Origin of the sequence: Vibrio sp. RE88 (genome assembly GCF_013113835.1) — a bacterium.
Lineage (GTDB): Bacteria > Pseudomonadota > Gammaproteobacteria > Enterobacterales > Vibrionaceae > Vibrio.
Map to the genome: position 1 here is coordinate 288,358 of NZ_VTYQ01000002.1, position 230,686 is coordinate 519,043.

Sequence of the window (230,686 nt, forward strand, 5' to 3'; positions counted from 1 at the left end):
CCGCGTTTAAGGGAGAAATATCCGCCTTTGTTGCTGACCTGCAAGTCGCCAACTTTTACCTCTATTCTTCAGACGATCCAATGAGTTTTGTACCCGTGAAGTACTTATACTCGGGCGATTTATATCCAGCAGTGGCAGAAGGCAACCTGAGTATGCTCGATAACGTGAACCTTGGGTTCAAAAAAGTGGGCACAGCGACGCGTGAAACGATTTTACATAAATGGATGCACATCGAAACGGTATACCCTCAGTACTTTTTTCCTACCATGGTTGGCGTCAGTGGGCTGGTTGCGCTTATGTACATCATCATGCTGAAACGGACCGTTAAAGCCAGAACCAGAGAGTTAGAGCTGGCGAATGAGCGGCTCACTGTGCTGTCTACAACGGATGAGCTAACCGGCATCAAAAACCGTCGCTGTTTTATGGAGTCCATTAACCAGTTAGACACGGAGAGTGAATCGCTGACGGTAATGGTGTTTGACATCGATAACTTTAAATCTGTGAACGATAACTGGGGCCATGCAATAGGGGACGAAGTCATTAGAGAGGTTGCGCAGTGCATCGAACCTATACTAACGCCGTCGATGTTGTTTGGAAGAATCGGTGGTGAAGAGTTCGCCCTCGTCGTTAGAGAGCTTAGTAAAGAAGCCGCACTAGAGTTGGCACAAAATGTTTGTATCAAAGTGTCAGCGACCAGAATACAGGTTGAGTGCGTTGCTCACGTCTCGGTGAGTGTTGGATGTGCATTTTATCCGAATGGAAGTGAAAAGGTCGATTTGGTCGCAGCAGACAAGTTAATGTACAAAGCCAAGCAACAAGGTAAAAATAGAGCAGTGATTGATCTTATTGAGTAGTGATTGGGCGTAATTTCAACGAATTGTCCAATCATTGCCCATTTAAACCAAAACCACGTAGAAAATACTTTTCTTTTCAGTCAGATGTGGCATATTAACTACGTCTTCGACATCAAGCGTACTTCGTATAATGGCTATTACCTCAGCCTTCCAAGCTGATGATGCGGGTTCGATTCCCGCAGTACGCTCCAAATCTCTTTCCCCAAGAAATCTCTCAGTATCCAAACTAAAACCCTATTTCAATCAGATATCATAAAAGCTAACGCACGTAATTTTTCTTACGCACGTTAACCGAGTTGTCGTTAGTTTATCTGCTGGCTTAGCTGTGAGTAGGCTTTTTGAGCATCTTGAGATTGAGATGTCACGGGCTGCACCGCTACTTTTTCGGCAAATGCACGTTTTTTCTCAAAGTCGATTGGCCGACCGTTTTTCCACAGTTCGAAATGAAGGTGTGGGCCTGTTGTTCGCCCTGTATTGCCACTTGCACCGACTGTCTCGCCTTGTAAGACAATGTCTCCTTTTCTCACATAACGTTTAGAAAGGTGAAGGTAGCGTGTTTTCAATCCGCCTGGGTGTTGAATAACAAGGTAGTTTCCTGCTATCGGGTGGTATCGAGAGGCAATAACTTCACCTGAAGAAATACTAACGACAGGCGTTCCAACCGGCACGGCGTAATCTGTTCCAAGGTGAGGGGCCATTGTACGAGTCACTGGGTGTAATCGAGAGTGACTAAACTGTGAGCTGATTCTGAAGCGACGCGAAACGGGAGAAAGGAGCAGCTTATCTTTGTAGAAGCGCTCTCCGTCAGTACTGAACAATGTACCCGCCTTTGTACTATAGACATAATACGTATGTAACTTATCGCGATATAAGAAAGCAACGAGCTGATCTTTCTCGTTGAGTTTGAATGCAAATTGCCCTGAACCAGATACTGAGTTGATGAAATCAAACTTACCTGCAGAAAGGGACGCAAGGTCTTGAATCGTATCTGGGGCAATGCCTAAACTCAGTGCCGTGCCATAGAATGAATACCCAACGTCGCTGCTAATAAATTTGTCTTTTGTTATTGGTGTTTTTGGTGCAATTTCTCTTTTGTTTTCGGTGTTATTAACTTTGTTGATGTTTGTTTCGTTTGAATATCTAGTAGATGTGTCGTTAAAGGGTGATATTTCAACTAGTGCACACAGGCTCAATGGAATAAGGGCTAGATACCAAAAAGACAAATAGTCTCGATAACTTTTTTGGGGAATAGACGTTGAATGCATTTTATTAGTTATTTGAGATTTTGGTTCAATGATAGAGTTTTACCAGACAAAATCTAGATAAATTTTTTTTGATGAATAGTATTTATAATAAAAATCAACAGGACTAAATTACCTATTCTAATGTTCATTTAAAGATAAAGAGGTAATTATGAAAGATGCAGCAGTTGTTTTGACTGTATCGCCTTTCTATCTGACGCCTAATTTAAGTTAAAGGTTAAATGTATTTGGTAGAAAATGAGAAGTCAGTATTGGATATGTGAGAAGTCAGGTCTTGCCCCAGCCCCGCTTGGTTGGCCAGTCGTGGTTGTTGCTTTCTATCTAGTTGTTTTTGTGACTAGAAAGGATCATTTGGGTTACTCTAATGCCTAAAATGGGAAGGTTTTTGAAGTTTTCGTCAAAAAAAGAAAGTAATTTAAATTAAATATGATGTAGAAATGAACAGAATGAATATTGAAACGTTCTTTTTTTTCATTTGTTGTTTTATTTAACTATCATCGAAATCGATTATTGCTGTTAAATTGAAATATATGACCTGAATATTGCCACGTTGCATTGTCTTAAAGACTTTGTATAGTAGCGCAGCACCCAGAGGGTGCTATCCTGCACAGGTGGTACATACTATCTGTTTCGTATCTTAAAATAATGTTTGATACAATGACGTGATTATTAATCGCGTCATTTTTTTATTTAAAGAACAGATGCTGTGGAAGTGTAATTGAGTTTTATGTAAATAATGTGTCTTTTGTGTGGGTTGCAATTATTAGAATTATACGTAGAATGGCCTTTCGCCAAATCGTTATATAAACCCTTAGGGTTTACTTGTTACCGCAATCAAAGGACATCAATGGTTGTGGAGAACTAAAATGCAATTAGTTTGCAAATTTGTTCCAGGAAACGCAGTTTCTCGGGACGTGTTAGACTACATACTGTCGCCAGATGAATGCATCGGGCAGCTCTCGCGTACGCGCAATCTTCAGGATGTGCTCAGACAGCTACCAAAGCCTTTGTCTGATACTATCCCCCAGTCGGCTAAAAAAGACATCCACAGCCTACTATCTAACATCAAGCAGCGTCTTGTTCGTGTAGAGTGGGTCGCGTTATCCTCTTTTGCTCGCCGAACCCCACTTTCAGATGCACAGCTTCAGGCTTACCCTGCGTTAAAAATGCGTGTCGATGAGTTTGCCTCCGAGCAACCCAAAAAAGTCGTCAAAGCGAACTATGATACAGTCACCGACGATGTACCTTTGGCACGCAACCTTAGTTTCACTCCCGTAGAACCTTCTCCGGATAAAAAAATTGTGGTCGAGTTTGCGGGCCAGTGGCCGAACAACGCCGCCTACCTCATGCTGTCGGAGACCGATACTCAAAAAGAAAAAATCGCTAAACCACGTAAAGACTCGAGCAAAAATCACCGTAGTGTCTCAGTATTTAAGAGTCTAGAAGAAGAGCCAAGAAACCTATACCTAGCTATTCCCCTAAGTGGTTCTGCAACGCCTCTCAAACTTCTACTGGCAGAAAATGTTGAGCCAGTTGATTCCAGCGACGAAATGGACGAGTGGGATAATGTGTTGGTGCCGATACTCCCTGTTCTCAACGGCGATGATACTTCCGAAATGCTGGAATCTGGTTACTTCTATATTGTCTGGAACAACAAAGTTTGGCGAGAGCTTGAAGTGACCTCGAAGAGCTATTTTTCTGACGTTGATATCGATTTTTATCGAAATCAGGATCCTGTTTCTGCCAAGAAACTTAGGCATATCGATATTGATGGCGGAACATTAGTACAAGATTACTACGTCGGTGAAGAACCATTTGAAGTGATTCAAGGCGGTAAGTCAGTATACAAAGGAGAGTTGTCCACGGATCAAACCGCAAGAGTATTTGGTTTGGTTGATGAAGAAGTAGAAGTCATTTTTACTGATTTAGATTTAGAACCATTTACTTTGACAACAAAAGAAAGCCCATTTAAAGCGGGAACCAGTGGTGAACGAATAGCGCAAGGGGTGCCGCTACCCCATATTTGGGTGCCGTATAAGGTGGCTGGAGAAGTGCAGAGCGAATGCTATTTGCATTACAGTGCAGAAAGGCTGACATTGACTCAGTTGTCAGAATTGGAGAGTGATCCTGCTTCCATTGCAGAGCCTCTTACTGATCTTGAAATGTACAGTAGTAATCAATCATTTGATAATGCTGGAAATTTAGTACGAGCGGTACCAAAAACCAGCACTCAAGCAGCATCAGGGGCACTCGTCAATAGCCAGAACAATTGCAATATTGCAGCAATGAAAATGGCACCCAAAGGCGCTCTACCTTGTCTACGTTATCTCTATGAGGAAAGTGTTGATCAGGAGGATGATTTCTTTGCCTTACGTTGTCGAGAAAACGAATGGATGTCAAAGTCGTTTATGCGAGCTGCTCAGCTGGATGATGAGGGCTACAAGACATTCTACTTCTCTTTCCCACCACCAGAAGTAGAAACTGTAGATCTTGTCCGTGGTGCGCACTCTAACCCTGGAGCGGGAACGCAGCACCTTATTGTGATGGAAGAAGGTATTCCTGTTTCAAAACTGTTGGGTTAAGCAATGAGAAGTACAACGGGTTTAGTTTTGTGCTGCCTGCACACAGTCATTAAATACGATTGAATCATGCGTTTTATTAGAAAAGCGTTAAAAACGAACAATTTGCTAGGTTAATTTATGAAAAAAATCATTCCATTGCTGCTTTCAGTCGGGCTCTTGTTCGGCTGTGGTGAAGACGACGGAAAAACTTACGTAGGTGAGAATAACTTCTACACCATGGAGCCGACCAAAATTCGCCAGTTTACCGAAGACTCGGGCTTTGTTAGCCAACAACAATTAATGCCGACGTATTTTGTCTACCGTGCTAAAGAGTGGCCTCGTGAAGATTTAAATGATGCTAGCTCTTACGATTTGCCCCGCGTGCAGTTTTTCTGGGCCAATTTAAGCAATGACCGTGGCTATGAGCCTCACCCCATGTACAACGAGTACGAAGGCCAGGTAAAAATCTGGAGCATGAAAACCGATGGTACGGACTTACGCTTAGTGGTTGATGAGTTTCCAGTAGCCGATGCAAGTGGCTCAGGAAAAATGGTACGTTCACCGAATAATCGCTACTTAGCATTTGGTTATGGTGGGTCGGGAAAAGCGGTGTATGACTTAAAAACCAAAGAAACCTATCACTTGGCAGACCGTGGACCGATCGGTTTTTTATGGGCCGAAGACAGTAGTTACCTTTACTACCGGACTCGAGATACAAGTGGTCAAGCGGTGTACAAGTGGGACGCAACGACTCATGAGAAAGTTAAGGTGGATACCTTCATCACAGATACTGGTGTGATGAAAAATGGTAGCTTTGTCTTAGTTTCTGATGGTGGAGTGGTCGAGTGGTCTGAAAAAGAGAATGAGCGCATTGATGGAGTGTCCTGGCATAAAGGCTATAGCGTCAAAGAGTCACGAGCTGTGGACCGTTCAGTAAGCCCTTTAGGGAAATATGCTTGGGCAAAAAATCGCTTCAACAGTTTCTACGTAAATATGAATGACATGTCTGCGAGCAAGAACGATGGTAATAAGACCAGTGGTTTTCCATACATTGTAGGGCTGGATGCTAAATACATATCGACCAGTAAAAACGCCATGGTGATGGAAGTTCGTGAATTAGCGACTAAGAAGGCGTGGTCGTGGCGACCATTAGGCCATAACCGAACCTTGGAATCTATTAGCCTTTATAACGCGTTTGCCAATAACGGTGGTTGGTTTAAGGAGAGCAAATAATGTTACCTACTTTAGATCAGGAGTTTTATTTGCTTGGATCACTGTTTGACTCAAGTTACGATGAAAGTAAAGAAGCAAACGTTTTTGAGTCATGGCATCAATCCACCGATTTAACCGAAACTGCTGCCCTTAATGAGAAAGTGCGTCCTATTCCTTTAACTCCTGTCGTGTTTGGCGCCTTATCCGCTAGCGACAAGCCACAAATTTGGGGCACGGACCGCTTAGGTAAGCTAATGCACTTAGGTTTAGGCCAGCCGGTTAGAAATACTGAAGGCCAGCCGATTGAAGGAGAGCTTGTTGAGACAATTGAAGGTAACAGCGGCGCTCCTGAGTCGGATCAAAGTGAAAGGGTGCTGCTCCACCACAGTGGACGGGTAGAAAATATCAAGCCCGATACTGAGTATGAGCTTAGCTTTCCACCAGTCAGTTGGCTGGCACAAATGATCGGTGACCCAGAGGCTGAGAGCGGCGCGGCCGCTGCAGGTGGTTTGGCGGCTAATCTTCGTGATTTTGTTCAACAAGTGGATCAATCACAAACTGGGGTTAATTTTAAGCTCAGCAAAATATTACCCAGTCAACTCGCCCCTGCTTATGTTGCTGAGCACGGTAAAGCCCTTACAGAGCAGCAGGAAACTTACAATCAATGGCGTGAGCTAAAGCTTAAAACCCCCGACAAGCCTATTTTTGGTTTTATGATGCCGCAGATGCATACATGTGCTGTGATGTTTACCGACCCTTTGTACGTTGGCGCAGAAGTGACATTGGTCAAGCCGTTGCTCAATATAAGGTCAGACAGTGTCGGTGAAGCCTCTGAAAAAGTTATTGCGACTTCAATCGTCAGTCGCCCAGAGCAGCTATTTTCGGGGAAAAAAGAGTTTGGGCTACCAAGCGCATTTTTTCATCTTGACCCGACTAAGATAGATGATGGGTTTTATCTGATTCGCATTAAGTTTTGGAAACGGTTATGGGAGCAGACACAAGACAACCCCGACGCTAAATTACCCGATACGGTCACCTTGGCGAATATAACTAAAACCATTGAATGCCGTGAAGGTGAAAAGGAACCACAAGATGTATACACATACGAGCTATACGAAAAGCTGACGTTTAAACCTAGCCCGGGAATAGGTAAAGTGGCTTGTGTGTGTGGCGATATGATTACTTTGGAAGAAACACTGATTCAGCAGTTTCCTACCCAATTGCCAAGCTATAAAGATTATGCCACCAATGGTTTGACGCATCAGGTGAAATCGACACCGGGTTTGGGCAGCCTGTCGCTAACTGGCACTATTCTTAAAACTTATGACTCAATTACGTCGGATTTTGTGTCGATGGATGGCCTTAAACTCAACGGCACAGCAGGCGATATTGCCAAAACCATCGGGCTTTCCTTGTGGGAAAATACGGAACAGAAACTGATCCCAGATATCGTGATGAGTGGGGTAGCGCTTCATGCTGCCATTGCTGCACAAAAAGACAAGCTGAGTAATGTCAACTTTGCAAAGATTTTAGTTAAACGTGATTTAAGCTTTAAACAGACGGCGGCGCTATTGTTTCGTAAAAATGTCTTCGACTACCCTTACCTAAAACGTCAGTTTGCGAGTGCAGGTAAAGTTGCTGAAGGAAAGCGTTTTCAAACCGCAGTTGGGAGATTGTCGAAGTCTTGGGTGTCTGGAACGCTCACATCAAGAGGTTTGCCGATTGTTGCAACAGGTAGTGCTGCGATCAGTTCGTGGGAAGGGTACCAGGGTTACAAGGACGCTCTGACCAAAGGTGAAGATGCATATAAAAAGCTTGAAGAAATGTCAGGCCATTACCTAAATAACCTGACTTTTATTAAGAAATCCAATGACAAAGAGTCATGGTATAGCAAAGCTCAAGATATTCAGGAGAGCCTTGGGGAAGATGCAAGAATCTATGAGGATGCACAAGGTATCGCTTTGCATCTTAATTTCCAGTTTAACTCTGCTGAACTAGAGAACGAAATACGGCCATTGTATTCAGGCTTTGACGATATTTGTGAGAAGCTAACTAAGTTACTGGAAGCGAACCCAAGCTATCAGATCTTAATTGATGGCCATGCCGGCTTGATAGGAACGGAAGGCAACAACCTCAAATTGTCTAAGCAAAGAGCCATGTTTGTGTCAGAAAAACTATTGGCGTACGCAGAAGATAAGCAGGCAATTGAACCAAGACTGATTACTCGTTACTTCGGTAAAAGCGCGTTACTAAAAGGTGACGCATCTAACTATGAGGATACGACTGACCAATCGGATAGTGCGGATATTGCAGTTGATCGAAGAGTCGAAGTGCGTTTGGTGGTACCGGATTATAAGGTGGTTCTGCCACCGAGTCGATCTGGTAGTATGAAGCTGGAAGGTTACCATCAAATCTGGCAATCGTTCATGCTAGAGGCGGACACGCTAAAAGAAGAACTATGGATGTCCACGTTCGACGCTATTGCTGGTGCTGCACTGCTGACCCCGGCTGCGCCATATGCTGCATATTATTTCTTAGCGAAGGAAACGGGGCAATTGATGAGCAGTGCGGCGGACTTTTACGATGATTTGTCTGGGCAAAGCACGTTTGAGGACCTTAAGCAGAGATATAAAACCAAAACTGATCTCAACACGTTGGGTGATATCAACCGAGAAGTCCTCAAGATCTATCACGAGTTAGATCATACAATTGAAAAAGACGTTGAATCCGATCAAGAGCTAGGCCAGCATCTAAAAAGCAAGATCTCCCAACAAGAACTACTCAAGCGATTCTTACTCAGGGCTTATGCACTTAACTCCTTAGTCGAGTTATTAGCCATAATTTCGTCTAAGCAAGGTTTGCTTACCAGCTATGACGAATTGGTTGAGAAATACCGAGTTGGTCAGTTTATCGAAAATTACGTGATGAGCGATGACTGGGAAGCTCCTGTCAATGTAGGTAATACACTGGCTCAAAACTGGATAAACCGTTTTCACACTCAGCCTTCATATTATGGGCTAGGTAGTAACTATTACTATGGTCTTGACTGGAGCAACAAAGTATTCGGGGCGTTCAACAGTGGTTTCCCTGTCCAAACTGCGCTGTACTTGGGTACGGTCACTAACTCTCTTGAGCAGTTTTGTAGAGATTTCGATTTAAACAAGCAGAATCTTAAGAAAGAAGATATCGGCTTTACACGACTTCTGGTCCAAGAAAGCACCGACTCTGATGCGAACAACGGTTTAGTTTCAAGTTGGTGTACTTACAAAGATTGGCTCGAAAAAGGCGGACAAAGAAAGATAGGACCGATGACTCGTGTCAAAGTGCAGGTAATTCTCACCGCAAAGGCCACTAAGAGTAAGAAATCAGTCTTTACACAAGCCATTGACTACCGTGCAGAAGTGAAAGGTTTTGATGTCATAGGGCCTTCTTTTGACGTACTGTTCACGCGCAAAGGTGAAGAAGGCTTCATCGACCCGAACGATGAAATTGCCGAGTATTTTGAGTCTCAAGGGGATTCCGAAGGGGATTTATCATTGCTCGGTGTTGAGTTTGAACCTACCTTCTGGTTTGGTGCAAACCAAATTAACGGTGTGAAACCGCTTTGCGCTGCTACGTGGTTAGATGAAGTGTCTGCTTTCGTTAAAGGGCAATCAGCGTTTGAATATCTGAATGAAGCCAATGAGTTTGATTCTATGCGTTATATCTTCCGCTTAGATAAGATTGATTTGCCACTGGCAACTTGGAACAAGCAAGGTAATGAAATTCATGAAAAGCGCATGCATTACGGCGTTCAAGGAAAAGACTATCTATTAAGCGAAACTGCTTCAGAGAGAAAGATACTTAATGATCGTGATTTCTTAATCGAAGAATTTGTTATGAGTGAATCCACTTCTAAGCGCGATAACACTCCTCAGGCCTTGAAAGGGGACGTGACAAGTATTCTAGGTATAGAAATCGATGGTGATCTTAGAATCTCTGAACAATGGACACCTTCCGATTCAATCAACAAATTTAACTGGGAAAAAGAGCAGTCCTTTAAGATCTATGTGGCAATGCTAGGCGATGAAACTTCACACGAAGAGTATGACACCATGGATCTCAATGCCGACCAATGCCAAATGACGCTCAAGCTAGCGGACCAAGGGCCTGTAATTCATAATTATATGTACTACTCGGGTACAGTTGCGATCAATCAAACTACTCGCTATGAAATGGGGCGTTCTGGTTATCATGAAGCTGTTTATGATTTTGAACTTGAACACGATAGCCCGTTGGAAAGCGACTTGCGTAAATTTGCTCAGCAAGCGCTGAAGCATATAGAGGCAGAAAGTGATGGCTATGAAGGCATTCTGAAAGGGAAGAAAGAAAAGCACCTTTACTTAATGCGTTTTGACTTCAGCTATGTATCACCAACAGGTAAGAGCGTGCAAGGTCTTAGACCTTATGGTGATATTGTAGATGGTGAAGATTTGAAATCATTCATCCTTTCAATCGACTCATTACAGCAGACGTCGTTAAACGAAGCTTATCCATTATCAAAGGTCTCACTAAGACTTCCTCAGGCTAAACAGATTGTTAGCAATAAGCCATGGACTGATACGGTTGCCGAAGAACAGGTATCTAATTTGTCTGCTGCGCGTTATTGGAAAAAGCTGGATACCGAAGAGAAGCGAATTAAGTGGCTTGAAAAGTGGATTAAGGACAAGTCCACTTCTTTGAAGGCGCCAGAGCCAGAGTTACTCCAAATATAGCAAAACAAAAAACCGCCAGAAATGGCGGTTTTTTTATGGCTTAAAGACTAAAAGCAGTTTGCTAGCCCGCTGCAGAAATATCGTACTTCTTCATTTTGTGGCTCAACGTGCTGACGGGCAGTGAGAGCTGCTCTGCGGCGCGTTTAATTTGCCAGTTTGATGCGTTCAGGCAGTCAAGGATGACGGTCTTCTCATACTCACCTACGGCTTCTTTAAGGCCTTTAGAATAGTCTGCTTGTTCCGCTGCATCTTGCTGCACGCTCTCGACGACAGGCTGTTGGATCACTTCTAACACAGCAGGTGTCGCCTGATGGGCTTCGGCAAGTGCTGCCGCTTCTCCAAACTCTATCTGGCTTATGGTTTCGAAGTCAGAAAGCAACAAGGCTCGCTCGACGATGTTTTTTAGCTCACGAACGTTACCAGGGTATGAGTACTCCTGAAGCTGTTTTTGCACGTTTGCACTAAAACCTGGAGCCTGTGATAGGCCCAAATTAGATGCGCTTTGCTTCACGAAGTGTTCGGCTAGTGGCAAAATGTCAGCTTCGCGCTCTCTTAATGGAGGAAGCGTTATCGGGAATACATTCAGGCGATAGAACAAGTCCGCACGGAATTCACCATTCTTGATTTTATCCATCAAATGACAATGCGTAGCGGCAACAACGCGGACATCCACTTCGACTTCTCTGCTGGCACCCACCGGACGCACTTTACGCTCTTGCAAAACACGTAATAGCTTAGCTTGAAGCAACAATGGCATGTCGCCAATCTCATCGAGGAATAAGGTTCCGCCATGAGCAGCTTCAAACAAACCTATTTTGTCTTTGTCTGCCCCAGTAAACGATCCTTTTTTATGACCAAACAGTTCAGATTCAAGTAGCTGTTCCGGTATGGCGGCACAGTTTTGGACGATTAACGGCTGATCAGCGCGGTTTGAGTTTTCGTGAATATATTTCGCGATAACCTCTTTACCTGCGCCTGTTTCACCTCGTAGTAGAACGTCTACAGGAAGTGTCAGTACCTTCTCTAAACGACGTAGCACTTCCAGCATCTGCTCACTTTCTGCAATCGGGCCTTTGTAGTGGCTCTGTTTGCGTTGTTTGAGATGTTGGTTTTCGCGTACTAGAGCAGCGTTATCGGCACTTAGGCTTTTTATCATATGGCCGTATTCTTCAAGCCAAACTGCTTGTCGAATACTGTTTGCTGCCATATTGCAAAATGCCGTTAGAGCCGACTCATTATCAATTACGCTCAAGTCGAATAGAGCTAATAGACCAATGGTTTTACCGCTGTCGTCAACGAGTGGCCAAGCAAGCAGGTTGGCGCTTTTAATGCCAAGCGCTAGCTCTGTCTCATACACAGCTTCACAATCGTAACCGTTGTACTGATACAGCTCATTAATCAAGACAACCTCGCCATTCTGTATTGCGTAGTTGAATGGGTCAGTTTGGCTGGTTTGGTCAAACGATAAAGGTTGCCATGGGTGAGAGGTGAGAGCTTGTTCGTTATGGTGAACAATGCTTGGAATCAAGGCCTGACCCGTCTGATCAAGAACGTAGATGATGCCATGTTTGGAAAACGTCATCTGACGCGCTGCTGTAAGCACCGCGTCTAAAGTCTGTGCAAGCTGAGTACGATCAGCCAGAGACTGGCTGATCGCTAAAAGCGCGTTACTCAGATCGTTCTGATTAGCTGAACGCATAAGATAGCGTTCCTTGCTCATCGACAGATACAGTGATCTGACTGTGCGACTCATCCTTGTCGTGCACTAACAGTTGTGTCGATAGCTGAGGGAGTAACTGACGGTTGATTACAGCATCGATGTTACGAGCCCCTGTTTCCGCTAAACGACAGTTGCCAAGTACGAATTCGACTAAGGTATCGTCGTAGCTCAACGACAGTTTGTGATGGCTTTGAAGACGCTCAGACACTTTACCCAATTTGTGGTGGATGATGTCTGTCATCGCTTCATCAGACAGAGGAACAAACGGTAACACAGACATACGAGCAAGTAGTGCTGGTTTGAAGTGTTGGTTCAGTGTTGGACGAATAGCCTCTGCAATCACACCAGCATTGATGTCTTTCGACTGCTGTACCAGTGACTCAATCTCATGAGTCGCAAGGTTACTTGTCATGATGATTAACGTGTTCTTGAAGTCGATAGAGCGGCCTTCACCGTCGTTCAGTGTGCCTTTATCAAATACTTGATAGAACAGGTTAAGTACTTCTGGGTCCGCTTTCTCAACTTCATCCAAAAGAACAACAGAGTATGGACGTTGACGTACTGCTTCAGTCAGCATGCCGCCTTCACCGTATCCTACATAACCTGGAGGTGAACCAATCAGACGTGACACTGTGTGTTTCTCTTGGAATTCAGACATGTTGATGGTGGTCATAAAGCGCTCACCACCGAACAGTTGATCCGCAATCGCGCGTGCTGTTTCTGTTTTACCGACACCACTTGGGCCGACAAGTAGGAATACACCAGTTGGAGCATCTGGGTTGCCTAGACCAGCTTTCGCCGTTTGAATGCCTTCTGCCAGAGCGTCGATCGCATACTCTTGGCCTTTGATGTTGCTAGTTAAGCTGTCTTTTAGTTTCAGAGTTGTTTCTGCTTCGTCTTGAAGCATTTTACCCATAGGGATGCCAGTCCAGTCAGAAATTACATGACTTACTTCATCTGGGCCAACTTCGAAGTGTACAAGTGGGTTGCTGCCGCGAATGGTATCAAGTTGTTCCTGACAAGCGGCAATGGCGATGCGTACCGATTCTTCGTCCATTTCTGCATAAGGTGACGTTTCTGTTTCTTCGCCTTCTTCCTCAGCCTCTGCAACTTCAATTTCTTCCCCAGAAACAAGCTCATGAAGGCGAGTACGCAACGCGATCATCTCTTCGATTTGCTCTTTCTCATTTTTCCATTGTGCTTCTTGGACTTCTAGCTCAGCTTGTGTTTTCTCCATCGCCACTTTTAGAGCTGGGATAGACGCTAGACTGTGCTTGTCGCCAGTCTGCTGAAGCTGGTCACGCTCAAGGGCTTCCAGTTCGCGAGTTTGAGCTGCAAGCTCTTGCTGCAATGTTTCAACTGAAGCTGGTACCGCATTTAGGCTGATGTTTACACGCGCACAAGCTGTATCCAGAACATCGATGGCTTTGTCCGGTAGTTGGCGACCTGAAATGTAACGAGCAGAAAGTGCGGCTGCGGCTGTGATCGCGTCATCACGGACATAAACGTTATGAGACTTTTCATAAGCAGGGCGCAGGCCACGAATAATTAGAGCTGCTTGCTCTGGAGATGGTTCATCCAGTTTAACCAGTTGGAAGCGTCGAGCTAGGGCAGGATCTTTCTCGAAGTATTTTTTATATTCAGACCAAGTTGTCGCTGCGATTGTTTTTACTTCACCACGGGCAAGAGCCGGTTTTAGTAGGTTTGCCGCGTCACTGCCGCCTGCTTGGTTACCACCACCAACAAGAGTATGTGCTTCATCAATGAAGAGAATGATTGGTGTTGGTGAGTTTTTCACTTCGTCTAGAACGGCATTCAGACGCTTCTCGAATTCGCCTTTTACGCTGGCACCGGCCTGAAGTAGGCCCATATCTAAACCGTAAAGCTCAACGCCCTTCAGGTTATCAGGCACTTCGCCTTGGATGATTTTAAGTGCTAGTCCTTCAACGACAGCAGTTTTACCAACACCTGGTTCACCGACTGCGATAGGGTTGTTTTTACGACGACGAGCAAGAATATCGACGATTTGACGAATTTCCTGATCACGACAGAATACAGGGTCGATCTCACCTTTACGTGCTTTGCCAGTAAAGTCTGTTGTGAATTTACTCAGCGCAGAGCCGTCTTCACGTGCTTGTGTCTTCTCAGAGGTTGCAACCTGCGCTTCAAGAGATTGGCTGGTCAGTTCACCAAAATTGCGTTTTAGGCTGTCCGGATTGACGCTTTCAAGAATCGCGGCGTATCCGTGCTGGCCGTAACGTAGAGGGTTACTCACTAAAGTAAGCAACAGCGCGCCTGAACGGATCTGTGTTTGAGATAAGTCCAATGAAGATACTAGCCAGCTTTCTTGTAACCATTCGATCAATAAAGCAGAAAATACAGGTTTGCCACCGTTACCTGTTGGGCTTGTATCTAAAGTAGAGCGAATAGATTGGCGTAAAATGTTTTCCGAACAGTCAAAGTGTGCAAGCACAACATCGAAATCGCTGTTTGGTCTTTCCAGCAGGCTTAAAAGGAAGTGTTCAATTTGAACTTCGTTGGCCTTTTCTGATACAGCCAAAGCTGCAGCGTCTTCTAGCGCGACTTTTGCGATAGGGTGCAGACGTTGAATTAATGAAGATAGATTAATATTTATCATTGTCTTTATCGAGCTTATGGTTTGTTTAAAATTGGCTCGAATTATACTAAATAATAAAACTCATTTTTTTTCCCCAGCTATTTTAACAGGCATTTTATGGTTGTTTGTTATCCGATATTGAATAGATTAAAACCCTATTGTTTATATGTGGCGGTCAGTATGATTATTGTTTTAGTTATTATGTCTTAAATGCCCGTTAATAACGCTTTTTTCAGTCTGTTGTCATCCGTTGTTTTATCAAGATTTATAAGTAACAATTAATTGTTTTCGATCGACAATAACTTGTTTAATTTTACAATTTATTGAATTGATAAATTGCGCTAATTATAACATTAAAATCATAACTCATTGATTTTTAGTGATTTAAAAGTTGGCACGGTGTTTGTATTAAGCTGATCGGGTCGCGGTAATAAGCGATTTGGTGAATTTAAATAAATAGAAATTTTTTAGAAGGAATATAAGATGCCAACTCCTGCGTATATGTCTATCACGGGCGAAACTCAAGGCGATATCACAAAAGATGCTTACTCAGCTGACTCAGTTGGTAACTCATGGCAAGAAGCACACGTTGATGAGTTTCTAGTTCAAGAACTTGATCACGTACTAACTATTCCACGTGATCCACAAAGTGGTCAGCCAACAGGTCAGCGTGTTCACAAGCCTGTAATCGTAACTAAGGCACAAGACTGCTGTTCACCACTTCTATTCAACGCACTAGTTTCTGGTGAAAAACTACCTGAGTGTAACATCAAGTTCTACCGTACTTCTGTACAAGGTAAGCAAGAGCACTACTACACAATCAAACTAATTGATGCTCTTCTAGTTGATATGCAAACTCGTATGGCTCACTGTCAAGACGCTGCTACTTCTGACCGTGTAACTGAAGAAGTACTGAGCTTCACTTACCGTGCAATCGAAGTTACTCACGAAGTAATGGGTAAAGGCGGTAACGACGACTGGCGTGCTCCACGCGAAGCGTAAGATTTTCTTACCGAACGCTAAGGGCCAACCTATGTTGGCCCTGATCTTATTATTTGTATCAGGTAAAAGGTATGACGATTGACGTAGAATTTAAATTTGAGGTTCAGGGCAGTAGCCATGAATTTCGTGTTGAAAGTTTTCAAGTGACTGAAGAACTGTCGAAACCATTTCAAGTCAGCCTCTCATTACTTTCACTTGATGCTGATATTACGTTCGACGAACTTATTCGCAAACCAGCATTGCTGACATTGTTTGGTCAGGGTGTTGGTTCTGCTCGTTTGTTCCACGGCGTGGTAAATGAAGTACGATTCCTCGGCTCTGGTCGCAGATTCTCGCGTTACCAGATTATTCTTGTTCCACAGATGTGGTTCATGACCCAGCGCCAAGATTGCCGAATTTTTCAGAATTTGGCTGCACCAGATATCATTTCTCAGGTGCTAGATGATGCCTCTGTCACCGACTACCGTCTTGACCTTTCCGGTGTTTATCCTCCTAAGGAATATGTTCTTCAGTACCGAGAAAGCGATAGTAACTTTGTTCAACGTATGCTTGCTGAGCATGGTATGTGGTACTACTTCGAGCATACAGAAGGCAACCACACTATGGTCATTGTTGATAGCAATGACGCAATTCCAGAGCTGTTAAGCACACCTCTCAACGCATCCTATTTAGGTCCAGTGGTGTATCACTCGGATGCAGGCGGTGTGGCTGACCGTGAGCATATCTTTGACCTTGCGGCGATCAACCGAGTTAGAACCGGTAGTACAACATATACCGACTACAATTATGAACAACCTAAGATCCCGCAGGAAATGTCCAGTGATGGTCCTTTAGATCAGGATCTTAAGCAGTTTGACTACCCAGGTCGTTATGTTGACCCTGCAATGGGACAAGTCCGTGCGTCAGAATGGATTGCCGATCATCAGGTAGAGAATCAACAAATTGAAGCGGCGTCTAACATCATGAGAATGGTGCCGGGTTACAGCTTTAATATTGGTGAGCACCCACGTAGCGCGATTAACCGTGATTACACTATGCTGTCAGTTATTCATAGTGGCCACGATCCTCAGGTTCATGAGGACGAAAACAGCGGTTTGCCAACCACTTATCAGAACCAGTTTATCTGTATCCCACGTGATGTGATCTTCAAGGCACCTAAACTACCAGCACCTATGGTTGATGGGCCTCAGACGGCGGTTGTTGTAGGCCCTGCAGGCGAAGAAATCTACACGGATAAACTTGGCCGAATCAAGGTTCAATTCCATTGGGACAGATACGGTAACAATGACGAGCATGCTAGCTGTTGGATTCGTGTTAGCCAATCAATGGCAGCACCAACTTGGGGTGCCGTGTATCTGCCACGTATTGGACACGAAGTTGTGGTTACCTTCCTTGAGGGAGACCCAGACCGCCCACTAGTAACGGGCGCGGTATACAATGGTCTACATTACCCTCCTTACTCATTGCCTGAGAATAAAACGCGTACGACATTCCGAACTCAGACCCATAAGGGAACGGGTTACAACGAGATGAGCTTCGAAGACGAAGCAAATCAGGAAGAAATCTACTTCCATGCTCAAAAAGATATGTCGACCAAGGTGCTGAATAACCGTTACCGCGATATCGGCCAAGATGAGTTTCTGAAAGTAGGGCGCCATCAGACAAACGAAGTTCACGGTGATCACAAAGAAACCATCGACGGTCATAAAACGACTCAGGTGAACAGTACGTTTACCGAAACAGTTGAACAAGATGTCACGGTTACCTACAACGCAAACGAAACTCAATCGGTTAAGAATAACTCGACACTTGAAATCGGCGACAATCGCTCAACTAAGATTGGCAAAAACGACGATCTAGACGTTGGTGAAAACAGTAACCTGACTGTCGGTGCTTCTCGTTCTGCTGATATTGGTGCTGATGACAATCTGACGGTCGGTGGCAACCTTACGGTTTCTGTGAAAGGAAACACCTCATACAAAGCAGATGCCGCAACACAGGTGATCAGTGGTGACAAAATCGTACTGAAAACAGGTGGCTCTTCTTTGGTCATGAACAGCGATGGAAGTATCAAGCTTTCCGGTTCTTCCATAACGGTTGAAGGCAGCGACAAAGTTGTGATTAAAGGTGGCAACGTAGCGATTAACTAATGAAGCAGCACAAACACTTAGAACAATTTGAACAAGAAACGCAGCAAGCCGAGCAATCGGCTTGCTTTTCCCGTTTTGGCACCATAGTGGATTTTAACGAAACTCAAGACAGTGTCAGAGTCGACTTTGAAGGCAACCCATTCGGACAACCTTTGTCTGCAAGATTAGGTCGCGGCTTTAGAAAATCTGAACTTCAGTTAGCGATGGATAATAAGCTGAATTGTCGTATTGAATTCATTAATCAGGACGTCAGTTTACCTGTTGTTACTGATATCTTCTTTTCAATGCTCGATGATGGGAATGAGCTTGTTATTCGCGCAGAGAAAATGACGATAGAAACGTCTCAAGAGTTGATTGTGAAAAGTGGTGAGACTCAAACTCGCTACAGCGGCAGAGATGGGCGAATAACTACACAAGCTAAGTATGTGACCTCTCAAGCAGAAAAAGCACAGAAGATTCAAGGTGGAACGATTGCCATCAACTGATCGAACATGCAGATAAACTATGAGACAAAGAATTACTAAAGAACAGCTTAACTCTGCGTTAACCAATGAAGATCTGGCTAAAGCGATAGAGACATTAGACGCAGAGATTGCCCAGTTGAGCGAATTGAATCCAACGTGGCTTGAATTTTGTCGCGAAAAATCCGCAATCGCCGTCGAATCATTGTCTTTTCTTTTTAGGCAATGGGTGAGATTACATCGAAAAGGCTACCCTTCGAATTCACAGGATTATCTGCGTTTGGTTGAGCGTCAGATGCGTGATGTTAAACAAGTCTATGTTGCGTTCTACCGGCTAAGTCCCGGATTGGTGTATGAATTAAAAGATTCAGCACCAGAGCTCTTTATTTGGCTGATGCTTGAACCTGAATTTGACCAAGAGCGTCAGCACTTACTCGCAGCAATCAAAACTGCTGAAACTATCGATTCTAAAGACGCGACATTGCTGATCTTACATTCCAAGCTAGCGCATCTTGACATTACCTTAGCTCAACTGATTGAGGGTAAGGTATCTGCTAGCACGTTATGCTTTGATTTGATGCGATTACGCCAGACATTAAGTATTGGGCTTGCTAAGCATTGGATAAAAGAAGAAGCACTGAAAGAACAAGATGTACATCCTGTTCTGGCTAAGTTCGATGTTGAAGACAGCGTTGAATGGATCAATGAAATCCAGAACGACGAAAAATACTTGTTTGAGTTGTTACTTTGTAAGCACGACCGAGGCACCTGGTTTAGAAAACGTTTCGGTGTTCAAGAACAAGACCTACCTAGTGAGTATGTCATTACCTTTGCAAAGCTTTTGGAATTGGTTGAGTTCAACCAGTTTGATCCTAGTACCGATATGGCTCCGATTCAGATGGTGCTAACTGGCAAACCTGAATGGATCTTAGCTGCTTTAGAGCACGTAATGACGCTTGATGAAGAGCAGGGCGAGGAATGGCTGTTCGCTCTTGATATAGTCTACGGTGAGCGCTTTCCGCTTAATCCTCATGAACTGGGCGTTGAGTATGAATGGGAAGAAGCCATCGCCTCACTCGAGGATTGGTGTGATTCCAACGAGCATCACGTAAACAAGGCAATGCGATTAGGTGAGGCTCTGACCTTTGAATCGACTGTGCGTGCGATGACTAACGAACGAATTCCAGAGCACTATCGATCATGGATATGGCGACATTTGTGTATTCATGGCCGTGTCTACATTCCATGGGAATGGTCAATGCCTGCGGTGCAGCAAGATTGGTTGTTTAGCAAAGTGTCAGATCAACCTGCTGCTATCGAGCGATTTAACCTAAGGAATCAGAATGCAACTGTGGGATATTGAACAAGCAACAGATCTGCTGGTGAAAGGTCGTTTTCAACGTGATGAAAACGGCCATGAAGTCTGGGTCCTTACAGCGAAGCGCCAGTGGAATCTTAACGAAAAAGTGTGGGAAGAGGTCCCAGCGGAAGAAATCTACGACGACCCGATTTATCTCGGTGAACCGGGTTTATCGGCGATGAAAGTTGACCACGAGTTTCCTGTCTCCAAACAAAACACTGATGTATTGGTTTATGGCAAAGCCCGTGCGTATGCCAAACGCCCAGTGACCTATCACGAATGCAGAATACTTATCGATAATCACATTGATAAAAGCATTGCAGTGCACGGTGAGCGACAATGGGTACAACATGGCGGAAGTGTAACGGTTTCTCACCCCAAAGCTTATGTGGAGGCTGAGATTGACCACTCTAGGGCGTTAGGTGGTGATGAGAGAAACCGTGTCGGTTCTGGTATTGCAAAAAGCAGTGAAGAATTATTAGCCAGACCCGTTCCATCGGTTTTCTTTCCTAATGAAGAGTGGGCGCCGAACACCAAGCCTCTGAGAGTTGCTGGCCTTGGACCTATTCCTCCATTTTTTTCGGAAAGAACGCGATACGCCGGCACATTTGATGAGCATTGGAAAGAGTATCGACGCCCTCTGCTGCCTGAAGACTTTGACAGGAAGTTTTATCAATCGGCGCCCGCTGACCAGCAGTGCGATGGTTTCTTAGAGGGGGGAGAGCGATTAATGATGAGTGGATTCTCTCATGATGATGTGTTTTCTTTCCGTATTCCTTCGGAGAAGTTTGTGGCGATAGCAGATTTCGGGGACGAAAAGCTTAGCGCTCCTATGCCAATGTACACGGTGTTTATCGATACAGAAGAAAAGCGTCTTACGATCAGTTATACCGCTTCTTTCCCGTGTCAGGCGAAAGAGCACCTTCTGGTATCCTCAACAGTTTCAAAAGCGAGAGAAAACGCATGAGTAATGTTTACGGCCGATACGTTTTGGATGTAGATGTTCTGACCCCAATGGGGATGAACTTGGATATTTCTCTCGCTGTTGCTCAAGCGGACTTGGGGCGTTTTAATCAGCACGAAGCAGAAAATGGTGTGGATAAATTCACTTATGCTAAAGCTGATTATATTAAAGCAGAGGATAAGCAGGAAAGAGTAGTGGAAATGGTGGATACATTACTTACTTCGATGCTTAATAGACTGCCTAAAACATTAAAACCAGTCCCTGTTATTCTGTCTGTCCCTGAGTCAGTGGAAAATAACCAGTTGCTGACATGGGTAGAAGAAAGTGAGCATGCTAAATGGCTGTCCAAAATCGAGATTTCTAATTCAGGCGGCCCTCGCTTTATTAATGAATCTTTAGGCATGCTAAACCAACAAGATGCCGTTATTTGCATTGCGGTTGATTCGCTATATTCGGAGTTAGAAAGCCTTATTTCAGGCCAGAAAGTGATAGGGAGTCAAAATCCATGGGGTTTGATTCCTAGTGAAGGCGGGGCGGGTGTCATTTTAACTAAGAAGAATATTGTTGAGACACTCAAACTGAAGCCGATTGCCACCTTGGAATATTTCCTCGCTGAGTGGAATACGACTGACCGTAGAGGCATGATGCGCTTAGTTCGCAAAGCAGCAAGTGCTTTTGAACAACTAGGACGGGTCTATTCAGACATGAATAATTCTCGTGACAATACAGAAGATTACGGATTTGCATTGGGTGCTCGAGCGGAAAAATTTACTAACCCTCAACAACCTACACTCATCAATGACTTGTGGGGTTCAATTGGTCAGGCGTCCGCATTGGCAATACTGTGCAGCTTTACACAAATGCATCGTTCATCGGATCCAGCTTCTATCTTCATGTACGGTTTGAATGGTGATCGTGGCTTATTAAGAGCCTCTCTGTGTGACTATGAGTAACAAACTTAATACTGCTCCACAATGCGTCATTTTTAATTAATAAAATTGTATTTAAGATGTTAAAGAGTCACGTGTTGTATCTGTTGAGCTGTCATTCTGACTAAATTGATAGATATAGTGGGCTTTTTATTTTTACGCAGTTGAAAAGCAATATTCAAAATAATTAATATGCCCCCCTAGTTATTATTATCAGTTGGCCAAAGAGTAAAACGTGTCTGATCAAAATGGATCAAGCGACAGCTATATCAATCAATTAGTTCATAAAGCGATTGAGAGAAAAAAACAGTTAGAGCAGCAGGAAGCACAAAGAAACAAGCCTAAGTTGGAATATGTTTTATTCTCGCAATTTGATGTACTGGAGTCGTTTCCTTCAAAAAACGGTAATACAACACTTTACCATCTCGCCAAACAAGGGGAGCCGGAAAAACAAGTGTGTTGTAAAGTCGCAAATGAAGGGACTTCTAACCATGAACACTCATTGTTGATTGGCGAAGCGAGTAAGCTTGAAATATCTCAACATCCTAGCGTTGCTGACTTCATCAAGATCGGTAATGAATTTGATCGCCCTTACATCATGTATGAGTGGATACATGGTGAGTCGCTGGCCGAAAAAATAGAAAGACACGCCAAAAAAGGCTTCCGTCACGATCACATCGCCTGGCTTATCTACCAATTAGCCGGCGCTTTGGAATATATGCACACTCGTGGTGTGTGTCATTTAGATATTAAGCCTGCCAATGTTCTTGTTGGCGAAGATGATAGCGTGAAGCTCATTGACTTTGGGGCTGCCCGATACACTGAAGAATCGGAAGGACCTTCAGAAGTGAGCATGAATTATGCGTCTCCAATGTATGTCGAAAGCGGCATCGCTAAACCTCAGGATGACGTTTATTCGCTGGCACTACTGACTGGGCACTTATTCCTTGGTTCTACCTATGGTGACGTTTGGCGTCAACTGTTGGGACAGAACAAGCGTTGCCAATTGATTCCTAAACACGTGTGGTCACTGCTTAAGAACGTACTTAATAAGCCGAGAGCGCACGGCTATACCGCAATTTCATTTGCTCAGGCCTTGGCTCGAATCGATACCCAAGCATTGAAGTCAGATAATAGTGCGCCGATCTTCTCTAACCTAAGAAATGCTGATCTCGTTCTGACACAGCATAGCGTGGCAGACAAGTTTGCTCTTGGTCGCTTTAAGTATCTTGAAGCTGCGTTGGTGGCGTCTGTCGTATTGGTTACCGGAACCTATTTTTACGACTATGTACAACCTGAGTGGAAGCCATCGGTGAAATCCGGTTTTGGTGATTCAACGGCGTTGGTGAATACGATTAAGCCTGCGCAAACGGCGGCGTTTCTAGCTCAGCCTCCGTGGAAGATTGAATACGCGCTAGACGATATGTCTAGTGATGTTGTCATGATGGCGCCTTATCAGGACGCTTATCGTGTACAGCAAACCAAACTTCTCAATGTCTACCAGCACAACGAAGACAGTTTAGCGGCAAGAAGACAAGTCGCTGAGAGTATTCCTGTTGTACTTAAAGATATTCGCTCTCAGCTGGTTTCACTGCATCAAAGCCTAAACAACGACGGTGTCCTTTTCGCAAAATCTGAGCGCTCGTTTAATGAAGTAATGTCCAACCTGAATAGGCTCACAGTTGAGGCACAGAAAGTGTCTAACTATATGGGTAAGCAGGACGACGAACTTGTCAGCTTGATTCTAAGTGGTCGTGCAAAAGCAGTAGATGACTACATGAAAACAGCTTGGGCAAATCACCAAGCGGAGTCTTACTACTACAGCCAAGTGTTACCTAATACTGTGCTAAACAAGGTTTACTCAACGATTGACGCCAATGCCGAACAGCACTACTACTCACGTGCGATTGAACAAGCAGAGGCAGCAAAGCAGTTTTTTGGTAATACCCCAGATCTGATTGCGAAGATTCGTGCCCTGAAAGTGGCACGTAGTGAATACATTCTGTTTAGCACTGTGACAGAGCAGGCGATATTCGAAACGGCGAAGCTTAATTCGTCACTAAACGACCTTGAAGTCAATGCTCCTAAAAAGTTTAGTGAAGTGACCCAACTACTTAATAGCATGGCAAGCGATGCCATTCGTAAGAGTCATAAAAAGTCAAAGCCTGCACGTGGTGCCTTAGCCATTCAACGAGCAATTAGCGATTACCAGCCGAGTGTAAGGGGCTAAGCAGTGACAACGGAAATTAATACGCTTCTTGAGCCAATTAACGAAGCTTCGCCAGCAGGTGAAGACGCGCGTTATGAATTCAGTTTTGAAATGATGGAAGCTGAAGTCAAAAAATTCGGTTCTTTGTTTGGTGAAACGGTTGATTGGGCAGTTGTACAAAGCCACGCCACAGAAGTTATCACTAAGCACAGCAAAGACTTTAAAGCGATGTGTTACTTGACACGTGCTCAGGTCGAAAGTGAGGGGTTACCTGGTCTTGAGCAGGGCCTCGCATTGCTTGCTGAATCATTAATACGTTTTGGTTCAGATTTATACCCGCGCAGAAAGCGTGGTCGTGACGGTGCAGTGGAGTGGCTGAATCATCAGCTTAAACTTGCTTTGCCTAAGTTACCGAATGAGCAACTAACATGGGAAGCGTTGTCACGATGTAATGATGCCGTGGAGGAGATTCAACGCCACTTTGATGAAGTGTTCCAAGATTCAGAAGCGGACTTTTTTGAGTTGCGCAGTGAGCTCAATCGTCTACTTCAATCGGCAGGTGCTGACGAAACACACGCGGCACCTTCTGAGCCAGAGGCTGTGCAAGCTCCCGTCGAAGTATCACAACCTAAACCTGAGCATCAACCGTCACCAGAGCCAGCACCAGCTAAGCCTGTTGTTGCTAAACAAAGTGTTGTGAAGCCTGTTAGCCGACAGCCAAAAGAAGTGGATATCGACACCGATTTTTCTTCACCGACAGCCTCTAAGCGAACGCTGAAAAAGGTAGCAGAAATGATTTTGGGCTCAGAGCCAGAATTACCGCTGTCTTACCGTATCCACAGACATTTGACTTGGTCAGACATCGAAGAGCTGCCAGACCATCAGAACAATGAAACACCCTTAATTCTTGCCGTGTCTCAGGACAAACAATCCGAATACCGAGACAAAGCTAAGCAAGAAAGCGATATCGATACGATTAAACGTTTAGAGCGTACATTAACTGATGCGCCATTCTGGCTGACTGGCCATTACTACGTTTATCAGATGCTGAAAAACTTGAGCTTGGAAGAAGCCGCTCAAGCCGTTTCAGAGGAAGTGAAGGCCTTTGCTCAGTCCTTACCGGGTATAGAGGCTCTGTCATTTAAGAATTCGATTCCATTTGCCAACGAAGCAACGATCGAATGGCTGAATAAAGCCAGCTCATCGGCGTCCAATGCAGGTCAACAGGTTTTACCTAGCGTAGTCGTGCAAGAAGGCGATTTGGTATCAATGGACGATGTTACTCTCGAAAATTTGGGAGAACGCGTAGCAGAAGTCGCGCAAAACCTTGAGCTTGATAGCTCTGGGCGAGGGCAATTTATGCTGCATTTACAAATCGTAAAAGCTTACCAAGCTGTTGGTCTTTACGCGCTCTGTTTGCCTTATCTTGAAAAGTTATGGGTCATCAGGGACGAAATGAGTCTAAGCAGCTGGGAACCACATCTCTCTTTGCAATTAGATGAATTAACTAAAAAAATTCTGAAGCAGCTGTATCCAAACAAGGAATTGTTGCCTGCAAAGTTTGAGGAGTGGGAGTCAATCTATAACTAAACAACACAATTAGATAAGGAACTAATTATGTCACGCGATGGCTCGGTAGCTCCTAAAGAGCGAATTAATATCCGTTACGTTCCAGCGACTGGTGATGCGCAAGAAGACGTTGAACTGCCGTTGAATATGATGGTTGTTGGTGACTTTACAGCACGTGCTGATGAGACGCCAATCGAAGAACGTACGCCAATCAATATTGACAAAGACAACTTTAACGAAGTTTTGGAAGGTTACGCTCCAAACCTAAAAGTTAACGTTGAAAACCGTCTTACTGATGAAGAAGGTGCACAGCTTGGCGTTGATCTAACGTTCAAGAACATGAAGGACTTCTCACCTGAGTCGATTGCTAAAAGTGTTCCGGAACTAAACAGCCTGCTAGAGCTTCGTGAAGCATTGGTTGCGCTAAAAGGTCCACTAGGCAACGTACCTGCATTCCGTAAGAAGATCGCTGCCGTTCTTCAGGATGAGGAAGCTCGTAAGAAATTACTTGAAGAACTCAGCATTGGTGAAAACCAAGACGCTGAAAAGGCTGAATAAGAGGGTATTATGACAGCAGAAGCACAAGCTCCAGAACAAGAAGCGGCGTTAGCTGAATCTGGTTCCCTTCTGGATAGCATTCTTAACGAAACACGCCTGAAGCCAAGCGACGAAGGTTTTGACGTTGCAAAGCGTGGTGTTGAAGCGTTCATCGGTGAACTTTTAAGTAACAGCTCTGCCGAGAAAGTTGACCAGTCTTTGGTTGACTTGATGATCGGTGAGATTGACCAGAAGCTATCAAAGCAGGTTGATGCGATTCTTCACAACGAAGAAGTACAAGCTATCGAATCTACGTGGCGTGGTCTTAAGTATCTGGTTGATCACACGGATTTCCGTGAAAACATCCTTATCGAACTGATTTCAGCGAAGAAAGACGAAATGCTGGATGACTTCGAAGATGCTCCAGAAGTTGTGAAATCAGGCCTTTACAAGCAGATCTATACGCGTGAGTACGGTCAGTTTGGTGGTAAACCAGTTGGCGCAGTAATCTGTGATTACCAGCTAACGTCTTCAAGCCCAGATATCAAGCTGATGGAATACATGGCGAACGTTGGTGCGATGTCGCACTCTCCGTTCATCACATCGGCATCTTCTAAGTTCTTCGGTTTGGACAGCTACGAAGAGCTACCAAACATGAAAGACCTGAAGTCGGTATTCGAAGGTCCTCAGTACACGAAATGGCGTGGTCTGCGTGAACATGAAGATTCACGTTACCTAGGTCTGTGTACGTCTCGTTTCATGCTACGTAACCCTTACTCAGTTGAAGACAACCCAATCAAGGCGTTTGACTACGACGAGTTAGTAACAGATGACCACAACCACTTCTTGTGGGGTAACTCTGCTTACGCGATGGCATCTAAGATCAGTGAGTCGTTTGCTAAGTACCGTTGGTGTCCAAACATCATTGGTCCTCAAAGTGGCGGTGCAGTATTCGATCTGCCAGTTTACAACTACGAGTCAATGGGTCAGATCGAAACGAAGATCCCTACAGAGATCTTGGTTTCTGACCGTCGTGAGTTTGAACTTGCAGAAGAGGGCTTCATTGCTCTGACGATGCGTAAAGGTTCTGACAATGCTGCGTTCTTCTCAGCAAACTCTATCCAGAAGCCTAAGGTTTACGCGAATACACCAGAAGGCAAAAACGCGGAAATGAACTACAAGCTGGGTACACAGCTGCCATACATGTTCATCATTAACCGTCTAGCGCACTACATCAAAGTACTGCAACGCGAGCAGATTGGTTCTTGGAAAGAGCGTTCTGACCTTGAAATCGAGCTAAACAAGTGGATCCGTCAGTATGTTTCTGATCAGGAAAACCCGCCAGCAGAAGTACGTGGTCGTCGTCCTCTTCGCGCAGCGAAGGTTGAAGTATCTGACGTTGAAGGCGATCCAGGCTGGTACAAAGTATCAATGTCTGTGCGTCCTCACTTCAAGTACATGGGTGCGAGCTTTGACCTGTCTCTAGTTGGTAAACTGGATCAGTAATCAGAGTTGTTAATTTAAGATTCGAACGGCCAGTTTTGCTGGCCGTTCTTTTTAGAGTTCAGTATGGAAAAAGGTTATCGCTTACTCGAACGCATTGAATTGGGGGAACCCAAGAATTGCTACGAAAAAGTTGTTTCTCACAAACATCTTATTGAATCTATTCATATTCATCTCGCAGATTTGCTTAATACGCACGCCGGGAATGCAATGATAGACAATGATTATGGTCTTCCTGACTTCAATGATGTCCTTGCTAGTCAATCAAACTTAGTACGTCATATTCAGCAGAATATTCGCACGACTATTCACAAGTTTGAACCTAGGCTCGGCAACATCGAAGTGACATATCGTCAGGACTTTCATAATCCCTTACAGCTGAGTTTCGGCATCACTGGTGAGGTTTCTCACAACGGTGGTCAGGTCCCAATGTCTATCAATGTGTTCATGGGCGTTGACGGTAAGTTCAACGTTTAAAGTCAGGAGAAACTCTTCGTGAGCAGCAGTAAATATTTTCAGGACGAACTTTCTTACCTTCGCGAAGCGGGAAGTGAGTTCGCAAAATACCATCCTAAACTGACGAATTTCCTCGGCGAAGGCGTCTATGACCCAGATGTTGAGCGTCTGCTGGAAGGTTTCGCTTTCTTAACCGGAAGAATTCGGGAGAAGATTGACGATGAACTGCCAGAGTTAACGCAGTCATTGATGACGCTGCTTTGGCCTCACTATATGCGTTCTGTCCCGTCTATGTGTGTTTCTGAGCTCTCACCACATGTGGGTAGTGTGACAGAAAAAACAGTGGTTAAACGTGGTGCTGAAATGGCAAGTGAGCAGGTAGAGGGGACGCAATGTCTGTTCCGTACCTGCTACGACGTCGCCCTGTATCCCGTTAGTATCACCAATGTGGAACAGTCCAACAGCCGTACGAGCTCGAATGTCGACGTCACCATAGCCGCTGAATACGGCCAGGAGCTTTCTAGACTAAAAATGGACTCGCTGCGTTTTTATCTCCACGGCGAAGTGCATGTCACACGAACCTTATACCTCTGGTTGTTCCGCTATCTAGACTACATTGAGTTGGATGTGGGTGGTGGATACAAACACAAATTGCCTGCAAGCAGTATTAAGCCTGTTGGCTTTGGCGACGATGAAGCGATTCTGCCATACGGAACCAACTCTTTTGCAGGGTATCGTCTGCTTCAGGAATACTTTTCTCTGCCAGAGAAGTTCATGTTCTTTGATGTGACTGGATTGGAGTGGCTGAGTGGTGTTCCACAACGTTCAACCGTTAAAGTGTCGTTTGTTTTTAAACGTGCATTGCCTTCGGAAGTGGTGTTAAAAGACAAGCACTTACGATTGCACTGTACGCCAGCGGTTAACCTATTCAGTAAAGACGGCGACCCGATTCGATTAGAGCATCGCCGAAGTGAATACAAGGTTAGGCCTCAGAGCAGCAGTCAAGATCACTATGAGGTGTACTCGATTGAAAATGTTGAGACCTGGAGTAAGAATGAGCGTAGCCGTAAGAAGCTGATTGAATTTGAATCGTTCGAACATCAGATTAATCAGCGTGACAAGCGCGAGTTTTACAAAACCAAAGTATCAGAGCGAGTCAGCGGACGTGGCTTAGAGCGCTATATCTCTTTCCATACCCACACCAGTGACATTGCGGAGTTAGGCTCTGAAACAGTACTGATGAAGCTCACGTGTAGTAATGGCGACCTAGCAGAACGTTTGTCAGTAGGCGATGTGACTTATACTTCACATAATTCTCCTACGTACGCGACATTCACCAATATCACTAAGCCGACTCAGTCAGTGAGCCCACAGGTAAACGGTGAATTGCAGTGGCAGTTAATCGCAAATATGTCGTTGAACTATCTGTCTTTGGCGAACATCGATGTACTGAAAGTACTTTTATCAACCTATGACTTTCATTCCCGCGTCGACCGTCAGGCGCATCGAGCGTCGATACATCGCTTGGACGGGATAAAGAAAACGGAGATGAAACCGGCAGACAGGGTATTTAGAGGCACGGCGATTCGAGGCACTCAATTTACGCTCACGGTAGATTCCACTTACTTTGTCAATGAAGGTGATATGTTCCTGTTGGTGAGTGTCTTAAATGAATTCATTCGATTGTATTCCAGTTTGAACTCATTTACTGAGCTGGAAGTGTTTGATGAGAAAACCGGCGAAAACTATCACTGGCCAAGTCTAGCGGGGCAGCAGACTGTATTATGATTAATCAGATTGAACAAGAAACCCATGAGTTTGGCTTCTTTCAAGCCGTCTCATTGCTGGAGAAACATTATCAATCTCAGACAGAATACAGTTATAACGGTATTGGCCAGAACAAGTATATCTGGCAGGAACACATTCGATTCAGTGTTTCTCCTAGTTTAGCGTTCCCAAAAAGTGACATAGACTTTGTCTCCCACTATGAAATGGACGGTAACCCATACTCTCGCGTTGAAGTCACCTTTTTAGGTCTTCATGGCTCGAGTTCACCGTTACCATCCTCATACACTGAAAAACTTGCGGGTCGCGACGACGAAGATAACCCAGTTAAGCAATTCTTTGATTTCTTTCATAATCGACATATCTCATTGGTTTATCGGGTATGGAAGAAATACCGCTATCATATTCAATATCAGAGTGAAGCGAAGGACCCGTTTTCAGGCAGAATGCTGCACCTCTTGGGCTTATCGACGGTCATGCAGGAAGCAGAAGTCAGTGAGCTAGACAGAGCGAAGCTACTTTCGTACGTTAGTCAGCTCTCGACTCGAACGCGTTCTCCTAAGTTGATATCGGGTATTGTCGCGCATTACTTCAGTCTACAGAATGTAGTCGTCGATGAGTGGATCTACCGACGTGTTGCTATCCACCAGTCTCAACGAAATAAGCTCAATCATGTTAACTGTGTGCTTGGCCAGGATCTGCATTTGGGTAAAACCTTGCCAGACTTAGTGGGTAAGTTTCATCTACGTATAGAAGATATTGATTTCTCAACTTATCAAACTTTCCTACCGGGCAGAGCAAACTACAAGACCTTGATCGGGTTAATGCAGTTTATCTTGCGGGATCCGCTGGCATGGGACCTCATCATGAAGGTCAGGCTTGATACCATCCCCAAAAATGAACTGGGGCAAGGAGAAGGCAATTTGTTAGGGCAGACAATGTGGTTGGGTGACCCAGGTACAAAAGACGCGTCAATCAAACAAATAGGCCAGCTTTAACAGGCAATAAAAAACCCGCGAAATCGCGGGTTTTGTTTTAATGTGTCCTACTCAAACATTGAGAAAGATTAGCGTCGGATAGGTTGATGCAATACCACTGTGTTGTTTAACGACTGAATGCCGTTAAACGACTCGATTTCATTGCACAGGGTATGTATCGACTGAAGATCTGGCGCTTCAATTAGAGCAATAATGTCATAAGTTCCACCAACGATGCTCGTTAGCCTTACCTCCGGAAGCTCTTTAAGAGCTTCCGTCACATTATTTTTCTTACCTTTCTCACATGAAATCAGCAAGTAGCTTGCTGCTGATCTGCCTTCTTGCTCGACTCTGATCTGTGCGGTATAGCCTTTAATAATACCGGTTTTTTCCAGTCGGTTGATACGCTCAGCGACTGCGGTACGTGACAAGCCAATGTTACGCGATAAGTTAGCGATTGACTCGCGGCCATTAGACAAAAGGTTAGATAGAATTTTCCGATCTAGTTTGTCTAAGCCCTGAAGGTTAGTAGTTGACATCATATATCCTGCCTTACGTTGTTTTTATAAGTTTACTTTTTTATAGGTCGATGGTTTCGGGTAGAGAGAAGTTATACAGCTCCGCAAGGGTAAATGGGTTTCTTTGCGAGAGTGGCTTCACTCGTAGTTTCAGATCACGACCTGAAACAGTTATGTCACTAACAAAACTTCCATCATGTTGATTTGTTAGTGTGGATTGGCCCAATAGCCTGTAGATCGCCCACTGGCCATTTTCGCTTAGTACGTATTGTTTGCCCTCATCAGTTACGTCTTGGATAGTAATACTCACGTTAAAGTCACCACTCTTAGGTGGCCATTCCAGTTCCCTAATGCGACTTGGACCGTGGTAGTAGCTCATTTGCGAATCTGCAACTTTGACTGTCGCACGAATTGCACTGGAGTCTAGGTCGAGAATCTTAGTAGTAAATGGGATTGAAACACGGTTGGTACTCTTGTTGATCAACGTGTCACGAATCACATTGTAGTTTTTCAATTGGACCAGAAGCTCTGGTGTTAGAGGCATTGTCTCACCATCAACACGCTTCGGTGTCCAAAGGTTAGTGTCATAGAAGGACGCCAAGTTCTTTTGTACGAAGGTATCGATGATGCCGCCGGTAGAGAAAAGAAGCTCGAAGTCTTCTAGCGCAATTTCTTCTTCTGCATTTAAATCAAATGGATATTTGTTCAATGCTAGATCACGATATTTAGTGTAAACCTCACTATACCATTGAGTTTGAACGCCTTTTGCTGACTCTGCGATCATCACAGACCAACTTTGCTGAACCATACCAAGTAGCCAACTGCGCACCGGTTCCGGAGACTTTTGAGCAATCTGCTTGAGGCGGATAATTGGGTCAGCTTCTGAACTTTGCATGCGTGAACGTGCTGCCAGTAGCGAAGCCATTTGTGGATCCGGTGAGTCGGCGATGTCCTTCATGTAGGTACGTAAGCGGCTCAACGCAGTCACAATCTCATCCCATGGAGTAGGGGAGTTTGGTGTCTCGTTAATTTGCAGACGGTTAAGCTGGAAGAAAGCCTGTTCGACGCGTTGCATCAGTAAGTAATCTGGTTGAACAAATTCCTCTGCTGAATCGGCTAGCTTATCAATCGCTTCGGTTGCTGCTTTAGGCAGTTTATTTGCTAGTAGCTCCTTTTCTCCTGTTGGAGAGAAGTACGTATTGGAATACACCTGCTTAAGTACTGTCGTTAGCGGTGAAGAAGGGCCAGAAACAAGGTCGATAGCGTTAGTTAGCTCGCCAATTGAATTGTATTTCTTCACTTTCAGCTCACTGAGCGCGTTACGCCAGTAGCTGATGTAGTCATCAGTGTACTTCTTACGGATCTGATCTTTGAACGCTTCATGCTCTTCTTTTGAAGGCGTGACGTTCTTAGATAGGCCCAGAACCCAGTTGTTTGTAATCACGTCTTTCGACATCAAATCGACACGTGGACGATAGAAGGTACTAAAGCCGGTTGCTGTGTAGACTTTGCTAATGTCTAGCAACTCTTGGTCAATCTGGTCGTTAAATACGTTGTTAAAGTCAAAACCAACCGCGCGTTCAATGTTCAAAGTACCAAGGTCAATAGCGTTTGCTTGATTGATCAACTGAGCATAAACAAGGTCGACATTAGACTGTGCAAGCAAGTTTCTGCGTGTGGCACGTACAATGTCCATATTGATGTTTACAGGCGCGAAGTCTGTTCTGAAGTAAGCATTAAGATACTTCATCGCAGAGGCTACTTGTTCAGAATCGCCGATGACTTTTGAAAGGGTCGATTGCGTTTGAGTTGTCATAAACGGCAGATCGCGTTTACTTGGCTCTTTCAACATCAAGTATCCTTTAAGCACTGGCAGGGCTTGAATTGGCTTGTCCTGATACTTGGTTAGCTGCACACGGTAAGTCTGCTCAATAACAGGGATCAGTTCTTTCTGAATTGATTGAAGGAGCGTTTGGTACGCCATCTTGGTCGCAGGCTCAAGGCGGCTCACATTCAGAGAGACGATCTCTTCGTCGAGCGCTTCGCTGCCCTCAACCCAAGCATCGTAGACAGGTTCAATCTGGGTGATGGCTTGTGCTAACTTGTCATCCAACAAACGCACATGGTCTGCAGCTTGATCGCCTGTTTCAATGTTTAACAGCTGATAGATTACACGAAGGTTACTATCGAGTGTTGTGCCTAGCAGATAAGCGCCACCAGCAAGGAAAACAATAGAAGCCACCATTGCTAAACGGCTCTGACGCAGTATTCGCTTCAGGTAGGTTTTGTTTTCACCTGCAAAATCCGCTTCTGGAAGAATCTGAGACTCCACAAGAAAGCGTGTGAAATAAGGCGTTTCAGATAACTGAGTGTGCTCGGAAGCGATAATCGGCAAGTTAAAGTATGTGCTGCAGCTTTTCGCCAGCAGGTTGTACTTTCTGCCACCCTGAAGACATGATGAGAAAAACAGTTCGCGAAGGTCAATGAAGTACGCTCCGCGGTTAACTTCACTTAGACGCTGAACAACGTACTCAACTTCCTTCTGGCAAATTTCTAATTGTTTCGGGAAAGATAGTATCGCTTGCTTTTCTTTAGTGTCATTGGACTGAGACGTTGAATCTAGCGCATTCTTTTCAATCACTTTTACTAGGTTGTTGAAACTGTCGCGGTAGTAATCGACTAAAACACCTTTGGCGTCTTTAAGTGCGATGGATAAATATTCAACGTTGTGCTTCAGAGGACTCAGCTGAACATATTCTTTAAAGCCCTGAAGTTTATCCAACTTAGAGACGACCATGTACACTGGAAGGGCGGTATTGGTCTGATCACAAATAGATGTGATTCTGTCAATCAGTGCAGTCAGAGCATAATCAACCTGTTCTTCCTCAGAGATGATTAAGAACTCTAAGTCTGTAAAGAACAAGCAGCCTGCGAATGGTTTACGTGGACGGCTGCGAATGACTTCCGCAACCATAGTATCCCATAGCAGTGAGTCAGCCGCGGATACTTCTTGGAATACCAATCTTTGATCAGGTTTTAGATAAACCGCTTCGTCGGACTCATACCATTCGAAAAAGTCATTTTTCTTGGTACGCGATGTATCAATTGACTTGATAGCATTGGAGCTAGTAAGGAACTGCTTTTTACCTGCAGCTTTATTACCAATCATTAAGTAGATTGGTTTTTTCTTTGAACCTACAAGTAGGGGGCGAAGGACCAAGCTCAAAGCTTCTTCTTCTGTTTCTAATTGTTGATCGCGATTTTGTTTTCTCTTCTTAAAGAAAAGAACCAATTGATAAGCACAAAATACTAATGCGATAGCCGCTATTCCAATATACAAAATGTTCTTTGAAACGGTGTCTGGGTATAAGAAATGTGCAGCCGCTAAACCACCAATGAGAACTAATGCAAGCAAAGTGGAGATGAATATCGGATGACGTATAATATTTTTTAGCATAGTTATTCAGCCACGACTTGGTTTAGTGATTTATTCTCTTGCATCGCTTTTAGTTGAGCGATTTTATGCAAGTAAACGTTGATTAAAACTAGAGAGCGATCGAGCTCTTCAGAGCTGTCGGTTTTTTCTGCGTACTCGATTCGCCCAAGCAATGGGAACAATGAGTTGCTGTACTGATAAGCCAGTTTTGTATTCACGTCTTTAGAATCACGCTTTAGATTAGCAATGGCTGTTCGGGCACGTGAAAAACGTGAACTTATATCGTCAAAGTCTTTTTCTAGCTGTAACTTCACGCGTTGAAGCTCAGTGGATAGTACTTTAACCGAGGATGAATCCGAATAAAGTTCAGATAAATTATCTGTAATGCTCACTAAGGTGGATATTTGACCTATTTTCTCTGGAGACTTATCTAGGTCGTAAACAATAGAATCTACCGTTCTAATTAATGGCTCTTTAAGCTGATTAAGCGTGTCCTTGTTTTCACGCCTTAAGTCTTCAGTGACCTCAAGAAGTGCGGGAATATTGTTCGATGCAATTTTCTGCTGGTAGTTATTTAAAACTTTATCATTGTGGATATAGTAAGCACTCAAAGCGAACAAAAATAAACCAACCACAGCGGCAACAGTCCAAATTGTAGATCGGCTTTTTTCGGCCTCTGTTTCAACAGGAGTAGGCTTTTCCGCTACCGGTGGTTTTACATTAACCGTAATACCGCCTGGTACGGAAGGACTAGACATTTTTTGTTGGGATTCTTTCTGCTCTTTGGCTTTTTTCTGAGCGGCTTCTTGCTTGTCTTCGAGCTCTTTAATTTCGTCGATGTATTGGCTAAATAATCGTCTGATAGTGCCGAGAGAAGGTGCTTTATGACCATAGTGGAGTCTTAATTCTTCTTCAATACGAAGACATACTCTATGTCCGGCTTCAAGCATTGCTCTGTCTTCAACAGTGACATTGAATTGTTTTGCCCGTCTTTCTGCATGTTCGACTAGCCATTCAAAAGCCCCCATTCGCGCGCTTGCTTTGGAAACTTCAGGAAACGAGGATGACCAATACACGACACACAAATCGAGTAGAGAGTTTAGCCCGTCAACAAACCCGTTCAGGCCGTCGTTGTGTGCAGAAGCCACGGCATAATAGCACCCGCAACGCAAATCTTTACTCTTATGCTTAAGAATATCTTTGGATAACTGTTGTACTTTTTTCCACGATACGCGCCCAGTAACCTTATTGATATTATTGATCTGCCGTTTTATTTCCTCAAACTCTTCGAGATTGTTTGGGTTAACTCCGCAAGGAGTATGCTCGTCCACTGGCCGCCGAGCAAAGTCTGAAAAGTACATTAAATCCTACCCAAATGACGTTAATTATAAAAATGTAATCGCATTTCTGTTTGTTTCTTATTTAATAATGCTTAATTATCTCGTGGTGGATTTTACGTAGGAGAAAAGTAATTTGTAGATAAGATATTACTTAAAACTAATTAAAGTTTATTAAATGTGACCGCTATCGTTTACTACTAAAGTTTAATTGAGAAAAGAGTAAATAGTAAAAAGTGCAATATTTACAGTATGGCTACATGTACGTCATATTATAAAAATGTGTGATTATTATTTGCTCTTCATACGATAATCATATTTTGCACGGATTATCGTGTGCGTCTGAGGAATTTTTACTCGATAGTTGAAATGTCCATTTTCGTAGGAGAAAGGAAGTTAACAATAGGAGAAAGAACATAATTACGCGGAGAAATTTTTTCGCTATTGAATTTGTTAGTTAGCCTGCTATTTTGCTGAATCTTTAATTTATCTTTTGACTTTAGACCTTTTGAGGATAAAAGGATGAGCAAGTTAAGTCGATTGGGCTTATTAGCATTGGCATGTACTGTGTCAACCGCGGTTAACGCGAAAGGGGAGCGCTATGGCGGCTCCATTAGTATGCTGAGCATTGACAGCATTGAATACAAGGAAGGATCGAGCGGCACCGCGGACACAATGCGATACGGCTTTGTGCACACACGACCAATTGATGAGGACAACAACCGTTGGAGATGGTGGTTAGGATTTAACTACGTCAACGAATCTATCGATGCCCCTGCTAACGGTATCTATCAGGAAGTGACCAACTACGAGTTTCGTATTGTCCCGCAATACGCTCTGGGAAGCTGGTCTATATTCACTCCTTACATCGGCGCCGGCTTGTCAGCAGGTTACAGCCAGTATTCAAACCGTTGGGTGGTTGATAGCGATGGTTTCAAATATGGTTCTCAGTTAGAAGATATCGATCAGTTTGAAGCAGGTGCTGTTGCAACAATTGGTACCGTCATCAAGCTTGGCAGCAATCCTGATGCACACCTACAAATCATCCCACAGGCCTCTTACATTTTGCCTGTATACAACGATGGCCTTGGCGGTGTTGAGCTTACAGTGTCACTTCTATTTTAGGGGATTAGAGCTTTGTTAGAGCGCTTGGTTATAGTCATATCAAAGCATCCTGAAGAATACACGGGAGCAAAATTTGTAGAGCTACCAGAAAGTGGTGGCTCTATTGGTCGCAATCCTGGTTGTTCGGTTCCTTTGGTTGATCACAATCGTTACATATCAAGTACTCACTGTCTGGTGAGTATTTATGGTGATGCTTATTACATTAGCGATGTGAGTACCAATGGGCTCATCGTCAATGGGAATAAGTTGTTGAAGAATCAGCCTATTCCTATTCACGAAGGGGATACGATTGTTTTGGGTCAGTACGAGTTGTCAGTCAGTGTCGAGCGCACAACCAATACTGCGGACATCGCGTTTGACATCACCCCTGACCGTGACACGACAGATCCTCTGGTCAATCTTGGAGAGGTGTATGTCGAGCAAGAACAGCAGGGGCCATTAGAAGAAATTTTTCTTGAGACAAAGCCTGAAGAGTCTGATGCCTCTGATCCAATGACTCACCTCGACTTTTCAATGGACAACAGTGACGACCATCTTATCAGAACGGAAAATGAAGAGTTAGATCAGTTCGTTGTAACCAACGAGTCAACTCGTCAAATAGCCGATGACAGTCTGAGTGTGTATTCCGAATTTGATGCGCCAAGCCTCATCCCTGAAGACTGGATGGCTGGTGAAGAAAGCGCCACTCCCAAAATTGAAAAGCCTAAACCTGCTCGACAACGTCAACAGGCATCCGTGAAGGAAGAACCTAAAATCAGTTCTCCCAAACAAACTGTTGCATCTGTACCAAGTGAGATTAAGGCGCCGAGTGAGCAATGGGAAGAGGTTGCGCCTAAAGCGGAACACCAACCTTCACCGGAACCTCAATTTAGCCCGATCAACGCCAGCTCTACTCATAGCGATTTGTTGACGTCGTTTAAGAAGGGCTTAGGGGTCACGGATGATGAGTTACTAGAAAGTGATCCACAACTGTTTGAGCAGATGGGAATGTGTTTGCGCTTATGTATGACAAAGTTGCAGCATGAGCTGGTCGAGATTGAGGAGCTGAAGCAGTCCCCAACGGCCGCAGATACAGATTTGATCAGCTTAATGCTTGATTTAAATAAGCAGAGTATGCTTTCACCCAATGAGCTGGTTGAACAAATGCTGGATGAGATCAGCGAGCATAAGTCACTGTATGAGCAAGCGCTCAACAGTTATGTGCAGCAAAGTATTAGTCAGTATGACCCGATTATATTTGAGCAGAAAAGCGAGAATAAGGGATTTCTTGCCAAACAAAAGTTGTGGGATACCTACAAACTGCATTATTTGGAGAGTTTAAAAGGTGTGCACGGTGTGGGCACAAAGAAACTCGTTCAGGAAAATTACAATCGACTTCTAAAAGAAAAATATGCGTAAACTAATCATCCTTTTCTTATTTCTCTCTTTAACTGGTTGCTCTATGTGGGACCAGTTCAAGGAATCAAGCGGTATCACACCCGAAACCTCCTCTATCGAGCTGATCATTGAGGCATCTCCTTTACTCAACCAGCGCGAGGGCGGACAACCGTCACCTGTTATATTACGGATCCATGAACTGACTTCGCCAGTGTTGTTCCGAAATTTGGACTTCTTTGCGTTGTTTGAGAATGACAAAGCTTCTCTTGGTGATGAGTACATTAAACGCTATGAGTATCAGTTAAAGCCGGGTGAGAAAATTCATGAGGTGCTGACTCTTGACCCTGGAACTCGTGCATTAGGTTTTTCTGCGGCGTTTCGCGATATCAATGGTTCCTCTTGGAGAAAAGTTGAATTAATTGAAGAGCAGTCTGAGTACTTTTTAAAACTTAAGCTGGAGGGAAGCGAACTGTCGTTTAACTCTACGCGTGGAATCGAGCAAACTTACTTTTAAAGGACAACGAAATGTCATTATATAATCCTGTAGTGTGGCAAGATGGCATGTTCATGAAACCACAGCATTTTCAGCAATTTGATCGTGCTCAGACAAAGCTAAGCACCATGCTGTTCGCCAGCAGCACACCACTGCATTGGGGTGTAAATCGCATTGAGATTAACACTGAACTGCTGACTCAAGGCAAGATCGCGGTCACTCGAGCAATTGGTGTTCTTCAAGATAAGACGCCTTTTGACTTGCCGCTTTTAGCTGAGGTACCAGACGTAAAGGAAGTCGATCCTTCGATTACAGACAAAGTGATTTACCTTTGTTGTCCATTACCTTCTGAAAGAGAAGAATTGTTCGGCTCTGACAAGGATGGCGCTCGTTACCTTGTCCGTCAGCAAGATGCCGTTGATGCGGTTTACGAAAGTGAAGACACGGCTAATATTTCAGTTGGTCAACTTAAGTTCCGATTAATGTACGAAGATGAGGATCGTAGTGCCTACACTGCGATTCCAATACTCAAAGTATCTGAAGTAAAACCTGACGGAAGTGTCGTGCTTGATGATCGCTACATTCCGACTTGTATTGACATCAACGCGTCAGAAGTCCTTAGCAAGTTTACCAATGAATTCGCTTCGATGTTAAAGCACCGCGCGGAATCGATTGTGGAACGTCTCGGTACCGTTGACCAGCAAGGTGTATCAACGGTCTCTGATTTTATGCTTTTACAAGCGCTCAACCGTTATGAACCTTTATTCTGGCACTTCTCTAGTGTTGAAGGTGTGCACCCCGAGTCGCTTTATCGTACGCTGCTCCAAGCCGAAGGCGAGCTGTCGACACTTTGCTCAGTATCCCGTAGGCCTCCAGAGTTTATTGAGTACAATCATGGTGACCTCACCAGTTGTTTGTCTCGTACTCTGGACAATGCTAAGCGCACGTTAAGTGTTATGTCTGAACAACGCGCGATACCACTGACACTACAAGAGCAGAACTTCGGCATTCGTACTGCGGTTATCCCAGATAAGAAAGTGGTTGAATCCGCGACCTTTATTCTTGCGGTTAAGGCCGATGTCACCCTTGATATTCTGCATACTCAATTTGTTAGTCAGACTAAGATTGGTTCTATCGATAATATCCGTGACCTGATTAATCTTCAGCTACCAGGTATCGGTATCAAGCCAATGCCAGTAGTGCCACGTGCATTGCCTTATCATGCGGGCTATACATACTTTGAACTCGACCGAGCGAGTGAAGAGTGGGCGGCATTGGAGAGCGCTTCTGCGATTGCGGTCCATGTATCTGGTGACTTTGCCAACCTATCGTTGCAACTGTGGGCGGTTAGAGCATGAGTTACATAGATAATGATGTAACCGTAGTACTGTTTCAGCCTGAGCCGGGCAAACCGATGGAGGTTATGCCCGCGCCTGATCTTTCAAGAAACATAGCGGTTAAAGATCCAAACATCGAGAAGATGGGGGTTAACCCTCTGGTTGATCAGTTTTCTTGGTTGATTGCTAGCTTATCTTGTATGTCTTCTATCCCATGGCTAGAAGACCCTATGCCATTTAGAGAACAGATCGCTCGAGAGATCCGCAAAGGTGAGCGTAAGCTGAATGAAATGGAAGTTGACCGCGCATCGATTCTGGTTATTCGTTATTGCTTATGTGCCGCTATTGATGAAGCGGTATGCCGCCAGGAGTGGGGGGCAAACAGTAATTGGAGCCAAAATAGCTTGCTGGCAGAGTTTCACAATGAAACATCAGGTGGTGATAAGTTTTTCACAATCTTAGAGCGTTTGAAGGCAGATCCACGACGCTACCGTTATGTTATCGAGTTGCTTTATCTGCTTATTCAGCTTGGCTTTCAGGGTAAATATGGCCGTGAAGAGCGTGGGCAGGAAAAGCTGGCGGATATTGCCAATACAATTTATCGACTTATAAAAGATGAAAGATTGGCGGAAAATGAAAAGGTGTCTTTGGTTAATCTCAAAGCGAAATACCTAAAACAGCCTTTGAAGCGGGTGATTCCACCCCGAGTGACCTTAGGTGTTTCAGCCATTGTTTTTTCCATCATGTATGCTGCAACGTATTTTATCATTGATACTAATTTCCAAAACCTACTTGCCAACTTCCAGTAAGTTCATACATAAACCTTGAGTAGCACGCTTCATTCAAGCCCAAGTACAGCTGTACTTGGGCTTTTTACGTTTAATTAGTGTGATCGCCTTCTAAATATCTGAAACTAAATGATATTTCATTATTCTCTATATAAATGTAACTTACCAATTGAATGTGTAACAATATCTGTAACAAGATGGTTTTGAACATGTAATTGATTCACTAATGATATCTGTTTTTGATGTGAAATAAATTTAATTGTGCATATAGTTTTAACTGGTTGCTTGTTAAGTAACTGTAAAGTAAGTGATTGGTAAGGTTTTGCTAAAGATTTTCAAAAAAATTCATCAAAATGGTAGATGGATTTAGTTATAATTATCTGTAATTTTCATTTCTGGAAACGTTTACATTGGTGTGAGAGTTGTCACAGTGCTGAAACGACTCTGTCGTTAGGATCATAAGCAGTTGAACAAACGCTTAGGTTAGAAACATGCACACAATGAGCCCTCGTAATTGGGAAACACCAGAATTTACTTCATACAATCGCCTACAGGCGCATACTCCGCTGTTCAGTTGGAGAGATGAGTGTGACGCGCGCCATGATCGTGTGAGCTCATCCATTATGAGTTTGGATGGAGATTGGCAGTTTGCTTTGTATCCTTCACCTGAGCATGTGGCCGCTGACTGGGCAAAAGAAAACCTAAATGGTGAGACGATTACCGTTCCAGGTAACTGGCAACTTCAAGGGTTTGATTATCCTATCTATACGAATGTGAAATACCCGTTCCCATGTAATCCTCCATTTGTACCAAAAGATAACCCTACCGGCTGTTATCAGACATCCTTTGAACTGCCCCAACACTGGGATCAGGCGTCGTTAACCCGTGTTGTCTTTGAAGGCGTAAACAGCGCTTTTTACGTTTGGTGTAATGGCGTTTGGGTAGGGTATTCTCAGGACAGCCGTCTAGCCGCTGAATTTGACCTAACACCTTATTTGACAACAGGCACCAATACCTTGTCCGTTATGGTATTGCGCTGGTGTGACGGAAGCTACATGGAAGGTCAGGATATGTGGTGGATGAGCGGCATCTTCCGCTCTGTAAGACTGATGAACAAGCCCTTAGAGCATATTAAAGATGTAAGAGTGACCCCAAATCTTGATCACAGCTATCAAGAGGGCGAGCTGGAAATCGAAGTACAGACCACTCGCGGCCAAGGTTTACAAGTCAGGGCGGTGTTGTTCGATGACCAAAATGAAGTGGTTGCCCAAGTTACCCCTGTTGGGACAAGACCTATTGACGAAAAGGGCGGCTATGATGATCGCTGCCACATTTCGCTTCCCGTTCCTCAGCCAAAGAAGTGGAGTGCGGAAGCGCCTCATTTATACCGCTTGGTCGTGAGCTTGCTAACCCATGACAACAACGTCATTGAAAGTGAGGCGTATGATGTCGGTTTCCGCAAAATCGAGGTAATTAATGGCCAACTTTGCGTAAATGGTGAAGCTCTAATGATTCGGGGGGTTAACAAACATGAGCATGATCCTGCGACAGGCCATGCAGAAAGCCTTGAACGTGTCGAGCAAGACCTGAAGTTGATGAAGCAACATAACTTCAATGCTGTGCGCTGCTCACACTATCCAAATCAGCCAGGTTTCTACAAACTCTGTGATCGTCTTGGTCTTTATGTCGTCGATGAAGCCAACATTGAAACGCACGGAATGACGCCAATGGGACGCATTGCTGACGACCCAATGTGGGCAAGCGCTTTTCTAGAGCGTATGACGCGCATGGTTGCACGCGATTTTAACCATCCGAGTATCATCATCTGGTCATTGGGCAATGAGTCTGGTTATGGCTCCAATCACGATGCTATGTATCAGTGGGCTAAAAGGGTTGATCCATCACGAGTCGTCCAGTACGAAGGGGGGGGCTCCAATACTGCCGCGACGGATATTGTTTGTCCAATGTATGCTCGTACCGATGCTGACCAGCAACAAGGGCACACAGACGAGCCCAAGTTAGCGCTCAAAAAGTGGGTTGGTATGGGGGATGAAAATCGTCCAATCATTTTGTGTGAATACGCGCACGCGATGGGCAACAGTTTGGGCGGATTCGCTGAATATTGGCAAGCCTTTAGGACGCACCCTAGGTTACAAGGCGGTTTTATTTGGGATTGGGTAGACCAAGGGCTCGACAAGTACTCTGATGATGGTACGCACTATTGGGCTTACGGTGGTGATTTTGGAGATGTTATCAATGACCGTCAGTTCTGTATCAACGGCCTTGTTTTCCCAGACAGAACGCCTCATCCAACATTGTTAGAGGCTAAACGGGCTCAGCAGCCTTACACGTTTGAGTTGGTATCAACATGCCCATTAGCAGTGAAAGTAACAAGTGAGTTATTGTTTGCTGCCACTTCAAATTGCAGTTTGGACTGGGTAGTTGTTGGAGATTGTGGCGAAATTGTTCACAGTGGGGAGCTGGAACTCTCACTTGAAGCAAAAGAAACGTGTGTGCTAGAGCTGGACTCCAGCTTTCAACTTCCTACGTCCAATTGCTATCTAAATGTTGCAATTCGTCATAAACAGGCGACATCCTGGGCAGACGCAGGCCATATTGTCGCCCAAGAACAGATGGCTATTGGCAAGCGACTACACGTTGAATCAATAGCACACGTTCCGTTCACGCCTGCAACGTTCACACAGCAAAATCAAGGTTTGCTAGTAACCGCTGCGGAGAATGAATGGTTTATCGACTCAACGACAGGCGTTATTGAAAGTTGGAAAAAATCTGACCGTGAAATGCTGCTATCACCGCTGCAAGATAATTTTTTCCGCGCGCCGTTAGACAATGATATAGGCGTCAGTGAAGTAGACAGGCAAGACCCTAACGCGTGGATGGTTCGCTGGCAAAACGCGGGGTTGTTTGACCTGCAGCATCGCTGCCAGGGCGTAGAGGTGAACGCGGTCATGGGCGAAGTAATTGTCAGACACGCTTACTATGCTGATGACAAACTCGTGCTTACTTCAATTTGGTCATACTGTTTTGCTCAAGCTGGAGAGGTCGACATTTCCGTTCGTGTTGATGTTGATGATTCTCTGCCACCATTGCCTCGTGTGGGAGCATGTCTGCAATTAACTGAGACTCCTGACAAGGTCGCTTGGCTAGGTTTAGGGCCGCATGAAAATTACCCTGATCGCAAGTTGAGCGCAGATCACGGGCGATGGGAGTTGCCTGTAACCTATATGCATACCCCATATATCTTCCCTTCAGACAATGGATTGCGCTGCGATACCGAGAGGTTGCTGGTTGGTGGCATTGAAATCAATGGAACGTTCCACTTCAGTATCAGCCAATTTGGTCAACAACAGTTGACGCAAGCGAAACATACCCATGAGCTTGTAAAGCAACCCGGCGTGTTTGTTTACTTTGACGGTTTCCATATGGGCGTGGGTGGCGATGACTCGTGGACCCCAAGCGTTCGTCCAGAATATCGTCTGACTCGCTCACAGTATCAGTGGCAGTTCACTCTGAAATAACAACTGAGCCCACCTCCAATGAGAGGTGGGCCATTTTCTGACCCTAATTCAAACCAATAGCAAAGGCTAAGGAGCCTTATATGTCTGAAGGTAGTATATCGATTCAAACCAAGTTTTCGTATGGGCTAGGGGCGTTAGGCAAAGATTTTGCCTGCTCCATTATCTATATTTTTCTAATGTTCTATTACACAGACGTTGTAGGTATATCCGCAGCGTTTGTTGGCACACTGTTTCTTGTTGCGCGATTTGTTGACGCGTTAACTGACCCTATCATGGGGATGATTGTCGATAACACGCGCAGTCGTTTCGGCAAATTCCGCCCTTGGATTGTGATCGGAACCTTAGTCAACTCCGTCTTCTTATTGATGGTATTCAATACTCACAATATTGATGACAACATGGTGTACATCTATGCGACGGTCACTTACATCCTTTGGGGCGTGACTTACACCATTATGGATATTCCTTACTGGTCTATGATTCCTTCTATGTCTTCCCTACGGGTAGAACGTGAAAAGTTAGTCGTATGGCCGCGCTTGTTTGCCAGCTGTGCTTGGACTCTTATGGGGACGTACGGATTATACGTGGTTGGCTTTTTCGGTGGTGAAGATAAAGGTTCGGGCTTTTTGTACTTGAGCATGGCGATCATCGTTGCGTTTATCGCGAGTGCGTTGATTACCTTCTTCAATGTGAAAGAGCGCATCAAGAACAAGAAAGTTTCGACGGAAAAATTCTCGTTTAAAGATGTTAAAGATATCATCAGCAAGAATGATCAATTGAAGTCTTTGATTGGCGTAGTGCTGGCATTTAACATTGCGATTCAGTTGGTTGGTGGCTTTGCCATATATTACTTTAGCTACGCGATTGGCCGTGAAGATCTGTTCCCTATGTTCGCTTTGGTCTCAGGTATGGCGGAAATTGCAGGCGTATTCCTCTTCCCTAAACTATGTAACATCATCAATCGTAAATTTATGTGGCTGGTGGCTTGCGCATTCCCTTTACTATGCAGTCTCATTCTTGCGCTGACCGGACTATTTGCGCCTGAGAACGGCATCTTGGTAGGAATTGCGGGCGCGGCGCTGAAGTTTGGCGGCGGTTTGTCTAATGGGCTGTCGACGGTTATGTTGGCGGATGTGGTGGATTATGGCGAATACAAGACTGGTCATCGTAGCGAAAGTATCATCTTCTCCATCCAAACGATGTTGGTTAAATTTGCCGGTGCACTATCAGGGTTCTTCGTAGGTATTGGCCTGACAGCAATTGGTTATGTACCGAATGTAGAGCAGAGTGACGAAACAATATTAGGTTTACGTGCACTAATGATTGGTATACCAACATTATTAGTTTTGCTCAGCGCTTATATTTATAAGAGAAGTTATCGCCTAAATGGTGATTACCAAAATATGGTTCTTAAAGAAATTTCTTCTATTTAATTATATCCAATACTAAAGGTCAAATATGAAAATAAATAACACAGCCATTTTGGCATGTGCAGCGGTAGTGTTCTCATCATCTGGTATTGCTGGTTATATTGAACTTGGCAATGAATATGAAGATTGGCGCGAACAAGAACAACGAACCAATACCATGCCCTATATTGCGATGGAATTTAATCCCATTGAAGATTCGTCAATGTTTCTTTACGCCAACTTTAGCTATCGTCATATGATAGAAAGCGATGAGCGTACGTGGAACAACCGAGCGAGACAGGACGTCGCCATTGGTTGGTCAGAAGGCTACGAAGATTTCTGGTGGGGGCCTAAATTCCAGATTCGTAATGAGATGTATGCCAACGACACACGCCGGACTGAATATCGCTTCTATAACAATATGGCTTATTACTTGACGGAAGATCATGACCTCATTCTGGACGGCTTTATTGCTCCGGTAGGCGTGAGAAACAGGCCACGCGGTACGGACTGTGTGGGAGATAATGGCTGTCAGGACGAAGCAAACAACGATCTTCGTACAGGCTACACGGACTATTATCATGAAATAGATTTTGGACTGCGGACACGCCTCTCATACGATAAGACGCTTCAGACGACATTGTATAGTGAAGTAAGCAAACAAAATGGTTACGAAGGAGATAACCGAGCTTGGGAAGAAGAAAAAAGGGTTGAGTGGCAAATTCGTGTAAATTACACCCAGACTTTCGACGACCTCACGCTTACACCGTTTGTTCGATATACTTTTTATCGCCAGGCAGAAAGCGTCAATTATGGCGATAAAGATGAGTTAAGAGTTCGTGCTGGTCTTTGGGGTGATTATAAAATTGATGACAAGTCTAAATTCATCTTTGAAACATATTATCAAACCGAAGATAAAGAAAACTTTGAACAAGATTGGAATCAAAAACAATGGGAAGATGATTATTTCTTCTTTAAAGTTGGCTATCGTCGATCATTCTAATTTTCATATTTAATTTCTATTATCTTTTCCAATTAATAAAATATATTGAGATAGGCATGAAGAGATTATTGTTATCTATGGCAGTGAGTTGTGCACTGTCAGGGACACTTGCGGCCCAAACACTGGATGTTGAATTAAATAATACTAAGCAAACCATTCATAGTTTTGGTGCGTCTGATGCATGGTCAATTAATCCGACTATTAATAAGTGGCAGGCTGAAGGCGATCAAAAGGCCATTGATCACTTGGCGGATTTACTTTTTTCAACCGAGAAGGGTATTGGGTTGTCAGCTTGGCGGTTTAACATTGGTGCAGGCAGTGCGGAGCAGGGTGACGGTAGTTTTATCCGTGATCCAATGCGAAGAGCCGAGTTACTGGTCCCAGTATCGGGTGCTGGTATTGATAGCACAAAGCAGCAAGGACAAATCCGGTTTATGCAGGAAGCGCATCAGCGTGGTGTAGACAACTTTATTGCGTTTGCGAATAGTCCACCTCACTATCTGACGAAAAACGGCTTAACTCATCCAACAGCAGCCGACGGTGTGGGTTCAACAAACCTTAAAGCGGATAAAGTGGATGAATTTTCTGACTTTTTGGTTGATGTATTGACTTACCTACGTAGTGATGAAGTGGGTGTGCCAGTCAATTACGTTAGTCCAATCAACGAGCCAACTTGGGAATGGGAAGGGCAAACCCAAGAAGGAAACCGCTATAACATGGAAGAAGTCAAAGCGGTATATCGCAGCCTAGATAAAAAACTCGCAGATGCTGGTATTCGAAATGATGTTCACATTGATGGTGGCGAGGTGGTGGAGTTTACTGCTGCACTAAAGGACGCCTACAAGCGTAATTTTGATGGCTCATCTCAAACTAACGGTATGAATGCTCGTGGTGTAGGCTTGTATCGCAATTACATTGATGAATTACTTGGTGACCCTGAGATTCGCGACATTATCGGTAACCAGATCTCCGTGCATGGGTACTTCTCTGATGCTTGGCCAGACCGATTAGGCAAACTTAGAGAGATGACTTACGGCAACCTAAAATCGGTTTCTCCGGATGCAGAGATATGGATGAGTGAGATGAGCATTCTTGGCGATGCTGGGCTTGCGAGAAACTTTGATGGTCATGGGTTTGATGTGAATGATATGGATTATGCGCTGCATGTGGGTCGCATCATTCATCGTGATCTAACACGACTGAACGCGTCTGCTTGGCATTGGTGGTTGGGGCTGACGCCATACGATTATAAGGACGGTATGATTAAGATCGATCCATCCTTGGAATCTGATACCGTGCAAGATTCAAAAATGATGTGGACGGTCGGTAACTTCAGTCGCTTTATTCGCCCGGGCTATCAGCGTGTAGAGCTTGATGGGCCGGATGAACTGAAAGGGCTGATGACGTCAGCCTATGTGAGCCCTGAGAAAGATAAGCTCGTGGTGGTTGCAGTGAATGCAGGCGATAGTGCCGAAGCCGTGTCTATTGACCTTGAAGGGTCCCAAAGTGAAGCAACGTACCAGATATACGTGACGAACTCAGAGCACAACTTAGCTCTAATTGAATTAGAGAAGCAAGGTGATGAATATCAAGTGCCGGCTCGGTCTACGGTCACATTTGTCGCTAATCTCTAGGCGTTAAGTAAACAAAAAGCCCCGCTATGTTTTGACAGCATAGCGGGGCTCTTCTTTATACAGAGGACTGCTTTTTGACTGAATGGCGAACAACAAGCGTCGGCACATACAGGTGCTTATCGTGCTCGTAAGGGCTTTTTTCTGCGAGATGGATAGCAAGTCTTGCAGCGTGACTGGCCATGATTTGAATCGGGTAGCGAACCGTTGTGAGCGTCGGGGACAAATAACTGGCAATAGAAGAATCATCGAACCCTATGACAGAAACATCTTCCGGTACACGTATGTTGTTTTCCGTCAGTACCTTTATCGCGCCGGCCGCCATCAAATCGTTGTAGGTTGCGACGGCGGTAAACGGGACGTTTTTCGCTAGCAGGTTTCTCATCGCCTCAGCACCACCTAGTTCATCAGGTTCGCCCGCAGCAACTAGGCTACCCGAATAGGTTAGGCCATGTTTGTCCAGCTCTGAGCGATAGCCTTGTTTGCGATCAGCAGAATCCTCAATCTGATGTGAAGAAGCAAGATAACCAATTTTTTCGTGGCCAGCACGTAACAAGTGATTGAGGGCTAAACTGCTGCCTTTTACGTTGTCCAAAGCCACGCATCGTTCTGCAATTTCTGGAATAAAACGGTTAATGATGGTCAGGCCGGGGATCTCTCGAGAGAATTTGATCAGCTCCTGATCGGATAATCCTTTGCTGTGAATCACCAGCGAGTCACAACGATTGTTAATCAGGAGCTCAATCGCCTCCCGCTCATACGCTTCATTGTGATAGCCATGGGTGATCAGAATATGTTTCTTGTATTCACGGGCGACTTCATCAATCGCCTGTACCATCGCGCCGTAAAAAGGGTTTGATACATCGGCAACTAAAACCCCAATGGATGGCGAGGATTTGCTCACCAAAGCGCGAGCGTTGGCATTGGGGCGATAATTGAGCTTCTCCATCGCTGCATGGACGGCGTCAATCGCTGCTTGGCTGGTATGAGGAAGCTTATTGATGACTCTTGATACGGTAGCAACAGATAGCTTTGCTTCTTTTGCTACATCTCGGATGTTGGCCATAGTCGTTGAGTGGTTTATTCAGTTGCTAAGGAGTCTTCAGATGCTTCACAAGGTACGTCAAAGATCAAATCTTCAACCTTACTCGGTGAAAGAATATAGGCCTGAGGAACTTGAAAGCGGCATGCCATCATCTGGTTAAACATACTCCAATGATTGAGTAGGCATTGTTGATAGTCCCGGGTCTCATCGCTCCACGTTTCGCGCATAAACGGCCCAAGGCTGGCTGCACCATGGGCAAACATGATCATCTGCCATTTGATTTCCCAGATTTTAACCGGAGTTTGAGGAAAGGCTTCGTTATAGTCATCAGCGATGCGGTTGACCATATTTTCCAATTCACCCGAGTTATCGATGAAATAGTCGAACAGCGTATCTTCTTGACGGACGGCATCAGCAATCAGCTGGATGGGTTGCTTAAAGGTCAACAGGTGCGCTAATAGGCGAACAGAGAACAAATAAAGCTTAACGTTAGCGGTGATGTCCTTTGGCATGTGCTCGACGATAGTATGGATATAGTTCTCCATATAGCAGTGCAAACTATCACTAATCGCGTACCAGATTTTCTCTTTGCTACCAAAATGGTGCCTGATCAAGCTATGCGAAACTCCGGCTTTTTCGCTGATGTTACGAAGTGACACACGCTCATAGCCGAGTTCACAAAAGAGCTCTGTTGCGACTTTCATGATTTCACATTTTGTCTTTTCTGCATCTTGGGCGCTTCGGCGGCCTTGCTTTCTTTCAGTCATTTTCTCGTTCAATTGCTTACGACGCGGTATTTCTAACAGAAATTGCATCGCTTTTCATCTCATACGTTACTTAAAAACAAGCATACCAAAAAATTATACTGCACACATGGAAAATAAACATTGATCTCGCTTATATTATCCATATACTGCACAGCTGTGTAATAAAATTAAAATGAGATCACCACATGATCAAATCTGTATTCAGAATGAGGCCAGCAGCAAAGCTTTTAATCGCAAGTGCGATTGGGTTGACGCTGGTTGGCTGTAATAAAGCCGTATCAGAAGTGACAACACCCGTTGTGACACCAGTGAAGTTGATGGAAGTGCCGGATGTAACCCAAAGCCAGGTCGATTCCTTCATTGCCAAAATCGATGCCACTGACCGAGCTGCACTCTCTTTTCAAGTCGCTGGAGAAATCGAGAGTCTAAAGGTAAAGATGGGGAGCATGGTTGAGAAAGGGGATGTGCTAGCTATTTTGGACCCTAATGACTACCAGCTCGCGTTGGATGCACGTCAGGCCGAATACAGCTTAGCTAAGACAGCATTCAATCGTGCAGATCAACTGTACTCAAAAAAGCTGATCAGTACGGATGATTTTGACCAGACAGAAACTCAATACAAAGCGGCCAAAGCTGCCTATGAACAGGCTGTCACAGATCTAAACTATACCCGTATTACTGCTCCTTTTGATGGTGTTGTATCCATTACCTTTGCCAAAGAATATCAAGTAGTTGGTGCAAACCAACCGATCCTAAACCTTATCGATAATAGTGTCATGGACGTTGTTTTCACCGTACCTGTGACTTACACCGAGCAATACGGGTTAGACAAGTTCAGCGCTTCGACACTCACAGTCTCTATGGACAGTCAACGCGACGTTGATATTCCTTCGCAGTTCAAAGAGATCTCAACGCAACCTGACGTTGATACCAACAGCTACAGCGCCAGCGTCACGATTCAACGACCACAAGAATTAAACCTATTACCTGGAATGACGGGCCAAGTTCGCTTGGTCAATGATGAGAAGAAAGCGACGATCAAAATTGCGCCTTCTGCGTGGATTTCAAAGCACGATACCACTGGGCTTCTGTATCGATTTAATTCTGAAAATCAGACCATCCAACAAATTCAAGTAACGCTAGATGAACATGGGGACGTCATCTCTGGATTGGAGAAGGGCGACCTCATTGTAGAAGCTGGCGTAGATAAATTGGTCTCTGGTCAACAGGTTAAAGCTTGGATCAAAGAGGGAGGGATCTGATATGAAAATGTTTAAAGCCTCAATCATTGCGCTCTCTGTTTTAGGTCTTGTGGCGTGTAAACCGTCTGTGGAACACAGAGAAAAAAATGAACTACGAGTTGATACATTTGAAGTCGGCTCGCCTCTCACCAGTCAACATAGAAGCTTCAATGGTCAGGTGATGCCCGCTGAGCTGACCCCTTTATCTTTCCGGCTTGACGGCGAGATATCTTCGATTCTGGTTCAGGAAGGTGACAATGTCACAAAAGGGCAGGTCGTCGCGATTCTTGATGATGCGAAAGCAAAACAAAACCTTACCGATGCTCAGGCCAAATATGAGCTGGCGCTAAAGCAGTTTAAGCGTGGTCAGGAATTGAGACACAACAAAATGATCTCAAGTGCTGATCTTGATGAGTTAAGTGCAAGTTTCAAACTAGCAGAAGCGAACTTAGGTACCGCCAAACTCAGAGTGGTTTATACGCGTCTAAAAGCCCCGTTTGATGGTGTGGTGTCTAGCGTAGATAAACAAAAGTTTGAAAACACCAGCCCAGGTGAAACGGTTGTCTCTATCTATCAAGATGAAAAAGTATACGTCAAACTCAACGTGTCGGATACCGTTCTGGCAATGCTCAAACCTGAGTTAAGTTCAGAAAGATACCAGCCGACGGCAACTTTTGCGGGTCATGAAGGGACTTATACCGTGTCTTATCTAGAGCATACGAGCGAACTTCATCCAGATAGTCAAACGTATGAATTCTGGTTGTCCATGCCTCAGATTGAGCACCGTATTTTGCCGGGTACGAGTGCTCAAATCTCGGTTGATTTGGTTAAAGCTGGTCTCAACACAATTCAAGGTTATCAACTGCCAATGACAGCGGTTGATACAGGCGTTAATCCACAGGACTTTTTTGCATGGAAGTTGGAAGACAATATTGCACATCGATATCCCATTTCGGTGAGCCAGATTAATGGCTCTGGCGCGTTAGTTTCAGGAGGCGTCGATACTGGTGACATCATTATTAACTCTAACTTACGCAAGCTGCGTGAAGGTATGGAAATTAAAGGAGCGCAGCAGTGAGCATTGCGGAGTATTCAATAAAAAACAAAGTCATCAGTTGGCTATTTCTGGTCATTTTGGCGGTGGGTGGCTACACGTCATTTATGGATCTTGGCCGCTTAGAAGACCCGGCATTTACCATCAAAGATGCGATGGTTATCTCAACGTACCCGGGGGCAACCTCACAGGAAGTCGAAGAGGAATTGACATACCCGCTTGAGAAAGAAATCCGAAAGCTACCCTATATCGATAAAATCACTTCCATATCCTCAAACGGTATGTCGCAAATCATGGTCAGCATGGAGATGGAATACGGCCCGGACGAGTTGCCACAAATTTGGGATGAGATGCGAAGAAAAATTAATGATTTGAAGCCATCTCTTCCTAGTGGTGTTAACTCAATTCAGATTATCGATGATTTTGGGGACGTATATGGCATTATGCTGATGCTGACAGGGGACGGATACGATTACATTGAGCTAAAACGTTATGCTGACTATTTAAGTCGTGAGCTGGAACTAGTTGACGGTGTCGGCAAGGTGACCATCTCAGGTGATCAGCAGGAGCAATTATTCGTAGAAGTGTCGTTGGAAAGACTCGCTGCTCTTAATCTGGATATGAACACCGTAGTCGGCCTGCTGAGCCAGCAAAACAGTGTACAAGCCGCAGGCGATGTGATGGTGAATGGCCAGTCGCTAACGATCCGACCAAACGGTACCATGAGTTCGGAGCAGGAGTTGGAAGACCTTATTATCCACGGTCGCGATACAGGTAACCTAATTCGTTTGAAAGACGTTGCAACTATATCGCGTGGTATTCAGGATAAGCCTTCTAATGTACTGACATACAATGGAAAACCTGCGATCAATCTTGCGATCTCTTTCGGAGCAGGTGTAAACGTTGTTGAAGTTGGTAAGGCCATTCAGGCGGAGCTGGCAGAATTGGAGAGCATTAAGCCAGCAGGTGTAGAAATCAATTATTTCTATAATCAATCTGCTGAAGTGGATAAATCGGTCGACGATTTCATCATTAGCTTAGGTCAGGCCGTTGCTATCGTTATTATCGTATTGTTGTTTGCGATGGGGTTACGCAGTGGTTTGATCATTGGATCCGTTCTCCTTCTGACGGTCTTCGGTACTTTTATTTTGATGAAGCAATTCGATGTGGAATTACACCGCATTTCCCTAGGTGCTCTGATTATTGCACTGGGCATGCTGGTGGATAACGCCATTGTTGTCGTTGAAGGCATCTTGGTCGGGCTTAAGAAAGGTAAGACTAAACTTCAAGCTTCTATTGATATTGTTAAACAAACACAGTGGCCTTTGCTTGGCGCCACAGTTATCGCTATTACTGCATTTGCCCCAATTGGTCTGTCTCAAGATGCGACCGGTGAGTTTATGGGCTCTCTGTTTTGGGTATTGTGTTTTTCGTTGTTCTTAAGTTGGGTGACAGCGCTTACATTGACCCCTTTCCTTGCAGATTTGATGCTTAAGGAAAATGAAACGATTACCGACGGTGAAGATGTCGACCCATACAAAGGTATTCTGTTTACTTTGTTTGGCGCATGCTTGAAGTTTGCGCTTCGTTTCCGTTGGTTAACGGTCGCCAGCATGGTTGGGTTGCTGGTGGTTGCTGTGATTGGCTTTGGTATGGTCAAGCAGTCATTTTTCCCACCTTCAAACACACCAATGTTTTACGTAGATATGTGGATGCCAGAAGGTACGGATATTCGTAAAACTATTGAAGAAACGGAAAAGGTTGAACAGTACATTCGTGCTAAAGACAATGTTGAGTTTGTAACTACAACAACAGGTCAAGGTTTGCAGCGTTTTGCTCTAACGTATGAGCCAGAGAAAAGTTACGAGAGCTATACTCAGCTTCAAGTTCGAACGACAGATAGAGAAGTGATGTTCTCGCTTCTTGAGGAACTTGATAAAGAACTTTCAGTTCAGTTCAATCAGCCTACATTCCAGTTTAAATTGATGGAGTTTGGCCCGTCACCAGCATCTAAGATCGAAGCGCGAATCACTGGTCCGGATCCTCAGACTCTACGTTCTATTGCGATTAAGGTGGAAAATATTTTATTGGCCGATCCAGGGTCACGAAATGTTCGCCATGACTGGCGTGAAAGGACGAAAGAGCTAGTGCCTCAGTTTAATGAATCAAAAGCTCGTCGTTTAGGTATCTCCAAAGAAGATGTATCCAATACCCTGCAAATGGCTTTTGGAGGCGCCCCTATAGGTTTACTGCGTGATGGAACACATATGCTGCCAATTATCGCTCGTCTCCCAGAATCAGAGCGTGTCGATTTTGAGTCGATGAACAATGTCAAGATTTGGAGCCCATCACTACAGACATATATTCCAGTGGACCAGGTGATTGATGGAGTCACTCTACAATGGCAAGAGCCACTTATACTGCGTCGTGATCGCAAGCGAACTTTGACTGTATTAGCTGACCATGATGTGTTGGGTAATGAAACCGCAGCGAGTTTATTCTCTCGTATACAACCGAAAGTACAGGCTCTTGATCTACCAGAAGGTTACAGCATCAGCTGGGGTGGTGAGTATGAGTCATCTAAAGATGCAGAAGATTCTGTATTTGGCTCATTGCCAATGGGGTACATGTTGATGTTTATTATCACCATGTTCTTATTCAATTCATTGCGAAAACCACTAGTCATTTGGTTTACAGTGCCATTGTCAATTATTGGTGTATCAATTGGTTTGTTGGCAACTGATACCTCTTTTAGTTTTACAGCAATACTCGGTTTACTTAGCTTAAGCGGTATGATCCTCAAAAACGGTATCGTGTTATTGGACCAAATCAATATTGAGATGGATTCAGGTAAAGAGCCGCATCAGGCTGTATTTGATAGCGCAATGTCACGTGTACGCCCGGTAAGTATGGCCGCATTGACAACGATACTAGGGATGATTCCACTTGTATTCGATGCTTTCTTTGGCTCGATGGCAATAACAATAATGGCTGGTTTGGGATTTGCTACGGTATTAACACTGATCGTAGTACCAGTTCTGTTTGCCATTTTCTACCGAATCAAACCATCCACTGCCGGATAAATTCACGGATAGAAATTCGATTCGATATTAGCCAACCCGGTAATTTTTACCGGGTTTTTTATGCCTTTATTTTATAAAATAAGCACAGCATTCGCCGATTTGGCTAGACTTTAGTATAAATAACGTCAATCGAAATATATATTAAAATTAACATGAACTTATTGGTTTAATTAACCATATTGTAAATTGCAATGGATTGCATAGTTAAACCAAAGTCTAATAAGGAAATGATTGTTTTGTCATGTAAATGTAAACCTATCTGTAACGAAAATAATTGTGTTTTAAAAGGTGATAAAGATTGATGAAATAGGTGTAAACGACGAAAAATGAAGTTAAAACAGTGTTTTAGCTATTGCTGATAAAAGAGGTGGTTAAATTATTTCTTTAAAAAACAAAGGGATATGGCTGGTTAACAACTATATAACATTACATTCCTTATGAGATCTTGTTCAACATTATGCAACTAAACTCAAAAAGTATTTGAACTGTAACATTAAGACATTAGTTTAAATTAACAGAACGAGGACGGAAAGTTCCTTATTTAAGTATTACTAATAACGTTGGTTGGTGCTAATTGTTGGCACCGGTTAATGGCGAATAAATTATTTTAATTGCTGTTAAGAATGGAGTCTCTTAATGAAAAAAGTCGCTTTGATCACGGGATCAAAAGGCGGAATTGGTTCTGCAATTTCTTCTCAACTGGTTAACGATGGTTATCGTGTAATTGCTACCTATTTTACTGGTAACTATCAGTGTGCTTTAGATTGGTTTAACGACAAAGAATTCAATGAAGATCAGGTTCGCTTGTTCGAGTTGGATGTAACCAATACTGAACAGTGTGCTGAACGCTTAGCTCTTTTGTTAGAAGAAGAAGGGACTATCGATGTCGTTGTGAATAACGCAGGCATCACTCGTGATGGTGTGTTTAAAAAGATGACAGCGTCGGCTTGGAAAGAAGTCATTGAAACAAACCTAAACAGCTTGTTCAACGTTACGCAGCCACTGTTTGCTGCTATGTGTGAAAAAGGCAACGGGCGCGTTATCAATATCTCTTCAGTGAATGGCCTAAAAGGTCAGTTTGGTCAAACAAACTACTCGGCTGCAAAAGCAGGCATGATCGGATTCTCCAAAGCGCTTGCCGCAGAAGGTGCGAGAAGCGGTGTGACGGTCAATGTTGTTGCTCCTGGATACACAGGTACTCCTATGGTTGAGCAAATGAAGCCAGAAGTACTTGAATCAATCAAAGCTCAAATCCCAATGAAACGTCTCGCAACACCAGAAGAAATTGCTAAATCAGTTTCCTTCTTAGTGAGCGATGCGGGTGCATACATTACAGGCGAGACACTGTCTGTAAATGGCGGCTTATACATGCATTAAGGATGAGTGAGATGGAAAAAGTTTATATTGTTGCAGCTAAGCGCACGCCAATTGGTTCATTTGGCGGAACGTTAAAAGACATTTCAGCAGGAAATCTAGGCTCAATTGCGATTAAAGCCGCTTTGGAGCAAGGTAAAGTTGCCCCTGAGCTGGTTGATGAAGTTATCGTTGGTAACGTCGTGGGCGCTGGACAAGGTATGGGCGTTGGTCGTCAGGCGGCTATCTATGCTGGTATTCCAGAATCTGTACCTGCGTACACACTTAATATGGTGTGTGGCAGTGGTATGAAAACGGTTATGGACGCAGTCAGTCACATCCGCTCTGGTGACGCTTCAGTAGTCGTTGCCGCAGGCGTAGAAGTGATGTCACAGATTCCTTTCACTGTGTCTAGCAACATTCGTGACGGCCACAAGATGGGCAACATGAATCTAACGGATCTGCTCATCAACGATGGATTAACTGATGTTTTCAACCAATACCATATGGGGAAAACAGCAGAGAACGTTGCTCGTGAAGTAGGAATCAACCGTGAACAACAAGACGAATACGCACTTGCAAGCCAAATGAAAGCCGTTGCGGCGATTGAGGCAGGTAAGTTTGTTGATGAAATCGTTGCTGTTGACGTGAAAAAACGCAAAGAAACGATTGTGTTTGACACGGATGAATATCCAAAAGCGAATGCAACGTTGAGCGGTTTAGAAAAGCTACGTCCTGCTTTCGAAAAAGAAGGCACTGTTACTGCTGGTAATGCGTCTGGTATTAACGACGGTGCGAGCGCGATTATTGTTGCGAGCGAAAGCGCGGTTCAGAAGCATGGTTTGCAACCTATTGCTGAGATTGCAAGTTACGCGCAGTCTGGCCTAAACCCGGAAATCATGGGATTGGGTCCGGTAGAAGCTGTGACTCAAGCACTGAGCAAAGCAGAAATCACAACAGATGACGTCAATGTTTATGAATTGAATGAAGCGTTTGCTGCTCAAGCACTCGGTGTCATCCATAAGCTAGCGCAAGAACACGACGTATCCGTTTCTTCGATTTTAGATAAAGCCAATGTAAATGGCGGTGCGATTGCTCTTGGTCACCCTCTAGGTGCATCGGGTAACCGTATTTTGGTTTCCCTTGTTCACGAACTTAACAGAAGTAACGGTACTTATGGTGTCGCTTCACTATGTGTTGGTGGCGGTATGGGAACTGCAGTAGTTATTAAATCAATCGCTTAAATTCAAATCGAGCCTGAATTTTCGCTAAATTAAAATGGAATTAACCCAGGAGTAAGACTATGTACACTGATTTTTTCAAATCTTTCACAGACCAAACTGAAAAGAGCCTAGAACCATACGTGAAGTTCAACAAGCTTGTGACTAAGAATGTTGAAGTCATGACTGAACTTCAACTGAATGCAATTCGCACATACAGCGAAATGGGTCTGACTCAAATGAAAGCGGCAAGTGAAATCAAAGACGTGACTTCTCTAACTGCATTCAACAGCCAGCAGCTTTCAGTTCTAACTAAGCTATCTCAACAAATGATGGACGACAGCAACAAGCTTCAGTCTATCGCTAAAGAGTTCAAAGATGACGTTGATCAGCTAACAACGGAAAACCTTAAGACAGTGACTCCCGCATAACACTGACTTGTTTGTGCCGCCGAAAGGCGGCATTTTTTCCGATCATAGGAGTAGCAATATGTATCAACACTTCTTTTCGGACTACCTTGTGAAGCTCCAGGAAACCAATCAAAAGTGGTGGGAAGATCTAGAACTAAGCAGGGCAGCCGTTAACTCCCCTCTGAACAAAGCAATGCAAGAAGTGAATTTCGAAGATACCACTAAGCTCTTCGAAAGTGCTGCAAACCAACCAGCTGCAATGCTGCAAATCCAAGCTGAATGGTGGCAACAGCAACTGCAAATTTGGCAAAACGTCGCGCTCGCTCAAAACAGTGAATCCATTGTTGAAGCGGAAAAGGGCGATAAGCGATTCTCCAACGAAGAATGGCAAAGTGATGTGTTTTACAACTTCATCAAACAGTCATACTTACTCTTCAGCAAAACCTACCTACAGACAATCGATAGCATTGAAGGCCTTGACGAGAAAGCGAAAGAGCGTATCAGCTTCTTCTCCCGTCAGGCAATTAACGCTATGTCTCCAAGCAACTTCATCGCGACTAACCCAGAGTTATTGAAGCTGACTCTAGAGCAAAATGGCGAAAACCTGTTGGCAGGTTTGGAGCAGTTGAAAGAAGATGTTGAATCGAGTGCAGATATCCTCAAAATCCGCATGACAAACAACAATGCTTTTCGCTTAGGTGACGATGTTGCGAACACGGCGGGTGAAGTGGTGTACCGCAATGAACTGTTTGAGCTGATCCAGTACCGTCCGATGACGGAAAAAGTTCATGCGACGCCGTTGTTGATCGTCCCTCCATTCATCAATAAATACTACATTCTGGATTTGCGTCAGAAGAACTCAATGGTTCGCTGGTTGCTTGAACAGGGACACTCGGTATTTATGATGTCTTGGCGCAACCCGGGCAAAGAGCAAAGTCAGGTAGAATTTGGTGACTATGTTACTGAAGGTGTAGCGAAAGCGGTATCGGCAATCGAGGATATCACTGGTCAGGAACAAATCAATGCAGCGGGTTACTGTATTGGTGGTACGGTTCTGGCGAGCACCATTGCTTACTATGCCGCTAAGCGAATGAAGAAGCGCATCAAGAGTGCGACCTTCTTCACGACCTTGTTAGACTTCTCACAACCAGGTGAAGTTGGTGCATACATCAATGATACCATTGTTAGCGCGATTGAAGCGCAAAACAATGCCAAAGGTTACATGGATGGCCGTTCATTAAGCGTGACATTCAGCCTACTGCGTGAGAATAGCCTTTACTGGAACTACTATGTAGATAATTACCTAAAAGGCCAAAGCCCAGTTGATTTTGATTTGCTTTACTGGAACAGCGACAGCACCAATGTCAGCTCGACTTGTCACAACTTTATGCTTCGTGAGCTGTATCTGAACAACAAACTGGTACAAGACAAAGGCGTGAAAGTAGGCGGTGTTTGGATCGATCTGAACAAGATAAAGATCCCGAGCTACTTTGTGTCGACCAAAGAAGACCATATTGCCTTGTGGCAAGGTACTTACCGCGGCGCTCTTAACGTCGGTGGCAACAAAACGTTTGTTTTGGGTGAGTCGGGCCACATTGCTGGCATCGTTAACCATCCATCGAAGAACAAGTACGGCTTTTGGACCAACGATAGCTTGGACGAGAGTGCTGACGAATGGCTAAGTAATGCCACTCATACTGAAGGCTCTTGGTGGACACATTGGCATCAATGGTTGTTGGGCTTTAGCCCCGAAGAGCAAGTTGAGCCGTTCAGCACAGGTAACGAACAGTTCCCTGTATTAGGACCTGCACCGGGTGACTATGTGAAGCAAGTACTTCCCGTAAAAGAAGAAGTGACTAGCTAGCTTGATGTTACTGAAAAGACAAAAACCCTGAGTGAACCGCTCAGGGTTTTTTTATGGGGTGAGAATTTTAGGGTGAGGGCGGAGAGTAATAACCCTGATTCATTTTATTTTGTTTGTAATTTTGTTATGCATTTGATTAATTAGTGGAATATCTACGTGAAGGGAGTCGTGATGAAAACAATCGGTATTATTGGTGGAATGAGCTGGGAATCGACAGCAAGTTACTACAAGCAAATAAATCAGAGAGTTAAGGCCGAAAAAGGCGGATTGCACTCAGCTAAGCTCATCCTGAACAGCGTCGACTTTGCTGAGATAGAGGCTCTGCAACACAAAGGTGAATGGGATAATACCGCAATTATTCTTAGTGAAGCTGCTCAATCACTTGAAAAGGCCGGTGCTGACTTTCTTCTAATTGCGACCAATACGATGCACAAAGTGGCGAGTCAGGTCGAAGAAGCTGTCTCAATACCGTTACTCCACATTGCCGATGCGACAGGTCAGCAACTGGTAGAACAAGGAATCAGTAAAGTTGGCTTGCTTGGCACGGCCTTTACAATGGAGCAGTCATTCTACAAGCAACGCTTAACAGATAAGTTTGGAATAGAAGTGATTGTGCCAAATGGTGTTCAGCGAAGGCTTGTTCACGATGTCATTTACAATGAGCTTTGTCTTGGTGAGATAAACGCCAGATCGAAACAAGATTTTAAAACCATTATTGAGGACCTTTCTGCGGACGGCGCACAAGGCGTGATTCTAGGTTGTACCGAAATAGGCTTGTTGATTTCAGAGCAGGATACGGATATTCCATTGTTCGATACCACTGAAATACACGCAAACTCTGCGGTTAGCGAGGCGTTAAAGTGAATAGGAATGTTTGGATTTTGTCACTCTGTCAGGCATTACTGATGACGGGCAATATCCTGCTCATATCTGTGATTGGATTAGTGGGTAAGGAAATTGCGCCAAGTGAAAGTATGATCACCTTGCCCGTCGCATTGCAATTCCTTGGGCTGATGAGCGCAACGATTCCAGCTTCTCTGATCATGGGGAAATTTGGTCGACGAAAAGGATTTAGCTTAGGTAATTTGGTTGGTATTACTGGTGCGTCAGTGGCGACTTATGCTTTGTCCAATGAACAATTTTATCTGTTCTGTGTCGGGACCTTCTTACTGGGTATTGGTATCGGGTTTGGTACCTTATATCGTTTTGCGGCAATTGAAGTGTGTGAAGAAAGTGCACGACATCGCGCTATATCTATCTCTATGGCTGGTGGTGTGTTGGCTGCCGTCCTTGGGCCTAACCTCGCCGTGTATTCGCAACAAATGACAGGTGATTCACTTTATGTGGGTGCTTTCATGTCATTGATCGTGCTGAATATTATTGCATTGTGTTTACTACAGACCATTCAGTTCCCAGCGCATCATGCGGGAACGGCTAAGGATAACCCTGAGCCACTGCTTCAAATCATCAAAGCGCCTAATTTTATGTTGGCGGTGTTTGCTGCCATGGTGGCGTATGCAGTGATGAACATTCTCATGACAGCCACGCCACTTGCGATGATAGGTTGTGGCTTTGATTTCGAGAAGGCGGCAGGTGTTATTGAGTGGCATGTACTTGGGATGTTCGTCCCAGCATTTTTTACCGGTAAATTAATTGAAAAGTTTGGCGCGAGACAAATGATCCTGACTGGAGGTATTTTATTCGTGCTTTGCGTGGCGATTAATATCCACGGTCAGTCGATTTGGCATTTTTCGCTCGCTCTGGTTTTACTCGGTGTTGGTTGGAACTTTATGTTTATCGCCGCAACGGGGCTGTTCAGTCAATCGTATGCCGCGCACAACAAATCTAAAGCCCAAGCCTTTAACGAATTTTTTGTCTTTAGCTGCGTGACAATTACAGCTTTGTTATCGGGTTGGCTGGAAGCAACGGTAGGGTGGGAGAATTTAAATATTTACGTGCTACCGTTTGTGCTTGCTGTTATCGCGTTATTTGGCATTAACGTATTCAGGGCTAAAAGTGTGACTGCTTAGCCTAGCATTAAAATAGAAAAAGGAGGCAAGTAAACTACCTCCTTTTTTGATTTCCGCCCTCGCTAGAAGTTGAACTGGTTTAGCTTTGTCTGAATGATTTCGTCCGCAATGTACTTATGCGTTGCAGTTGTAGGGTGGGTAACCCCCCAGAAAACATACTTGTCCGAACTGTGGTAAGCACAGTCATTGGTAAGCTCATGGCTGTAGAGGTAGTCGACTGACGAGCTACGATTGATGTTCAAACATGCATCGGTTGAGTTTTCAAAACCATGCTGTTTAGGGTTTGATGTGATTTGATCGAATATATCATGCGCATCGTAAAGCACGACGTTAAGCCCTTTCGTTTGATAGAGTGTCGCCTGTTCTTTGATAAACTCGTTGAACTCGATGATCTTGGCCCTTACCGTATCAATCTCGTCTTGTGTTGAATACTTAAACTGCGGCGCTTTAGTGGCATCAGGTAGGGTAAACAATAGGATGTTGTTTGCGCCAGATTCTGTTAATCGGATCATTGCACTACTTAAGTCAGCTTTAACATCTGCGACTTCACGGTCATAGTTCATGAAATCATTGAGGCCGAACTCAAGCGTAATCAAGCTGTTCTGAGGTTTATAGTTCTTAGCCATTTTCATGTAAGTCAGGTATGACGTGACTTGATCATAAATCCCCGTCAAAGCAACGTATTGATTGGTTCCTGCTGCACCGCCAACCGCCCAGTTATATAGGGGCACACCTTTGGCTTGGGCTAAGTATTCTGTCCATACAAGCCCATTAGAAAAGTGGCCTAAGAACCATGAGTTTCGGTTGGGGAAAACCCATTGAGAGCCATTGTAGAGATTCCCTGTATCTGACAGGCTATCGCCAAAGGCAACTATGCGATTGATCTTGTTGTTCACAGCGTTGTCATTTGTCCAGATGCTGTGGTTGTATGAGAAGCGATTGTCAGATGCATAGTAAAGAAGGTCGGCAGAGTCATGATTGACCCCCAATGTTTCTTTACAGCGGTTTTCTATGTCAGTTTGAGTAGCATTGGTGTAGAACATGTTTTTGAATGAAACAGACGACCACCAATAGCCGTCAATTGTGTAGTAATCACCATTGTCATCACGCGCCCACTCCCAATCTGTAGATGGATCGTCGTGATTTTGTGCTGGACGGTACCAGCAGCGAACGTAGGTGTATGTTTGATTTGCTTGTACTTCAGCAGCATAACTTGCGCTTACTGCTTCAGGAGCCATTGGTAGGTCATCTGCAAAAGCTGGTGCCGCCAACAAGGAGCCAGCCAAAATTAACGTCTTCTTCATAATTATTCACTTATTGTTTTGATTGTAGAGTATTTACTCATCTTTGATCGCATACCCACCACGACGCAGTCAAAGTATTCATTGGATAAATGAGTTGAGATTGAATGAAGATCAAACTTTATACAGAAATGAGTAGTTAATAATTAGGTTTAATAAACAACCGATGTGTGCAAATTTTGAACTTATTATGCATTTTATTGAATTGAACGGATTATTAATATGTCTTTTAGTAAAGACTTTGAATCACGAAATTCAATTATTTTAATAATATATGTATTTATAGGCGGTAGAATATTTTTAAGAGTATGTAATTTAGATTGAGGGGAAAATATTAATATGAAGCGAATTAATTTATTGACTGAGCGTTGAAGTATTAGAAGTAATTAGTAGCTGAGTTTTAAGCAAAAAAAGAGCGCAACCAGAGTTGCGCTAAAATCTCACTCAAATAAGAGGAGTAGGGAAGTTAAGGAACGGAGAAATCCTTATAAATCGACAGTAATGATTTTAGATACTTTATCGCCGTTGTTATCCATTACGGTTAAACGAACTTCCTGTTTGCCGTAGCTTGGGAAGATAGAGGTAAATACGCGTCCACGTTTTACTTTTCCGTTTGGTAGAACCCATTCTGTATCAACGATGCGACCGTCAGGATCCGAGCTGGTAGACCACATGGTGACCCAACGACCTAGATGAATGTAACGTGCACTTGCTGTAGGAAGTACATTGTTCGCTTCAACTGTGATGGTTTCTGTCGCAGTATGCTGATCACCACGATCATCTGTCACAGTTAGAGAGACAGTGTAGCTGCCGTCATTCAAGTAAGTCCAAGAAGGTGACTGCTCTGAGCTTGACTCACCGTTACCAAAGTCCCAGTTGTACGCAACGATTGAACCGTCACTATCGGAACTAGAGTTACTTGCAGTGACATTTAGGCCATCCAATGACAATGTGAATGCTGCGACTGGAAGTTGGTTAGGTTCTTCCGCTTTCGATACTTTAATTACGCCATAGGTATTGTCGGCAGCTTGCTCAATCACTTCAATTTGAACACCGTGTTCAGCCAGAAGGCGGCCAGCATCAGGTGATTGTGGATTTGAGTAATCTTGATTGTCCGCGAAGTAAGCGTTACCAATCAAGCTGACATCTTCCAGTACATCACCATCGCTGTTCTCAAGACGCATTGGCTTTTGGTCATTCATTGAGAATGCCGCATCACGTACTTGGTAACGAGTTTGTGCTGCAGTGCCAGAATTAGCCCAAATCATTGCATTTTGGTCCGCATCGACAACACCAAGCCAGCCTTCACCAGGATGTTTGCCAACCCAGTTATCGGTCATTGACTCATCGACATACCAAACAATCAGACCCGGCTCGAATGACATTAATTTGCCAAAGCGTTTAATGTTGTTCAGACCTTCGTCCACATCGTTATGGCTACGCCATTGAAGTAGGTAGTAATGTGCAGCTTCGTTGAAGCCATCGTTTAGACGGTATCCATTGAACGCAAAGCTAGATCTTCCTTCAGCATCGTCGATCAAGGTTGTATTGCCATCAGCTTCAATCGAGATGTTATCTATATGCAGACCTTCCATCGCTAGTCCGCCATCCGTTACGTAATCGAAGCTCAATTCGACAGTTTGCCCAGCCCATTGTGATAGGTCAAACTCTGCATCAACCCAACCGTCAGATTCACCTGCAATAGCGGGTACAAGCCCCGTATTGTATGGGTCATCCATCGTTGTGATGTTACCGGCGATCTGTTGGCCATTGATTAGTACGCGAGCGTAATCGTAATCTTTTTCAATCTGATACCAAGCTTTAAACGCTAGTTTGACGCTAGTACCTTCAGGCAGAGTCAGCTGACGAGACATCTTGTTCTTAAGATCGTCGCCTTTACCTGAATGGAAGCTGTAGTTACCTGAGAAAGGCTTATGACCTTCGGTACGTTTTACAGGTAGGTCAATACGGACCATATTCTGCTTATCGTTATCGATAGTCTGGTGAAGAGTGATTTCTTCGCCTTTTGGAGTCAGGTCGTCTACCGAGATGGTTTGGTTCGCAATCCACTTACCGCCAATCGATTCTTGAAGGAACTGCTTTGCCCATGAACTGAATGCAGTTGGCTGTGTGCCACCAATCTTACCAGCCCAGCTACCTGAAGACATGATTGACCAGTAAGAAACCGGTTCGCCTTTGCCGGTGTACTGAGTGTCGTATTCGTCAGGCAGGCCTAAATCGTGGCCGTACTCGTGAGCACAAACACCCGCTGCTGCATCAATAGGTTGGATGGTGTAATCAAATGCCGCGTATTTGCCGTCAAAGCGACCAGGTAGAGTACTTGAGGTGCCTTCTAGTACATGGTACTTGCCAAGGTTGTAGCGGTGTGACCAAATAGCATCGTCACCCAATACACCACCGCCAGCTTCTTCACCAACGGAAGAGTGGAATACCATTAGGTGGTCGATAACGCCGTCCGGTTCACGGAAGTTACCATCGCCGTCATAGTCATAACGGTCTTCGATGTCGTAGTCCTCAAGGTTAATACTTGGGTCTTGTGCTAACTGGTTCAACGCCTCGCGAACCAATTCCTGAGCATTGAGGTCGTTGTCTGTTGTTGGTGAGTTACCACCATAGAATGAAGCGTCTTTTGAAGCTCGGTACCAGCCTGCAGCTTGACCTGCTACGCTATAGCTTTCCCCAGATTCACTCTCATAGTATTGACGCATCGAGATGAGGTTTTCACCATTCGGGCCAAGATAGCCAGCGCCTGAGAAAAGCAGATTCTGGTAGTGTTCAGGTTTGTAGCTATCGTAGAGCATTTCGGTATGATCGGACGTTAATCGGTTGTCATTCCATGGTAAGTCTGGGAAATCAACCAATACAGCTAACACCTTGTCTGTACGCTTCTGAGATAGATCAAAAGCGAACATGTGTGCTCTATGTTGACCTTTCTTTGCTTCTATTGATTTTAGGATCTTAGCGCGTTGTTCGAGTGCTTTCTTACCGAATTGCGCGTCACCTTTAAAGCCATTGTTGAGTTTCGCGTTGAGGTATTTGTTAAGTGCCGTTTTCTGCTCGTCAACGGAAGAGTTTTCATCAAGAAGGCCCTTTCGGACCAGCATCTCGATTATTTTCTCTTCGTTCATGACACCTAAATCTATAGGTGTTTTGGCGTGACCACTGACACTAAAAAGGGTCATCACCGCTGTCGCCAGCAGTGTTTTCCTCATAGGACTCATATTATTTCCTTATTATATTCTGATTGCCAAATCCCACTTAATAAAGTGGGTATAACGTTGCGTGAACAACAAAATCCCTAATCAAAGGGAAGATTGATAAATGAATTTACAGCTTATTTATTTTTATTTGCTGAGATGCATTTTGTTTCAGTCGGGTTACTTTGAGTGTTTATATTATTATTGTTTTTATTATTAGGTTTATTTTTGTCGAATCTGTTAGCGAGATAAATCTGTAAAGATTCCTGTTTTTCTTCAAAGGTTTGATTATCACAAATAACACCTCGTTCGATTAAAGAATCAAGAAGCTTCTCATCGTTAGGAAGTGGATTTGCAATAACAGCAGAAGAAAGAAGTGTTAACAGACAACTGACAAGTTTCATTTTATTTTTATAAAATATTAATGTTTCGAAACAAAATATAACTAAGTGTTATTAAATGCAATGGCTATTTTTTGATCGGCAAGATCTGGATTCATGTATCAACACAATATGTAAACAAGGTTACTTCATGCTATTGATGGTACTGTTATTTATCTAGTTATCTTGGATGAATAATTAATTTTATTAAACTATCACTAACAAGGCTGGAGGCGTTGATAAATGAAAAATTCACGAAAGGCGGATAAATATTTATTTTATCGTATGGCTTCAATACAAAAAAAGCGCCATAAGGCGCTTTTTTATTGCTCAACGTAGAGATTAGAAACCAAGAGGTAAGCTAAAACCAAAGAAAATGAGCAGTACACCAGTCCAAATGGTCAGGAAAGCCACTGAATAAGGCACCATCATTCCAATCACGTCGCCAAAGCTTAGCTCTGGTTTGTACTTGCGCATGAAGGCAAGTACGACGCCTGCATAGCTCATCATCGGAGTGATGATGTTGGTAGAAGAGTCTGCAATACGGTACGCCGCGGAGACTAAGTCAGGAGTCATATTTGGGTTTACCTGATACAGCATAGGAACAAAAATTGGACCTAATAGCATCCATTTTGACGTCAAACCACCAACGAACAGGTTGATAAGTGCTGTGGTAATGATGAAACCAATCAACATAAGAGCAGGGTACTCTTGCAGACCGATAGATTGCAGAGTAGAAGCACCAAGGTAGGTTACATAAGTTCCTAGGCCTGAATAGCTCAGTAGGGCAAGGAAGTTGTAACAGAAGAACGTGAGAACCAGAACATAGCCCATGGTGTTCATCTGTTTCACCATGGCTGTCACTACGTCTTGTAGCTTGGTGAATTTGCCCGTGGCATAGCCAAAACATAAACCGGTTACCGCAAATACCATAGAGATAAGCAGTATGATGTTATCTAGGTAAGGCGTAACTTCTTTGCCTGCTTCGTTTGTATAAGTCGCTAGAGGGCCAGTCGCTAAGCCGTAGATAGCAAGCAGTGAAACAATCAGGCCAATCCCAGCGCTACGAAGACCTTTCTGTTCTTCCTTAGTCACTTCGAACTCGTCAAAGTTGATCTCTTCAGGAAGCTGGTAAGACATTTTCTCTAGTCGAGGCGTAACGACTTTTTGTGTAATAACCGCACCAACAGCAGCCAATACAAATGTCGAGACCAAAACGAAGAAGTAGTGCATAGTCGCAGGGTTGAGCATTTCCCCTGTCATACCAATGAAAGGAATGTTTTGCGATTCTGCAAAGATCTTCGCGTTAACACCAACGACCACGTCAACGGGTGTCGCAGGAATCAAGTTCGCGCTAAAGCCCGCAGATACACCGGCAAAGGCGGCCGCCATACCAATCAATGGGTTTTTGCCTAAACCAGCGTAAAGCAAGCCAGCCAGCGGTACCAAAACTAAGTAACCAGCATCGGCGGCTAATGAGCTCATAATGCCTAGGAAGACTATTAATAGCGGAAGCAGGCGATCACTGATTTTTAGGCCCACTTTTTTGATGACAGCGGTCAGAAGCCCAGAGTTTTCTGCGATACCGACACCGAGCATTACGATCAAAATAATGCCTAGTACACCGTGACCAAATGCAAGCCAGTTTTGAAGTAGAGCGTTCTCAAACATCCAACGGAAGTTTTCCGCAGACATCATATTCTTGATAGCGAATTCAACTGAGCCTCCCGCTTTTCCTGCGGTTTGAAAAGTGGTGCCATCCAGAATCCAAGTGACGACCAGACTGAACCCAAACAGAAACATAAAAATGATGATAGGGTCAGGGATCTTTTTTCCGGCTTTTTCTATTGCGCTTGCAAAGCCGTTCGGCTTCTTACTTTGCAAGGTTTGTTCTGCCATTGATACTTCCTATGTGTTGTTACATTTATAAATAGGAAGCGAACGCTATCATCCCTTGTAAAAAAGAGGAATGTCACAAAATGTGTGAAAAAACATACAACTTACAGGATGGTTGGTGCGATCAATTGTGACTAGATGTTTATGCTGGTTGTTATGTGAATTTAGGTTGTTACCACTGCTTATTTACGTATTTGTAGTTTATGAAAAATCTTAAATCATTATAAAATGCTGTAAATATTGAACGAAGTGGGTGAGTGGTGGTGGAACTATAACCAATTTAAATTGGTGTTTGTTTGCAGGATCTTGAGGGTGTTCAGCCGTAGGTTGTGTTGAAGGTATCTGATATGAAGCCGAGATGAACATGAAAGAGAAAGGCCACATAATGTGGCCTTTTCAGTTTTATAGCTCAATGCGATAAATAGATGTTGTACCACTTACCTCGTTACCCACCGCGAGTAGGTGCTGACCGCTGCGGGTGAAATAGCGAATTGATTCTGGGCCTAAATCTCCAGCTTGAGAATTGTAGGTACCGTTAGCGCATTCACCTTCGGATACTTGAGTACAGACAGGCTTCGAGAAGTCACGATTATTGACGTAACTGATGAACATAGGAGCCGTGGGAGTGCTGACGTCGTAAATCATAATCCCTCCTTGTCGTTCCAATCCGATAAATGCGTACTGGCGACCATTGATGGAGGCGACTTCTATCGCTTCCGGTTCTACACCTTTATCATCGCTGCGATCATCAGCCGTATTGTTACTGTCATTGCTGCTATTTAGGTGTTCTGAGTCTAACGTGTGTACTATGTCTGCAAACTCATCTCCGCTATCAAACACCAGCTCACCGTTTTCATTCCATAGTGAAAAAGAGCGGCTGCCGAAGCTATACACTGTATCTTCTTGCTCTAGTGCTCCTGTTGGCTTGACCACTTTTAGGCGACCCAGTTGTTTTTTATCACTGAGTGATTGTTTAAGTGGGTGGGAGGCAGCAACTTCGAGGTCTTTACCACGCAGTTCATCGCTGTAGGCGATACAAAAACCTTGTTCGCTGGTGTACTTTTCTGTGCCTGAGAAATCGTCTTCATCCCACTCGTAGCCTCGATCATCACAGACATTTTGTGTTGTTTTGAACCCATACTCTCGACCATCGCCCTCGTTGGCTGTCGCGATGTACGTATGACCATCGACTTGGAAACTGGCGATAGAATCTGGCATGTACAATCCTTCCAACTGAGGGTAGGAATGGAACTGACCAAGTTTTTTATCTTTGTTCGAGGCGTCTAAGGTGTTAGTTTCCCAGCTTTTTCCACCCAAACCATAGATAGACTCGACCGAAGCTGCTTTAACATTTACTTTAGCGAGCGCGTTGTTTTCTTGCAGAGCGACGTACAAATAGCCGTCATCAGAAAAAGTCAGATACTCAGGTTCCAAATCTTGTGCGACGGTTGCTCCAGGTGCGGATATTCTGACCGAATCAGTGAGCTCATGGTGTCGTGATTCACCCTGATTGAAGGCTTTGAAGGAGATTTGGTTAACTTTCGCTTGCTCAATACCTAAAGCAAGGTCGACTAAAGTAATACTGCCTTCTGGGTCAACGGTGTAATCAGAATTAGGTTCACCTTCGTTCGCAGTTGCAATGTATCGACCATTTTTAGAGAAAGACACCATATCTGGCAGTGCGCCGGTAGGGTAAGTCTTAACAAGCTCAAGTGTTTCTGCTTTATACAAAGCAATTAGGCCATTTTTCTGCTTCACTTGATTCTCAATCGCGACAGCAACTAAGCCATTGTGCACGGAAACACTGTTTGCTGCACCAATCTCAATGCCAGCCATTTTACCAGCAGTGGATAAATCAATGTGCGCCGTTTTAGTGGGACGATTTTGTGTATCTAACGCCATCACGTCGACACGTTTTGCTTGAGCATTAACCACAAACAATTGATCGCTGCATTCATCATAAGCAACGATTTCAGCTGCTGAAGTATCAAACTGGCTGTCAGCAACGTAAGTACCTAAGAGTGTTAACCCAGTGATGGAAGATTCAGATGTTTCTGGCTTTTCGGTGATCTTACATTCCGTAGCCAGTTGAGTGTTTTGCTGAGAAGTGCAGCCCGATAGAGCGATAGCAGTACAAGCGGCCAAAGTAGCCAATTTATGAGCAGTAAACAAAATTGTTCCTCCATGAAATAACGCGCTGATACTACGGAGGAAATGTGAAAGAAATATTTAAGTTATGTAACAGGTGAGTGAATTGTCGATAATTACGAGATTGTGATATAGGGTGAAGCAATTAGCTTTAGAAGTAGTGAAGTACACACAACCGCTATTTCGAATAAAACCACCCCAAATTGTTTTCTGGAGTGTAGTAGTATGCGAGTTCAATTTGGTCGTTGGTATCACTTAACGCTTTTAGTATCTCGTTCGCTTCTGACAAGGTGATGCTTTGATTGGCACCCTCTAGTTGCTGAACCCAGCTAACAAACTCCTCTGTGTCGAAAGCTACACGACTCTCTTCCCTGTGCTCAAGAAAAGACTGGATAACTGACATTGCATCAAAATACATAGTTTCACCTGAAAATGTTCGTAACTGTCGTAAGTAAGTGTAGTTCAGGCAGTAATACCAATTCGTCAGCTCTTCATCTAATTAAGTTTGCTCACGTAAATGCAACAGCCCCTTTGGTGATCCTAGGTGGTAGGGCGCGCCTATTAGCATTTATATAAAGGTGTTGATGGTATTCACTCATCTAGCTAAGGATACCAACCGAGGCATCACCAGGTCGCAAGGCGAATGTAGCGCAGTAGACTTCCCCTTGTTCATCTTCGACAAAAGCGCCCTCAAAATCTTTAGTGCCCTCTTGGCACACGTACATACAGTTACGTGCTTCATCAAGGTCCATAAACTCTATGGTTGCTTTCTCTCCGGATGTCTTAATCACAACCAATTTATAAACATCACTCATAATGCCTCCTAGCGATTGGTGCTGCTAGTTATGAATGTAGTTGCTTATTTTATAAATGTAGTATTCTGATAAAAAGAGTTAAAACAGACAGGCGGTAAAGCAACGCTATAGATGCAATTTAATCATTATCAGATACCTGCTGTGTAGAGAAATAATGATGCCGCAATTCGGCCAAGTCTTCATGAGTTTGCTCTTGAACTCGCCACCGATGTGGTAAGGCAAGCCACGATTGGTAAATGAAACAAACTCGCCGCGTTCAAACATAATGATTTCTGCACTTTCACTTAAGTGAAAGTGCACGCGCTGCTGCTGAAGCTCCTCCGTCAACGCCACCTACGATAACAATCTTAGTCATAGTGAATACCTATAAGAATGGGTCTTGATGTAGCTAATATTAGCCAGTGCTAAACTAAAATGGTCTAAATGTGAACTATCTAATTTAGTGTTGACTAATATATTAAGTTGAGTAACAATTTTAAGTAATTTAGTAACACCTAATGTAAAGACGATATGAATCCAAACACAATTGATATCATGGAGATGAGAGAAAGCGCTGAGGAAGCATCGGATATCCTTAAGATTATGGCTCATCCGGTTCGATTAATGATCCTTTGCCAACTCACTCAAGGTGAAATTGGCGTTGGGGAGCTGCAAAACAATTCTCTCCTCAGTCAATCTGCATTTTCTCAGCATCTGACGGTATTACGTAAAAACAATTTGATTAAAGCACGTAAAGTGTCTCAACAAGTGTTTTACTCACTGGCTGACTCGCGCATCGAGGCTTTAATTCAGTGTTTCCACTCGGTCTTTTGCCGGAGGTAATCATGACATTTGAGTCTTTTCCTTGGCTATCACTCATCGGGGGCACGTTGTTGGGTTTATCAGCAACTATGCTGTTGATGATTAACGGTAAAGTGGCGGGAATCAGTGGCATCGTCAACGGTGTGCTCTCACCAAAACGTAATGATCTTTTCTGGCGTCTGTTGTTTCTTATCGGCATGGTTGCGGGTGGGGCTCTAAGTGTAATGTTGATTGGTATCGAAATACCAAGCACAGAATCTATTCCCACTTTTGTTCTGGTAATAGCAGGTTTGCTGGTTGGGTTTGGGACTCGACTAAGCAACGGTTGCACCAGCGGGCACGGCATCTGTGGTGTCGGTCGATTTTCCTTTCGTTCAATTATCGCGACGGTCATTTTTATGGTGGTTGCGGCTCTGACTGTCTATATTCGCTAAGGAAAACGCTATGGGTAACACTACTCTTCGAATCTCTGCATTAGTAAGTGGTCTGCTTTTTGGTATTGGTATGGCGCTGTCAGGTATGACAAACCCAGAGAATGTGATTGGGTTTTTAGATGTCACCGGAGCATGGAATCCGAGCCTAGCATTTGTAATGGGGGGCGCGTTACTCGTATTTGCTCCGGCTTATCATTTTTTTATTAAACCTCAAGCCAAAGCACTGTCCGGCGATGTGTTATCTCTGCCTACGAAAGTGCGGTTGGACAGCAAGCTCATTTCTGGCGCAGCATTGTTTGGAGTTGGCTGGGGACTCGCAGGTATATGCCCAGGCCCTGCTATTACGAGTTTAGCGTTTGGTAATCTTGATATCGTTATCTTCATAGCGTCTATGGTGTCGGGGTCCTTACTTGCTAAGTATGTGACTGCGCCGAGCACCCGAATGGTTTCGCAACACTGATATTAGGGCGCTCATAAGAGCACCTTGTTAGTTTAGTTGGGTGCTGATAGGGCAGTGGTCGCTTAAATGTTGTTGGAGAACCAATGAAGTGGGAAAAACATCTTGATTGGTTTGAGCGGTGGTCAACCCGGGGCTCACTACAATATGGTCGATAAGGGAGCGAAACTGGTGCGTTTTATTCGGGTTCTTGCGTGAACGCACCTTACATGTTGCCGGCGTGCCTTTTGTCGCCAGTACAGCTTTTGAAGAGTGAGAAATTACTTCCCATAACCAATCTCCGTTGTAACTGAGGTTGTGGTTAAAGTCGCCCAGTATGGCGTAGTTCTCTCCTTGCCGCTCTCGTTCACTGATCCACTGGTTTAACGCTTTGCCCTGCGATTTGAGTATTTTGCAGTCCCGGCTGTTTTTATAGGCGCCGCTACAGCGAGCTTTTAGATGGACGGACAGGGCATGTATGGGCTGTGAGCCATTTGGGTTGAGTTCAATGTAAGTGCCAAATCGGAGTTTACTGTTCTTTCTTTGATCGAGCTGAATGTCTGGCTTATCCACCACCTCAATGTCTTCTTTGACTGCAAATCCCGTATATTGGTTGATATCGTCAAACTGTTGCTTCATATAGTCGTCTGATGCACGGTCTGAGAAATATACGCGATAACCATCTCCAACTACTTTACGCAGAGCCTGTTGGTCGTTCACTTCTTGAAAAGCAAGTACATCACTATCGATTGTCGAAAAGTGCACAGCAAGTGCTTGAAAATCTTTTTTGCTTCTCTGGGACTCTGAAAATTTGTCTGAAGGGTGAGATGTCAGCCACTCCAGATTCCATGCTGTGACTGTAAGGGAGGAGGAGGCAAAAGAAGCGGTTGACGTCGTTATCAACAGGGTAGCCAAAATCGTTTTGAATTTAGTGTTAGTCATACTCTATAAACTTTGTTTTCAGGTACAGCCTTTATTCTATAAGTCCTCAACAAAAAGCAAGTTAAAATCCAATAAAAATCACTTTTTTCATACATTTCTTTCAAGCTGAGATCACTGCCACTAAGATCGATTTGATCTTAATCTAGGGCCTAATTTTATTGATCGAAATCAATACATGAGTCTGGTTCATCTCGTTAAATACGCCACAACATATTGTGTCGGTAGAATAAAAAATAACCCTATATAGTGTATTTGTGGATAAGTCTGTGAGTATGTAAAGGGTAAGGAGAGAAGGTGAAACCAATCGTAATCAAGCGTGACGGCTCTAGAGCTCCGTTTAGCAGAGATCGCATTCAGGCTGCTGTTGAAGCAGCGGCAGAGCATGTAGATAAAGAAATCGCTATATACGCGCTGAATGTTGCATTAGCGGTGGAGCTGCAGCTAAAAGATCACGATGAAGTTCATATAACGGAAGTTCAGACGTTGGTGGAAAATGAGTTAATGCAAGGGCCTTATAAGTCACTCGCACGCTCGTACATTGAGTACCGCCATGATCGCGATATTGCTCGAGAGAAGCAAAGCGCTTTGACTCGTGAGATCGAAGGATTAATCGAAGAAAGCAATGTCGATCTGATCAACGAAAACGCGAATAAAGATGGCAAGGTTATCCCGACTCAGCGTGATTTATTGGCGGGGATTGTTGCTAAGCATTACGCCAAAACGCACATCCTGCCGCGCGACATTGTTCAGGCACATGAGCAAGGCGATATTCACTATCACGATTTGGACTACGCTCCGTTCTTTCCAATGTTTAACTGCATGTTAATCGATTTAAAAGGCATGCTGACCCATGGTTTCAAAATGGGGAATGCGGAGATAGATACGCCAAAATCGATTTCTACAGCGACCGCCGTTACCGCACAAATCATCGCTCAAGTTGCCAGCCATATATACGGCGGTACGACGATCAACCGTATTGACGAAGTGCTTGAGCCTTATGTTATGGCCAGCTACGAAAAGCACCTTAACATTGCTCAGGAATGGGACATTCATGAACCCGAAGCGTTTGCACGCGCTCGCACTGAAAAAGAGTGCTATGACGCTTTTCAGTCTCTGGAATACGAGGTGAATACGCTGCATACCGCCAATGGTCAGACACCTTTTGTCACCTTCGGGTTTGGCCTTGGTACGAGTTGGGCTTCTCGACTGATCCAACAGTCGATTCTTAAAAATCGCATCGCTGGATTAGGCAAAAACCGTAAAACGGCCGTATTCCCTAAGCTTGTTTTCGGGATCAAAGATGGTCTGAATCATAAAGCCGACGACCCTAACTATGACATCAAAAAGCTGGCACTTGAGTGTGCATCAAAACGTATGTACCCAGACATTCTCAATTACGAAAAAGTGGTTGAGGTAACGGGCTCATTCAAAACGCCAATGGGATGTCGTAGTTTCCTAGGAACCTACGAAGAAAATGGTGAGTTGATCCATGAAGGGCGCAATAATCTAGGCGTTGTCAGTCTCAACCTTCCTCGAATTGCGATTGAAGCAAAAGGTGACGAGGGCAAGTTTTATGAAATTTTGAATACGAAGTTAGAACTCGCACGCCGCGCTTTAGAGACACGCATTGCTAGGTTAGAGAATGTGAAAGCACGTGTTGCTCCCATTCTCTATATGGAGGGCGCTTGTGGCGTTCGCCTAAAGGCTGATGAGCCTATTGCTAACATTTTTAAACACGGCCGCGCGTCTATTTCTTTGGGTTACATAGGTGTTCATGAAACCATTAATGCTTTGTATGGCAATCAGACACATGTTTATGACAACTCAGAGCTTCGTCAGAAAGCGCTCGATATCATCAAGCACCTTAAAGATAAGGTAAATCAATGGGCCGAAGAGTCGGGTTATGGTTACAGTTTGTATGGCACACCAAGTGAAAACTTATGTAGCCGATTCTGCCGCATTGATACCAAAGAGTTCGGCGTATTGGAAGGTGTCACAGAGAAAGGTTACTACACGAACAGTTTCCACCTCGATGTAGAGAAGAAGGTCAACCCATACGACAAAATCGACTTTGAAATGCCTTACCCGCAGGTTTCGAGTGGTGGTTTTATTTGTTACGGCGAATTTCCGAACATGCAGCGCAATGTGGAAGCATTGGAAAACGTTTGGGACTATAGCTATAGCCGAGTTCCTTACTACGGTACCAATACACCAATCGATGAGTGTTATGAGTGTGGTTACAACGGCGAGTTTGACTGTACGAGTAAAGGGTTTACTTGCCCTAGTTGTGGCAATCACGACTCTACTAAAGTCTCTGTAACCCGCAGAGTGTGTGGTTATCTGGGCAGTCCTGATGCGAGGCCGTTCAACTTTGGTAAGCAAGAAGAAGTGAAGCGCCGAGTTAAGCATTTATAAAGCCAATGCGTTAATTGATTCAGTGACGAAAAGGGGGCGGGGAGTCACTCGCCTTTTATCATCAGAGCGAAAGCATTTTCTCAAATATCCAACATCGGAAAACGTCATGAACTACCACCAGTACTATCCTGTGGATGTGGTTAACGGGCCGGGTACGCGTTGTACTCTGTTTGTCTCTGGCTGCATACATCAGTGCCGTGGGTGTTATAACCAATCGACTCAGCGACTCGACTCAGGGGTATTGTTTACTCAACAAGCGGAAGACCAGATTCTGCGGGATTTGAAAGATACTCGTATTAAGAGACGTGGGCTTTCGTTGTCCGGTGGTGATCCACTCCATCCAGCCAATGTTGCTGATGTTCTTCGGTTGGTAAAACGTGTACGTAAAGAGTGCCCAGATAAAGATATCTGGATGTGGACAGGCTATAAGCTGACCGAATTGACGGTGGCGCAACAAGAAGTAGTCGCGCTACTTGATGTTTTAATTGACGGTAAGTTTGAGCAAGAGAAAAAGGATCTCAACCTAGAGTGGCGTGGTAGCTCCAATCAGATCATTCACCGATTCAAGATTTAGCTCTAACTCTTAGTGTTATATTCTGACTGGCCTCTTAATGTTGCAAATATGTTAACCGCAAAAGGTTTTTATCCTGTTTTGCTCTTAGGCACTAAAATTTTATTTCTGAATTAGGGGATTAAGTGATAAGTTGAACACCGTTACTTGAATTTCAAAGGGTTATGACTTTCATGTTCTCTCATTTACCAACACCTACACTGGATCCTATCCTTTCTTTATCAGTCGCTTACCGTAATGACCCTCGTCCTGACAAAGTGGACTTGGGTATCGGCGTCTACAAAAACAGTACTGGTGAAACACCAGTCATGAAAGCAATATCTCAAGCACAGGATATTGTGGTTGAAACGCAAAAAACGAAATCTTACGTCGGTTTGGCCGGCTGCGAAGAGTTCAACCAGAGCATGGTTGATTTACTGCTGTCAGGTACTTCAGCCATGGATCGCGTTGCGGCCATCCAAACACCGGGCGCCAGTGGTGCACTGCGTATGCTAGGCGACCTGATGAAAGTCGCACAGCCTGAAACGACGATTTGGATCTCAAACCCGAGCTACGTTAACCATCGCCCTGTTATGGAAGCTGCGGGTCTTAAAGTGAAGCTGTACAGCTACTTTAGTCCTGAAACCAAACAGGTTGATACGGCTCGAATGTTAGAAGAATTGTCTCAAGCAGGGCCAAAAGATGTAGTCCTTCTTCACGGCTGTTGTCACAACCCAACTGGGGCTGACATCGACTTCTCTGCTTGGCAGGCAGTGACGGAACTGTCGCAGAAAAACGGGTTTATTCCTTTTGTCGATATTGCATACCAAGGCTTTGGTGACGGACTGGAAGAAGATGCCAAAGGTTTACGCTTTATGGCTGACAATGTTGAAGAGATGCTGATTACCACATCTTGTTCAAAGAACTTTGGCCTTTACCGTGAACGTACGGGTGCCGCCATAGTGGTTGGCAAATCATTACAGGATGTTGGCAATGCAAAAGGCAAGCTGTTAACGCTTGCACGTGCTACTTACACAATGCCGCCAGATCACGGTGCAGCATTAGTGAAAACTATCCTGCAAAGTGAAGAGCTGACAGGTGTTTGGAAGCAGGAATTGAGCGAAATGCAGCAGCGCTTGCTTAATCTTCGTCAAACTTTGTGTAATGAATTGAGAAATACCCATAACACTTCACATTTCGATTTCATTGAAAGCCACAAAGGCATGTTTACTGTGCTAGGCTTTACTCAAGACCAAATGACGCAACTCCGTGAAGAATATGGTATTTATGGTGTTGGGGATGGTCGAATTAACATCGCAGGTCTGACTGAAAAAGATATTCCTTACGTAGCCGATGCGATAGTTAAAGTGTCTTAAGTTTCGCTTTAAGGCTCACACTGATGTGGGCCTTTTTTAAAGCGGTCGTATCTTGTTATTGAGTTAGGTGATCGAATGAACAAAACATGGAAGGTTCTAATTCCAGTTATGCTTAGTGGTGGTTTGATGGCATGTTCAACGACAGGCCAGCAGCCAGTAGAGCCAGAGCAAAAACCACAGATTGAAGAGCCTAAAGTAGAGCAGCCAGAAAAAGAAGTTGAGAAAGAGACGAAGCCGGAACCTAAACCGGAAGTGAAGCCAGAAGAAAAACCAAAACCTAAGCCAAAACCGCAACCAAAGAAAACATCAGATGGAAAACTGATCCTTGGTGAGCAAGAATGGGTTTACGTCCCTGGGCTTGAAGAGAACTTCAAAGCGCGTATTGATACCGGTGCGACAACCTCATCGATCAGCGCTACAGATGTAGTGGAGTTCGAACGTGATGGCAAAGATTGGGTTAAGTTCAAAATTGAGCATGATGGGGTTAAGAGTAAAGAGATTGCTCTTCCCGTTGAACGTTGGGTTAAGATTCGCCAGTCTAGTGCGGAAAAATCAGAGCGTCGTGCTGTAGTCGAGTCATGGATTCAAATTGGTGATCTGAAAGAGAAAACAGAATTCACGCTTGCAGATCGCACTCACTTGAAGTTTCCATTACTCCTTGGGCGTAGCTTCTTTAAAGATGTCGCGGTTGTAGATGTCAGTAAGAAGTTTGTTCAGAAAAAACATAAGTAGCCATTAAATCATTGAGCAAAACGGCACCTTTAATAAGGTGCCGTTTTTTATTGTTTTACATTTCGTTTTTTGAAGGCGGAGCGAGAACTTAAGTGCATATTCGGTTACCCTTCGCGGGTTCTTACAATCTTGTGTCGGCATCAGACATTTCAAATCTAAAAACATAAACGTCTGAGCTAAAACGCCGATGAAGTCAGCTTAATCCAAGGAGCCCCCAATGAAGCATTTATCGATGGCAGTAGTCATCAGAGATGGAAAAGTTCTGATTCAGGAGCGCCACCGAAATACTCAAGGCATGATCATGGAATTTCCCGGCGGTGAAGTGGACAGCAATGAGTCTGGTACAGATGCCGCCATCAGAGAACTGTATGAAGAGACTCACTTGAGTGGACTATCTCACGTTGCCACGTATAGCGATATTAATGAGTATGGTGGAAGAATTTACTACGTCGTTCTCCATGCTGGTGAATCTGCACAACCCGTTGCTCATTGTGAAGAAAGGCAGCAAACCTTCCACTGGATGACAGCTGATGAAATTCCAACCCACGATTTTTATAAGGCTGATGTTAACTTTATTCAGCAACATTTGAACAAGCATCTTTGCAGAGAGTTAAAAGAGCTCGCATAGAAAAAAGGCCAATCACGAATGATTGGCCTTTTTGGTTATTGGATTTCCAACAACTCGACATCAAATATTAGCGTTGACGCTGGTGGAATAGGACCACTGCCACCTTTGCCATAGGCTAGAGGGCTAGGAATGAACAAGCGGAACTTGTCACCTTCTACCATGTACGTTAGGCCTTCTTGCCAACCTTTGATGACTTGGTTAAGAGCGAATGAAATCGGTTCACCACGCTCAACTGAGCTGTCAAACACAGTGCCATCGATTAGCGTACCGTGATAATGCACCTTCACTTTGCTCTTAGCGGTTGGATTTACCGTACCAGTGCCTTTGTTTAGCACAAGGTATTGCAGGCCGCTTTCCGTTGTTACCACACCTTCTTTTTTACCATTCTCAAGAAGAAATGCTTGGCCTGCTGCAAAGTTTTGCTCGCCCGCTTTGCTGGTAACCATAGTGCGATAAATCATAAAGCCAGCTAGCACTAAAACGACGATTGGGATGATTATTTTAGACATGAGTCCTTTCCGTTTTTACTTAGGGTTGTTTTGGGTTAAATAGTTAATGGTCTTGGCAATGTCTTCAACATCTTTGTGACCGGATGTCAGCACCATGTATTTACCGTTAACGATAAAGGTCGGGACTGAATTAATTTGACCTTTTTCAGTGATGTCTTCAGCGACTTGCATCGCTCTGAATAACTGTTTTTGCTGATCTTCTTTGAGCTCGTAAGGGCTGATTAGTCCGCGAGAATGGAAAGCATCATCAATAGCTTGTTTCTTCTCGGCCATTGTTGCGCCGTCACCCATTTGAGCCGCCGCAAACAGTTCATCCATCATAGATGGTTGTGGCTTTTTGCCCAATTGCATTTCGGCAGTGTAATAGATCATGGCGCCAACTTGCGCACTTTCGTTAAACGTCACATGGATTTTGCCAATGTTTTGCTTGGTGAGTTCTTCCAATTGAGGCAAAACCGATTCCATTTTTTTGCAGTGGCCACAATTAAGTGAGAAAACTTCTGTCACTTGAGGTAAGCGAAAGGTCGATAAGTTGACAGGAAGTTTTTGGAATTGCTTACCCTCCTGCGGGACATCGCTATCTGCACAGCCAACCAAGAGAGTGGCAAATGCGATGGTCAGTAAGGTCATTATCTTTTTCATAGTGTGTTCTCTTTATAATCGCTGTTCACGCTGTGTTTTCAGCGAGATAACGGTAGGCGGATTTTACTCTTTCACGGCCAGTAACTAAATAGCAAACCACGCGAAATACTTATTAAATCATTTCATAACGTTAAGTCGTCAACAGGCGATAAGCAAAGGGTTAAATTATAATTAAAGTATTCCCAAAGTTGCCGATATAAATGATGTATCGAAACGGAAACGAATGGTGGATCAATGAAATATCTTGCCTTACCTTTGCTCTTGCTCCTCACTGGTTGTGGCAATCTAGCTAAAGAAATGAGTTATCTAACGGATGACATGCTAGAGACTGCGCCCAAAACAGATTTCGAAGTACGATACCCGAATTGGGGTGACGCGCCTCAACTGGCTTCGTCTGGTGTGAAAGGACCAATGGGGCAGATGCGCACCACGAGCTACAGTGATTTGCAAAGTTTCCTATTGAAAAATGGTGTGGACTACGAGGTACTGCCTGGTAATCACATCATGGTTAAGTTAACTGATACGATCAAATTCAATACGGGTTCGTCAATGGTGAAACCGGACTCCATGTATTGGCTGGACATGATGGGCCGATACTTAGCAACACAGCCAGGCATTGATATTGTGATTGACGGGCATGCTGATAGTACCGGAGCGCCGACCTTTAACGACTCACTTTCAATGAAACGCGCCAAAGCTGTGAAAAAGCAACTGGTTAGCAATAATGTGGCAATGAATTCTATCTACACACGCGGCTACGGTGAATATGTTCCAGCGTGTTCTAACATGACAAGCGCAGGTAAAGCCTGTAACAGACGCGTAGAAGTCCTGTTTATCGTTTCGAATAACTGATCATCGAAAGGCCTGAATACTGAGTTCAGGCCTTGTTCTTTAAGGTATTTCTATTCAATACACATGGTAAGCAACGAGATTGGATGAATAGTTTCTAGCTGTGTGTTCTCTTCAATTTGCCATTTGCAGGTTTCGCAATCCGTGATAGCAAAGTCCGCCCCAGCTGATTTAATCGACTCAAACAGATGGTGGCCAATTTTCATCGAAACATCATAGTTTTCTTCTTTAAAACCATAGGTCCCTGCCAGACCACAGCATTCGCTATCAAGGACAATCAATTCCAATCCAGGTATTTGTTTTAACACCTCCAAAGTGAAGATAACATTGCCACTTCGCTCCAGATGGCAAGGCGTGTGGTAAACCACTCGTTTGTTGAGCGGTTTCATATTCAATGTATTACCATTCATAAACTCTTTTAAAAGGAACTTGGTGACGTATTCAATACGATGGCTGACGTGTTTATTTTCAACGCCCAATACATGCGGGTATTCCTGTTTGAGCGTAAAGGAGCAAGTTGAAGATGTTGAAAGTACTGTGTGATCATGCTCAGTAACGGCCTGTTCTATGTTTTTGATGTTTAGTTCGGCATTGCGGCGAGCCTTACTATGAAAACCGTTTGCAATCAGTGGGACACCACAGCACTTTTCCTTTTCCAAAAGTTGCACGCCGATGCCTAGTGCGTTGAGAACTTTGATCAGATCCTTTCCAAGCTGAGGGTGGTTGTAATTGACAAAGCAGCCGTGAAAGTAGCTGATTTGACGAGGATAGCTTGCTTGATCCGACACCTGTTTTTTGTACCAGCGACGAAATGTTCCGTGTGAGTATTTGGGTAACGATTTGTGATCGTGAATACCCACTGTTTTATGCATGATTTTTTTGACAGGCTTGTTGTCCGTCACTCTATTGATTATGGGGGCAACAGGGGTAGCCAAATTCCCGAAAAGATCGGTATGACTGAGGACAAAATCTCTAATGAGTTTCGGGCTCAAAGTTTTCTTCGCGTATTTTCCTCTTGCCACGGCAATAATGTCACCAATGTTGACGCCAGAAGGGCAAGCCGTTTCGCAGCGTTTGCAGTTGGTACATAGCTTTAATGCTTCATCATAATAGTCGGCGTTTTTAATCCGTAGTCGCTCTCCATCTGGCCCAGATTGCTTAGGGCCGGGGTAGAGCGGGTTTGCTTTGGCTACTGGGCAGTAAACAGTACAAACGGTGCACTTAATGCAATGATCAAAACTGGTAACCTGAGGAGCGTGATCAGCAAAATACGTGGTCATACTAAGGCCTCCTCTGACGTTATGGCATGGACAATATTACTTGCTACATGGAAAGCGGTTACGATGGCAACACCGCCTCCACAGCCTTGTTGTATAGGATCGTAATGAGACAATAAGGAGCCGCAGCAGTGTAAGTTACGAACCGTTTGACCATTCAGAGTCGGATTAAAGTGGCTATCAGTGATCACACCAAATTGCATAAATGGGTGTGACGATTGGCTGAAAAAGTCTTTATCGCGCCACTGACGCCTGTCTTGGTGATAATGTACATCTAAGTCGAATATTGGTTCGACAATCTGACTCGATTCAGCAACAAGACCATGACTAAAGTAACTCCCTGAAGCGAGCACATAGTGTTTGGCGATGAGCGGAAAGTCTTCTAAGTTGGCCGTCTGTATTGATCGAATAGCCTTTTTATCTTCGTACCAGTGTGCGGAAATAACCTTGTCGCCTTTGAGTTGTATTCCGCCCATTTTGATGAACATACCTTGTAATGCTTCTTCTAATCTTATTCCCAACAGGGAAGGAGGCATTGTCGGCACTTCATGGAAACGAAGTTGGGTCTCGCTTTGTAATCTTTCCATTAACGCTAGGCCGTCGCCATTTCCCATGATGGCAGGAAGAATGACGAGATCATCCTTAGTCGCTCCTGCGTTTAACTGATGTACAAGACTCGAAAATGCTTTGGGCTGTTTGAGTATTCGAGCGATATCGATGGAACGCAGCTCATTCGGATTTTGTCGTAGAGAATCAAAGCCGGGGATACGAACCGACAGTATTTTCTTTTCGATGTTGCTGAATTCTTCAATTTGGTTCAGGTTATCTAGAGCGAGTTGAGGCTGAAAATCGCGAAACCCGTCAATAGAGACTAAAACGAGTCTCTTGAATGACGAGTGGGGGACGTGCTGATGCACAAATGGTTGTGATAACCATGTGGGTTTGAGTGTACCCAAAGGTGTGATTCGGTAATGATTATGACCATTTTGGCACGGTGAGAGCGAAACCCCAGTTTGATTTAGCAAGTTTTGAAACCATAGCAGCGCCTGTTTTATTCCAGGGGTGGAAAGCTTGCTATAAGGGTGCTCAGATGAAAGCTTTTTGAGTGCAGGAAGGCTTTCAAAAGGATCCTTCACTTCTAAGCCATTTGGCAGGTTTCCAAGTACATCAATTGAGCCAGAAGAGAAGTGCAGAGAGCTGTGACCTTGATTAATTAAAACGGTTTTCAATCCAGATTCCAGACACTTCAAAGCTGAGCAGTAACCTGCAATTCCGCCTCCTATAACAGCGACATCGTACTTCATCTGGACTCCTCCTTATTATCGTCGTGAGAGTGCAATTGACCAGCACCAAACAAACCTTCGTAAATCCAATGGCTAAATTCGGCTTCTCTAAGCGCACCGCCCCAGAAGATGGGCTTAATACCTTTCCATCTTTCTTCTAGGAATTCATTGAGAAGCTGGCTGCATTGGGTGCCACTGTGGTTAGCGTACTGGTTAAACAAACTTGCAGCGCGATAACTGCAAAGCTTACCCTGACAAGGGCCCATTCCCAGACGTGTACGGCGACGTAAATCGACCAGACTGTGCACATTGAGTTGTTTGATCGCGTACTCTATCTCTCCAGCTGTGACCATTTCACACTCACAAATAACTGCTTGTTTTTCGGCACTTTCATCAAGAAAGTCAGAAACACGTTCACCATGTCGGTAATGCGCTGATTCGTAGACAGGTTTTACGATACTGGCTGTTTTCTTCGGCTTGTTTTTTGGCTCGTTTGAGCCGGGAAGAGGCTTGATGTGTGTGGTGCATGACTCATTAATTGAGAGCTTCTCGGCTAACAAATCTGTCGCCCATTCAGCCATTAAGCGGTAAGTCATGAGTTTGCCGCCAGTAATGGTAGTGAAGCCTTTCAGGCCATCTCGCTTTTCGTGATCCAGTAATACGATGCCTCGGCTGATGTTGCGTCCACTGCCATCATCATCGACGGAAACCAATGGTCGTACACCTGCATACGCGCGGAGTACTCGAGTATTAGCCATAATAGGAGCGAGCTTCGCGCCTTCTCTCAGCAACACGTCGACTTCTCGCTCGGTAACATGGAGGTCATTGATTTGATCGTAATCGATATGCTCTGATGTAGTACCAATGAGAGAAATCGTGTCACCGGGAACCAATATATCGGCGTCTGAAGGTTTTCGGCAGCGATTGATTACGAGATTGTTGATTCGATAATCGAGTATGAGTAACGAGCCTTTTGCCGGGAACATCTTGATGCTGAGATCGGCATACTCGCAAATGTTTTGCCCCCATATACCGGCGGCGTTGATAACGTGTTTAGAAAATATCTGAAAAGATTCATTCTGCAGAGTGTTGTAGCAGTTTACGCCTAGCACTGTATCTTCATGACGTATTAAGGAGGTGACTTTGGTTTTATTGAATAAACGCGCTCCGTGTTCACTGGCATCTAAAACATTAGACGCGCATAAACGAAAGGGATCCAGTGTTCCATCTGGCACCTGAACTGCCCCTTTGAGTTTCGGGTTGATATTAGGTTCCAGTCTAAGGGCCTGTTTGGCTGTGAGCTGCGTGGTAGCGATGTCGGCTTCGTTACATGCGTTAACGAACGTGTCCTGAAAATTGAGGTCATCTTCAGGCAAGGTAATAAAAAGTCCGCTTGTATCCTCAACACAGTGACGAGCAATGGACTTTAGTATGCGGTTTTCTTGAATACACTCTTTAGCAGATTCTTTATCAGTGACGGCATAACGAGCGCCGGAATGAAGTAAACCATGATTACGTCCTGTAGTTCCTGACGCAATGTCGTCTTGTTCTAGCAGAATGCAGTTGATTCCGCGTAACGCGCAATCACGCATGATTCCAGTGCCTGTTGCACCCCCACCGATGATGACCACATCAGTTTCGAACCGTTTAACCATAGTAAAGTTGGCCTTTGGCAAAATATCCATAATTATAATGTGCCATTAATTTCATTTTATTTTCGATATCTTGTTCACAAATGAGCGAACGCGTGTTTTGTGGTTGTTGTGTTACTAATCACTAATCTGGTTTGTTTGCAATCAGTCAAAATACGGGCGGGCGTACACTGATTAAGCTATCAAAAATCACACGTAACAATAGTTCAACATATGGAGGGTTAAGCAATAGAGTAAAAGCACTTGTTTATCTATAGGGCTTTGAGTCGGTAGGTGTTAGCCATTAAGCGTTTAGAGGATATGAGAATAGTGTTAATAGCGATTTTGAAAGTGAAGATCAAAAAATTGATTTAATTAACAAAATAGAGAACATAAAAATAACAAAATGTGCTCGAACGCTCATTAATGGGGCGTGGACGTTTAATCTCAGGCCCATGTATGCAAAATACAATGCGCAATCAATAAAAAAACCAAATTGCACATATTAATGTAAACAAGGACTCTTACTATGACTAATAGAAAACCAACCTTACTTGGTGAATGTATCGCTGAGTTTATAGGTACTGGACTGTTGATATTCTTTGGCGTTGGCTGTGTTGCCGCTTTAGTACTGGCGGGCGCTCAGTTTGGGCAATGGGAAATCAGTATTGTCTGGGGCTTTGGGGTTGCGATTGCAATCTACTGTACAGCAGGTGTGTCAGGAGCGCACATTAACCCGGCTGTGACGATTGCATTGGCTGCTTTTCATGGATTTGATAAAGCAAAGGTTGTTCCATACATCATCGCTCAAATGTTAGGCGCTTTTTGTTCAGCTGCACTGGTATACAGTCTGTACAGCAATTTGTTCGTCGATTACGAGATTGCACATGGTTTTGCTCGCAGCAGCCAAGATGCACTGGCCACGGCAGGAATCTTTTCTACATACCCTCATGCGTCGTTGTCATTTGCAGGAGCGCTAGCAGTTGAATTTGTTATCACCGCAGTTCTGATGTTTGCTATTTTGGCACTCGGTGATGAAAACAACGGTGCTGCACGCGGTGCAATGAACCCTCTACTTATTGGTGTTTTGATTGCTGTGATTGGTGGCTCTCTTGGTCCACTAACGGGTTTCGCAATGAACCCTGCACGTGACTTTGGTCCTAAGTTGTTTGCATACCTTGCAGGTTGGGATTACGCGCTATCAGGTGCTAAAGACATTCCATACTTTATTGTTCCTATTTTAGGTCCGATTGCTGGCGCATGTTTTGGCGCTTGGGCTTACCCGAAATTTATCGCCCAATACCTACCAAATACAGGTACAGGTTGTACGATTCCAAATCAGTGTGAAGACACTGAAGAGAATCAAGAAGCGCACGTTTAATACTAAAATTACTAATAGAAATACCGAAACGAAAAGGAAATGATCATGACTGAGCAAAAATACATAGTCGCGCTAGATCAGGGCACCACAAGTTCACGAGCGGTTGTACTAGACCATGACGCAAATATTGTTAGCGTTTCTCAGCGTGAGTTCACTCAAATTTACCCAGAAGCGGGTTGGGTAGAGCATGATCCAATGGAAATCTATGCAACGCAAAGCTCTGTGTTGGTAGAAGCGTTAGGCAAGTCGGGTATTCGTAGCGACGAAGTGGCTGGTATTGGTATCACAAACCAGCGTGAAACTACCATTGTTTGGAACAAAGAAACAGGTAAGCCGATTTATAACGCGATTGTTTGGCAGTGTCGTCGTACTGCTGCAATCTGTGAAGATCTCAAACAGCGCGATTTAGAAGAGTATATTCAAGAAAATACAGGTCTAGTCTTGGACCCTTACTTCTCCGGTACCAAGATCAAATGGATTTTGGACAACGTTGAAGGTGCACGTGAAGATGCTGCGGCAGGCAAGCTGCTGTTCGGTACGGTTGATACCTGGTTGGTTTGGAAGATGACTCAAGGCCGTGTACACGTAACGGACTACACCAACGCGTCACGTACTATGCTGTTCAACATCAATACACTTCAATGGGATGAGAAACTACTTAAGGAAATGGACATTCCGTTGTCTATGATGCCTGAAGTGAAGAAATCATCAGAAGTGTATGGTGAAACGAACATTGGTGGTAAAGGGGGGACGCGTATCCCAATCGCGGGTATTGCGGGTGACCAACAAGCAGCTCTGTACGGTCAGATGTGTGTTAACGCAGGTCAGGCGAAAAACACCTATGGTACAGGTTGTTTCCTTCTAATGAATACTGGTCAGGAAAAAGTGACATCGAAGAATGGCCTTCTGACGACGCTTGCTTGTGGACCAGCGGGTGAACCAGCGTACGCACTGGAAGGTGCGGTCTTTATGGGTGGTGCGTCGATTCAATGGTTGCGTGATGAAATGAAACTATTGGCAGACGCCAAAGACTCTGAATATTTTGCGACTAAAGTAGACACATCTAATGGCGTTTATGTCGTCCCTGCCTTTACTGGTCTTGGAGCTCCGTACTGGGATGCATACGCACGTGGTACCATTGTTGGCTTGACCCGTGGCGTGAATTCTAACCACATTATCCGTGCAACACTTGAAGGTATCGCTTACCAAACGCGTGATGTTCTTGATGCAATGCAAGCGGACTCTGGAATTAAGCTTGAAGCACTTCGTGTCGATGGCGGTGCGGTTGCGAACAACTTCCTGATGCAGTTCCAGTCTGATGTACTTGATACGCATGTACTTCGTCCTAAGGTCACTGAAGTTACAGCCTTGGGTGCTGCTTATCTTGCGGGCTTGGCCGTAGGCTTCTGGGATAGCTTGGATGAAGTTGCAGATAAAGCGGAAATTGACAAGACATTTGCTCCTCATCACGATGAAGAAAAGCGCAACCGACGTTACAAAGGTTGGAAGCGTGCAGTGAAGTGTGCTCAGGCGTGGGCTGATATGCACGACGAAGAGTAATGAAAGAGTAATACAAAAACGCCCCGGACATGTCCGGGGCGTTTTAATTCAGCGGATAACTACTTGCTATGCAACGCTTTCTGCTTCAGTGCTCTTTTTTTCGCTTTGCATTTTCGCAAGGAAGTAAACATTAACGCATGCGATAAAGCCATTAGTCACAACGACTGGCCAAGCGTCAATCATAAGACCGTAAGCGGTAAAAAGTGCACAACCAATAAAGTTCAGTACACGTAGCTTAACAATGTCTTTCATGGTTAGAGAAATCGCTACCATGATAGATGCAGCGTAGCCTAGAATTTCAACCATATTCATATCCATAATTTGACCCTCTAAAAGTTTGCCGAACAATGTCGGTACCAATTCTTCTCGCCTTGAGATAACTGAGGAAGCTCCATGCCTCGAATGGTCTGAATGATTATCTGCAGGAAATATAACAGGGCTAAATGTGTGATGAAAGCCCCAGTTTTGGGTTTGTAGAAGGTTAGCGATTACGCAAACGTTTAATGTAGTTTACTAATTTGTAATAACTAAAAATGTTGGCTGCACCAACTGGTAATATTAAAAAAGCCCACATTTAGTAATGCAGGCTTGGTGTGCTACTAGTGGAATCAACTACTTCTTTTTGCCCTGAAGTACTTGTTTGTCTTCTTCCGTTAATTCACGGATGCGACGACTGATATCACGACGTTCTTTCGAGATTTCTGCACTCTTGATGATATGGTCATCAACGCGATCTTCATAATCAGCTTTCATGTTTTTGATGATGCCGACGATTTCATCTGGCGTCATATCGGGCTTGATGTAATCCATCAGGTTTTCTAGAAGATCGACACGCTTACGGTTATCACGAACTTTTTTTTCGTTATCAAGCAGTTCGCGTTTTAGCTTATTCTTACGACGGGCCTGAGCTACAATTTCAAATACACCACTCATAGGTTCCTTTCCTATATTTACTTACCTTTAACTGTCATCGATTAAAACACAACATTCCTGCCGATAACAGTCTTAAGATCAATCATTACAAGGCGTTGACGATTTTATCACCAATCTATTTATTAGGTGATTGAGCAAGGGCTATAGTTCAGGATATGATTTCATTATTGATATCAACTAACACCGCACCGCTATGCGAACTTCTGACATTATTATCCCCAAAATTGAGCCTGCTGAAGTGCCCCAGCGTTCGAGCAAAATCGTCGAAGCATACAGAAAAGAGCGTACTCGTCAGGAAGTGACGGAAGTCGAATTAAACCGTAGTAAAATCGTGATGATCGATGAAAACGGAAACATGAAAAAAGTTCCCATCCTTTCTGAACATTGATTTGGGAAGATTCAAATAAGGAAATAAAAATGAGCATAGAACTAAGTCCTGTTGAAGCCCGTGTTATTGGCTGCCTGATTGAAAAAGAAGTGACTACACCTGATTACTACCCACTGACATTAAACAGCCTGACCAGCGCATGTAATCAGAAAAGTAACCGTGAGCCTGTAATGGCGCTAAGTGAAGTGGACGTTCAAGAAGCCGTCGATAGCTTAATAGGGCGTAGGTTGGTTAGTGATGAAAGCGGGTTTAATAGCCGTGCTAACAAATTTCAACACCGCTTTTGCAACACTGAATTTGGTGATTTGAAACTGACCAAGCAAGAGAAAGGCATTGTTTGCTGCATGCTTCTGCGTGGTGCTCAGACGCCGGGTGAATTGAGAACGCGCACTAATCGATTAGCCGAATTTTCAGATGTTAAAGAAGTAGAAGCGATACTGGAACGGCTGGCAGCGCGTGAAGAAGGTGCATTGGTCGTGAAACTGCCGCGTGAAGCCGGTAAGCGAGAATCACGCTATATGCATTTGTTCAGTGGTGAGGTGGATGTAGAAGCTATGGCGGTTTCAAGTGTTTCTCCTGTTCAGCCAACGGTGAATGATGATCGCGTCGAGGCGCTTGAACAAGAAGTGGCGACGCTAAAATCGGAAGTCGCAGAACTTCGTCAGCTTGTCGAGCAATTGACGGCTTAATGTCACAGCCAAAACAAACTGCAACGTGTTCGGATTGGTATGTGTATCTTATTCGAACACGTTTGAATGCCTTATATTGTGGTATTACCACGGACGTAGAGCGGCGTTACTCTCAACATCAACTGGGCACTGGTGCCAAAGCCTTGAAGGGGAAGGGGCCACTGACTTTGGAATGGTCAGCTAAAGCGGGCCAAGATCGTTCAGCCGCTTCCAAAATAGAGTACCGCGTTAAGAAACTCACAAAAGCTCAAAAGGAGCGTTTGATTTCCGGAAGCTCAAATTTGAGTGACTTTTTCGATATTGATCTACTCGATTAAATTCCCGTCGTTTTCTGAAATTTGTATTAACCTTGATTATGAGACGTCAAAAAGGTTGATATGGATATGAAACTATTAAGAAAAACGTCAATAGTGGTGGCATCAGGTTTAATTTCTTTTACTGCTAACGCAGCAACGGTCGTCCCAGACGGTCGTGGCAATGGGATGGGGAACACGGGAGTCACCACCGCCGATTATGTGTTAGCCCCTTTCTACAATCCCGCTTTAGCTGCGGTGTACCGAGATTCAGATACGTTTGGCATACTCTTTCCCGGTATTGGAGCACGAATTCGAGATACTGACAAAACCCTTGAAACGGTTGATGATCTTCAGGATTCAATCAAACAGTTTGAAAGCAATCCTTCCACGCCCGGAATTGAAGCCACTATCAATGGTTACTTAGATCAACTTTCAGACGACAAACCACTTGGTGTAAACGGTGGTGTCATTGCTTCGGTTGCGTTACCTCTTAATGCTTTCTCGACAAACTTGTTTTTGCGAGGCTATGCGGATGTTATCGCAAAAACGGATATTTCCAGCTCTTCTAACACCCAAACACGCTATGAAAACTCTCGTGTCGACATGATTGCATTTGGGTACAGCGAGTTTGGTGTTGCTGTTGCAAAACGTATGACACTCGCAGGGCAAGACGTTTCACTCGGCATATCACCAAAGTTCCAGACTATGCGAACTTACAAACAAGCGCTAACGGTGGAAAATTTTGATTTAAGTGATTATGACCAAAGTGAAACCAAGGAAAACGCATTTAATTTGGATCTTGGGGCCGTCTGGTTTTATCAACAGTTCCGCGCTGGTATTGCAATCAAAGATTTGTTCTCACAAGAGCTTCAAACGCTCGATATAAGTGGCGTGAGCACCTACAAACTCGACACTCAGGTAACGGTGTCTGGTGCTTACGTGCTGGATTATTTTGTGGCGACGGTTGATTGGGATTTGACTAAGCAAGAGCGATTTACTGATCAAAACGACGATACACAATTTTTACGTTTTGGTGTTGAAGGCAATGCAATGGGATGGGCACAGCTGAGGGCCGGTTATGAGGTCGATTTGGAAGATACATTGGATAACTCTATTACTGCGGGGATTGGTATTAGTCCGGGTGATTTGGTAAGCCTAGATTTGGCGGGAAGTTATGCAGGTGACAACCAATATGGCGTCTCAGGTAATTTATCTTTTACGTTCTAGGTTCAAATATGCATAATTAATCTCTTTATGTAAGTTAATGTTTTTAATAGGTTAATTTATAGCCATATAGTCGACCTAGCGGAGATTAAATAGTATTCTCTAATAAATTAAAAACTAAAGTTAGCTAGGTATCCAATAAGAGGACAAACAATGTTTAAAACAACGCTGTTATCATTGGCGGTCGTTGCATCAGCGACCAGTTATGCACACACCACTCAAGTCCTCAATGGCTACTGGCAATACGATGAATATCTTGAATCCAACCCTGTACAGAAGCAGTTAACGAATACGTTGTCCGAAACAGTAAGAAACTACCCAACGCCAATCTCGGCAAAACAAGATAAACCCGTTTCTATTGCTGTGGTTTATCCCGGGCAGCAAATTTCGGATTACTGGGTTCGCAATATTAGGGCTTTTGAGACTCGTTTAGAGAAACTAGGGATCAGCTACAAGATAAACCAAGTTTTTACTCGACCTAACCTCGATGTTAGGCAACAAAGTCTTTCTTTACTTGAAGCGGTTCAAAATAAAGCTGACTACTTGATCTTCACGCTTGATACGACTCGCCACCGCAAATTTATTGAACATGTTTTGAGTTCAACCGATACCAAGCTCATTCTGCAAAATATTACGACCCCTGTTAGAGCCTGGGACGAGCAGCAACCTTTCATGTATGTGGGTTTCGATCACATCAAAGGTCCACGAATTCTGGAGCAGTACTACAAAGACACCATACCAAAAGAAAGCCGTTACTCAGTGCTTTACTTTTCTGAAGGTTATGTGAGTGATGCTCGTGGTGATACGTTCATTGAAGAAATGAGTCATCATGATTCGTACAAGCTATCTTCATCGTACTACACGACAGCAACTCGGGAGTCTGGATTTAATGCTGCCGTCAAAGCAATCGAGAAAGATCCTAGTATCTCCTTTATTTATGCCTGTTCTACAGATGTTGCCTTGGGTGCGGTTGAAGCACTTAAATCGATGAAGAGAGAAGATATTCTTATCAATGGTTGGGGTGGCGGTAGCGCTGAGTTGGAAGCGATTTCTAAAGGTGATCTAGACGTTACGGCTATGAGAATGAACGATGACACTGGTATTGCGATGGCAGAGGCTATCAAGTGGGATCTTGAAGGAAAAGATGTACCACATGTTTACTCCGGAGACTTTGAAGTCGTAACTAAAGCAGACAGCCCTTCGAAAGTTGAAAAATTAAAGCAGAGAGCGTTTAGGTACTCGGATCAATAATGGCATTATTAGCGCGGCGAGGCAGTAAGAGCCGTCTCGCCACATTACTTACCCGTTCTATATTCCTCACTATCGGTGTTTTGTCGTTGGTGATGGTATTTCAGAACTATCAAGTAAATCGCCAAGTCGTTTCCCAAGAGGTGGCGCGCTCAAAGCTGCAAACGCAAAGCCTAGTACAGCAGATTTTTAATTTTAGACTTAAAGCTCTAGAGATCCAGCAAGACAGCTACAGTCGCAATGAATCTTTGAGTGATGCGTTTGTTGAGTCTGACGTGAACGGGCTGGATCGCTTTTTTAACGGTATTGACCAAGCCGCACCAGAACTGGCACCTGATTTTCGTTTTATCACAGCGGAAACCGAAATGATCTGGGATGACTCTAATTACCAGTTCTATGGTATTTCTCCTGAGCAACTTTCTCATCTCAGTGATGAAATGACGACAGGTGGCAATTGGCACTTGTCACAAGCCCCATCTTTGCTAGGGACGCGTTATCTAATGGTTCGTCGCGTTCCAATCATTAATATGGTATCTGGCGAAGTATTAGGCTATCTCCACATTGGTGTTGTACTGAACAATAACTTTGCGTTAATCAACGCGTTGCTAAAAGGCAGTAACGCAGACCAAATTTTGCTTTCTGTTGGCTCAGAAGTGATCGCATCAAGCACCAAAGACAAAGATTTCCGCCATATTGAATGGCTTGAAGAGTCTGCACTGGATTTCACTGCCAGCAAATACATGGTATCTAAAACGGACCTGACCATTAGCAATGTGGCGACATTTCTATCGATTTATACCATCCAAGACAACCAGTCTATCGTCATTCTTGTTCGAAGCCACTATTTGTGGGTTGCAGTCGCGGCATTGCTTTTGATGGTAATTGCAGTTTATAGCCGTTTGTGGCTTGGTAAGCGCGTATCGAAAGAACTGGCTAAGTTGATGCGTTACACCGAAAGTACGGTTGAAAGTAAGGATGCGAGTAAGTTCCCTGGTTCTCCAATTGAAGAATTTGAACAAATTGGCCAATCATTTGAATTGTCATTCCAACGCCTAAGCGAACAGGAAAAGCAATTTGCTGACTTGTTCAATTTCTCCCTTTCTCCTATCACTCTATGGGATGTTGATGGCAAATTACTCAGAAGCAACCCAGCGGCAGAGCGCAGTTTTCGTGTAGAAATGGGCGATGAGCAAAACGATTATCAACTTTTGGTCGAAAAGCTCGGACCACATATCCGCATGTGTGCCAAAGGGGCAACACTGACGGGAATAAATATTGCCATCAGAGAGAAAACATATCGTTGGAACCTTTCACCAATCTTTGTAGACAAGGGAATTAACAACATCATGGCGCAAGGTCAGGATGTGACCAGTTTTGTCGACGCTGAGATTCAAAGCCAAGCAGCAAGAAAAGAAGCCGAAGAGTCTGCAAGAGTGCGAGCGGATTTTTTAGCTAAGATGAGTCATGAGCTGCGAACTCCACTGAACGGAATTCTAGGCGTATCGCAGTTGCTCAAAGGGAAAATATCTAATGCCGACGATATTGAGCATTTAGACGTTCTTTGTAACAGTGGTGAACACCTGCTTGCGGTATTGAATGATATTCTTGATTTCTCGAAGATTGAGCAGGGTAAGTTCCACATCCAGTCCGCGGATTTCCGCTTGGTTGAATTGATTAGTGCTGTTGAGAAAATCTATACACCGTTGTGTGATGAAAAAGGCATTGGCTTTGTGGTTGAAACCAATGTCAGTAACAACACTTTTGCGCACAGTGACCAGGTCAGGTTAAATCAAATCTTATTTAACTTGGTTAGTAACGCGATTAAGTTTACTCACGAAGGGAAAGTGACCGTGTCACTAATTTGCGACAATGAAAGTCCAGAATCACGCTTGAACATCAGTGTTCAAGATACGGGGATAGGCATCGACCGTGAGCGTATTTCTCATATTTTTGAACCATTCGTACAAGCCGAAGCAACGACAACGCGTGAATATGGCGGGAGCGGGCTTGGTTTAGCGATTGTTCACAGTTTAGTTGAGATGCTTAATGGGCAGATCGAGATTGAAAGCTCAATTGGGCATGGGACCAAGTTCAGCTTATCGGTGCCAATTGAGCTGACTGAATCTGTGGAGCAGGTGGAAGCCAATACACTGCTGGTTGACCCGGCGAGTCTGTTTGATAGAGCGCTGAATGTTTTGCTTGTCGAAGACAATCATACCAATGCATTTATTGCCAAGGCATTCTGCGAGAAATATAGAATGGAAGTGACTTGGGTTCAGGATGGACATAATGCTATCGATCAACTGAAGAAGTCAGACAATGTGGATTTGATTCTAATGGATAACCAGTTGCCAAATTTAGGTGGTATTGAAACGACCAAAATCATCCGTGAAGATTTGAAACTCGATGTCCCCATCTTTGCCTGTACTGCTGACGGGATGCAGGACACCAAACGCGCGTTTTTGAGCGTTGGCGCTGACTATGTAATCGTAAAACCGATTAAAGAATTAGCGCTGAATCAGGCATTTATTCACTACAAAGAAGAATATCTCACCAAGCTAGAAGAGTGTTGATAGCGCAGATTGCTCAAGTAACTCTTGCTTCAATTCGTCAGACATTTCAATTTCCTGGCTGAACTTGATGCCAAATCGATGGCCTTTCTTTTCTTTCTGAATTCCGACAATGGTGTATTTGAGATCTTCTGGGAGTAGCTCATCTAGTGGTGTGTCCAACTCTATAATACTGCTTTTCGTTAATTCACTTTCACCTGAAATAAAAAATGCGCATCCAGAAACTGAAAAATCGACCATGGCTGCTTTATAGCTGATGGTATTTGATTTGACCTCAATAGGAACATCCAAAGCGTATCTTTCATGCTCGCGTATAGGCTTAGAGGCGAAATGTTGAGGCATGCGAAGGAAAATCAGATGCCCGGGTGAGCTGATTTGAGAAATGACCGACGTTTTAAACGCAACGATATGACCAAGTTTGGTATTCGTTATTCCCCTTATCACAATTGCTGCATTATTTAGCTTTCTCATGATAAGCGATTCTTTTGCTTTCTGAGGTAAATCAATAATGAGGAATTGATTGGTTTTGCAACCAATATAGTGGGTATTAAACGGATATTGATCGGCGGGGCCAAACTCAATGGTTGCAGAGAGTCGCATTCCGGGAATAAGTAATTTAACAAGTTCAGTTGCAGCGTCATTCACAGAGGGCATGGTCAAAACATTTTATTATTATTTGAACGATATCTTTTTAAATATACTCCCTTCGTCAACAAGTGTAACTTCTGAAATTAAAAATGGGGGCTTAGCCCCCAATTTGTTATGCGCATTGCTCATGTATGCTGTATTCGGTTCCATCAAGGTAACTGTCAATCGCTTGATAACATTGTTGATCGCACAACAGATGAAGCTTACTGCGGCGTTTTAAGACGTCTTCAGCATTGGTGCCCAATTCATGCTTTACTAGATAGTCGATTTCTTTTTGATAGATACCGGCAGAGAACTTAATACCAAGATCTTGCTCTGTAGCCACGCCTTCTAGAAGTTGTTCCACACGGCTGCCGTAGGCTCTTAGCCAGCGTAAGCGTGTTTCGTTATCGATAAATGGAACCTGTTTCGCTAATCGAGCTTCCATCTTTTCCCACGTGAAGTCTTCGCCACCAGGAAGTGGGGCATTCTTTGTCCATGACTCCTTCAAGTTGAAGTATGGAGAAAGGTGTTGCATCGCAGATTCAGATAGCTTTCGGTACGTCGTTAATTTACCGCCAAAGATGGAAAGCAAAGGAGCTTCTCCGTCTTTATGATCCAGTGAGAGTGTGTAATCTCGAGTGATCGCTTGTGGTGAATCTGACTCATCATCACAAAGTGGTCTGACGCCACTAAAATCAGCAACAACATCATCGAGCGTAATTTGTTTGCGGAAGTGCTGATTCGTCACATCGATCAGGTATTGTTTCTCTTCCTCGCTAATCGCGACTTTACGAGGGTCGCCTTTGTATTCGACATCTGTGGTTCCGATCATCGAGAATTTACCTAGGTAAGGAATAACAAACACAATGCGGTTGTCTTCATTCTGCATAATATATGCTTGCTCTTCATCGTGAATTTTTGGAACGATGATGTGAGAGCCTTTGATCAATCGAATGCCGTAAGGGGATGGTAGTTTAGTGTTTTCGGTTAGGAAATCTTTAACCCAAGGGCCTGTTGCGTTCACTAGCGCTTTCGCTTTTCTGAAGAGCGTTTTACAGGTACGTTGATCGTATAGCTCGACGTGCCAGATGTCTTCGATGCGTTGAGCTTTGGTGACTTGGCAATAGTTACTCACCTCAGCGCCTAATTCTTGCGCTTGCATAACGTTCAGAACGACCAATCGCGCATCATCGACCCAACAATCTGAGTATTCAAAGCCAACGTTCAGTTCAGGTAAGGTAACATTCTGATTATCTAGCTTAATCTTCTTACTGCTAGGCAATGATGTGCGTTTTCCTAAATGGTCATAAAGGAACAAACCGGCTCTGATCATCCATGCAGGGCGTAGAAATGGTCGGTGCGGTAGCCTAAATCGCATAGGAAAGGCAATGTGTGGTGCTTTAGCAAGTAAAACTTCACGTTCTGCCAAAGCTTCACCCACCAAGCGAAATTCATAATGTTCTAGATATCGAAGTCCACCATGAATCAATTTTGAGCTGGCAGAAGAGGTTGCACCAGCAAAGTCTTGTGCTTCATAAAGGCCAACTTTTAAACCGCGACCTGCTGCGTCTACTGCGATGCCGGCACCATTAATGCCACCTCCGACGACTATTAAGTCCAGCAATTCTTGTTCTTTTTGTTCTTTTAAGTAACTAACGGTCATCTTTTTGATTCCTAATGTTCGAACGAGCATTTGTTTTGCGCAATATAACCACATTATAACCACAAATGTTAGACTTTACCTCACTAAATATGATCTAGATCATTCTAATGAATGTAAGCCGAAAGCAATTCGAGTGTTTTTGTATTAAAAAGAAAATTAAGGAACAAAAAAGCCCTCGACAAAGCGAGGGCATGGATAAAAAGAGGGGTTCTAGTTGCTATCTTGCGAGTTTCTGGTGAGCTCGAGAAAAGTGCCCGGCACAAAATGCACCAACAATCGAAAGTTCACCCGCGAGACATAACACGGCAGCGACTTCCGCAAGCGCTTTTGCTTTACCTGTACCTAGCAGCCCCATGAGTTCCAGACATGCTTTCTGGCTAGGCAAATGCGTTCCTCCGCCTACGGTTCCAACCATCAAGTTTGGCAGTGTGACACACGCGTACAGTCCGCCTTGTTTGTTCAACTCCATGCGAGTAATGCCTATTGCTGACTCAGACACACACGCAGCATCCTGGCCACAGGCAATATATAGCGCGGCCAGTGCATTCGCATAATGCGCGTTTACACCAATAGAGCCACTCAAAGCTGCACCTGTCGTGGTCATCTGGCCGAACTTAACCATTTGCTCGGGTGTGGTATGTAAGTACTTTTCTATGAGCTCTCTGGTTAGCTGGATTTCTGCGGTAACTTTTTTACCTCGAACATGGCGTAAGGTGTGCGCATTTGGCTTCTTGTCACCAGAGAGATTGCCATCAAGGAAAGCATCTTTAGGGGAGATAGGAGAGTGATCCAATATGTAATTGAAGACTTCATTGGTTGCGATTGTCACCATGTTCTGACCAGAAGCATCACCAGTATGAAACTCAAAAATCAGGTAGACATGGTTGCCTTCAATATTGACGTTAATGTCGTTCAGCTTGCCATGTGAAGTGGTTGATTCCGCCACTTGTTTGAAATGGTCATACTGAGTGACCACCCATGCTACGAACTGACCAGCGTCTGCTAGGTGCTGAAACTCAAACACGGGAGTTCGAGTCACTCCTTCGTTTAAGAGCATCGCGCTCCCCCCCCCCGCTGCGGTGATCAATTGTGAGCCTCGGTTATAGGAGGCGACTAGGGCAGCTTCGGTTGTCGCGAGTGGGACAAAGTAATCGCCATTAGCATGCAATCCATTGATGCGTAGAGGGCCAGCGAGACCAACGGGAAGTTTTACTGTACCGATAAAGTGCTCGATGTTTTTATTATAGAGTTCAGCTTGCTGTTCAGTCACTGGGTCGAGCAGCGCGTCTCGATCCGTCAATGGACTTAGCTTATCCCAACGTTTGGCCAAATTCTTCTCTGAGATATATGGGCTTGGTGTCAAACGCAAAGCGGGCCTCTCAAAATGAGGGCTCAGTAGTTGCTCGAGTTGCTCGGATTGTGGCCCTTGATTGAAGACTGGATTATTGTCACGGTGAGACAAGTTTAGTTTGGGCATGGCAAAGACAGATATTAAAATTATCAGTGGATTCTAACGACTCTGAACGGGAAGACAATATCTTGTTTACCTATTGGTACAAATTTCATGCTACACGTGTACGTCGAGTAACGTACCAATCATTTCTTGATCACGTTGTAGCATATTTGTTCCAATACGGCTGTATTGCTCTGCCTGAGTCAGTTTGATCATGGGTTCGATGTCGGAGGGTTCTGGTTGTTTGAATTCAACCTTATTGAACTCATAGGACTCGTCTTTTTGGATAGGATTGGTTTTGTGGACTTGATTGATTTCACGCGCAGCTTCGTCAGCCATTTTTGATGACTGTTCGATCAGTTGGTAGCCTGGCTGAACTGAGGAAACTGACATGGACACCCCCTACATAAATTAAGCTTAAGGTGTGTTTGCGTTTTCAGCAAGTTGTGCTACGAAAACAAGCTAGAGATGAGCTTTTGCTCTTCATCCGTCACTAGAACAGGGCGTGAGCCTTCCAGCGTTTCAGTTATCTCGCCCTTTAATGCACGTAATTGCTGAGGGCTTAAATTCTTTATCTGTTCTTTGAACAGTTCAAACTGTTTAGGGTTCATATTAGGTTGCCTCCGAATCAATCCAGTTTTCTGGTTCGAAAAGCAAGAGATGTTTCCTTTCATCTTCTTACTCCCGTAAGAATTATCTGACTCCAGTTTATGGAATAGAGGTGAAGTTTTGTCCGGGTAATGTCAGGTAGTGTTAGAGAAAGGTGAAGGAGACCGCAATGCGGCCCCTTATAATTAGTGCTTTTTATCGATAGTATCTGATTGATTTACGCGCACTGCGAACTTACTTGCTAATGAGTGCAATTCGGGCAGCATTCGATATATGAGGTACAACTGCTGTAAGACCATCTTAACCGAATTGTCATCTTCTTCACGCCATTCAGACAACCTTGCTTCCATCGCGGGATCGTCGATGTCACTGGTATCGCAGGTATCACAATGGTCGTTCAACTGATTAAACAAAATGTCCAAATGGTGGTGGATAACCCGATGCGCATCGAGTACCAGCTTATGCGTGTCTTCGTCGTTAATTCTCGTTCGATGAGCACCCAACGCTGAGATGTAGCTGAGTAGCGCATGACTTAAGGTTAGGAAACGAAAGCTCTCGTCTACCGCTGAACGATACCGACCCGGCTCGGCGAGCATAGAGCTGATCGCGTTAGTCAGGTTAGCGTCATGGTTATGGGCACTTCGTCGCGCGATTCGATAGGTGAGACTGTCTTTTTTGCCTATCCGGTACTGACCAATGATCTGTGCAAGATAGCTTCGGTTGGCGTGGATCGTATCTGCCATAACAGTGTGGAGTCGTTTTGACTGCCAATCTGGCAAAATAAGAGCGACGGCAACTACTGCCAAAGCGCAGCCAATAATCGTATCGGCCAAGCGTGGTAGGACGACGGCATAGCCATCTCCAAGTTGATGGAAGCAGAATAAAACCAATACAGTGATAAAGCCGGTGGCGTAGCCGTAATTTGCTAATCGGAAAGCAAAGAAGGCAACACCGGATACGACAATAAAGACCAGTTGGCTTTCCTGAGAAGGGAAAAATGTTAATAGCGGTACACCAATCAATAAGCCCGCAATGGTGCCTAACACTCTGGCGACAAGTTTCTGTCTTGTAGCGCTGTAGTTAGGCTGACATACGAACAAGGTCGTCAATAGGATCCAGTAACCTCTTTCGATACCGAAAGCTTGAATGATTCCATAGCCTGCGGTGAGAGCGATAGACATTCGGATTGCATGACGAAACAACATCGAATCTTTATTCAGATTGGATGTGATACGTAGCCACATCGCTTTAAGTGTATGCGCCTCCGTGTCATCAAGTACGTCCTCTTCCAACGCACTGGCATCAGGGTTACTGATGTTGCTGAGTTGTTTTTCTACTGTCGCAAGGTTATTGAAAAGGTAATTGAGCTGGTTGAGAAGGGACTTCCACTGGGGATTATTTTGTTCCTGTAGATGCGTAAGCGAGCTCATTAACTCATCCAATGCAACGACGGAGTCCTCGCTGTGTTGATACTCTTTCCCTAATCGAATGGCCTGAGCGATGTTTCGACACGCTTTTGCTTGGGTTTCCAGTAAGTGTTTAAACCTGAATAAAACGTCCGAACGCCCAAAGTGCTCTGCCAACTCCTGATAACGGTAATGGCTGGAACTGACTCGCTCGTGAATATCTTGTGCGAGGAAGTAAATATTGAGAAATCGGTCGCTTGCGCCATCAACATGGCCTCGTTTCGAACGGCTGAGCAATGTGGCTTTGCACAGGTTTAATGCTGTAACCGTAGCTGCATTGAGCGTTGCTTCTTTAATCCTAAAAGGTTGAGGTTCTAGATTGGTAACAGGGTGGAATAACTGGCTTCTAGATTCGAGGTAGTTAGCTAATTGAAGAAAAACGGTCGCTAGGCTTTGTTGAACGGGCTGCATAGGCCATAACGCTGACCAAACTATCGACATGAAGAAATACCACGCCGCGCCAGAAAGTAACATTATTGGCTGCAGCCATATATTGGTGCTTTCGTGAGCGCCTAACATCGTATATATGGCGATTAGCAGTGACCCAAACGCGATACTGGCGTATCTAGGGCCAATAGCACCCAGCATGATAAAACCAAATGTGGATGCAAATAGTCCGGCTGTGAACAGAATAGGAGTGTCAAACAGCAGCTCGATTGAAAACGATGCAATCGCGAAACAAGCTAGCGTCAATACAATGGATTTGAGTCGGCCTGTGAAATTGTCATCGCTTTCAGCCAGCGCAGCGGCGATCACACCTAAAATAAGCGGGATGATGTAGGCATCAATAGGGTAATACCAGCTCGGAATGACGACACCCAACAGAGTCACCAGAATGAGCAGGCTGTAGTTAATGGTCTTGTTTACCCAATAAAGGCGGAGCTGACTGAAAAATTGCACGTTATCGATTCTTAGAGTTGCTTGATACTGACTATTGTACCTAATAGTCAATGGTAAACTTCTGATACAGATAAAGAAACAAGTCTGTTTGATTACCTTTTCTACACCGTGAGCTTAGCAGTAGATATTGACAGGATCTTTTCATTCTTCAATCCGGTTGAGTTATGATGTCGGCAATTGAATTCAAGGACAAAACAAGAATGCAGCTAATTGCCAACAAGACTGCACAATATCTTATTCAAAATGAATATCATCAGGTTTCTCTAGAATCTGATTTTCTCGTATTAAGCTCTCGGGGCAGCGAAGAGCGCATTCCTTTTAATGTCTGGAACGGCAAAGTTAAACTTAAGCGTGGCCTTTTCTGGGGAGGGCTGCAATTCTTTGCGCACCCAGAAGAGGGAAAGCAGCAGTCCTGGTTAATTCAGGGGTTACCATGGGAGCGTTGCCGCGACTTTGCCCGATTAGCGGTGGCTTCCTATCAGAAGTGGCACCATCATCAGTGTGTTCAACTCAATAAGTTTTTACCTGAATGGGAAATGGAAGTGCGTGGTTTTGAACGCCAGCCTGCGTTTTTGACGCACTCGACGGTCAATGCATGGCTTGAAAAGATGAATCGCGACTTTTCAACCATGGAAATGACGCTTGAGGATGCGCTTTTGCGAATGCCGGATCGTATGTCTGAGATTTTGCCTTGGATTGATGATACCGATGAGGTGATGGCCACGCGAAACCAACGTTGGATGGTAACCGAGTTAGAAAACTGGAAAGTACTCTTTTCACAAATCGAGTCTTCACCGTTGAATTTGTCCCAACAACAAGCTGTGCTACTGAACGATGACAACAACTTGGTACTTGCAGGGGCGGGTTCAGGTAAAACCAGTGTTTTAACAGCACGGGTAGCCTACTTATTGCAGAGTCACTTAGCGCAGGCTGAAGACATCCTTATGCTGGCTTTTGGCCGCGATGCAGCAGAAGAGATGAAACAGCGTCTCGAAAACAAAATCGGGCTTAGCGCAGAGCAGGTGACAGTAAACACATTCCACCAACTTGGTCTTAAGATTCTAAATCAGGTTGAAAAAGAGCCCGTCACTATTTCTCCTATCGCTTTGGACGACAATCTCAAAAGCGCATGGTGCGTAGATTGGCTTAAAAAGCACTGGATGACACCTACCGCTTTCAAACGTTGGCAAAAACACCTACAAAAGTGGCCAATCGCCTATTTAGCGGGTGATGACGAGCTTGGTAGCCACGTTGAAAACCCTAAGCTGATTGCTTGGCTAAATAAGCAATTGAATCAGCTATCAGCGATGGGTTGCACGAAAAAAGAAATTCAACAAAGGCTGGTGGATCACAACGACTATACTCGCCTGAATAGTGAGCTTGCGTTGGTGTGGCCTTGTTATCAAGCGTGGCTGGAAACGCTCAAATCAGAAGGTCATATTGATTTCAATATTATGATCACTAAAGCGACACAGCATGTGATGAAAGGTAAGTTCAAGGCGCCTTGGAAGTACATCATGATAGATGAGTATCAGGATATCTCACCTCAGCGGTTGGCGTTAGTAGAAGCATTATGTCAACTGAAGGATGAGCGCAACGGTGTACTATTTGCAGTGGGGGATGACTGGCAGTCTATTTATGAATTCGCAGGTGCGGACGTTGATTTGACGACCGGATTTGCCGAACGCTTCCCACATTCTACGATCCACCATCTTGATACTACTTATCGTTTCAACAATCAGATTGGAGAAGTGGCAAACCAATTTGTTCAGCAGAACCCAGCTCAGCTCGAAAAAGTGCTACAGAGCCATAAAGAGCAAAAAGCGAAAGCGGTGACGCTGGCGCCGAGTAACACGGTCGAGAAAATATTGGACGAACTTAACCGCAAGGCTAAAAGTACGCAAACTGTATTGCTGCTCGGGAGAAATCATTATCACAAGCCAGAGCTTCTTTCCGAATGGCAGAAACAGTTCGCTTTGCTCTCGATTGAATTTATGACCTGTCACGCCAGTAAAGGCAAAGAAGCGGATTTCGTTATTGTTCTGTCTGTGGATGAAGGGCAATTCCCTGCGAGGGTTAAAGCGCTTCATATTGATGGTGCCTTGACTCAATCGGGGGATACGTTCCCTTATGCGGAAGAACGTCGACTGTTTTATGTTGCTATCACGCGAGCGAAGAAAAAAGTTTGGATAACTTATACAGGTTCAGGCTCGAGCTTTGTCAAAGAGCTGACTGAACAAGATTATCCGGTAATAGTTAAGAAATAGGGAGGTGGATTAGGTATGAGTGGCCAATTTTGCATTACGCTAACGACAGCAAATAATGATGAAACCACACAGAAAATCATCAACTCAGTATTGAAGAAAGAACTGGCGGCCTGCATTCAGACCATGCCAGTCAATAGCCATTATATTTGGGAAGGTGAAGTGTGTTGTGATAACGAAACTCTGTTGATCATCAAAACCAAAAAAGCCTGCTACGCGGAACTTGAACAAGTGATCGTTTCCAATCATGACTATGAGGTGCCTCAAGTTGTTCAAGTTCCTTTTACTGAAGGGTTTAACCCTTACCTTGCTTGGATTGAAGAAAGCACCCGCTGCTGAGACGCTAGTAAGCTCAGAGCGGTGAGCGCTCCGAGCGTATCCATTAACATGTCCTTTTGGGCATCCCAGATATCACCTTGAGAACCTAAAAACGCAATGCCTTCGTCACCTCCTGCGAGGGCTGCGTACCACCATTCCACAATTTCATAGCCCGCTGCGAGAGACATGATTGCAAATAGAGCAAAAGCGATTGCCAGCTTTGTGCTCATTAGCTGTTTTCTGATTAAGTATTCGGCGATAGGGTACGCATATAAACCGATAGAGAAGTGCGCTACTCGATCAAAGTTGTTTCTTTCGGAACCGATTAAGTTGTTAAACCAGTCAAATGGCACTTCGGCAAACGTGTATTTGGCTCCAATAGTGTGCAATGTAAGCCAGATAAACATCAGGCAATATGCAGTTTTGGAAAACTGAAACTGACGCGACACCAGCCAGATGAGCGCCAGAATCCCAACTGCTGGAATGATCTCAGCGATCCAAACTGCGCGCGAAGATGGCTCTATAGCAGAAAACAAAAACACCAGAGCGTAGGCAGCGGATAACCCACTTAAAAGCGAGAATGAGGTCTTGTTTGAGTTCATTGAAAGACTCCCTGAATATATTTGTATATATCATGCCATCTAATAAAACGGTGTTCAATTGCTCATTTGAACGTTTTCGCCAACTAATGATTAACTATTTATGTTGAAATGCGTAAACATCGCACACTTAACGTCCAAACTGACTGTTTCATTTCATCAAAATTTGATTTACCTATATGTCACACTTAAAATCGCAGCTTCACCTATTACATAAACAATAAAAGTAAAGCCATGAAACTGGAAACTGTCGATTATCTAGCTGAAGATGCTGCTCAGCAATTTGTTACCTCACTACGTGAGACTGGATTCGGTGTATTGAAAAACCACCCGATTCCTAAAGAGCTTGTAGAGTCAATCTACGAGAACTGGTATCAGTTCTTTATGACTGAGCGCAAGAACGAGTTTACTTATAATGTTGAAACTCAAGACGGTTACTTCCCACCTTCAGTTTCTGAAGTAGCAAAGGGCCATACAGTTAAGGATATTAAGGAATACTTCCACGTTTATCCTTGGGGTCAAATGCCAGAAGAGCTTAAAGAACAGATCATGGATTACTATGATCGTGCTAACAAGTTCGCTCAAGAACTACTAGGTTGGGTTGAAGCTTATGCACCGAAAGATGTGCAGGAGAAATTCTCTGTCGCTCTATCTGAAATGATCGATGGTAGCGACAAAACGCTACTTCGTATTCTTCATTACCCACCAATGACAGGTGACGAGGAACCAGGTGCAATCCGCGCAGCTGCGCATGAAGATATTAACCTTCTAACGGTTCTTCCAGCGGCGAACGAACCAGGCCTTCAGGTGAAAGGTAAAGATGGTAGCTGGATTGATGTACCTTGTGACTTTGGTAACTTGATCATCAATATCGGTGACATGCTTCAAGAAGCATCTGGTGGCTATTTCCCATCAACAACACACCGTGTTATCAATCCTACAGGTGAACGTCAGGAAACATCACGCATTTCATTGCCACTGTTCCTGCACCCGAAACCAGAAGTTGTTCTTTCAGAGCGCCACACAGCAGGCAGCTACCTGATGGAACGACTACGTGAGCTAGGTGTTATCTAACCACGAATTTCAAAGAAAGAGCCAGCAAATGCTGGCTCTTTTTTTGGGTGATGATCGTCAATTCTGAGATAATCGCTCGACAAATGGGCCATTTTGCATTTTCATTAAAAATAAACCCGTCGTAGAGTGGATATGAACGAACATCAGGAAGTCGCGGCCCAGTTCCAGCAGTATATGGAGAATCCTTTGCTGTGGCCCATTATGGAAGTTCTCAGAAAACAGCCTTCAGGATGGAAAGTTCATACACTATCTTCCCATCTCAGCGAACTAGAACTATTACCAGTACTAGATGGTTCGCCCGAGAAAGACCTCTTCAAACGTAATTTTCTTATTATGAACGCACTGTACCAATTGCAAGAAACCTTATACCCAGACAACTGGCTACAGGTTCAAGCAATGGATATTGTGCTTATGCCTCAATCCAGAGTCTTTGGACATGAAGTTGATCATGAAGATCCTTTGCGTGATTACTATCTCGACTGGCATAACTACGAAGCGGAAGAGGGAGAAGTGAAGAGGCTGCTGAATGAGTTCTGGACTCGTTATCGTGAATTTGTTGGTAGTACCAACGGCGATGACATGGATCGAGCCAAAGCGTTGTCGTTGTTTAAACTCCCTCAAGACGCCAGCGCCACTGAAATCCGCAAGACTTGGCGTAAACTGGCGCTGAAATGGCACCCTGATAGAGAAAACGGGAATAGTGATCGCTTCCGCGTACTGTGCGAAGCTTGGCATGTATTAAGACATTGAAAAAAAAGCGCCTTATTGAATAAGGCGCTTTTTGGTTAATTTGTTGATTTGAACTGCGATTTTCTCATTCGGTTCAATGCTGCCATTGCGTCTAAGGTTCGTGGTTTTGCTAAGTCGCCCTGATTTGGCATGTTCTTAGACCAATCACCTTCAAGCATTTGCTGTATTTCCTTCGCTGGATTGTTCGACCAGCCCGGTAATTGCGCTAGCTGGAACCACAACCATCCAATGGCGTTAATTTCAGAGCTAGATTCCAGCTGTTCCAGCGCAGACAAATCGGTAAACTCTTTACCAAATCGCAAAGAATCGACGCCTTTTGCTGATACGCGGAATTTTCCGTCGGCAAGAATCTTTTGTAGAGCCGCTCTATTAAGAGATCTTGGTCGGAACGTGCTGAGCTCGCTTTCACACTCGTTGCTTCGCTCTGTAGGGTGTTGCTCAACGACTTGTCGCGCCTTTTCCGTTACATCGACTGCTTGATAGTCGTGCATTTGAATCACGGTATCAGCCACGTCTAGATAGTCACCAGAACCACCCATGACAATAACCGTTGAAACTTCAAGTTCATCACGCAGTTGACCAATACGGTCAACCAGTGGTGTGATTGGCTCGTCGCCCTTGCTAACCAATGCCTGCATGCGCTCATCTCGGATCATAAAGTTTGTGGCGGACGTATCTTCGTCAATTAGAATACCCTGAACGCCAGCCTCAATAGACTCCTGCAGCCAAGCTGCCTGAGAGGTTGAGCCCGATGCATCCTGCGTTGTGAAATCGGCGGTATCACGTTGCATTGGAAGATGATTAATGTAGTTGGAAAGATTTAGGTTATGCACGCAGCGGCCGTCTTCTGCACGAATTTTCATCGCGTTTAGATTCGTGACAATGCGCTCACGACCATCACCCGGAATATGGTTATAAATGGAACGCTCAATGGCATTAAGAAGGGTCGATTTACCGTGGAATCCGCCACCGACGATCAAAGTGATGCCTTTACGGATGCCTAAACCTGTGATTTCACCTTGGTTTGGTGCTGTGATAGTTACTTGCAAAGATTCAGGCGCAGTCAGTGCAACCGCGTCTTTCATAGGTAAATCACAGTTACCAGCCACTCGAGGTAGAACAGAGCCATTACCAACGAACGCAAGCAAATGATACTCTTCTAGCTTACCGCGAATGAATTCTTGATCCTCAACGATTTGACAATGGTGCACCAGCGCTTCTTTATCCAGTTCACGTTCTAGTGTGGCACGACGGATAAACTTAGGTAAGTGGAAGGTCAGGATGTTGTTGGTCTTTTTACCCAGCACCGATCGGCCTTCAGCTGGAAGATTAACGCGGAATCGAAGTTCGATACCTTCGTCTGTGAACAAGACTGACGTACTATCCATTACCGTTTGACCAGTCAGCGCAATGCTAACGCTGTTTTCTTGCTTGGCGAACTCGGCAAAACTACGTGCAATGAAATCACGAGCTGCTACTTGATAGGCATCGGATGTTTCGCGTAGCCACTGTAACCCTGTTAATGACCATGGTCTAATCGCTCTCACTCGTGACGCTGAAGCGTAAGGGTCTGCCTGAACATAGTCGATGAAAAAGGTGTAATCACCGAAGTCATATTGACCTTTTATCTGCTGATAAGCGCGATAGTTTTGTTTTTCGATTTTTTTGAGCGTGGCGGTTAACTGGTCCATAAGGCATTCACAAGCGAGATAAAATAAAGGCGAGGATTATAAGAATCGCTCGCCACAGAGTAAAGGATTAAGCTACTGATAGGTAATGTTTGTATTTCCTGGGTAGTTCTGGCTCAGCAGACCGGTTTCAAATTCATCACATGGCATCGGTTTACCGTAAAAGTAGCCCTGACCATATTCACAGCCTTCACTAATGATGAAGTCTTCATGCGTTTCGCTCTCAATACCTTCAACAGTAACAATCAAATTCAGCTTCTTAGCAACGTGAATGATTGAGCGCACGATCTCTTTATCTTCTTCACTTTCATCCAGTTGTTGAACAAAACTTTTGTCCACTTTAATGGCATCAAAGGGAAATTTCTTCAGATAATTGAACGAAGAATAACCGGTACCAAAGTCATCAAGTGACAATGTCACTCCAAGATTATTTAGTGCCATCAAGGTATTACGCGCTGTGACTTCATCAGCAATCAAACCACTTTCCGTCACTTCCAGCTCTAAAAACTTAGCGGGTAACTGATACGCATTGAGCAAATCTTCAATCTGTTCGATGAAGTGAGGATTTTTTAGCTGGATAGCCGATATGTTGACGGCGATTTTAAACTCATCGACATATTCGACCCATTCGGCTGCTTTCTGAATGGCTGCACGTAAAACAAAGCTACCCACTTCGAAAATCAGCCCATTTTGCTCAGCCATGTGAATGAGTGTTTCATTAGAGATATCGCCAAGGATAGGGTGGCGCCAACGAAGGAGTGCTTCAGCACCTGTCCATTTGTGTGTAGTTGGTGACACTTTCGGTTGGAAATAGAGCAACAGGTCATCGTTACGAACCGCTTGCAGTAAATAGCTTTCCATCTGATTGATGTGTTTCTGTATGTCGGCGATGGCTTGCGAGTAATAGCTGAATTTATGCCCTGAGTCTTTGCAAGACTGCATCGCTTCAGATGCGTATTTGAGTAGGCTTTTTGGGCAAAGTGTATCGTTAGTGGTGCTGATACCAATGTATGCATTGAGATGAAGTTTGTCGCCGTCGATATCAAATTCGGATTGACTCACTTCAACCAATTGGTGGCAGAGGGCGTTCAAGTCGCTGTCGAGTTGAGAAGATTCAAGCAGCAACACCAAGTCGGTGGAAGTTGGACGCGCAGTCAGGAGTTGATACCGACTTAAATCGCCCAGCCTTTCACTATATTGGACTAAAACTGTTTCCCACGAGCTGTAGCCGTATTTTGACTGGATTCTTCGGCCATTTGTAAAACCAATATGAATGGCTGCTGCTTGAAGGGAAGGGCTGACCCCCACATCTTTAATGAAGTGCTCCGCTTCGTGTTCAAGGGCGGAGCGATTTAAAAATCCTGTGCCCAAATCATGTCTTTGTTGATAACGGATCTTTTGCTCAGCGGCGCGCCGTTTGTCTATTTCTTGGTTCAAAGAATAATTGAGATCGACAAGGTCTTGCGTGCGAGTGTGGACTCTGGATTTTAGCTCTAAGTTGAGGTGTTTCAGCTTTTCATTTTGATACAGAGTTTTTAGTTGTGACTCGATGGAGTCACGAAAACTTTCTATCAGTTGCTGATATGTCTCTGAAAAGTGATTTTCCTTGTTATCGAGCACGCAGATTGTGCCGAACGTATCCCCATTCGGCCAGTTAATAGGGACGCCACAATAAGCCAGCATGCCAAATTTGATATCTGGGTTATCTTGCCATTGTGGGTCAATTTCGGCGTTTGGGACGATGAGCTGTTTTTGCTTATTGACGACTGTTTCGCAATACAGCCCTTGCCCAAGTTCTTCTGAGTCACCCACACAATAGGGGTGTTGGCCGTTATTATTCGATGAAAAAACTTCAATATGTTTTGGGTAAATGCGCATAACTAATGCAGCGGGTACAGACACAATCTCAGCAAGCAGGTCGACAATATTTTGCCAACCACTGGTCATTTCGTCAGGAATGACCAAGTTCGAAGTATTTATTTTTGACATACATTTTTTGTCCCTGGCAGCTTCGCCTTCTTTCCGGGCAATCCTAGCCCTAATGATAATAATAGTCGCAATTCAGCCGGAAGCGGGAGATGGGGGGATGCTTAGGTGATTACATTCATTCTTATTATTAAGAACGTGAGATGCTACGTTTAAAAAATTGCCCTGTCAGTAGGACAGGGCAATTAGTCGTCATGATGTCTCTAAAGTGAGACGGGAGTTTGAGACAACTAGCTATGTTTCATAATGTTTTCAACATCGACTTGTTGACTGTAATCGATGTTATCAAAGTCAAATCCGTTAAGTTTTAGGAACTCTGATTTGAACCCCGCATAATCACCTAACTCTTTAAAGTTATCAGCATTCATTAGTTTAAGAACGTCGACAACTTGCTGTTGGGTATCTGGGTTAAGCTCCCAGTCATCCATTCGAATCAAGCGTTCGCTGTCTAGCGGTAGTGAGTTGTGACCGTATAGTTTTTCAGCGAATAATCGCTGCATTTGCTCAATACACCCTTCATGGGTGCCTTTCTTTTTCATTACTTGATATAAGGCAAGAATGTACGGCGTCAATCCCGGAATAAACACACTCGCTTTAGTTACTAGTGCTTTACATACCGTCGCATAAGCACCACCACTAAAATTTGCCATTTTGAGGTTTAATGCATGGCTCGTCTGGTGCAAATCGATTTTTGCTCTTCCAAGTGTGCCATCAAGGTAGATAGCATGAGTTGTCTCTGGGCCTATGTATGAGAAGGCAATGGTTTTGCATCCTTGAGCGATAGACTCAGAGTTAATGAGGGCGTCTATCCACTGCTCCCAATCTTCGCCTCCCATTACTTTACGTGTGGACTCAGCTTCTTCTTCCGTGGCGGATGTCAGTGATGTTTCAATCCATTGGTCGTGCTCAAGAGAGATGGAAGAACCAGCCACACTTTGACCGATAGGTTTAATTGTCGAGCGCCAGACATCTTGGCTATCGGGTATGGGCCTTAGACCGCTGGCAACACTATAAATCACCAAGTCCACTTCGCCTTCAAAATAGGTTTCAATGGCTTCGACAACATCCGCTTTAGTCTGAGAGGAAAAAGCGTCACCTTGAATGTTGATGGCTAAACGTCCTTCTTGCTGCGCATGCTTTTTAAAAAATATGTCATTGAAATAGCCAGCAGATCCCGGCGACTTTTCAGATGGACCGCGTTCAAATGAGACGGAAATGGTATCAGCTTGAGCGCCCCCAAACGTCAAAGCGATGCGGGATGCGAGGCCAAGGCCTGACGATCCGCCGATGATGAGTACACGTTTAGGGCCGTTTGAGATCGGCTTGGCTTGCTTGGCGTATTCAATCTGCTGGAGAACAGATTGCTCGCACCCTAGTGGGTGAGCAGAGCGAGCAATCACGCCGTCGATGACTGGTTCAATGATCATGGAAACATCCTTTTCAATACGGAGTTTCGCAACATTAACGTAAAGCTAGGTAAAGTTTATTGAGCTAGACCAATTAGAGGTGATTAATTAGCTCACTGGCAACGAATTCTGCGATCCAAGGCTGAGCGGTTGCTTTTGGATGGAGGCCATCGTCCATCATCCACTCAGGCTTGGTAATGACACCTTCGAGGAAAAATGGCAATAACGGTACGTTGAGCTGCTTGGCTGTTTCTGGGTAAAGTGCGGAGAATGCCTGAGTGTAGCGTTTCCCGTAGTTGGGTAGCACGTGTATCTGCATCAATAATGGCTCTGAACCGGCATCCCGTACCATACTGATCAGTTGAGTTAGGTTGCTTTGAATCAGGTTTGGCGGGAAACCTCGTAAACCATCGTTGGCGCCCAGTTCTATCAGTACTGAGTCAGGTTGATGTTCTTTTAACAATTCAGGTAAACGCGCTAAGCCGTTGCCTGTGGTGTCGCCCGAAATACTGCCGTTAATGACAGTCAGGTTTTTACCTTTTTTGGACATCACATCAGGTAATAATGTAGGCCATGCTTTTTCAATTGGCATCTGATAGCCTGCACTTAGGCTATCACCTAAAATCAAGAGCTTGGTCGCACTTGCTGGGTTAACGAAGAAAAGAACAAATACAAAGGAAAGTAATCGAAACATGCATGCATCCGTAATTAAAGCTGAATCACTATCCAAAGTAGTCTCTACTAATCAGGAACAATTAACAATCCTGGAAAATGTAAATCTTGACATCAAGGAAGGCGAAAGTGTTGCCATTGTGGGTACTTCCGGAGCAGGAAAATCGACGCTAATGACGTTGTTAGCAGGTCTAGATACCCCGAGTTCAGGTGATGTACATTTACTGGGTAAAACACTGAACACATTGAGTGATGAAGAACGGGCGGCCATTCGTAGTGAGTCCGTTGGTTTTGTATTTCAGAGCTTCTTATTGATCCCAAGCCTCAGCGCTTTGGAAAACGTGACCTTGCCTTGTTTACTGAAAGGTGAGAATGAAGATGTTGAGCGTGCGAAAGCCTTGTTAGCATCGGTTGGCTTAGAGCATCGAATCCATCATTCGCCGTCACAATTATCTGGTGGTGAACAGCAGCGCGTTGCTCTTGCTCGTGCGTTTATGGTCCAGCCTCAAGTTCTGTTCGCGGACGAACCAACCGGCAATTTAGACCAGCAAACGGCAGCTAAAGTGGTTGAGCTGTTGTTTGAGCTGAATAAACAGCACGGTACGACTCTGGTGTTAGTCACGCATGATATGAAGCTTGCAGAACTGTGTGATCGCCGTGTTCATATTCAGGCGGGACATCTGGAGGAATCGTAATGGGAACGACCAATTCTCCAACCCTAAATCGCAGGCTGTTTTCCTGGAGCCTGAGTGAAATACGCCATGGCCAGTTATGGCCAGTTTCGATTGCTTTGACTTTGATTATCGCCTGTATTTTTGCGTTAACGGCACTTGCAGAGCGAATGGAACAGGTTGTCGTGAAGCAGGGAAAAGAGGCGCTGACGGCAGACACTGTTTTCGCAACGGCTAACCCAATCCCCGATACGCTCTATAAAGCAACCAATGACGCTGGACTTGCAACTTCAACTCAAACTCGCTTTGCGACCATGGCATTTAGCGACCAGAGCATGAAACTGATTACGGTTAAATCCGTTGACAGTGCTTATCCGTTACGTGGTGAGATGGTGCTGTCCGATGACCAACAAGAGTTCAGCACCGTTAAGCCTGGCGAGCTATGGCTTGATGAACGACTTTTCTCCCAATTGGATGTTACTATTGGTGACAGTGTCACTGTTGGTGACGCTGACTTTACCGTTACTGGGCGCATTATTGAAGAGCCTGGCTTAAGTTTTAATCCTTTCCAGCAGATGCCTTCAGCATTTATCCATAATTCTGATTTGGATAAGACCGGCGCTGTTCAGTTAGGAAGTCGAGTTCGTTTTAGCCTATTTATCAATGGTGAAGAATCCGACATTGAGCAGGTCAAACAGTCAATTGAGCTAACGCCTAGTGACCGCTGGCGCGATCAAAATAGCGCTAGCCGAACCAATGAAGTGTTTCAGCGCACTGAGCAATACCTCTCCTTAACGGTGGCGATTGTTGTCATCATGGCAGCAACCACCTTAGTTTTGACCTGCCAGCATTACGTGGCAACGCGTCGGAAAACGATCTCTATGCTTAAAAGCCTTGGCGCCAGTAAGCGCTGGATCGGTCGTTGGCTAGGCATGCAGGTTGTGATCTTACTGACCAGTGCGTCTGTGATAGGGGTTATTATCGGTATCGCGCTTGAATACCTGCTTCGCATACCGCTTGTGGATTTGCTACCCAATCCTTTGCCGGGTTATGGGTTACAACCCGCGTTTTTATCAATTATCACCAGTATTCTGATCGCTGTCCCGGCGTTGGGTATTCCTTTATTAAGCTTGCTCAATGTCAGTGCTGTGGACGTAATGCAGTCACAAGCAACGGCAGAGAAAAGCCGCAAAACCAGTTGGCTTGTATTAGTGCCTATCGTCCCAATGCTGTTTGTTTATCGTGAAAACACACTGGTCTGGATCGTTCTAGGGGGGATGATTGCCTTATTTGCTGCGCTTGCAGTCGTGAGCTTAATTGTCACCAGAATGTTGGGCCGTCTTCCGTTGTCGACGTCATTCAAACTTGCACTCAGTCGAATTAACCGCTCGTCGCTTGCTACAGGCATCCAGTTCGGCGCACTGGCGCTGTCGTTAATGTTGTTGGCCGTTATGTGGCTGGTTCGAACCGATCTGTTGTCTGATTGGCAAAAAACGATCCCTGAAAATGCACCAAACGCGTTTGCTCTGAATATTGCACCATATGAGAAAGACGCCTATTTGAGCGTATTAGATGAGCACAATATTGAGCGTTCAAGAGATTACCCAATTATTCGTGGGCGTTTGACCGAAATTAATGGTGCTGATGCCAAAGAACAGGCTCAAGGAGAAGAGGGCAGCGACGTACTGCGACGAGAGATCAACTTTACCTTCGGTACAGAAAACCCAGAACATAACACTATTCTCCAAGGAGAATGGTCTGAGAGTAATGGTGTATCTGTTGAATCGGATATCGCTGAAGACTTTAATTTCAAGTTGGGTGATGAGCTTAAGTTTGTGATCAACAGTCAGGTTGTTACTGCGAAAGTGAATAGCATCCGTCACGTTGAATGGCGTGATATGAAGCCTAACTTCTACTTCATTTTTACACCAGATGTACTAGAGAGCATCCCTGCGACCTACTTGGTGAGCTTTAGGGTGGAAGACCAGCATAATGGAGTTTTGAATGAGCTATCTCGAAGCCATCCTACGGTGAGTTTAATGGACATTCGCAGTATGGGTGCAAAAATTCAGGAACTACTCACGCAAATTGTTTGGTCTATTACCGTACTTGCGGCGTTAGGTGTGATTGCTGGTGTGTTGTTGATATTCACTTTGTTACGCCTGAGCTTGGGTCAGAGACAATCTGAAATACAGTTGTACCGCACACTAGGCGCAAGTAAAAAGAGGGTAACCCGAACCATTTGGGCTGAATATGGATTAATGGCGCTTGTGGCAGGGTTGATCGCCACAATTGGCGCAGAAGCTGTGGTAGGGGGCATTATGTCATTTGGATTTGATCTTTCTCCCAACCTCCATTTTTCACTCTGGTTTGCACTTCCTTTGGTGACTTTTTGCACACTTGCGCTGGTTGTGAACAGTCTGATAAAACGGCTGCTAGTCCCTATAAATAAAGAGTTTAACTAACTCACCAGTGGCTAAGTTATCCAGTTATCCACAAAATCAGTGGATAAAGTTTGGGATAACTTAGCCTGTAGATAACTCCTCATTTCCTCCGAAGCCAATAAGCATAATGTTTAGAGGATTTTTGTTATTCACAGTGACAATTTTTCTTCTTTTCACAAGATATGAGTCAAGCGTTTTTTTTCATTTTTTTTACTTGAAATTGTCATATTTATCCCCTTCAAAAAATGTGATTTTCTTAGACGCACAAACTCAGTAAAATGTGCTGAGAATGAATAAATTAGCAACATAAATGCAGTCTGATAATACTAAAGTTAATACGCCTACTGTCGCTGTAATCGGTGGAGGCATCGCGGGTTCGACCGCAGCCTTGCACTTGGCAGAAATCGGTATAAATGTTGTGTTGCTTGAAAAAGGCAAAACTTTAATCAGTGGCCCACCAATTTGTCATTTGCATGCTGGTGGAAATTTGTACAGAGAGATCTCAACTTCTCAATGCATCGAGCTGTTAAAACAATCCATCGAATCCGTTCGTCTTTATCCACATACGATTAATCGCCGGCCAACAGTCATTGCTGTACCGTACAGTGACGGTGGTAGCCCTGAAGAGCTGTATGAACGTCTAATTACCATACAGAAATGCTATCAGGAGCTAGTCGATTCAGACCCAGCGAATCAAGTGTTGGGCAAACCTAGTGATTATTACAAGTTCTACGGCCGTGATGAGCTGGAAGAACTTGCCAGTCGCACTCAACCTAAACAACCAAAGCATGTTGATGATTGGATGATCCCTTTTGCGAAATCAGCGGACTTGGAGTCCTTGAAGTTTCCGGTTGTGGCCGTTCAGGAACACGGTTGGAGCGTATTTCGTATTGCAGCATCCGCGACGTTAGCGCTTGAGTCAATCAACCACTGTCAGCTGTTAACCGAAACACAGGTCATTGGCCTCGACAATACTGAGACTGGCTGGCGCGTAGAGTGTATGGATGCCCAAGGGCAACAATCCGTTTTGGACGTTGACTACTTAATCAATGCCTGTGGATACGAAACAGGAAACATTGATGATTTGGCGCAAAAACCGAGGAATCGATTGGTTGAGTTCAAAGCGGCTTATGTCACCCGGTGGGACGAATGTAATGAGCTTTGGCCAGAAGTTATTTTCCATGGCCCTAGAGGAACACCCAAGGGCATGGCGCAGTTAACGCCTTACCCTAATGGTGTATTTCAGTTGCATGGTATGACGAAAGACATCACCTTGTTTGATGACGGCTTGGTTGCTTCCGGCGAGCAGTCTTCTCAGCCAACACTTCCACTTAGGTTGAAGCGCAAAATTCAACAAGGTTGGGATGAACCTGTTGTATTGGAGCGCACGAGGCGCGCTATCGAGCACATGGCTAATTTCGTACCTGACTACAAGACAGCCCATGAATTTGGCACGCCTTTGTTTGGCGCTCAGCAGATTCCGGGTTCAGATGAGACCCTTAGAGCGGCAGATGTCACCTTTGAGGGGCATCACTATGCAAGAATCGAAGTGGTAAAAGGTTCTTCCGCTCTAGAAGCCGCCATTAAGTTAGTGGAAGAGTGGGCGCTGTTTGATTACCAAGGCGCGTCTATTGAGTCTCTTCATCCTGTGAGCATGTCACTGGATCCGAAAGTTATTGAGTCCAAAGCGGAAGAATTGGCAAGAATGCGAGATTACCCGCCAGAGCTAGCTAACGTTTATGGTCAATAATGAAAAAGCTCCCGAAATTGGGAGCTTTTTCATTAGTAGAAGTTAATAGCCAAAGAATCTTGCCCATTGACACCAAACGTCCTGCAAACCCAACAGATCACCTCTGACAAAGCGAACTTTTTGTCCCGGCTTAGCTTGAGCGAGTCGAGGTAGGTCAATGCGTGCAACACAACCAATTTTGGGGTAACCACCAATCGTCTGTCGGTCATTAAGCAGAACAATGGGTTCTCCATTAGGGGGGATCTGAATTGCGCCAAGTGCAATGCCTTCGCTGAGGTATTCCTTGTTCGGCGGGCTGACTTTGGCATCACATAACCGATAACCCATTCGATCAACCAGCTGACTGACAGTAAATTCTTGTTTGTAGAGAGAGTTTATGGCGTCTTGTGAAAAATCACCCACTTGATAGCCTTCAATGACGCGTAGTTCTAGCGGCAAGTTATAGTCTGGCTTATAGCGGAACGTCATTTGCAGTGACTTCTCTCTCACTTCATGTGGCTCAAAACCAATGATTTCGCCTGCTTGTACTGGTTGTCCTGACTGAGTGCCCCCAAGCTGATCTCGGGTGACAGTGGCGCAGCTACCGAGTTGAGTTTTAACCTTAAAACCACCTTTTACGGCAAGATAACTTCTTAACCCATTCTTTGGTAGGGAGAAAGTCAGTGTTTGTCCTTGGCGTGCGACAAACGTAGACCAGTTTTCAATAGCGACACCGTCAAGGCGCGCATTAAGATCTCCACCTGTGATGGCCATTTCGCACTTTGAGTGAATGAGAAACTCTGCCTGACCAAGGGTAATCTCTAAAGAAGGGCAATTGGTGGTATTGCCTAAAAGATGGTTTGCCCAGCTGTAGGCGTAGTCATCGACTGGTCCACCTTGAGTAATACCAAAGTGAGCCAATCCGAATCGGCCAAAATCTTGGATAAGCGTTTGCTGACCAGGCTTAATAACGGTAATTGTATTGTTATTCATCATTGCCACCCTTTAGCGATACGACCGCCCAAACGAAGAAACTCATCACCGGAAATTGGCTTAAAGCGCACTTTGGTGCCAATAGAGAAGGGCAATATTGGCGAGCTATCTGGTGTGTAAAGATTTACTGGACAGTTACCAATAATATTCCAGCCACCGGGAGACTCTGCGGGGTAGATAGCTGTATTGGAATTGGCGATGCCGACACTGCCTTTTGGCAACTTGACTCTTGGTGAGGACTTTCTAGGTAAGCGTAGTGAATCATTTACCGAAGTTAAAAACGCAAAGCCTGGTGCAAAGCCGATGGCTCCTACCGTGTATTCCTGCGCACAATGTAATTCAATCACATCGTCGAGCTTTAGCCCTTGATCGTAGTAATAAGCTAAATCTGGACCGACATCATCATGGTAATAGACAGGCAATTCGATATGTTGTGAGTCAGTATCATCAGGAAGCGCTTTAATGGCTTCTGTTACCAACTTTTCCAAATAAGGCACAAATTCGAATATTGAGACTCGGTGAGGAAGGTAATCAATTAGGATGGAATCAAACGAAGGAGTCACGTTCATTATCATGGCTCCAAGCTGGTTACTCAGATACTGACTTATTTCTCCAATCAGGAGTGATAACTTATGACTTGGCTCTGCCTCAAAATGGATGAGTATTGAACATTCAGCAACGGGATCTACAGATGTTTCTATATTCACTCACTATCTCCTTATGCTAAAGGACGTTTCGTATTTTCTGAATCATTTTAATCGCGTGTTCGTTGTCGCCATGAACACAAATTGTGTCGGCTTCAATAGGGATTAAAAAGCCATCAATGGTTCTCACTTTTCCGTAGTGCACAATCTGTTTGATTTGATCGAGAATGTCTTCTTCTCTATGTAATACAGCGCCGGGCATGGATCGCGGAGACAGTGAACCGTTTGATAAGTATGCGCGATCGGCAAATGCTTCGAATAGAACAGGAAGCTCGTACTTGTCAGCGACGTCCAAATGCTTTTCACTGTCATTGATGGCCAACATCATCAGTGGTACATCAAAACACGAGACAGCATCAGCAACAGCATCAAATATTGAGATATCTCGCATCATGTCATTGTATAAAGCACCATGTGGCTTAACGTAGCCGATTTGCGCGTTATGGCTTTCTGCCAAGGATTTAAGCGCGCCCACCTGATAGATAAGCATGTTGGTGATTTCTTCTGTCGCCATTGGAATGGAACGGCGACCAAAACCTTGCAGATCCGGGTAGCTCGGATGGGCTCCAATTTGAGTGTCATGCTCAATTGCCAATTTGATGGTATTGGACATAATTTGAGGATCAGAAGCATGAAACCCGCAAGCAATATTTGCCATGTCTACCCAAGGCATGACGGTTTCATCGTTGCCCATGCGCCACGAACCATAGCTTTCACCCATGTCGCAATTTAGTGTAATAGAACGCTTTGTCATTGAATCCATTCCAACATTCATCTATTGAGTCAACATGTTATAAAAATAACAAACAATCAATGATCTATTTCATTATTTTGCCAACGCCAAGCCTAATTCGTGCCTTTAATGTAAACATTGTGGCCTTATATTTTGCTTAAGGTATCCAGTGTGCAGATTTAGCCGTTTGATTCTCATTAATAAGCTATGTTTTAACATGAAGATTCGTTAGTATTTGCACCAAATTTATCAGAAGGTTAGGGATATGAACGTACTGGTTACAGGCGGTATGGGCTACATTGGCAGCCACACATGCATACAAATGATCGAAGCAGGGATGACACCTGTACTTTTCGACAACCTATACAACAGTAAAAAGAGTGTTCTCGAGAGAGTAGAGCAAGTTACAGGTGTGGCGCCATCCTTCATCGAAGGAGATATTCGTGACAAGCAAACGCTTGTGGCCGCGATGAAAGCGCACCAGATCAGTGCCGTTATCCACTTTGCTGGCTTGAAAGCTGTTGGTGAGTCAGTAGAGAAGCCGCTCGAATATTACGATAACAACGTCAATGGCACATTGGTACTCGTTGACGCTATGCGTGAGGCAGGCGTAAAGTCTATCGTCTTTTCATCTTCCGCTACTGTGTATGGCGATCCTGCAAGCGTGCCAATTACCGAAGATTTCCCAACCAGTGCGACGAACCCTTACGGTCGTAGTAAATTAATGGTGGAAGAGTGCCTGACAGATTTCCAGAAAGCGAATCCAGACTGGAGCATTGCATTACTTCGATATTTCAACCCAGTAGGCTCGCATCCATCCGGTCATTTAGGTGAAGATCCTCAAGGGATCCCTAACAACCTAATGCCGTTTGTTTCTCAGGTTGCGGTTGGTCGACGTGAATGTTTGTCTGTTTTTGGTGATGACTACCCAACTAAAGACGGAACTGGTGTTCGTGATTACATCCACGTGATGGATCTTGCTGATGGCCACGTGGCCGCGCTAAAGAAAGTCGGGCAAAAAGACGGTTTGCATATTTACAACTTAGGTACTGGCAATGGTTACAGTGTTTTAGACATGGTAAAAGCCTTTGAAGTGGCCTCTGGTAAGCAAGTGCCTTATCAAATCGTTGCACGTCGTCCTGGTGATATCGCTGAATGTTGGGCGGACCCTTCAAAAGCAATGCGTGATTTGGAGTGGAAAGCGGAACGCACATTGGAAGAAATGACCGTTGATACGTGGCGTTGGCAGTCCAATAACCCTCAAGGTTACCCTGACGCATAACTTAGTGTCACAAAGAAGAAAGCCACCGTTTCCGGTGGCTTTTTTACACATTATACAAAATAGGCAAAATTGATAATGTAGGAGAGGTTAATCCACCTCTTTATCTTTACCCAGTGACAGTAGCCATACAGAGATTGCAGCGACTACAGCAAAACCGGACAAAATAATAACGGGCATAGCACTGTAGCCAAGGACATGCCAGATAACAGATTCTAACGTACTCATGTGTCTGTGCTCCTATTGCCAGCCTTCAACGCCGTGCATGTCTGGAAGTTTGTGCGCGATGCCTTTGTGACAGTCTACACAAGTCTTCTCACCCGATGCCAAAGCGGTTGAATGTTGTTTTGCACTACGTGCCCCTTGCTCAGAGAAGTCCATGTACTCGAACTCATGACAGTTTCGACACTCTAAAGAGTCATTGTTTTTGAATCGAGCCCATTCCCGCTCCGCAAGGTGCGCTCTACGCTCCTGAAACTTTTCTGGGGTATCGATGGTTTTTAGCACAAAATGTGCGAACAGTTCTTTAGATGCCTGTACCTTACGAACGATCTTATCAGTCCACTCATGAGGTACGTGACAGTCTGAACAAATGGCACGTACGCCAGAGCGGTTCGAATAGTGAATCGTTTCCTGAATTTCGGCGACGATAGGGGCGTGACAACCTGAACAGAATTCCTCTGTGTTGGTTGCTTCCATACCCGTGTTAAATGCGCCCCAAAACAAAAGACCACCAGCAAAGCCCATAAATAAAACGACACCAACGGCGGTTTTACTTGGGGATGCTAATCTCTTCCAAAACGCTTTCAATAATTTCATAGATAGCCTCTTATTTACTCACGTATCACTTATTTAAGTGAATCAACGCTCTTGAAATCATTTTCGACAAGCGGTTGTGCATTAGCTTGTGGAACGTGACACTGAAGACAGAAGTAACGACGAGGAGACATATCCGCCAAAACTGCATCTTCACGGTTTACGTAGTGGGTAACACTGATTTTCGTTGCGCCCATCTCTTTAGCATTCTTCCAGCTGTGGCATGAAAGACATTTGTTCGCATTCAGTGAAACTTCGTAACCACGAATGTTGTGTGGGATTAGAGGTGGTTGATAAACATAGCTGCTATCAAGTACCTGCTCACGTGGGTATTTCTTGAAATCATCAGCAGGGCGAGTTGTTTCTAGCTCGCTGACGCCGCGTAGCGATTCTAGACCACCGATACCGCCCGGATTCTCAAGCTCAGCTACAGCAACGCCGCTGATTAAAGCACCAACAGATAACAGTGCAATAAGTAATTTTTTCATCTTACATTCTCCGCCTTATGGCTAAATTCTTATCTGCGGCCGCTCGTTAGAGCGACCGACGCTGTCTGGTTTAAGCAACTTTGGTGATCTTGACTGGACACTTCTTAAAGTCGGTCTGCTTAGACAGAGGGTCCGTTGCGTCAAGGATCAGTTTGTTGATCAGGATGCGTGCATCAAAGAATGGTACGAATACCAAGCCTTTAGGTGGGCGGTTACGGCCACGTGTTTCAACACGAACACGTACTTCACCGCGTTTGTTGGCGATAAGTACTTCTTCGCCTCGACGTACGCCACGAGCCTTTGCGTCTTCAGGGTGCATGTAGCACACGGCATCTGGTACGGCTTTGTAAAGCTCTGGAACACGGCGTGTCATTGTCCCAGTATGCCAGTGCTCGAGGACACGGCCAGTACATAGCCAGAGATCGAACTCTGAATCTGGCACTTCTGGTGGCGCTTCATATGGCGCAGAAATGATCAGTGCTTTGCCGTCTGGCTTGCCGTAGAAGTCCCAGCCGCTGCCTGCTTTGGCATATGGATCTGAACCTTCTTTGTAACGCCACAGAGTTTCTTTGCCGTCGACAACAGGCCAGCGTAAGCCACGTACTTGATGATAAACATCGTATGGCGCTAAGTCGTGTCCGTGTCCGCGACCAAAGGCTGCGTACTCTTCGAATAGGCCTTTCTGTACGTAGTAACCGAAGTGGTGAGCATCATCGTTAAGCTCACGCGCTTCTTCGATAGGGAACTTGTTCACTACGCCGTTTGCAAACAACATGTCATACATGGTTTTTCCACGGTACTGAGGCGCATTAGCGAGCTGCTCTTCCGTCCACACTTCTTCCATTTTGAAGCGTTTTGAAAACTCCATGACTTGCCATAAATCTGACTTCGCTTCGCCAACAGTTTCGACTTGTTGGTACCAAGCTTGAGTACGGCGCTCTGCGTTACCGTAAGCGCCTTCTTTTTCAATCCACATAGCTGTTGGAAGAACTAGGTCGGCCGCTTGTGCAGTTGCAGTTGGGTACGGGTCAGAACATACGATAAAGTTTTCTGGGTTGCGGTAACCAGGTAAACGCTCGCCGTTAATATTTGGACCCGCTTGCATGTTGTTGTTACACATCACCCAGTAAGCGTTTAGCTTACCGTCACGAAGCATACGATCTTGTACAACCGCGTGATAGCCAGGTTTTGGAGGGATGACACCATCAGGTATATTCCAGATGCCTTCCGCAATCTTACGGTGTTTAGGGTTAGCAACCACCATATCTGCAGGTAGGCGGTGAGAAAAAGTACCCACCTCACGAGCAGTACCACACGCTGATGGTTGGCCTGTTAGCGAGAACGGGCTGTTACCTGGAGTCGCAATTTTACCGGTTAGAAGGTGGATGTTATAAATCAAGCTGTTCATCCACACACCACGAGTATGCTGGTTCATACCCATAGTCCAAAGTGACATCACTTTCGTATCTGGATCGGCGTATTGCTTGGCTAGCTCAACCAATTTCTCTTCAGAAACACCTGATAGTTCGGACGCTTTCTCTAGTGTGTATGGCGCAACAGACTTTTTGTATTCCTCAAATGAGATAGAAGACATCTTGCCAGAGTTAGGGTTAGCGGCTGCCATTTGGATTGGGTCGTCATCACGAAGGCCGTAACCAATGTCTGTCGTTGCCTGCTTGAAGTTCGTGTGTTTATTCACGAAGTCCCAGTTCACTGCGTCATTTTCAATGATGTAGTTGGCAATGAAGTTAGCAATTGCAAGATCTGACTGAGGTTCGAAAATGTAGCCCTTGTCCGCAAGCTCAAAAGAACGGTGGTAGTACGTAGACAGTACATTCACTTTAACGTGTGGGTAGCTTAGGCGACGGTCTGTAATGCGAGTCCATAAAACAGGGTGCATTTCTGCCATGTTTGAGCCCCAAAGAACGAAAGAGTCTGCGTTCTCGAAGTCATCGTAACAGCCCATTGGTTCATCAATACCGAACGTACGCATAAACGCACCAACGGCTGAAGCCATACAGTGACGTGCGTTTGGATCGATGTTGTTTGAACGGAAGCCCGCTTTCATCATCTTAGCGGCAGCGTAACCTTCCATTACCGTCCATTGGCCAGAGCCAAACATGCCCACACTTGTAGGACCTTTGTCCTTGAGAGCTTGTTTCCATTTTTCTGCCATGGTATCGAATGCAACGTCCCATGAAACCGGAGTGAAGTCACCATCTTTATGGTACTTACCATCTTTCATACGCAGCAATGGTTGAGTCAGACGGTCTTGTCCGTACATGATCTTCGACAGGAAGTAACCCTTGATACAGTTCAGGCCTTTGTTTACTGGCGCTTCTGGGTCACCCTGTGTGGCTACAACTTTGCCGTTTTGCGTACCTACAAGAACGGAACAACCAGTACCACAGAAACGACAAGGTGCTTTGTCCCACGTGATTTTTGTTTGGTCTGAGCTCGCAATCAGGTTCGTAGCTGACGCAGGTAGAGTGATACCTGCGACCGCTGCTGCTGATGCTGCTGCGTTTGCTTTCACAAACGCACGTCTTGTCATCTTCATACTTCACCCTCGGTTTGGGAATATTGAGTTCCAGTGTTTTTATTTTTTGATTCGTCTTCTTCCAGCCCAGTTTCAATCTGATGGTAGACCAGCACTGTGCTTAAAACGTTCGGTAAGTTGTTAATAGCTTCGATGGTGTCGGTAATGAATCCCTGATTTTCGGTTTCCAGAACAACAACAATTTTGCCCTCTGGGCTGTCACCGTATATCTCGGCATTGTCATATGCTTCGATCTGAGACTTAACCTCAGTCAGGTGCTCAGGGGATACGTGTACCACTAAGCTAGAAATATGCACTTCGTTAAGTGACATAGATATCTTCCGTTCTTATTTAAAAATTGCTCACATTGATGGATGAAGTAGGGCACACAGAGACACATGCGCCACAGCCGTTACACTCATCAAGGTTTAAAATGGGTTGTGCTACTTTGCCAACTTCTAATTTGAATGTGATTGCCATGGGCTCGCACATATCACCACAGGTACGGCAATCAACATTTTGTTTCGCTAAGCAGCTCTCATTAATAGTAGCTTTCGCACTCCATGGCTGCTCAGTTTTTGGGTTAAACAAGGGTTCAGGGCAGGCATCAGCACACTGATAACAAAATGTGCATTCATCAACTGAAAAGTCGACTCTAGGGAAGCCGCCGTCTCCTTTAACTATGATTTGAGTCTCGCAAGCATCTGCGCACTTGCCGCATCGTGTGCACTGGTCGGTGAAAAAAGCAGGTTGTGACAACCAAGGAAGATACAATTCTTGATCTTCTAGCTTTCTTGTTGAGAAAAAACGTCGTTTTGAAAGGTCGACCACTACGCTACCTAAAGTTGATGAAACCTAAACTAACCATAGTTCACATTTCTTATTAATAATTTGTCATTTAACCTCACACAAATTGTAGTTTTTGACATATTTGTATAAATAACTCTTAGGGGGTAAATGGAGGGTGTTTTTGTTTTAGATCAATAAATTCCGCAACATTTGATCAGATATTGTGTTCGTCAATATATAAAACTATAAATAGTGATATGACGCCGAAAGGTGTGTGCAGGAGAGTAAGTGTTTAAAAGTGTGAAGAAGTCGGTTACGAGTACGATTGCGAAAGCGATGGTGCTCATTTTGTCGTTGTCGATAGCCACAACTAGTTTTGCGATCATCACCTTAGCGTCGAGTTTGAACGATGCAGAAGCGGTGAACGTTGCAGGTTCGATGCGTATGCAAAGTTACCGATTAGCGCACGACATTCAGATCATGTCAGTTGACTACGCGGCACATATCGACATGTTTGAGCGTTCGATTTACTCACCATCAATGAAAGCGCTTCAAAGTTGGACAGTGCCGGAAGACATAACCCACGATTACTACCGTTTGATCATCCGATGGCATGAATTGAAGGAAGTGCTCGGCAGCCATGATAGAGAACGTTATCTCATCCTGGTTGCGGGCTTTGTTAATCAGATAGATGCCTTTGTGTTCAAACTGCAAAACTTCTCCGAACAAAAGCTGATCAAACTGGCTTGGGCTGGCGGAATGGGACTGGGCGGGATCTTGATTGTCAGTATTTTCGTTGTTCATTACATTCGCAAGCAAATTGTTAAGCCACTCAATGCCTTAGTGTTCGCAAGTGAACAAATTCAGTCGCGTTCATTTGATGTCTCTCTTAATGTCTCCAGTGATAACGAAATGGGGATTCTGACCCGCACATTCAATAATATGGCGGCTGATCTCGGCAAGCTGTATCGTGGGCTTGAGCATGCCGTCAACGAGAAAACCCAGAAGCTGCAACATGCAAATAATTCCCTTCAGGTTTTATATAACTCTTCTCAGGAGTTAACTGCATCAAGGATCACCCAAGAAAATTTTGAAGCGATACTTCAGCACCTCGCCAGCCTTGAAGGAATACGAGCGGTGAGATTAGAGATCAGAGAAAAAGGTGAGAAAACCCTGACTCTCACTGAAGGTGAGGAGTGCTTAGGTTGTGATTCAGATTGTCAGCGAAAGGCGCTATCACTTGATGGGCAGGAGCTTGGTACTTTGTATTGGAAAGTAGCTCTTCCTTGTCCAGACCCTGCTCTGATTGATAACTTTGTCCAAATAATTTCTCGCGCTATTTACTATAATCAAGCGCAGAGACAAGCTGAACAATTGCTGCTAATGGAAGAAAGGGCGACCATTGCGCGTGAGCTGCATGATTCACTGGCCCAAGCGCTTTCGTATCTCAAGATTCAAGTTTCTCTGTTAAAACGTGGCATGAGTAAATTGCCCGAGTCTGCACAGCTTGATAAAACGCAACCAATCTTGCTAGAGCTCGATACTGGTCTTTCCTCGGCGTACACTCAGCTTAGAGAGTTGTTGACGACGTTTAGGCTGACCATCAAAGAAGGCAGCTTCGGTCATGCTTTGCAAGAGATGACCGTGCAACTGGGAGAACAAACAGAATCGGACATCGTTCTGATTAATGAACTTTCATCAATTGAATTAGATGCAAACCAACAAGTACACTTGTTGCAGTTAATTCGTGAAGCCACCATCAATGCGATTAAGCATGCTCAAGCTTCAACGATAGAGATTCAGTGCTGCGAAAACGACACTACCGTTACCGTTTCAGTGAAAGATGACGGTGTTGGATTTGACAGGAGCGTTGAAAAAGTGAACCACTATGGCTTGAGCATTATGAAGGAACGAGCTTCGCGTCTGAATGGCCAGTTACAGGTGAAAACCGCGATACATTCTGGCTGTGAAATTTTATTAGAATATCCAAAGATTAAGGAACATAACATTGACAGAGTGTAGAGTCTTGCTGGTGGATGATCACCCGCTAATGAGAAGAGGTATTCATCAGCTATTGAGCTTTGAAGATGAGTTTTCGGTTGTAGCTGAAGCGAGCAATGGTACTGATGCGGTAGCGCAAAATCATGAACATAAACCGGATTTGATCTTATTGGATCTCAACATGAAAGGCATGTCCGGGCTAGATACTCTTAATGCTCTTCGTGCTGACGAATGCGATGCCACCATTGTCATTCTGACGGTCTCTGATAGCCCGGCTGACATTGAAGCTATTGTTAAGGCTGGCGCAGATGGTTATCTGCTCAAAGATACTGAGCCTGATGAGCTGGTTGAACTGTTGAAATCTTCGTTACAAGGTAACAAAGCGTACAGCAAAGAAGTTATCAAATACTTGGCAGAAAGAGAAAACATCAGTGACGTGTTTGACGATCTTACCGATCGTGAAATGCAGATTTTAAGAGAGGTTGCGAAGGGCTATCGGAACAAGCAAATCGCGGACAGCTTGTTTATTTCCGAGTCAACGGTGAAGGTTCATATGAAGAGCTTATTGAAAAAGCTTAAAGTGCCATCGCGTACCGCAGCAACCGTATTGTATCTTGAGCGCTACGGCGAAACAAAATAGCCAGTTACAGAAAACATGAAAAAGGGCGCTCAATGAGCGCCCTTACTATTTGTGACTCGATCTAAGCTGACATCGGAACCAAGACTAACGTCCCGATTATAACCGTGATCAGGCCGCACAGGACGGGCACTGACGTACGTTTAACCACCTCAAATGGGCTGATTTTACCCATACCCGATGTCGCCACGACAACGCCAGAGACTGGCGAAACAGTACGGCCCAAGTTAGACGCTTGAAGCATAGGTATGATTAAGAAGGCTGGGTTTAAGCCCATCTTTGCTGCTAGGGCAGGCGCTAACTCAACAAACGCGTAGAAGGGCGCGTTACCTGAGCCGGTCGCAATTGCAGCAGCAACGGTTAGGCCTGTCAGTATTAGCATGAGTGCAATGCCTCCTGCTCCTGCTGTTTCAGCAAGGTGAAGCAGGTTATCAATGGCGCCAATTGACATCAGACCTTGGGCAAATACACCTGCCGCGACCAATAGCATCACCACGCCTTTAAATGCATCGGCCATTCCTTGATAGCAAGACTCTAAATCCTCTAGTGTCTCTTTGCCTTTAAATCGTTTAGTGACAAAGTCGATAAGGGCACCAATAAAAATCGACAGAACTACAATGGTATAGATGTCCAGTTTTAGACCTGGAATAGTGCGACCATTGAACAGAAACACACCGATGATAGGTAGAAACGGTAACACGGCGTAGTACGATGGCGATTTAACCTCGATTTCAGACACATCAACGCGTTCCATTGGCGAGTTATCTTTCTTATCCAGATACTTGTTCCAAAAGAATGCCGCGGCTGCCATGACGATAATGGCGCAAATAGAGACTGGTAGAACGGTCTGTACGGCAAACACATCCAAATCCAACCCTGATTTCTCCGCTGCGATAACTACGTCACCCGAAGTTGGAGAAAGGATGATCGCCGCTGGTGATGCACACACGGCCACGGCTGCTGGACGAGAAATTCCCATCGCTGTCATCATCGGGAATAGAGTCGCCATTAACAGGACGCCCAAGCCAGTGGCAGAGCTCACCGCTAGGGACATAAGACACGCTACAATGTAAGCAGCAACAAGCAGAACATAAGGTGATTTGATGACAGAAAGAGGTTTAGAAAACTGTTTAACAACGACGTTATTAGCACCGATGTGTGTCATGTAAGATGCAAAGCCACAAAGCAACATGATTTGCATACCCAAACCACCACCGCGGTATTGGAGCATATATTTTACGTACTCCAGAGCATCGGTAAATAGATTACCGGTCGAAGCGATTTTTGATGGTAGAACCGTGTGGCCAATGAGGCCGGTTAGAATAAGAAGTAAAACACCTGCTGTTAAAAGTACACCCGCAGGTTTGTAACCTTTAACAATGAAATAGCCGACCGCCACAGTGACGACTAACCCTATTAAGAGCTCCAGCATAGATATCACCTTAAGATATGAAAATTATATAAAAACTGTTTCAAACTATGACAAGGAATGTACATAAAACTATGCTGTGGCACGAGTGCTAGTTAAACTTCTGATGATCTAGAGCAATAAATTGGTTGTCTTATTAAAAATGGCGAATAATGTTGTGATGGTTTGGTGTTTTAGATGTTATTAATAGTTTGAAAGGCATATGAAGATGTTTAAAAATGATAGAAATATCACATGTGGATGCTTAAATTGAACGGGCAGCAAGGCAAACAAAGCGCTCACCTATATTTGGCATCAGAGAGGTAGAACTAGCCAGTTCGCTCAATTGATGTGGGATAAATAGCTTCTGATGCCGCGAGAAAATAGCCTTGATACATATCGACATTAAGAGGCTGCATTGCTAAATGCTGCTCCTGTGTTTCTATCCCTTCCACTACCACTTTGGCACCGACCCGTTTGGCCAGCTCAATTCCAGACACCAAAGCATTTTCTGAACCGTCCATGTATTGCAAAAGTAGGGAGCGATCCATCTTGATTATATTCGGTTGAAGCGTTTCCACTCGCTCGCGATTGGAAGCTTCGACGCCGTAATCATCAATCGCAATGTTAAACCCGTACTGATTAAGGCGATGTATCGCCAGCTTCAAACTAGCTTCGTTATCAGCCGTCATCTCAACGATTTCCATCACGATTTGCGAGCTGCAGATGTTTAAAGCCTTTAAGCGTCTTGCTAACAATCCATTCTTTAAATCTTCAACGGCTAAATGGCGACTGGCAGAAGGGAGTACATTCAAGAAAAGCTTTTGCTTGCAATAGACAGATTGGGAGAAATTTCGGATATGGATAACGCGACTTAGGCGCTCAACATTCAGCTTATCTGAGTATGAAATCTCTTCTGATTGAAAGAACAAATCGGGTCGAATGAATTCTCCTTGGCTATCAAGAATTCGAACTAACGCTTCTACTCCGATAACTTTGTTGGCGATGTCGAATATTGGTTGATAAACACTACTTAAAGTTAGGCCTTGGTAATGACCAATAAACTGATAGTTTTCATTGACAGAAAGGCAGTCACTGAAGTGTTTTTTTGTAGATAGAATCATATTTATTAACCGACATGCAGCGTATCAAATGAGTTAATGAAGCGTATCGATATTAGGAGATGTCAGTTATGGGGACGTCTTTACCGTTACGCTTAAAAACTGTTAAACCATTCATAAATAATGGTTATTGTTTATGTTATTAATATACGTAAAACAATAAACGCCGTGCGCTAAAAAGAGTAGCGCTAAAGTCGATTACAGACTAATTTCGAGAGCGATGTCTCTTTATCTTTCGTCAAAGAAATCTTTGTTACGAATATATTTTGTCATCAAGTGGTATGAAAACGGACGAATTAGCCAGGATCCGATTGATCGGCCCAGTCGCATCAAAGTCGGTGTGTTCTCATAAATACGACCATTATAGAGCCAAAGCACCTTGCCTACATGCCAGTAAAACAAAGGTAAAGGAGGGAGAAAAGTAACGATATCGAGATCGCAGCAAATACGATACGTTTTATGGCTGAGCTTGTAGTGACTTTTAAATCCATATCCACCAATGGACGGTTGACCAAAGGTGACAACACGTTTGATGGATTTTGGAAATTGTTTTTCAAACGCGTCTGCAAGGACACATCCTATCGCTCCACCCGAAGAATGACCGGTAAAGGTTAGACGTTTTCCTTGCTCAATGAGCGGGACTAGGACAGAAGAGAGTTGCTCATATACGCTAGCACCAAGCTTGTCATTCTTATGCAGCGGCAGACTCTCTTGAAAGATGAGGTAGTGGTAGCCCGCATGAATGGCGTAGTTGAGGTTAAGCTGCTTGCACCTTCGTTTCCAAAGGGCAAGATTGAGTATCCAGTCCCAAGGATTATGGGAGCCTTTGATAACCACAATGACTTCTTCACTTTCGTTGGACCAGAGCACGCGCATCATGGGTTTGCCAAATCGATTGGCAATAACGCGTTGTCCGTTAGGTGCAAAGCCATATCGTGTCTGTTTCAAGACTCTGGAGTACGCCAGATTACATAAAACGGCGTAACGTTCATATTGATAACGTTTTAGTTTCTTCACACTTAGCCCACGATGCGGTTCACTGTTTGATTATGGTCGAAGAACGTGAAATTGCGATGACACCGCAATAAGTGCAATGAAGTTGGGGTGGGTTAGCTCAGCTGAACGACAGAGTAGAGCTGAATGTATTTACGAACCAGTTGTTGATCAGTTGAGCGTCTAAGAGGGTGGGTGAACTTAACGAAATAGGGGCTCAAGCCGAAGTGATGTTCTAACGAACAAGCGAGTTGTGACTCACTTTCGTATAAGCTGATCCCCTGCAATTTATATTGGTCTATCTCATCGGGTAATTGTCCCGTCCACCAATGAAGCAATTCTCTACTCTGCTTATTTCGGGAAATCCAATGATCGCTGATTAATAACAAGAGATCATTAGGCTGAATAGCAAACGCGTATTCTTCTTGCCAGTTTGTTACCGCCTTAAATAACTTTTGCCGACAGTTGCTTCCCGCACTCAATAAATGTGAAGAAAGGATCCAGACAGTGCCAGCGTCAGATGTCACTCTATAGTGGTGAGGTTGTTCCGTACTTGAGTGAGACTCTAGCGCCACATATTCGCAGTGGTGACCGAATTCAGTCAACGTTCGGGATAAACGTCGAGAAAATGCCAAGCTCAGGTGGTGCTCACTCATCCCTTTGTTGTGGATCGTCGGATAATGTTTTTCACACAGCTTCATACAATCTGCCTGAAATTCATTCACACTCTGAATTAGCACATCTAGTAGCAAGACTTCTCTCCACAAGTCGATATTTACACAATGAAGATTAGCATGTGAAAGTATTATTTAGTTACACTTAGTCTGAAAAATATTGAGTATGGTTAAGGGTTTATGTCTAAGATTGAATTTACATCACAACAAAAACAAGCGATGTCATCTGCGTTATTGCGATATTTGGAAGATGAGCTAAATATAGAAATTGGTCAGTTTGATGCAGAATTTATGATGGATTTCATTATAGAAGCGTTTGGTCCGGCATTTTATAACAAGGGGCTAACGGATGCGCAGACGGTCATGCAACGGAAAATGATGGATATTGCTGACGAGATTTACGAGATTTACGAGATTGAGCAAGTCAGTGAGTATTAAGTTATTAACGGCGATGAAAAAGTTCCTTCAAAAAATTTGAATGACTTAATCAAATTCACTCCGTTTCCCGAATGTAAAGAATAGTAAATAATCTGTTATAGAAATAAGGGAGACGATAGTCTCGTTGAAAAAGAGAAGCATTCAACATTTGGAATTGGCGCAATGAGTTCAGAAGTAAAGAATTACAACCCTGTAGCGCGGGGAATCCATTGGATATCAGCAATTGTCATTATCGGTATGTTTGCTATTGGTCTATGGATGGTTGACCTAACTTATTACAGTGAATGGTATAAGACCGCCCCACATTGGCACAAATCGGTAGGTATCTTACTGGCTGGCCTGACAGTATTTCGCTTTGTTTGGAAGCACGTAACGCCTTCTCCAAAAGTTGAAGGTAAAGCGTATGAAATTCTCGGCGCAAAGTTAGTTCACTTAGCTATGTACCTTGTTTTGATTGTACTTTTTGCATCGGGTTACCTTATTTCTACCGAAGATGGCAGAGGTATCGACGTCTTCAACTGGTTTACTGTCCCAGGACTTGGCGCTTTGTTTGAGAATCAAGCCGATCTTTCAGGTGAGATTCACTTTTACGCCGCCTGGGCACTTATTTTAATGGCAGCCGTTCATGCTTTGGCTGCTATCAAACATCACGTGATTAACAAAGACAATACGCTACGCAAGATGATAGGAGCTTCGAAATGAAAAAAACGTTATTTGCTACCGGACTAGCTATGGCAATGGCATTGCCATTTGGTGCAAGCGCAGCGGACTACGTAATTGACAACAAAGGTGCACACGCATCTGTTAACTTTAAAGTAAGTCACTTAGGCTACAGCTTTATCAAAGGTCGTTTTAATACATTTGAAGGTGACTTTTCTTACGACCCGGCAAACATTGCTGCATCCAAAGTGGATGTAACAATTGACACCACGAGCCTAGATTCAAACCATGCTGAGCGTGATAAGCACATCCGCAGCTCAGACTTTATCGATGCATCTAAATTTTCTACAGCAACATTTAAAAGTACTAGTGTGGCAGATAAAGGTGACGGCAAGCTGGAAGTGAAAGGTGATCTAAATCTTCACGGTGTAACAAAAACAATTACTATTGATGCTGAGTTCATTGGCGCTGGTCAAGACCCTTGGGGTGGTGAGCGTGCTGGTTTCTTAGGTACAACTCGTCTGGAACTCGCTGATTTCGACATCCCTGTAATGGGTGCTTCAAGCTACGTTGATATGGAGCTTCACGTAGAAGGTATTAAGAAGTAATCCATTTACTGCTTAACGACAAAATAGCCCCCAACTTCCGTTGGGGGCTTTTTGGTCAAGCGACTTATTTCCTGATCAAAATACGCTAGACTGATTCAAGCTGTGTGCTGTTGTTTACGATAGTTACCCTGTCACTATAAACAGTGCGTAACGCCTTCAATACATCTTCTCTTGTTACTACTCCGACGAACTTTCCATTGTCTAGAACCGGTAATACATGAGGTTTGTGAACCTTGATGCTTTTCGCTCGTTCCTCAAGTGAGAGTGATGTAAAGGTCGTGGCTATTCCAATGCTGGTTGTTGGGTATAGTTGTTCTTTATCGATACAAAGATATTCCGCGACATCAATTAACTTATCATTCACGCTGATAGCGATAACATCTCTCGACATCAAATCCACGACTTTTTGGCCTTCAATCGGGATATAGTCCTGACACCATAAATCGACCATGACATCGTGAACGGAAAAGAAACCGATCAAGCGTTCTTCTGCATCTACAACCGGTGCACTCACCACATGATTATCTAGCAAAGTATCGATGGCCGCGGGAGTGCACATTTCAGGCGTTAACGTGACCGGATCATTGTTCATAATGTCTTTAACGAATAATAGATTGTTCATGGTGGTTTCCTTAGCTGACGTAATGTTAGTGCTTGTAGTAATGCTGGAAATAGATGCGGCTTTTAGTTGAGGCCGGCGGTAGATACTCCAATTGGCTAGGCCGACTAATACTGCACCGCCGACAATATTGCCCAATGTGACTGGGATGAGGTTCGCAGTAACGAATTGATAAATATTGAGGTCACTGTATTGAGCAGAGGTCGCGCCTACTTGGGTCCAAAAGGCCTCAGGTGCGAAGTTTTGAATAACGATACCAAGCGGTACCATGAACATGTTTGCTACGCAGTGTTCGAAACCGCTGGACACGAACATCGCCACGGGCATGATAGTCATCACTGCCTTAGTCATTGCATTGGCACTGCTGAACGTAAGCCATATAGCGAGACACACTAATAAGTTACACAGCACGCCGAGTGAGAAAGCTTCGATTGTTGAATGGTGCAATTTATGCTGAGCAATATTGAGAGCGTTTAGACCCCATTGACCGTGATCCATTTGGTATAAGCCAGCAGCGGATACGATCAACAGCAGTAACATTGCCCCGACAAAGTTGCCGATGTACACCTTGCCCCAAATTGACAGCATTTTGCTGAAACTGATTTGCTTGTTCGCCCATGAAATGCTGGACAGAACTGAGCTGGTAAAGAGCTCGCCACCACAGATGACGATGAGAATCAGCCCCATGCTGAACGCTAATCCTCCTGCGAGTCTACTCAGTCCCCAGCCCGAGTCCGTATTGCCTGTGGTGACGGTAATATAGAACAGAAAAGCCAGCCCAATAAAGGCTCCTGCCATTACTGCTAATCCCAAGGTCATACCGCTGGTTTTACTAGCTTTACTGAGTGAGAACTTTTCCGCCTCTGCCATCATCTCACTGGGTGAGAAGTAGAGATTATTCGTCTGAGCTTGTTGTGTCATCGTCGCCCCCGAATTTATTAGTCATGATTACCTCCTGTTATTGCAGTGAAAATGCCTCACTGCCCATTCAGGTTATGGTGTTCAGGAATACACGTAAAATTGATAATGTTTAAAAACCTTATCAAAAATGTTGATATGGGCTGAGAGCAACGTAAAATGAAACAACTTGCTTATTTATAAGCATTTTTAGTCGTTGTTATTCTCTGAGCAAAGGATTGAAGCTTAATGAGATATTCTCTTAAACAACTTGCCGTATTTGATGCAGTCGCAGATATGGGGAGTGTTAGTATGGCCGCAGATAAACTGGCATTAACGCAGTCGGCAACCAGTATGTCACTGGCTCAGCTAGAAAAAATGCTAGGGCGACCACTGTTCGAACGCCAAGGTAAACAGATGGCGTTAACCCACTGGGGCATGTGGTTAAGGCCAAAAGCCAAGCGGTTGTTACAGGATGCACAACAAATTGAGATGGGCTTTTACGAGCAGCATCTATTGAGTGGCCACATCAAACTTGGTGCAAGCCAAACTCCTGCGGAACATTTGGTTCCGGACCTTATCAGTATTATTGATAACTCATTTCCTGAGATGCGAATCTCTCTTAAAGTCAAAAGTACTGATAGCGTGATGCAAGGCGTCTTAGACTACAAATATGATCTGGGGATCATAGAAGGGCGTTGTGATGACAACCGACTTCATCAGGAAGTCTGGTGCCGTGACCATTTAACCGTTGTTGCTGCCGCGCATCATCCTTTCGCGAGACATGAAACAGTAAGCCTTGCACAGCTAGAGCAGGCAAGGTGGGTTTTGAGAGAGCACGGTAGTGGTACTCGCAAGATTTTTGATAGCTCCATTCACCATTTAATAGAGGATTTAGACGTTTGGCGCGAATACGAACACGTCCCCGTATTGCGTAGCATGGTGGAACATGGCCAATACCTGACCTGTTTGCCTTATCTCGATGTCGAACGTTTCATTGAGAACGGGCAGTTGGTCGCGCTCAACGTCCCTGAACTGAGTATGGAGCGGACATTATCGTTTATATGGAGGGCTGACATGGTGGAAAACCCACTCGTTGAGTGCATTAAACGAGAGGGGTTGAGAATGATGAAAGGTAAGCCTTCGGTACTTTAATATTTTCAATATCTGTTGAAATAACGTTTGCGTCACAAAATATTGTTAATATTTCATTTTGTTGCTTATTCATTGTGATCAAGATCGTTTTGTTTCTTTTACTTAACCCTTAACATGCCGTCTTGTACTTTTGATGTGTGCATAAGCACACTTAGCGAGGCGGTATGAGCACACTTGTCGCGATTTCATTAACTACGGGAATTCTTTCAGGTCTATGGGGGTGGATTGCCATCTCATTAGGCTTATTGTCATGGGCTGGCTTCTTAGGTTGCACCAGCTATTTTGCGTCTCCAACCAGCGGCCTTAAAGGTCTGGCTGAAAGTTTAGTCACCAACATGACAGGTGTATTTTGGGCGATGGTGATCATCCACGCTTCTCAATACGCTTCATTAGAAATTCTGGGTTATGTGATCACTGCTATCGTGGCATTTATGATGTGTATTCAGGCTAAGCAAAACTGGCTTGCGTACATACCGGGTACTTTTATTGGTTCTTGCGCGACTTTCGCAGCAGATGGTAACTGGCAGCTTGTTGTACCTTCGTTGATCTTAGGTGGCGTGTTTGGTTACTTGATGAAAGCAAGCGGCTTATGGCTGCATCAGAAGTCATCTCAAACACAATCTACCAGTGAGTTACCGACTCGTTCATGATTGTGAACCCCCGATTGATTAGTATCGTTTGATGTTTGATACGCGGCCTTGGTTATATAAGATAACCAAGGCCGCTTTTTTATGTGTTGCCATTCGCCATTGTCACTACACGCTTTAACGTCCATCTAAGCAGTAGTGGTATGCAATCCATTCCTCTGTCCTCACAATGAGAAACAATCGCCAATGCCAGGTCGGGCTTAGCGAATTTCTTGAGTACTCTGGTCACCACTTTCTTTGCCGGAATCGGGTGGTCGAGTGGAATGCGCACCATGTCTTTAAAGAAAGGTTCGAAGCCATTGTTATAGAGGTAATGTTCAATATCTCGATCTGGTAACTCGGTAAGACGATGACGTTCCTGATCGTTCCCTAGTTGAGCACGAACCGCTGCTGCGTACTTTTTACCTGCGGCATCACCATCCGTTACCACATGCCAATCGATGCCAAATGCTTTGGCAATCTTAACCAGCGACTTCAATCCTGATTGTGCAAACTCGATGATTTGCACGCCTTCAGCGGCTAAGTTGTACCCGCATTGGTTAGCGAGCTCATTGAAAAGCCAGACTTCCGTTTCACCTTCAACCAATAGCCAGCATCGGGCAAACAAGGCTCCAGAGCGGTGAAAGCGGATATGAAATCCGATTCGCCTCAGTTCGTCTTTGCTAAACCCTTGCGCTGGAAGATAGGTCGTGATGGTTCGATCCGATTGCCGGACTAAGCGGCGAATACTGTTAAGCGGCACCTGACCAAGCAGATCTCCACTATTAGTCGTGAGTATCTTTTGCATGGGAAGAAGCTGAAGTAAGCTCCACGCACGAGCAAGATGAGTGGGATGCAATCGACCTTCAGGATCTTCGAGAATAAGCAATGGTCTTGCGCAGCGACGAAGCTTGTTAGGCCCTTTAGCTTGAAGGTAGGCATTGAGTAAGCCCATAAACAGAAGTCGAGTCTGTTTACTTTTCGTTTCCTCTACAACTTGAGAGATGCTTTTGTTGTTTGGAGAGCCACTAAAAAAGATACCATCTCTTTGCTTGCGAAGGTTCTTGCGCGCATTGGACTTAAATGAAAAGTAGTGATCAACCAATACATTCATAGAGCTCAGGCTACTTTTCATTTCGCCTTTGTTTACATGTCCAGGAATCGCCATCAAGCGTCGGCAGGTATTGTTGATTCGTTTCTCGATGCGGTCATTGGTATCACCCAAGCTGCCAATTGGGCGTTCGAAGCGACGAGAATCTTTAAGGCGAATAACAGGGTGGAGCGTCATGAGCTCCTGCGCTAACTTTTCTGAGTGATGTAAGGGAAGTGGGTTACCTTCACGATCAAGAAAAGCGTATCGAGTGGTGACATCGTAGCCATCACGACTGGCGCTTAATCGATAAATGATCTTATTGGTGCCTTGATCATCTTGAATCCAGACTGGTTTAATTTTGCGATAACGCCCGGAGTTTATTTCGTTCTTATCGTTAGAAATCAGGCTAATCACTATTTGTAGGTGTTGAGTCTGAGGGTGTGCGATTGAGTAGTCGACATGAAAGTCAGTCATCTCAAATTGATAAGGGACGCCTTCAGGAGGCAAGGCGACCGATAGGGCATCTAGCAGCGAAGATTTGCCCCAGGTGTTTTCACCAATTAGGGTCGTGAGCTCGTCAAAAGCGATGGATAGCCGTTTGATCCCACGAAAGCCGGAAATTTCAATCCGCTCTAGCAGCATGAAGTGACTCCGTTTGAGCTATTGTTACTTAAAGCATAATAGAAAAACCTCGAATAAGCAGAAGCTTACCTCACAAAGTTTGTGCTTGCTCGGTGTAATCTGTTTTCCACAACAAGAGATCTTGCTCAACTTAGTCAATGTATATAGAACGGCGTATACAATAAAAATGTGAAAGTTAATGAATTTGTCATAGAGGATGGGATACGATGTAGCCGAATATGAGAGAAGAAAATATGAAATATAAAAACAATAAAGCGGCTAAGATTAGGCTTGCGCACATTAACGATACCCATTCTTATTTTGAACCAACGTCGCTACAGCTTACGATTAATGTAGAAGGCGAAACCCTTACTCCGTATGTGAGTGCCGGGGGCTTTGCGCGTATCGCGACACGTAAAAAACAGCTCGAAGAATCCCTATCTGACAACCGCCAAATGGTGTTCCTCCACGCAGGAGATTGTTTTCAGGGCACTCTGTATTTCTCCCTATTTAAGGGGGAAGCGAATGCGACCATGCTCAATGCGCTCAATATAGATGCGATGGCATTAGGTAACCATGAATTGGATATGGGTAACCTGCCTGTTGCGAAATTTGTAGAGCAAATTGAATTCCCTTTGCTTGCCGGCAACTGGGACCTATCGAATGAAAGTCAGGATAAAGAACTGACTTTAAGAGGTAAGCCGCGTGTCCATTCTTATGTCCCTGACACTCAGTCCGCTCAGTGGATAGTAAAAGAGGTAGACGGTGAACCCATCGCTATCTTTTCTTTGGCACTGGATAAAATGGCAGACATTTCTAACCCAGACGCAGATACGCCGTTCGTAAATGCGATAGAAACAGCAACTCGCACGGTAGAGCAGATTCGAAGCCAAGGTATCAACAAAATCATTCTATTGAGCCACATGGGTTACGATGCTGACCTAGACATGGCGGCAAAAGTGGATGGAATCAGTGTCATTGTTGGTGGTCATAGCCACCGTTTACAAGGTGATTTCAGTGATCTCGGACTTAAAAAGGATGACGATTACGGCATCAAAATCAATGGGACTCATGTTGTACAGGCGGGATACCACGCGTTAAGTATAGGCCATTGTGACATCGATTTTAACGAACAAGGTGAGATCGTTGAATTCAATGGAAAGAATGAGCTCTTGCTAGGTCGAAGGGTGTTCCTTGATGCCAGTATGAGTGAAACAACTAATGAGCTGCCTTATCACACTGCTCGTGAGTTTATTGATAACCACCCGAACGTCCTAGTGTGCAAAAAAGACAAAGAAGTACAGACATTACTTAATGAAAGGTATGTTTCTCGCGTTGGAACGCTACAACGTAACGTTATCGCTCATGCTAACAAACCACTTCGACATGTCCGAATTCCTGATGAGGTAGGAGCCAGTGAATTAGCGCCATTAGTAGCGGAATCTTTTGTTCACTCTATGAAAAAGCTTGGTCACAATGCTGAGTTTGCTATTCATAACGCTGGTGGTGTTCGAAACTCACTCAATGTCGGAAATGTTTCCGTTGCTGATATTGCTGGAAAGCTACTGCCGTTTGCCGTACCGATTGGCGTTTATCAACTCAAAGGGAAGGACATTGCCGCTGCACTCGAAGGGGCAATTAACAATGCCACCAATAACGGCGTCGAAGGGACAGGAGATGGCTCCTATCCATATACATTTAATTTGAACTTTGAATACGCGCCTGAAGCGCCAATCGGCAGCCGAATTCTTGGTTTAGAAATCTTTAATTCTGAGTCAGGTTGGCAAAAGGTCGATGACGAAAAGTACTATGTTGGGACGTCGTCAGCCTATACCATGAAAGGGAAAGAAGGGTATGAGGCGATGCTGAACATGCTAGGTGAAGGCGTCGTTACAACGACTTCCATGGCCGACTGTTTTATCGAGTTGCTGACAGACTTACCCGATACTTTGAACAGGCCTCAGCAGTGCGTGCAGACGTGGTGGCATAAAGGTTGCTAATTTATTCCCCGAGTTAATTGAGTAAATGAATATTACTCTGGGGGAATCTATGTGGAGTAGAGACTGGATCGACGTTGCCGTCGTAATTAGCTGGGTAGGCGTATGGTCTGCACTGGTATACTTTATCCCTGTTGGGGGAGTATAACCTAGCGGTAAATGTTCCGCTTAATGTAAAAAAGGAGCCAAGTCGGCTCCTTTTTTGATTTTAGTTATAGACGTGCTCCACACACCAGAATACAATCCGATCTGTTTGGGGAGTAGTCGCCTCTGGTTTACTTATCGTCATCTCGTTAGACTCAGTTCTATCCGGTAAGTATAAATGTTGCCGCTTTTATGCGGCATGCATTTCGACGAGACCAACGCAATCAAGTAACCAATGTAAAAGTACATTGGATTGGTTTGTTTGCGGTGGGATCGTCAAAGAACTATTCAGATCCCTCCGCTCAGGAGGAACAATGACCCTATCTATTTATCTCGGTTTTGGTTTGCTAACGCTGTCTATGGTGGTTTTAGATATATGGCAAACCCGTGGCGGCAACATCACTATCAAGAAAGCGGCAACGTGGAGCCTATTTTGGTTTTTGATCGCGTTCATCTTCGCTGCCAGCATTTATTTCTTTTGGGATGTCTATGCCCCAGCAAGCAATTACAGCGCTGAAAAAGCGACCGTATCATTCATAACCGGCTATCTGCTAGAAAAGTCACTGAGCGTTGATAACCTGTTCGTGTTTGCCATCATCTTCCATCAGTACTTAGTGCCAGAACATTTGCGACCACGAGCATTACTCTGGGGAGTGATTGGTGCGCTTGTCTTGCGTGCCATCATGATTGCAGTTGGTGCTCAGTTGCTTGCTCAGTACCACTGGATTCTCTATGTCTTTGCTCTGTTCCTCATCTGGACGGGTGTACAGCTGGCAAGAGACAAAGGAGAGGATGAGGTGAATCCATTACCTGAAAAGCTAATAAGGAAGTGGGCGAACGTAACGGATGATTTTCGTGGTAACGCACTGTTGGTTGTGGAGCAGGGCAAACGAGTGTTAACACCGATGGCGATTGTGATTGGTGTGATTGCATTTATGGATGTCATGTTCGCGCTTGACTCCATTCCTGCCATCTTCGCTGTAACTCAAGAGCCGTTTCTTGTACTTGCGGCGAACGTATTCGCCTTGCTGGGCCTTCGCTCTTTGTACTTTGTTCTGCAAGGTATGATGGATAAGTTTATTTACCTTAAACCAGCGCTGTCCTTCATTATGATTTTCATCGGCATTAAGATGATGCTAGTTGGGTCAGCTTGGGAGATACCCACTCCGCTGTCATTAGCTGTATTACTGATTACTATGTCTATTGCAGTTGTGGCATCGGTGGTCAAACAAAAGAGATTGGCATCAGAAGTTGAAGTAAGTATCGATAAATAAACTAATTTAATCGAGACAAATTACCAGCTTGAATATGTATAGGGTTGTAAAATATTTGTGACTTAAAACATGTTTTTGAGTGGTTAATAAATAGTAAATGCAACCAAAGTGGATAAATAAGCATTATTTCTAGTTTTGGTTGCATTTTTCTTAAAGTGTCATGTTAATGGTTTGTTTTATTAGAAAAACTAATGCCAAAAAGTAAAATTTGTCATTTTTTGAACAGTAAATTATTGCTTAATATCCCCTCAACGAAATGAATTACACGATTTATAGAGAGGCAATCATGGCACAGGCAATGCACATCGGAACTATCAACGCTCCAATCTCTATGGACAAAAAAACCTACTCGGTTACTTTCAAAGGATTGATTGCACACCTACTAGATATTCTTTTCACAGACAACACGCCTCGCGCATACTACGCAAGCGACATGTCTGGTCACATCCAAAAGGATATCGGTCTATATCGTTAATAGACCCATAGTTACAGACTTTTAAGCGCCAGCAGAAATGCTGGCGCTTTTTTTGTTTTATTTTAATGAAATAGAGTCAGCATTAGGTCGGTCATAGTCAGTACTACATCAGAGGATCTGTCTATGAACACATTATTAGCGATATCCGTCGCCTCAACCCTCTCTAGTGGACAAATCTGGTCACATGAAGGTCAACCTGCTCAGGTTATTGAACTCTTTACGTCAGAAGGGTGTTCCAGCTGCCCACCAGCGGACAAATATTTATCAACGTTTGAAGAAAGTGATCGACTATGGAAAGAAATTATTCCAGTGGCTTATCACGTCGATTATTGGGACTACCTTGGCTGGCAAGACGACTTTGCGAAACCTGAATACTCACAATTGCAGCGTCTCTATCGTGCATATGATGTCGTGGGCAGTGTCTACACGCCAGGATTCATTGTCGATGGTAAAGAGTGGCGCGGTTTCTTCAATTGGGTTAACCGCGAGCTTCCTGTTCTAGAACCTAGAAATGCCGAAAGGCTAACACTTAGTCGAAAGGGCAATAAGTTCATTCTTAATTTCGACAAATCAGGGCATCTCGACGCGACGATCGTCTTTCTGGCTAATAACCGAACCACCATAGTGAAGGCCGGAGAAAACAGAGGAAAATCACTCGAACACGATTTTATTGCTAAGGAACGTCAGCAAAGTCGCTCCTCGACCGGAACTTGGCATTTTGAATTGACGAATGAACTGAATGACATTGATGCTGTGGTTGCTTGGATAACGAAACCAGGTAGCTTTGAGAGAATCCAAACCGTGGCAGGTAAAATTGAATAAATTGCGCCTCATGGAGTGACGCTGTCACACTTGAGGTGTTACCATTTTTGTACTAGAAGCATACTAATGGTTTTGTTATTTGGGCATAAATATGGGCACTTCAAGATATCTTGTTAAATGGCCAATTCTATTTATGCTGCTCATCTTTTTGACGAATCAGGCGCGTGCAAGGACCGTGACTTTTGTCACTGATGTTTGGCCTCCATATGTTTTGGATGCTTCAAAGGGGGAAGGTAAAGGCTTTTTTGTCGATCTCGTTATTGAAATGTGCAAAAGCGAGGAGACGAACATTGAAGTGGCCTATGTCCCTTGGTTAAGGGCTGAAACCATGGTTAAACACGGTTCAGCTTTCGCTGCTTTTCCCTACGCAGTCACTAAGGCGAGAAAGCAATTTGCCGACTTCTCCGTTGCGCTCACCCAATCGGCGAACCCACCTAGGATATTTTATTATCGGCCCCTTGTTCCTACGACAGATTCCATCAGCCTTGAGAAGTTAATGGCGTATCGCATCGGTACGTATCTCGGCTACTACATTAAGGAAAAATTTGATGAACAAGGGCAAGAGTATGTGCTGGCCCAAACTGAAGAAAAAGCATTTCAACTACTACAAAAAGGCCGCATCGATTACCTTCCTGCTGATCCAGAGTCTGGTTGGAAATGGATAGCCAAACTCTTCCCAGATTCACAGCACCTCTTCGATATTCTACCTGAGCCTTTTCCCGGAACTTCACTTCACCTCATGGTGTCCCGTTCTTTCCCTAATGGACAGGAAATCCTGCATCAATGTGAACGAGGCTTTCAGCGAATGAGAGAATCTGGAAAGTATTTTGAGATGCTTAAGAGTGAAGGAAAACTTAAATATGCGATACCGGACGACAAGTGACTTTGCATTACGAAAAGCTCTTAACAATCAAAAGCTATAATTAGAAGATTGTGGTTATAGTTACAGGGCTCGTCTATGACAAATGATTCAGAATTATGGCTGTTGCGAAGCATAAAAGTATTACCGGTGACACTTACGATGACGGTAATGCTTGCCATAACTTTGATTTTTGTCGGAGAAGAACAAAGAAAAATTGATGCATTGCTGGATGGCTTTCGACAGGACTTTATAGAGAACCAGCGTGAGCAATCACAACATCAACTGCAAAACATCCATCAACATCTGCTTTTTGATGCCTCTCAAACCGTCGATGTATTAAAAGCCGACATTCGAGAACGAGTTTATGAAGCGCATCACATTGCCAGCGGATTGTATCGCGCTTATCCCAATCATTCTGAGGAAGAACTTCAATCCCTAATATCTGAAGCATTGAGAGATGTGAGGTTTAATGAAGGTCGCGGCTATTTCTTTATATTCTCGATGGAAGGTATGAGCATTATGCATGGGCTGCTTCCGCATATTGAAGGAACGTCCAAAATTGATGCGAAAGACAGTAAGGGAACTTTGATTTTAAAAGAGCATATTGAGCTTATTCAACAATCAACGACTGGTGAAGCCTTTTACCAATGGTGGTATAAGAAGCCGGGGCACGGTGATATAGAATTTGAAAAAATTGGCTTTGGTAAGAAATTCGAGCCTTTTGATTGGTTTATCGGGACTGGTGAGTACGTTTCTGACGTCGAAGATGAGATCAAGCTAAGGCTTCTAGAGTGGCTGACTGCCTTAAGATATGGAGAAGACAATTACGTATTTGTGTTGGATATGAAAGGGGTGACGTTAGCGCATAAAGATCCCAATCGAATTGGAGACTCTGAACCTGAACTCCTTGAAACTATTAGAACAACATTGGATGGCAATTTGTCAGGTTTCGTCGAATATCAAAGCCCCTATACCCCAGAGGGCATCTTCAACTCAAATAAGGTTAGTTATGTTCAGGTATTACCAGAATGGGGATGGATCATTGGGACAGGCTTTTATACGGAACACGTAGAACGTATTTTGAACCCCCAAGTGGTTAAGTTGAAACAAGCGCATTCCGAGGATCTTCTGCGTGTAATTCTTATTTTGGCTGGCTTAATGCTACTTCTCGTCACCTTGTCGGTTTGGGCAAGTAAGTTGGTGAAAAGGCGCTTTGACGATTATCAGCAGAGAATTGAAGAGGATATAAAGCAACTCGAGATAAGTCGTGTGCAATTGGAAAGATTAGCCCATATCGATTCTTTAACGGGCATTGCCAACCGCAGCCAACTGGATGAGCACCTTGACAGCTGCATCGAGCAATGCCGAGTAGAGAACTCTAAATACGCAGTTTTATTTGTCGACTTAGATGACTTTAAAAGGATCAACGACAAATATGGCCACCATGCCGGTGATGAGTTGCTTAAAGCCGTCAGTACGACATTCTCCAAACTCAGACGTGATGATGAAATACTGGTTCGTTTCGGTGGAGACGAGTTTGTTTTCGGTTTTCCTGTCGTTGAAGAGGGGGAAGCGATTCTCCGAGCAGAAAGGATTCAAGAGGCGATCGCTGTGCCTGTTCTATTCAATGGCGTTCAACTGTCGACCAGTTGCAGTATTGGTGTCGCGATTTTCCCTGAGCATGGCTCAAACTCTTCGGAATTGTTATCTCACTCCGATGTTGCGCTTTTCACGTCCAAAGAAAAATCGAAAGGCCAAATACAGCTTTTCACCCGCGGAATCAGCGATATATTGGAACACCAATTTGCGCTTGAAGAACAGCTAAGTTTTGCTTTAGCGAGAGAAGAAATCAGTGTTGAGTACCAACCTAAAATTAATGCTTCTACTGGTGAGATTATTGGCGTCGAGGCGTTGTGTCGTTGGCATTCATCGGAGTTTGGCTATGTTCCTCCCGATCAGTTCATAGATGTTGCTGAAAAAACGGGATTGATTATTGAGATTGGTGATTTCGTAATGAAACAGGCCTGCAAGGACATCGTTCTATTCAATCGACTCAATCAAAGCCAAGTTGGCGTCGCGATAAACATCTCTCCATTGCAGCTCCTGCATAAAGATTTTGAACTAAAAGCCAAAGACATCCTCAATTCAAACGAGCTGAATAATCATCTGGTGATTTTTGAAATCACAGAGAATGTTGTCATTGAAGATACGGACCGGGTTAAAGACATACTAACGAACTTGAGCACGGAAGGGTTTGGAGTCTCGCTTGATGACTTTGGGACGGGGTACTGTTCTCTCCGGTATGTTAACGAACTGCCAATATCGGAGATCAAAATTGATCGACAGTTCATCCGAGATATCGATGACGACAACTATTTGGACAGTTTAGCGAACACCATCATAGCGATGGGGCATTCCAATCAGCTTAACTTGGTGGCGGAAGGCGTGGAAACCCAACATCAGGCGGAGTTGCTAAACCAAATGGGTTGCCAAGTGCTTCAGGGTTACTATTTTGATAAACCACTGACCTTTAATCAGCTATGTGATAAATACGCTCAACGACAGCGAGCGTAAAGGAGGCGCATAGCCTCCTAGCAAACAGTTATTGAGTCTGAATGAGTACCAATGCATCAAAGAGTGCTTTCTTATCAGCGTCTGTCAGGTATCGCTCATTAATCGCCGCTTGAAACATAGGCCAGTCACTCTCTTTAAACTCACCACCTTCGTGTAGATACTGTGCAACTCCGGCAGTAATCTCTTGGCCAAGCTTGATCAGCTCAGGGCGAATAACCGTCTTAAGATCTCTTGGGGTACGCGTTTCTTGTGCGGTCAATAAATCAGCTCGGTATCGGAACTGAATCGCCTTTGCTGCGGAAATTTGAGCGGCAAAAAATGCTTCAACACTTTGTTTGTCTAAGCCTTCTTTTTCTGCCGCTACGCTAGCAGACTCAATGACGACGGCGTCTCTTTTCTTATCTTCTACCGCTATACCATTGTTTGCTTTGTGCAGTGCGACGTCCTCCATGTAACTGAGGCGATGATCTATGGTTGAGAAAATATCCGTTTTTGTAGGGGCGGCGAAGACTTGAAAAGACATGACTGCGCTTGTGAGAAGGAGGGGTAAAAGTCGCATTGAAATAAGTTCCTGATGTTAAGTGTAGAGTTGTGAAAATAGCATATAAATATAGGTGCATAAATCCAGTATCCAATAGAAAGTAAAGGACCGTTTTACGTAACACTACAAGTGTTTGAATCCACAGTATTTCATCGCTAACTACAACGAATGTTTCTCAAATGTATTAAGCGTATAAGGCTTTGATACATTAGTGAAACAACCTATTGCAGACGATTAATTATGTTGAATGGAGGTGGCGAAAAGATCGCTGTAAAAGGTAGTGCAAAGGAATTACTGTCGATGAAACATAGCAAGAGAGAACCATTAGCCCATTGTTTGTACCGCAACGCGGCAACAATAAGAGCTAATCACCGTAGGGCTCCAAACTTAACGTTTATTGGGTTCGGCACTATGGGACGTGCGTTAAAGCGAGTAGGTGGAATAGCATTGATCGTTACGTCACTAGTCGGGGTTGTTGGGTGTAATCAAGAAATTGCAGAAATTCTGACTTCAAATGGTGAGTCTCAGGATCATAGTGCGAACGAAAGCGCTCCTGTCTTATCCATTACATCTGGGAAGGATACATTTGCCGCAATAATGCAGGATGGATCGGTTAAGGCTTGGGGTAACGCAAACAATGGTGGTGACCAATTTTCTGTTGATTCTCTTGCTTTAGACAATGTTGCGCACCTTGTATCCAATGGGCGTGCTTTTGCTGCTTTACTTGAGGATGGTACGGTTAAAGTGTGGGGTGATGGACGCTTTGGTGGAAGTCAGGATGAAGTAAAAGCGCTTAATATCGTTAATGCAAAAGAGATAGTCAGCAATCACAAAGCGTTCGCTGCGTTAATGGAAGATGGCACGGTACGTGTTTGGGGAGACAACAGGTTTGGCGGTGATCAACAAGCCTTCTCCACGATGAATCTTCGCAATGTTAGGAAGATCGTCAGTACAAGCGCAGCATTTGCGGCCCTTAAAACAGACGGCAGCGTCACAGTTTGGGGTGACACGTTGCGAGGGGGGAACCAGTCGCAGGTCGATGCGTTTAACATCAATAATGTTTATGACGTTGTATCAACACTAGGGGCTTTTGCCGCTTTACTGCGAAATGGTTCAGTAAAAGTTTGGGGTGACCGAGAAAAAGGTGGGCATCAAGCTGATGTGAACTTGCTCGACATGGGACATGTCGTGAGTATTGTCGGTAATCACGCGGCATTTGCGGCGTTGTCAAAAGATGGAATGGTCAACGTTTGGGGGGATGACAAATATGGCGGAAACCAGCAACGATTAGATAGCTTGGAGATACGCGATGCAAAGCGCATCTTCAGCAATAGCAAGGTTTTTGGTGCCTTACTATCGGATGGAAAGGTGAAAGTGTGGGGAGATAAATTCCACGGTGGAAATCAGGAAGAAGTTAATGCACTTGGATTTGCTAAACCAAAGCAAATTAGCGCCAACCACTGGGCATTTGCCGCACTGCTAGAAAATGGTTCGGTACGTGTATGGGGAAACAACTATTACGGCGGGAATCAGCAGGAAGTTAACGCCAGAATCGGAAACGCCAAAGTGCGACAAATTGTAAGTAACTCCAGCGCATTTGCGGCCCTATTGGAAGATGGCTCCGTTAGAGTATGGGGACACACTCGATATGGTGGAAAGCAAGCCGAAGTGGATGCGCTAGACATTAAGAACGCTAGGCAGATTGTTAGTAATGACCAAGCATTCGCCGCTGTGCTAAGCGATGGCTCTATTAAAGTCTGGGGTGCATCGTCACATGGTGGGAATCAGGTTCATATCGATAGTTGGTAAATTACCCGCTTTATTCTTAGTAACGCCCTTTTAATTAAGGGCGTTTTTTATACCCAAACAGTCCATGAGACTTTCATTCCAATCAAATTGAATTTTTCCCAACAACGAAACCAAATTGAAACATTCGTTAAAATAGTAAAAAGTATGATCTAAACTCATTAAGTCGTTTCATGCTCAGTAAGGTAACTTCTGAGTACGGCTTAATGGTTTTAGGTTGTTCCACTAAGTGCTTGACCCAAATGAACGATGACCTTGATTTGACGTTGAGCGCCGACCCGCAAGTTATACTCATACGATACAAATGCCTACTTAACCTGCGATGAAAACTTTGGGACTTATCATGATGCCTGAAAATGAACGGTTAGTTATCCAACAAGAAACCCACTACTTTATTCAAGAATTGTGTGATGGTGATGTGGATGACGCGTTGGGTTTAATTGAGGAATTGTCCGTTCATGCAAACACACTGATCCGAGACTCGGACTCAAAAAGCCATTTGGATTCTGCTATTCACAAGATTTCAGGAAGTTGTGGCGTGATGGGGTTTGATACTTTAGCGGCCACATTGAAGCATTTACAACGCAATGCCAGTAGCTCGAGTCTTATTGCCGAACAATTTAATACAATGCTGGCAACATACATTTCACTTATAAAATCAGAATATTAATAAGAAGAACCGGAAAAACCAATGCCATATAAATCTGTATTACTGGTCGAAGACGATATCTTTACATCGAGGTTAATTAAGAAGTACCTTGAGTGCAGGGATGTCATCGTTCATCAGGCATTTGATGTTGGTTCTGCGTTCAATAAAGCGGTAGAGAACAATATTGACCTAGTTATCCTCGATCTTTCCTTGCCATCGGGGTTTTCTTTGGATCATTTCAAAGAGTTGAAGTCTGTGGTCAATAGTCCAATTGTTATTTATACCGCGCGTCGTGATGAAGAGATCGAGCTACTCAGTCTTAATCTCGGGGCTGACGATTTTATTCAAAAGGAGAGAGGGGTTAAGGTGCTTTACGCGAGAATGAAGAAGCACCTTAAATTTGAAGAAGACGATGATCTTTCTTACACTGAATCCGAAGAAACAGAACTGAACATAAACGGTTTCACTTTCGACAAAGGGGCGAATACGGTTACTCACGAAAGCACTTTGCTTGAACTCACGTTAAAAGAGATGAGCATCATCTACTATCTGGCCATCAACTCCAATCGGGCCGTTTCTCGTGATGAGTTGTCATTTATTACCAAAGGTTACGCCTACGATGGTTGGTCAAGAAGCATGGACCTTTCTGTGTTTCGACTTCGCAAGAAACTCGACTCCGCGTTTAAAAAATCACTTTCGATTAGCACGATTCGCGGCAAGGGCTACCAACTCAATTTTAATGATTAATTGGAAATCTTTTCTAACTTCGTTAATAGAGCAAACAGCATCTCGGCTTTAATGGGTTTAGTGATGTACCCATTCATCCCAGCATCGGTGCACACTTCTTGTTGTACAATATCAGAGTCTGCGGTCAGGGCGTAAATGGGGATGTGCGCAAAACGCTGATCTCTTCGTATTAACTTGGTCGCTTCAATGCCATCCAATACTGGCATCTGAATGTCCATCAACACTAGGTCATACGACTGATCATTTAACTTATCAAGAACCTCACGCCCATTGCTGGCAAAATCCATTGTCAGGTGGTGCTTCTTGGCAATTCTTTTCATCAGTTTTACGTTGAGTTCAAAATCCTCGGCGACCAATATTTTCATCCTAGTGACTGGAAGCTCAGATGCAGCCAGAGCATCGGTAGGATCTTGGGCTACATTGCCTGAATCCTGTAACAAGGGAATATCGACTTGGAAAACAGTACCAAAGGACGCTTTACTCCAAATATGAATTTTCCCCTCAAGCAGCAGCACTGACTCCTTAACGATTTTCATTCCCAGCCCAGATGTACCTTGATGACGTTCACTCTGTGCGAATTCATCAAAGAGTCTTGGAAGCAACGCTTTACTGATGCCTTTGCCGTTATCGATAAATCTAAGTCTCAGATTTCCATTTTTTTGAGTGATCTTAATGCGATAAATGGCGGTTTCACTGTGTTTAATGATATTGCTTATGATGTTTATCATTACCTGCGACAACAAAAAGCGATCGACAAACAAGTTGCTAGGAACGTTATCAGCAACGATAAGGTGGTTTTGGATTTTATGCTCGTTCTCTAGATAGCTCAGTGTGTGTAAAACCGAATCCAGAATGTGCTGTAAGCTGTGATGTTTAGGCTGGGGAGTAATGGAATTAATTTCTAAGGCCGCAAAGTCGAGGATATTGTTAATGATGTCGTCGAGCAGTCTAGACGCAGTAATGACGTCTTCAAGCGCTGCTTGGTCGAACGTTTTGTCTTGATCAGCGAGATCCAAGTTACCAATGATGGCGTTAAGCGGTGTGCGAATCTCGTGGCTCAAAAAGTTCACAAAGCGTGTCTTTTTCTCAGCCGTTTCTACCGCATCCGTCTTTAGCTTATCGACTTTTTCTGAGTATTTATCAATGGCAGAAAAGAGGAGGTTACACTCTAAAGATTTTGATTCTACTTGCGAAAGCGATGTCGCTGTTGAGCTCTCTCCCTCCAAATTTGTTGGCAGCGCGTTAGATGCGAAGTGTAGTGGGTGAATCACCTCTTTGTTAATGTATTTGAAGAAGACAAATACAGTGAAACAAATCGCGATGAACAACATAATTACAATGATGGAGAGGGAGAAAAAAATGGTTTGAACCTGTTGGGCTTCCACTTCCAACGTGAACCTCACGTTATAAAACGTATCGTGCCTGCTTCTATGGTAAGAAAGCTTGTCTTTTTCCTTGGACCAGTGTTTCGTGAGAACCTCATTCATCCGTTTGCCAGAATAGGCTTTACCCAAGTTAATCAGGTAGGCTTGCTCAGTGTTGAAATCTTCAAGGTATTGAAGAACAACCCCTTCGTAGTCGGTAAGGTCCGCCGCAGATAAACGCAATAACTGCAATAGCCCTTCGACACACGCAGTCCTTTCTGCACTTAATTCAACGTACTCCTGAATGTTTGCATCACTGATTTTGCTTCTGGAGAAGACGAACTGCGTCAATGCTTTATCTATTTTGTAAGTACAAAACTCGTAATCTAACAGAGCACTTTGATCATCGTTGAGTGACGTTACCTTGATGTTTAGCCAAGAGAGCACGATGACAAGTGCGACAAGGACGATGATCTGAACTTTTAAAGCTGTACCAAAAAGGTCTATGTAACGTCTGCTTGAGTACATTGTTGCAAAATCTCTCACTAAATCATTGAAAATACGCAATCAAATTGATTCTAGTATTGCTCGGAAGGTTTATCAATTTGTTGTTTTTACTGAATATATTGGCTGTCGAACGACAAAGAAACAGCAGTTGGTTGCTAATCCATCAATGAAACGTAACTGAAACAAAGAGTGCTGCATTTTTGAACTAATATCCCAGTCTTCTTCGAATTAGGCTCCTTTAAAGCAGAGGAGTCCTTTCAATCGAAGTAATAAACTAGGGTAAAAATAGATGCTGAAAAAGATATCATTGGTTTTTTTAACCGTTTTGTTTGCTGTTCTACTTGTCGCGAGTGGAGTAGCGAATTATTACTTACAAGATTGGAAATGGAAGAACATTCAAACCAGTAAGGATGCGACATCTGACATTGTTGTAAGTACTTTTTCCAAGAATTTAAATGCTACAGAAGTGCTCACGAAGCAATTTGCAGCGTTACTTCCTTATTATGGTGAGGATAAAGTGTTCGACCAGCAGCAAGCCTTAGCTGCTTTAGAAGAAGTACGACAAACTAATCAAGCCTTCATTGACGTTTACTTTGCTGACCTTAATGGAACACCATTTAGCGCACTATCTAGAGGTTGGGTTAAAGATTTTAACGTAATCAGCATGAAGCGCGACTGGTATCTGGCTATTGCTGAGAGAGGTTTTAGTAGTTATGTCTCTATGCCCTATATTAGTAACACTGGTAAGCGCGTTATGTCAGTTTCAGCACCGATAGTACGCGATCAAAAGTTGGTTGGTGTTTTGGGTATTGATGTTTCTCTATCTGACCTAATGCCAGACTTTAAGCTTGAGTACGCCATAACAACTAAACAGGGTGAAATTGTTTTGGCAGATCAAGGAACGGTTGATCTTGGGTGGGTCAACAAAAATATTTACACCGTAAGGCCTGACTTTAATCAGCTTAGTGATACGCCTTATTTCTATCACACGCCTGAAGAAGATATCCCATATACCGTTACCAAACAGGCGCTGAATGATACCTACGACCTATTTGTGTGGAGTAATCAGACTGGCACTGAGGCGATCCATAAAAACATGCTCTACGGTTTAGTCTTAATATTTGCCGTCATCAGCATATTGCTAATGATCGCTTTGTATTGGGTTGTTAAACGCTCTCTGGGTAACTTACCTAATATCGTTCATACCATTACCAATATGGCGGAGGGGCGCTTTGAACCTTTAGAGATGAGAAAAGCGAACAATGAACTCGATCATATTCAACAGTCGCTTATATCTCTTCAATCGAGTGTGTCCGGTATTGTTTCGAGTTCCTCAGATCAGATGCATTCGTTAGTTGCGAATCAGAGCAAAATTGAAACACTGGTTGACTCATCTGTAAAAAGTGCCGAAACCGGATTTACGGATGTGGAGCAAGTCGCGACAGCAACTAAGCAACTTTCAATTGCTGCGATGGAAGTATCTGAGAATGCAGCAAACGCAGATGAAATTGCACGCTCTACACTCAATGTAGTGAGCAGTGGTGCTGAACTTCTGTCACAAACAGATACCGTTCATCTGGAAGTGAATCAGGCTATGGATTCTGCTGCTGCGATAGTCAATGGTTTGCGTAACCATTGTGAAGAGATCAGCTCGGTTGTTGAAGTGATCAATTCTATCTCTGAGCAAACCAGTTTATTGGCTCTAAACGCGGCTATTGAAGCTGCAAGGGCAGGAGAGCACGGTCGCGGGTTTGCAGTTGTTGCAGATGAAGTACGTTCATTAGCGCAACGAACTCAGTCTTCAACTGTCGATATACAGGACATCATTACTAAGTTACAGGAACAATCACAATGTGCTGATCAATATATGACTTCAACGGTTGATCTCGTTGGTAAGTCGAGCAAGATGATGGGACAGTTATCGCAAGCGTTTGATGCGATTAAACATCAGGCAACACAAATATCAGACATGAACTCGATTGTTTCTGCTGCATCTGAAGAGCAGCGCTGTGTTACGGAAGATATCTCTTACAGAATTAATGGTATTAACGAGACGGTGAAACACAGCTCTGTGAGCTCACAGGAAGTAAAAAGCGAAAATACGGCGATCTCAGTTCAGGTGAACAATCTCAAAAACACCCTATCATTTTTTAATGTGAACTAGGTGGGAGCAATTTTTTACTACCGCACAAAAAAGCCCCTCCAGAAAGTGAGGGGCCAGTGAAATTCTTAGCTATCAGGCACTGCTTCAACTTCGAAAGAATGGTGAACAAACTTACGAAAACAAACGAGTTATAGATTTTCCTCTGTTTTACATGGCTTTAACCAGCCTTAAAAGCTTGGAACGTTCTGACTTTGCCAATACCGCGCTGTGCTGACCGGAAATGGCTCCTTGAATTGATAAAACTGCTTTATCACCGATTTCTGGGAATCGTTTTTTCAGCCTTACAAAAGATTGCAAAGCCCCGAGTCGCTTTAATGCTGTGACGCTATCTACACCTGACTTTTTCAGCATGATCTCCATGTTGTAAGTCATATTGGGTAAGTCTTTAATACGTTGCTCATTAAAGCTTACTCTGGAGTTCTGTTTACGTTGCTCAGCTCTGATTAAAGCGTTTTGAGCATGTTCCAAGACAAGCTCCGTGTTGGACTTGAAACTCTCATGCGTAAAGTACAGAGTATTTGTTATTGAACCAGATTTTTTATAAGTGAATCGTATTAGCGCTTCAGGCTCGAAGGTATGTTGTGATGCGTCGTCAAAGCGAAAGTAAATATGTTCTTTATGAACGAGAGCAAACATAATTTTGTCCTTAAACAGGCCGAATCCACCAAACATAGGTGTTGTTGTGATTTCTCCAATAGGGCGAAGCGTGTTAAGGGTGGAATCTAAATACATAAATAGTGCGGTGTTCTTCGTTAGTCGTACCACTAAACTAGATAAACACGCAGAATGTTGTGTTTTAAACGTGTATCGCTTTTATGAATGACGATAAAAAAGGCCCCAACCGAAGTTGGGGCTAACCGATCTACGAGAGAGTAGAGATTAAATGTTGGTTTATCCGTAAGGCGGATAGATGTCGCACCTATGCTATGCGACGTTCGCAGACTAATGCATCACCCTGCGAGATTTGTTTCACCCATGTTTCAGCGTTATTTTGGGGCTGGCAAATTCAAAAGCTCACTTAGGTTCTCATCAACTTGTTCAACAAAGTGATTGTCCAAACCGGCAAGCGCAAAATGCCCATAAGGTGTTTTAAGTTCTTTATAGGTACTGTTCGGCGTTATTGTCTGAAGTTTCTTCAGCTCTTTTGGTGGGAAAACGCCGTCAGTGTCGATTGACATAACGTAAGTGAGGGCGCGGATACCATGGAGTGTCTGTTCGAGAGATTTTCCCGGGAGTGTTACGTCATGACTCTGCCATTTATCAATCATAGAAAGGAGAACGTTAGGCTCCATTGATGTGAATGAGCGTCTTGTAGCGCCATCGAGAAAGCTGTCTACGCTTTGAAAGCCTAACTTTTTGTATAGCTGCTGGCCATAGAAGGATTTGCTAAATCCAAACACTGACCATAAATCAGCATGTCTACTCAAACCATCATTCACATTTCTATAGTCATCATATTCACCCTCGCTGAACGCAGGATCAGAGATGATCGCATCTTCTAGTATTTCAGAAATGAGTGAAGCCATTGCAGAGTTGGTTGCTGTACCCGCTATTGGAGCCGCTCTCTGAACCATGTCTGGGTAACGAACCGCCCATTCCCAAACTTGTTGTGCTCCCATTGAGCCACCCACGACTAAAGCGAGTTGTTTGATGCCAAATTTGTCAGACAATAGTTGATGCTGTGCCGACACGTCATCGCTAATGCTTAACTTGGGAAATGTATCGTCAGGCTGTGTTTTGGAGTTGTTAGGTGATGTCGATAAGCCGTTACCCAATTGATTGACCACAACGATAAAGTATTTATCTGGGTTTAACGCTTTGTCCGGCCCGATGTAAACATCATCCATTACCTTATTCGTTGCGCCGTACCAGGTCGTGACAAGTATCGCGTTGTCTTTATCTCTATTGAGACGACCGTGCGTTGTGTACGCAAGTTGTGCATCACGCAAAACCTGGTCACTTTCTAGCTCAAAATCTCCCAAAGAGTAGAACTGAACATTGCCATGATGTTTTTCTGAATAGAACTCGTTACTGAAAGCAACGTGCGAAGAGAAGAGACTCACCAATATGAGCAAGAGTTTTATACTTTTCATAGCCAACTTTATGTTATCTCTAGACGTGAGGAATACTGAATCTTAAACAGCCGAGGAATAAGTGTATGGCTTCATATTGGTTGATTAACAGTTAATCATTATGAATTAGACTTTAATTAGAAACTTTGGTGTGAAATTTAAGCGCATTAAAAAGGGCGCTGAATAGCGCCCTTAGAAAAATCATCAACTTACAACTACTTCTTACGGCAGTACTCAGCGATAACGTACATCGATTGACCGCCATTCGCCTTACCAGAAACAAGCTTAGGATCGTCGCCAATGCTGATTCCACGGATAACGGTACCTTGCTTGATGACTTGGTTGGTGCCACGTACTGGCAGGTCTTTGATTACCGTTACGTCGTCACCTTTTTTCAGTTCAACACCGTTGCAATCAAGTGGTTTGTCGTCCGCAGACATACCAATCATGGCCCAATTCATTTGTTCTTCTTCCATGTACATCATGTCTAGCGCATCTTGTGCCCAGCTTTCGCTGTTTAAGCGCGTTAACTGGCGCCATGCTGTGACTTGTACACCTGGAACTTGGCTCCACATGCTATCGTTCAAACAACGCCAGTGGTTGATGTCTTTAGGCTCGTCAATTTCACCAAGACATGTGTCGCAAACCATAATAGCGTGATCCACAGTCACATGGCTGTGTGGTGGAACGGCGTAGGCGGTTAGCTGAGATTCAGCACTGCACAATTCACACTTAGATTGGCAACGTTCTAGCATGGTCGCTTCTGAAGACATAATGGGCTCACATATAAATAGGTATTAAATCAAGGGCGCTATTATCCACTTTATCCATCGAAAATAAAGGGGTATTGGCCTTGGAGAGTACGAACAGCCTTGATTTAGCGGGTTATTCCCGCAATAGTTAGCTTATTGGTGTGACATTGTCACATGTTCGGTTCCTATTCTTTACCATTTTTATAACAATCGGCATAATGAGCGGCGTTTATATATCAATTTTGTAGGACTGACATTGGAACTGCTTTCTATCGATTTTTTGGGTAAGCCTTTGCGCCTTGAGGGCTCTTTGGCTGGTTGGCAGCAACTCTTCTGGGATAATCAATTAGTTTCCCAGCTTGATGCGGACTCTGAACGTGGTAAAGAGTCGTCGCATGAATTCAAACTTCTCAACGGTGAAGAAGAGCTGATATGCCGACTTGAAACATCACTCGATTGGCAACCTTTTTTAATTGAATATAAAGCGATACTCAATGAACAGTTAATTGCTCAAGGTAGCCGCGATACAAAAGATATAGAGCAGCAAACACCGTTTACGCCACCAGAGCCTGAGAAAAGGTTTAGCCTGATTGGTTTGTTGTCACTTGGCATGAAAGCTTTCAAAAGTGCAAAGCTGATTAAAGTCGTTCTGGCATCCGCGAGTCTGGCTGCATATTCGTGGCTGTTTTCCTTTCAATTTGCATTGGCATTGATTGCTTGTTTGGTATTCCATGAGTATGGCCACGTTAAGGCGATGAAGTACTTTGGTATGAAAACCAAAGGCATTTACTTAGTGCCTTTTCTTGGAGGATTGGCGTTAAGCGATGAAAAGATCAATACGCGCTGGCAGGATGTCGTCATCTCCATCATGGGCCCGATGTTTGGTTTTGTATTGTCACTCATTCTGGTTGTCCTTTATTGGATAACGGGTGAAATGTTCTTTGCGGGCTTGGCGGTTTTTAATGCCTTCCTCAATTTATTTAACCTTTTGCCAATCCTGCCTCTTGACGGAGGCCATGTTCTCAAAAGCATCAGCTTCTCTATGAACAGCCTGATGGGAATTGTGCTATGTACAGCGGCTGCGCTTGGTGGCGTTGTGTTGAGTTACTCATTGGGATTAACGCTGTTTGGCTTCTTGCTTATTATGGGCACATTAGAAATTGTCATCGAATGGCGAGGGAGGCACCACAGTCATCTATTACCGCTAGATAGGTATGGTCAGGTTGTCGCCGCCGTTTGGTACGTTGCGTTAGTGGCAGGCCTGATTGGTATCATTTGGTATTTCGCCGGGACAGGCGATCAGCTTTTACAGCTGCCACTTATGATATTGGGGACTTAGAACAAATTGGGGAGCATTTCGCTCCCCAATGTATTTACGAACAGTTTGGTTTCTTCACATTGTAGTTTGGCAACGTCTTTATCTTGGCTGATAAATCGCTTATGCGAGTGCCGTGCGAAGGGTGGGTGGAAAGCAACTCTGGCGGCTGACTTCCACCTGAAGCTTTAGCCATGTTTTGCCACAAGCTAATACTCTCGTTCGGATCAAAACCGGCTTTTGCCATGATTTCTAAACCAACAATATCTGCTTCAGACTCCTGAGTTCGTCCGTAAGGCAATAACACCCCGTATTGCACGCCAAGCCCCAAAGCGGCCATGGTTGCATTTTGATACTGAGCGTACTCTGAAGAACCTAATGCGGCTCCAGTAATCTGCAAGCCAGCATTAGCTAACTGAGATTGTGAAAGCCTTTCGTTACTGTGATCAGCGAGCACATGCGCGATTTCATGACCAATGACAGTTGCCAGTTGATCTTCATTCTTCGCGACTTTGAGCAGCCCAGTATAAACGCCGATTTTTCCTCCAGGTAGTGCGAAAGCATTGACTTGGTCACTATCAAAAACCACAACTTCCCAATCTTTAAACTCAGGTTGTTGAGGAACTTGCTGCGTGACGGCTTTCGCGACACACTGGACATATGCGTTTATCTTTTTGTCTTTGTTTATTTTTTGCTGTTGCTTCATTTGTTCAAAAGACTGGGCGCCGAGCGCACTCATGTCTTGATCGGAAAAAAGCAGCAATTGATTTCGTCCTGTTGGCGATGAGGTGCAGGCCGCTAATCCTACAACGGTAGCTAAGGCGGTGTATTTCAACCAGTTATGCATGGAACGCTCCGTTTCACTCTTATTATTTTGCTAATCATACCATTAGGTTACAATGCTTTGTAACGAATCATCACGAGTACTTATATGACTATCTGGAAACGACCTATTGACCTTGATCGTCTGAATGCGACATCTGAAAATACTTTGATAGATCACTTAAAGATCATTTATAGCAAAGTTGGCGAAGATTTCATTGAAGCCACAATGCCAGTCTGTCATTTCACCCACCAGCCGTTGGGAATGCTACATGGCGGTGCTTCAGTAGTGTTGGCTGAAACCTTAGGTTCTGTTGCGGCAAACTTTTGTGTTGACGATGATGCCTATTGCGTCGGGCTGGATATTAATGCCAACCACATTCGCTCAATGCGAGAGGGCCAGGTCATAGGCCGAGCAGAGCCGATTCATCTCGGTATCTCTACGCAAGTATGGCAAATCAATATTACTGATGAGCGAGAAAGATTAGTGTGTACCAGTCGTCTTACCATCGCAGTAAAGAAGAAACGCAACGCTAAACAATCTCTTAAGGCTAACCAATAATGGTTGTTGAATTTAAAAGCGGAAAAATCATCGTCACGGCTCATGAAATTGTGGTGAAAGTAGCTACAGAACACGTGTTCACATTGCAGGCTCAATTGGATGCAATTCAACTCATCGGTCGAGGTGCTAACGTTATTGCTGCCAATGGCTCTGAGACCAAATGGTCTATCAAGCTTGATAACGAACAACAACTGTTCAAAATCGCAAATGAAATCGGGATCGATATTCAATAACCCTAAAACGTACTTGCTTCTTCGATGTAAATAAGGAAACTTACTCTGGTCATGTTTATTTGAGATTTCCTCTTTATGAGTAGCCCCAGACTTCGTGTTCAATTTGAAACCTTATTTGAACACTACAATGGCAAAGATTGTGGTGTTCAACTTGAAGAAATTACCGAGATTCTGTTTTGTACTCGACGTAACGCACGTATCGTACTCAACAAAATGGAAGAGGAAGGGTGGATCGAATGGCATCCTTCTCCGGGGCGAGGGAAGCTTTCTCAGCTGAACTTCAAACGCAGCCGTACTGATGTCAGCGAAAACCTCGCTAGGCGGTATCTTGAAGAAGGTAAAATTGGCCAAGCGCTTAAAGTACTAGACCAAGACTCTGCGAAACTTGCGCAAGTGGTTGAAAGTTATTTGGGCGTGCAGCAGCTGGAAGGGCAACAAGTCTTACGATTGCCATACTACCGCCCACTATCCATGCTCAATCCTGAAAAGCCAGTTCGTCGTTCAGAGCAGCATATTGCTCGTCAAATTTTTAGTGGGCTGACTCGTCTCGATGACAGTGAGAAGCTCTGCCCTGATCTTGCCCACACATGGGAAATGCTCTCTCCTCAGCATTGGCGGTTCTATCTCAGACCGAATGTCCGTTTTCACAACGGCGACCTCCTAACAACGGACATGGTTGTTAACTCATTACTTGCACTAAAGAGCAAAAACCTATACTCGCATATAGAGGACGTGGTTAGCCCAGGCCGTTGCGTTGTCGATGTGATGCTTAGAAAAAATAACTACCACTTACCGCTGTTATTGTCCGAATCTGACGCTAAAGTACTATTACCAGAGAATTCCAGAGCGGATGATTACGACATAAACCCTGTTGGAACAGGGCCTTACAAAGTGATTCAAAATGATGACAAAAGGCTTGTTTTACAAGCTTTTGATGGCTATTTCGGTTTCAGACCTTTGATGGACCGTGTAGAAGTCTGGGTAATTGATGATATTCATTCATCAATGGTATTTCCGAGCATGACGAATCCAATTAAACCTGAAACCGGCACCTACACTGATGAAGTTGAGCTTGACCCGGGTTGTACCTATTTGTTGCTCAACCGTAGTAGTGGGTTAGCGAAATCTGACGAATGGGCGAATTACTTCAGCCACCGCCTTGGATCCCTGAATTTATATCAGGAACTTCCTCAAGAAAAGATAGTGGAATTAGGTGTGTTACCTGCCCATGGGCTTAAGCCAGGTTGGTATCACCATACTAGGCAAGGGCACTATACGTCGCCGCCTTCCTACCGAAAAGTAACGATCGCATACCACGGACAACACCCAATGTTTCCAACATTGGTAAAGTGTATTGAGTCGTTATTGAAGCAAGATAACCTAGAAGTTGAGCTTATTAAGTATGACATCACTCTACCAGATATTGATGATGTTGATATTTGGGTCAAACCGATGGGTATTGCTAACAATCGCGAAGATGGCTTAGCTGGCTGGCTACTTAACTATAGCGATATTGAGCAGTTGAGTAAGCCTGAAGACTTTAAATATTGGTCTAGCCTTGTTGAGGTTTGGCAAGCAGAAGAAAATAGCGTTTTCCCAGCAAAAGACTTAGGAAAATCTCTTGTAGAAAAAATGCAGATCATTCCTATGTTTCATTGTTGGTTGGGAATCAGTAAAGACCAATGTGGCTCGCTGCAAAACGCAAAATGTAATGCGCTCGGTTGGTTTGATTTTAGTCAGGTTTGGCTGAAACCAGAGAAGCTAAGCGAAGATTCAGAGATGTTACATGGCAAAGCCGAATAAGAAGCAACCCAGTAAAACCGTCGATATCTATTGCTCCAAGTGCAAATCTCAGCTCTTCAAATACCGAAAGGGTGGTAAAGGGGCACTGGTGAAGTGTTTTAAAGAGCGTATTGTCGAAGATTACACAAAACTGGCGTGCCATTGCCCTGAATGTGGTCGTGAGTTTGCGAGAGAAGCATTGATTAGAGGTGCTCCCGCATACAAAATTATTGGCGGAAAAGTCACTATGAAGTAGGGCTGATTTAGCATAATCTTTTAACAAAATTAACAGTAATATTGACTGGGAATTCTGTTGAAAATGAGGCTAGGCGCACCGATTTTGATCTTAGTCGATAAAAATCGTAAAAATATCGTTAAGAGCTATCATTGAATTTTAAAAGTGTTAGAATGTCGCTGTTCAAAAATTAGTCCAGTCTATCAACTTTGCAAACAATAGGGGTTATCAATGGAGCTAGGTCTCATCATCGCTTTCATCGTCACGTCAGCTGTAATGGTTAAGAAAGAGATGACAAGCTCAAAATAATTACCGTTTCATTCATAACATTTTTGTTATCTTTTTTTGAATGAACTATGAAAGCTCCCAGATTCGGGGGCTTTTTTGTTTTTTGCGTTTAACTATCTGTAGTTTGAAAGTAAAAAAAGCCAGCATAAAGCTGGCTTTGAATTATAGACAGTGTGTTGGATTTATCAGAATTCGTACTTAGCAGTGATTGCCCAGTTGCGACCTGCTTGAGTGTCATCCGCATGCAGCGCACCTTCGCCTCTAACGTCGCTCCATTTCCAATATTCTTTATCAGTAATATTGAAAAGACCAGCTCTTAGCGTGAGATCTTGAATAGGGCGGTAGTATGCAGTTAGGTCAATAACGGTTGCGCTAGGCGTACCAACTTCATCAGGAGTACGAGTACTGCTATCAGGATCAACATTAATATCAGATAGCTTTTTCTCTGCGTAGTAGTTCATTGCAATACTTGTACCCCATGTCTGGCTAGGTGCATCGTAATCCAATGACGCGACAGCATTCCACGGATTTACTGAATTAAGCGGCTTGTTCTCACCATCTTCACCTTCAGTGTAGCTAGCGGCAAAGTTAGTAGAGATGCCCTTAGGTAGTTCGAACACTTCACTGATAGCAATACGGCTTGAGAACTCAATACCTTTAATTGTCGCTTTACCAACGTTTTGGTGCTGATACTCAGATGAGCCAGAGCCAATGTCTACGACGTCAATGAAGTTCTTGTAATCACTATAGAAAACCGCAATTTCTGAACGAGAGAAGTCGTTTGTATAACGGTAACCTGTTTCGTACGTAATACTTTCTTCTGCTTCTAGGTTAGGATTTGGTACGTTTGTGTAACCATGACCTGGCATTGAGTAATACAACTCTTCAAACGTAGGGGCTCTATGACCCTGGCTTACTTGAGCAAAGACTTTAGATTCGTCATCTAAAGAATAAACTGTTCCTAGACGCGCAGTAAGCGCTGAACTTGTGTTTGTCTCGTAAGTTTGTCCTGAAGGTATACCTTCAGTGGAGCTATCAGGCTTAGTTTCAAATCTGTCCCAACGTAAACCAGGGGTTACAACTAACTTATCTTCAAGGAGTGAAATCTGATCTTGAACGAACAATCCAATTCTAGTTTCGGTTGCATCGGGTTGATAAAAGTATACCGATGTTTGGTCATTGTTAGAGCGGTCGATGATTTTGTTGTAGTTGGTAATATCTTTATTGGTATAAGCCAAGCCGTACGTAAAGAAGTGCTCGGAAGATTCAAGTGATAGGTATTTATTTACCTGTAAATCTGCTTGAATACCTTTATCTTCGTAAGAATAATCTTTTATTTCATTTACAGCACTACCAAACGAGGTTCCAACACGGTCAGTAACATTGTTTTGTTCGTGAGATAGCCACGTAACCTGCGATGTTACCGAGTCGGCAAGCTTCGTGCTGCCTTCCCAAATATGTTTAAGGCTTAAGCGTGAACGTTCGGTAGTATCATCACTGTTGAATGTAGGGAATGACGAATGTTGGATGTCACCTTTACTATTCTCGTTAATGAACTCACCAGTAAACTCAATTCTGTTGGCGGTATCAATTTGATACTGAACCTTAGCCAAAACATTGTCGGCTTTAGAGTCTAAGTCTTTTGGTGAGTAATCCTGATAGTCACCATTAGCAAAATTGTCTGTCAAGCCTGCATCGTTGCGAGTATATGCGACGAGTGTTTCTAAATCACCACTACGATTAGCCAGGACAACATTTTCAGTGAAAGAATCATTACGAGAGGCAAAGCCTAATTTTACTTGCCCTCCAAACCCATCTCCTTCAACCAGGAAATCACTTGGATCCTTAGTTTGGAAAGCAACAATACCGCCAATACCATCTGAGCCGTATAAGCTTGAAGCTGACCCTTTAACGATTTCAACCGCTTTAATCATATCGGTGTCTAACGCAATACGACCTGAAGAGATGAATGTATAAGATTGGTCATAAAGGTACGGTTGGGCTACACCATCGACTAAAATATTAACTCGGTTACCTTCCATACCTCGAATGTTTATCTGCTGAATACCCATTCGTCCATCAGAAATGACGTCAACACCCGGTGTGTATTTCAGTACGTCATCAACGTTAGAAGCTAGATTTTTGTCAATTTGCTTATCTGTAACAACAGATACCGATCCAGCAACATCTTCAAGTTGCTGTTCTGTACGTGAAGCGGATACCACTACTTCATCAAATAGTGCATACTCTTCAGCATGCACACTCGGCGCTAGGGCGAGTACAATAGAAGCTGACAATAATGATTTTTTATACATTGTTGTAATTACCTTTAAATCCATAATTAGGCTTATGTTTGAACGCAAAGAACTCTATAGGATCTAAATGATAATTACTATCGTTCGTATTATTGAGAATTGATGGCTTTTTTACCGATCTGCGTTTTAATTAGAGAAAAATCTTTAAAATACAAACGGATGAACATTCTGTTAACAATTGTAAAGGTTCAACTTACGTATCGATGATGTGATTTAAATCACGTTATTCATCGTATGTATTAATAGGAAGAATAATATTGCAAAGTCCAATAACACTAGAGGCGATGCATATCCTTGATGCGATAGATCGCAGAGGAAGTTTCGCGGCAGCCGCTAATGAGCTCGATCGGGCGCCATCGTCATTGAGCTATCAGATTCAAAAGCTTGAGCAAGATCTCGATATCATGATCTTTGACCGCTCTGGTCATAAAGCCACTTTTACAGAAGCAGGAAAACTGATTCTTGAAAGAGGGCGAGCCATTTTGTCAGCGACGGAAAAGCTGGTTAATGATGCTAGCGTTCTCGCTAATGGTTGGGAGCTCGATATCACACTCGCTTTCGATGGTATTGTGCCTGTTCAGAACTTTTTCCCTATGGTTGATGCTTTAGGGAATGTCAGCTCAACACGGATTCGACTACAAGAAGAAATCCTAGCCGGTTGTTGGGAATCACTCGATGAAGGTAGGGCAGATCTATTGGTTTGCCCGAAACCGGAAACGCTATCGCTTGATGTCAAAGCAGAATCGATTGGTTCAATGAAAATGATTTGGGTCGCGGCGCCAAACCATTACGTCCATAAGCGAAATGGGCCGTTTGACGAAGAGGCCAGAGCGAAGTATCGAGTCATCGCAATTGCCGATACGGCGAGAGAGCAGCCAGCAATTAGTGTAAATATCCTCCAGAGACAACCGAGACTGACTGTAACGAATTTGTCGGCTAAGGTTGATGCCCTGCAGTCAGGTTTGGGAATCGGAACACTACCGAAATCGGTGGCTCAAGGGTTAATTGAGAAAGGAGCGTTAGCACACATCTCAGATACTGAAGAATTTGATATAGACATTATTCTTGCTTGGAAACGCAATCAAATGGGTGAAGCAAAGTCTTGGTGTATCAAATACTTAAAGAAAAATTGGCCACTTAAAGAGTGATCCTGTTGAAGCTGGTGGATCATCCACGATCCACCGGCTCATTTAATGGTAAAACCATGTCAGCAACGCCATCCTCGAACTGCACATCCAGCTTAAAACCGAGCTTCTGAGCCAGCATCAACATTCCTCTGTTGGTTGGCATAGTCATTCCCGATATTTGCTTCGTTCCTTTGTGTCGGCAATAGGCAATGATTTTGTTCATCAAAATTTTTCCCAGCCCTTTCCCTTTCAAGTCCGAGCGAATCAATATTGCGAATTCAGCATCCGTATTTTCTGGGTTAATCAATGCGCGCGATACACCGATGATTTTAGGTTCTGAATCATAGTTAGCCACCGCAACAAACGCCATTTCACGGTCGTAATCGATTTGTGTCAGATTTGCCAAAGCCTCATGATTAAACTCTCCAACATCGCTAAAGAATCGTTTGTATAAGTCTTCTTTAGAGACATTGTTGATGAAGTCTGCATGACCGGGCTCATCTTCGGGAAGAATAGGGCGCATTAAGATCGTGTCGCCATCTCTCAATTCTATCTTTTCTTCATACTCAACAGGGTAAGGACGAATGGCTAAGCGTTTCTGGGCATCACCTTGGTATTCTTTGAGTACTAAATCTGCGTCTAGGATCGTAAAACTATCTCCAACCGCTAGTACTGGATGAATATCCAGTTCATGTACTTGAGGGCAATCTACCACCATCTGGGAGATTCGAACTAATAATTCAGAGAGTCCTTGAATATCCATTGGAATAGGCAGTTTCTGCGGGCGTATCTTGCCACTCTTAATAGCTCTAACAATCAAATAGCGTGCGAGCGTCATGTTAAGTGGGGGCAACGCTGAAGCTGCGTCAATGGACTCATCCCATTCCGAGCCACCTTGCCCAATCAAAATGACGGGGCCAAATGTTTCATCGGTTTTAACCTTGATTCGAATTTCTTCGCCGCCGGCAAGTTTCGCCATGCCCTGTACTAACAAGCCGTGTATATTAGCTGAAGGGTAAGAGAGCTTAGTCCTATCGAGTATAGCTTGAGAAGCACTCGCGACCTCTTGGCTGTTACGTAGATTTAGCATTACACCTTGCACATCTGACTTATGAGCAATGTCAGGGGAGCGTAGCTTAACGGCAACGGGGTATCCGATTTGCTCAGCAACATGAACCGCTTCACTAGCGTCGGAAGCTATCCATGTCGGTAGGACATTAAAATCAAAATGCTTAAGAAAGTGGCCAATTTGGTGGGTATCCAAAGATACTGTGTTTTTGTCCAGTAACTTTTCATCTATCCACTTTTTAGCTTCGTTTAACTCACCAACGTGCACCGGTTCTGCGGTTGTTGGTGTTTCCATCAGCTGTTTTTGATTTCGTCTGTATTCCACCAAGTGCATGAATGCAACAACTGCGCTTTCTGGTGTTCGATATGTTGGAATGCCAGCTTGAGTAAATATCTGACGAGCAGGTCTTGCGGTGAGTTCACCTGACCAATTGGTAAGAACATTAAACCGCTTATGTCTAGGGTGCGCTTTAATTGCTTCCACAATCGCTATGGCCGTTTGCTCAGAATGAGCGATAGCTGACGGGCTATGCATAATCAAGATCGCATCAGCACAATCGCTATCCATTAGAACATTCAACGTATCGATGTACCTTTGATGCCCGGCATCACCTACCAGATCGATAGGATTGTTATAACTCCAACTCGAAGGGAGCACATTACTCAATTTGTCCACGACGTCATCGGGCAGCGCCGCTAATTTTCCGCCACGGACTAACAATGTATCGACCGCCATGATTGCAGGACCACCGCCATTAGTAATGATCGCTAAACGTTCACCCCGAAGCGGAACTGAGTGGGTGAGTGTTTCTACTGCAGCAAACAACTCATGGGAATTGTTTACTCTTAGCATGCCAGTACGGCGAATCGCGGAGTCATAGATAATGTCGAGCGTATCGTCACCGCCGGTATGTGCTTGAGCGGCCAATCTCCCTGCGGAGGTTTTTCCGCCTTTTAACACTAGAATTCGGCGATTTCGTGAGGCGGCACGTGCTGCAGACATGAACCGTCTTGCGTCCTTAATAGTATCTACGTAGAGCAATATAGCTTCAGTGTGGGAGTCAGTGCTCAGATAATCGAGTAAGTCCGCGAAGTCGATATCGGAAGCGTTACCAAAAGAGATAAAAGCTGAAAAGCCAATGTTTTTGTCGTTCGCCCAATCTAAGATCGTCGTGCACATAGCTGCCGATTGAGAGATGAAGGCTATTTTTCCTTGCTGTGCCGTTACTGGTGAGAAAGATGCGTTAAAGTTGAGCCAGGGGAGAATAATGCCAAGGCTATTTGGACCCAATATCCGAATACCTGACTGCTGAGCGATAGTAAGGCAGGCATCTTGAATACTGTTGCCTTCATCGGTCGCCAAGTGCATATCCGCTGATAATACGATAACCGTTTTAACTCTTTTTTCCGCGAGTTGTTTGAAGAGTTCTAAATTCCGGCTCGCGTTGGTACATAGAATAGCGACATCGGGCGTAATAGGAAGAGACGCGATATCTTTATAAGCAAGAACGCCACACACTGAACTATAACGTGGGGTGACGGGCATAATCGCACCTTCGAATCCGCCTTGAAGAAGATTCTTCATAACGATATTGCCTGCTCGCATCGCTCTGGTCGAAGCTCCAACAACAGCGACTGACTTTGGTTTAAGCAAGTGGCTTAGACTATTCATTTCTGCACTCCGACATTCAGCGTTTAAGCTAATATTAACCAAGCACTTAAACGAATTCAGAGATAATTAGGTGTTGTTTTAATCAGATCACCTGACGTGACTCCGACTTTGTGCCATGTGTCACAGTGTATTGATATATAATTAGAATGTTGGGTTGATTCTAATCCTATCTAACGGCATGATTTACAGTAATTTCTACAAAAGGCATTTGAAGAATTCATGAAAAAAATCGCAATAGTTGGCTTATCAGTGGTGCTTTCAGCGTGTGTGTCGAGTGATTACGTAACTGACGTATCCTCTGAAAGCTATCGTGAGGATTACAAAACAGCGGCAGTAGAAAAGCCGATTGTTTCAGAGCAAGGCGTTACCAACGGCGTCACGGAAGAAGCGGTTAAGACTGTAAGGCCGATGGCTGAGAAGCAAATGACTAACATGCAACCTCAGAAGAAGGCTAAGCCAGCAGTCGCGATTATCCCTCCAACAGCAAAACAAAAAGCGATGAACCCACGTTATGGTTTCACGATTCAGGTTGTTGCGGTTGGCAGCCAAACCAAAGTGGATCAGTTTGCACGTAAACTACCACGTGATGGCGAACCAGTGTGGGAAAACTATAAAGTCGTCAACGGCACAAAGTGGTACACAGTCCTTTACGGTGACTACGCTACTCGCGCTGATGCGAAGAAAGCCATTTCTAAACTGCCTGGTGAACTGCAGGATATGAAACCTTTCGTTAAGAGTATTGATACGATTAAGAACTCCGAGTTCCCAACACTAAATAAACTTAACTAATTTCATAAAAAGGGGCATCAGCCCCTTTTTTAATGCGTATTAATCAATCAAACAAACTGTCAGAACGGTCATAATTCGGTTAAATCAATGAATCCTTGCCGAGTTTTTATTATGATTAACTCTACTAATCCCTCTGTTATTTCACGGAAAGATCCTTAATGGCGAATACAACAATTTTACTACTTTGTGGCGGCGGTTCGGCTGAGCATGAAGTGTCGCTCGTTTCAGCAGATTTCGTACAATCCCAACTTGAGCTAACACCTGACTTTGAGGTGATTCGAGTAGAAATGAAACCTGAAGGTTGGTATCAAGGAGAGCAGCTGGTTTATCTCGATACAAATGCTGGAACCTTGAACTCTGAAGTAAACGCAACAAAATTGGATTTTGTTGTGCCATGTATTCATGGCTTTCCGGGGGAAACAGGTGATATCCAATCGATGCTTGAACTTACTGGCATTCCTTATTTAGGTTGTGGTCCTGAAGCAAGTACGAATAGCTTTAACAAAATTACGTCGAAACTCTGGTACGACGCACTTTCCATTCCAAATACGCCTTATATCTTTTTGTCTGAGAACAATAAGCAGGCATATGATCAAAGCTTAGCGGCGTTCGAGCAGTGGGAAAGTGTATTTGTTAAAGCGGCTAGACAAGGTTCTTCCGTTGGCTGCTATAAAGTGACAGAGAAAGATCAGCTGCAAAAAGCAATCAATGATGCGTTTGGATACTCGGATCAAGTCTTAGTCGAAAAAGCAGTAAAGCCTCGCGAGTTAGAAGTGGCGGCGTATGAATACAAAGGTCAATTGCATGTAACTCCACCGGGAGAAATTAAAGCGCCGGAAGACACGTTCTATTCATACGAAGAGAAATACAGTGCAGATAGTCATTCAACAACAGATGTTGAAGCGACAGATCTGACTGACGATCAACGGCTCATTATCCAACAGGCTTCTGAAAAAGTGTTCAAACAAATGAGGCTGCGTCACTTGTCTCGAATTGATTTCTTTTTAACTCCAGAAGGAAATGTGTACTTGAATGAAGTGAACACTTTCCCAGGAATGACACCAATTTCGATGTTCCCGAAAATGGTTGAACATAGTGGGCTAAAGTTCTCTGAATTTCTTGCTGATTGCGTCAAGAGTTCACTTTAGTCCCACGGCTTAAAGCGTTTAAAGACCATCATTTCAGCTTCTGCGATGACCTTATTTCCCAAATACTGATAAGGCATCGCAGGGCTAAGCCATCGACCATAATGCTGAATATCAATGGTTTTCACTCCCTTACGAGACAACTCTTTTACTGCGCCAACTCTTAGCGATTGACCAGAAAACTTAACGTTTAGTTTTAGTTTGTCGCTCGCAGCACGCAAAATTCTATAAATGGAAGAATCATTCAATGGCTCAACACCAATATTCCCATGCTTATCTATCGCACTGAATAAGTAAGGATTTTGAGTGGGGAGTTTGCTTAGCCATCGCAATAAATACTTTTGGCCATGCTGGGAAAGCGGGTAGCTAGAGGTGCCAATGTGGATTATAAAACCATCATTATTTTTCTCAATGTCAGCTGGTGACATCTTTTTAAGCTCGCTACGTTTTAGCATACATTCGAACATAAGATGATAAATAGCTAGATCCCGAACCACTTTTAGAGAGGGATTATTATCGAGTTTTTCGGTCAACGCTTCGAGATGCTTACGTTCAAATGGGACAGTGGGATGCGCGTCACCAGACTTTTCGATTCTTAATGCAGCTAGAGATTGTTGGACGGAAGAGTGGGCTGTAGGGTCACTCATTCCTAACACTCTGTGCACAAGTGATATGGTTACAGTGTAACGTCTTAAGGTGGAATATTTTCTCTGCCTTGACTCCCTTTCTAGAAACAAGCGAACAGCAGCAGTAGAAGCGGGCAGAGCAGTAACGGATTTCTTCTGGCAGTACTCTAAGAAAAGATTCCAGTCTTTTGTTAATGCTAACAAAGAGTTATTTGAGTACTGACCGTCTGTCAGCGAATTCACCGTGTCTATGCTCACACATTGAGTAAACTGTTGAATGAATCGATTTCTTGTATCTAAATCTGTGATTGCTCTAATGTTTTTTTTCATTGAAGCGCACTATAACGATATTATCCTTATTCAATATACTTGATTAAGGGCGATATACAATTATTATTAAATTAACTGATTAATAGAATAAAAAATACTATGGCTGCTGCGACATATCGAGGGTTCACCCTCAAAACTGCTGGAAGTTCTACCGACGTATGGCAAGTTCAGATTAAAAATCACGTTTTGTCTGGAAGTATGCCTGCAGTAAAAAAGAGCATTGATTGGTTTTGTGATACTGCCACTATTATAGACCCGAAAGAGTTTGGTTCTTTGGGCAATAAAAAGCAGGCAGAAGGCGCTCCATCTCAAGAAAACTTTCATGGCTACACCATTAAAAATGATACCGGCGAAGTTAACACTTGGTATTGTTTCTTCAATGGCAAGTTAATTAAAGGAGGAAAGCTTGCCATACAGAAGCATATAGAGGCATACTTGCTGGCCAAGCAAAAAGCCGAACAGAAGAAGTAGTTATCCATGAGTCTCGTTTATTCCACAGAAGTTGGCCGTATTAAACCTGAAGAAGAAAAAGCCCAAAGACCTAAAGGTGATGGGATCGTGCGTATCCAACGCCAAACTAAAGGAAGAAAAGGCAAAGGTGTTTGTATCGTTTCTGGGTTAGATCTTGATGATGCGCCACTGAAATTACTTGCCGCTGAGCTAAAAAAGGTTTGTGGATGTGGTGGCTCAGTGAAAGATGGCAATATAGAAATACAAGGCGACGCTCGAGATAAAATTAAAGCGCACCTCGAAAAGAAAGGACTTACCGTTAAATTAGCCGGAGGTTGATCTAATAACAGTTAGGATAATCTTTGATTAAACTAACTGATTATTAGGTATTTTATGGTAAATCTAATTATGTTGAATTTGAGAAATACCAGATAAAAGAAGAGAGCGCTCAATCAGGCGCTTTCTATTTGGCGTGTTATATTTAACATAACACACATAATGCGTACTAATAACTTAGGCATTATGTACGTTATAGAGCTAGATATTTGGCTTCATCGCCAAAAAATCTCACCTATTCAGTAGCTATGATTTATTGTCTAAAACTAGTATGAAGCAATGCACTTATGAGAGAATGCGTTCTGGTTTTTAAGTTGTATCTAATGGTTCCTCTGTGAAAAAGCTCCTCACTATATTCGTTACGCTTCTTTTTGTTGGCTGTAGCAACACTCCTCAACCAAAACCAAATTTCATTGAGAATGTTGAGTATGAGCATGTGATTGGTGAGCCAAACGCTGAAGGAAAAAAGATAAGCTTTACCTATACGCGTAAAGATGAAGTCGATAGAAAAATTGTACTGAACGTTGATGCTGAGCCAATAGAAATGAGGTTTCGCCTTTGCGAGCATAACGGTGAATATGAAAACCTCAGTCAAAGCGTTATTAATGAGATCAATCAACAGACAGTTGATTGCAACTCTTGGTTCAAACTAGTTCCATTGGAAAATGGAAAGTACTCAATTTCTTATGAGCTGAACTTGTTATTGGGTTTTCAAGTGGAGAGCGTTAATAGCCACTTTATTTACGTGCCGATAAGAAAGAAACTTGCTCAATACCGCGCTATCTATAATCCCAGCTCTGTTATGAGCCCTTTAAAGCGATACGAAAATGAAGCTATCGTAGAATCTACAACGGTCGAAATGAAGTTATAGATTCTGGGATCATTGGAGATCTTATTTGATCTGGTTAATTTGGCTCAAGAGTGAGTTCCATTGGAATGTCGACCATGCCGCCACGGCTTCTTACACCATTAATACGTTTGAAGCCAAAGCTTAGATAAACATGTTCGGCATTAACTGCGGAGTTAACGGTAAAAGATGTAACTTCGACTCTTGTTTTTACATCTGACATAGCGGTTTCCCATAGTTTTCGTGATAGCCCCTGCCCTTGGTGAGCATCAGAGACAAACAAATGGTAGAGATGTGTTTCTTCACGCATGCCAATCACTCCGACAATCGTCCCATCACTTTTTTCAGCGATGTGATATCGATAACCGCTTTCTTGGTATTCACGGATCTTCTCTGGTGCCATCGAATCCAACAGTACAACTCGAACTGACTCTTCGCATGTTGGGCAAACATATTTGTCCGTAAGTGGCGTAATAAGCTCACTAATTGATTTAGAGTATTCCACTCCCGCTTTCTTAATGTAGATAGCCAAAACTTTACCTTCGAAATTTGAAATCTAATCGGAACCATCAAATCAACAATTGAAAGAGATTACAACTCTCCATTAAACATATCTGAGCAACAATATGTGACATTGTCACAACACTAGATATTGAATGTCCCTTGGTTGATTAAGGCAACCTAAAAGCTTACTAGCTACGAACACTGTTACTTTCAGAGTACAAATGGTAGCTCTGCAATGCTTGATCGTTAACTTTCACATATCTAATTCACTATTCACTCCCTTGTGACAGTATCACCAAACAAAATAATATCTGGCGTCATAGTGAGCGCTTACAGACACACTGCAACGTCCTGTAATATAATTACATTCAGCTTTTAAGGCTTTATTTGGCAAGGATATAACTCTGTCATAAGTGGTTGTATATCAAGGGTAATGTTTGATTTTCTACTCTTTTGTTTTGTTTGTGGCTGGCTTGCGTTCTTATTTTTTATTGAGAATTAAGTGGTGCGTTTAGGCGAAATATTTGCTTCAGACATAAAAAAAGAGAGCAGTCTCCTGCTCTCTTATTCTCGATTCATTTTCATTAGTCGTTCTGGGAGGTTTTCTTCCTGATTTCCTCTGCGACGATTTTAATGGCTTCCGCGGTGCTTATTCCCTGCGCCATCAGTTCTTGGATTTTTTCGACGGCTTTCTGTTGTTCCTCATGAGAAAGAGGCGGAAAATCATCTAGCATAAAAAAGGCTCCTAACAAAAACTAGGAGCCGACTATATTACGATTCAATGCGTATCGCCAGAGCTTCTAGTAACTTCCCAAGAAGTTTATATAAGCGCCCATTGAATTCTCGTTGGTATAACTTGCGCCAATATCCATCTGGAAAAGGTTTAACGGTGATAAGCCAATACCTGCAGTGATGGTGTCGTCTAGATTGTCATAGGCGAGATTACGTCGCCACCCTGCCCTTAACTTAAGTTGACGCATAATATCGATTTCGCCACCGACTCTGACATATTGAGTGTTGTCATTGAAGTTCGTGTAGCGTTCGTCTTCATTGATATCGTAATCGACACTTAATGTCGCGTAGTCGGCGACTAAGCCGACACCAACGGTATACTGAGGTCTCATCTGGTAAGCATATGAGTTAGTAATAGTTCTTCTCTCAGTATAACCAGCATTAGATGCAGCTTGAGATGTTACCGTGGTAGATAATGTCTGGGTTTCAATATCTCTACTAACTAGATTCATTGCGGCTACTCCAACTCTAAATGGCCCTCTGAACCATAATAAGCCCGCATCCATGTTAAACATGGTTTCACCTGTACCATTATCACGGACATCCTTAATGTCGTAATTGTTTAGGTTTGCACTGTAGACATAGGTGTAGATACGCTGAATTTTGGGTGAAACGCCAAAAGAGATATGTTGGCCGAGGAACGTTTGATACTTAGCCAGAGAAATCCCGACTTCTGCCACACCAATAGCAACGGCGTTGACAGCACTTAGCTCAGCATTTACTACAGTGTTTAGATCCGAATCTGGCGTACTTGCACCATCGTAAATATCCGGTTGAGCAAAAGACTCAGCGTAAGCTTTGCCGAAAAAGTTAGCAGCAATAAAACTGTTTGGAATTGCGAATGCTACTGCACCACCAATTTCAAGCTTGGCTACATCTCCCTTTAGTGCATCTAATGAAGACTGGAGCTCACTCACATTAACACTATTAATATCTTTTAGAGCACTATCGATAATGCCAGACACTTTGTCTAAGTCATCAACCATATTATGCTCATCATTGTAAGCTAGGCCAAACGAAGGGGTGATCATCCCTACATCGTCATTGCGTCGATAAATCGCTGTAATTGCCGGGTTGTAAAAAGGCGCTGTTAAGAAGTTTGCAGAAACAACCCCAACTCCACCCATTGCGTCGCCTCGTGCTTCAACTGCATAGGTGGCTGCGTATGAGCTTGTGGAAGCCAACGCAATAGACAACGATAAGATTTTTATTGAATTTTTCATATCGATATAAACTTTCTGATCCCTTGTGTTTATATCGCCCTATTGTGTCCTAACTTTAATTATTCCTCTATAGAAACGTCGTATGTTTTACTAATTATTTGGGACTGTTCAACAATTATAGGACCTTGCCATCTTTGGTGAGTCATCGAAACCGCTAAAACGTATCGACCAGGATCGACAGGATTAGGCTCTAATGCCGTCGGATAATCGGATTCGTAGGTTGCTCCCCACACTTTGTTATATTGGCCATCTACATAGTCATAAAGTGCCGTGTCCAGTTTAGGTAGCGGGCAATGAGAGTTTAACAATGCGTTGCGTTCAACTCTCCATTGGTCTTTAGACTGCCAACGTATGGAGACTTTGGCTTTCGGCTCTCCGAAAACTAGCCAAGAACTCCAAGATGTTTGGTCTTTCGCCGTTACATCTAGTCGGTATAAACCCATTGGAATCTTGCTATTGAGGTTGTAGCGTTTGACGTATGATTTTACTTCGTCTTCATTTTCCGCAAGTGCGACAAATGAATTGTCTGTCGAAATACTTTTTTGTACCCAACGGGTTAGGGAAATATCAGCAACATCTTTTCGGGAGGCAACTTCGATAAGTGCTCGATAGGAATCTCGACCAGGGCTTTGTGTTTCTATAGCACGCACAGTCACTCCCTTGATCCAATCAGGAAGTGGTTTTGAATCTAGGCCCTTGCCGCAATCAACTTGCAGAGATTGCTGAAAGAGTTCGTTTAAATGAGGTGAGATCGCCCTATTCTTTTCCTGCTGCCAAACTTCTACCAACGACGAAAACATCGCCGGTAAATCATCATTGAGCAGGTACCTGTGGGCTTGTGTAAGAGGTGAATTACTCTCAAACCAAGGAATGTTAGCGGATGTAGCAGGCGTGCTGAGTAGCACGCCTATTAGTAAAGCTTTGATTTTCATCAGGCTTTCATTTTGTAACCAACGCCACGTAGCGTTTCAATCTCAAGCCCAGGTAACTTCTGACGGAGTTGAAGCACGTGAGTATCAACGGTACGGGTTGTTGGGAAATGGTTATAGCCCCATACGTGATCGAGTAGTTCGTCACGGGTAAAGACTCGTCCGAGGTTACTTGCCAAAAACAGTAACAAGTCAAATTCGGTTCTTGTCAAGGTGATCGATTCGTCTTTGTAGAAAACTTCACGAGTGGCTTTATCAATGACAAGGTGCTGAGTTTTGACCTTGCTGTCGTCCTGCGCATCAGATTCTGGTGCGCGTAGTTGAGCACGAATACGGGCGAACAGCTCTGCTTCAGCAAACGGTTTTGTCAGGTAATCATTCGCTCCCGCATCAAGGCCTGTTACCTTGTCTTTGACTGTTACTAGCGCTGTTAGCAGAATGACTGGTACATCTTTAATCGCTTTCCATCCAACTAGGTGTTCCACTGAGTCACCATCTGGCAACTGACGGTCCAGAATCACTAAGTCAGCCTTTTCCCAATATTGCTCTACATCAGCAATCATTTCAGCGTGAAAACACTCATATCCTGCTTGTTCCAGGCTTACTAACAGGCCATCGGCCAGATTTTTGTCGTCTTCAACAAGAAGCAGTGTCTGTTTCACAAGGTATCTCCAATATAAACGTTGTAGGTGGACCTATAAGGGACATTTTTCCGCCCATTCTTCCAACCATAGATTCAACGATAGTTAAGCCTAAACCAAGACCAGATTTGCTAACAAAAGGCTTACGTAATTGTCGCCAATCTTTTTGAGTTAGCTCACCTTGGTCTATGACCTTAACGGTAATCAAATTGTTATCAGTGCTGACATCCAGCACTATCGGGGCAACGCCGTATTTAGTGGCATTGCGAATCAGGTTATCGATACAAGTTCCCAACCAGTAGACATTGAGCTTTGCTGCTACGTCCTCATTGATCGTAAACTCGATCTTCCCATGAAATTCTTCTTCTACTTTAAACTCTAACCACTCTTTGACGGATGGTACCCACTCCGTCGCCAGTGGCTTATTGTCAGACTGTAGGTAGTCTTTGCTGGCCTCTGCCAGTTGTCTTAAACGGCGAGAGTCTTCACACAGCCTTCTGAACTCGTCATAAACAGACTCCGGAAGTTTTTCAAATTCACGGCGAAATCCTTCCACTGTTAAAGATAGACTCGCGATCGGGGTCCTAAGTTCATGTGTGAGTATCTGAAGAATCAACATTCTACTCTTCATCTCTTGTCTTTTGGTGTTCCAGCGATATACAGACCAACCGAGTACCAGCAAAATATTGGCTATTACCAGCACCACCATGCTGATTCTCAATATTTGGGAGTGGTCCTCTACGTCCCAACACAGGTTGCCTCGTTGTACGAAACAGCTGTTTGATTCACTTTTTAACTGAACACTCAGCCCTGCATCATCTGCGTTTGTTTTCCAAACGCTTTCTGGAAAAACTAAGTAACTATCATTTTGGCGAAGCCACATTTCACCTTGTTCAAGAAACATGCTTGAACCAGAAAGCAAGGCGAGAATCGTTTCTTCGTTCATGCGCTGGAGGCGACCAAGCAATGTTGCTCTTGGTGCCAACGGACGCTCTTTAATATGCATGTACTGCTGCAGTTGCTCCTGCCTTTCAGGATGCAGAGACACATAACGCTTTGCATAAGTTCCGCCGCCCGGATGAATTAATCCGCTTCGAGCAAACCACTTCTCACTCAGTTTTGTCCCTTTACATACGGCTCTCGTAAATACGAGAGGTTCAGTAATTAAAGGGCTAAGAGGCAGTTTTCCGGTACAGTTCTGTGCAAGTTGATAAAGACGTTGAATATCTCGCAGTGGATATGACGACGTCTGAGGCAGCATTGAATCTGGCGTAATTAAACGGGTCGGATAATCCGACTGCATGATACGAATATCGTAAGATGCGCTGAATTGGTCCTTGCTAAACGAATCAACAAACTTATCGATTCGCTCCGGCAGCGAGTTTGCGCTAGCGCTGAAGCTAAAGATTGCCGTACATACTGTTAATATATTGAAAGCCGTTTTTATCAATGCAAAAAATCTATAAATCAGTAGGTTAGATTTAGAGTAAAGCATTATCGCAAAAATATAAATTTCAAATGTAATATTGGTGTCAATAATGCTACTCAGAAAACAAAAGAAGCCAGCAATTGCTGGCTTCTTACTTAGTTAAATCATGTTACAGGGCTTTAGAAATTGCGTCTACACTCTCTTTCGCATCGCCAAATAGCATCTGTGTATTGTCTTTGAAGAATAATGGGTTTTGAACACCTGCGTAACCCGTGTTCATTGAACGTTTAAATACCACTACGTTCTTCGCATTCCAAACTTCCAGTACGGGCATACCCGCAATTGGGCTGTTCGGATCTTCTTGCGCTGCAGGGTTAACAGTATCGTTCGCACCGATGACCAGAACTGTGTCTGTTTCTTCAAAGTCCTCGTTGATTTCATCCATTTCTAGAACGATATCGTAAGGCACTTTTGCTTCTGCCAATAGCACGTTCATGTGCCCTGGTAGTCGACCGGCGACAGGGTGAATACCGAAACGTACCTCTACGCCTTTCGCTCTTAGCTTCTCTGTGATTTCGTGCACCGGGTATTGCGCTTGAGCCACTGCCATGCCGTATCCTGGAGTGATGATGACTGATTTAGAATTTTTCAGCATGTCAGCGACTTCATCCGCCGATGATTCTCGGTGTTCACCGTGATCAACATCGCTCGAGATTGAAATCTCCTGACCAAAGCCACCTGCGATAACACTAACAAAGGAACGGTTCATCGCTTTACACATGATGTACGAAAGGATCGCACCGGAAGAACCAACCAGTGCACCTGTAACGATTAGTAGATCGTTTGCCAGCATGAAACCAGCTGCTGCGGCCGCCCAACCAGAGTATGAGTTAAGCATTGACACGACCACTGGCATATCTGCACCACCAATTGATGCAACTAGGTGATAGCCAAATGCAAATGCAATCAATGTCATCACAATAAGCGCAAACATGCTGCCATCGGCATTGACGAAATGTAGCATCAGCAATGTTGAAACAACAACGGCTGCTAGATTCAACTTGTGCTTGTGAGGAAGATTCAAAGGTGACGAAGAAACGATACCACGCAGCTTACCAAACGCGACAACGGAACCTGTAAAGGTAACCGCACCGATGAATACGCCGAGGAAGACTTCAACTAAGTGGATTACATGCTCAGCGTGGGTCGCCGCTTCTGGTGCATCTAGATAGCTGTTGTAACCAACAAGCACGGCTGCCATACCCACAAAACTGTGAAGAATAGCGACCAATTCAGGCATTTCGGTCATTTCCACTTTCTTCGCGTAGTGGATACCGATAGTGCCACCAATCGCCATAGCGATAACGATCCAAACAAAACCTTGAGAATCAGGGCCAAAGATCGTTGCGATCAAAGCGATCGTCATACCGGCGATGCCGTAGTAGTTACCCGACTTAGCAGATTCCTGCTTAGATAAACCAGCCAGACTTAAAATAAAGAATAATGCAGCAACAATATAAGCTGCTTGTACTAATCCTGCAGACATTCTCGTTACTCCTTAATCTTTACGGAACATTTCAAGCATGCGCTTGGTAACAGTAAAGCCACCAAATATATTTATGCTTGCAATTAAAACGGCGATAAACGCCAGGAAGGAAACCACACCATTGCCTTGCCCAATCTGCAACAGTGCACCTACGACGATAATGCCAGAGATTGCATTGGTTACAGACATAAGAGGAGTGTGGAGAGCATGAGTAACGTTCCAGACTACGTAGTAGCCTACAACACAAGCAAGAACGAAGACGGTAAAGTGAGAAAGAAATGCTGCTGGAGCAACGGATGCTATCCATGCAAATGCACCAACACCAACGGCTAGAGCGGCCAGTTTCTTAACCGGAGAAACGGGTTCTTCGATTTTTTCTTCTGCTTTTACGGGTTCTGCTGGTTTTTGCTCAGGCTGAGCCGATACTTTAATTGGTGGTGCCGGCCAAGTGACTTCACCTTCTTTAACAACGGTCACACCACGCAATACAACATCTTCAAAATCGATATCGATGTTGCCATCTTTTTCTTTACATAACAGTTTCAACAAGTTGACTAAGTTAGTTGCGTAAAGCTGTGAAGATTGAGTTGGAAGGCGACCAACCATATCGGTGTAACCGACGATCTTAACGCCATTCGCAGTTGTAATGACTTTGTCTGCTTGAGTGTATTCGCAGTTACCGCCATTGGCAGCAGCAAGATCGACGACGACACTTCCCGCTTTCATGCTATCCACCATTTCTTTGGTGATCAGCTTAGGAGCTGGGCGGCCTGGAATGAGTGCAGTTGTAATGATGATATCAACGTCTTTAGCCTGTTCAGCGTAGAGCTCTTCCGCTTTCTTGTTGAACTCATCAGACATTTCTTTCGCATAGCCATCACCAGCGCCAGAGTCTTCTTTGAAATCGACTTCAAGGAATTCGGCGCCCATAGACTGGACTTGCTCTTTAACCTCTGGTCGAACGTCAAATGCTCGAACTATCGCACCTAAGCTACCAGCAGCACCGATTGCTGCAAGCCCTGCTACACCGGCACCCGCAACCAAAACTTTTGCTGGTGGAACTTTACCTGCAGCGGTGATCTGCCCCGTAAAGAAGCGACCAAACTCATGCGCGGCTTCAACGACAGCTCGATAACCTGCGATATTGGCCATTGAAGAAAGAGCATCGAGAGCTTGCGCTCGAGAGATACGTGGAACAGAATCCATCGCCATAACATTGATGTTCTTACTGGATAGCTTTTCCATTAACTCAGGGTTTTGAGCTGGCCAGATGAAGCTAACCAGTGTTGCCCCTTCTTTAATTAGAGCGATTTCATCGTCACTTGGTGCGTTGACTTTAAGAATGAGGTCTGACTGCCACACCTCTTCCTTGGTAACAATGCTTGCACCTGATGATTGAAAAGAAGAATCATCAAAACTTGCAAGTTCCCCTGCACTAGATTCGACATTAACATCAAATCCTAACTTTAACAGCTGCTCTACCGACTTGGGCGAGGCAGCCACTCGCGTTTCACCCGCGAGTATTTCTTTTGGCACACCAATTTGCATAGCTATTCCTTGACTACTGGCAACAATGATTAATTGTTTTTATCTAACGGTTTCATTAACTTCAAGCACTTTGTAACAAAAATACAAAATATCATTACATATAACCGTTGGTAATGAAGCACTTCGAGTATTACGAGGTAATGAAACAACGCTTTCATTTCAAAATGAGAGGTCGTACCAGTTACCGTTAATTGTCATTAAATCAAACAAATAGATGCAATACACAAAATAAAAGAGCCATCAGCATAACGACTAATGGCTCTTAAATTTATGACGCTCGTCAACTAGGAAAAGACTAACTAAAAATATTATCACCCATCTGATCGATGAACATTTGCGCTTTTTTTAGCATGAATTCGTTAGCATCGTACTCAGATGCCAGCACGTCTGAACGGATAAACCGATGCTCCTTAGTCTGCCCTTCTAACTCTTTTGTAATACGGCCTGCAATACGATATTGCCCGTTCTCAGGCTGGGCCTCTTGATAGATAAGAAAGCCTTTGTATTCCACCGGTTCAACTTCGACTTTAGCTTGTTCTTTACTGCCGCCACCAAACAAACGAGAAAATAGTCCCACCTAGTACTCCTTTAGGTAATTTGTTTATTCATAACCAGAGGTTTTTCAAACCATTCGAGTTCGGTATCGTCATCGAATCGTGGTTTACTGAACATAATAGGGACTTCATCTTTACGATTTCTTCTTCTATCGTCAACTATCATTGTCAGTGCCGCTTCAACGGCGGTCTCTGAGTATTTTTTAAGAACAACCAATCTTTCTTCAGATAACGCAGACAGAAAGTCGATATCGTGGCGGATATAAACAGGTCTGAGCTGACTAAGTGCCAAACAGGCCAAATCTGCGAGCTGTTCATGATCAAACCTGTTAGTGTACTGACTGTCAGCTAACACCTGACCTACAAGAGTTTCCATGTAGTTGTGAACATCAACACTAATTTGCATAAACCTTAACTCCTTTAAGATTCAGACTTTTCTTATGAGTATCAGTTAACTATAAAACACAAAATCGATTTAAGGATGCTTTCTCATCACTTTTTGACTATTGTTCATACTAACACTCACTTTTCATTCATTAGTTTAGTAAAAAGCTTGGAAAATCATCAAATCAAAGTATTCTAAGACTTGTATATTAAGAAGTTAATTAATAAGGCTAAGGCTAGGTAAATGTCGTTTTCTTTGGTAACAACAAATTGGTTTCGTTTGACGTTTCCGGTGCTGCTGTTAGCGATGATCGGCTTTGGCATGAATAATGTCATCAACCTTACGCAAGCAAACTTAGGTATTACTTCTAATCTCCCTTATTTTTTATTCTTGTGTGTTATTGGTTTAGGTCACGCGTTTAAACAATGCCGTATTGCTATGGTTGCGCTGACCATGCTTGTTGTCTATTGGTACATACAAGAACACCTACAAAGCTCTCTTTCGACTGGTTCTACGCTTCTTGAACTTTCGCTGCTCGCATTTGTTGTCCCGATTGCTTGCGCATTAGTCTACCCATACAAGGAAAGAGGTGTTCTGAGTCGAGCATTTATTGTTTACGTCGTGACGCTGTCACTCATTGCAATTTGGTGTTACCTCATCCTTGCCCACTTTTATGAAGGTGGGTTCCAAAACTTCGATGAGACATTCCTCTATTCTGAACCGAGCGTTTCGCGGCTGCCGTTAATTCTTGTTTTGTATTCAGTTGGTGCAGTGTTGTTGAGTGCGATTTTTGTTCTCAGGGTTAACCGGATTATTGATGTCGTTGTTTATTCAGCGATCACACTCTCTTCGGTGACGTTTACGTTTTTCCACGTTAAGTACGTATCCAGCACCATGTTTACCCTTTCTGGCTTCTTGTTACTGATTTATATGCTTTCGGCGAGTTATGAACTCGCATTTAAAGATCGGTTGACTGATATTCCCGGACGATTAGCGTTAGAGTCAGATCTGCGGCACTTAGGAAAACGGTACACAATAGCAATGCTCGATATCGATCATTTCAAATCATTTAACGACACTTATGGACACGAAACGGGTGACGATGTTCTGAAGCTTGTTGCTAGCAAAATGCAGCAAGTCGGCGGCCGTGCCAAAGTCTATCGTTATGGCGGCGAAGAGTTTACGGTATTGTTTAAAAATAAAGATGTCGATGAATCTCTCGATCACCTTGAGCTATTACGTTCTTCCATTGAAGAGTACGAAATGGTTGTTCGTAATGAGAAATCACGACCGAAGGATGATAAGTCTGGCGCTAAAAAACGTGGTAAGTCTAACTCACACGATCATGTTAACGTTACGATTAGTATTGGTGTCGCTGATCATGACAATGCAGATAGCGTCTCAGAGGTTATGAAAAGTGCTGATGCTGCCTTATATAAAGCAAAGCGCGCTGGGCGTAACCGCATTGAATCCGCCTAGTTACTAATGATTTAAACGCAAAAAGGTTCAGCATAAGCTGAACCTTTTTTATTAACTATGACAGTGGTTAGTCTATGTATGTAAAGCGATTTCGCCCGTCACTTTTAGAGCGGTATAGGCCTTCATCTGCTTTGGAGTACATATCGTCAGGTGTCTCTTTACCAGTAGGATTAAAGCTGCATACCCCTTGTGACACCGTCACATATCCAGCTACAGAGCTGTACTCGTGTTTGATGGCGAGAGCTTCAAGTGTCGATTGAACCCGCATCGCGTGCTTCTTTGCGTGTTCAGCATCGGTGTGCCCTAACACTACGACAAACTCTTCTCCGCCATAGCGGCCGACTATTTCTCCACTCCGAGAAAACAAAGAAGTAAGCGTTTGTGCGATTTCGATCAGGCACTTGTCCCCTTCTATATGGCCGTAGTTGTCGTTGTATAACTTAAAATGATCAACATCGAGCAGTACTAAACTTAGCGGCAATCCATGACGTCCATGAACCGCTATCATTTCTTTAAGCTTTTCGTCGATATAGCGACGATTTTTAACTTTTGTAAGGCCGTCTTCGCTAGCAAGCTTTTCGAGCTCTTGATTCGCTTTTGCCAGTTCCGCTGTTTTCTGATTAAGCTCACGACGCATAAACGCGATTCTTTGCATGGCAATAAGCTTAGAGGCCAGAACGAGCTTATCAACCGGTTTAGTGAGGTAATCATCGCCGCCTGCTTCAATAGCATGGGCTATCATTGCGGGTTCATCGTGGCTACTTAGGAAAATGATTGGGATCCACTCTTGGTACTTAGAACGGATACGTTGAGAGACTTCAAAGCCATCCATCTCAGGCATGGATATATCGAGTAAGATAAGCTCAGGCTCAAATGAGGGATACATTTCTAAAGCTTGTTCACCAGAAGCGGCCATTTCTACTGTGTGGCCTAGCTGCTTTAGACGAATAGCCAACTGCATGCGCTCCATTTGCACGTCATCGACTAGAAGAATTTTCATCGAAGATCCAGATAGTTCCACTTGTTCTACCTTTTTGTATGTAAACTGGCCGAAAAATCAGCTGATTATAGAAAAGAATACTCTAAGGGGGACAATTCCTCCACTACGGTTGACATTTAATGAGGATTTTTTAGGATAACGCCGTTAAACACGTACAATTTATGAGATAAAACTAATGTCTGACGTTAACCAAACAGAACAACCTAAGGTCGACCTTTCGACTGTTTCAGCAGAACTTCGTCAAGTAATTGAATTTGATGGTGTTCCTGAAGCAATGCACTTCATGGTAACTTCTATCCATGAAGTGTCAGAGGAAGCCGTTCGTGAAGCTTGGGATGAGCTGCCAAAAAGTGCTCAAAATGTTCTAGATAACTTTGAGCAGTTCCACGCTCTTATCTCTGTAAGTCAGGCGTTTGCAGGTATTAATGTAATGGAAGAGTTTCCTACGCTTAATCTACCTGAAGATATGACTGATGAGCAGAAAGAAGAATACCGAGCACAGTTGCTAGACCAGGTTCTTCACAACTGTGTGAAAGATATGGTTAAGCAGATTAAGAAAGCACGTCGTGACCCTGTGCTAAAGCGTGACTTTACTGACGTATTTGTAAAATAATTCAGTAAACACGAAAAACGCCGCATTACGCGGCGTTTTTTAATGGCTCAATACCACATCTCTTTGCGTCACACTTACCCCTTTAATCTGGGCAAAGACTTCCATCCCTTCTTGGAGTTCCAGCTCGTCCTTAGCCCAAGCGGTGATCGTCGCCCATAAATAGCAGTTCGCGCTGAGTTCTAGTTTAACCGATACGCTCTGTCGATTTGTTCCTTGAGAATGGCTTTGGATTTGAGCGATCTTCGCTTTGAGAATATTCCGAATTGAACTCTTTTCAGGCTTATCCAAGGCAATCGACACGTCACTCGCTCTCACCTGTAGTCTCACTTTCGCTTCAGGCGCCATTTCTAAACGCTGTACCCAAATACACACATTGTCCGCCAGTTTCACTTTAGACAGTGCATAGTTTGTGTTGTGGTGAACAACCGTCGCTTCAAACAACGAGCTTTGGTCTGAGAAGGATTGCCATGGCCTCATAGCTCTAGATGACCACACATCTTCTAGGCTACCTGAAGTCACCACTTTACCATCATCGATAACCACAATATGGTTTGCCAAGCGCACGACCTCATTGAGGCTATGTGACACATAAATGATGGGAATTTCAATCTCACTGGCAAGCTGCTCTAAAAATGGCAATACTTCGCGCTTACGCGGAATATCTAGCGATGCCAGAGGTTCATCCATCAAGAGTATTTCCGGCTTGGAAAGTAGTGCTCGACCGATTGCTACGCGTTGTTTCTCTCCTCCGGATAGCTGTATCGGGTATCGTTTAAGAAGAGGTTCTAACGCCAATAATTTAATTACCTTGTCAAAATGCTGTTGATCCAATTCACGCACACCATACAAAAGATTGCCTTTGACCCGAAAGTGTGGGAATAACCTCGATTCCTGAAAAACGTAACCTACGCGGCGTTTGTGGGCAGAAACGTTTATTTTCGATTGCGAGCTATAGAGAGGTTTGCCTGAAACAGTAATCTCGCCTTCGTCAGGTGTTCTTAAACCCGCAATCACGTCGATCAGTGACGTTTTTCCTGCCCCTGAACGACCAAAAATTGCGGTAATGCCTTTTTCTGGCACTGAGACATCAATGTCAAACTTCTGCTCGCCTAACGTTTGTTTAAACTGAATTCGAATATCACTCATCGCTGTGTCCCCAGTCTTTTAGCACAATGACGAGTCAGGACTTCTGAGCCAAGTAATGAGGCTAAGGCAATAACAATGGAGATAATGCATAAACGCATCGTTTCAAGCTCTGCGCCCGGAGTTTCAATGAAGGTGAACATTGCTAAAGGAATTGTCTGCGTTTCACCTGGAATATTCGACACAAAGCTGATTGTTGCTCCGAACTCCCCGAGGCTACGTGCAAATGAAAGCATCGTCCCTGTGATGATTCCGGGAATTGTCAGCGGTAATGTGATGGTAAAGAATATTTTAAGCGGTGAGGCACCAAGGGTCGCGGCTGCTTGCTCAAGTTTAGGATCTACATTCTCTAAGCTGAGGCGAATTGAACGAACCATCAAAGGTAAAGCAACGATCACACACGCAAGTACAGCCCCTTTCCAGCTAAAAGAGAAGACCAGTCCGAAATACTCATATAACCATTGGCCAATAAAACCTTGGCGTCCCATCGAAATCAGGAGCAAATAACCAATAACGACAGGAGGAAGCACTAAAGGAAGATGAATTAAGCTGTCGAGCCAGCTTTTGCCGATAAACTGCTTTTTAGCCAGCAGCCAACCAAATCCAATCCCGATAGGAATCAGCCAGCAAATAGTATAAAACGCAACTTTCAGGCTGAGCATTAGCGCTTGATATTCGTAATCAGAAAGCAATGAAGGTAATCCTAGTTAAATCCGTTTTGTTTAAATACTGCCTGAGCTTGATCACTTTGGAGAAAGGCAGCAAAGTCCTTGGTGGTTTGTTTGTCGTTCAGTTTAGCCATTGGGTAAGTAATAGAAGTGTGGCTCGAAGCTGGAAACGTACCAATGACTTTTACTTTATCACTCACTAACGCGTCCGTCTTATAAACAATCCCAAGTGGCGTTTCGCCACGTTCAACTAGAGTAAGGGCGACTCTAACATTGTTGACGGGGGCAAGTTGCCCTTTTAAGCCACTCCATAACCCAAGCGATTCAAGCGCTTCTTTGGCATACATTCCCGCAGGCACTGCGTTGGTTTGCCCTATCGCTAATCTCTGACCTGACAAGCGTTTGGACCATTGTTCTGGGTTTTCTAGTTCCAACGGCTCAGGATGGCCGATAGGTGAGATCACAACCAACTGATTATGGGCAATATTTGTGACGGCGTCACTATTAGTTACTCCTTGCTGAACTAGATAATCACTCCATTTAGTATTGGCTGATATATAGAGATCAGCAGGTGCCCCGCTCAATATTTGCCGTGCAAGAGAAGAAGAACCTGCGAAAACGGGCGTAACTTTTACACCTGTTTCCGCTTGGTATTTCTCAGCTAACGCTTTAATCACATTAGTCATGGACGACGCAGCATAAACGTTCACTGAGGCATGAACTGTCGCAGAGAAAATGAAAGTCAAAAAGGTGTAAAAGAATCGCTGGGTAAAAAATTTCATCAATATCAGGTATAAAGTTCCGGCCAGATTAAGTCTAGCTTCATGTGTTGTTCGACAGCATCGGCTATTCGGTTGATTGCATTTTCTTGATTCTGTTGATGGTCGATAGGAGCAATGCTGTCCGCCCCCGCCCACTGACAAATCAGAGCTAATGCTTGTGGATTATCCAAAATACCATGTAAATAAGTCCCAAAGATTTGATTACAGTCACTGATTGCACCATCTGATGAACCAGATTCTAAGGAAACTGGAGAAGTGCCATCCCCTAAGGTTCTGCCAACGTGAATCTCATACCCTTTCACTGGTGCGGTTTGATTGTTCAACTCCAACACTCCGGAGACGTTTGTCAGAGCTTTTTCTTTGGTTAACTCGGTGGAAACAGGTAAATAGTCGAGGCCTTGTGATTCACCAGCAACGCTTTCTACGCCCAAAGGATCGCTAATATGACGTCCTAACATTTGGTAGCCACCACAAATTCCCATCACCTTTCCACCTAACCTTAAGTGTCGGGCGATATCTTTATCCCAACCTTGGCTACGTAAATATTCGAGATCGGCTCTTACGGATTTAGTGCCCGGTAGGATGATCAAATCTGCTTTATCAAGCTTTTCACCTTTACCTACATAGCGAAAGTGAATGTCCGAATTTTGCCTTAGCACATCAAAATCGGTGTGATTGCTGATGCGGGTGAGCACGGGGACGACGACGTTTAGCTTGGCTGATTCACCGGTATTTTGTTCGTTATTGATGGCGTCTTCTGCTTCGAGGTCAAAGCCATGAAGATAAGGTAAAACGCCAAGTACTGGCTTACCTGTTTTTTCTTCAAGCCAATCTAACCCTGATTGAAGCAACGATATGTCGCCGCGGAATCGATTAATAACGAAACCGACCACTCGGTTTTGTTCTGACGGCGAAAGTAACTCTAGGGTGCCAACTAAATGCGCAAAAACACCCCCGCGGTCAATATCAGCAATGATGATGACGGGAACATCTGCCTCTTCAGCAAACCCCATATTCGCAATGTCATTTTCACGCAAGTTAATCTCCGCTGGGCTGCCAGCTCCCTCGATCATGACAGATTCAAATTGCTCTTGAAGTATTGAAAATGACTCAAGTACGGCAGGTAAAGCGATTTGCTTGTAGTTCTGATATCCCACCGCTTCCATGTTACTGAGAGCTTTACCCTGTAGGATTACCTGAGCTCCAGTATCCGAATTAGGTTTAAGTAGGACTGGATTCATATGAACCGTCGTTTCTACATTCGCGGCACTGGCTTGCACTGCTTGAGCACGACCAATTTCACCGCCATCTGAAGTCACCGCACTGTTGAGTGCCATATTTTGCGGCTTGAAAGGTGCAACTCTAACTCCTTTTCTGGCCAATACACGGCATAAAGCTGCCACTAATACACTTTTTCCGGCATCCGATGTCGTGCCCTGAACCATCAATGCTTGTAATGCTGGTTGCATAATCTATTAATTTTTCGAGTCTTTTTACTGAGTATTGTCTAATCATAGCCTCTTTAGGTTTGTTGACTCAATAAATGAATCGAATATGAATACTCTCCTCAGAGGTTATTCAAAATAGCTATGGCTTAATAGCACCATCAACAACGAAACCTGTCTAAAAAGGAAACATCATGAAAAAAGTTATTTTGGCTACCGCTGCTGCTCTAGTACTTTCACCTACTCTAGTATTCGCAAAAGAAGGCCAATCGGCGTCAGGCATCCAGTTTAACGGCCCCGTTGACCTGACAACAGTCGACTCCCTAATTGCTGAGAGCAGCATGTTTACTGAGAAGAATGTTGTTATTGATGGCAACATCGTACGTCAAATTAAAGGAGATACGTTTGTGTTTTCTGATGGCAAAAGCGAAATTCAAATCGAAATTGACGATGACATCCACCTGAGCCAAGCCATAGATGCAACAACAAACCTGCGTATCTTCGGTGAGTTTGAAGGCGGAAATACTCCAGAAATTGAAGTTGATCGTATTCAACTACTTTAAAGATAAAGTAATTTAACTCCCACTGCGTTAATATTTGGCTTGCTTATTGCAAGCCTTTTTTATAGTCAAAAACTTGATGCTAGTCGGAGTACTACCCTTGAAAAAGATCATCCTAACCAGTGCGCTAATTTGTGCTGGTTTCGCTGGCGCGGCAAATGCGAACAACTTTAATTATAATTTCTTTGAAGTGCGTACAGCGGTGAACCCAGAAATGAGCGGCGTTGAATTCAGCACACTCTTCACTGATAACTCTCACTTTATTCTGAGAGCAGACACGCAGTTCGACAACGACTACGATTTGGCAGGTGGTATCGGTTTTAATGGTCCAATTAGTCAGTTTGCTGACGTTTATGGTCAATTGCTTGTTCATCAGACGAAATTTACTGAAGAAGCGGGTGGTGAAACAGACACGGTTGCCGAAGTAAACATTGGCTTCCGTATGTGGCTTGCTGATCAGATTGAAGCAACGGGCAGAATTGGACGCAATGATGACAGCTCAGTCTTCCATGCAGGTGTACGTTTCCACTCAACGGATCAACTTTCTCTATCTGCTGAAACACGTAACAATGGCCTATACGGTCCTCAAGTTACTATGTCGGTACGCTTCCAGTACTAAGTCGTACTTTCAATTTAAAAAAAGCCCGGCTATTCGCCGGGCTAATTATTGTCTGACAATTATCTTTCTAGGCACAAGCTCAACACCAGGTTGATAGCGCTTAGCTGTTGCATTCAGCGCCAATGCGAGAGCGCTATCGGCTATTAGCTCAAATTGTTGAGGTAATGAATTGATTTTGACAGGTAAGAAATCCAGCAGGCGATTGTCACCAAAGGTGGATAACTTAACTTGTTCCATGACCTCTGGCTTATCCAATAAGACGTCAAGCACCCCTTCTAACAAAGTGTATGATGTCGTGATGATTGCTTGAGGAAGGTTCCCTTCATCGATCCAACCTTCTAGTACTTTACGGCCATCTTCTCTGTTGAAGTGTTCTCCGTACCCCACTACCGTTTCTAGATCAGCTTTCTGTGCAACCGAGCGAAAGCCAAGTTCACGTTCCCGGGAAATGTTCAGCTCAGGCAGCGCACCAATTAGCCCCACTTTAGTTACGCCGTCACCAACTACTGACGAAGTAAGTTCAAACGCTGCACCAAAATCTTCGCTAATGACACATGAGAAATGTTCATCATCCAACGGACGGTCAATTGCGATGACGGGTGTGCCTTTCTCTTGTAAATCTCGATAAAAGTCACTGGCTTCAGGAATGGCACTCGCAACAAAAAGCGCATCAACTTTGCGGCTTACTAAAGCTTGAACAACGCTTTTTTCTGTTAAGGGCTCATCATCCGAGCATGCAATCAATATTTGGTATCCGGCTGCGCGGGAGTTCTGTTCTAGCAATTTGGCTAATCTAGCGTAACTGGTGTTTTCTAAGTCAGGAATAATCAAACCAAACGAACGGCTCTGCCCCGCTCTCAAAGTGCTTGCAGCAAGATCAGGACGGTAATTGTGCTCATCTACAACTGCCATCACCTTCTTCTGTGTTTTCTCACTGATTCGATACTTTTGCGCCTTGCCGTTGATGACATAACTGGCAGTCGTTTTGGATACTCCAGCCAGTTTGGCTATTTCATCTAGTGTCATATGAACCTACATATTCTGTGCATTGGATCAAAAATCCTTAATGATGATCCTGACAATATTTGCATTATAAACTGAAACGATTCAGCATAAAAGCTGAAAGGATTCAGCAAAATTGAAAATTTGATAACGATTCGAATTTTGAATAACACAGCAAATGAAAATCTAATGTTTTTGGTTTGCTGAATTTTTTTAATAATTTGCTGAAACGATTCAGCTATGCATTGACTGCTACTGAATTGGATAAATAAACGAATTGAGGCGCTTATGCTCAAGCTAACAACAAAAGATATTTCGCTGCAGCAATCTTTCTCTGATAAGAAAAGTGCAATTACATTTCTTGCTGAAGCTCTGACGAGTAAGGGTATGGTCGAGAATGGCTACGTCGAGGGTATGCTGAACCGAGAAAACCAAAACTCTACTTTCCTAGGCAACGGTATTGCTATTCCTCACGGTACTACCGATACCCGTACATTGGTTAAAACAACGGGAGTGTCTATTGCCCACTTTCCTGAAGGTGTTGATTGGGGTGATGGCAACACTGCTTACGTTGCGATTGGAATCGCCGCCAAATCTGATGAGCATTTAGGGATATTGAAACAACTCACAAAAGTGCTCTCTGCAGATGGAGTGGAAGACAAACTTAAACAAGCGAAGAGTGAAGATGAAATCATTGCGCTTCTTAATGGTGAAACACAATTAGAGATCGACTTTGATCCGTCTCTCATTCAACTCAACTTCCCTGCCAGCGATATGGTTCAAATGTCTGCCGTTGCGGGTGGATTGCTCAAAAATACCGGTTGTGCCGATAGCGAATTTGTCGCCAGCCTAGTCACTACCGCCCCAACCCATCTTGGCCGTGGAGTTTGGCTCGCAAGTTCAGATAAAGCCGTGACGCGCACAGGAATGGCTTTCGTTTCGACAGCAAACCATTGTGAATACGAAGGAAAAGAAGTCAAAGCACTTGTCGCGTTTGCTGCGTGTAACGATAGCCATAAGCCCCAATTGGATACTCTTAGCCAAATTGTTTTCGAAGGTAAGCAAAACGTACTTACCGACGCAACCGTAGATCAATTGCTGACCTTATTTAAGTCGAATGAAACCGACCTTCCTTCTAGTGAAGGTAGCGATAACAGCGCTGTCTTTGTTATTCGAAATGCCCATGGCTTGCATGCAAGACCTGGTGCAATGCTTGTCGCTGAAGCCAAAAAATTCGAGTCGACCATTAAAGTTTCCAACCTTGATGGTGATGGTTCTACGGTTAACGCTAAAAGCTTGATGAAGGTGATCGCTTTAGGCGTCAAAAAGGGTCATCAGCTTCAGTTTACTGCGGATGGCGCGGATGCACAGCAAGCTCTTGCGTCTATTGGTGCAGCCATCGAATCTGGTTTGGGTGAGAGCTAAGGAATCATTATGACGAACAAAGTCGTTACCATCACGCTTAATCCGGCACTTGACCTTACAGGCAGTTTATCAACTCTTAAGCAGGGCTCCGTGAGCTTAGTCAATCAGAGTTCACTACACGCCGCAGGTAAAGGTGTAAACGTTGCTAGAGTACTATCCGATTTAGGCGCAGAAGTTACAGTGACTGGCTTTCTTGGCAAAGACAATCAGGAAATGTTCTGTCAGCTGTTTGTAGAGATGGGCGCTAATGACCAGTTCATTCGAGTCTGTGGTGCTACACGTATCAACGTTAAACTTGTCGAAGAGAATGGCAGCGTAAGTGACATCAATTTTCCAGGTATCAGCATCGACGAAGCGGCACTGAGTCAATTTGAAGCCAAACTAGAAGAACTTGCTGAGCACCACGACTACTTTGTGCTGGCAGGAAGTCTGCCAAAAGGCGTCACTCCACAGCGCTGCGCTTCATGGGTTTCCTTCCTTGAGAAAAAAGGCAAAAAAGTCTTGTTTGATTCGAGCCGAGAGGCGCTAAAAGCTGGTATCGAATCCGCCCCTTGGTTGATTAAGCCTAATGATGAAGAACTGTCTGACTACGCTGGAAAAACATTAACTTCTGCCTTTGAGTGTCAGGAAGTTGCTGAAAACCTAAGCCAGCGTGGAATAGAAAACGTGGTGGTTTCCATGGGCGCTGAAGGCGTAATGTGGTTAAACCAGAATCAATGGATTCAAGCTCAGCCGCCTAGAATGGACGTAGTCAGTACCGTGGGTGCGGGCGATACGCTGGTTGCAGGTTTGTGCTGGGGCCACATGAAATCGATGACGAATACTGAACTCTTGTCTTTCGCTACCGCACTATCAGCCTTGGCAGTGAGCCAAGTCGGCGTTGGCGTCCCAGATATTAAACAAGTACATACCCTACAAGAACAAATCAAAATCAACCTGCTCTCTGATCAGAAAGCTTAAGGACAAAGGTCGAGATTATGAATATTGCGATTATTACAGCTTGCCCTAGCGGGGTTGCAAACAGCATCATCGCTGCCGGGCTTTTAGAAAAAGCCGCTAATCAACTCAAGTTCTCCGCTAAAATAGAATGTCAGTCCAGCGTATTAGCTGGTGACACACTATCCGCGGAAGATATTGCTCAAGCAGATGTAGTGGTCATTGCAGCCAATACTCCTGTCGACACGGCGCGCTTTGTCGGCAAAAACGTATATCAAGCGTCTATCAATGAAGTCACTGAAAACCCGGCGGACTTTCTTCAACACGCGGTTAGCAATGCAACCGAGTTAAATGTTGAGAGTGCTCAGTCTGTAGCATCGCCTGCAAATGGTTCCGCGAAGAAGATTGTAGCCATTACTGCCTGCCCTACAGGTGTGGCTCACACCTTCATGGCTGCCGAAGCACTAGAAGATGAGGCTAAACGTCAGGGCCACCAAATCAAAGTTGAAACTCGTGGCTCAGTCGGTGCGAAAAACCAACTGACTGAGGCTGACATTTCTGAGGCTGATTTAGTTATCATCGCTGCGGATATTGAAGTGCCACTTGACCGCTTTAATGGCAAGCCTATGTACCGCACTAAAACAGGGCCAGCACTTAAAAAGACGGAACAAGAGCTAAATAAAGCCTTATCAGAAGCCACCGTTTACCAGCATACAGGCTCTAGCGAGTCTTCAGCTGTTGAAGAGAAAAAAGGTGTCTATAAACACCTGATGACTGGTGTTTCTCATATGCTACCTGTCGTTGTTGCTGGCGGTTTGATCATCGCGCTTTCATTCGTATTCGGGATTGAAGCATTTAAAGAAGAAGGTACGCTAGCCGCGGCGCTAATGACCATTGGTGGAGGTTCTGCCTTTGCTCTAATGATTCCAGTGCTTGCCGGTTTTATCGCCTTCTCAATTGCCGATCGCCCAGGTCTTGCACCAGGCTTAATTGGTGGCATGCTTGCCAGTTCGACAGGTGCCGGTTTCCTTGGCGGGATCGCAGCTGGTTTTATTGCCGGTTACTCAGCGAAGCTCATCGCCGACAAAGTCCAACTTCCTCAATCCATGGAAGCGCTGAAGCCGATTCTGATCATTCCTTTTGTTGCAAGTTTATTCACCGGCCTAGTAATGATCTACATCGTTGGTGGTCCCGTTTCTGGCATCATGGCTGCGATGACAGAGTTTCTGAACAACATGGGTTCTGCTAACGCGGTATTACTTGGCGTTATCTTAGGTGCCATGATGTGTTTTGACCTTGGTGGTCCGATAAACAAAGCCGCGTACACGTTTGGTGTTGGCTTGCTGGCATCTCAAACTTACGCTCCTATGGCAGCGATTATGGCCGCGGGTATGGTACCAGCTCTAGGTATGGGGTTAGCTACATTCTTGGCGCGCGATAAGTTTGAGCCGAGTGAACGTGAAGCAGGTAAAGCCTCCTTCGTATTGGGACTTTGCTTTATCTCTGAAGGCGCTATCCCTTTCGCGGCGAAAGACCCAATGCGTGTAATCCCAGCATGCATGGCAGGCGGTGCTTTAACAGGAGCTCTTTCCATGCTGTTTGGTGCAAAACTGATGGCGCCTCACGGTGGTTTGTTTGTATTGCTTATTCCTAACGCGATTACGCCTGTTCTGATGTACCTTGTTGCCATTGCTGCAGGTACGGCATTGACAGGCTTTGGTTATGCGTTTTTGAAGAATCGCTCAAGTCAAAATAAAGCAGAAACCGCGGCCGCTTAAGTTTCTATGCCTGTCTCCCCCAACTGACTTGGCACAGGCCCTACTCATTGAGTAGGGCTTTTTTATATCCGGATTTATAAGCACTTACGCTAACTCAATGCATCATATTGCCCAGCATCTGAATCAATATCGTGGGATATTCCACACTGCTCACAGTAAAACCAATAAAAGACCATATAATTATTCACAGTATTATTAAGTAGATTCCTGGCGTCATTGGGGCGAAATGTTCAAGATAAATTCCCGCATCTTCCTGCAGTTCATGCTTGTATTCATCACCCTCGCCTTCGTGCCAACGCTTTATTTCGCGAACGAGCTTTCTAAGGTCGAAGAAGATGCGCGTCAACAAGTCGATCGTCTGACTCAAACAAAACTCGAATACGCACGTTCAGAACTAAAATCCCATTCTTCTAAAATTCTTAAATCCGTAAAATTTCTGTCTAGTAATGGCATCTTCCATCGCGCAGTGTTGGAGCCAAACGATATGAACCGCGGAACACTGCAGGACTTCTGGCTGTTAGTCGCCCGGACTCAGGGCTACTTTTCTCAGCTTCGTTATTTAGACAGCCGTGGCCAAGAATTGGTACGTATTAATCATGGCCAACGTGCGAGCGTGGTGGTTCCAGAAGAGTTTTTGCAGAACAAATTCCACCGAGATTATTTCAAGTTCGCTCAAAATCTGCCTGCAAACACCATAGGCACTTTCGGAATTGATTTAGAAAGAGAAAACAATCAAATTGCCCAGCCGTTAACGCCGAGTTTAAGAGTCATCGTCCCCATCGACATTCATTCAGAACGGCGGGGCTACTTCATCGCAAACCTCGACTTTGACTATTTGTATCAACGTTTGGCGTACAACAAGGTGAATGACGATTTACCGGATGTCTTTAACTCTCAGGGCTATTACGTCATGGCTAAGGATATGACGAACATTATGGGCCATATCGCGAAGGAAAATTCTGAGTTTAAGTTAAGCAAACTGTACCCGAAATTATGGCGCCAACTTCAGTTCAATGAGCATGGGACCATTTTTGAGGAAGGAAAATGGTTGTCTTACGTCAAGGCGGAGCTCAACACTCTTGATAGACCGCTGCACTTTATCCTTGTCGCGGAAGTGTCCCAACACGATGCAGCCCAACTTTACCTTGAACGTAAAACTGAACTCTCAATTCAAGCCGCTTCGGTGTACATGATCATTTTGCTCATCGCATTCAGTTTTGTTACGTGGAATTACAATCACACCAAGAACAGTATGGAAAGCCAAATTGCCCGCGCGGCGATGAATGGCATGTCCGCCATGTTGATCACCGATCGTCAGAATCGAATTATTAAGACCAATGAAGAGTTTACCCGAGTCAGCGGCTATACCTTTGAAGAAGTCAAAGGCAAGCAGCCTTCTTTCTTTGCCGCCAATAAACATGAACAAGAGTTCTACATCAATATGTGGAAGATCCTTGAAAAAGAAGGCCTATGGGAAGGTGAAGTCGTTAACAAGCGTCGCGATGGCTCTCATATTACTGAGATACTACGTATTCAGACAGTCACTGACAACAGTGGTGTTATTCAATTTTACGTCGCCTCTTTTGTCGACATTTCTCACCGTAAAGAGCTTGAAAACCGTCTGAGAGAGATGAGCGAAAAAGATTCCATGACTGGCTTATGGAATCGACGTAAGTTTGACCAGGAAATGGCGGCGCAATGCGCAAAGAGCAAGCGCTACAACCATGCAGAACCGACCTGCTTTGCCATTGTGGACATCGATCACTTCAAGCGTGTAAATGACCGATTGGGTCACGACGAAGGCGATAAAATCATTAAATCGGTTGGGATAGTCTTAAGTGCTCACCTTCGAGAAACCGATTTCATCGCACGAATCGGTGGTGAGGAATTTGCGATCATCATGCCTCACACTCGCATACAAGAAGCCGAAATCGTCACTAACCGTTTACGCACATCGGTATCCATCGAACACGATGAGCAGATTACCGTCAGTGTAGGTGTCACCGATATGGATGGTTCTGTCGAAAACACCTACAAGCGTGCTGATGTAGCGTTGTATGAATCGAAATCACTAGGTCGAAATTGCGTATCGATTCTTGACTCTGAAGAGATGAGTACCGTTGCCTAATTATGGTGCAATGCATTTTGTTGGTGCAGCAAATAGTGCACTATCTTCACAAGAATCGTTGGCAGACCAAGGTAGCTCAACAAGTTGAATATTGGCTTAAAACTTGAAATAGCCTTCCTGAAAGCAAATAACGCACTGTTTCAGGGAGAAAGGCATGCAAGATACACTCACGGTAGTCCTCGCAGGTGGGATGGGTTCAAGATTGAGCCCATTGACAGATGATAGAGCGAAACCCGCCGTTCCATTTGGAGGCAAGTACCGAATCATCGATTTTGCCCTCACCAATTGCCTTCATTCCGGTCTTAGAAAAGTTCTCGTTCTTACCCAATACAAATCCCACTCTCTACAAAAGCACTTACGCGACGGTTGGTCGATATTTAATCCAGAACTTGGAGAGTTCATTTCTGTTGTCCCGCCACAAATGAGAGGGGGTGGCAAGTGGTATGAAGGTACGGCGGATGCTATCTACCACAACTTATGGCTGCTTTCCCGCAGTGATGCTAAGTATGTTGTGGTTTTGTCAGGTGATCATATCTATCGAATGGATTACGCTGCAATGCTTGAAGAGCATAAACAAAACAATGCCAAGCTCACCATCGCTTGCATGGATGTAAGCCGTGAGGAAGCCACTCAATTTGGAGTCATGGATACTGATGACAGCGGCTTGATCACTTCATTTATTGAGAAGCCTCTCGACCCACCGTCGATTCCAGGCAAGCCTAATCGCAGTTTGGCGTCTATGGGAATCTACATCTTTGATATGGATGTTTTGAGAACCGCACTCGACGACGACGCTGAATGTCCTGACTCAAATCATGACTTTGGTAAAGACATTATTCCTAAGCTCATTGATACACAATCGGTTTATGCGTACGACTTTTGTAATGACAAAGGCCGAGTAGCAAAAGATTGCTACTGGCGAGACGTAGGTACATTGGATTCGTTTTATGAGGCCAATATGGACTTGCTTGAACCGATTCCTCCTATGAACCTTTATCAACCTGATTGGGCTGTCAGAACTTATGAAGCGCAATGCCCCCCTGCCCGCACCGTATCTTCTGCAACAGGAAATGAAGGGATTTTTATCAACTCCATCATTGCGAATGGTGTGATTAATTCCGGAGGGTCTGTTCAGCATTCAGTGGTGTCACCCAATGTTCGCATCAACGACAGCGCAACCGTGGTGGACAGCATTCTTTTTGATGATGTGGAAGTTGGAGAAGGTAGCCAGCTAGTCAACTGTATTATTGATAAGCATGTAAAGGTCCCGCCATACACTCAAATTGGTTTAAACAAAATTGAAGATGCCAAACGCTTCCATATTTCGGAAAAAGGTATCGTCGTTGTTCCTGAAAACTATCAATTTTCTTAAGATAAAAAAATAGCCCTCTTATCTCATCGAGTTAAGAGGGCTAATGTAAGAGACTGACTAGATCTCCTATAGGGGTATGCAAATCAACAACTTGTACGTTGTTCTCTTCACATGAGGAATTATGCTGTTACTGGTTTGATAAAAAAACAGTAATTATTTAACCGTCTCTTTCCTCTTTTAGTTTTTCAACTCACCAGCTTTAATCCTGTCGGTGTTTCATTAAAGTGTCTTTTGTATTCCCGTGAGAACTGAGAAACGCTGTTGTAACCAACCAGTCTCGCCGCATCATTCACTTTCTTCCCTTCTAACTGGATTAGCTCTTTCGCTTTGTTTAAGCGCACCTTTTTAATGTACTGAATAGGTGACTCAAGAGTGATTTGTCGAAAAGCGCTGTGAAAGGCAGACATACTCATGTTGGCTTCTTCAGCAAGGTGTTGTACGGACAGTGTTTCACTGTAGCTTCGATGGACTTTATCCAGAGCTTTAGCGACGCGCGCATATTGACCTTCATGGTGAGCCAAATCAAACAACACATGCCCTTCACTACTGGTCAATGCTCGATAGGCCAACTCTTCTTTAAGAGAGTCACCTAGTAGTGATAGCTCAATTGGATTACACAAGGCATGCATGATTCGTTTGCAGGTGTCCAGCATAGAATCTTCCATACTAACAGAGCGCAATCCACAGGTGTAATGCGGCTGTTCTTTGTGAGGTGCGTATCCAAGTGATTCAAGCTTATTAACGTGACGATGTAACATTTGAGGATCAATATCGACAGTTAATCCAAGAAGTGGCTCGCCATTTGTTGGAAATGCCTCGCACTCCAAAGGCATAGGCACACCAACAACTAAGTAGTCATTAGGCCCATACTTAACTGGCTCACTACCAATATGAATGATCTTGTTTCCTTGCCCCAACACAATGACACCAGACTGATAAATAAAGGGCTGGCGAGTGTTTCCAGTACTACTGCGATAAAACCAAACACCGTCAAGATCGGTCTTTCTGACCCCTTCGAGATCATTCAAATTATGGGTATCAACATACTGCTGCATTAATTGAGCGAGTGTCATGCCACCTCCTGTTAATTTTCAATAAGAATATACAAAAAGTAGGAATAGGCAACATAAACAGAGGATTCGATATTTTTCAAAGCGAGTTTCAATACTATTATGCATTCAAACAATGAAGTGTTTCGAAACTCGGGACACCAAATCAGTCTGCCCTATCAGGCGATAAACTGAAGCAAGAGGAATGACAATGCAATTTACTTACGCTAACCCAACCCAGATTCTGTTTGGTCAAGGTCAAATCAGTTCCATTCAATCATCGATTCAACCTCAAGATAAAGTTCTCGTCATCTACGGCGGTGGCTCAATCAAACGTAACGGCGTTTATGATCAGGTTTCTGAGGCATTGAACGGTCACCAATGGGTCGAGTTCTCAGGTGTTGAACCAAACCCAACAAAAGAAACACTTGATAAAGCGGTCGCGATTGTTAAAGAGCAAGGCATTAACTTCATTCTTGCCGTCGGTGGCGGTTCTGTTATTGATGGCTCTAAGTACGTTGCAGCTGCTGCCAAATATGATGGTGACGGCTGGAATATCCTAACGGGTAACCATCAAGTTTCTGAGGCGACACCACTTGGCGCAGTTTTAACGCTGCCGGCAACAGGCTCAGAGTCCAATATGGGTGCGGTTATTACAAAAGCTGAAACTCAGGATAAGCTTGCGTTCCTTAGCCCATTCGTACAGCCAAAATTTGCTGTTATGGACCCTGATGTGATGAAGACGCTTCCTGAAAAGCAGCTCATCAACGGTATTGTCGATGCTTGGGTGCACGTGTGTGAGCAATACCTGACGACGAACCATGGCGCAATGGTTCAGGATGGCTATGCAGAGACTCTACTTCGCACTCTGAAGAAGCTCGGCGAAGATTTTGACAATCGTGACGACGACGCTTGGCGTGCGAATCTAATGTGGTCAGCAAACCAGGCTCTGAATGGTCTAATCGGCAGCGGTGTGCCGCAAGATTGGGCAACTCACATGATTGGCCACGAGCTGACAGCACTTTGGGGCGTTGACCATGCACGCTCTCTGGCCATCGTTCAGCCTTCTCTTCTTCGTAACCAATTGGTTCACAAACGCGCCAAACTCGAGCAAATGGGCGTGAATGTATTTGGTCTAGAACAAGGTGATGACTTAGCTGAGCGTACCATCGATGCTATAGAAAACTTCTATCAGACAATGACGGTATCAACACAATTGACAGAACATGGTAGCGACAAGCAAAGCGCGATCGACTCGGTAGTGAGTCAGTTAGAGCTTCATGGCATGAAAGCGCTAGGTGAAAACCAAGCGATCACTCTAAAGGAAAGCCGCGAAATATTAACTCAGGCTATTGCTTAGTTAACACCCTGTTAGTACGCTAAAAAGCAGCAATATTGCTGCTTTTTTTATATGGGTGAAAAGAGAAATGTGGCTGCTAATCCTAGCACTGTGTGCTGTTCACGTTTGGACTATTGATCGCGGCCCTCGCTGGTTGTTTTACGCCACCAAAGTTTTACCAATCTTGCTCATGGCTTTTATGTCAATTTCACTGCATGAGGTGGTTGGCCAATACGCTTTGTGGATGGCAGCAGGATTACTTGTTTCGGTTGTTGGCGACATACTGCTCATGCACCCAAAAGATAAATTTGTCCAAGGGTTAACGGCCTTCCTACTGGTACACTTTATCTACTCTTTCGCTTTTTATACCCAACTCGATGGACCGATAAATTGGTGGCTACCGCTACTACTTTTGTCGATTGGTATTATCGTTTTCTTACTACTGCTCCCCGCTCTCGGAAACATGAAACTTCCTGTGGCACTCTATTCATTAGGTATTCTGGGAATGGCTTGGGCGGCGATTGAGTACTGGCGAGTGGATCACGCGCAGTCAGCGGCGTTCGCTGTCATGGGAGCGTTGATATTTATAACATCAGACATTGTGCTAGCCGTAGACCGATTCCGATCCAGTTCAGCTTTCGCGCGCCATGTCATCATGATTACCTACTACACGGCGCAATTGTTGCTGACGCTATCTGTGGTTGCCTACAAAGCTTAAACATTATAAGTGGAAGCGGTAAATCAAGTCGTCATAGAGTTTGCCACCAATTTGGTATGCATTTTCTTCTCTTTCTACTAACTCAAAACCGGCCTTTTCAAGCACTTTGCAGGACGCTACGTTACCATCAGTAACGATTGCGTTAATGTTCTTTACCATAGGTAGGGATTGCTTTACGTGATCGATTAACGCAAGCAAAGATTCTGTCCCAATGCCTTTTCCATGAAATTCAGGAAGCAGTAAGTAACCGATCTCAACAGAGTCATCTGACTCATCTTCGATACACAAACCTGTTACGCCTACTGGTTGATTGTTTTGACTATCTCTGATGACAAGACATAGCCAATGTCCGCTTCCCCATTCCCACACAGGCAATCGCGATTCAAATCGTTGGCGAATATCATCCAGTTCAGGTTGATCAAACGCGTAACGAATCACTTCTTCTTCTTGATGTAGGCGCAAAAAAAGTGGCCAATCTGTTTCTGTAATCTGACGCATCGAAAGTCGAGGAGATGCAATTTCTATCATAGTTCTACCTAGTCAACCAATTGATTCAACGCTTGTTTTGAGCTTTCGACCAGCGATAAAAGCTGAGCTTTATCCGCCAGATAATCACTAACTGGCTGCTGAGATTTTTCTATACTTAAGCAAGCGTCAAACAATGCTAGCAGACCCAAGCTTCCGGCTGAACCTTTCAACTTGTGTGCGAGTTGTTTTATTTGATTCGGGTCATCTTGCTCAGCGGCTGTTTGCATAAGATTCAATGTTTCGTCGGCACCCTTATCAAACAGAGTGATGATTTCTCTCATTTTTTCGCTCCCAAGAATGAGAAAATCTTTACTGACAACGCTTGGGTCGATGAGTAACACGCTATCTTGCTGGTCAGTTGGTTTGAAATCCGCTTGTTCTAGTACCAGCGAGTGGCCTTGCAAACTCGCGTTGATCATATGGCACAACGCATCTTTATCTAAAGGTTTGGGCAGATAGCCATCAAATCCTGCAGCAAGGTAGCTTTGTACTTCTTCATCGTAAACGTGAGCTGAAACCGCAATCATGGGTGTGACAGCGTCACCATTAAATCGTTTCAATTTCTCTAACAGCTCTACGCCATTGCAGTCAGGGAGGTTGATATCAAGCAAAGCGATATCAAAATCATGTTGAGAATAAATCTCCTCAGCGGAATTGCCATCATTCGCCGTTGTTACCTCGTGGCCTAGACTTTCTAGAAACCCTTCCGCGACTAGGCAGTTAACTGGATTATCTTCCACCAGCAGCACTTTCGCTTTTAACGTTGAGCCAGCATTAAGATCTTTAGGTTGAACCTTGCTACCTTGAGACAGAGGGACACTAAAACTGAATCGGCTCCCCTGTCCGACTTCAGATTCAAGCAGCAGTGCTCCACCCATGGCTTCCACAATGCGTTTGCTTATGGCGAGACCAAGCCCCGTACCACCTTTGCTACTCATACCACCAGAAGCCTGAGTAAAAGCGTCAAACAAAGTCTCTTGTTCTTCCTGGCTGATACCGATGCCAGTATCAGACACTTCGAACAACACCTGACCGTCTTGATCCGGGTCGTGTGTTACATAGATATCAATGTGGCCTTGCTCTGTAAATTTAACGGCATTTCCGACTAGATTGGTTAACACCTGACTAATACGGGTTACGTCACCATATAAAAACTGGCTTACATCGCTTTCTATCAAGGTACTGATTTCAATGCCTTTTTCTTTAGCTCTACCATCAAGCAATTGCTTAACATCTTCCACCATGTCAAAGAGGTTGAAATCAACAGGCCTTATTTCTAGGTGACCCGCTTCGATCTTCGAGTAATCAAGCACGTCATTCAAGATCGCAAGTAATGTGGTACCGCTACGATTGATCACATCCACAAAGTGGCCTTGTTTTGAGTTCAGCCCATTCTCTTTAAGCAGCCTTGCAGTACCGAGTACCCCATTCATTGGGGTTCGAATTTCATGGCTCATCGTTGCTAAGAACGCCGTTTTTGCTCGACTCGCTTGCTCTGCTTGTCGGCGCGCTTTCGCATGGTTGAGTACTTCGTGATTGAGGCGTTTGTTAGTATCTTGCAGCTGGTGAGTACGCTCAGTTACAAGCTCTTCAAGGTGTTCTTTATGTTCTTGTAACTCTCGCTTTGCTTTTGCTTCACTTTCTGCGACTACTTTTAATGATTGAGCCGTATTTCTCGCTGTGATGATGGCTTGACCCATATGCGCTAGCTCATCATTGCCTTTCACAGTGATATCGACTTTCAGTTGCCCTTGCGCGATAGACGACAAAGCGGACGAGTATTCTGCTAAGCGTTTAAGTACCGATACATAAACCACTTTCCAAACGATCAAAATGACGATCAACATACCTAAAACCGTAATTATCGTCAGGCTGAGTTGAGCATAATCCAACGTTGTTTTGAGCTTGTCCACAGCTCGTGTCGTGGCTTGGTTTGAATCATCGACCAATTTGTTCACTGTGGTGTTTAGCGTTGAAAATTGTATCAACGTGTCCTGCATTAGCTGTTGTGACGCTCGTTCGTTTTGGTAGCGTTGATGCAAAACATCAAATACGACTTCCCCTTTTTCTAATTGCTCTAGCAGTTCAGTCATTTGGATAGAACGTGTTGGATCTTCTACCGCTCGTACTCGGCGTTTCATGATCTCAAGGTTACTGACAAATTCTTCTCTGACCGTATGAATACGGTCGATATCCGAAATAGTACGAGCTTCTTCGATGTGGTTAAGCATTTTAAATGCGAGCAGGTGTAACTCGTGCAGCCTTTCTGCGAGGTCTAAATCCACTTCAACAAGTGTGTCTAAAGCTTGGTACGCTTGCTGTGTGCGCGCCTTTTCTATCAAATCGTAAATATGAGTGACATTCGCGATGGCAATGGTACTGGTATTGGAAACCTGTGTACGCGTCAATTGTTCCAATTCAGAAGCCTGCTCCCTGAGCTCCCCTGTTCGCGAGCCCAGTTCTTTTTCCAGAAGAAGTTTTTTCTCTACAACAATACCTAGCTCAACTAAAGTATCGATTACGGTTTGAACGTCTGCTTCCAGTGTGCTTAATAGTTTGGAATCAAAAGAATCTGAACCCAGTTGTTTGATATGTTGAAGTAAACTTTCCAGTTGAGAAAACAACTCTTTACCCGATTTTTGGCGCTGAAGTTCGGACTTTGAATTAGAGAGGGTCTGCACAGAAGAGATGATTCGTGAACTCAGCTCAGAGACTTGCCGCGCCTCAATCATCGAAGGGATAGCGGAATTGACGACGTTCCTTTCTGTTTTTGCGACCGATGAAAAACCAAACACACCAATCAACGCGGAAATCAGTACTAAAAGCGCCATTGCGAGAAAAGCAAACAACAACTTTCGACCAATACTGGCTTTAGCAAGTAACATTAAGCAACCACACTTCTTTGCACTGTGGGAATACGCTATATTTTGCAGTGTTTATGTAATGATTACCAACGATATACATCATGCTTCCAGCTTTCTCTTTAAAACGATTTTTTATAATGGCCATTGCGGCGTGCTCGTTAATGTCGACTTCTTTGTCTGCCGCTGAAGCGCCTCTAAAACTGTGCGCACTCTACCCTCACCTTAAAGACTCGTACTGGCTGTCTGTAAACTATGGCATGGTGGACGAGGCGAAAAAACTTGGGGTTGATTTGAAAGTACTCGAAGCAGGTGGATACCCAAATCAGGCTAAACAAAAAGAACAATTGGAAAACTGCCAGCGATGGAAGGCGGACGCCATTATTCTGGGTACAGTCGCCCCGGATTTATACATGAACAATTTGCGCCAATTTGCAGGCGATGTTCCTGTTTTCGCGAGTGTTAATGAGCTGATTTTGGGTAGTCATTCGAGAAAACAGCTCAAAGGCGAAGTTGGTGTCGATTGGTATTGGATGGGTTATTACACAGGTCAATATTTGAAAGACAAGCACCCCCAAGGTTCCGGGATTAAAAAGATTGTTTTGCTCCCCGGTCCAGATTCTAGCGGTGGGACCAAGCCTGTTATCCGCGGTTTTCTCAGTGCAATTGAAGACAGTGATATTCAGATTGTGGAAACCTACTGGGCAGATAATGATAAAGAGCTTCAGCGAAACCTTGTCCAGCAATCTATCGAGCGCGAAGACCTTGACTATATAGTTGGTAGCGCTGTAGCCATTGAAGCGGCGATCAGCGAGTTAAGGACAGCAGGAAAAACGGACCAGATAGGGCTCATTTCGACTTATCTCAGTCACGGCGTTTATCGTGGGCTGCTGAGAAATCGCGTGGAATTTGCGCCTACTGACAAAATGGTTAAACAAGGTCGATTATCTGTAAAACAAGCGGTAAGCTATCTGAAAGGTCAACCTTACGAGAACAGTGAAGCTCCGATCATTGAGGCACTGACACCTAAAAACTTAAAACCTCAGGTGATATCAGACTCGTTGTCTCCATCAGAGTATCGACCAACATTTTACGTAAATAATTAGAAATATTAGGGAACAATCTAGAATGCAGAAAACAACTCGCACTATGCCTGCACACAAACATGTTGCTCTTGTTGCTCATGATAACTGTAAACCTGAGCTACTTCGCTGGGTTACTGAGCACAAAGAGAAGCTTCAACGCCACTTCCTGTACGCGACCGGCACAACAGGCTCGATGCTGAGTAAAGAAACAGGCCTAGCCATCAAAAGCATGATTTCCGGACCGATGGGCGGCGACCAACAACTTGGGGCCCTGATTTCGGAAGGAAAAATAGACATGCTTATCTTCTTCTGGGATCCACTTAATGCCGTACCACATGACCCTGATGTAAAAGCCCTACTCCGTATCGCGAGTGTGTGGAACATCCCCGTCGCCACTAACCGCGCAACGGCTAACTTCCTAATCGAATCTGATCTAATCGAATCTGAAGTCGACATCGAAATTCCAGATTACGAAGCTTATCTTGCAGATCGAATTTAAGACCATCAAACAAAGGGCTTTATTGTATAGAGCCCTTTTTGCTCTACAGCCTTACGCTTAACTGAGTAGTTCTAATATTGCCCCTCAGAACACCCAGCTCGCAATCATTTAATAAGGTAAAACGATGTCACTTATCAACGAACAATTACAAAAACTCAAAGTCATTCCAGTCATCGCTATTGAAGATGCAAAAGATATTATCCCTCTGGGAAAAGTGCTGGCAGACAACGGATTACCAGCGGCTGAAATCACATTTCGCTCAGAGGCTGCTATTGAAGCAATACGTTTACTTAGAGAATCTCAACCTGAGATGCTAATCGGTGCAGGCACCGTACTTAATAGAGAGCAAGCCATTGCCGCTAAGGAAGCCGGTGCAACTTTTATTGTCTCACCAGGATTTAATCCGAATACCGTTAAGGCCTGCCAGGAAATTGGAATTGATATTATACCGGGCGTAAATAACCCAAGTACCATTGAAGCGGCTCTAGAAATGGGTCTTACGACACTAAAATTTTTCCCAGCGGAAGCTTCAGGTGGTGTGAACATGGTGAAAGCTTTGCTTGCTCCATATTCCGATGTCAGCCTAATGCCAACAGGTGGCATTAACGCTAACAACATCCAAGAATACCTTTCTATTCCAAGAGTCTTAGCTTGTGGTGGCACATGGATGGTCGACAAAAAACTTGTCGAAGAAAAAAACTGGGATGAACTCGCTAGACTAACACGAGAAGCGGTCCAGCTAGTTAAATAGAAAATAGGTACGCATTAGCACGCTCCTACTTGAGGGCGTGTCACTTCTAAATAGCGACACTTTCGACGCTGTTCGACGCAAATTCAATGGCCAGCGCAGTCAATTTTATGAATTCACTCTCATAGTTAATGAAAATCTCTCAAACCGGGCATATTCAAGAGATTGTTCAACTAAAATAGCATTGCATACAGATAATCTAGCTATTAAGCTGATTAACAATAATTAAAAAGACTTAATCGGACTAAGAATTTTAGTCCTTTTTGCTGCGGGAGCATTCATGGAATCAAACCAAGACGAACAAGTACTGTGTTGCCCGCTATGTGGCAGTGAGGAATACCTTCTGTCAGAAACAGACAGTATGTTATGTGCTCAATGTGGTACGTTTTTCGAAGATATTAAACAGGTTGTGGTCACTCAGCCCATCGTGACACCTAAAGTGACCAAACTTATCAGCGTTAATCAATACGTTATTTAACGATTAAACCAACGCTTCTAAATCCCTCAAACCTGTAATCCTGACGACTTTTTCCGAATGTATTTTATCGTTAAGGCCAACCAAGTGGACGGTCTTAACGCCAGCGCGAATTCCTGCTTCCAGCCCCTTTGGTGTGTCGTCTACATAAATGCATTCATTCAGTTTGAAGCCCATATTCATTGCGCTGTATTGCACTAAATCAGGTTCGGGTTTCCAACTATTGGTATCAAATGCAGAAAAGATTTTACCTTTGAAGTAAGGCAGCAAGCCGGTGATTTGTAGTGTTTTTTCTATCTTGGTTTTAGGGCCGTTAGACGCAACACAGTACTCTATCCCTTTGGCTTCAAGGCATTTGATGACATCAAATACACCGTCCATAGGTTTCAAATGCGCCTCAAACAGTTGTTCGAGTACTTCACGGTAAACAGGCTCTAGTTCATCAAGAGAAACAGAAAGGCCAAGCCGGTCTCGCATGTCGGTAAGAATATCGGCAAGCTTCCCCCCCTCAAAGTGCTCTATCGCCATATCCAACGATAGATGGACATCGTAACGATTAAAGACATCGCACAACGCCTGACAACATAATCGTTCACTATCTACTAGAGTACCGTCACAATCGAATATCACACACTGAGTTTGAGGTTTACCCATTCCGTCTTCCTTTCTTAACGTACTTCGTAAAATACTATTCCAGGCTATCGAGATTGAAATGATGGGGTTAACACTTCAAATAAATGTAACTTAATTCATGACAAAAACACCGAGCTTGTCACTAAATTATGCTCTAATTGTATGAATTTAATACTAATGACACAAAGAACATCAGAGCGCTGACTAGGCGAAATAGATCAAAACTGGTAGCGACTGTGGATGTTTAGAAATGGCTAATTGTGTATAGGAGTGTGGAGTTAAGATTCAATGTATATCGTTTCGCAATTTGTTTCTTCTAACGTCGAGTGCGTTAATAAGGAGGCAACGAATTCATCTTTATTGCCTGATAAACTCACAACATCTGATACTAAGAGGTCTTGCTCCGTTCTGGTAATGATTGCAGCAGCGGATGGCTCTCCATTTTGAAAACCAACATAAAGATCACATGGCTCTGAGAAGATTATCTGACTCAAAAACTCAACGATTAACTCTTGCTCATTCTGCTCTTCCCATCTTTTAGACTGAAGCAGAGAGAACATGACGGTGAGGCGATGAAAATCGACTTTAAAGATATCTTGCTCTGAAAACGCTGTACTAGGCTCAGGAAGGCTTACTAAGGTTTCAAACTGGCTATCTTGGCTTTTCGCCATATATAGCTGCCGCCCCGCTAAGCTTTCTTTGGTTGGAAACTCAACATCAATATGCTGGCTTAGCCATTGGTTTTTAGTTTCAACAATCGAAATTGCACTATTGCTCATATCTGGAAACGCTGTTCTTTAACGGGATTACCGTGAAGCTTAGCGATAACGATCTGATGTCTCAAGTATTTTAAGGATATCTGGCGATTTCTGTGTCAAACTAGCCCAATTGACTAACGGAATATCATCATTGGGACAAATAACACCATGTTAAGGAAAGTTGCGATCGTATCTCTTTTAGCGCTCGGGTTGACCGCCTGTGACAATAACGAAGTGGGCGATGTCAGTCTGGGTTTATTCACCATGAAAGACATTAAACTCAATCACCTCAAAGATCCTGTCGTCACAGGAGTCACTTGCCACATCGCTTCCATCGAAGCAGACTTCAGCTTGGCTGATCCAAGTGACAGTTCAATTTCTTGTCGTCAAACGGGTGAAATCACACCGGAAATGATTGCGGCAATCGATAAGTCCAAAAATGGCGAAGTAGTGTTTAAAAAGTCCAAAAGTATTTTCTTTAAGAGCATGAAGGTTCGCCGGATTTTCGATTCAGAAAACCAGACTCTGATGTATCTGTCTTATTCTACAAAAGAGACATCGGGTAGCTTTAAGCACAGCCTTTCTACGGTGCCTTTATGGGGTACCAAAGCCTATGGCATCCATACGACTGAAAAGTAGTTGAAAAAAGAGCCAAACATGTCAGTTTGGCTCTTTTTTGTGTAATAAAAATGAAAGCGATCTTACATTGATGTGATATGATGCGCGAAAATTTCCAACCCCATTCTAAAAATGAAGTTTCCTGGACAGCGCAAATCTAAGCACTACTTCCCTACTCACGCTCGTGATCCACTTGTCAACCAAATGAAGCAAACGCCAAAGCTTTACCGACCTATTATTGTCGGCGTTGGTCAAACAATTGTTGATATTGAAGCTCGTGTCGACGATGACTTCCTAGCTAAGCACGACTTGAGTAAAGGTCATTCTCTGGTCTTAGAAGAGAGTAAAGCAGACGCATTATATGAAGAGCTGGTAAAGCGTGAACTCATTACTCACCAATACCCTGGTGATACGATTGGTAACACACTTCACAACTACTCAGTGTTGGCGGACAGCAAATCTGTCCTGTTGGGTGTAATGTCTAAGAACATTGAAGTAGGTTCTTTTGCTTACCGCTATCTATGTCGCACTTCTTCTCGCATGAACCTAAACCACCTCCAAATGGTAGAAGGTTCTATCGGCCGCTGTTACACACTAATCTCAGAAAATGGCGAGCGTACGTTTGCTATTAATGAAGGCCACATGAACAAACTGCGTCCGGATAGTATTCCTGAAGACGTATTTGATAAAGCGTCTGCATTAATTGTGTCTTCATATCTGATGCGTGGAAATCCGGAAGATCCAATGCCGCAAGCAGTTGCCCGCGCTATCGAGATTGCTAAGTCTAAAAATGTACCTGTTGTACTGACTCTTGGTACAAAGTGGGTCATTGAAGGCAATGCGGAGTGGTGGCAAAACTACATTAAAGAAAACATTTCTATCGTTGCAATGAACGAAGAAGAAGGTGAAGCTCTGACTGGCGAAAAAGATCCGCTTCTTGCTGCAGATAAAGCATTGGAATGGGTTGATCTTGTATTGTGTACGTCTGGCCCAGTAGGCCTTTATATGGCAGGCTACACCGAAGAATCAGTCAAGCGTACTACTGAGCTACCGTTACTGCCGGGTAACATTCCAGAGTTCAACAAGTACGAATTTAGCCGAGCTATGCGTAAAAGCGACTGCGCGACACCAGTAAAAGTGTATTCTCATATTGGTCCATACCTAGGCGGACCACTAGAAATCAAGAATACCAACGGTGCTGGAGACGCAGCACTGTCGGCACTTTTGCATGATATGGCGGCCAACAGCCACCACCAAGTAAACGTACCAAACTCATCGAAGCATGATCAGCCTTACCTGACCTATTCTTCTCTGTCTCAAATCTGTAAGTACGCGAACCGAGTAAGCTACGAAGTGTTAACCCAACACTCACCTCGTTTAAGCCGCGCACTGCCTGAACGTGAAGACAGCCTTGAAGAAACGTATTGGGACAGGTAACAAACTAAAAAAGAGCCGCATAAATGCGGCTCTTTTTATTCTTGTGGGCAGGGATAGAAAACCAATCCACTGCTTTCAACCATAACACAATCCATTTTCGCTGCATGTGCCGCTTGCTTCCCTAGCTCTGTATCTTCAAAAACCACACATTCACTTGGCAATAAGTTAAGCTCTTGAGCCGCAATTAAAAACGTATCTGGATTAGGTTTGTGATGTTTAACATCCGTCGCAGTCACGACAGTATCCAGCTTATCAAGGATCTGGCTTTCTGATAGTAGCCGCATTGCGCTTTCTCGCTGACTGCCCGTCCCTACCGCAATCTTCTTTTTACCGTAAAAATGATTGAGTACTTCATTTGTCGATTCGATAGGTAATCCAAAATCCTCCAGATCGCTGAACGTCTTCATTTTAAAGGTTGAAACGGCCATAGGGTCCAAGGTCAAACCGTGTTTCTTATTCACTTCAGCCGCTATTTTATAGCTTGGCATGCCACCTAGGCTATGAAGCCACTGCCGTGTGAAAGGAAACCCAAACTCAATGGCCGTTCTTTCCCACGCTTTCAGGTGTGCTGGCATGGTATCTATTAAAGTGCCATCCATATCAAAGATTAAACCTTGATATCGCTCCAATTGTTTCAACATTCTGATAATTACCACCTTTAATATTGCTAGTATCCATATTTTCTGGCCAGACCAGGTCAATTGATATATCTATAAATAGCAACTACTCTTCACAAAGAAGCTAATAAAACTAACCGCTCAATTTACTCAGGTACTCTCATGAATATCAAGAATAAACTGTATTCATTAGGTGCAGTCGCCATTTTAGGGGTTGTATCATTACTTTTAGCAACCTCTCATTTCGCCCAGACCACCAATCAGCTCAATCATGCCAACTTGCTCGTCGCAAAATTAGAGATACGCCTTCTCAATCTCCGGCGTAATGAAAAAGACTTCCTACTTAGGAAAGACATGAAATATCTCGACAAGTTTAATAAGAATATGGATATCTTTCTTGATTTGGAATCTGAGCTTGCGCCAGTCCTTGATGATAACAGCCTGCCCTCAAGCTCGCAGGTACGACAAGATATCTTGAAGTACCAAACGGGATTTACCAAGTTAGTCAATGCATTCGATGCACTTGGCCTCAAACCTGAAGATAAACTGCTTGGTGCGTACAATGAAGAGCTGAAGGCGCTAAAACCTTCTCTCTCGAGTGAGCAATTGGTTAACCTGTTTGAGTTTGATAAAAACGTAATTAAAGGTGAAGTCAAATCTCAGCTATTACCAAGCAATGCAAGTCAGCTTATATCGGCCGCGAATCAAGTTGTCTCTCAGAAGCGAATTATTGGCCTTAAGTACAATGAAGGTTTACTAGGCGATGCTCGCGGATTGTCTCATACCGTAGAAAAGCAATTTAAAACATTTGCCAGTGCCTTGGATGAGCAGAGCAATGCAACAAGAAATGAGCTTGCCTTAATCAAGCAAGGTGTCAGTGTTGCTGTCGTGGTATTTATTCTCGGCTTCATTTTCCAAATTTCTCGATCGATCAATCTACAAGTCGCAGCCCTTCTTTCCATAATTCAGGAAATCGCTCGCTCAAATAATGTTGCTCTTCGCTCTCAACTATCAGGAAAAAATGAACTCGTATCCATCGGTAATTACTTCAACCGGTTACTAGATAAACTAGAAGCACTTATTTCTGGTACTCAATCGAAGTCTTCTGAGCTTACATATAGCACTCAAAGTATGCACAACGAGCTGCAAAGTGTGATTGAACAATTCCATGTGCAGGCAGATCACACGTCTACGATGGCAACCTCTGTTCAAGAAATGGTATCAACCATAAATGAGATTTCAGAAAGTACGGCGGTGGCGGTTGAAGGGGTTCAGCAAGCTTCAATCAATGCTCAGCATGGCAGAGAAGTTGTAGAAGAAACTGTGAAAAACATCAGCCAGCTGTCATCGATTCTGTCTGATAGCCAAGGTTCAATCAGCTCCTTAAACGATCATGTAGATAAAATTGGTGATGCGGTTAATATCATCCAAGGTATTGCAGAGCAAACCAACTTATTAGCGCTTAATGCTGCTATCGAGGCGGCGCGTGCTGGTGAACAAGGACGAGGCTTTGCGGTTGTTGCCGACGAGGTTCGCGCGCTTGCAAGTAGAACACATCAATCTACTGAAGAAATTACAAAAGTCGTCACCGCTATCCAGACCCAAATGGCAACAGTTGTGACCAATATAGATCAATGTAACGAGCAAGGACAACAAACACTAGGAGCTTCAGAAACATTGGATGAAAGCTTAGGTCAGATCATTACTGACATGACCAATATTCAGGCTAACTCGGAACGAATAGCTTCTGCGATTGAAGAGCAAGGCATCGTTATGAACCAAGTAAGTGAGTCGATTACAGAGCTTAATAGCATCTCCGAAGGGAACATGCACTCTGCTCAAAACTGCCTGAATGAAGTCGACAAAGTTTCTTTGCAAGCGAGTGAGATGGACCAAGCCGTAGCAGAATTCCAAACATCAAAATAGAATTAGACAACAGGTAAAAAGCGCTTTTAAACAAAGCGCTTTTTTATTTGCATATTTGTAGCTGACGGGAGAGCCAATCCGCAAAACACTTCTGCTTGACAGATAGCGTTCTTTGCACTCCAATAAGGTAATAATAATACCCTGATTTAATCAATCGGTTAGGAAAAGGCATCACAAGGTCGCCTCGCTCTATGTCTTCCTTCACTAAACTCCATCTCCCCATCGCAATCCCTGCCCCATGTTTTGCTGCACTTACTGCAAGAGTCGACTGATCAAATCCGACTGACCGACAATTTTGTATATCAAACTCAGCGTAATGTTCATGCCAATATTTCCATTCATCGAGCTGAGAGTGAATGTGCCATGCCTGATTGTCATGCAATAGCGTGCAATGTGAGAGATCACGAGTCTCATCGTTTAGAGCGTATTGATTGGCATAATGTGGCGAGCAAACTGGGATCACATGTTCTTCATTTAGCTTTAAGCTCCAATTGGCGTCAGGGGTCACATTGCTATAGTAGATGGCGAGGTCAATACCATGCCGATTTAAATCAAGCGTGTCGTTGCCCGTGATCAGCTTGATGTCGATTGACGGATACTGTTTACAGAAGTCATGCAACCTTGGAACCAGCCAATCATGCGCAAAGGAAGGCCTAGAATAAACCGTCAAACCACCCGAGACATGACCACTTTTTACCTGTTCAATACTGTTATTAAGTTGAGATAAAGCTAACGTCACAGATGCAAATAGTTGCTCGCCATTAGAAGTCAGTGTGACCTTACGATGCTGACGTTCAAACAACTGAAGATTTAGCTCGTTCTCCAATTTGTTTATTTGATGAGAGACCGCACTGGGTGTTAAGCAAAGCTCATGCGCAGCCAAAGCGAAAGAGCCCAAACGTGCGGCGACTTCGAATGTATAAAGCTTAGAAAGCTGAATTCCGTTCAACTGAGTATTGATGCGCGTACTTGTATCAATTTTCATTTCTTAATGCTGGCTTCGCTTAAAGTGAATCAATTTATCTTATACGAACTAAATCTTAAATCTATAACTCTCTCTTAATTTGAGTGAATTAAATTCACCCATCAGTGAGTAATGATCATTTGCTAGTCTCGCCGAACACAGGTTTAATCAAACCATCACTCTTAAGCCAATGACTGATTATGCGCGACCTCATCGAGCAATACCCACTAATTAATACCCTTGTTCAACTGAAAGAAACGAGCTGGTTCAACCCATCCGTTACCACCACTGAAATTGCACTTCCTTACGTAGGATTGGACAAAGCGGATGCCGATGAAGCCTCTTCACGTTTGCAACGCTTTGCGCCGTTTTTAGCTCACGTCTTCCCTCAAACCCAAGCCAGTAATGGCATCATTGAATCGCCAATTCGTGAGATTTCTACAATGAAATCAGCGTTAGAAGCTGAGTACAAAACCAAAATTGCCGGCCAGCTGTTACTTAAGATGGATAGTCACCTACCTATTTCCGGTTCTATTAAAGCAAGGGGCGGGATTTATGAAGTTCTGACCCATGCGGAAAAGTTAGCGTTTGAACATGGGCTGCTAAACATAGACGACAACTATCAAAAACTTGCTGATCCTGAGCTAAAAACGTTTTTTTCGCAATTCAGCATCGCTGTTGGGTCAACGGGTAATCTTGGTTTATCCATTGGCATTATGAGCGCAAAACTTGGGTTTAACGTCACTGTTCATATGTCATCTGACGCTAGGGAGTGGAAAAAGGCAAAACTCCGCGATCACGGTGTCACCGTTCGAGAATATGATAGTGACTATGGTGTTGCCGTTGAGCAAGGTCGCCTTGAAGCAGAACAAGACCCGAACTGCTTTTTTATTGACGATGAAAACTCAAAAACACTTTTTCTCGGCTACTCGGTTGCAGGAGAGAGAATCAAAGCGCAGTTTGATGAAATGAACATCCTGGTTGATGAAGACCACCCTCTATTCGTTTACCTACCTTGTGGCGTAGGAGGCGGTCCGGGAGGAGTTGCTTTTGGGCTGAAACTAGCGTTTGGGGATCACGTACATTGTCTTTTTGCCGAGCCCACACACTCACCTTGCATGATGTTAGGTGTCCATACCGGCTTGCATGATGAAATTTCAGTTCAGGATATTGGGCTAGATAACGTCACGGCAGCGGACGGCTTGGCAGTTGGTCGAGCCTCTGGCTTTGTCGGTAGGGCGATGGAGCGTATGATCGACGGCTACTACACGGTTTCAGATCAAACCTTGTTCACTCACCTTAAAAGGCTCCATCAGACAGAAAATATTAAGCTTGAGCCCTCTGCATTGGCCGGAATGAAAGGGCCGGTTATCGTCTCAGAAGATAAAGAATATTTAACTCGGCTTGGCCTTTCAGACACACAGCTTCAAAACGCGACTCATCTGGTCTGGGCAACGGGAGGCGGAATGGTGCCGACTGAGGAAATGGACAAATATCTGGCTAAATAAACTACCCATAAAAAGCTCTGTTAAACAGAGCTTTTTACTTGAGCCGAAGCACTTTGGTCTGGGTAGCGGTTGCATGTTCATGGTACATATCATCAAGAAACGTGAGCAGCTCATTCTCAGCAAGCTCTGAAGGAATATAAACGTCGTATATTTTTACTCGCATTCCTGTTTCAGACTCTCGATACAGAATCCACTCATCATTACGACGTTCAACGGACATCTTGGTTCCAAAAACGTCAAATAGAATTCGCATTACCTCTCCCTACTTCTTCAGTTGAAGAAGATCCCATTTGTTTCCATATAGATCTTTAAACACAACGACAGTGCCGTATTCTTCTACTCGTGGCTCCTCGCAAAACTCTATGCCATTTTTCTGCATATCCTTGTAGTCGCGCCAGAAGTCATCGGTATGAAGAAATAGGAAGACTCGCCCACCCGTTTGATTGCCAACCCTAGAAAGTTGCTCTTCATTGCTTGCTTTAGCCAACAGCAAACAGCTACCGTCGGAACCAGGCGGAGAAACCAAGACCCACCGCTTACCTGCGCCTAGATTTGTGTCTTCAACCAACTCAAAACCAAGCCTTTTAGTATAAAACTCGATGGCTTCATCATACTCATCCACCACCAACGCCATGTAACCAATTTTCTGATTTTTCATAACCGTCCTAGAAAAAAATCCCCTCGCTTAAAGGGCTGAGGGGATTATCGCATTAAGTTGGATTAGTCGTCATCTAGTGGTACTAATTTAGTGCTACCGCCATGAATTTTCTCACGTTGACGCTGCACCAATGCATAGAAGCCAGGAATCAGGAATGTTCCTGCAAGCAGCACACACAGTAGGCCGCCGATCAGTGAAATACCCAATGAGTTCTGGCTTACGTGCCCTGCTCCCGCAGCAAATATCAACGGGAAAATGCCCAAGATAAACGACCAAGACGTCATGTTAACAGCGCGGAAACGCAGTTTACCCCCTTTTACAGCGGCATCATCAATCGTTGCATCTTTATCCTCACGCTCAACTTTCGCAAACTCGACAATGAGGATCGCGTTCTTGGCCGCGAGCGCTATCAAGAGCACCAAACCAATCTGTGCGTACAAGTTGAGTGGCGTTCCTGTTAGGTTCAAGGCTAAGAATGAGCCCAATGTTGCTATCGGAACCACAAGAATGATCGCCAGCGGAATACTCCAGCTTTCATACTGCGCCACCATGAACAGATAGATAAATATTAATGCGAGAGCAAAGGCGAAAATCGCTTGGTTGCCTGCAAGCACTTCCTGATATGCCATACCAGTCCATTCGTACTGATAACCTTGAGGCAATATTTCTGCCGCGACACGTTCCATTGCTTCAATCGCGTCACCACTTGAATAACCAGGTGCAGGCTGCCCCTGAATAATCGCACTGCGGTACATATTGTATCGCCACGCTACGTCTGGCTCGAAGATCTGCTCGTAACTAACCAGAGTACTTAGCGGAATCATTTCCCCTGCCGATGAACGAACATGGAAACGCTCGAGATCTTCCATACCAGTACGATGTTCAGCATCAGCCTGCATCGTTACACGGAAGTTCTTACCAAACATGGTAAAGTCGTTAACGTACAAGGAGCCTAAGTTACCCTGTAGCGTTTGGAAGATGCTAGATAGTGGAATACCTAGCTGCTGCGCTTTCTCACGATCAATATCGACATAGTAATGAGGCACATTCGCTCGGAACGTACTAAAGCTACGGGCAATTTCCGGTTGCTTGTTCGCTTCTTCGATGACTTGATTCATTACCACGGCTAAATCGCTACGGCTTCGACCCAATGTATCTTCCAGCACAAATTCGAAACCCGATGCAGCGCCCATGCCTGGAACAGCGGGAGGACCCATCGCGAATACGACAGCTTGAGGAAGTTGCATCATCGACCGACCGTTGATTCGGTTGGCAATCGCCGAAGCCGAATGCTCGCCTTCAAATCCGTTTCGGGTTTCCCAATCATGGAGTTTGATAAACAGAGTCGCACCATTCGATGAAGCCGCACCGGTTAAAAGCGAGTAGCCATTTGCGACTGTGATGCCATCAATGCCCGGCTCTTGTTCGATCATCTTAGCCAGCTCAGCTGTCGTTGCTTCTGTACGTGATAAAGACGCAGAGTCAGGTAGCTGAACGTTAACCAGTAAAATGCCTTTATCTTCCTGAGGTACAAATGCTGTAGACGTTGTTTTAGCGAAAAAGCTCACCGCCGCCACAGCGACAACGAAGAATACGACCAGCAACAGGGATTTCTTAACCAAATATCCCGCTACTTGGCCATAGCGATTCGTGACGCGCTCAAGCCCGCCGTTAAACGCCTTGAACCAACGAGCGGTGTTTCCACCTCCTTGCTTCAGCACTAATGAACAAAGTGCAGGTGAAAGTGTTAAAGCGTTGATAGACGAGATCACCACTGAAATACAGATCGTCAAAGCAAACTGGCGATACATGATGCCAGTTATCCCCGGTAACATAGCAACCGGCAAGAACACCGCAAGTAGCACCAGCGTCGAGGTAATGATAGGCCCCGTCACTTCTTTCATTGCAATCAGAGTAGCTTTGCGCGGACTTATCGAAGGATCTTTAGCCATTGTCGTATCGACGTTCTCGATGACAAGAATAGCGTCATCCACCACGATACCAATTGCCAGTATCAAACCAAACAGCGTCACTGTATTTATCGTAAAACCGGTCAGCTGCATGAAAGCAAATGTACCGATCAAAGATACCGGGATAGCGATTACAGGAACCAGCGTCGCACGGGCACTACCTAGGAAAAGATAGGTAACCGCAATAACAAGCAATATCGCTTCTACCAGTGTTTTAACAACACCCTTAATGGATTCAGCGACAAAGACCGTTGTGTCATAGCTGGTCTCATAAGCCAGACCTTCAGGGAAATTCACACTGAGGTCTTCGAGCAGTTCCATCACTTCTTTGCCACTTTCCAACGCATTGGCGCCAGACTGAAGTGACAATGTCACTATGGAAGCATCTTGGCCTCGGAATTTACCCGTTCCGTCGTAAAACTTCTTACCCAGTTCAACACGGGCAACATCTTTGAGGTAAATAGTCGAGCCATCGCTATTGGCGCGAAGCACAACGTTTTCAAACTCATCGACACTTTCTAGCCTGCCTTTAGTGACAAGGTTAAACTGAACTTCCTGCGCACTGCTGTATGGTGCTGAGCCCACACGCCCCGCCGCTACCTGAACGTTCTGCTCTGCTAGCGCGGAATGAACATCGCTGGTTGTCAGATTTAGGTTCGCCATCTTTTCCGGATCGAGCCAGACGCGCATCGCGAACTCACCGCCACCCAATACGTTTACTTCACTGATACCCTTAACACGCGCAAGCTGGTCTTTCAGATTCAGGTTTACGTAGTTGATGAGGAACTGGTCGTTATACTTCCCGTTTGGTGAATAGAAGTTCAGAACCATCAATAGGTCCGGAGAACGTTTTTTCACCGTGACACCCACCATTCGAACTTCTTGCGGAAGTTTAGACTCAATCTGAGCCACTCGGTTTTGCACGTTGACCTGAGCCATATCAGGATCAGTACCAACATCAAATGTCACATTTAGGTTGTAAGACCCATCATTGGCACTTTTCGAAGACATGTAGATCATATCTTCGACACCGTTGACGGAGGTTTCTATTGGGTCAGCAATGGCCTGTTCGACCGCTTCTGCACTCGCACCTGTATAAAAAGCGGAAACACTGACAGAAGGAGGACTGATTCTTGGATACTCTGCCACAGGTAAAACGGCAAGCGAAATTGCCCCTGCAAGCGTTAATATAATAGAAATGACCAGCGCAAATTTAGGACGCTGGATAAAGAAACGACTTAACATTTAGGCTCCTTTACTCAACGTCTGATTTTTCGTTGAAACGTACTGGAACACCATTTCGCACTCGTTGCAGTCCCTGCGTGATTACTTGTTCGTCAGAGTTCACACCACGATTTATAATGATGCCCTCTTCAATCTGACGCCCTAATTCGACATTACGGCGCTCTGCAATATTGCCTTCGGCGACAACCATAACAAAGTTACCTTCTAGGTCGGTTTGAACGGCACGGCGAGGAATAACGACAACGTCAGTAGACTGTTTCTCTCTCAGCTCGACCCGGATATGCTGACCTGGAAGCAGACGGTACTCTGGGTTAGGCACTTCAGCGCGCATCGCGATGGTGCCTGTATTCAAATCTATGCGGTTACCAAGAAAATCAAGGCGACCCAGATGCTCAAAGGGTTGACCGTTTTCCAAAACCACCTGTACTTCTACGGAGTCGGCTGAGCCATCGCCCTTAATTCTATCGATGCCCATTTCTAGTCGCTCTCGCTCACTGACGCTGAAACTGGTGTGTACAGGGTCTAAGCTCACTAAAGTAGTAAGAACGCCGGATTGAGGAGAGACAAGATCACCCGTGCTCAGCTTGCTTTCACTGATTCTTCCCGCAAATGGCGCGCGAATTTGGGTATAAGATAAGTTAACTTCCGCTAGGTTAAGTTGAGCGTTACCCGCTTCAACCTGTGCTTGAGCACCAAGTAATGCAGCGTTGAGATTGTCGAATTCAGATTGAGAAATGCTGCCTTTAGGAAGTAAGTTTTTGCCACGTTCGAAATCGAGCTCTGCTTTCTTAAGCTCGGCTTTCGCTTGCGCTAACGCTGCTTTAGCACTGGCAACTTGAGCTTCAAAAGACGAAGGCTCAATAGTGAAAAGGAGCTGGCCTTTTTCGACCATCTGCCCTTCTTCAAAATGTCGGGATTTGAGATAACCTGTGACCTGAGCGGTGATGTTCGTGTCTTCAACGGCTTCAACACGGCCAATATAAGATTTGCTTTGTTGATGAGGAATAACGATAGCTTGTTCAGCGACAACGAGTGACGCTGGCATTTTCTTCTGTCCCTGATTTTGCTCTCCACATCCTGAAAGAAATATCGCGCCAGATAACGCGGTGAATAGTAACGTTTTTTTCATTGAATAGACCGTTAGGTAAATTGAGAAAGAGGCTGACGCCAAACTACCTAACGATCTTGTGGATATTGTCCGAGAATTATCAGGAGAACGGACTTAAGTGTATCAATCTGTTACGACTTCTGTCTGAGTATGAATGCTAATACGTTCGAGCAGATCAGCGCCAGATTTCCAAGCGTAAACCAGTTCAGGAACCTGACTGCCACAAGGCGCTTTCCACATCCGCTCTTGCACAAGTTGACCACCGATGTGATCGTAGAACTTCACAGCTTGTTGATTATCCTTAATTACTTCCAAATATACGCCATTGTCAGGGAAGTGTTGTGCAATCCATTTTGCCATTTCAGCAATCAGTTTAACGCCCAATCCTCTGCCACGATAAGCCTCATCAATGTGTAAAGCATCGATGATGGTGCCCTTTTCGAAGTCGTGGTTGCCAAAGGCACAGATGAATCCACACAAAAGACCGCCTTCTTCGAGCAAAAGAACGTGCTGGTTAAAAGGAGGGTTGATCAATCGCGTTTGCCAAATGGCTAGTCGTTCATCCTGAACATCGTGCTTAAGATAGTCAGCGGCAAGTAGGCCTTGATAGAATTTCTTCCAGCTTTGGGTGTGTAGAGAGGCTATACGTTCGTAGTCGCTATATTCAGCTACTTTTAATTCCATTTATAGTTCCTTATTACTTCCTGTAAGGATTGCTTATCTCTTCATACTATAAAACATTTAACTAAAAGCCAATCATACTAGAGAAAATCCAACATTATTTGCCACTACCAGTTCCATTTCCTCGCAATGATTCTTATTGAGTATTCGGTTTATAACTTCTAACAAATTAATCCTTCATTAAGCTCACACGACACTTAACTTTCATTTGACTTACACATGTACGCTGATATTCTGGCGCACAACTGTTAGCTGAATGGATAATTGAAATGTCTGTAAAGGAAAAGCCACCGCTAATATGGCTAAATGTTACGCTTTTTCTCTCTAGTTTTATCGTGGCCGTTGTCGTTGCACCTTGGTATGGGTTTGAATTCGGATACGAGGCGGAGCATTGGCTTTGGCTGTTGATCACCTTTTCTTTTTGTAACCTTTCAATCACAGCGGGCTATCACCGCCTGTGGTCCCACAAAACGTACGATGCACACTGGTCTCTAAGATTACTTTTCGCTCTTGGCGGTGCATTCGCTCTGCAAAATAGTGCGTTGCACTGGAGCTCTGATCACCGTGTTCATCACAAGCATGTCGATAACAATGATAAGGACCCTTATTCTGCGAAGCGTGGATTCTGGTTCTCCCACATTGGTTGGATGCTAAGACACTACAACCCTGCGACTTATTCAGATTACGGCAACTGCCGCGATCTGCAGAAAGACAAAATTGTTATGTGGCAACATAAGCACTACTTGCTACTAGCCATTTTGATGAACATTGGCGTACCACTACTGCTTGGTGTGATTTACCAAGATATCTGGGGAATGCTACTTATGGTGTGTGTGGTTCGCTTAGTATTGAGTCACCATTCGACATTTTTTATCAACTCGCTTGCCCATATCTGGGGTTCTCAACCTTACACTGATAAAAATACAGCGCGTGACAATGCCATCCTAGCAGTGTTCACTTTTGGTGAGGGTTACCACAACTACCATCATATCTTTGAGAACGATTACCGTAACGGTATTCACTGGTGGCAATACGATCCAACCAAGTGGCTGATCAAATCTTGTTCGTGGCTTGGACTAACGAAAAAGCTACGTGTAACTCCAAAGATGAAGATTGAAAAAGCGATGGCAAAACAAGCCTTAGCGAAAGCCTCTCAAAATGTCAGTAAGCTGCCAAATGCATCACTGCTTAATGAGACGTTAAACAAGGAATTCGATGTGCTGATGAGTAAGATGTCAGACTATTACGAATTAAAGAAAGAAGTCCTTGAGAGCAAGAAAAGTGATTTAGCGAAGAAGTATGAGCATTCAGTTCTAAAAGTCCGTTACCAACAGATGAAGCAAGACTTCAAAGCGCAACGACGGAGCTGGGAATTACTCGTCGCCCGCTACGCATAAACATCAAAGCCACCTGACATTCAGGTGGCTTTTTCTTTTGCAATGCGGCAAATCGCCGTTGCCCTACCCAAGATTCATGTTGAACAAATAGTACTAACGAAAACCGTTCTACGCTTGGCTAGCGAGCTGATAAACACACCACCATAAAATACTACTACAAATAGACAGAATCACTGTCGTAACCAACAAATGTTTAGCGCTCATATTTTACACACAATAAATAGCGCTCTTGGCCAGCGCTTTTATTCATCATTCATAAACAGTTAATGAGCATTATAAACAGCGTGTCTTAGAAATGGGATAGCCTGAGGAAATAAACATTAGTTTTGAGAGGGAAATATCAGTGTATATTTCCACCACCACTTATATCATTGATATATATTGAACTTTATCTTTCTGAACAACACACTTATTAACGTCTTTTTTGATGGCATAATATTTATTGATAATAATGCACTCGTAAAATTCAATAAATCAATGTATTTTTCGCTCTTCCTGATTATATCTGTATGTTCATTTGTTTCACATGCGGTCAAAACACACACAATCGATCTTATAGAAAAAGAAAAAACGGAAGCTGATTGCTTCCGTTTTGTTATTTTCATTAGGCCCTACTTATTTAATAAAGTCTTTCACTATCTGATCGACTTCTCCGCTTTCTTTCATTTCAGACAAAATTTTATGGTATTGCGCTTTGAAATCATCTTTAAAAGGGAATTTTCCACCATTGGTCGCAAAACCTAAGAAACCCTGCTCAGAACTGATGGTAGCCCCTTCAACAACGCTTTGACCATCGTACTTTCCTTCGTTCTGAAGCTTTTTCAGTTCCCATTGAATAGAAAGCGCATCGTTCATGTAACAATCAACACGCCCTGCGATCAGTTTGAGAAGATTCTTCGGTGTTCCTTTCGTTTCATTCAGTTTGATCTTTCCAGCTTTGACTGCCGCTCTAAACTCATCGCCACCTGCAGAAAACCCAGCGTTATTACCTATCGTTAAGCCCATGTAGTCTCCAGGCCAATTAGGTTTTGGGCTGCTCAATACGGATTTCTGGCAAACCACAACCAACTTTTCATCGAGTATTGGCATGTCGTATTCCATGTAAGGGCGTTGCTCAGGGCGTTTATACGGTGGATAAAGCGCAAAAATTTTGCCGCCCTCTACTTCAGACAACCCGCGCTTCCAAGGTACCCCTTTTATGGTCACGCTGTAGTCTGGCATTTTGGAAAAAATACGCTCCAAGATAACGGTGTAAATCCCCGTGACCCTGCCGCTTTCAACATACGAATAAGGAGGGTATGAATCGTCACCGTAAACAGTGACATCGCTTGCTGCAAAGACCGAAGTCGACGCCATAACCGCACAAAGAAAAGTTAAGGTTTTTTTCATAGTGATAACTCCAAATACTGTTCCATCAGCATTACGTGGTGCTATCGGTAAGTAATAGTGCATGAAATGGCTAAGTCAAGGTCGTTGAAGCTAGGCAGAAAAGGCTTCCTGTTCAAAAAGACAACCCAACCCTTTGCTTTTAATGACTTTATAATCAATATAAAAAGCCAAGTGTTTCGCAACGAAAAAGGAGCCTACAGGCTCCTCTTCTTAAGGTTGCTTATCAAAGCATGGGATGTCTTTTGGTATTTCGACCCAGCTTTGCTTCTCGCTTAACCAAACATGCATTTGTGGCTCAAAGAGGGCGCTATACTCTACCCCTGCTGGCTTGAGTTTAAGCTTAATGGTTGCCGTGTCATCTGGGTTGTAATGATAAACACGGTTGCCACAGTCACCACAGAATTTAGCAAAGTTTTTATTGCCACTTTCCGCTATACGCTGCCACTCATTCAACTTCCCCTGAAATTCAATATCTTCAGTCTTAACAATAGCTGTTACGCTATACGGGCTAGTCGACAATTTCTGACATTCTTGACAGTGGCATGCAATGACTTTTAAAGGTGCAGCTTTGAGTTGATAGGAAAGCTGCCCACACTGGCAAGACGCTTTGATTGGAAATTCCATAATAACTCCTTACTGAGACTCAACGATCTGCTGGATGATTGACACCATCATTAGTGACAACGTCACCTAAATCAAAGGGGTTTACCCCTTCTAAACACCCTACATTGTAGCCATATTCCGTTGGGTCTGAGCGTCGTTGGTGGTGCGTGTAAATACCGCATTCAGAGCAAAAGTAGTGCTTAGCCGTTCCTGTATTAAATTGGTAAAGCTTAAGCAACTCTTGGCCTTTAAGTATACGAATTCCATCCAGTTTTACCGAAGCGACAATAGCACCTTTTCTTCGGCAAATCGAACAGTCGCACCGCCTGGGTTTGTCGATCCCTTGTGGAAGGTGCAGCTCCAATTCAACGCTTCCGCAGTGGCAAGTTGCTTTATGGTATTCTTCGATTTGTGTTGTACCTACTTGCTTAATCATCCATTGCTCCTCAATTGATTCGTAACTGATACTCAATACAGTCAATCGGCTTTCCGTGCATTTCTGCGTAATTGTTTACGACCTTTATGGGTCGAAACCCGTTAGCAGTTAATACCTTCTGTGACGCCAAGTTTTCAGTGGATGCGTAAGCCACCAACTTTTCAACGCCCATTTTTTCAACAACTCGAATAATGTTCGAGACGGCAAACTTCGCAACACCACGGTTGGTGAAGGACTTCCCAACTCGATAGCCAATATGAGCAATTTTCCTGCGACGGCTAATGTTAGATACATTTACGCGGCCAAGAATGGATCCGCTCTCGTCAACGATTAACATTGGAACCAAAGTTTTCGCTGCAAACTCCAGTAGGAATACCTGAATGTGTTCTTTTACACCTTCGAGTGAATAGAAATCTGTCTCACGCGGGGGAATATTGGCTTCAAACCATTCTCTGTTTTGAATCTCAAACTCAAGAAGTTTCTCAACATCACCTTCTTTGAGTAGCTCAAGCTGCATATCAAGTCCTTTATGAAT

Annotated in this window: 198 protein-coding genes and 1 tRNA gene (2 of these 199 running past the window's edge); 109 read left to right on the plus strand and 90 right to left on the minus strand. The window is 44.1% G+C overall.

The window, feature by feature from the left end:
* Positions 1-854, plus strand: partial view of a sensor domain-containing diguanylate cyclase gene (locus F0265_RS04850; protein ID WP_345775859.1) — the 3' portion only. It extends 424 nt beyond the left edge of the window; the window shows 854 of its 1,278 coding nt (coding positions 425-1,278); the start codon falls outside the window, past its left edge; its stop codon occupies positions 852-854.
* A gap of 116 nt (positions 855-970) precedes the next feature.
* Positions 971-1,045 (plus strand) — tRNA-Gly (locus F0265_RS04855).
* A 111-nt stretch (positions 1,046-1,156) separates the two neighbouring features.
* Here the strand turns inward: F0265_RS04855 and F0265_RS04860 are convergent.
* Positions 1,157-2,077: a peptidoglycan DD-metalloendopeptidase family protein gene (locus F0265_RS04860; RefSeq protein ID WP_253809331.1), complete on the minus strand. Its 921-nt coding sequence runs from the start codon at positions 2,075-2,077 to the stop codon at positions 1,157-1,159.
* 905 nt (positions 2,078-2,982) lie between these two features.
* Here F0265_RS04860 and F0265_RS04865 point away from each other — a divergent pair.
* The 3 genes from F0265_RS04865 (at position 2,983) to F0265_RS04875 (ending at position 10,643) form a co-directional block, all read left to right on the plus strand.
* The gene (locus tag F0265_RS04865; protein ID WP_171748025.1) at positions 2,983-4,698 is read left to right on the plus strand and encodes a hypothetical protein; all 1,716 of its coding nucleotides are present in this window, start codon (positions 2,983-2,985) and stop codon (positions 4,696-4,698) included.
* A gap of 117 nt (positions 4,699-4,815) precedes the next feature.
* A complete protein-coding gene (locus tag F0265_RS04870; RefSeq protein WP_171748026.1) occupies positions 4,816-5,910 on the plus strand; it encodes a hypothetical protein in 1,095 nt (364 codons plus the stop codon).
* Positions 5,910-10,643, plus strand: a complete 4,734-nt coding sequence (locus F0265_RS04875) for an OmpA family protein (RefSeq protein ID WP_171748027.1) — start codon at positions 5,910-5,912, stop codon at positions 10,641-10,643. The genes F0265_RS04870 and F0265_RS04875 overlap by 1 nt, the downstream gene beginning before the upstream one ends.
* A 61-nt stretch (positions 10,644-10,704) precedes the next feature.
* Here F0265_RS04875 and F0265_RS04880 read toward each other — a convergent pair whose 3' ends face one another.
* Entirely contained in the window at positions 10,705-12,342 is a 1,638-nt protein-coding gene (locus F0265_RS04880) for a sigma-54-dependent Fis family transcriptional regulator (protein WP_171748028.1), read from the minus strand.
* On the minus strand, positions 12,329-15,001 hold the full coding sequence (gene tssH, locus F0265_RS04885) for a type VI secretion system ATPase TssH (RefSeq protein ID WP_171748029.1): 2,673 nt from the start codon (positions 14,999-15,001) through the stop codon (positions 12,329-12,331). The genes F0265_RS04880 and tssH overlap by 14 nt, the downstream gene beginning before the upstream one ends.
* A 462-nt stretch (positions 15,002-15,463) precedes the next feature.
* Between tssH and F0265_RS04890 the strand changes: the two genes are divergently transcribed.
* The 13 genes from F0265_RS04890 (at position 15,464) to tssG (ending at position 30,903) form a co-directional block, all read left to right on the plus strand.
* Positions 15,464-15,982, plus strand: a complete 519-nt coding sequence (locus F0265_RS04890) for an Hcp family type VI secretion system effector (RefSeq protein WP_006961152.1) — start codon at positions 15,464-15,466, stop codon at positions 15,980-15,982.
* Positions 15,983-16,053: 71 nt separating this feature from the next.
* Positions 16,054-18,132, plus strand: coding sequence for a type VI secretion system tip protein VgrG (tssI, locus tag F0265_RS04895; protein WP_171748030.1), 2,079 nt, complete (start codon positions 16,054-16,056; stop codon positions 18,130-18,132).
* Complete coding sequence (locus F0265_RS04900) at positions 18,132-18,617, plus strand: hypothetical protein (protein ID WP_095663745.1); 486 nt, start codon at positions 18,132-18,134, stop codon at positions 18,615-18,617. The genes tssI and F0265_RS04900 overlap by 1 nt, the downstream gene beginning before the upstream one ends.
* Positions 18,618-18,636: 19 nt before the next feature.
* A complete protein-coding gene (locus F0265_RS04905; protein WP_171748031.1) occupies positions 18,637-19,956 on the plus strand; it encodes a hypothetical protein in 1,320 nt (439 codons plus the stop codon).
* The gene (locus F0265_RS04910) at positions 19,937-20,920 is read left to right on the plus strand and encodes a DUF2169 domain-containing protein (RefSeq protein ID WP_171748032.1); all 984 of its coding nucleotides are present in this window, start codon (positions 19,937-19,939) and stop codon (positions 20,918-20,920) included. Before F0265_RS04905 ends, F0265_RS04910 begins: the two co-directional genes overlap by 20 nt.
* Positions 20,917-21,870 (plus strand): hypothetical protein, encoded by a 954-nt coding sequence (locus F0265_RS04915; protein WP_171748033.1) that lies wholly within the window; start codon positions 20,917-20,919, stop codon positions 21,868-21,870. The genes F0265_RS04910 and F0265_RS04915 overlap by 4 nt, the downstream gene beginning before the upstream one ends.
* Positions 21,871-22,081: 211 nt before the next feature.
* Complete coding sequence (locus tag F0265_RS04920; protein WP_045985160.1) at positions 22,082-24,076, plus strand: protein kinase; 1,995 nt, start codon at positions 22,082-22,084, stop codon at positions 24,074-24,076.
* A 3-nt stretch (positions 24,077-24,079) separates the two neighbouring features.
* Positions 24,080-25,645, plus strand: coding sequence for a type VI secretion system protein TssA (tssA, locus tag F0265_RS04925; RefSeq protein WP_171748034.1), 1,566 nt, complete (start codon positions 24,080-24,082; stop codon positions 25,643-25,645).
* Between the two features lie 27 nt (positions 25,646-25,672).
* On the plus strand, positions 25,673-26,182 hold the full coding sequence (gene tssB / locus F0265_RS04930; protein ID WP_043010209.1) for a type VI secretion system contractile sheath small subunit: 510 nt from the start codon (positions 25,673-25,675) through the stop codon (positions 26,180-26,182).
* Positions 26,183-26,191: 9 nt separating this feature from the next.
* Positions 26,192-27,667, plus strand: coding sequence for a type VI secretion system contractile sheath large subunit (tssC, locus tag F0265_RS04935; RefSeq protein WP_045985162.1), 1,476 nt, complete (start codon positions 26,192-26,194; stop codon positions 27,665-27,667).
* 63 nt (positions 27,668-27,730) lie between these two features.
* Positions 27,731-28,141: a type VI secretion system baseplate subunit TssE gene (tssE, locus tag F0265_RS04940; RefSeq protein WP_019277706.1), complete on the plus strand. Its 411-nt coding sequence runs from the start codon at positions 27,731-27,733 to the stop codon at positions 28,139-28,141.
* Between the two features lie 18 nt (positions 28,142-28,159).
* Positions 28,160-29,908 (plus strand): type VI secretion system baseplate subunit TssF, encoded by a 1,749-nt coding sequence (gene tssF / locus F0265_RS04945; RefSeq protein WP_171351976.1) that lies wholly within the window; start codon positions 28,160-28,162, stop codon positions 29,906-29,908.
* Complete coding sequence (gene tssG, locus F0265_RS04950; RefSeq protein ID WP_045985164.1) at positions 29,905-30,903, plus strand: type VI secretion system baseplate subunit TssG; 999 nt, start codon at positions 29,905-29,907, stop codon at positions 30,901-30,903. The genes tssF and tssG overlap by 4 nt, the downstream gene beginning before the upstream one ends.
* A gap of 68 nt (positions 30,904-30,971) precedes the next feature.
* On the opposite strand, the gene F0265_RS04955 is transcribed toward tssG, so the two are convergent.
* The 3 genes from F0265_RS04955 to F0265_RS04965 are packed head-to-tail and all read right to left on the minus strand — an operon-like array spanning position 30,972 to position 36,197.
* Complete coding sequence (locus F0265_RS04955) at positions 30,972-31,424, minus strand: Lrp/AsnC family transcriptional regulator (RefSeq protein ID WP_019277704.1); 453 nt, start codon at positions 31,422-31,424, stop codon at positions 30,972-30,974.
* 37 nt (positions 31,425-31,461) lie between these two features.
* Entirely contained in the window at positions 31,462-34,857 is a 3,396-nt protein-coding gene (gene tssM, locus F0265_RS04960; RefSeq protein ID WP_171748035.1) for a type VI secretion system membrane subunit TssM, read from the minus strand.
* A gap of 2 nt (positions 34,858-34,859) precedes the next feature.
* A complete protein-coding gene (locus F0265_RS04965; RefSeq protein WP_171748036.1) occupies positions 34,860-36,197 on the minus strand; it encodes a type VI secretion system ImpA family N-terminal domain-containing protein in 1,338 nt (445 codons plus the stop codon).
* Between the two features lie 498 nt (positions 36,198-36,695).
* Here F0265_RS04965 and F0265_RS04970 point away from each other — a divergent pair, with 498 nt between their 5' ends.
* The 9 genes from F0265_RS04970 to F0265_RS05010 all read left to right on the plus strand — a co-directional run bounded on the left by F0265_RS04970 (position 36,696) and on the right by F0265_RS05010 (position 48,878).
* Positions 36,696-37,298 carry a hypothetical protein gene (locus F0265_RS04970; protein WP_045985167.1) on the plus strand — a complete coding sequence of 201 codons (603 nt, stop codon included), beginning with the start codon at positions 36,696-36,698 and terminating at the stop codon, positions 37,296-37,298.
* Positions 37,299-37,322: 24 nt separating this feature from the next.
* Positions 37,323-38,696, plus strand: a complete 1,374-nt coding sequence (gene tagH / locus F0265_RS04975; RefSeq protein ID WP_253809333.1) for a type VI secretion system-associated FHA domain protein TagH — start codon at positions 37,323-37,325, stop codon at positions 38,694-38,696.
* Positions 38,689-39,189: a type VI secretion system lipoprotein TssJ gene (gene tssJ / locus F0265_RS04980; protein ID WP_171748038.1), complete on the plus strand. Its 501-nt coding sequence runs from the start codon at positions 38,689-38,691 to the stop codon at positions 39,187-39,189. Before tagH ends, tssJ begins: the two co-directional genes overlap by 8 nt.
* An 11-nt stretch (positions 39,190-39,200) precedes the next feature.
* Positions 39,201-40,526: a type VI secretion system baseplate subunit TssK gene (gene tssK / locus F0265_RS04985; RefSeq protein ID WP_171748039.1), complete on the plus strand. Its 1,326-nt coding sequence runs from the start codon at positions 39,201-39,203 to the stop codon at positions 40,524-40,526.
* Entirely contained in the window at positions 40,523-41,314 is a 792-nt protein-coding gene (gene icmH / locus F0265_RS04990; RefSeq protein WP_006961128.1) for a type IVB secretion system protein IcmH/DotU, read from the plus strand. Before tssK ends, icmH begins: the two co-directional genes overlap by 4 nt.
* A gap of 470 nt (positions 41,315-41,784) precedes the next feature.
* Complete coding sequence (locus tag F0265_RS04995; RefSeq protein WP_171748040.1) at positions 41,785-44,832, plus strand: beta-galactosidase; 3,048 nt, start codon at positions 41,785-41,787, stop codon at positions 44,830-44,832.
* 80 nt (positions 44,833-44,912) lie between these two features.
* Positions 44,913-46,265, plus strand: a complete 1,353-nt coding sequence (gene melB, locus F0265_RS05000) for a melibiose:sodium transporter MelB (RefSeq protein WP_171748041.1) — start codon at positions 44,913-44,915, stop codon at positions 46,263-46,265.
* 25 nt (positions 46,266-46,290) lie between these two features.
* Positions 46,291-47,244, plus strand: coding sequence for a hypothetical protein (locus F0265_RS05005; protein WP_171748042.1), 954 nt, complete (start codon positions 46,291-46,293; stop codon positions 47,242-47,244).
* 56 nt (positions 47,245-47,300) lie between these two features.
* Positions 47,301-48,878 (plus strand): glycoside hydrolase, encoded by a 1,578-nt coding sequence (locus F0265_RS05010; protein WP_253809335.1) that lies wholly within the window; start codon positions 47,301-47,303, stop codon positions 48,876-48,878.
* 55 nt (positions 48,879-48,933) lie between these two features.
* Here F0265_RS05010 and F0265_RS05015 read toward each other — a convergent pair whose 3' ends face one another.
* Together F0265_RS05015 and F0265_RS05020 are read right to left on the minus strand one after the other, a co-directional pair.
* The gene (locus F0265_RS05015) at positions 48,934-49,941 is read right to left on the minus strand and encodes a substrate-binding domain-containing protein (protein ID WP_171748043.1); all 1,008 of its coding nucleotides are present in this window, start codon (positions 49,939-49,941) and stop codon (positions 48,934-48,936) included.
* Between the two features lie 14 nt (positions 49,942-49,955).
* The gene (locus F0265_RS05020; RefSeq protein ID WP_040122350.1) at positions 49,956-50,687 is read right to left on the minus strand and encodes a TetR/AcrR family transcriptional regulator; all 732 of its coding nucleotides are present in this window, start codon (positions 50,685-50,687) and stop codon (positions 49,956-49,958) included.
* A gap of 185 nt (positions 50,688-50,872) precedes the next feature.
* On the opposite strand from F0265_RS05020, the gene F0265_RS05025 reads away from it, so the two are divergent.
* The 9 genes from F0265_RS05025 to F0265_RS05065 all read left to right on the plus strand — a co-directional run bounded on the left by F0265_RS05025 (position 50,873) and on the right by F0265_RS05065 (position 62,942).
* Positions 50,873-51,949, plus strand: coding sequence for an efflux RND transporter periplasmic adaptor subunit (locus F0265_RS05025; RefSeq protein ID WP_171748044.1), 1,077 nt, complete (start codon positions 50,873-50,875; stop codon positions 51,947-51,949).
* Between the two features lies 1 nt (position 51,950).
* Positions 51,951-53,006 carry an efflux RND transporter periplasmic adaptor subunit gene (locus F0265_RS05030; RefSeq protein ID WP_095570796.1) on the plus strand — a complete coding sequence of 352 codons (1,056 nt, stop codon included), beginning with the start codon at positions 51,951-51,953 and terminating at the stop codon, positions 53,004-53,006.
* The gene (locus F0265_RS05035) at positions 53,003-56,065 is read left to right on the plus strand and encodes an efflux RND transporter permease subunit (RefSeq protein WP_171748045.1); all 3,063 of its coding nucleotides are present in this window, start codon (positions 53,003-53,005) and stop codon (positions 56,063-56,065) included. The genes F0265_RS05030 and F0265_RS05035 overlap by 4 nt, the downstream gene beginning before the upstream one ends.
* A gap of 636 nt (positions 56,066-56,701) precedes the next feature.
* Positions 56,702-57,442, plus strand: a complete 741-nt coding sequence (locus F0265_RS05040) for an SDR family oxidoreductase (RefSeq protein WP_006961113.1) — start codon at positions 56,702-56,704, stop codon at positions 57,440-57,442.
* Positions 57,443-57,453: 11 nt separating this feature from the next.
* Positions 57,454-58,662 (plus strand): acetyl-CoA C-acetyltransferase, encoded by a 1,209-nt coding sequence (locus F0265_RS05045; protein WP_171748046.1) that lies wholly within the window; start codon positions 57,454-57,456, stop codon positions 58,660-58,662.
* A 59-nt stretch (positions 58,663-58,721) separates the two neighbouring features.
* Positions 58,722-59,069, plus strand: a complete 348-nt coding sequence (locus F0265_RS05050) for a phasin family protein (protein WP_006961111.1) — start codon at positions 58,722-58,724, stop codon at positions 59,067-59,069.
* 58 nt (positions 59,070-59,127) lie between these two features.
* Positions 59,128-60,912, plus strand: a complete 1,785-nt coding sequence (gene phaC / locus F0265_RS05055; protein ID WP_065742890.1) for a class I poly(R)-hydroxyalkanoic acid synthase — start codon at positions 59,128-59,130, stop codon at positions 60,910-60,912.
* A gap of 171 nt (positions 60,913-61,083) precedes the next feature.
* Positions 61,084-61,776, plus strand: a complete 693-nt coding sequence (locus F0265_RS05060) for an aspartate/glutamate racemase family protein (RefSeq protein ID WP_171748047.1) — start codon at positions 61,084-61,086, stop codon at positions 61,774-61,776.
* The gene (locus F0265_RS05065; RefSeq protein ID WP_171748048.1) at positions 61,773-62,942 is read left to right on the plus strand and encodes an MFS transporter; all 1,170 of its coding nucleotides are present in this window, start codon (positions 61,773-61,775) and stop codon (positions 62,940-62,942) included. Before F0265_RS05060 ends, F0265_RS05065 begins: the two co-directional genes overlap by 4 nt.
* 62 nt (positions 62,943-63,004) lie before the next feature.
* On the opposite strand, the gene F0265_RS05070 is transcribed toward F0265_RS05065, so the two are convergent.
* The 7 genes from F0265_RS05070 to F0265_RS05100 form a co-directional block, all read right to left on the minus strand.
* The gene (locus tag F0265_RS05070; RefSeq protein WP_171748049.1) at positions 63,005-64,246 is read right to left on the minus strand and encodes an SGNH/GDSL hydrolase family protein; all 1,242 of its coding nucleotides are present in this window, start codon (positions 64,244-64,246) and stop codon (positions 63,005-63,007) included.
* 482 nt (positions 64,247-64,728) lie between these two features.
* Positions 64,729-67,485 carry an immune inhibitor A domain-containing protein gene (locus tag F0265_RS05075; RefSeq protein ID WP_171748050.1) on the minus strand — a complete coding sequence of 919 codons (2,757 nt, stop codon included), beginning with the start codon at positions 67,483-67,485 and terminating at the stop codon, positions 64,729-64,731.
* A 113-nt stretch (positions 67,486-67,598) separates the two neighbouring features.
* A complete protein-coding gene (locus F0265_RS05080) occupies positions 67,599-67,865 on the minus strand; it encodes a hypothetical protein (protein ID WP_216607784.1) in 267 nt (88 codons plus the stop codon).
* Between the two features lie 318 nt (positions 67,866-68,183).
* Positions 68,184-69,740, minus strand: a complete 1,557-nt coding sequence (locus F0265_RS05085) for an AbgT family transporter (RefSeq protein WP_171748051.1) — start codon at positions 69,738-69,740, stop codon at positions 68,184-68,186.
* 399 nt (positions 69,741-70,139) lie between these two features.
* Positions 70,140-71,864: a choice-of-anchor I family protein gene (locus F0265_RS05090; protein WP_345775860.1), complete on the minus strand. Its 1,725-nt coding sequence runs from the start codon at positions 71,862-71,864 to the stop codon at positions 70,140-70,142.
* A 199-nt stretch (positions 71,865-72,063) separates the two neighbouring features.
* Complete coding sequence (locus F0265_RS05095) at positions 72,064-72,303, minus strand: hypothetical protein (protein ID WP_171748053.1); 240 nt, start codon at positions 72,301-72,303, stop codon at positions 72,064-72,066.
* Between the two features lie 181 nt (positions 72,304-72,484).
* A complete protein-coding gene (locus F0265_RS05100; RefSeq protein ID WP_171748054.1) occupies positions 72,485-72,700 on the minus strand; it encodes a hypothetical protein in 216 nt (71 codons plus the stop codon).
* A gap of 510 nt (positions 72,701-73,210) precedes the next feature.
* Between F0265_RS05100 and F0265_RS05105 the strand changes: the two genes are divergently transcribed.
* The 3 genes from F0265_RS05105 to F0265_RS05115 are packed head-to-tail and all read left to right on the plus strand — an operon-like array spanning position 73,211 to position 74,395.
* Positions 73,211-73,522: a metalloregulator ArsR/SmtB family transcription factor gene (locus F0265_RS05105; RefSeq protein ID WP_043010238.1), complete on the plus strand. Its 312-nt coding sequence runs from the start codon at positions 73,211-73,213 to the stop codon at positions 73,520-73,522.
* A 2-nt stretch (positions 73,523-73,524) separates the two neighbouring features.
* Complete coding sequence (locus F0265_RS05110; protein ID WP_171748055.1) at positions 73,525-73,935, plus strand: YeeE/YedE family protein; 411 nt, start codon at positions 73,525-73,527, stop codon at positions 73,933-73,935.
* A gap of 10 nt (positions 73,936-73,945) precedes the next feature.
* Entirely contained in the window at positions 73,946-74,395 is a 450-nt protein-coding gene (locus tag F0265_RS05115) for a YeeE/YedE family protein (RefSeq protein WP_171748056.1), read from the plus strand.
* 27 nt (positions 74,396-74,422) lie between these two features.
* Here the strand turns inward: F0265_RS05115 and F0265_RS05120 are convergent, their stop codons facing one another.
* Positions 74,423-75,313, minus strand: coding sequence for an endonuclease/exonuclease/phosphatase family protein (locus tag F0265_RS05120; protein ID WP_171748057.1), 891 nt, complete (start codon positions 75,311-75,313; stop codon positions 74,423-74,425).
* 294 nt (positions 75,314-75,607) lie between these two features.
* Here F0265_RS05120 and nrdD point away from each other — a divergent pair, with 294 nt between their 5' ends.
* The 5 genes from nrdD (at position 75,608) to F0265_RS05145 (ending at position 81,014) form a co-directional block, all read left to right on the plus strand.
* Positions 75,608-77,728 (plus strand): anaerobic ribonucleoside-triphosphate reductase, encoded by a 2,121-nt coding sequence (nrdD, locus tag F0265_RS05125; protein WP_171748058.1) that lies wholly within the window; start codon positions 75,608-75,610, stop codon positions 77,726-77,728.
* A gap of 106 nt (positions 77,729-77,834) precedes the next feature.
* The gene (nrdG, locus tag F0265_RS05130; protein ID WP_171748059.1) at positions 77,835-78,302 is read left to right on the plus strand and encodes an anaerobic ribonucleoside-triphosphate reductase-activating protein; all 468 of its coding nucleotides are present in this window, start codon (positions 77,835-77,837) and stop codon (positions 78,300-78,302) included.
* A 170-nt stretch (positions 78,303-78,472) separates the two neighbouring features.
* The gene (locus F0265_RS05135) at positions 78,473-79,654 is read left to right on the plus strand and encodes an amino acid aminotransferase (RefSeq protein WP_171748060.1); all 1,182 of its coding nucleotides are present in this window, start codon (positions 78,473-78,475) and stop codon (positions 79,652-79,654) included.
* A gap of 75 nt (positions 79,655-79,729) precedes the next feature.
* On the plus strand, positions 79,730-80,386 hold the full coding sequence (locus F0265_RS05140; RefSeq protein WP_039952107.1) for an ATP-dependent zinc protease: 657 nt from the start codon (positions 79,730-79,732) through the stop codon (positions 80,384-80,386).
* Between the two features lie 217 nt (positions 80,387-80,603).
* Positions 80,604-81,014 (plus strand): NUDIX hydrolase, encoded by a 411-nt coding sequence (locus F0265_RS05145; protein ID WP_171748061.1) that lies wholly within the window; start codon positions 80,604-80,606, stop codon positions 81,012-81,014.
* 35 nt (positions 81,015-81,049) lie between these two features.
* Here F0265_RS05145 and F0265_RS05150 read toward each other — a convergent pair whose 3' ends face one another.
* Together F0265_RS05150 and F0265_RS05155 are read right to left on the minus strand one after the other, a co-directional pair.
* On the minus strand, positions 81,050-81,523 hold the full coding sequence (locus F0265_RS05150; protein WP_171748062.1) for an FKBP-type peptidyl-prolyl cis-trans isomerase: 474 nt from the start codon (positions 81,521-81,523) through the stop codon (positions 81,050-81,052).
* A gap of 15 nt (positions 81,524-81,538) precedes the next feature.
* Complete coding sequence (locus F0265_RS05155; RefSeq protein ID WP_171748063.1) at positions 81,539-82,165, minus strand: thiol:disulfide interchange protein DsbA/DsbL; 627 nt, start codon at positions 82,163-82,165, stop codon at positions 81,539-81,541.
* A 234-nt stretch (positions 82,166-82,399) separates the two neighbouring features.
* On the opposite strand from F0265_RS05155, the gene F0265_RS05160 reads away from it, so the two are divergent.
* The gene (locus tag F0265_RS05160; RefSeq protein WP_064486363.1) at positions 82,400-83,017 is read left to right on the plus strand and encodes an OmpA family protein; all 618 of its coding nucleotides are present in this window, start codon (positions 82,400-82,402) and stop codon (positions 83,015-83,017) included.
* A 50-nt stretch (positions 83,018-83,067) separates the two neighbouring features.
* On the opposite strand, the gene glpC is transcribed toward F0265_RS05160, so the two are convergent.
* The 3 genes from glpC to glpA are packed head-to-tail and all read right to left on the minus strand — an operon-like array spanning position 83,068 to position 87,229.
* A complete protein-coding gene (gene glpC, locus F0265_RS05165; RefSeq protein ID WP_171748064.1) occupies positions 83,068-84,294 on the minus strand; it encodes an anaerobic glycerol-3-phosphate dehydrogenase subunit GlpC in 1,227 nt (408 codons plus the stop codon).
* The gene (gene glpB / locus F0265_RS05170; RefSeq protein WP_171748065.1) at positions 84,291-85,595 is read right to left on the minus strand and encodes a glycerol-3-phosphate dehydrogenase subunit GlpB; all 1,305 of its coding nucleotides are present in this window, start codon (positions 85,593-85,595) and stop codon (positions 84,291-84,293) included. The genes glpC and glpB overlap by 4 nt, the downstream gene beginning before the upstream one ends.
* Positions 85,592-87,229 (minus strand): anaerobic glycerol-3-phosphate dehydrogenase subunit A, encoded by a 1,638-nt coding sequence (gene glpA, locus F0265_RS05175; protein ID WP_171748066.1) that lies wholly within the window; start codon positions 87,227-87,229, stop codon positions 85,592-85,594. Before glpA ends, glpB begins: the two co-directional genes overlap by 4 nt.
* Before the next feature lie 505 nt (positions 87,230-87,734).
* Between glpA and F0265_RS05180 the strand changes: the two genes are divergently transcribed.
* Both F0265_RS05180 and glpK read left to right on the plus strand, forming a co-directional pair.
* Entirely contained in the window at positions 87,735-88,586 is an 852-nt protein-coding gene (locus F0265_RS05180) for an MIP/aquaporin family protein (RefSeq protein ID WP_045985197.1), read from the plus strand.
* Positions 88,587-88,631: 45 nt separating this feature from the next.
* A complete protein-coding gene (gene glpK, locus F0265_RS05185; protein ID WP_065742909.1) occupies positions 88,632-90,146 on the plus strand; it encodes a glycerol kinase GlpK in 1,515 nt (504 codons plus the stop codon).
* A 66-nt stretch (positions 90,147-90,212) separates the two neighbouring features.
* Here the strand turns inward: glpK and F0265_RS05190 are convergent, their stop codons facing one another.
* Positions 90,213-90,464, minus strand: a complete 252-nt coding sequence (locus tag F0265_RS05190) for a YgjV family protein (RefSeq protein ID WP_171748067.1) — start codon at positions 90,462-90,464, stop codon at positions 90,213-90,215.
* Positions 90,465-90,758: 294 nt separating this feature from the next.
* Positions 90,759-91,079, minus strand: a complete 321-nt coding sequence (locus F0265_RS05195) for a DUF496 family protein (protein WP_006961083.1) — start codon at positions 91,077-91,079, stop codon at positions 90,759-90,761.
* 193 nt (positions 91,080-91,272) lie between these two features.
* Here F0265_RS05195 and F0265_RS05200 point away from each other — a divergent pair, with 193 nt between their 5' ends.
* The 6 genes from F0265_RS05200 to luxQ all read left to right on the plus strand — a co-directional run bounded on the left by F0265_RS05200 (position 91,273) and on the right by luxQ (position 97,497).
* Positions 91,273-91,467 carry a hypothetical protein gene (locus tag F0265_RS05200; RefSeq protein ID WP_171748068.1) on the plus strand — a complete coding sequence of 65 codons (195 nt, stop codon included), beginning with the start codon at positions 91,273-91,275 and terminating at the stop codon, positions 91,465-91,467.
* Positions 91,468-91,496: 29 nt separating this feature from the next.
* Positions 91,497-92,156 (plus strand): YceH family protein, encoded by a 660-nt coding sequence (locus F0265_RS05205; protein WP_171748069.1) that lies wholly within the window; start codon positions 91,497-91,499, stop codon positions 92,154-92,156.
* Complete coding sequence (locus tag F0265_RS05210) at positions 92,156-92,473, plus strand: GIY-YIG nuclease family protein (protein ID WP_171748070.1); 318 nt, start codon at positions 92,156-92,158, stop codon at positions 92,471-92,473. Before F0265_RS05205 ends, F0265_RS05210 begins: the two co-directional genes overlap by 1 nt.
* A 66-nt stretch (positions 92,474-92,539) precedes the next feature.
* Positions 92,540-93,679, plus strand: coding sequence for a conjugal transfer protein TraF (gene traF / locus F0265_RS05215; protein ID WP_171748071.1), 1,140 nt, complete (start codon positions 92,540-92,542; stop codon positions 93,677-93,679).
* Positions 93,680-93,829: 150 nt separating this feature from the next.
* On the plus strand, positions 93,830-94,927 hold the full coding sequence (locus tag F0265_RS05220) for an autoinducer 2-binding periplasmic protein LuxP (protein ID WP_171748072.1): 1,098 nt from the start codon (positions 93,830-93,832) through the stop codon (positions 94,925-94,927).
* Positions 94,927-97,497: a quorum-sensing autoinducer 2 sensor kinase/phosphatase LuxQ gene (gene luxQ / locus F0265_RS05225; RefSeq protein ID WP_171748073.1), complete on the plus strand. Its 2,571-nt coding sequence runs from the start codon at positions 94,927-94,929 to the stop codon at positions 97,495-97,497. The genes F0265_RS05220 and luxQ overlap by 1 nt, the downstream gene beginning before the upstream one ends.
* Here the strand turns inward: luxQ and F0265_RS05230 are convergent.
* From F0265_RS05230 to yccS, 6 genes are all read right to left on the minus strand, one after another.
* Positions 97,483-98,148: a PilZ domain-containing protein gene (locus tag F0265_RS05230; protein ID WP_171748074.1), complete on the minus strand. Its 666-nt coding sequence runs from the start codon at positions 98,146-98,148 to the stop codon at positions 97,483-97,485. The genes luxQ and F0265_RS05230 overlap by 15 nt on opposite strands.
* Before the next feature lie 106 nt (positions 98,149-98,254).
* Positions 98,255-99,787, minus strand: a complete 1,533-nt coding sequence (gene glpD / locus F0265_RS05235) for a glycerol-3-phosphate dehydrogenase (RefSeq protein ID WP_171748075.1) — start codon at positions 99,785-99,787, stop codon at positions 98,255-98,257.
* Between the two features lie 217 nt (positions 99,788-100,004).
* Positions 100,005-101,264: a hydroxymethylglutaryl-CoA reductase gene (locus F0265_RS05240; protein WP_171748076.1), complete on the minus strand. Its 1,260-nt coding sequence runs from the start codon at positions 101,262-101,264 to the stop codon at positions 100,005-100,007.
* A 90-nt stretch (positions 101,265-101,354) separates the two neighbouring features.
* Positions 101,355-101,633, minus strand: a complete 279-nt coding sequence (locus F0265_RS05245; protein ID WP_095663781.1) for a hypothetical protein — start codon at positions 101,631-101,633, stop codon at positions 101,355-101,357.
* Between the two features lie 56 nt (positions 101,634-101,689).
* On the minus strand, positions 101,690-101,851 hold the full coding sequence (locus F0265_RS05250; RefSeq protein ID WP_006961073.1) for a hypothetical protein: 162 nt from the start codon (positions 101,849-101,851) through the stop codon (positions 101,690-101,692).
* Positions 101,852-102,034: 183 nt separating this feature from the next.
* Positions 102,035-104,215: a YccS family putative transporter gene (yccS, locus tag F0265_RS05255; RefSeq protein ID WP_171748189.1), complete on the minus strand. Its 2,181-nt coding sequence runs from the start codon at positions 104,213-104,215 to the stop codon at positions 102,035-102,037.
* 200 nt (positions 104,216-104,415) lie between these two features.
* On the opposite strand from yccS, the gene helD reads away from it, so the two are divergent.
* Both helD and cutA read left to right on the plus strand, forming a co-directional pair.
* Positions 104,416-106,482 (plus strand): DNA helicase IV, encoded by a 2,067-nt coding sequence (gene helD / locus F0265_RS05260; RefSeq protein WP_171748077.1) that lies wholly within the window; start codon positions 104,416-104,418, stop codon positions 106,480-106,482.
* A gap of 15 nt (positions 106,483-106,497) precedes the next feature.
* Positions 106,498-106,818 carry a divalent-cation tolerance protein CutA gene (gene cutA, locus F0265_RS05265; RefSeq protein WP_040121662.1) on the plus strand — a complete coding sequence of 107 codons (321 nt, stop codon included), beginning with the start codon at positions 106,498-106,500 and terminating at the stop codon, positions 106,816-106,818.
* Here cutA and F0265_RS05270 read toward each other — a convergent pair.
* Complete coding sequence (locus F0265_RS05270; protein ID WP_171748078.1) at positions 106,782-107,399, minus strand: DUF2238 domain-containing protein; 618 nt, start codon at positions 107,397-107,399, stop codon at positions 106,782-106,784. The genes cutA and F0265_RS05270 overlap by 37 nt on opposite strands.
* A gap of 231 nt (positions 107,400-107,630) precedes the next feature.
* Between F0265_RS05270 and F0265_RS05275 the strand changes: the two genes are divergently transcribed.
* Positions 107,631-108,470, plus strand: coding sequence for an isopenicillin N synthase family oxygenase (locus F0265_RS05275; protein ID WP_171748079.1), 840 nt, complete (start codon positions 107,631-107,633; stop codon positions 108,468-108,470).
* A 132-nt stretch (positions 108,471-108,602) separates the two neighbouring features.
* Positions 108,603-109,220: a DNA-J related domain-containing protein gene (locus F0265_RS05280; protein WP_171748080.1), complete on the plus strand. Its 618-nt coding sequence runs from the start codon at positions 108,603-108,605 to the stop codon at positions 109,218-109,220.
* Positions 109,221-109,255: 35 nt separating this feature from the next.
* Here the strand turns inward: F0265_RS05280 and F0265_RS05285 are convergent, their stop codons facing one another.
* The 4 genes from F0265_RS05285 to tesA form a co-directional block, all read right to left on the minus strand.
* Positions 109,256-110,911 carry an ABC-ATPase domain-containing protein gene (locus F0265_RS05285; protein ID WP_171748081.1) on the minus strand — a complete coding sequence of 552 codons (1,656 nt, stop codon included), beginning with the start codon at positions 110,909-110,911 and terminating at the stop codon, positions 109,256-109,258.
* 72 nt (positions 110,912-110,983) lie between these two features.
* Positions 110,984-112,897, minus strand: coding sequence for an EAL domain-containing protein (locus tag F0265_RS05290; protein ID WP_171748082.1), 1,914 nt, complete (start codon positions 112,895-112,897; stop codon positions 110,984-110,986).
* 227 nt (positions 112,898-113,124) lie between these two features.
* Entirely contained in the window at positions 113,125-114,321 is a 1,197-nt protein-coding gene (fabV, locus tag F0265_RS05295) for an enoyl-ACP reductase FabV (protein WP_171748083.1), read from the minus strand.
* 73 nt (positions 114,322-114,394) lie between these two features.
* On the minus strand, positions 114,395-114,994 hold the full coding sequence (gene tesA, locus F0265_RS05300; protein WP_019277751.1) for a multifunctional acyl-CoA thioesterase I/protease I/lysophospholipase L1: 600 nt from the start codon (positions 114,992-114,994) through the stop codon (positions 114,395-114,397).
* Here tesA and F0265_RS05305 point away from each other — a divergent pair.
* From F0265_RS05305 to F0265_RS05315, 3 genes are all read left to right on the plus strand, one after another.
* Positions 114,993-115,667 (plus strand): ABC transporter ATP-binding protein, encoded by a 675-nt coding sequence (locus F0265_RS05305; RefSeq protein WP_171748084.1) that lies wholly within the window; start codon positions 114,993-114,995, stop codon positions 115,665-115,667. The genes tesA and F0265_RS05305 overlap by 2 nt on opposite strands.
* Entirely contained in the window at positions 115,667-118,108 is a 2,442-nt protein-coding gene (locus tag F0265_RS05310) for an ABC transporter permease (protein WP_171748085.1), read from the plus strand. Before F0265_RS05305 ends, F0265_RS05310 begins: the two co-directional genes overlap by 1 nt.
* A gap of 289 nt (positions 118,109-118,397) precedes the next feature.
* Positions 118,398-119,837 (plus strand): FAD-dependent oxidoreductase, encoded by a 1,440-nt coding sequence (locus F0265_RS05315; protein ID WP_171748086.1) that lies wholly within the window; start codon positions 118,398-118,400, stop codon positions 119,835-119,837.
* A 42-nt stretch (positions 119,838-119,879) separates the two neighbouring features.
* Here F0265_RS05315 and F0265_RS05320 read toward each other — a convergent pair whose 3' ends face one another.
* Genes F0265_RS05320 through F0265_RS05330 form a run of 3 tightly spaced genes read right to left on the minus strand, consistent with a single transcriptional unit; the run spans position 119,880 to position 122,267 of the window.
* Complete coding sequence (locus tag F0265_RS05320) at positions 119,880-120,809, minus strand: biotin-dependent carboxyltransferase family protein (RefSeq protein WP_171748190.1); 930 nt, start codon at positions 120,807-120,809, stop codon at positions 119,880-119,882.
* Complete coding sequence (locus tag F0265_RS05325; protein WP_171748087.1) at positions 120,809-121,516, minus strand: carboxyltransferase domain-containing protein; 708 nt, start codon at positions 121,514-121,516, stop codon at positions 120,809-120,811. Before F0265_RS05325 ends, F0265_RS05320 begins: the two co-directional genes overlap by 1 nt.
* 16 nt (positions 121,517-121,532) lie before the next feature.
* On the minus strand, positions 121,533-122,267 hold the full coding sequence (locus F0265_RS05330; protein ID WP_171748088.1) for a 5-oxoprolinase subunit PxpA: 735 nt from the start codon (positions 122,265-122,267) through the stop codon (positions 121,533-121,535).
* A gap of 244 nt (positions 122,268-122,511) precedes the next feature.
* Here F0265_RS05330 and galE point away from each other — a divergent pair, with 244 nt between their 5' ends.
* Positions 122,512-123,528 carry a UDP-glucose 4-epimerase GalE gene (galE, locus tag F0265_RS05335; RefSeq protein WP_171748089.1) on the plus strand — a complete coding sequence of 339 codons (1,017 nt, stop codon included), beginning with the start codon at positions 122,512-122,514 and terminating at the stop codon, positions 123,526-123,528.
* 87 nt (positions 123,529-123,615) lie between these two features.
* On the opposite strand, the gene F0265_RS05340 is transcribed toward galE, so the two are convergent.
* From F0265_RS05340 to napF, 6 genes are all read right to left on the minus strand, one after another.
* Positions 123,616-123,753 (minus strand): TIGR02808 family protein, encoded by a 138-nt coding sequence (locus F0265_RS05340; protein ID WP_171748090.1) that lies wholly within the window; start codon positions 123,751-123,753, stop codon positions 123,616-123,618.
* A 12-nt stretch (positions 123,754-123,765) separates the two neighbouring features.
* Entirely contained in the window at positions 123,766-124,344 is a 579-nt protein-coding gene (locus tag F0265_RS05345; RefSeq protein ID WP_045987290.1) for a NapC/NirT family cytochrome c, read from the minus strand.
* Positions 124,345-124,373: 29 nt separating this feature from the next.
* The gene (locus F0265_RS05350; protein WP_045987289.1) at positions 124,374-124,829 is read right to left on the minus strand and encodes a nitrate reductase cytochrome c-type subunit; all 456 of its coding nucleotides are present in this window, start codon (positions 124,827-124,829) and stop codon (positions 124,374-124,376) included.
* Between the two features lie 70 nt (positions 124,830-124,899).
* Positions 124,900-127,389, minus strand: a complete 2,490-nt coding sequence (gene napA / locus F0265_RS05355) for a periplasmic nitrate reductase subunit alpha (RefSeq protein WP_045987288.1) — start codon at positions 127,387-127,389, stop codon at positions 124,900-124,902.
* Positions 127,386-127,700, minus strand: coding sequence for a chaperone NapD (locus F0265_RS05360; RefSeq protein ID WP_045987287.1), 315 nt, complete (start codon positions 127,698-127,700; stop codon positions 127,386-127,388). The genes napA and F0265_RS05360 overlap by 4 nt, the downstream gene beginning before the upstream one ends.
* Before the next feature lie 19 nt (positions 127,701-127,719).
* Positions 127,720-128,199 (minus strand): ferredoxin-type protein NapF, encoded by a 480-nt coding sequence (gene napF / locus F0265_RS05365; RefSeq protein ID WP_171748091.1) that lies wholly within the window; start codon positions 128,197-128,199, stop codon positions 127,720-127,722.
* Between the two features lie 246 nt (positions 128,200-128,445).
* Here napF and narQ point away from each other — a divergent pair, with 246 nt between their 5' ends.
* A complete protein-coding gene (gene narQ, locus F0265_RS05370) occupies positions 128,446-130,179 on the plus strand; it encodes a nitrate/nitrite two-component system sensor histidine kinase NarQ (RefSeq protein ID WP_171748092.1) in 1,734 nt (577 codons plus the stop codon).
* Positions 130,166-130,798, plus strand: coding sequence for a response regulator (locus F0265_RS05375; RefSeq protein WP_045987284.1), 633 nt, complete (start codon positions 130,166-130,168; stop codon positions 130,796-130,798). The genes narQ and F0265_RS05375 overlap by 14 nt, the downstream gene beginning before the upstream one ends.
* A 61-nt stretch (positions 130,799-130,859) precedes the next feature.
* Here F0265_RS05375 and dcuC read toward each other — a convergent pair whose 3' ends face one another.
* The 4 genes from dcuC to F0265_RS05395 all read right to left on the minus strand — a co-directional run bounded on the left by dcuC (position 130,860) and on the right by F0265_RS05395 (position 135,069).
* Complete coding sequence (gene dcuC / locus F0265_RS05380; RefSeq protein WP_171748093.1) at positions 130,860-132,227, minus strand: anaerobic C4-dicarboxylate transporter DcuC; 1,368 nt, start codon at positions 132,225-132,227, stop codon at positions 130,860-130,862.
* Positions 132,228-132,532: 305 nt separating this feature from the next.
* Positions 132,533-133,327, minus strand: a complete 795-nt coding sequence (locus F0265_RS05385; protein WP_171748094.1) for an EAL domain-containing protein — start codon at positions 133,325-133,327, stop codon at positions 132,533-132,535.
* Positions 133,328-133,552: 225 nt separating this feature from the next.
* Positions 133,553-134,341, minus strand: coding sequence for a lipase (locus F0265_RS05390; protein ID WP_065741780.1), 789 nt, complete (start codon positions 134,339-134,341; stop codon positions 133,553-133,555).
* 92 nt (positions 134,342-134,433) lie between these two features.
* Positions 134,434-135,069 (minus strand): hypothetical protein, encoded by a 636-nt coding sequence (locus F0265_RS05395; protein WP_171748095.1) that lies wholly within the window; start codon positions 135,067-135,069, stop codon positions 134,434-134,436.
* Between the two features lie 102 nt (positions 135,070-135,171).
* Here F0265_RS05395 and F0265_RS05400 point away from each other — a divergent pair, with 102 nt between their 5' ends.
* The 3 genes from F0265_RS05400 (at position 135,172) to F0265_RS05410 (ending at position 136,697) form a co-directional block, all read left to right on the plus strand.
* Positions 135,172-135,429, plus strand: coding sequence for a DUF2164 domain-containing protein (locus tag F0265_RS05400; protein WP_171748096.1), 258 nt, complete (start codon positions 135,172-135,174; stop codon positions 135,427-135,429).
* A gap of 162 nt (positions 135,430-135,591) precedes the next feature.
* Positions 135,592-136,131, plus strand: coding sequence for a cytochrome b (locus tag F0265_RS05405; protein ID WP_171748097.1), 540 nt, complete (start codon positions 135,592-135,594; stop codon positions 136,129-136,131).
* Positions 136,128-136,697: a YceI family protein gene (locus F0265_RS05410; protein WP_171748098.1), complete on the plus strand. Its 570-nt coding sequence runs from the start codon at positions 136,128-136,130 to the stop codon at positions 136,695-136,697. The genes F0265_RS05405 and F0265_RS05410 overlap by 4 nt, the downstream gene beginning before the upstream one ends.
* Before the next feature lie 85 nt (positions 136,698-136,782).
* On the opposite strand, the gene focA is transcribed toward F0265_RS05410, so the two are convergent.
* Positions 136,783-138,237, minus strand: a complete 1,455-nt coding sequence (gene focA, locus F0265_RS05415) for a formate transporter FocA (protein ID WP_171748099.1) — start codon at positions 138,235-138,237, stop codon at positions 136,783-136,785.
* A 225-nt stretch (positions 138,238-138,462) separates the two neighbouring features.
* Between focA and F0265_RS05420 the strand changes: the two genes are divergently transcribed.
* On the plus strand, positions 138,463-139,368 hold the full coding sequence (locus F0265_RS05420; protein ID WP_006961032.1) for a LysR substrate-binding domain-containing protein: 906 nt from the start codon (positions 138,463-138,465) through the stop codon (positions 139,366-139,368).
* 164 nt (positions 139,369-139,532) lie between these two features.
* Complete coding sequence (locus F0265_RS05425) at positions 139,533-140,018, plus strand: DUF1097 domain-containing protein (protein WP_040121644.1); 486 nt, start codon at positions 139,533-139,535, stop codon at positions 140,016-140,018.
* 79 nt (positions 140,019-140,097) lie between these two features.
* Here the strand turns inward: F0265_RS05425 and F0265_RS05430 are convergent, their stop codons facing one another.
* Positions 140,098-141,729: an ATP-dependent endonuclease gene (locus F0265_RS05430; RefSeq protein ID WP_040121643.1), complete on the minus strand. Its 1,632-nt coding sequence runs from the start codon at positions 141,727-141,729 to the stop codon at positions 140,098-140,100.
* Between the two features lie 233 nt (positions 141,730-141,962).
* Between F0265_RS05430 and F0265_RS05435 the strand changes: the two genes are divergently transcribed.
* The 6 genes from F0265_RS05435 to F0265_RS05460 all read left to right on the plus strand — a co-directional run bounded on the left by F0265_RS05435 (position 141,963) and on the right by F0265_RS05460 (position 149,856).
* Positions 141,963-143,708, plus strand: coding sequence for a bifunctional UDP-sugar hydrolase/5'-nucleotidase (locus tag F0265_RS05435; protein ID WP_171748100.1), 1,746 nt, complete (start codon positions 141,963-141,965; stop codon positions 143,706-143,708).
* Positions 143,709-144,163: 455 nt separating this feature from the next.
* Positions 144,164-145,123, plus strand: a complete 960-nt coding sequence (locus F0265_RS05440; RefSeq protein ID WP_171748101.1) for a TerC/Alx family metal homeostasis membrane protein — start codon at positions 144,164-144,166, stop codon at positions 145,121-145,123.
* Between the two features lie 286 nt (positions 145,124-145,409).
* Positions 145,410-145,598 carry a hypothetical protein gene (locus F0265_RS05445; protein WP_006961027.1) on the plus strand — a complete coding sequence of 63 codons (189 nt, stop codon included), beginning with the start codon at positions 145,410-145,412 and terminating at the stop codon, positions 145,596-145,598.
* A 123-nt stretch (positions 145,599-145,721) separates the two neighbouring features.
* Positions 145,722-146,420: a DUF1223 domain-containing protein gene (locus tag F0265_RS05450; protein WP_171748102.1), complete on the plus strand. Its 699-nt coding sequence runs from the start codon at positions 145,722-145,724 to the stop codon at positions 146,418-146,420.
* A 91-nt stretch (positions 146,421-146,511) separates the two neighbouring features.
* Positions 146,512-147,303, plus strand: a complete 792-nt coding sequence (locus tag F0265_RS05455; protein WP_171748103.1) for a transporter substrate-binding domain-containing protein — start codon at positions 146,512-146,514, stop codon at positions 147,301-147,303.
* A gap of 147 nt (positions 147,304-147,450) precedes the next feature.
* A complete protein-coding gene (locus F0265_RS05460; RefSeq protein WP_253809338.1) occupies positions 147,451-149,856 on the plus strand; it encodes a cache domain-containing protein in 2,406 nt (801 codons plus the stop codon).
* Between the two features lie 28 nt (positions 149,857-149,884).
* Here F0265_RS05460 and aroQ read toward each other — a convergent pair whose 3' ends face one another.
* Positions 149,885-150,379: a gamma subclass chorismate mutase AroQ gene (gene aroQ, locus F0265_RS05465; protein WP_253809340.1), complete on the minus strand. Its 495-nt coding sequence runs from the start codon at positions 150,377-150,379 to the stop codon at positions 149,885-149,887.
* 429 nt (positions 150,380-150,808) lie between these two features.
* Between aroQ and F0265_RS05470 the strand changes: the two genes are divergently transcribed.
* The 3 genes from F0265_RS05470 (at position 150,809) to F0265_RS05480 (ending at position 153,599) form a co-directional block, all read left to right on the plus strand.
* Complete coding sequence (locus F0265_RS05470) at positions 150,809-152,206, plus strand: WD40 repeat domain-containing protein (protein ID WP_171748106.1); 1,398 nt, start codon at positions 150,809-150,811, stop codon at positions 152,204-152,206.
* Between the two features lie 340 nt (positions 152,207-152,546).
* Positions 152,547-152,873, plus strand: a complete 327-nt coding sequence (locus F0265_RS05475) for an Hpt domain-containing protein (protein ID WP_171748107.1) — start codon at positions 152,547-152,549, stop codon at positions 152,871-152,873.
* Positions 152,874-152,894: 21 nt separating this feature from the next.
* Positions 152,895-153,599, plus strand: a complete 705-nt coding sequence (locus tag F0265_RS05480) for a response regulator transcription factor (RefSeq protein WP_171748108.1) — start codon at positions 152,895-152,897, stop codon at positions 153,597-153,599.
* Here the strand turns inward: F0265_RS05480 and F0265_RS05485 are convergent.
* Positions 153,596-155,491, minus strand: a complete 1,896-nt coding sequence (locus F0265_RS05485; RefSeq protein ID WP_171748109.1) for a response regulator — start codon at positions 155,489-155,491, stop codon at positions 153,596-153,598. The genes F0265_RS05480 and F0265_RS05485 overlap by 4 nt on opposite strands.
* A gap of 268 nt (positions 155,492-155,759) precedes the next feature.
* On the opposite strand from F0265_RS05485, the gene F0265_RS05490 reads away from it, so the two are divergent.
* Entirely contained in the window at positions 155,760-157,634 is a 1,875-nt protein-coding gene (locus F0265_RS05490; protein ID WP_171748110.1) for a methyl-accepting chemotaxis protein, read from the plus strand.
* Positions 157,635-157,781: 147 nt separating this feature from the next.
* On the opposite strand, the gene F0265_RS05495 is transcribed toward F0265_RS05490, so the two are convergent.
* From F0265_RS05495 to F0265_RS05505, 3 genes are all read right to left on the minus strand, one after another.
* A complete protein-coding gene (locus tag F0265_RS05495) occupies positions 157,782-158,366 on the minus strand; it encodes a TfoX/Sxy family DNA transformation protein (protein WP_171748111.1) in 585 nt (194 codons plus the stop codon).
* Between the two features lie 254 nt (positions 158,367-158,620).
* A complete protein-coding gene (locus F0265_RS05500) occupies positions 158,621-159,727 on the minus strand; it encodes an alpha/beta fold hydrolase (RefSeq protein ID WP_171748112.1) in 1,107 nt (368 codons plus the stop codon).
* Positions 159,728-159,921: 194 nt separating this feature from the next.
* Positions 159,922-160,479, minus strand: a complete 558-nt coding sequence (locus tag F0265_RS05505) for a PhnA domain-containing protein (protein WP_006961016.1) — start codon at positions 160,477-160,479, stop codon at positions 159,922-159,924.
* A gap of 235 nt (positions 160,480-160,714) precedes the next feature.
* On the opposite strand from F0265_RS05505, the gene F0265_RS05510 reads away from it, so the two are divergent.
* Complete coding sequence (locus F0265_RS05510; RefSeq protein WP_171748113.1) at positions 160,715-161,797, plus strand: site-2 protease family protein; 1,083 nt, start codon at positions 160,715-160,717, stop codon at positions 161,795-161,797.
* A gap of 34 nt (positions 161,798-161,831) precedes the next feature.
* On the opposite strand, the gene F0265_RS05515 is transcribed toward F0265_RS05510, so the two are convergent.
* Positions 161,832-162,620 carry a M48 family metallopeptidase gene (locus tag F0265_RS05515; protein ID WP_171748114.1) on the minus strand — a complete coding sequence of 263 codons (789 nt, stop codon included), beginning with the start codon at positions 162,618-162,620 and terminating at the stop codon, positions 161,832-161,834.
* Between the two features lie 84 nt (positions 162,621-162,704).
* Here F0265_RS05515 and F0265_RS05520 point away from each other — a divergent pair, with 84 nt between their 5' ends.
* The 4 genes from F0265_RS05520 (at position 162,705) to F0265_RS05535 (ending at position 165,428) form a co-directional block, all read left to right on the plus strand.
* On the plus strand, positions 162,705-163,157 hold the full coding sequence (locus tag F0265_RS05520) for a hotdog fold thioesterase (protein ID WP_040121630.1): 453 nt from the start codon (positions 162,705-162,707) through the stop codon (positions 163,155-163,157).
* Positions 163,157-163,390 (plus strand): DUF3389 domain-containing protein, encoded by a 234-nt coding sequence (locus F0265_RS05525; RefSeq protein ID WP_171748115.1) that lies wholly within the window; start codon positions 163,157-163,159, stop codon positions 163,388-163,390. Before F0265_RS05520 ends, F0265_RS05525 begins: the two co-directional genes overlap by 1 nt.
* A 75-nt stretch (positions 163,391-163,465) precedes the next feature.
* Positions 163,466-165,193 carry an SgrR family transcriptional regulator gene (locus tag F0265_RS05530; protein WP_171748116.1) on the plus strand — a complete coding sequence of 576 codons (1,728 nt, stop codon included), beginning with the start codon at positions 163,466-163,468 and terminating at the stop codon, positions 165,191-165,193.
* A complete protein-coding gene (locus F0265_RS05535) occupies positions 165,177-165,428 on the plus strand; it encodes a hypothetical protein (RefSeq protein WP_006961010.1) in 252 nt (83 codons plus the stop codon). The genes F0265_RS05530 and F0265_RS05535 overlap by 17 nt, the downstream gene beginning before the upstream one ends.
* Positions 165,429-165,880: 452 nt before the next feature.
* Here F0265_RS05535 and F0265_RS05540 read toward each other — a convergent pair whose 3' ends face one another.
* Positions 165,881-168,010, minus strand: a complete 2,130-nt coding sequence (locus F0265_RS05540) for a TonB-dependent hemoglobin/transferrin/lactoferrin family receptor (protein ID WP_171748117.1) — start codon at positions 168,008-168,010, stop codon at positions 165,881-165,883.
* Positions 168,011-168,267: 257 nt separating this feature from the next.
* Between F0265_RS05540 and F0265_RS05545 the strand changes: the two genes are divergently transcribed.
* The gene (locus F0265_RS05545) at positions 168,268-169,158 is read left to right on the plus strand and encodes a LysR family transcriptional regulator (RefSeq protein ID WP_171748118.1); all 891 of its coding nucleotides are present in this window, start codon (positions 168,268-168,270) and stop codon (positions 169,156-169,158) included.
* A 19-nt stretch (positions 169,159-169,177) separates the two neighbouring features.
* On the opposite strand, the gene F0265_RS05550 is transcribed toward F0265_RS05545, so the two are convergent.
* Positions 169,178-171,877: a bifunctional acetate--CoA ligase family protein/GNAT family N-acetyltransferase gene (locus F0265_RS05550; RefSeq protein WP_171748119.1), complete on the minus strand. Its 2,700-nt coding sequence runs from the start codon at positions 171,875-171,877 to the stop codon at positions 169,178-169,180.
* Positions 171,878-172,096: 219 nt separating this feature from the next.
* Here F0265_RS05550 and F0265_RS05555 point away from each other — a divergent pair, with 219 nt between their 5' ends.
* Together F0265_RS05555 and F0265_RS05560 are read left to right on the plus strand one after the other, a co-directional pair.
* On the plus strand, positions 172,097-172,666 hold the full coding sequence (locus tag F0265_RS05555; protein ID WP_043010335.1) for an SPOR domain-containing protein: 570 nt from the start codon (positions 172,097-172,099) through the stop codon (positions 172,664-172,666).
* 158 nt (positions 172,667-172,824) lie between these two features.
* The gene (locus F0265_RS05560; RefSeq protein WP_171748120.1) at positions 172,825-173,814 is read left to right on the plus strand and encodes a D-alanine--D-alanine ligase; all 990 of its coding nucleotides are present in this window, start codon (positions 172,825-172,827) and stop codon (positions 173,812-173,814) included.
* On the opposite strand, the gene F0265_RS05565 is transcribed toward F0265_RS05560, so the two are convergent.
* The gene (locus F0265_RS05565) at positions 173,811-174,767 is read right to left on the minus strand and encodes a tyrosine-type recombinase/integrase (protein WP_171748121.1); all 957 of its coding nucleotides are present in this window, start codon (positions 174,765-174,767) and stop codon (positions 173,811-173,813) included. The genes F0265_RS05560 and F0265_RS05565 overlap by 4 nt on opposite strands.
* 99 nt (positions 174,768-174,866) lie before the next feature.
* On the opposite strand from F0265_RS05565, the gene F0265_RS05570 reads away from it, so the two are divergent.
* From F0265_RS05570 to F0265_RS05580, 3 genes are all read left to right on the plus strand, one after another.
* A complete protein-coding gene (locus F0265_RS05570) occupies positions 174,867-175,238 on the plus strand; it encodes a DUF3319 domain-containing protein (RefSeq protein ID WP_043010338.1) in 372 nt (123 codons plus the stop codon).
* A gap of 6 nt (positions 175,239-175,244) precedes the next feature.
* A complete protein-coding gene (yciH, locus tag F0265_RS05575) occupies positions 175,245-175,556 on the plus strand; it encodes a stress response translation initiation inhibitor YciH (RefSeq protein WP_043010339.1) in 312 nt (103 codons plus the stop codon).
* A 331-nt stretch (positions 175,557-175,887) separates the two neighbouring features.
* Complete coding sequence (locus tag F0265_RS05580; protein ID WP_253809342.1) at positions 175,888-176,424, plus strand: hypothetical protein; 537 nt, start codon at positions 175,888-175,890, stop codon at positions 176,422-176,424.
* Positions 176,425-176,458: 34 nt separating this feature from the next.
* On the opposite strand, the gene F0265_RS05585 is transcribed toward F0265_RS05580, so the two are convergent.
* The 10 genes from F0265_RS05585 to F0265_RS05630 form a co-directional block, all read right to left on the minus strand.
* Positions 176,459-176,932 (minus strand): GNAT family N-acetyltransferase, encoded by a 474-nt coding sequence (locus tag F0265_RS05585; RefSeq protein WP_216607786.1) that lies wholly within the window; start codon positions 176,930-176,932, stop codon positions 176,459-176,461.
* A gap of 556 nt (positions 176,933-177,488) precedes the next feature.
* Positions 177,489-177,638 carry a YoaH family protein gene (locus F0265_RS05590; RefSeq protein ID WP_006960999.1) on the minus strand — a complete coding sequence of 50 codons (150 nt, stop codon included), beginning with the start codon at positions 177,636-177,638 and terminating at the stop codon, positions 177,489-177,491.
* Between the two features lie 66 nt (positions 177,639-177,704).
* On the minus strand, positions 177,705-178,919 hold the full coding sequence (locus F0265_RS05595) for a conjugal transfer protein TraF (protein ID WP_171748122.1): 1,215 nt from the start codon (positions 178,917-178,919) through the stop codon (positions 177,705-177,707).
* Positions 178,920-178,978: 59 nt separating this feature from the next.
* Positions 178,979-179,851 carry a DUF2861 family protein gene (locus F0265_RS05600; RefSeq protein ID WP_171748123.1) on the minus strand — a complete coding sequence of 291 codons (873 nt, stop codon included), beginning with the start codon at positions 179,849-179,851 and terminating at the stop codon, positions 178,979-178,981.
* Positions 179,851-180,510, minus strand: coding sequence for a response regulator transcription factor VxrB (vxrB, locus tag F0265_RS05605; RefSeq protein WP_006960996.1), 660 nt, complete (start codon positions 180,508-180,510; stop codon positions 179,851-179,853). The genes F0265_RS05600 and vxrB overlap by 1 nt, the downstream gene beginning before the upstream one ends.
* A complete protein-coding gene (gene vxrA / locus F0265_RS05610; RefSeq protein WP_253809344.1) occupies positions 180,485-181,984 on the minus strand; it encodes a sensor histidine kinase VxrA in 1,500 nt (499 codons plus the stop codon). Before vxrA ends, vxrB begins: the two co-directional genes overlap by 26 nt.
* A 103-nt stretch (positions 181,985-182,087) precedes the next feature.
* Positions 182,088-183,464, minus strand: coding sequence for a Re/Si-specific NAD(P)(+) transhydrogenase subunit beta (gene pntB, locus F0265_RS05615; RefSeq protein ID WP_171748125.1), 1,377 nt, complete (start codon positions 183,462-183,464; stop codon positions 182,088-182,090).
* 12 nt (positions 183,465-183,476) lie between these two features.
* Positions 183,477-185,012 carry a Re/Si-specific NAD(P)(+) transhydrogenase subunit alpha gene (pntA, locus tag F0265_RS05620; RefSeq protein ID WP_171748126.1) on the minus strand — a complete coding sequence of 512 codons (1,536 nt, stop codon included), beginning with the start codon at positions 185,010-185,012 and terminating at the stop codon, positions 183,477-183,479.
* A gap of 295 nt (positions 185,013-185,307) precedes the next feature.
* Positions 185,308-185,589: an HlyU family transcriptional regulator gene (locus tag F0265_RS05625; RefSeq protein ID WP_171748127.1), complete on the minus strand. Its 282-nt coding sequence runs from the start codon at positions 185,587-185,589 to the stop codon at positions 185,308-185,310.
* Between the two features lie 11 nt (positions 185,590-185,600).
* Positions 185,601-185,972 (minus strand): late competence development ComFB family protein, encoded by a 372-nt coding sequence (locus tag F0265_RS05630; RefSeq protein ID WP_171748128.1) that lies wholly within the window; start codon positions 185,970-185,972, stop codon positions 185,601-185,603.
* Between the two features lie 222 nt (positions 185,973-186,194).
* Between F0265_RS05630 and F0265_RS05635 the strand changes: the two genes are divergently transcribed.
* Complete coding sequence (locus F0265_RS05635) at positions 186,195-187,430, plus strand: GGDEF domain-containing protein (RefSeq protein WP_171748129.1); 1,236 nt, start codon at positions 186,195-186,197, stop codon at positions 187,428-187,430.
* A 67-nt stretch (positions 187,431-187,497) separates the two neighbouring features.
* Here the strand turns inward: F0265_RS05635 and F0265_RS05640 are convergent, their stop codons facing one another.
* A complete protein-coding gene (locus tag F0265_RS05640; RefSeq protein WP_171748130.1) occupies positions 187,498-188,430 on the minus strand; it encodes a diguanylate cyclase in 933 nt (310 codons plus the stop codon).
* A 175-nt stretch (positions 188,431-188,605) separates the two neighbouring features.
* Between F0265_RS05640 and F0265_RS05645 the strand changes: the two genes are divergently transcribed.
* Entirely contained in the window at positions 188,606-189,043 is a 438-nt protein-coding gene (locus F0265_RS05645; protein ID WP_095570726.1) for a DUF3069 domain-containing protein, read from the plus strand.
* Positions 189,044-189,082: 39 nt separating this feature from the next.
* On the opposite strand, the gene modC is transcribed toward F0265_RS05645, so the two are convergent.
* From modC to F0265_RS05665, 4 genes are read right to left on the minus strand one after another with little or no spacing between them, the layout of a single operon-like run.
* Positions 189,083-190,189, minus strand: a complete 1,107-nt coding sequence (gene modC / locus F0265_RS05650) for a molybdenum ABC transporter ATP-binding protein ModC (RefSeq protein ID WP_171748131.1) — start codon at positions 190,187-190,189, stop codon at positions 189,083-189,085.
* Positions 190,186-190,878, minus strand: a complete 693-nt coding sequence (gene modB / locus F0265_RS05655) for a molybdate ABC transporter permease subunit (protein ID WP_021455476.1) — start codon at positions 190,876-190,878, stop codon at positions 190,186-190,188. The genes modC and modB overlap by 4 nt, the downstream gene beginning before the upstream one ends.
* Positions 190,879-190,889: 11 nt before the next feature.
* On the minus strand, positions 190,890-191,636 hold the full coding sequence (modA, locus tag F0265_RS05660; RefSeq protein WP_171748132.1) for a molybdate ABC transporter substrate-binding protein: 747 nt from the start codon (positions 191,634-191,636) through the stop codon (positions 190,890-190,892).
* A 5-nt stretch (positions 191,637-191,641) separates the two neighbouring features.
* Entirely contained in the window at positions 191,642-193,105 is a 1,464-nt protein-coding gene (locus tag F0265_RS05665; protein WP_171748133.1) for a cobyric acid synthase, read from the minus strand.
* A gap of 170 nt (positions 193,106-193,275) precedes the next feature.
* Here F0265_RS05665 and F0265_RS05670 point away from each other — a divergent pair, with 170 nt between their 5' ends.
* Together F0265_RS05670 and F0265_RS05675 are read left to right on the plus strand one after the other, a co-directional pair.
* Positions 193,276-193,644 (plus strand): NirD/YgiW/YdeI family stress tolerance protein, encoded by a 369-nt coding sequence (locus F0265_RS05670; RefSeq protein ID WP_171748134.1) that lies wholly within the window; start codon positions 193,276-193,278, stop codon positions 193,642-193,644.
* Between the two features lie 97 nt (positions 193,645-193,741).
* Positions 193,742-194,260, plus strand: a complete 519-nt coding sequence (locus tag F0265_RS05675; RefSeq protein WP_171748135.1) for a hypothetical protein — start codon at positions 193,742-193,744, stop codon at positions 194,258-194,260.
* A 45-nt stretch (positions 194,261-194,305) separates the two neighbouring features.
* Here the strand turns inward: F0265_RS05675 and cra are convergent, their stop codons facing one another.
* Positions 194,306-195,286, minus strand: a complete 981-nt coding sequence (gene cra, locus F0265_RS05680; protein WP_171748136.1) for a catabolite repressor/activator — start codon at positions 195,284-195,286, stop codon at positions 194,306-194,308.
* Positions 195,287-195,550: 264 nt separating this feature from the next.
* On the opposite strand from cra, the gene fruB reads away from it, so the two are divergent.
* From fruB to glgC, 5 genes are all read left to right on the plus strand, one after another.
* Positions 195,551-196,687 carry a fused PTS fructose transporter subunit IIA/HPr protein gene (gene fruB / locus F0265_RS05685; RefSeq protein WP_171748137.1) on the plus strand — a complete coding sequence of 379 codons (1,137 nt, stop codon included), beginning with the start codon at positions 195,551-195,553 and terminating at the stop codon, positions 196,685-196,687.
* Between the two features lie 9 nt (positions 196,688-196,696).
* The gene (pfkB, locus tag F0265_RS05690) at positions 196,697-197,647 is read left to right on the plus strand and encodes a 1-phosphofructokinase (protein WP_171748138.1); all 951 of its coding nucleotides are present in this window, start codon (positions 196,697-196,699) and stop codon (positions 197,645-197,647) included.
* Positions 197,648-197,664: 17 nt separating this feature from the next.
* Positions 197,665-199,401, plus strand: a complete 1,737-nt coding sequence (fruA, locus tag F0265_RS05695; RefSeq protein ID WP_171748139.1) for a PTS fructose transporter subunit IIBC — start codon at positions 197,665-197,667, stop codon at positions 199,399-199,401.
* A gap of 226 nt (positions 199,402-199,627) precedes the next feature.
* Positions 199,628-201,529, plus strand: a complete 1,902-nt coding sequence (locus F0265_RS05700; protein WP_253809346.1) for a diguanylate cyclase — start codon at positions 199,628-199,630, stop codon at positions 201,527-201,529.
* Positions 201,530-201,683: 154 nt separating this feature from the next.
* Positions 201,684-202,901, plus strand: coding sequence for a glucose-1-phosphate adenylyltransferase (glgC, locus tag F0265_RS05705; RefSeq protein WP_171748140.1), 1,218 nt, complete (start codon positions 201,684-201,686; stop codon positions 202,899-202,901).
* A 185-nt stretch (positions 202,902-203,086) separates the two neighbouring features.
* On the opposite strand, the gene F0265_RS05710 is transcribed toward glgC, so the two are convergent.
* Positions 203,087-203,974, minus strand: coding sequence for an AraC family transcriptional regulator N-terminal domain-containing protein (locus F0265_RS05710; RefSeq protein ID WP_171748141.1), 888 nt, complete (start codon positions 203,972-203,974; stop codon positions 203,087-203,089).
* A gap of 187 nt (positions 203,975-204,161) precedes the next feature.
* Between F0265_RS05710 and F0265_RS05715 the strand changes: the two genes are divergently transcribed.
* Complete coding sequence (locus F0265_RS05715) at positions 204,162-205,310, plus strand: iron-containing alcohol dehydrogenase (RefSeq protein WP_171748142.1); 1,149 nt, start codon at positions 204,162-204,164, stop codon at positions 205,308-205,310.
* A 67-nt stretch (positions 205,311-205,377) separates the two neighbouring features.
* The gene (locus F0265_RS05720; RefSeq protein ID WP_171748143.1) at positions 205,378-206,007 is read left to right on the plus strand and encodes a lysoplasmalogenase; all 630 of its coding nucleotides are present in this window, start codon (positions 205,378-205,380) and stop codon (positions 206,005-206,007) included.
* Between the two features lie 3 nt (positions 206,008-206,010).
* Here the strand turns inward: F0265_RS05720 and F0265_RS05725 are convergent, their stop codons facing one another.
* Positions 206,011-206,535, minus strand: a complete 525-nt coding sequence (locus F0265_RS05725; protein ID WP_171748144.1) for a GNAT family N-acetyltransferase — start codon at positions 206,533-206,535, stop codon at positions 206,011-206,013.
* 8 nt (positions 206,536-206,543) lie between these two features.
* A complete protein-coding gene (torS, locus tag F0265_RS05730; RefSeq protein ID WP_171748145.1) occupies positions 206,544-209,420 on the minus strand; it encodes a TMAO reductase system sensor histidine kinase/response regulator TorS in 2,877 nt (958 codons plus the stop codon).
* Between the two features lie 116 nt (positions 209,421-209,536).
* Here torS and torT point away from each other — a divergent pair, with 116 nt between their 5' ends.
* From torT to F0265_RS05750, 4 genes are all read left to right on the plus strand, one after another.
* The gene (gene torT / locus F0265_RS05735; protein WP_253809348.1) at positions 209,537-210,502 is read left to right on the plus strand and encodes a TMAO reductase system periplasmic protein TorT; all 966 of its coding nucleotides are present in this window, start codon (positions 209,537-209,539) and stop codon (positions 210,500-210,502) included.
* Positions 210,503-210,524: 22 nt separating this feature from the next.
* Positions 210,525-210,980: a methylglyoxal synthase gene (locus F0265_RS05740; RefSeq protein WP_171748147.1), complete on the plus strand. Its 456-nt coding sequence runs from the start codon at positions 210,525-210,527 to the stop codon at positions 210,978-210,980.
* A 124-nt stretch (positions 210,981-211,104) separates the two neighbouring features.
* The gene (locus tag F0265_RS05745; RefSeq protein ID WP_171748148.1) at positions 211,105-211,731 is read left to right on the plus strand and encodes a bifunctional 4-hydroxy-2-oxoglutarate aldolase/2-dehydro-3-deoxy-phosphogluconate aldolase; all 627 of its coding nucleotides are present in this window, start codon (positions 211,105-211,107) and stop codon (positions 211,729-211,731) included.
* 277 nt (positions 211,732-212,008) lie between these two features.
* Positions 212,009-212,206 carry a hypothetical protein gene (locus F0265_RS05750; RefSeq protein ID WP_171748149.1) on the plus strand — a complete coding sequence of 66 codons (198 nt, stop codon included), beginning with the start codon at positions 212,009-212,011 and terminating at the stop codon, positions 212,204-212,206.
* A gap of 3 nt (positions 212,207-212,209) precedes the next feature.
* Here F0265_RS05750 and F0265_RS05755 read toward each other — a convergent pair whose 3' ends face one another.
* Both F0265_RS05755 and F0265_RS05760 read right to left on the minus strand, forming a co-directional pair.
* Positions 212,210-212,857 carry an HAD-IA family hydrolase gene (locus F0265_RS05755; protein WP_171748150.1) on the minus strand — a complete coding sequence of 216 codons (648 nt, stop codon included), beginning with the start codon at positions 212,855-212,857 and terminating at the stop codon, positions 212,210-212,212.
* Between the two features lie 257 nt (positions 212,858-213,114).
* The gene (locus tag F0265_RS05760) at positions 213,115-213,615 is read right to left on the minus strand and encodes a flavodoxin (protein WP_171748151.1); all 501 of its coding nucleotides are present in this window, start codon (positions 213,613-213,615) and stop codon (positions 213,115-213,117) included.
* A 147-nt stretch (positions 213,616-213,762) separates the two neighbouring features.
* Here F0265_RS05760 and F0265_RS05765 point away from each other — a divergent pair, with 147 nt between their 5' ends.
* Together F0265_RS05765 and F0265_RS05770 are read left to right on the plus strand one after the other, a co-directional pair.
* A complete protein-coding gene (locus F0265_RS05765; protein WP_019276223.1) occupies positions 213,763-214,233 on the plus strand; it encodes a CreA family protein in 471 nt (156 codons plus the stop codon).
* A gap of 111 nt (positions 214,234-214,344) precedes the next feature.
* Positions 214,345-215,649, plus strand: a complete 1,305-nt coding sequence (locus tag F0265_RS05770; RefSeq protein ID WP_171748152.1) for an inosine/guanosine kinase — start codon at positions 214,345-214,347, stop codon at positions 215,647-215,649.
* A gap of 35 nt (positions 215,650-215,684) precedes the next feature.
* Here F0265_RS05770 and F0265_RS05775 read toward each other — a convergent pair whose 3' ends face one another.
* Positions 215,685-216,290, minus strand: a complete 606-nt coding sequence (locus F0265_RS05775; protein ID WP_171748153.1) for a beta-phosphoglucomutase family hydrolase — start codon at positions 216,288-216,290, stop codon at positions 215,685-215,687.
* A gap of 138 nt (positions 216,291-216,428) precedes the next feature.
* Here F0265_RS05775 and F0265_RS05780 point away from each other — a divergent pair, with 138 nt between their 5' ends.
* Positions 216,429-218,192 carry a methyl-accepting chemotaxis protein gene (locus tag F0265_RS05780; protein WP_171748154.1) on the plus strand — a complete coding sequence of 588 codons (1,764 nt, stop codon included), beginning with the start codon at positions 216,429-216,431 and terminating at the stop codon, positions 218,190-218,192.
* A gap of 43 nt (positions 218,193-218,235) precedes the next feature.
* Here F0265_RS05780 and dsdC read toward each other — a convergent pair whose 3' ends face one another.
* Entirely contained in the window at positions 218,236-219,177 is a 942-nt protein-coding gene (gene dsdC, locus F0265_RS05785) for a DNA-binding transcriptional regulator DsdC (protein WP_171748155.1), read from the minus strand.
* 179 nt (positions 219,178-219,356) lie between these two features.
* On the opposite strand from dsdC, the gene F0265_RS05790 reads away from it, so the two are divergent.
* Complete coding sequence (locus F0265_RS05790) at positions 219,357-220,664, plus strand: D-serine ammonia-lyase (RefSeq protein WP_171748156.1); 1,308 nt, start codon at positions 219,357-219,359, stop codon at positions 220,662-220,664.
* Positions 220,665-220,698: 34 nt separating this feature from the next.
* On the opposite strand, the gene F0265_RS05795 is transcribed toward F0265_RS05790, so the two are convergent.
* The 5 genes from F0265_RS05795 to F0265_RS05815 all read right to left on the minus strand — a co-directional run bounded on the left by F0265_RS05795 (position 220,699) and on the right by F0265_RS05815 (position 226,329).
* Complete coding sequence (locus tag F0265_RS05795) at positions 220,699-220,917, minus strand: hypothetical protein (protein WP_006960940.1); 219 nt, start codon at positions 220,915-220,917, stop codon at positions 220,699-220,701.
* 9 nt (positions 220,918-220,926) lie between these two features.
* Entirely contained in the window at positions 220,927-221,322 is a 396-nt protein-coding gene (locus F0265_RS05800) for a VOC family protein (protein ID WP_095663844.1), read from the minus strand.
* A 62-nt stretch (positions 221,323-221,384) separates the two neighbouring features.
* Positions 221,385-224,537, minus strand: a complete 3,153-nt coding sequence (locus F0265_RS05805) for a multidrug efflux RND transporter permease subunit (RefSeq protein ID WP_171748157.1) — start codon at positions 224,535-224,537, stop codon at positions 221,385-221,387.
* A gap of 10 nt (positions 224,538-224,547) precedes the next feature.
* Positions 224,548-225,666 carry an efflux RND transporter periplasmic adaptor subunit gene (locus F0265_RS05810; RefSeq protein WP_171748158.1) on the minus strand — a complete coding sequence of 373 codons (1,119 nt, stop codon included), beginning with the start codon at positions 225,664-225,666 and terminating at the stop codon, positions 224,548-224,550.
* Positions 225,667-225,768: 102 nt separating this feature from the next.
* Positions 225,769-226,329: a GNAT family N-acetyltransferase gene (locus F0265_RS05815; protein WP_171748159.1), complete on the minus strand. Its 561-nt coding sequence runs from the start codon at positions 226,327-226,329 to the stop codon at positions 225,769-225,771.
* A gap of 266 nt (positions 226,330-226,595) precedes the next feature.
* Between F0265_RS05815 and F0265_RS05820 the strand changes: the two genes are divergently transcribed.
* Positions 226,596-227,723, plus strand: coding sequence for a fatty acid desaturase (locus F0265_RS05820; protein WP_171748160.1), 1,128 nt, complete (start codon positions 226,596-226,598; stop codon positions 227,721-227,723).
* Positions 227,724-228,338: 615 nt separating this feature from the next.
* Here F0265_RS05820 and F0265_RS05825 read toward each other — a convergent pair.
* The 4 genes from F0265_RS05825 to F0265_RS05840 all read right to left on the minus strand — a co-directional run.
* Positions 228,339-229,112 (minus strand): ABC transporter substrate-binding protein, encoded by a 774-nt coding sequence (locus F0265_RS05825; RefSeq protein WP_171748161.1) that lies wholly within the window; start codon positions 229,110-229,112, stop codon positions 228,339-228,341.
* Between the two features lie 210 nt (positions 229,113-229,322).
* Positions 229,323-229,736 (minus strand): GFA family protein, encoded by a 414-nt coding sequence (locus tag F0265_RS05830; RefSeq protein WP_006960932.1) that lies wholly within the window; start codon positions 229,734-229,736, stop codon positions 229,323-229,325.
* 19 nt (positions 229,737-229,755) lie between these two features.
* Positions 229,756-230,151, minus strand: a complete 396-nt coding sequence (locus F0265_RS05835) for a GFA family protein (RefSeq protein WP_171748162.1) — start codon at positions 230,149-230,151, stop codon at positions 229,756-229,758.
* Between the two features lie 10 nt (positions 230,152-230,161).
* Positions 230,162-230,686, minus strand: partial view of a GNAT family N-acetyltransferase gene (locus F0265_RS05840; RefSeq protein WP_253809350.1) — the 3' portion only. The gene runs 27 nt beyond the window's last position; the window shows 525 of its 552 coding nt (coding positions 28-552); the start codon falls outside the window, past its right edge — the gene reads right to left on this strand; it ends in the stop codon at positions 230,162-230,164.

Bases quoted from the DNA above. Each gene is read 5' to 3' on its own strand.
- F0265_RS05155 (WP_171748063.1), bottom strand. From the start codon at position 82,165: ATGAAAAAGATAATGACCTTACTGACCATCGCATTTGCCACTCTCTTG.
- F0265_RS05445 (WP_006961027.1), top strand. From the start codon at position 145,410: ATGGCACAGGCAATGCACATCGGAACTATCAACGCTCCAATCTCTATG.
- F0265_RS05385 (WP_171748094.1), bottom strand. From the start codon at position 133,327: ATGATTCTATCTACAAAAAAACACTTCAGTGACTGCCTTTCTGTCAAT.
- tssC (WP_045985162.1), top strand. From the start codon at position 26,192: ATGACAGCAGAAGCACAAGCTCCAGAACAAGAAGCGGCGTTAGCTGAA.
- tssM (WP_171748035.1), bottom strand. From the start codon at position 34,857: ATGCTAAAAAATATTATACGTCATCCGATATTCATCTCCACTTTGCTT.
- F0265_RS05045 (WP_171748046.1), top strand. From the start codon at position 57,454: ATGGAAAAAGTTTATATTGTTGCAGCTAAGCGCACGCCAATTGGTTCA.
- F0265_RS05520 (WP_040121630.1), top strand. From the start codon at position 162,705: ATGACTATCTGGAAACGACCTATTGACCTTGATCGTCTGAATGCGACA.
- F0265_RS05135 (WP_171748060.1), top strand. From the start codon at position 78,473: ATGTTCTCTCATTTACCAACACCTACACTGGATCCTATCCTTTCTTTA.
- F0265_RS05830 (WP_006960932.1), bottom strand. From the start codon at position 229,736: ATGGAATTTCCAATCAAAGCGTCTTGCCAGTGTGGGCAGCTTTCCTAT.
- F0265_RS05150 (WP_171748062.1), bottom strand. From the start codon at position 81,523: ATGTCTAAAATAATCATCCCAATCGTCGTTTTAGTGCTAGCTGGCTTT.
- F0265_RS05490 (WP_171748110.1), top strand. From the start codon at position 155,760: ATGCTGAAAAAGATATCATTGGTTTTTTTAACCGTTTTGTTTGCTGTT.
- fruA (WP_171748139.1), top strand. From the start codon at position 197,665: ATGAATATTGCGATTATTACAGCTTGCCCTAGCGGGGTTGCAAACAGC.
- F0265_RS05145 (WP_171748061.1), top strand. From the start codon at position 80,604: ATGAAGCATTTATCGATGGCAGTAGTCATCAGAGATGGAAAAGTTCTG.
- glpA (WP_171748066.1), bottom strand. From the start codon at position 87,229: ATGGTTAAACGGTTCGAAACTGATGTGGTCATCATCGGTGGGGGTGCA.
- F0265_RS05815 (WP_171748159.1), bottom strand. From the start codon at position 226,329: ATGGAATTAAAAGTAGCTGAATATAGCGACTACGAACGTATAGCCTCT.
- F0265_RS05725 (WP_171748144.1), bottom strand. From the start codon at position 206,535: ATGATAGAAATTGCATCTCCTCGACTTTCGATGCGTCAGATTACAGAA.
- F0265_RS05435 (WP_171748100.1), top strand. From the start codon at position 141,963: ATGAAATATAAAAACAATAAAGCGGCTAAGATTAGGCTTGCGCACATT.
- F0265_RS05455 (WP_171748103.1), top strand. From the start codon at position 146,512: ATGGGCACTTCAAGATATCTTGTTAAATGGCCAATTCTATTTATGCTG.
- F0265_RS04875 (WP_171748027.1), top strand. From the start codon at position 5,910: ATGTTACCTACTTTAGATCAGGAGTTTTATTTGCTTGGATCACTGTTT.
- glpB (WP_171748065.1), bottom strand. From the start codon at position 85,595: ATGAAGTACGATGTCGCTGTTATAGGAGGCGGAATTGCAGGTTACTGC.
- F0265_RS05010 (WP_253809335.1), top strand. From the start codon at position 47,301: ATGAAGAGATTATTGTTATCTATGGCAGTGAGTTGTGCACTGTCAGGG.
- galE (WP_171748089.1), top strand. From the start codon at position 122,512: ATGAACGTACTGGTTACAGGCGGTATGGGCTACATTGGCAGCCACACA.
- F0265_RS05825 (WP_171748161.1), bottom strand. From the start codon at position 229,112: ATGAAAAAAACCTTAACTTTTCTTTGTGCGGTTATGGCGTCGACTTCG.
- F0265_RS05600 (WP_171748123.1), bottom strand. From the start codon at position 179,851: ATGAAAATCAAAGCTTTACTAATAGGCGTGCTACTCAGCACGCCTGCT.
- aroQ (WP_253809340.1), bottom strand. From the start codon at position 150,379: ATGTCTTTTCAAGTCTTCGCCGCCCCTACAAAAACGGATATTTTCTCA.
- F0265_RS05280 (WP_171748080.1), top strand. From the start codon at position 108,603: ATGAACGAACATCAGGAAGTCGCGGCCCAGTTCCAGCAGTATATGGAG.
- F0265_RS04915 (WP_171748033.1), top strand. From the start codon at position 20,917: ATGAGTAATGTTTACGGCCGATACGTTTTGGATGTAGATGTTCTGACC.
- F0265_RS04890 (WP_006961152.1), top strand. From the start codon at position 15,464: ATGCCAACTCCTGCGTATATGTCTATCACGGGCGAAACTCAAGGCGAT.
- F0265_RS04870 (WP_171748026.1), top strand. From the start codon at position 4,816: ATGAAAAAAATCATTCCATTGCTGCTTTCAGTCGGGCTCTTGTTCGGC.
- F0265_RS05030 (WP_095570796.1), top strand. From the start codon at position 51,951: ATGAAAATGTTTAAAGCCTCAATCATTGCGCTCTCTGTTTTAGGTCTT.
- F0265_RS05205 (WP_171748069.1), top strand. From the start codon at position 91,497: ATGAGCATAGAACTAAGTCCTGTTGAAGCCCGTGTTATTGGCTGCCTG.
- F0265_RS05630 (WP_171748128.1), bottom strand. From the start codon at position 185,972: ATGCAAATTAGTGTTGATGTTCACAACTACATGGAAACTCTTGTAGGT.
- F0265_RS05665 (WP_171748133.1), bottom strand. From the start codon at position 193,105: ATGCAACCAGCATTACAAGCATTGATGGTTCAGGGCACGACATCGGAT.
- dsdC (WP_171748155.1), bottom strand. From the start codon at position 219,177: ATGAAAATTGATACAAGTACGCGCATCAATACTCAGTTGAACGGAATT.
- F0265_RS05765 (WP_019276223.1), top strand. From the start codon at position 213,763: ATGTTAAGGAAAGTTGCGATCGTATCTCTTTTAGCGCTCGGGTTGACC.
- focA (WP_171748099.1), bottom strand. From the start codon at position 138,237: ATGACACAACAAGCTCAGACGAATAATCTCTACTTCTCACCCAGTGAG.
- F0265_RS05195 (WP_006961083.1), bottom strand. From the start codon at position 91,079: ATGAGTGGTGTATTTGAAATTGTAGCTCAGGCCCGTCGTAAGAATAAG.
- F0265_RS05350 (WP_045987289.1), bottom strand. From the start codon at position 124,829: ATGAAAAAATTACTTATTGCACTGTTATCTGTTGGTGCTTTAATCAGC.
- F0265_RS05230 (WP_171748074.1), bottom strand. From the start codon at position 98,148: ATGCCCTCTGTGAATGACGCTGCAACTGAACTTGTTAAATTACTTATT.
- F0265_RS04910 (WP_171748032.1), top strand. From the start codon at position 19,937: ATGCAACTGTGGGATATTGAACAAGCAACAGATCTGCTGGTGAAAGGT.
- F0265_RS05105 (WP_043010238.1), top strand. From the start codon at position 73,211: ATGAATCCAAACACAATTGATATCATGGAGATGAGAGAAAGCGCTGAG.
- F0265_RS05275 (WP_171748079.1), top strand. From the start codon at position 107,631: ATGAAACTGGAAACTGTCGATTATCTAGCTGAAGATGCTGCTCAGCAA.
- F0265_RS05475 (WP_171748107.1), top strand. From the start codon at position 152,547: ATGATGCCTGAAAATGAACGGTTAGTTATCCAACAAGAAACCCACTAC.
- helD (WP_171748077.1), top strand. From the start codon at position 104,416: ATGCAGCTAATTGCCAACAAGACTGCACAATATCTTATTCAAAATGAA.
- F0265_RS05795 (WP_006960940.1), bottom strand. From the start codon at position 220,917: ATGCGAATTCTATTTGACGTTTTTGGAACCAAGATGTCCGTTGAACGT.
- F0265_RS05570 (WP_043010338.1), top strand. From the start codon at position 174,867: ATGGCTGCTGCGACATATCGAGGGTTCACCCTCAAAACTGCTGGAAGT.
- torS (WP_171748145.1), bottom strand. From the start codon at position 209,420: ATGTTACTTGCTAAAGCCAGTATTGGTCGAAAGTTGTTGTTTGCTTTT.
- F0265_RS04970 (WP_045985167.1), top strand. From the start codon at position 36,696: ATGAGCAAGTTAAGTCGATTGGGCTTATTAGCATTGGCATGTACTGTG.
- F0265_RS05245 (WP_095663781.1), bottom strand. From the start codon at position 101,633: ATGTCAGTTTCCTCAGTTCAGCCAGGCTACCAACTGATCGAACAGTCA.
- F0265_RS05760 (WP_171748151.1), bottom strand. From the start codon at position 213,615: ATGAGCAATAGTGCAATTTCGATTGTTGAAACTAAAAACCAATGGCTA.
- F0265_RS05530 (WP_171748116.1), top strand. From the start codon at position 163,466: ATGAGTAGCCCCAGACTTCGTGTTCAATTTGAAACCTTATTTGAACAC.
- F0265_RS05290 (WP_171748082.1), bottom strand. From the start codon at position 112,897: ATGTCAAAAATAAATACTTCGAACTTGGTCATTCCTGACGAAATGACC.
- phaC (WP_065742890.1), top strand. From the start codon at position 59,128: ATGTATCAACACTTCTTTTCGGACTACCTTGTGAAGCTCCAGGAAACC.
- F0265_RS05180 (WP_045985197.1), top strand. From the start codon at position 87,735: ATGACTAATAGAAAACCAACCTTACTTGGTGAATGTATCGCTGAGTTT.
- F0265_RS05720 (WP_171748143.1), top strand. From the start codon at position 205,378: ATGTGGCTGCTAATCCTAGCACTGTGTGCTGTTCACGTTTGGACTATT.
- F0265_RS05715 (WP_171748142.1), top strand. From the start codon at position 204,162: ATGCAATTTACTTACGCTAACCCAACCCAGATTCTGTTTGGTCAAGGT.
- F0265_RS05190 (WP_171748067.1), bottom strand. From the start codon at position 90,464: ATGGATATGAATATGGTTGAAATTCTAGGCTACGCTGCATCTATCATG.
- fruB (WP_171748137.1), top strand. From the start codon at position 195,551: ATGCTCAAGCTAACAACAAAAGATATTTCGCTGCAGCAATCTTTCTCT.
- F0265_RS05460 (WP_253809338.1), top strand. From the start codon at position 147,451: ATGCTTGCCATAACTTTGATTTTTGTCGGAGAAGAACAAAGAAAAATT.
- modC (WP_171748131.1), bottom strand. From the start codon at position 190,189: ATGAGTGATATTCGAATTCAGTTTAAACAAACGTTAGGCGAGCAGAAG.
- F0265_RS05305 (WP_171748084.1), top strand. From the start codon at position 114,993: ATGCATGCATCCGTAATTAAAGCTGAATCACTATCCAAAGTAGTCTCT.
- F0265_RS05500 (WP_171748112.1), bottom strand. From the start codon at position 159,727: ATGAAAAGTATAAAACTCTTGCTCATATTGGTGAGTCTCTTCTCTTCG.
- napA (WP_045987288.1), bottom strand. From the start codon at position 127,389: ATGAAGATGACAAGACGTGCGTTTGTGAAAGCAAACGCAGCAGCATCA.
- glpC (WP_171748064.1), bottom strand. From the start codon at position 84,294: ATGACCACGTATTTTGCTGATCACGCTCCTCAGGTTACCAGTTTTGAT.
- F0265_RS05805 (WP_171748157.1), bottom strand. From the start codon at position 224,537: ATGTTAAGTCGTTTCTTTATCCAGCGTCCTAAATTTGCGCTGGTCATT.
- F0265_RS05330 (WP_171748088.1), bottom strand. From the start codon at position 122,267: ATGACAAAGCGTTCTATTACACTAAATTGCGACATGGGTGAAAGCTAT.
- F0265_RS05525 (WP_171748115.1), top strand. From the start codon at position 163,157: ATGGTTGTTGAATTTAAAAGCGGAAAAATCATCGTCACGGCTCATGAA.
- tssH (WP_171748029.1), bottom strand. From the start codon at position 15,001: ATGATAAATATTAATCTATCTTCATTAATTCAACGTCTGCACCCTATC.
- F0265_RS05070 (WP_171748049.1), bottom strand. From the start codon at position 64,246: ATGAAGAAGACGTTAATTTTGGCTGGCTCCTTGTTGGCGGCACCAGCT.
- F0265_RS05425 (WP_040121644.1), top strand. From the start codon at position 139,533: ATGAGCACACTTGTCGCGATTTCATTAACTACGGGAATTCTTTCAGGT.
- F0265_RS05535 (WP_006961010.1), top strand. From the start codon at position 165,177: ATGGCAAAGCCGAATAAGAAGCAACCCAGTAAAACCGTCGATATCTAT.
- F0265_RS05780 (WP_171748154.1), top strand. From the start codon at position 216,429: ATGAATATCAAGAATAAACTGTATTCATTAGGTGCAGTCGCCATTTTA.
- F0265_RS05405 (WP_171748097.1), top strand. From the start codon at position 135,592: ATGAGTTCAGAAGTAAAGAATTACAACCCTGTAGCGCGGGGAATCCAT.
- F0265_RS05810 (WP_171748158.1), bottom strand. From the start codon at position 225,666: ATGAAAAAAACGTTACTATTCACCGCGTTATCTGGCGCGATATTTCTT.
- F0265_RS05340 (WP_171748090.1), bottom strand. From the start codon at position 123,753: ATGAGTACGTTAGAATCTGTTATCTGGCATGTCCTTGGCTACAGTGCT.
- F0265_RS04900 (WP_095663745.1), top strand. From the start codon at position 18,132: ATGAAGCAGCACAAACACTTAGAACAATTTGAACAAGAAACGCAGCAA.
- F0265_RS05240 (WP_171748076.1), bottom strand. From the start codon at position 101,264: ATGCCCAAACTAAACTTGTCTCACCGTGACAATAATCCAGTCTTCAAT.
- F0265_RS05210 (WP_171748070.1), top strand. From the start codon at position 92,156: ATGTCACAGCCAAAACAAACTGCAACGTGTTCGGATTGGTATGTGTAT.
- F0265_RS05315 (WP_171748086.1), top strand. From the start codon at position 118,398: ATGCAGTCTGATAATACTAAAGTTAATACGCCTACTGTCGCTGTAATC.
- F0265_RS05550 (WP_171748119.1), bottom strand. From the start codon at position 171,877: ATGAATAGTCTAAGCCACTTGCTTAAACCAAAGTCAGTCGCTGTTGTT.
- F0265_RS05645 (WP_095570726.1), top strand. From the start codon at position 188,606: ATGTCTGACGTTAACCAAACAGAACAACCTAAGGTCGACCTTTCGACT.
- F0265_RS05400 (WP_171748096.1), top strand. From the start codon at position 135,172: ATGTCTAAGATTGAATTTACATCACAACAAAAACAAGCGATGTCATCT.
- F0265_RS05020 (WP_040122350.1), bottom strand. From the start codon at position 50,687: ATGACTGAAAGAAAGCAAGGCCGCCGAAGCGCCCAAGATGCAGAAAAG.
- glpK (WP_065742909.1), top strand. From the start codon at position 88,632: ATGACTGAGCAAAAATACATAGTCGCGCTAGATCAGGGCACCACAAGT.
- F0265_RS04880 (WP_171748028.1), bottom strand. From the start codon at position 12,342: ATGCGTTCAGCTAATCAGAACGATCTGAGTAACGCGCTTTTAGCGATC.
- F0265_RS04965 (WP_171748036.1), bottom strand. From the start codon at position 36,197: ATGTACTTTTCAGACTTTGCTCGGCGGCCAGTGGACGAGCATACTCCT.
- cra (WP_171748136.1), bottom strand. From the start codon at position 195,286: ATGACACTAGATGAAATAGCCAAACTGGCTGGAGTATCCAAAACGACT.
- glpD (WP_171748075.1), bottom strand. From the start codon at position 99,787: ATGACCGTTAGTTACTTAAAAGAACAAAAAGAACAAGAATTGCTGGAC.
- F0265_RS05420 (WP_006961032.1), top strand. From the start codon at position 138,463: ATGAGATATTCTCTTAAACAACTTGCCGTATTTGATGCAGTCGCAGAT.
- F0265_RS05710 (WP_171748141.1), bottom strand. From the start codon at position 203,974: ATGACACTCGCTCAATTAATGCAGCAGTATGTTGATACCCATAATTTG.
- F0265_RS05515 (WP_171748114.1), bottom strand. From the start codon at position 162,620: ATGCATAACTGGTTGAAATACACCGCCTTAGCTACCGTTGTAGGATTA.
- F0265_RS05770 (WP_171748152.1), top strand. From the start codon at position 214,345: ATGAAGTTTCCTGGACAGCGCAAATCTAAGCACTACTTCCCTACTCAC.
- fabV (WP_171748083.1), bottom strand. From the start codon at position 114,321: ATGATCATTGAACCAGTCATCGACGGCGTGATTGCTCGCTCTGCTCAC.
- F0265_RS05140 (WP_039952107.1), top strand. From the start codon at position 79,730: ATGAACAAAACATGGAAGGTTCTAATTCCAGTTATGCTTAGTGGTGGT.
- tssE (WP_019277706.1), top strand. From the start codon at position 27,731: ATGGAAAAAGGTTATCGCTTACTCGAACGCATTGAATTGGGGGAACCC.
- F0265_RS05565 (WP_171748121.1), bottom strand. From the start codon at position 174,767: ATGAAAAAAAACATTAGAGCAATCACAGATTTAGATACAAGAAATCGA.
- F0265_RS05080 (WP_216607784.1), bottom strand. From the start codon at position 67,865: ATGAAACTTGTCAGTTGTCTGTTAACACTTCTTTCTTCTGCTGTTATT.
- F0265_RS05115 (WP_171748056.1), top strand. From the start codon at position 73,946: ATGGGTAACACTACTCTTCGAATCTCTGCATTAGTAAGTGGTCTGCTT.
- F0265_RS05835 (WP_171748162.1), bottom strand. From the start codon at position 230,151: ATGATTAAGCAAGTAGGTACAACACAAATCGAAGAATACCATAAAGCA.
- pfkB (WP_171748138.1), top strand. From the start codon at position 196,697: ATGACGAACAAAGTCGTTACCATCACGCTTAATCCGGCACTTGACCTT.
- F0265_RS05750 (WP_171748149.1), top strand. From the start codon at position 212,009: ATGGAATCAAACCAAGACGAACAAGTACTGTGTTGCCCGCTATGTGGC.
- F0265_RS05110 (WP_171748055.1), top strand. From the start codon at position 73,525: ATGACATTTGAGTCTTTTCCTTGGCTATCACTCATCGGGGGCACGTTG.
- F0265_RS05320 (WP_171748190.1), bottom strand. From the start codon at position 120,809: ATGAATAACAATACAATTACCGTTATTAAGCCTGGTCAGCAAACGCTT.
- icmH (WP_006961128.1), top strand. From the start codon at position 40,523: ATGAGTTACATAGATAATGATGTAACCGTAGTACTGTTTCAGCCTGAG.
- F0265_RS05250 (WP_006961073.1), bottom strand. From the start codon at position 101,851: ATGAACCCTAAACAGTTTGAACTGTTCAAAGAACAGATAAAGAATTTA.
- yciH (WP_043010339.1), top strand. From the start codon at position 175,245: ATGAGTCTCGTTTATTCCACAGAAGTTGGCCGTATTAAACCTGAAGAA.
- F0265_RS05700 (WP_253809346.1), top strand. From the start codon at position 199,628: ATGTTCAAGATAAATTCCCGCATCTTCCTGCAGTTCATGCTTGTATTC.
- traF (WP_171748071.1), top strand. From the start codon at position 92,540: ATGAAACTATTAAGAAAAACGTCAATAGTGGTGGCATCAGGTTTAATT.
- dcuC (WP_171748093.1), bottom strand. From the start codon at position 132,227: ATGCTGGAGCTCTTAATAGGGTTAGTCGTCACTGTGGCGGTCGGCTAT.
- F0265_RS05495 (WP_171748111.1), bottom strand. From the start codon at position 158,366: ATGTATTTAGATTCCACCCTTAACACGCTTCGCCCTATTGGAGAAATC.
- F0265_RS05470 (WP_171748106.1), top strand. From the start codon at position 150,809: ATGGGACGTGCGTTAAAGCGAGTAGGTGGAATAGCATTGATCGTTACG.
- F0265_RS05740 (WP_171748147.1), top strand. From the start codon at position 210,525: ATGCAGAAAACAACTCGCACTATGCCTGCACACAAACATGTTGCTCTT.
- tssB (WP_043010209.1), top strand. From the start codon at position 25,673: ATGTCACGCGATGGCTCGGTAGCTCCTAAAGAGCGAATTAATATCCGT.
- tssG (WP_045985164.1), top strand. From the start codon at position 29,905: ATGATTAATCAGATTGAACAAGAAACCCATGAGTTTGGCTTCTTTCAA.
- F0265_RS05100 (WP_171748054.1), bottom strand. From the start codon at position 72,700: ATGAGTGATGTTTATAAATTGGTTGTGATTAAGACATCCGGAGAGAAA.
- F0265_RS05005 (WP_171748042.1), top strand. From the start codon at position 46,291: ATGAAAATAAATAACACAGCCATTTTGGCATGTGCAGCGGTAGTGTTC.
- F0265_RS04955 (WP_019277704.1), bottom strand. From the start codon at position 31,424: ATGATGTCAACTACTAACCTTCAGGGCTTAGACAAACTAGATCGGAAA.
- F0265_RS05590 (WP_006960999.1), bottom strand. From the start codon at position 177,638: ATGCTAGATGATTTTCCGCCTCTTTCTCATGAGGAACAACAGAAAGCC.
- F0265_RS05745 (WP_171748148.1), top strand. From the start codon at position 211,105: ATGTCACTTATCAACGAACAATTACAAAAACTCAAAGTCATTCCAGTC.
- F0265_RS05040 (WP_006961113.1), top strand. From the start codon at position 56,702: ATGAAAAAAGTCGCTTTGATCACGGGATCAAAAGGCGGAATTGGTTCT.
- vxrA (WP_253809344.1), bottom strand. From the start codon at position 181,984: ATGCTTTACTCTAAATCTAACCTACTGATTTATAGATTTTTTGCATTG.
- F0265_RS05015 (WP_171748043.1), bottom strand. From the start codon at position 49,941: ATGGCCAACATCCGAGATGTAGCAAAAGAAGCAAAGCTATCTGTTGCT.
- F0265_RS04905 (WP_171748031.1), top strand. From the start codon at position 18,637: ATGAGACAAAGAATTACTAAAGAACAGCTTAACTCTGCGTTAACCAAT.
- F0265_RS05635 (WP_171748129.1), top strand. From the start codon at position 186,195: ATGTCGTTTTCTTTGGTAACAACAAATTGGTTTCGTTTGACGTTTCCG.
- nrdG (WP_171748059.1), top strand. From the start codon at position 77,835: ATGAACTACCACCAGTACTATCCTGTGGATGTGGTTAACGGGCCGGGT.
- glgC (WP_171748140.1), top strand. From the start codon at position 201,684: ATGCAAGATACACTCACGGTAGTCCTCGCAGGTGGGATGGGTTCAAGA.
- F0265_RS04865 (WP_171748025.1), top strand. From the start codon at position 2,983: ATGCAATTAGTTTGCAAATTTGTTCCAGGAAACGCAGTTTCTCGGGAC.
- modA (WP_171748132.1), bottom strand. From the start codon at position 191,636: ATGAAATTTTTTACCCAGCGATTCTTTTACACCTTTTTGACTTTCATT.
- F0265_RS05410 (WP_171748098.1), top strand. From the start codon at position 136,128: ATGAAAAAAACGTTATTTGCTACCGGACTAGCTATGGCAATGGCATTG.
- F0265_RS05755 (WP_171748150.1), bottom strand. From the start codon at position 212,857: ATGGGTAAACCTCAAACTCAGTGTGTGATATTCGATTGTGACGGTACT.
- F0265_RS05095 (WP_171748053.1), bottom strand. From the start codon at position 72,303: ATGTATTTTGATGCAATGTCAGTTATCCAGTCTTTTCTTGAGCACAGG.
- F0265_RS05120 (WP_171748057.1), bottom strand. From the start codon at position 75,313: ATGACTAACACTAAATTCAAAACGATTTTGGCTACCCTGTTGATAACG.
- F0265_RS05360 (WP_045987287.1), bottom strand. From the start codon at position 127,700: ATGTCACTTAACGAAGTGCATATTTCTAGCTTAGTGGTACACGTATCC.
- F0265_RS05640 (WP_171748130.1), bottom strand. From the start codon at position 188,430: ATGAAAATTCTTCTAGTCGATGACGTGCAAATGGAGCGCATGCAGTTG.
- tssK (WP_171748039.1), top strand. From the start codon at position 39,201: ATGTCATTATATAATCCTGTAGTGTGGCAAGATGGCATGTTCATGAAA.
- F0265_RS05430 (WP_040121643.1), bottom strand. From the start codon at position 141,729: ATGCTGCTAGAGCGGATTGAAATTTCCGGCTTTCGTGGGATCAAACGG.
- F0265_RS05540 (WP_171748117.1), bottom strand. From the start codon at position 168,010: ATGTATAAAAAATCATTATTGTCAGCTTCTATTGTACTCGCCCTAGCG.
- F0265_RS05025 (WP_171748044.1), top strand. From the start codon at position 50,873: ATGATCAAATCTGTATTCAGAATGAGGCCAGCAGCAAAGCTTTTAATC.
- F0265_RS05160 (WP_064486363.1), top strand. From the start codon at position 82,400: ATGAAATATCTTGCCTTACCTTTGCTCTTGCTCCTCACTGGTTGTGGC.
- F0265_RS05220 (WP_171748072.1), top strand. From the start codon at position 93,830: ATGTTTAAAACAACGCTGTTATCATTGGCGGTCGTTGCATCAGCGACC.
- F0265_RS05555 (WP_043010335.1), top strand. From the start codon at position 172,097: ATGAAAAAAATCGCAATAGTTGGCTTATCAGTGGTGCTTTCAGCGTGT.
- F0265_RS05595 (WP_171748122.1), bottom strand. From the start codon at position 178,919: ATGAAAAATTCAATAAAAATCTTATCGTTGTCTATTGCGTTGGCTTCC.
- luxQ (WP_171748073.1), top strand. From the start codon at position 94,927: ATGGCATTATTAGCGCGGCGAGGCAGTAAGAGCCGTCTCGCCACATTA.
- F0265_RS05345 (WP_045987290.1), bottom strand. From the start codon at position 124,344: ATGAAATTATTGAAAGCGTTTTGGAAGAGATTAGCATCCCCAAGTAAA.
- tssJ (WP_171748038.1), top strand. From the start codon at position 38,689: ATGCGTAAACTAATCATCCTTTTCTTATTTCTCTCTTTAACTGGTTGC.
- F0265_RS05560 (WP_171748120.1), top strand. From the start codon at position 172,825: ATGGCGAATACAACAATTTTACTACTTTGTGGCGGCGGTTCGGCTGAG.
- F0265_RS05310 (WP_171748085.1), top strand. From the start codon at position 115,667: ATGGGAACGACCAATTCTCCAACCCTAAATCGCAGGCTGTTTTCCTGG.
- pntA (WP_171748126.1), bottom strand. From the start codon at position 185,012: ATGCAAATTGGTGTGCCAAAAGAAATACTCGCGGGTGAAACGCGAGTG.
- F0265_RS05075 (WP_171748050.1), bottom strand. From the start codon at position 67,485: ATGAGTCCTATGAGGAAAACACTGCTGGCGACAGCGGTGATGACCCTT.
- F0265_RS05480 (WP_171748108.1), top strand. From the start codon at position 152,895: ATGCCATATAAATCTGTATTACTGGTCGAAGACGATATCTTTACATCG.
- cutA (WP_040121662.1), top strand. From the start codon at position 106,498: ATGAGTGGCCAATTTTGCATTACGCTAACGACAGCAAATAATGATGAA.
- F0265_RS05060 (WP_171748047.1), top strand. From the start codon at position 61,084: ATGAAAACAATCGGTATTATTGGTGGAATGAGCTGGGAATCGACAGCA.
- F0265_RS05485 (WP_171748109.1), bottom strand. From the start codon at position 155,491: ATGTACTCAAGCAGACGTTACATAGACCTTTTTGGTACAGCTTTAAAA.
- F0265_RS05670 (WP_171748134.1), top strand. From the start codon at position 193,276: ATGAAAAAAGTTATTTTGGCTACCGCTGCTGCTCTAGTACTTTCACCT.
- pntB (WP_171748125.1), bottom strand. From the start codon at position 183,464: ATGTCTGCAGGATTAGTACAAGCAGCTTATATTGTTGCTGCATTATTC.
- F0265_RS05270 (WP_171748078.1), bottom strand. From the start codon at position 107,399: ATGAACTCAAACAAGACCTCATTCTCGCTTTTAAGTGGGTTATCCGCT.
- F0265_RS05800 (WP_095663844.1), bottom strand. From the start codon at position 221,322: ATGAAAAATCAGAAAATTGGTTACATGGCGTTGGTGGTGGATGAGTAT.
- F0265_RS05775 (WP_171748153.1), bottom strand. From the start codon at position 216,290: ATGTTGAAACAATTGGAGCGATATCAAGGTTTAATCTTTGATATGGAT.
- tssI (WP_171748030.1), top strand. From the start codon at position 16,054: ATGACGATTGACGTAGAATTTAAATTTGAGGTTCAGGGCAGTAGCCAT.
- F0265_RS05085 (WP_171748051.1), bottom strand. From the start codon at position 69,740: ATGGCAGAACAAACCTTGCAAAGTAAGAAGCCGAACGGCTTTGCAAGC.
- F0265_RS05450 (WP_171748102.1), top strand. From the start codon at position 145,722: ATGAACACATTATTAGCGATATCCGTCGCCTCAACCCTCTCTAGTGGA.
- F0265_RS05050 (WP_006961111.1), top strand. From the start codon at position 58,722: ATGTACACTGATTTTTTCAAATCTTTCACAGACCAAACTGAAAAGAGC.
- F0265_RS05820 (WP_171748160.1), top strand. From the start codon at position 226,596: ATGTCTGTAAAGGAAAAGCCACCGCTAATATGGCTAAATGTTACGCTT.
- F0265_RS05285 (WP_171748081.1), bottom strand. From the start codon at position 110,911: ATGGACCAGTTAACCGCCACGCTCAAAAAAATCGAAAAACAAAACTAT.
- F0265_RS05790 (WP_171748156.1), top strand. From the start codon at position 219,357: ATGCGCGACCTCATCGAGCAATACCCACTAATTAATACCCTTGTTCAA.
- tesA (WP_019277751.1), bottom strand. From the start codon at position 114,994: ATGTTTCGATTACTTTCCTTTGTATTTGTTCTTTTCTTCGTTAACCCA.
- torT (WP_253809348.1), top strand. From the start codon at position 209,537: ATGGCCATTGCGGCGTGCTCGTTAATGTCGACTTCTTTGTCTGCCGCT.
- F0265_RS05505 (WP_006961016.1), bottom strand. From the start codon at position 160,479: ATGTCTTCAGAAGCGACCATGCTAGAACGTTGCCAATCTAAGTGTGAA.
- melB (WP_171748041.1), top strand. From the start codon at position 44,913: ATGTCTGAAGGTAGTATATCGATTCAAACCAAGTTTTCGTATGGGCTA.
- F0265_RS04995 (WP_171748040.1), top strand. From the start codon at position 41,785: ATGCACACAATGAGCCCTCGTAATTGGGAAACACCAGAATTTACTTCA.
- F0265_RS05200 (WP_171748068.1), top strand. From the start codon at position 91,273: ATGCGAACTTCTGACATTATTATCCCCAAAATTGAGCCTGCTGAAGTG.
- F0265_RS05440 (WP_171748101.1), top strand. From the start codon at position 144,164: ATGACCCTATCTATTTATCTCGGTTTTGGTTTGCTAACGCTGTCTATG.